This window comes from Pseudomonas sp. TUM22785, assembly GCF_028198105.1.
GTDB classification, from domain to species: domain Bacteria; phylum Pseudomonadota; class Gammaproteobacteria; order Pseudomonadales; family Pseudomonadaceae; genus Metapseudomonas; species Metapseudomonas solani.
On record NZ_CP116239.1, the window covers coordinates 2,809,602 to 3,032,632 of the forward strand.

General features: G+C 63.9%; 226 protein-coding genes, 5 tRNA genes and 1 pseudogene (2 of these 232 cut by a window edge). 118 read left to right on the forward strand and 114 right to left on the reverse strand.

Annotated features, from left to right (window positions below; all coding sequences use genetic code 11):
* From PI990_RS12975 to PI990_RS12995, 5 genes are all read left to right on the forward strand, one after another.
* Positions 1-696 carry the 3' portion of a phosphoglycerate dehydrogenase gene (locus PI990_RS12975; RefSeq protein WP_271660855.1) on the forward strand. 324 nt of this gene lie to the left of the window's left edge, so 696 of the gene's 1,020 nt are visible here — the last part of the coding sequence; the start codon falls outside the window, past its left edge; its stop codon occupies positions 694-696.
* A complete protein-coding gene (gene leuC / locus PI990_RS12980) occupies positions 693-2,114 on the forward strand; it encodes a 3-isopropylmalate dehydratase large subunit (RefSeq protein ID WP_271660856.1) in 1,422 nt (473 codons plus the stop codon). The genes PI990_RS12975 and leuC overlap by 4 nt, the downstream gene beginning before the upstream one ends.
* Positions 2,045-2,653 (forward strand): 3-isopropylmalate dehydratase small subunit, encoded by a 609-nt coding sequence (leuD, locus tag PI990_RS12985; RefSeq protein ID WP_271660857.1) that lies wholly within the window; start codon positions 2,045-2,047, stop codon positions 2,651-2,653. Before leuC ends, leuD begins: the two co-directional genes overlap by 70 nt.
* A 25-nt stretch (positions 2,654-2,678) precedes the next feature.
* Complete coding sequence (locus PI990_RS12990) at positions 2,679-4,079, forward strand: MmgE/PrpD family protein (protein ID WP_271660858.1); 1,401 nt, start codon at positions 2,679-2,681, stop codon at positions 4,077-4,079.
* A gap of 248 nt (positions 4,080-4,327) precedes the next feature.
* Positions 4,328-4,990 (forward strand): hypothetical protein, encoded by a 663-nt coding sequence (locus PI990_RS12995; protein WP_271660859.1) that lies wholly within the window; start codon positions 4,328-4,330, stop codon positions 4,988-4,990.
* A gap of 116 nt (positions 4,991-5,106) precedes the next feature.
* Here PI990_RS12995 and PI990_RS13000 read toward each other — a convergent pair whose 3' ends face one another.
* Positions 5,107-6,249, reverse strand: coding sequence for a hypothetical protein (locus PI990_RS13000; RefSeq protein WP_271660860.1), 1,143 nt, complete (start codon positions 6,247-6,249; stop codon positions 5,107-5,109).
* Positions 6,250-6,613: 364 nt separating this feature from the next.
* Here PI990_RS13000 and PI990_RS13005 point away from each other — a divergent pair, with 364 nt between their 5' ends.
* The gene (locus PI990_RS13005; RefSeq protein WP_271660861.1) at positions 6,614-7,063 is read left to right on the forward strand and encodes a hypothetical protein; all 450 of its coding nucleotides are present in this window, start codon (positions 6,614-6,616) and stop codon (positions 7,061-7,063) included.
* A gap of 1,013 nt (positions 7,064-8,076) precedes the next feature.
* Here the strand turns inward: PI990_RS13005 and PI990_RS13010 are convergent.
* The 6 genes from PI990_RS13010 to PI990_RS13035 form a co-directional block, all read right to left on the reverse strand.
* Positions 8,077-9,744, reverse strand: a complete 1,668-nt coding sequence (locus tag PI990_RS13010) for a GMC family oxidoreductase (RefSeq protein ID WP_271660862.1) — start codon at positions 9,742-9,744, stop codon at positions 8,077-8,079.
* 17 nt (positions 9,745-9,761) lie between these two features.
* Entirely contained in the window at positions 9,762-11,063 is a 1,302-nt protein-coding gene (locus PI990_RS13015) for a carbohydrate porin (RefSeq protein WP_271660863.1), read from the reverse strand.
* Between the two features lie 109 nt (positions 11,064-11,172).
* A complete protein-coding gene (locus tag PI990_RS13020; protein WP_263404414.1) occupies positions 11,173-11,907 on the reverse strand; it encodes an SDR family NAD(P)-dependent oxidoreductase in 735 nt (244 codons plus the stop codon).
* 2 nt (positions 11,908-11,909) lie between these two features.
* Positions 11,910-12,968: a 2,3-butanediol dehydrogenase gene (locus PI990_RS13025; RefSeq protein ID WP_271660864.1), complete on the reverse strand. Its 1,059-nt coding sequence runs from the start codon at positions 12,966-12,968 to the stop codon at positions 11,910-11,912.
* Complete coding sequence (locus PI990_RS13030; RefSeq protein ID WP_271660865.1) at positions 12,968-14,239, reverse strand: MFS transporter; 1,272 nt, start codon at positions 14,237-14,239, stop codon at positions 12,968-12,970. Before PI990_RS13030 ends, PI990_RS13025 begins: the two co-directional genes overlap by 1 nt.
* A 44-nt stretch (positions 14,240-14,283) precedes the next feature.
* Entirely contained in the window at positions 14,284-14,817 is a 534-nt protein-coding gene (locus tag PI990_RS13035) for a 2,4'-dihydroxyacetophenone dioxygenase family protein (RefSeq protein ID WP_021221744.1), read from the reverse strand.
* Between the two features lie 262 nt (positions 14,818-15,079).
* Between PI990_RS13035 and PI990_RS13040 the strand changes: the two genes are divergently transcribed.
* A complete protein-coding gene (locus tag PI990_RS13040; protein WP_271660866.1) occupies positions 15,080-16,051 on the forward strand; it encodes a helix-turn-helix domain-containing protein in 972 nt (323 codons plus the stop codon).
* A gap of 138 nt (positions 16,052-16,189) precedes the next feature.
* Here PI990_RS13040 and PI990_RS13045 read toward each other — a convergent pair whose 3' ends face one another.
* The 5 genes from PI990_RS13045 to PI990_RS13065 all read right to left on the reverse strand — a co-directional run bounded on the left by PI990_RS13045 (position 16,190) and on the right by PI990_RS13065 (position 21,042).
* On the reverse strand, positions 16,190-16,546 hold the full coding sequence (locus PI990_RS13045) for a hypothetical protein (protein WP_271660867.1): 357 nt from the start codon (positions 16,544-16,546) through the stop codon (positions 16,190-16,192).
* Between the two features lie 98 nt (positions 16,547-16,644).
* On the reverse strand, positions 16,645-17,580 hold the full coding sequence (locus PI990_RS13050) for a hypothetical protein (protein ID WP_271660868.1): 936 nt from the start codon (positions 17,578-17,580) through the stop codon (positions 16,645-16,647).
* Positions 17,581-17,622: 42 nt separating this feature from the next.
* Positions 17,623-19,410, reverse strand: coding sequence for an AAA family ATPase (locus PI990_RS13055; protein ID WP_271660869.1), 1,788 nt, complete (start codon positions 19,408-19,410; stop codon positions 17,623-17,625).
* Positions 19,400-19,885, reverse strand: a complete 486-nt coding sequence (locus PI990_RS13060) for a hypothetical protein (protein WP_271660870.1) — start codon at positions 19,883-19,885, stop codon at positions 19,400-19,402. Before PI990_RS13060 ends, PI990_RS13055 begins: the two co-directional genes overlap by 11 nt.
* Positions 19,882-21,042, reverse strand: coding sequence for a dsDNA nuclease domain-containing protein (locus tag PI990_RS13065; protein WP_271660871.1), 1,161 nt, complete (start codon positions 21,040-21,042; stop codon positions 19,882-19,884). Before PI990_RS13065 ends, PI990_RS13060 begins: the two co-directional genes overlap by 4 nt.
* Before the next feature lie 1,017 nt (positions 21,043-22,059).
* Between PI990_RS13065 and PI990_RS13070 the strand changes: the two genes are divergently transcribed.
* Positions 22,060-22,320: a hypothetical protein gene (locus tag PI990_RS13070; RefSeq protein ID WP_021221747.1), complete on the forward strand. Its 261-nt coding sequence runs from the start codon at positions 22,060-22,062 to the stop codon at positions 22,318-22,320.
* 171 nt (positions 22,321-22,491) lie between these two features.
* Complete coding sequence (locus PI990_RS13075) at positions 22,492-23,340, forward strand: CAP domain-containing protein (protein ID WP_271660872.1); 849 nt, start codon at positions 22,492-22,494, stop codon at positions 23,338-23,340.
* Positions 23,341-23,587: 247 nt separating this feature from the next.
* Here the strand turns inward: PI990_RS13075 and PI990_RS13080 are convergent, their stop codons facing one another.
* Positions 23,588-24,196, reverse strand: coding sequence for a TetR/AcrR family transcriptional regulator (locus tag PI990_RS13080; RefSeq protein ID WP_271660873.1), 609 nt, complete (start codon positions 24,194-24,196; stop codon positions 23,588-23,590).
* Between the two features lie 84 nt (positions 24,197-24,280).
* Between PI990_RS13080 and PI990_RS13085 the strand changes: the two genes are divergently transcribed.
* Positions 24,281-25,171, forward strand: coding sequence for an oxygenase MpaB family protein (locus PI990_RS13085; RefSeq protein WP_271660874.1), 891 nt, complete (start codon positions 24,281-24,283; stop codon positions 25,169-25,171).
* Between the two features lie 62 nt (positions 25,172-25,233).
* Here PI990_RS13085 and PI990_RS13090 read toward each other — a convergent pair whose 3' ends face one another.
* From PI990_RS13090 to PI990_RS13105, 4 genes are all read right to left on the reverse strand, one after another.
* Positions 25,234-27,237, reverse strand: coding sequence for a peptidase U32 family protein (locus tag PI990_RS13090; RefSeq protein WP_271660875.1), 2,004 nt, complete (start codon positions 27,235-27,237; stop codon positions 25,234-25,236).
* Positions 27,238-27,364: 127 nt separating this feature from the next.
* On the reverse strand, positions 27,365-27,841 hold the full coding sequence (locus tag PI990_RS13095; RefSeq protein WP_271660876.1) for a DUF488 domain-containing protein: 477 nt from the start codon (positions 27,839-27,841) through the stop codon (positions 27,365-27,367).
* Between the two features lie 146 nt (positions 27,842-27,987).
* Entirely contained in the window at positions 27,988-28,269 is a 282-nt protein-coding gene (locus PI990_RS13100; RefSeq protein ID WP_271660877.1) for a hypothetical protein, read from the reverse strand.
* 216 nt (positions 28,270-28,485) lie between these two features.
* Positions 28,486-29,442 carry a DMT family transporter gene (locus PI990_RS13105; protein ID WP_263404431.1) on the reverse strand — a complete coding sequence of 319 codons (957 nt, stop codon included), beginning with the start codon at positions 29,440-29,442 and terminating at the stop codon, positions 28,486-28,488.
* 133 nt (positions 29,443-29,575) lie between these two features.
* Between PI990_RS13105 and gcvA the strand changes: the two genes are divergently transcribed.
* From gcvA to PI990_RS13120, 3 genes are all read left to right on the forward strand, one after another.
* Positions 29,576-30,457 carry a transcriptional regulator GcvA gene (gene gcvA / locus PI990_RS13110; protein WP_271660878.1) on the forward strand — a complete coding sequence of 294 codons (882 nt, stop codon included), beginning with the start codon at positions 29,576-29,578 and terminating at the stop codon, positions 30,455-30,457.
* Between the two features lie 10 nt (positions 30,458-30,467).
* The gene (locus tag PI990_RS13115; RefSeq protein WP_271660879.1) at positions 30,468-30,935 is read left to right on the forward strand and encodes a GNAT family N-acetyltransferase; all 468 of its coding nucleotides are present in this window, start codon (positions 30,468-30,470) and stop codon (positions 30,933-30,935) included.
* 99 nt (positions 30,936-31,034) lie between these two features.
* Entirely contained in the window at positions 31,035-31,523 is a 489-nt protein-coding gene (locus tag PI990_RS13120) for a DUF7689 domain-containing protein (protein WP_271660880.1), read from the forward strand.
* Positions 31,524-31,563: 40 nt separating this feature from the next.
* Here PI990_RS13120 and PI990_RS13125 read toward each other — a convergent pair whose 3' ends face one another.
* From PI990_RS13125 to PI990_RS13160, 8 genes are all read right to left on the reverse strand, one after another.
* Positions 31,564-33,177, reverse strand: a complete 1,614-nt coding sequence (locus tag PI990_RS13125) for an FMN-binding glutamate synthase family protein (protein WP_236209165.1) — start codon at positions 33,175-33,177, stop codon at positions 31,564-31,566.
* 115 nt (positions 33,178-33,292) lie between these two features.
* Complete coding sequence (locus PI990_RS13130) at positions 33,293-34,060, reverse strand: substrate-binding periplasmic protein (protein ID WP_271660881.1); 768 nt, start codon at positions 34,058-34,060, stop codon at positions 33,293-33,295.
* A gap of 93 nt (positions 34,061-34,153) precedes the next feature.
* Positions 34,154-34,591, reverse strand: coding sequence for a periplasmic heavy metal sensor (locus PI990_RS13135; protein WP_021219166.1), 438 nt, complete (start codon positions 34,589-34,591; stop codon positions 34,154-34,156).
* Positions 34,588-34,890 carry a hypothetical protein gene (locus PI990_RS13140; RefSeq protein WP_021219165.1) on the reverse strand — a complete coding sequence of 101 codons (303 nt, stop codon included), beginning with the start codon at positions 34,888-34,890 and terminating at the stop codon, positions 34,588-34,590. Before PI990_RS13140 ends, PI990_RS13135 begins: the two co-directional genes overlap by 4 nt.
* A complete protein-coding gene (locus tag PI990_RS13145) occupies positions 34,880-35,452 on the reverse strand; it encodes a sigma-70 family RNA polymerase sigma factor (protein ID WP_184491160.1) in 573 nt (190 codons plus the stop codon). The genes PI990_RS13140 and PI990_RS13145 overlap by 11 nt, the downstream gene beginning before the upstream one ends.
* A 17-nt stretch (positions 35,453-35,469) precedes the next feature.
* Positions 35,470-35,757 carry a hypothetical protein gene (locus PI990_RS13150; RefSeq protein ID WP_271660882.1) on the reverse strand — a complete coding sequence of 96 codons (288 nt, stop codon included), beginning with the start codon at positions 35,755-35,757 and terminating at the stop codon, positions 35,470-35,472.
* A gap of 9 nt (positions 35,758-35,766) precedes the next feature.
* The gene (locus PI990_RS13155; RefSeq protein WP_271660883.1) at positions 35,767-36,321 is read right to left on the reverse strand and encodes a hypothetical protein; all 555 of its coding nucleotides are present in this window, start codon (positions 36,319-36,321) and stop codon (positions 35,767-35,769) included.
* Between the two features lie 743 nt (positions 36,322-37,064).
* A complete protein-coding gene (locus PI990_RS13160; protein ID WP_271660884.1) occupies positions 37,065-38,018 on the reverse strand; it encodes a LysR family transcriptional regulator in 954 nt (317 codons plus the stop codon).
* Between the two features lie 170 nt (positions 38,019-38,188).
* Here PI990_RS13160 and PI990_RS13165 point away from each other — a divergent pair, with 170 nt between their 5' ends.
* From PI990_RS13165 to PI990_RS13195, 7 genes are all read left to right on the forward strand, one after another.
* Positions 38,189-39,694, forward strand: coding sequence for an efflux transporter outer membrane subunit (locus tag PI990_RS13165; protein ID WP_271660885.1), 1,506 nt, complete (start codon positions 38,189-38,191; stop codon positions 39,692-39,694).
* Between the two features lie 9 nt (positions 39,695-39,703).
* Positions 39,704-41,875 carry an FUSC family protein gene (locus tag PI990_RS13170; RefSeq protein WP_271660886.1) on the forward strand — a complete coding sequence of 724 codons (2,172 nt, stop codon included), beginning with the start codon at positions 39,704-39,706 and terminating at the stop codon, positions 41,873-41,875.
* Positions 41,865-42,065 (forward strand): DUF1656 domain-containing protein, encoded by a 201-nt coding sequence (locus PI990_RS13175; protein WP_021219158.1) that lies wholly within the window; start codon positions 41,865-41,867, stop codon positions 42,063-42,065. Before PI990_RS13170 ends, PI990_RS13175 begins: the two co-directional genes overlap by 11 nt.
* 7 nt (positions 42,066-42,072) lie before the next feature.
* Entirely contained in the window at positions 42,073-42,957 is an 885-nt protein-coding gene (locus PI990_RS13180; protein ID WP_184491384.1) for an HlyD family secretion protein, read from the forward strand.
* A gap of 205 nt (positions 42,958-43,162) precedes the next feature.
* The gene (locus PI990_RS13185; RefSeq protein ID WP_236232614.1) at positions 43,163-43,417 is read left to right on the forward strand and encodes a DUF2790 domain-containing protein; all 255 of its coding nucleotides are present in this window, start codon (positions 43,163-43,165) and stop codon (positions 43,415-43,417) included.
* 180 nt (positions 43,418-43,597) lie between these two features.
* On the forward strand, positions 43,598-44,095 hold the full coding sequence (gene tpx, locus PI990_RS13190) for a thiol peroxidase (RefSeq protein ID WP_021219155.1): 498 nt from the start codon (positions 43,598-43,600) through the stop codon (positions 44,093-44,095).
* Between the two features lie 859 nt (positions 44,096-44,954).
* On the forward strand, positions 44,955-45,899 hold the full coding sequence (locus PI990_RS13195; RefSeq protein ID WP_271657778.1) for a transposase: 945 nt from the start codon (positions 44,955-44,957) through the stop codon (positions 45,897-45,899).
* 142 nt (positions 45,900-46,041) lie between these two features.
* On the opposite strand, the gene PI990_RS13200 is transcribed toward PI990_RS13195, so the two are convergent.
* Both PI990_RS13200 and PI990_RS13205 read right to left on the reverse strand, forming a co-directional pair.
* Positions 46,042-47,379 (reverse strand): TldD/PmbA family protein, encoded by a 1,338-nt coding sequence (locus PI990_RS13200; protein WP_271660888.1) that lies wholly within the window; start codon positions 47,377-47,379, stop codon positions 46,042-46,044.
* Positions 47,379-48,809 (reverse strand): TldD/PmbA family protein, encoded by a 1,431-nt coding sequence (locus PI990_RS13205; protein ID WP_271660889.1) that lies wholly within the window; start codon positions 48,807-48,809, stop codon positions 47,379-47,381. The genes PI990_RS13200 and PI990_RS13205 overlap by 1 nt, the downstream gene beginning before the upstream one ends.
* A gap of 233 nt (positions 48,810-49,042) precedes the next feature.
* On the opposite strand from PI990_RS13205, the gene PI990_RS13210 reads away from it, so the two are divergent.
* The 4 genes from PI990_RS13210 (at position 49,043) to PI990_RS13225 (ending at position 58,137) form a co-directional block, all read left to right on the forward strand.
* Positions 49,043-50,335 carry an MdtA/MuxA family multidrug efflux RND transporter periplasmic adaptor subunit gene (locus tag PI990_RS13210; RefSeq protein ID WP_373874017.1) on the forward strand — a complete coding sequence of 431 codons (1,293 nt, stop codon included), beginning with the start codon at positions 49,043-49,045 and terminating at the stop codon, positions 50,333-50,335.
* The gene (locus tag PI990_RS13215) at positions 50,332-53,424 is read left to right on the forward strand and encodes an MdtB/MuxB family multidrug efflux RND transporter permease subunit (protein WP_271660890.1); all 3,093 of its coding nucleotides are present in this window, start codon (positions 50,332-50,334) and stop codon (positions 53,422-53,424) included. The genes PI990_RS13210 and PI990_RS13215 overlap by 4 nt, the downstream gene beginning before the upstream one ends.
* Positions 53,425-53,545: 121 nt before the next feature.
* Positions 53,546-56,653 (forward strand): efflux RND transporter permease subunit, encoded by a 3,108-nt coding sequence (locus tag PI990_RS13220; protein ID WP_271660891.1) that lies wholly within the window; start codon positions 53,546-53,548, stop codon positions 56,651-56,653.
* Positions 56,650-58,137, forward strand: coding sequence for an efflux transporter outer membrane subunit (locus PI990_RS13225; protein ID WP_271660892.1), 1,488 nt, complete (start codon positions 56,650-56,652; stop codon positions 58,135-58,137). Before PI990_RS13220 ends, PI990_RS13225 begins: the two co-directional genes overlap by 4 nt.
* A gap of 176 nt (positions 58,138-58,313) precedes the next feature.
* On the opposite strand, the gene PI990_RS13230 is transcribed toward PI990_RS13225, so the two are convergent.
* The gene (locus PI990_RS13230; protein WP_271660893.1) at positions 58,314-59,171 is read right to left on the reverse strand and encodes a LysR family transcriptional regulator; all 858 of its coding nucleotides are present in this window, start codon (positions 59,169-59,171) and stop codon (positions 58,314-58,316) included.
* A 105-nt stretch (positions 59,172-59,276) separates the two neighbouring features.
* Between PI990_RS13230 and PI990_RS13235 the strand changes: the two genes are divergently transcribed.
* Positions 59,277-59,738: a nucleoside deaminase gene (locus PI990_RS13235; protein WP_271660894.1), complete on the forward strand. Its 462-nt coding sequence runs from the start codon at positions 59,277-59,279 to the stop codon at positions 59,736-59,738.
* Positions 59,725-60,924: a CynX/NimT family MFS transporter gene (locus PI990_RS13240; protein ID WP_271660895.1), complete on the forward strand. Its 1,200-nt coding sequence runs from the start codon at positions 59,725-59,727 to the stop codon at positions 60,922-60,924. The genes PI990_RS13235 and PI990_RS13240 overlap by 14 nt, the downstream gene beginning before the upstream one ends.
* A gap of 6 nt (positions 60,925-60,930) precedes the next feature.
* Here the strand turns inward: PI990_RS13240 and PI990_RS13245 are convergent, their stop codons facing one another.
* Complete coding sequence (locus tag PI990_RS13245) at positions 60,931-61,935, reverse strand: TRAP transporter substrate-binding protein (protein WP_271660896.1); 1,005 nt, start codon at positions 61,933-61,935, stop codon at positions 60,931-60,933.
* A gap of 392 nt (positions 61,936-62,327) precedes the next feature.
* Between PI990_RS13245 and PI990_RS13250 the strand changes: the two genes are divergently transcribed.
* Both PI990_RS13250 and PI990_RS13255 read left to right on the forward strand, forming a co-directional pair.
* Positions 62,328-63,071, forward strand: coding sequence for an SDR family oxidoreductase (locus PI990_RS13250; protein ID WP_271660897.1), 744 nt, complete (start codon positions 62,328-62,330; stop codon positions 63,069-63,071).
* A 137-nt stretch (positions 63,072-63,208) separates the two neighbouring features.
* Complete coding sequence (locus tag PI990_RS13255) at positions 63,209-65,254, forward strand: WG repeat-containing protein (protein ID WP_271660898.1); 2,046 nt, start codon at positions 63,209-63,211, stop codon at positions 65,252-65,254.
* Here PI990_RS13255 and PI990_RS13260 read toward each other — a convergent pair.
* Together PI990_RS13260 and PI990_RS13265 are read right to left on the reverse strand one after the other, a co-directional pair.
* Positions 65,243-66,580, reverse strand: a complete 1,338-nt coding sequence (locus tag PI990_RS13260) for a heavy metal sensor histidine kinase (protein ID WP_043241571.1) — start codon at positions 66,578-66,580, stop codon at positions 65,243-65,245. The genes PI990_RS13255 and PI990_RS13260 overlap by 12 nt on opposite strands.
* On the reverse strand, positions 66,580-67,260 hold the full coding sequence (locus PI990_RS13265) for a heavy metal response regulator transcription factor (RefSeq protein ID WP_271660899.1): 681 nt from the start codon (positions 67,258-67,260) through the stop codon (positions 66,580-66,582). Before PI990_RS13265 ends, PI990_RS13260 begins: the two co-directional genes overlap by 1 nt.
* A gap of 144 nt (positions 67,261-67,404) precedes the next feature.
* Here PI990_RS13265 and copI point away from each other — a divergent pair, with 144 nt between their 5' ends.
* The 4 genes from copI (at position 67,405) to queF (ending at position 71,229) form a co-directional block, all read left to right on the forward strand.
* Entirely contained in the window at positions 67,405-67,953 is a 549-nt protein-coding gene (copI, locus tag PI990_RS13270) for a copper-resistant cuproprotein CopI (protein WP_271660900.1), read from the forward strand.
* Positions 67,950-69,632 carry a copper resistance system multicopper oxidase gene (locus tag PI990_RS13275; RefSeq protein ID WP_271660901.1) on the forward strand — a complete coding sequence of 561 codons (1,683 nt, stop codon included), beginning with the start codon at positions 67,950-67,952 and terminating at the stop codon, positions 69,630-69,632. The genes copI and PI990_RS13275 overlap by 4 nt, the downstream gene beginning before the upstream one ends.
* A complete protein-coding gene (locus PI990_RS13280) occupies positions 69,619-70,320 on the forward strand; it encodes a copper resistance protein B (protein WP_271660902.1) in 702 nt (233 codons plus the stop codon). The genes PI990_RS13275 and PI990_RS13280 overlap by 14 nt, the downstream gene beginning before the upstream one ends.
* Positions 70,321-70,398: 78 nt before the next feature.
* Positions 70,399-71,229, forward strand: coding sequence for an NADPH-dependent 7-cyano-7-deazaguanine reductase QueF (gene queF, locus PI990_RS13285; RefSeq protein WP_021219137.1), 831 nt, complete (start codon positions 70,399-70,401; stop codon positions 71,227-71,229).
* An 88-nt stretch (positions 71,230-71,317) separates the two neighbouring features.
* On the opposite strand, the gene PI990_RS13290 is transcribed toward queF, so the two are convergent.
* From PI990_RS13290 to PI990_RS13300, 3 genes are all read right to left on the reverse strand, one after another.
* Positions 71,318-71,581: a DUF4404 family protein gene (locus tag PI990_RS13290; protein ID WP_271660903.1), complete on the reverse strand. Its 264-nt coding sequence runs from the start codon at positions 71,579-71,581 to the stop codon at positions 71,318-71,320.
* A 128-nt stretch (positions 71,582-71,709) separates the two neighbouring features.
* On the reverse strand, positions 71,710-72,450 hold the full coding sequence (locus PI990_RS13295; RefSeq protein ID WP_021219135.1) for a hypothetical protein: 741 nt from the start codon (positions 72,448-72,450) through the stop codon (positions 71,710-71,712).
* Between the two features lie 76 nt (positions 72,451-72,526).
* Complete coding sequence (locus PI990_RS13300) at positions 72,527-72,937, reverse strand: acyl-CoA thioesterase (RefSeq protein WP_271660904.1); 411 nt, start codon at positions 72,935-72,937, stop codon at positions 72,527-72,529.
* A 108-nt stretch (positions 72,938-73,045) separates the two neighbouring features.
* Between PI990_RS13300 and PI990_RS13305 the strand changes: the two genes are divergently transcribed.
* Positions 73,046-73,747: an MlaA family lipoprotein gene (locus PI990_RS13305; RefSeq protein ID WP_031287576.1), complete on the forward strand. Its 702-nt coding sequence runs from the start codon at positions 73,046-73,048 to the stop codon at positions 73,745-73,747.
* 59 nt (positions 73,748-73,806) lie between these two features.
* On the opposite strand, the gene PI990_RS13310 is transcribed toward PI990_RS13305, so the two are convergent.
* Entirely contained in the window at positions 73,807-74,106 is a 300-nt protein-coding gene (locus PI990_RS13310) for a PilZ domain-containing protein (protein WP_021219132.1), read from the reverse strand.
* A 219-nt stretch (positions 74,107-74,325) separates the two neighbouring features.
* Between PI990_RS13310 and rssB the strand changes: the two genes are divergently transcribed.
* Positions 74,326-75,510 carry a two-component system response regulator RssB gene (gene rssB / locus PI990_RS13315; RefSeq protein ID WP_271660905.1) on the forward strand — a complete coding sequence of 395 codons (1,185 nt, stop codon included), beginning with the start codon at positions 74,326-74,328 and terminating at the stop codon, positions 75,508-75,510.
* A complete protein-coding gene (gene rssC, locus PI990_RS13320) occupies positions 75,507-75,989 on the forward strand; it encodes an anti-sigma factor antagonist RssC (protein ID WP_021219130.1) in 483 nt (160 codons plus the stop codon). The genes rssB and rssC overlap by 4 nt, the downstream gene beginning before the upstream one ends.
* 59 nt (positions 75,990-76,048) lie before the next feature.
* Here the strand turns inward: rssC and tal are convergent, their stop codons facing one another.
* Positions 76,049-76,978 carry a transaldolase gene (tal, locus tag PI990_RS13325; protein WP_271660906.1) on the reverse strand — a complete coding sequence of 310 codons (930 nt, stop codon included), beginning with the start codon at positions 76,976-76,978 and terminating at the stop codon, positions 76,049-76,051.
* A gap of 300 nt (positions 76,979-77,278) precedes the next feature.
* On the opposite strand from tal, the gene PI990_RS13330 reads away from it, so the two are divergent.
* Positions 77,279-77,557, forward strand: a complete 279-nt coding sequence (locus PI990_RS13330) for a hypothetical protein (RefSeq protein ID WP_271660907.1) — start codon at positions 77,279-77,281, stop codon at positions 77,555-77,557.
* Here the strand turns inward: PI990_RS13330 and dusA are convergent.
* Positions 77,554-78,564, reverse strand: a complete 1,011-nt coding sequence (gene dusA / locus PI990_RS13335) for a tRNA dihydrouridine(20/20a) synthase DusA (RefSeq protein ID WP_271660908.1) — start codon at positions 78,562-78,564, stop codon at positions 77,554-77,556. The two genes, PI990_RS13330 and dusA, sit on opposite strands and share 4 nt — an antisense overlap.
* A 101-nt stretch (positions 78,565-78,665) precedes the next feature.
* On the opposite strand from dusA, the gene PI990_RS13340 reads away from it, so the two are divergent.
* Positions 78,666-79,808: a tyrosine-type recombinase/integrase gene (locus PI990_RS13340; protein ID WP_271660909.1), complete on the forward strand. Its 1,143-nt coding sequence runs from the start codon at positions 78,666-78,668 to the stop codon at positions 79,806-79,808.
* Here PI990_RS13340 and PI990_RS13345 read toward each other — a convergent pair.
* Both PI990_RS13345 and PI990_RS13350 read right to left on the reverse strand, forming a co-directional pair.
* Positions 79,805-80,083: a pyocin activator PrtN family protein gene (locus tag PI990_RS13345; protein WP_213629584.1), complete on the reverse strand. Its 279-nt coding sequence runs from the start codon at positions 80,081-80,083 to the stop codon at positions 79,805-79,807. The genes PI990_RS13340 and PI990_RS13345 overlap by 4 nt on opposite strands.
* A 28-nt stretch (positions 80,084-80,111) precedes the next feature.
* Positions 80,112-80,375 carry a hypothetical protein gene (locus PI990_RS13350; protein WP_271660910.1) on the reverse strand — a complete coding sequence of 88 codons (264 nt, stop codon included), beginning with the start codon at positions 80,373-80,375 and terminating at the stop codon, positions 80,112-80,114.
* Between the two features lie 230 nt (positions 80,376-80,605).
* Between PI990_RS13350 and PI990_RS13355 the strand changes: the two genes are divergently transcribed.
* Entirely contained in the window at positions 80,606-82,012 is a 1,407-nt protein-coding gene (locus tag PI990_RS13355; RefSeq protein ID WP_271660911.1) for an HNH endonuclease, read from the forward strand.
* A gap of 75 nt (positions 82,013-82,087) precedes the next feature.
* On the opposite strand, the gene PI990_RS13360 is transcribed toward PI990_RS13355, so the two are convergent.
* The 7 genes from PI990_RS13360 to PI990_RS13390 form a co-directional block, all read right to left on the reverse strand.
* Entirely contained in the window at positions 82,088-82,789 is a 702-nt protein-coding gene (locus PI990_RS13360) for a dual specificity protein phosphatase family protein (protein WP_271660912.1), read from the reverse strand.
* A 112-nt stretch (positions 82,790-82,901) separates the two neighbouring features.
* Positions 82,902-83,075 carry a carbon storage regulator CsrA gene (csrA, locus tag PI990_RS13365; protein ID WP_271660913.1) on the reverse strand — a complete coding sequence of 58 codons (174 nt, stop codon included), beginning with the start codon at positions 83,073-83,075 and terminating at the stop codon, positions 82,902-82,904.
* A 113-nt stretch (positions 83,076-83,188) separates the two neighbouring features.
* Positions 83,189-83,995 (reverse strand): ParB/RepB/Spo0J family partition protein, encoded by an 807-nt coding sequence (locus PI990_RS13370; RefSeq protein ID WP_271660914.1) that lies wholly within the window; start codon positions 83,993-83,995, stop codon positions 83,189-83,191.
* 79 nt (positions 83,996-84,074) lie between these two features.
* Positions 84,075-84,149 (reverse strand) — tRNA-Gly (locus tag PI990_RS13375).
* A gap of 314 nt (positions 84,150-84,463) precedes the next feature.
* Complete coding sequence (locus PI990_RS13380; RefSeq protein WP_271660915.1) at positions 84,464-84,712, reverse strand: DUF1654 domain-containing protein; 249 nt, start codon at positions 84,710-84,712, stop codon at positions 84,464-84,466.
* A 102-nt stretch (positions 84,713-84,814) separates the two neighbouring features.
* The gene (locus PI990_RS13385) at positions 84,815-85,450 is read right to left on the reverse strand and encodes a LexA family protein (RefSeq protein WP_271660916.1); all 636 of its coding nucleotides are present in this window, start codon (positions 85,448-85,450) and stop codon (positions 84,815-84,817) included.
* A 608-nt stretch (positions 85,451-86,058) separates the two neighbouring features.
* Entirely contained in the window at positions 86,059-86,553 is a 495-nt protein-coding gene (locus PI990_RS13390; protein ID WP_271660917.1) for a hypothetical protein, read from the reverse strand.
* Between the two features lie 152 nt (positions 86,554-86,705).
* Between PI990_RS13390 and PI990_RS13395 the strand changes: the two genes are divergently transcribed.
* From PI990_RS13395 to PI990_RS13420, 6 genes are all read left to right on the forward strand, one after another.
* Positions 86,706-87,128 (forward strand): phage regulatory CII family protein, encoded by a 423-nt coding sequence (locus PI990_RS13395; RefSeq protein ID WP_271660918.1) that lies wholly within the window; start codon positions 86,706-86,708, stop codon positions 87,126-87,128.
* A gap of 140 nt (positions 87,129-87,268) precedes the next feature.
* Positions 87,269-88,150, forward strand: a complete 882-nt coding sequence (locus PI990_RS13400; RefSeq protein WP_271660919.1) for a DnaT-like ssDNA-binding domain-containing protein — start codon at positions 87,269-87,271, stop codon at positions 88,148-88,150.
* Positions 88,143-88,718, forward strand: a complete 576-nt coding sequence (locus PI990_RS13405) for a hypothetical protein (protein WP_271660920.1) — start codon at positions 88,143-88,145, stop codon at positions 88,716-88,718. Before PI990_RS13400 ends, PI990_RS13405 begins: the two co-directional genes overlap by 8 nt.
* Positions 88,711-88,959 (forward strand): hypothetical protein, encoded by a 249-nt coding sequence (locus PI990_RS13410; RefSeq protein WP_271660921.1) that lies wholly within the window; start codon positions 88,711-88,713, stop codon positions 88,957-88,959. The genes PI990_RS13405 and PI990_RS13410 overlap by 8 nt, the downstream gene beginning before the upstream one ends.
* Before the next feature lie 11 nt (positions 88,960-88,970).
* Complete coding sequence (locus tag PI990_RS13415; protein ID WP_271660922.1) at positions 88,971-90,227, forward strand: tyrosine-type recombinase/integrase; 1,257 nt, start codon at positions 88,971-88,973, stop codon at positions 90,225-90,227.
* 105 nt (positions 90,228-90,332) lie between these two features.
* Positions 90,333-90,662, forward strand: coding sequence for an antiterminator Q family protein (locus PI990_RS13420; RefSeq protein WP_271660923.1), 330 nt, complete (start codon positions 90,333-90,335; stop codon positions 90,660-90,662).
* Positions 90,663-90,879: 217 nt separating this feature from the next.
* On the opposite strand, the gene PI990_RS13425 is transcribed toward PI990_RS13420, so the two are convergent.
* From PI990_RS13425 to PI990_RS13435, 3 genes are all read right to left on the reverse strand, one after another.
* Complete coding sequence (locus tag PI990_RS13425) at positions 90,880-92,109, reverse strand: hypothetical protein (RefSeq protein WP_271660924.1); 1,230 nt, start codon at positions 92,107-92,109, stop codon at positions 90,880-90,882.
* A gap of 183 nt (positions 92,110-92,292) precedes the next feature.
* Complete coding sequence (locus tag PI990_RS13430; protein WP_271660925.1) at positions 92,293-92,736, reverse strand: type II toxin-antitoxin system HicB family antitoxin; 444 nt, start codon at positions 92,734-92,736, stop codon at positions 92,293-92,295.
* 50 nt (positions 92,737-92,786) lie between these two features.
* On the reverse strand, positions 92,787-92,972 hold the full coding sequence (locus PI990_RS13435) for a type II toxin-antitoxin system HicA family toxin (protein WP_031286782.1): 186 nt from the start codon (positions 92,970-92,972) through the stop codon (positions 92,787-92,789).
* Between the two features lie 126 nt (positions 92,973-93,098).
* Between PI990_RS13435 and PI990_RS13440 the strand changes: the two genes are divergently transcribed.
* The 27 genes from PI990_RS13440 (at position 93,099) to PI990_RS13570 (ending at position 116,500) form a co-directional block, all read left to right on the forward strand.
* The gene (locus tag PI990_RS13440) at positions 93,099-93,419 is read left to right on the forward strand and encodes a phage holin, lambda family (RefSeq protein WP_184490333.1); all 321 of its coding nucleotides are present in this window, start codon (positions 93,099-93,101) and stop codon (positions 93,417-93,419) included.
* Between the two features lies 1 nt (position 93,420).
* Positions 93,421-93,756: an HNH endonuclease gene (locus PI990_RS13445; RefSeq protein WP_271660926.1), complete on the forward strand. Its 336-nt coding sequence runs from the start codon at positions 93,421-93,423 to the stop codon at positions 93,754-93,756.
* 86 nt (positions 93,757-93,842) lie between these two features.
* A complete protein-coding gene (locus tag PI990_RS13450) occupies positions 93,843-94,286 on the forward strand; it encodes a terminase small subunit (RefSeq protein ID WP_271660927.1) in 444 nt (147 codons plus the stop codon).
* A gap of 3 nt (positions 94,287-94,289) precedes the next feature.
* Positions 94,290-95,963, forward strand: a complete 1,674-nt coding sequence (locus PI990_RS13455; protein WP_271660928.1) for a terminase large subunit — start codon at positions 94,290-94,292, stop codon at positions 95,961-95,963.
* Positions 95,960-96,136: a hypothetical protein gene (locus PI990_RS13460; RefSeq protein WP_213629624.1), complete on the forward strand. Its 177-nt coding sequence runs from the start codon at positions 95,960-95,962 to the stop codon at positions 96,134-96,136. Before PI990_RS13455 ends, PI990_RS13460 begins: the two co-directional genes overlap by 4 nt.
* Positions 96,137-96,138: 2 nt before the next feature.
* Entirely contained in the window at positions 96,139-97,407 is a 1,269-nt protein-coding gene (locus PI990_RS13465; protein WP_271660929.1) for a phage portal protein, read from the forward strand.
* On the forward strand, positions 97,404-98,354 hold the full coding sequence (locus tag PI990_RS13470; protein ID WP_271660930.1) for a S49 family peptidase: 951 nt from the start codon (positions 97,404-97,406) through the stop codon (positions 98,352-98,354). The genes PI990_RS13465 and PI990_RS13470 overlap by 4 nt, the downstream gene beginning before the upstream one ends.
* 62 nt (positions 98,355-98,416) lie before the next feature.
* On the forward strand, positions 98,417-99,727 hold the full coding sequence (locus PI990_RS13475; protein WP_271660931.1) for a phage major capsid protein: 1,311 nt from the start codon (positions 98,417-98,419) through the stop codon (positions 99,725-99,727).
* A gap of 35 nt (positions 99,728-99,762) precedes the next feature.
* Positions 99,763-99,921, forward strand: a complete 159-nt coding sequence (locus tag PI990_RS13480; RefSeq protein ID WP_271660932.1) for a hypothetical protein — start codon at positions 99,763-99,765, stop codon at positions 99,919-99,921.
* Positions 99,921-100,472 (forward strand): hypothetical protein, encoded by a 552-nt coding sequence (locus tag PI990_RS13485; RefSeq protein ID WP_271660933.1) that lies wholly within the window; start codon positions 99,921-99,923, stop codon positions 100,470-100,472. The genes PI990_RS13480 and PI990_RS13485 overlap by 1 nt, the downstream gene beginning before the upstream one ends.
* A gap of 12 nt (positions 100,473-100,484) precedes the next feature.
* Positions 100,485-100,667: a hypothetical protein gene (locus PI990_RS13490; protein ID WP_271660934.1), complete on the forward strand. Its 183-nt coding sequence runs from the start codon at positions 100,485-100,487 to the stop codon at positions 100,665-100,667.
* The gene (locus PI990_RS13495; RefSeq protein WP_271660935.1) at positions 100,667-100,999 is read left to right on the forward strand and encodes a phage head closure protein; all 333 of its coding nucleotides are present in this window, start codon (positions 100,667-100,669) and stop codon (positions 100,997-100,999) included. Before PI990_RS13490 ends, PI990_RS13495 begins: the two co-directional genes overlap by 1 nt.
* A complete protein-coding gene (locus tag PI990_RS13500) occupies positions 100,992-101,525 on the forward strand; it encodes an HK97-gp10 family putative phage morphogenesis protein (RefSeq protein WP_271660936.1) in 534 nt (177 codons plus the stop codon). Before PI990_RS13495 ends, PI990_RS13500 begins: the two co-directional genes overlap by 8 nt.
* A complete protein-coding gene (gene gp17 / locus PI990_RS13505; protein ID WP_271660937.1) occupies positions 101,525-101,893 on the forward strand; it encodes a tail completion protein gp17 in 369 nt (122 codons plus the stop codon). The genes PI990_RS13500 and gp17 overlap by 1 nt, the downstream gene beginning before the upstream one ends.
* 24 nt (positions 101,894-101,917) lie before the next feature.
* A complete protein-coding gene (locus tag PI990_RS13510) occupies positions 101,918-102,412 on the forward strand; it encodes a phage tail tube protein (RefSeq protein WP_236207842.1) in 495 nt (164 codons plus the stop codon).
* A gap of 3 nt (positions 102,413-102,415) precedes the next feature.
* On the forward strand, positions 102,416-102,775 hold the full coding sequence (locus tag PI990_RS13515; RefSeq protein WP_308117448.1) for a phage tail assembly chaperone family protein, TAC: 360 nt from the start codon (positions 102,416-102,418) through the stop codon (positions 102,773-102,775).
* A gap of 20 nt (positions 102,776-102,795) precedes the next feature.
* A complete protein-coding gene (locus PI990_RS13520) occupies positions 102,796-103,053 on the forward strand; it encodes a phage tail assembly protein T (protein WP_271660938.1) in 258 nt (85 codons plus the stop codon).
* 22 nt (positions 103,054-103,075) lie between these two features.
* Positions 103,076-105,559: a phage tail length tape measure family protein gene (locus tag PI990_RS13525; RefSeq protein ID WP_271660939.1), complete on the forward strand. Its 2,484-nt coding sequence runs from the start codon at positions 103,076-103,078 to the stop codon at positions 105,557-105,559.
* On the forward strand, positions 105,559-105,900 hold the full coding sequence (locus PI990_RS13530; RefSeq protein ID WP_271660940.1) for a phage tail protein: 342 nt from the start codon (positions 105,559-105,561) through the stop codon (positions 105,898-105,900). The genes PI990_RS13525 and PI990_RS13530 overlap by 1 nt, the downstream gene beginning before the upstream one ends.
* 8 nt (positions 105,901-105,908) lie before the next feature.
* A complete protein-coding gene (locus tag PI990_RS13535; RefSeq protein ID WP_271660941.1) occupies positions 105,909-107,183 on the forward strand; it encodes a hypothetical protein in 1,275 nt (424 codons plus the stop codon).
* Between the two features lie 2 nt (positions 107,184-107,185).
* Entirely contained in the window at positions 107,186-108,010 is an 825-nt protein-coding gene (locus tag PI990_RS13540; RefSeq protein ID WP_271660942.1) for a phage minor tail protein L, read from the forward strand.
* Between the two features lie 2 nt (positions 108,011-108,012).
* The gene (locus PI990_RS13545; RefSeq protein WP_271660943.1) at positions 108,013-108,795 is read left to right on the forward strand and encodes a C40 family peptidase; all 783 of its coding nucleotides are present in this window, start codon (positions 108,013-108,015) and stop codon (positions 108,793-108,795) included.
* Positions 108,792-109,373: a tail assembly protein gene (locus PI990_RS13550; protein WP_271660944.1), complete on the forward strand. Its 582-nt coding sequence runs from the start codon at positions 108,792-108,794 to the stop codon at positions 109,371-109,373. Before PI990_RS13545 ends, PI990_RS13550 begins: the two co-directional genes overlap by 4 nt.
* A 141-nt stretch (positions 109,374-109,514) precedes the next feature.
* Positions 109,515-112,121: an AAA family ATPase gene (locus tag PI990_RS13555; RefSeq protein WP_271660945.1), complete on the forward strand. Its 2,607-nt coding sequence runs from the start codon at positions 109,515-109,517 to the stop codon at positions 112,119-112,121.
* A gap of 65 nt (positions 112,122-112,186) precedes the next feature.
* Complete coding sequence (locus PI990_RS13560; protein ID WP_271660946.1) at positions 112,187-115,540, forward strand: host specificity protein J; 3,354 nt, start codon at positions 112,187-112,189, stop codon at positions 115,538-115,540.
* A gap of 3 nt (positions 115,541-115,543) precedes the next feature.
* Positions 115,544-115,831, forward strand: a complete 288-nt coding sequence (locus PI990_RS13565; protein WP_271660947.1) for a hypothetical protein — start codon at positions 115,544-115,546, stop codon at positions 115,829-115,831.
* Positions 115,832-116,500 carry a hypothetical protein gene (locus tag PI990_RS13570; RefSeq protein WP_271660948.1) on the forward strand — a complete coding sequence of 223 codons (669 nt, stop codon included), beginning with the start codon at positions 115,832-115,834 and terminating at the stop codon, positions 116,498-116,500.
* A 338-nt stretch (positions 116,501-116,838) separates the two neighbouring features.
* Here the strand turns inward: PI990_RS13570 and PI990_RS13575 are convergent, their stop codons facing one another.
* The 3 genes from PI990_RS13575 to PI990_RS13585 form a co-directional block, all read right to left on the reverse strand.
* Positions 116,839-117,360 carry an RES family NAD+ phosphorylase gene (locus tag PI990_RS13575; protein WP_236232560.1) on the reverse strand — a complete coding sequence of 174 codons (522 nt, stop codon included), beginning with the start codon at positions 117,358-117,360 and terminating at the stop codon, positions 116,839-116,841.
* Positions 117,357-117,848, reverse strand: coding sequence for a type II RES/Xre toxin-antitoxin system antitoxin (gene parS, locus PI990_RS13580; protein WP_271660949.1), 492 nt, complete (start codon positions 117,846-117,848; stop codon positions 117,357-117,359). The genes PI990_RS13575 and parS overlap by 4 nt, the downstream gene beginning before the upstream one ends.
* Before the next feature lie 88 nt (positions 117,849-117,936).
* Positions 117,937-118,848 (reverse strand): BRO-N domain-containing protein, encoded by a 912-nt coding sequence (locus PI990_RS13585; protein ID WP_271660950.1) that lies wholly within the window; start codon positions 118,846-118,848, stop codon positions 117,937-117,939.
* A 408-nt stretch (positions 118,849-119,256) separates the two neighbouring features.
* On the opposite strand from PI990_RS13585, the gene PI990_RS13590 reads away from it, so the two are divergent.
* Genes PI990_RS13590 through PI990_RS13600 form a run of 3 tightly spaced genes read left to right on the forward strand, consistent with a single transcriptional unit; the run spans position 119,257 to position 121,110 of the window.
* A complete protein-coding gene (locus PI990_RS13590; protein WP_271660951.1) occupies positions 119,257-119,949 on the forward strand; it encodes an ImmA/IrrE family metallo-endopeptidase in 693 nt (230 codons plus the stop codon).
* Positions 119,950-120,007: 58 nt separating this feature from the next.
* Complete coding sequence (locus PI990_RS13595; protein WP_271660952.1) at positions 120,008-120,568, forward strand: glycoside hydrolase family 19 protein; 561 nt, start codon at positions 120,008-120,010, stop codon at positions 120,566-120,568.
* Positions 120,565-121,110 (forward strand): lysis system i-spanin subunit Rz, encoded by a 546-nt coding sequence (locus PI990_RS13600; RefSeq protein WP_271660953.1) that lies wholly within the window; start codon positions 120,565-120,567, stop codon positions 121,108-121,110. The genes PI990_RS13595 and PI990_RS13600 overlap by 4 nt, the downstream gene beginning before the upstream one ends.
* Here the strand turns inward: PI990_RS13600 and PI990_RS13605 are convergent.
* Positions 121,094-121,570 (reverse strand): hypothetical protein, encoded by a 477-nt coding sequence (locus tag PI990_RS13605; RefSeq protein WP_271660954.1) that lies wholly within the window; start codon positions 121,568-121,570, stop codon positions 121,094-121,096. The genes PI990_RS13600 and PI990_RS13605 overlap by 17 nt on opposite strands.
* A gap of 312 nt (positions 121,571-121,882) precedes the next feature.
* On the opposite strand from PI990_RS13605, the gene PI990_RS13610 reads away from it, so the two are divergent.
* The 4 genes from PI990_RS13610 to PI990_RS13625 all read left to right on the forward strand — a co-directional run bounded on the left by PI990_RS13610 (position 121,883) and on the right by PI990_RS13625 (position 125,306).
* Complete coding sequence (locus PI990_RS13610) at positions 121,883-122,242, forward strand: histone-like nucleoid-structuring protein, MvaT/MvaU family (protein ID WP_271660955.1); 360 nt, start codon at positions 121,883-121,885, stop codon at positions 122,240-122,242.
* A gap of 35 nt (positions 122,243-122,277) precedes the next feature.
* A complete protein-coding gene (locus PI990_RS13615) occupies positions 122,278-122,568 on the forward strand; it encodes a barstar family protein (protein ID WP_271660956.1) in 291 nt (96 codons plus the stop codon).
* Between the two features lie 801 nt (positions 122,569-123,369).
* A complete protein-coding gene (locus PI990_RS13620; protein WP_271660957.1) occupies positions 123,370-124,254 on the forward strand; it encodes a hypothetical protein in 885 nt (294 codons plus the stop codon).
* A gap of 197 nt (positions 124,255-124,451) precedes the next feature.
* Complete coding sequence (locus PI990_RS13625; RefSeq protein WP_271660958.1) at positions 124,452-125,306, forward strand: DUF5677 domain-containing protein; 855 nt, start codon at positions 124,452-124,454, stop codon at positions 125,304-125,306.
* 134 nt (positions 125,307-125,440) lie between these two features.
* Here PI990_RS13625 and PI990_RS13630 read toward each other — a convergent pair whose 3' ends face one another.
* A complete protein-coding gene (locus tag PI990_RS13630; protein WP_271660959.1) occupies positions 125,441-126,034 on the reverse strand; it encodes a hypothetical protein in 594 nt (197 codons plus the stop codon).
* 49 nt (positions 126,035-126,083) lie between these two features.
* Positions 126,084-126,479, reverse strand: coding sequence for a hypothetical protein (locus tag PI990_RS13635; protein ID WP_271660960.1), 396 nt, complete (start codon positions 126,477-126,479; stop codon positions 126,084-126,086).
* Between the two features lie 170 nt (positions 126,480-126,649).
* On the opposite strand from PI990_RS13635, the gene PI990_RS13640 reads away from it, so the two are divergent.
* Complete coding sequence (locus tag PI990_RS13640) at positions 126,650-127,087, forward strand: LexA family protein (RefSeq protein ID WP_271660961.1); 438 nt, start codon at positions 126,650-126,652, stop codon at positions 127,085-127,087.
* A complete protein-coding gene (umuC, locus tag PI990_RS13645) occupies positions 127,084-128,355 on the forward strand; it encodes a translesion error-prone DNA polymerase V subunit UmuC (RefSeq protein WP_271660962.1) in 1,272 nt (423 codons plus the stop codon). Before PI990_RS13640 ends, umuC begins: the two co-directional genes overlap by 4 nt.
* A 110-nt stretch (positions 128,356-128,465) precedes the next feature.
* Here umuC and PI990_RS13650 read toward each other — a convergent pair whose 3' ends face one another.
* Positions 128,466-129,650: an HNH endonuclease signature motif containing protein gene (locus tag PI990_RS13650; protein WP_271660963.1), complete on the reverse strand. Its 1,185-nt coding sequence runs from the start codon at positions 129,648-129,650 to the stop codon at positions 128,466-128,468.
* 110 nt (positions 129,651-129,760) lie between these two features.
* Complete coding sequence (locus tag PI990_RS13655) at positions 129,761-130,414, reverse strand: hypothetical protein (protein WP_271660964.1); 654 nt, start codon at positions 130,412-130,414, stop codon at positions 129,761-129,763.
* A gap of 488 nt (positions 130,415-130,902) precedes the next feature.
* On the opposite strand from PI990_RS13655, the gene PI990_RS13660 reads away from it, so the two are divergent.
* The 3 genes from PI990_RS13660 to PI990_RS13670 all read left to right on the forward strand — a co-directional run bounded on the left by PI990_RS13660 (position 130,903) and on the right by PI990_RS13670 (position 134,590).
* The gene (locus PI990_RS13660) at positions 130,903-131,031 is read left to right on the forward strand and encodes a hypothetical protein (RefSeq protein ID WP_271660965.1); all 129 of its coding nucleotides are present in this window, start codon (positions 130,903-130,905) and stop codon (positions 131,029-131,031) included.
* A 1,732-nt stretch (positions 131,032-132,763) separates the two neighbouring features.
* Entirely contained in the window at positions 132,764-133,510 is a 747-nt protein-coding gene (locus PI990_RS13665) for a hypothetical protein (protein ID WP_271660966.1), read from the forward strand.
* Positions 133,511-134,152: 642 nt separating this feature from the next.
* Positions 134,153-134,590, forward strand: a complete 438-nt coding sequence (locus PI990_RS13670; RefSeq protein WP_271660967.1) for a GNAT family N-acetyltransferase — start codon at positions 134,153-134,155, stop codon at positions 134,588-134,590.
* Positions 134,591-134,712: 122 nt separating this feature from the next.
* Here PI990_RS13670 and PI990_RS13675 read toward each other — a convergent pair whose 3' ends face one another.
* Positions 134,713-135,546: a hypothetical protein gene (locus PI990_RS13675; RefSeq protein WP_271660968.1), complete on the reverse strand. Its 834-nt coding sequence runs from the start codon at positions 135,544-135,546 to the stop codon at positions 134,713-134,715.
* A 608-nt stretch (positions 135,547-136,154) separates the two neighbouring features.
* On the opposite strand from PI990_RS13675, the gene PI990_RS13680 reads away from it, so the two are divergent.
* From PI990_RS13680 to PI990_RS13690, 3 genes are read left to right on the forward strand one after another with little or no spacing between them, the layout of a single operon-like run.
* On the forward strand, positions 136,155-136,838 hold the full coding sequence (locus PI990_RS13680; RefSeq protein WP_021219068.1) for a CsgG/HfaB family protein: 684 nt from the start codon (positions 136,155-136,157) through the stop codon (positions 136,836-136,838).
* A gap of 23 nt (positions 136,839-136,861) precedes the next feature.
* On the forward strand, positions 136,862-137,215 hold the full coding sequence (locus PI990_RS13685; protein WP_043241757.1) for a DUF4810 domain-containing protein: 354 nt from the start codon (positions 136,862-136,864) through the stop codon (positions 137,213-137,215).
* Entirely contained in the window at positions 137,212-137,874 is a 663-nt protein-coding gene (locus PI990_RS13690) for a DUF799 domain-containing protein (protein ID WP_021219066.1), read from the forward strand. Before PI990_RS13685 ends, PI990_RS13690 begins: the two co-directional genes overlap by 4 nt.
* A gap of 57 nt (positions 137,875-137,931) precedes the next feature.
* On the opposite strand, the gene PI990_RS13695 is transcribed toward PI990_RS13690, so the two are convergent.
* Complete coding sequence (locus PI990_RS13695; protein WP_271660969.1) at positions 137,932-139,548, reverse strand: sensor domain-containing diguanylate cyclase; 1,617 nt, start codon at positions 139,546-139,548, stop codon at positions 137,932-137,934.
* A gap of 357 nt (positions 139,549-139,905) precedes the next feature.
* On the opposite strand from PI990_RS13695, the gene PI990_RS13700 reads away from it, so the two are divergent.
* Entirely contained in the window at positions 139,906-140,424 is a 519-nt protein-coding gene (locus tag PI990_RS13700) for a DUF3592 domain-containing protein (RefSeq protein WP_021219064.1), read from the forward strand.
* Between the two features lie 47 nt (positions 140,425-140,471).
* On the opposite strand, the gene epsC is transcribed toward PI990_RS13700, so the two are convergent.
* Both epsC and rhtA read right to left on the reverse strand, forming a co-directional pair.
* Entirely contained in the window at positions 140,472-141,413 is a 942-nt protein-coding gene (gene epsC, locus PI990_RS13705; protein WP_271660970.1) for a serine O-acetyltransferase EpsC, read from the reverse strand.
* A gap of 79 nt (positions 141,414-141,492) precedes the next feature.
* On the reverse strand, positions 141,493-142,380 hold the full coding sequence (gene rhtA / locus PI990_RS13710) for a threonine/homoserine exporter RhtA (RefSeq protein WP_184490293.1): 888 nt from the start codon (positions 142,378-142,380) through the stop codon (positions 141,493-141,495).
* 65 nt (positions 142,381-142,445) lie between these two features.
* Between rhtA and PI990_RS13715 the strand changes: the two genes are divergently transcribed.
* Positions 142,446-143,048, forward strand: a complete 603-nt coding sequence (locus PI990_RS13715) for a helix-turn-helix domain-containing protein (RefSeq protein ID WP_271660971.1) — start codon at positions 142,446-142,448, stop codon at positions 143,046-143,048.
* A gap of 4 nt (positions 143,049-143,052) precedes the next feature.
* Here PI990_RS13715 and PI990_RS13720 read toward each other — a convergent pair whose 3' ends face one another.
* From PI990_RS13720 to PI990_RS13740, 5 genes are all read right to left on the reverse strand, one after another.
* Positions 143,053-143,382 (reverse strand): DUF5629 family protein, encoded by a 330-nt coding sequence (locus PI990_RS13720; RefSeq protein WP_271660972.1) that lies wholly within the window; start codon positions 143,380-143,382, stop codon positions 143,053-143,055.
* Positions 143,383-143,444: 62 nt separating this feature from the next.
* A complete protein-coding gene (locus tag PI990_RS13725; protein ID WP_271660973.1) occupies positions 143,445-144,440 on the reverse strand; it encodes an alpha/beta fold hydrolase in 996 nt (331 codons plus the stop codon).
* Positions 144,441-144,543: 103 nt separating this feature from the next.
* Positions 144,544-144,867 carry a hypothetical protein gene (locus PI990_RS13730; protein WP_271660974.1) on the reverse strand — a complete coding sequence of 108 codons (324 nt, stop codon included), beginning with the start codon at positions 144,865-144,867 and terminating at the stop codon, positions 144,544-144,546.
* Between the two features lie 85 nt (positions 144,868-144,952).
* A complete protein-coding gene (locus PI990_RS13735; RefSeq protein ID WP_271660975.1) occupies positions 144,953-145,498 on the reverse strand; it encodes a cytochrome b in 546 nt (181 codons plus the stop codon).
* Complete coding sequence (locus tag PI990_RS13740; protein WP_271660976.1) at positions 145,495-146,553, reverse strand: catalase family peroxidase; 1,059 nt, start codon at positions 146,551-146,553, stop codon at positions 145,495-145,497. Before PI990_RS13740 ends, PI990_RS13735 begins: the two co-directional genes overlap by 4 nt.
* A gap of 139 nt (positions 146,554-146,692) precedes the next feature.
* Between PI990_RS13740 and PI990_RS13745 the strand changes: the two genes are divergently transcribed.
* Positions 146,693-147,202, forward strand: coding sequence for a sigma-70 family RNA polymerase sigma factor (locus PI990_RS13745; RefSeq protein ID WP_021219055.1), 510 nt, complete (start codon positions 146,693-146,695; stop codon positions 147,200-147,202).
* Complete coding sequence (locus PI990_RS13750; RefSeq protein ID WP_271660977.1) at positions 147,199-147,951, forward strand: anti-sigma factor family protein; 753 nt, start codon at positions 147,199-147,201, stop codon at positions 147,949-147,951. Before PI990_RS13745 ends, PI990_RS13750 begins: the two co-directional genes overlap by 4 nt.
* Positions 147,952-148,245: 294 nt before the next feature.
* On the opposite strand, the gene PI990_RS13755 is transcribed toward PI990_RS13750, so the two are convergent.
* From PI990_RS13755 to PI990_RS31575, 3 genes and pseudogenes are all read right to left on the reverse strand, one after another.
* On the reverse strand, positions 148,246-148,842 hold the full coding sequence (locus PI990_RS13755; protein WP_263402957.1) for an NADPH-dependent FMN reductase: 597 nt from the start codon (positions 148,840-148,842) through the stop codon (positions 148,246-148,248).
* A 139-nt stretch (positions 148,843-148,981) separates the two neighbouring features.
* On the reverse strand, positions 148,982-149,737 hold the full coding sequence (locus PI990_RS31570) for a methyl-accepting chemotaxis protein (RefSeq protein WP_371877153.1): 756 nt from the start codon (positions 149,735-149,737) through the stop codon (positions 148,982-148,984).
* A 150-nt stretch (positions 149,738-149,887) separates the two neighbouring features.
* Positions 149,888-151,126 (reverse strand): annotated as a pseudogene (locus PI990_RS31575) (PDC sensor domain-containing protein); the annotation flags it as partial.
* A 240-nt stretch (positions 151,127-151,366) separates the two neighbouring features.
* Here PI990_RS31575 and PI990_RS13765 point away from each other — a divergent pair.
* The 3 genes from PI990_RS13765 (at position 151,367) to PI990_RS13775 (ending at position 155,720) form a co-directional block, all read left to right on the forward strand.
* On the forward strand, positions 151,367-152,686 hold the full coding sequence (locus PI990_RS13765) for a Na+/H+ antiporter family protein (protein ID WP_271660979.1): 1,320 nt from the start codon (positions 151,367-151,369) through the stop codon (positions 152,684-152,686).
* A gap of 124 nt (positions 152,687-152,810) precedes the next feature.
* Positions 152,811-154,493 (forward strand): methyl-accepting chemotaxis protein, encoded by a 1,683-nt coding sequence (locus tag PI990_RS13770; RefSeq protein ID WP_271660980.1) that lies wholly within the window; start codon positions 152,811-152,813, stop codon positions 154,491-154,493.
* Positions 154,494-154,652: 159 nt separating this feature from the next.
* On the forward strand, positions 154,653-155,720 hold the full coding sequence (locus PI990_RS13775; RefSeq protein ID WP_271660981.1) for an AI-2E family transporter: 1,068 nt from the start codon (positions 154,653-154,655) through the stop codon (positions 155,718-155,720).
* Positions 155,721-155,729: 9 nt separating this feature from the next.
* Here PI990_RS13775 and PI990_RS13780 read toward each other — a convergent pair whose 3' ends face one another.
* Positions 155,730-156,254 (reverse strand): alpha-ketoglutarate-dependent dioxygenase AlkB family protein, encoded by a 525-nt coding sequence (locus PI990_RS13780; RefSeq protein ID WP_271660982.1) that lies wholly within the window; start codon positions 156,252-156,254, stop codon positions 155,730-155,732.
* Positions 156,255-156,407: 153 nt separating this feature from the next.
* On the opposite strand from PI990_RS13780, the gene PI990_RS13785 reads away from it, so the two are divergent.
* Positions 156,408-157,610 carry an alpha/beta hydrolase family protein gene (locus tag PI990_RS13785; RefSeq protein WP_271660983.1) on the forward strand — a complete coding sequence of 401 codons (1,203 nt, stop codon included), beginning with the start codon at positions 156,408-156,410 and terminating at the stop codon, positions 157,608-157,610.
* Positions 157,611-157,705: 95 nt separating this feature from the next.
* Here the strand turns inward: PI990_RS13785 and nuoN are convergent, their stop codons facing one another.
* The 13 genes from nuoN to PI990_RS13850 all read right to left on the reverse strand — a co-directional run bounded on the left by nuoN (position 157,706) and on the right by PI990_RS13850 (position 172,582).
* Positions 157,706-159,181, reverse strand: coding sequence for an NADH-quinone oxidoreductase subunit NuoN (gene nuoN / locus PI990_RS13790; RefSeq protein WP_021219047.1), 1,476 nt, complete (start codon positions 159,179-159,181; stop codon positions 157,706-157,708).
* Between the two features lie 20 nt (positions 159,182-159,201).
* Positions 159,202-160,731 (reverse strand): NADH-quinone oxidoreductase subunit M, encoded by a 1,530-nt coding sequence (nuoM, locus tag PI990_RS13795; RefSeq protein WP_043241691.1) that lies wholly within the window; start codon positions 160,729-160,731, stop codon positions 159,202-159,204.
* 25 nt (positions 160,732-160,756) lie between these two features.
* Positions 160,757-162,604 (reverse strand): NADH-quinone oxidoreductase subunit L, encoded by a 1,848-nt coding sequence (gene nuoL, locus PI990_RS13800; RefSeq protein WP_271660984.1) that lies wholly within the window; start codon positions 162,602-162,604, stop codon positions 160,757-160,759.
* Positions 162,601-162,909, reverse strand: coding sequence for an NADH-quinone oxidoreductase subunit NuoK (nuoK, locus tag PI990_RS13805; protein WP_031287559.1), 309 nt, complete (start codon positions 162,907-162,909; stop codon positions 162,601-162,603). The genes nuoL and nuoK overlap by 4 nt, the downstream gene beginning before the upstream one ends.
* Before the next feature lie 7 nt (positions 162,910-162,916).
* On the reverse strand, positions 162,917-163,417 hold the full coding sequence (gene nuoJ / locus PI990_RS13810) for an NADH-quinone oxidoreductase subunit J (protein WP_021219043.1): 501 nt from the start codon (positions 163,415-163,417) through the stop codon (positions 162,917-162,919).
* Between the two features lie 10 nt (positions 163,418-163,427).
* The gene (gene nuoI / locus PI990_RS13815; RefSeq protein ID WP_021219042.1) at positions 163,428-163,976 is read right to left on the reverse strand and encodes an NADH-quinone oxidoreductase subunit NuoI; all 549 of its coding nucleotides are present in this window, start codon (positions 163,974-163,976) and stop codon (positions 163,428-163,430) included.
* 11 nt (positions 163,977-163,987) lie between these two features.
* Positions 163,988-164,980, reverse strand: coding sequence for an NADH-quinone oxidoreductase subunit NuoH (nuoH, locus tag PI990_RS13820; protein ID WP_184490278.1), 993 nt, complete (start codon positions 164,978-164,980; stop codon positions 163,988-163,990).
* Positions 164,977-167,700 (reverse strand): NADH-quinone oxidoreductase subunit NuoG, encoded by a 2,724-nt coding sequence (gene nuoG / locus PI990_RS13825; RefSeq protein ID WP_271660985.1) that lies wholly within the window; start codon positions 167,698-167,700, stop codon positions 164,977-164,979. Before nuoG ends, nuoH begins: the two co-directional genes overlap by 4 nt.
* A 98-nt stretch (positions 167,701-167,798) precedes the next feature.
* Positions 167,799-169,145: an NADH-quinone oxidoreductase subunit NuoF gene (gene nuoF, locus PI990_RS13830; RefSeq protein ID WP_184490276.1), complete on the reverse strand. Its 1,347-nt coding sequence runs from the start codon at positions 169,143-169,145 to the stop codon at positions 167,799-167,801.
* On the reverse strand, positions 169,142-169,633 hold the full coding sequence (nuoE, locus tag PI990_RS13835; protein WP_021219038.1) for an NADH-quinone oxidoreductase subunit NuoE: 492 nt from the start codon (positions 169,631-169,633) through the stop codon (positions 169,142-169,144). The genes nuoF and nuoE overlap by 4 nt, the downstream gene beginning before the upstream one ends.
* 1 nt (position 169,634) lies before the next feature.
* The gene (gene nuoC / locus PI990_RS13840; protein ID WP_021219037.1) at positions 169,635-171,416 is read right to left on the reverse strand and encodes an NADH-quinone oxidoreductase subunit C/D; all 1,782 of its coding nucleotides are present in this window, start codon (positions 171,414-171,416) and stop codon (positions 169,635-169,637) included.
* A 64-nt stretch (positions 171,417-171,480) separates the two neighbouring features.
* Positions 171,481-172,158, reverse strand: a complete 678-nt coding sequence (locus PI990_RS13845; protein ID WP_021219036.1) for a NuoB/complex I 20 kDa subunit family protein — start codon at positions 172,156-172,158, stop codon at positions 171,481-171,483.
* Between the two features lie 10 nt (positions 172,159-172,168).
* A complete protein-coding gene (locus PI990_RS13850) occupies positions 172,169-172,582 on the reverse strand; it encodes an NADH-quinone oxidoreductase subunit A (RefSeq protein ID WP_021219035.1) in 414 nt (137 codons plus the stop codon).
* A 562-nt stretch (positions 172,583-173,144) separates the two neighbouring features.
* Between PI990_RS13850 and PI990_RS13855 the strand changes: the two genes are divergently transcribed.
* Complete coding sequence (locus PI990_RS13855) at positions 173,145-174,539, forward strand: pectin acetylesterase-family hydrolase (RefSeq protein WP_021219034.1); 1,395 nt, start codon at positions 173,145-173,147, stop codon at positions 174,537-174,539.
* A gap of 35 nt (positions 174,540-174,574) precedes the next feature.
* On the opposite strand, the gene PI990_RS13860 is transcribed toward PI990_RS13855, so the two are convergent.
* The 13 genes from PI990_RS13860 to PI990_RS13920 all read right to left on the reverse strand — a co-directional run bounded on the left by PI990_RS13860 (position 174,575) and on the right by PI990_RS13920 (position 187,614).
* The gene (locus PI990_RS13860; RefSeq protein ID WP_271660986.1) at positions 174,575-175,204 is read right to left on the reverse strand and encodes a hypothetical protein; all 630 of its coding nucleotides are present in this window, start codon (positions 175,202-175,204) and stop codon (positions 174,575-174,577) included.
* Positions 175,205-175,246: 42 nt separating this feature from the next.
* The gene (locus tag PI990_RS13865; protein ID WP_271660987.1) at positions 175,247-175,741 is read right to left on the reverse strand and encodes a DUF4442 domain-containing protein; all 495 of its coding nucleotides are present in this window, start codon (positions 175,739-175,741) and stop codon (positions 175,247-175,249) included.
* Between the two features lie 104 nt (positions 175,742-175,845).
* A complete protein-coding gene (locus PI990_RS13870; protein WP_271660988.1) occupies positions 175,846-177,846 on the reverse strand; it encodes a PhoX family protein in 2,001 nt (666 codons plus the stop codon).
* A gap of 115 nt (positions 177,847-177,961) precedes the next feature.
* Positions 177,962-178,564, reverse strand: a complete 603-nt coding sequence (locus PI990_RS13875; RefSeq protein ID WP_271660989.1) for a murein L,D-transpeptidase catalytic domain family protein — start codon at positions 178,562-178,564, stop codon at positions 177,962-177,964.
* Between the two features lie 161 nt (positions 178,565-178,725).
* Positions 178,726-180,321 (reverse strand): isocitrate lyase, encoded by a 1,596-nt coding sequence (locus tag PI990_RS13880; RefSeq protein WP_271660990.1) that lies wholly within the window; start codon positions 180,319-180,321, stop codon positions 178,726-178,728.
* A 488-nt stretch (positions 180,322-180,809) separates the two neighbouring features.
* Positions 180,810-181,619: a secretin N-terminal domain-containing protein gene (locus PI990_RS13885; RefSeq protein ID WP_021219028.1), complete on the reverse strand. Its 810-nt coding sequence runs from the start codon at positions 181,617-181,619 to the stop codon at positions 180,810-180,812.
* A complete protein-coding gene (locus PI990_RS13890) occupies positions 181,616-182,245 on the reverse strand; it encodes a DUF7931 domain-containing protein (protein ID WP_184490269.1) in 630 nt (209 codons plus the stop codon). Before PI990_RS13890 ends, PI990_RS13885 begins: the two co-directional genes overlap by 4 nt.
* A gap of 8 nt (positions 182,246-182,253) precedes the next feature.
* On the reverse strand, positions 182,254-182,679 hold the full coding sequence (locus PI990_RS13895; RefSeq protein WP_021219026.1) for a GNAT family N-acetyltransferase: 426 nt from the start codon (positions 182,677-182,679) through the stop codon (positions 182,254-182,256).
* Positions 182,672-183,838, reverse strand: a complete 1,167-nt coding sequence (locus PI990_RS13900) for a ribosomal protein uL16 3-hydroxylase (protein ID WP_271660991.1) — start codon at positions 183,836-183,838, stop codon at positions 182,672-182,674. Before PI990_RS13900 ends, PI990_RS13895 begins: the two co-directional genes overlap by 8 nt.
* Positions 183,839-183,898: 60 nt before the next feature.
* Positions 183,899-185,269 (reverse strand): adenylosuccinate lyase, encoded by a 1,371-nt coding sequence (gene purB, locus PI990_RS13905; RefSeq protein ID WP_184490268.1) that lies wholly within the window; start codon positions 185,267-185,269, stop codon positions 183,899-183,901.
* A gap of 104 nt (positions 185,270-185,373) precedes the next feature.
* Positions 185,374-185,994 carry a high frequency lysogenization protein HflD gene (gene hflD, locus PI990_RS13910; protein WP_271660992.1) on the reverse strand — a complete coding sequence of 207 codons (621 nt, stop codon included), beginning with the start codon at positions 185,992-185,994 and terminating at the stop codon, positions 185,374-185,376.
* Positions 185,991-187,106, reverse strand: a complete 1,116-nt coding sequence (gene mnmA / locus PI990_RS13915) for a tRNA 2-thiouridine(34) synthase MnmA (RefSeq protein ID WP_263402991.1) — start codon at positions 187,104-187,106, stop codon at positions 185,991-185,993. The genes hflD and mnmA overlap by 4 nt, the downstream gene beginning before the upstream one ends.
* Positions 187,107-187,167: 61 nt before the next feature.
* Positions 187,168-187,614, reverse strand: a complete 447-nt coding sequence (locus PI990_RS13920; protein WP_271660993.1) for an NUDIX hydrolase — start codon at positions 187,612-187,614, stop codon at positions 187,168-187,170.
* A 321-nt stretch (positions 187,615-187,935) separates the two neighbouring features.
* Between PI990_RS13920 and icd the strand changes: the two genes are divergently transcribed.
* Positions 187,936-189,192, forward strand: coding sequence for an NADP-dependent isocitrate dehydrogenase (gene icd / locus PI990_RS13925; protein ID WP_021219020.1), 1,257 nt, complete (start codon positions 187,936-187,938; stop codon positions 189,190-189,192).
* Between the two features lie 66 nt (positions 189,193-189,258).
* On the opposite strand, the gene cspD is transcribed toward icd, so the two are convergent.
* Complete coding sequence (gene cspD, locus PI990_RS13930) at positions 189,259-189,525, reverse strand: cold shock domain-containing protein CspD (RefSeq protein ID WP_111262174.1); 267 nt, start codon at positions 189,523-189,525, stop codon at positions 189,259-189,261.
* A 228-nt stretch (positions 189,526-189,753) separates the two neighbouring features.
* On the opposite strand from cspD, the gene clpS reads away from it, so the two are divergent.
* Together clpS and clpA are read left to right on the forward strand one after the other, a co-directional pair.
* The gene (gene clpS / locus PI990_RS13935; protein ID WP_271660994.1) at positions 189,754-190,116 is read left to right on the forward strand and encodes an ATP-dependent Clp protease adapter ClpS; all 363 of its coding nucleotides are present in this window, start codon (positions 189,754-189,756) and stop codon (positions 190,114-190,116) included.
* Between the two features lie 29 nt (positions 190,117-190,145).
* Positions 190,146-192,416, forward strand: coding sequence for an ATP-dependent Clp protease ATP-binding subunit ClpA (gene clpA / locus PI990_RS13940; RefSeq protein ID WP_271660995.1), 2,271 nt, complete (start codon positions 190,146-190,148; stop codon positions 192,414-192,416).
* A gap of 54 nt (positions 192,417-192,470) precedes the next feature.
* Here the strand turns inward: clpA and infA are convergent, their stop codons facing one another.
* The 4 genes from infA to trxB all read right to left on the reverse strand — a co-directional run bounded on the left by infA (position 192,471) and on the right by trxB (position 195,226).
* Positions 192,471-192,689, reverse strand: coding sequence for a translation initiation factor IF-1 (gene infA, locus PI990_RS13945; RefSeq protein WP_016492441.1), 219 nt, complete (start codon positions 192,687-192,689; stop codon positions 192,471-192,473).
* A gap of 99 nt (positions 192,690-192,788) precedes the next feature.
* A complete protein-coding gene (locus PI990_RS13950) occupies positions 192,789-193,496 on the reverse strand; it encodes an arginyltransferase (protein WP_021219016.1) in 708 nt (235 codons plus the stop codon).
* A 53-nt stretch (positions 193,497-193,549) separates the two neighbouring features.
* A complete protein-coding gene (aat, locus tag PI990_RS13955; protein WP_271660996.1) occupies positions 193,550-194,233 on the reverse strand; it encodes a leucyl/phenylalanyl-tRNA--protein transferase in 684 nt (227 codons plus the stop codon).
* Between the two features lie 42 nt (positions 194,234-194,275).
* Positions 194,276-195,226, reverse strand: coding sequence for a thioredoxin-disulfide reductase (gene trxB, locus PI990_RS13960; RefSeq protein WP_021219014.1), 951 nt, complete (start codon positions 195,224-195,226; stop codon positions 194,276-194,278).
* Positions 195,227-195,448: 222 nt separating this feature from the next.
* On the opposite strand from trxB, the gene ftsK reads away from it, so the two are divergent.
* The 6 genes from ftsK (at position 195,449) to cysG (ending at position 203,028) form a co-directional block, all read left to right on the forward strand.
* Complete coding sequence (gene ftsK, locus PI990_RS13965) at positions 195,449-197,854, forward strand: DNA translocase FtsK (RefSeq protein WP_271660997.1); 2,406 nt, start codon at positions 195,449-195,451, stop codon at positions 197,852-197,854.
* Positions 197,855-197,882: 28 nt separating this feature from the next.
* A complete protein-coding gene (gene lolA / locus PI990_RS13970; RefSeq protein WP_021219012.1) occupies positions 197,883-198,509 on the forward strand; it encodes an outer membrane lipoprotein chaperone LolA in 627 nt (208 codons plus the stop codon).
* A 17-nt stretch (positions 198,510-198,526) separates the two neighbouring features.
* Complete coding sequence (locus PI990_RS13975; RefSeq protein WP_271660998.1) at positions 198,527-199,849, forward strand: replication-associated recombination protein A; 1,323 nt, start codon at positions 198,527-198,529, stop codon at positions 199,847-199,849.
* Positions 199,846-200,220: a fluoride efflux transporter CrcB gene (gene crcB / locus PI990_RS13980; protein ID WP_271660999.1), complete on the forward strand. Its 375-nt coding sequence runs from the start codon at positions 199,846-199,848 to the stop codon at positions 200,218-200,220. Before PI990_RS13975 ends, crcB begins: the two co-directional genes overlap by 4 nt.
* Positions 200,221-200,236: 16 nt before the next feature.
* Entirely contained in the window at positions 200,237-201,517 is a 1,281-nt protein-coding gene (serS, locus tag PI990_RS13985) for a serine--tRNA ligase (RefSeq protein ID WP_184490261.1), read from the forward strand.
* 116 nt (positions 201,518-201,633) lie between these two features.
* Positions 201,634-203,028: a siroheme synthase CysG gene (gene cysG / locus PI990_RS13990; protein ID WP_021219008.1), complete on the forward strand. Its 1,395-nt coding sequence runs from the start codon at positions 201,634-201,636 to the stop codon at positions 203,026-203,028.
* On the opposite strand, the gene PI990_RS13995 is transcribed toward cysG, so the two are convergent.
* The 7 genes from PI990_RS13995 to PI990_RS14025 all read right to left on the reverse strand — a co-directional run bounded on the left by PI990_RS13995 (position 203,016) and on the right by PI990_RS14025 (position 207,247).
* On the reverse strand, positions 203,016-204,017 hold the full coding sequence (locus PI990_RS13995) for a glutathione S-transferase family protein (protein WP_271661000.1): 1,002 nt from the start codon (positions 204,015-204,017) through the stop codon (positions 203,016-203,018). The genes cysG and PI990_RS13995 overlap by 13 nt on opposite strands.
* A gap of 88 nt (positions 204,018-204,105) precedes the next feature.
* On the reverse strand, positions 204,106-205,089 hold the full coding sequence (locus PI990_RS14000; protein ID WP_271661001.1) for a glycosyl transferase family protein: 984 nt from the start codon (positions 205,087-205,089) through the stop codon (positions 204,106-204,108).
* Positions 205,086-205,421 carry a TusE/DsrC/DsvC family sulfur relay protein gene (locus tag PI990_RS14005; protein ID WP_021219005.1) on the reverse strand — a complete coding sequence of 112 codons (336 nt, stop codon included), beginning with the start codon at positions 205,419-205,421 and terminating at the stop codon, positions 205,086-205,088. The genes PI990_RS14000 and PI990_RS14005 overlap by 4 nt, the downstream gene beginning before the upstream one ends.
* A complete protein-coding gene (gene tusB, locus PI990_RS14010; RefSeq protein WP_271661002.1) occupies positions 205,418-205,720 on the reverse strand; it encodes a sulfurtransferase complex subunit TusB in 303 nt (100 codons plus the stop codon). The genes PI990_RS14005 and tusB overlap by 4 nt, the downstream gene beginning before the upstream one ends.
* Positions 205,720-206,079 (reverse strand): sulfurtransferase complex subunit TusC, encoded by a 360-nt coding sequence (tusC, locus tag PI990_RS14015; protein ID WP_271661003.1) that lies wholly within the window; start codon positions 206,077-206,079, stop codon positions 205,720-205,722. Before tusC ends, tusB begins: the two co-directional genes overlap by 1 nt.
* 1 nt (position 206,080) lies before the next feature.
* On the reverse strand, positions 206,081-206,473 hold the full coding sequence (gene tusD, locus PI990_RS14020) for a sulfurtransferase complex subunit TusD (protein WP_184490254.1): 393 nt from the start codon (positions 206,471-206,473) through the stop codon (positions 206,081-206,083).
* A gap of 105 nt (positions 206,474-206,578) precedes the next feature.
* Positions 206,579-207,247: a Bax inhibitor-1/YccA family protein gene (locus PI990_RS14025; RefSeq protein WP_021219001.1), complete on the reverse strand. Its 669-nt coding sequence runs from the start codon at positions 207,245-207,247 to the stop codon at positions 206,579-206,581.
* Between the two features lie 130 nt (positions 207,248-207,377).
* On the opposite strand from PI990_RS14025, the gene PI990_RS14030 reads away from it, so the two are divergent.
* Positions 207,378-207,465, forward strand: a tRNA-Ser gene (locus PI990_RS14030).
* A 111-nt stretch (positions 207,466-207,576) separates the two neighbouring features.
* On the opposite strand, the gene PI990_RS14035 is transcribed toward PI990_RS14030, so the two are convergent.
* Together PI990_RS14035 and PI990_RS14040 are read right to left on the reverse strand one after the other, a co-directional pair.
* Positions 207,577-208,356, reverse strand: a complete 780-nt coding sequence (locus PI990_RS14035) for a hypothetical protein (RefSeq protein WP_271661004.1) — start codon at positions 208,354-208,356, stop codon at positions 207,577-207,579.
* Positions 208,357-208,465: 109 nt separating this feature from the next.
* Positions 208,466-209,494 carry an ABC transporter substrate-binding protein gene (locus tag PI990_RS14040; protein ID WP_442969325.1) on the reverse strand — a complete coding sequence of 343 codons (1,029 nt, stop codon included), beginning with the start codon at positions 209,492-209,494 and terminating at the stop codon, positions 208,466-208,468.
* Between the two features lie 203 nt (positions 209,495-209,697).
* On the opposite strand from PI990_RS14040, the gene PI990_RS14045 reads away from it, so the two are divergent.
* The 8 genes from PI990_RS14045 (at position 209,698) to PI990_RS14080 (ending at position 216,235) form a co-directional block, all read left to right on the forward strand.
* Positions 209,698-210,621: a LysR substrate-binding domain-containing protein gene (locus PI990_RS14045; protein ID WP_271661005.1), complete on the forward strand. Its 924-nt coding sequence runs from the start codon at positions 209,698-209,700 to the stop codon at positions 210,619-210,621.
* An 84-nt stretch (positions 210,622-210,705) separates the two neighbouring features.
* Positions 210,706-211,860 (forward strand): alpha-hydroxy acid oxidase, encoded by a 1,155-nt coding sequence (locus PI990_RS14050; protein WP_271661006.1) that lies wholly within the window; start codon positions 210,706-210,708, stop codon positions 211,858-211,860.
* 741 nt (positions 211,861-212,601) lie between these two features.
* Entirely contained in the window at positions 212,602-213,246 is a 645-nt protein-coding gene (gene gacA / locus PI990_RS14055) for a response regulator transcription factor GacA (RefSeq protein ID WP_031287554.1), read from the forward strand.
* Between the two features lies 1 nt (position 213,247).
* Positions 213,248-215,071, forward strand: coding sequence for an excinuclease ABC subunit UvrC (uvrC, locus tag PI990_RS14060; protein ID WP_031287553.1), 1,824 nt, complete (start codon positions 213,248-213,250; stop codon positions 215,069-215,071).
* A gap of 32 nt (positions 215,072-215,103) precedes the next feature.
* Complete coding sequence (gene pgsA, locus PI990_RS14065; RefSeq protein ID WP_021218990.1) at positions 215,104-215,664, forward strand: CDP-diacylglycerol--glycerol-3-phosphate 3-phosphatidyltransferase; 561 nt, start codon at positions 215,104-215,106, stop codon at positions 215,662-215,664.
* Between the two features lie 68 nt (positions 215,665-215,732).
* Positions 215,733-215,808 (forward strand) — tRNA-Gly (locus tag PI990_RS14070).
* 43 nt (positions 215,809-215,851) lie between these two features.
* Positions 215,852-215,925 (forward strand) — tRNA-Cys (locus tag PI990_RS14075).
* Between the two features lie 223 nt (positions 215,926-216,148).
* Positions 216,149-216,235 (forward strand) — tRNA-Leu (locus PI990_RS14080).
* A gap of 184 nt (positions 216,236-216,419) precedes the next feature.
* Here PI990_RS14080 and PI990_RS14085 read toward each other — a convergent pair.
* Both PI990_RS14085 and PI990_RS14090 read right to left on the reverse strand, forming a co-directional pair.
* Complete coding sequence (locus PI990_RS14085; protein WP_271661007.1) at positions 216,420-216,731, reverse strand: hypothetical protein; 312 nt, start codon at positions 216,729-216,731, stop codon at positions 216,420-216,422.
* A 180-nt stretch (positions 216,732-216,911) separates the two neighbouring features.
* A complete protein-coding gene (locus tag PI990_RS14090; RefSeq protein ID WP_021222489.1) occupies positions 216,912-217,100 on the reverse strand; it encodes a carbon storage regulator in 189 nt (62 codons plus the stop codon).
* 340 nt (positions 217,101-217,440) lie between these two features.
* Here PI990_RS14090 and PI990_RS14095 point away from each other — a divergent pair, with 340 nt between their 5' ends.
* The 3 genes from PI990_RS14095 (at position 217,441) to galU (ending at position 220,063) form a co-directional block, all read left to right on the forward strand.
* Positions 217,441-217,725, forward strand: a complete 285-nt coding sequence (locus PI990_RS14095; protein WP_021222490.1) for a hypothetical protein — start codon at positions 217,441-217,443, stop codon at positions 217,723-217,725.
* Between the two features lie 87 nt (positions 217,726-217,812).
* Positions 217,813-219,174: a UDP-glucose dehydrogenase family protein gene (locus PI990_RS14100; protein ID WP_271661008.1), complete on the forward strand. Its 1,362-nt coding sequence runs from the start codon at positions 217,813-217,815 to the stop codon at positions 219,172-219,174.
* A 49-nt stretch (positions 219,175-219,223) separates the two neighbouring features.
* A complete protein-coding gene (gene galU / locus PI990_RS14105; RefSeq protein WP_021222492.1) occupies positions 219,224-220,063 on the forward strand; it encodes a UTP--glucose-1-phosphate uridylyltransferase GalU in 840 nt (279 codons plus the stop codon).
* A gap of 95 nt (positions 220,064-220,158) precedes the next feature.
* Here the strand turns inward: galU and PI990_RS14110 are convergent, their stop codons facing one another.
* Complete coding sequence (locus PI990_RS14110) at positions 220,159-220,581, reverse strand: VOC family protein (RefSeq protein WP_271661009.1); 423 nt, start codon at positions 220,579-220,581, stop codon at positions 220,159-220,161.
* A 94-nt stretch (positions 220,582-220,675) separates the two neighbouring features.
* On the opposite strand from PI990_RS14110, the gene gorA reads away from it, so the two are divergent.
* Together gorA and PI990_RS14120 are read left to right on the forward strand one after the other, a co-directional pair.
* A complete protein-coding gene (gorA, locus tag PI990_RS14115) occupies positions 220,676-222,034 on the forward strand; it encodes a glutathione-disulfide reductase (protein WP_271661010.1) in 1,359 nt (452 codons plus the stop codon).
* Positions 222,035-222,041: 7 nt separating this feature from the next.
* Positions 222,042-222,665 (forward strand): trimeric intracellular cation channel family protein, encoded by a 624-nt coding sequence (locus PI990_RS14120; protein ID WP_271661011.1) that lies wholly within the window; start codon positions 222,042-222,044, stop codon positions 222,663-222,665.
* Positions 222,666-222,680: 15 nt separating this feature from the next.
* Here PI990_RS14120 and PI990_RS14125 read toward each other — a convergent pair whose 3' ends face one another.
* Positions 222,681-223,031, reverse strand: the 3' portion of a protein-coding gene (locus PI990_RS14125; protein ID WP_271661012.1) for a copper chaperone PCu(A)C. It continues 117 nt past the right edge of the window; only the last 351 of its 468 coding nucleotides appear in the window; its start codon lies off the right edge, out of view — the gene reads right to left on this strand; its stop codon occupies positions 222,681-222,683.

The following is a 223,031-nucleotide window of genomic DNA, read 5'->3' on the forward strand; positions in this document are numbered from 1 at the left end:
GGCAATGACGCCAGCGTCGCCGATCACGCCCTGGCGATGATGCTGGCCCTGGGGCGGCGCCTGGGTGATTCAAAGGCGCGCATGATCAACGGCGACTGGACCATCGCCCTGGGTGGAGACCTGTACGGCAAGACCGTGGGCGTCATCGGCCTGGGCCGTATCGGCCGGGGCGTGGTCAAGCGCCTGTCCGGCTTCGATGTACGCGTACTGGCCTGCTCGCGTACGCCGGACTGGGACTACGGGCGCGAGGCGGGCGTGCGCTTCGTCGAGCTCGATACCCTGCTGGCCGAGAGCGACTACGTGACCCTGCACATGCCGTTGAACGACGAGACGCGCCTGCTCATCGACGCTGCCGCGCTCAGCCGCATGAAGCCCGGCGCCATGTTGATCAATACTGCGCGTGGCGGTCTGGTCGATGACCGCGCATTGCTGGAGGCACTGCTGGATGGCGTCATTGCCGGTGCCGGCCTGGATGTCTTCCTCAGTGAAACCGACGGCAGCTACCGCACCACCACCGAAGCCCTGCTGGCCCTGCCCAATGTGGTGGCCACGCCCCACAGCGGCGCTTCGACCCATGAGGGCCTGCAACGCACCAACCTGATCGCTGCGCAGTGCGTCGTGGCGGTGCTCGATGGCGAGAACCCGCCCGCGCACTGCGTGATCGCGGATGGCCGGCGCGGCCAGGGTGGCCTATGAGCCAGGCCACGCGTGCACGCACGCTCTACGAGAAACTCATCGACTCCCACACCGTCTGCACCCTCGACGAGCAGGGCCACGTGCTGCTCTACGTCGACCGCCAGGTGGCCAACGAGTACACCAGCCCGCAGGCCTTCAGCGGCCTGCGCGAGGCTGGGCGCGCGGTGTGGCGCCCGTCGGCCACCCTGTGCGTGGTCGACCACGTGAACCCCACGGCACCCGAGCGCATCGCCGCCATGCCGGATGCCGGCGGTGCGCGGCAGGTGTCCTACTTCGAGCAGAACTGCCACGACTTCGGCCTGGAGCTGTTCGACGTGCTGGACAAGCGCCAGGGCATCGAGCACGTGGTGGCACCGGAGCAGGGGTTCATCCTGCCCGGCATGGTGGTCGCCGCCGGCGACAGCCATACCACCACCTACGGTGCGCTCGGCGCCTTCGGCTTCGGCATCGGCACCTCGGAGATCGAGCACCTGCTGGCCACCCAGACGCTGGTCTACAAGCGTTTGAAAACGATGCGCGTGACGGTGCGTGGCGAGCTGGCGCCGGGGGTGGTTTCCAAGGACATCATCATGGCGCTGATCCAGCGCATCGGCGCGGCCGGTGCCACCGGCTACGCCATCGAGTTCTGCGGCGATACCGTCGGGGCACTGAGCGTCGAGGCGCGCATGACAATCTGCAACATGGCCGTGGAGGCGGGGGCCCGTGGCGCCTTCATGGCGCCTGACGACAAGGTCTTCGCCTACCTGCGCGGCAAGCCGCGCGCACCGCAGGGCGAGCATTGGGAGCAGGCGGTGGCGAGCTGGCGCGAGCTCCATAGCGACCCCGGTGCCCAGTACGACCACGAGGTGGAACTGGACGTCACCGCACTGCAACCGATGGTGACCTGGGGCACCAGCCCCGACCAGGCAGCGACCATCGGCGAATGCGTGCCCGACCCTCTGCTGGAACGCGACCCGATTCGTCGCCAGGACCTGCAGCGTGCCCTGCGCTACATGGGCCTGACGGCCGGCGAACGGCTGGCGGGCATCCGCATCAGCCATGCCTTCATCGGTTCCTGCACCAACGCGCGGATCGAAGACCTGCGCGACGCCGCCCGGGTGGTGCGCGGGCGCCGCGTGGCCGGCCATGTGCGCGCGATGATCGTACCGGGCTCGACCCAGGTGCGTGAGCAGGCGGAGGCCGAAGGCCTGGCGCAGGTGTTCCGCGAGGCGGGCTTCGAGTGGCGGCAGTCCGGCTGCTCGATGTGCCTGGCGATGAACGACGATGTACTGGCCCCCGGCGATGGTTGCGGCGGCAGCTGTCGCGGGCTGCCTGACCGATGTCCGCAACCTGTCCCCGGAGCGCTGATATGCAACCCTTCACCCGTGTCAGCGGCATCGCCGCGCCCATGCTCGCGGCCAACGTCGATACCGACGTGATCATGCCCAAGCAGTTCCTCAAGGGCATTGATCGAAGCGGTCTGGACCGTGGCCTGTTCTTCGACCTGCGCTTGCGTGCCGACGGTTCGGCCAACCCCGATTTCGTGCTCAACCAGGAGCCCTGGAGCCGCGCCAGCTTTCTCGTGGTCGGTCCCAACTTCGGTTGCGGCTCCAGCCGCGAGCACGCGGTGTGGGGCCTGAAGCAGTCGGGTTTTCGCGCGCTGATCGGCACCCGCTTCGCCGGCATCTTCTTCGACAACTGCCTGCGCAACGGCGTCCTGCTGGTTCAACTGAAGGACGCTGAGCTGCAGCGTCTCGGGCGCAGGGTCAGTGACCCCGCCACGGCGCAGCTCAGCATCGACCTGCAGGCGCAGCAGGTGCTGCTCGGCGATGGCTCGTTCATCGCTTTCGACATCGACTCGTTGCGCAAGCAGGCGCTGCTGCAGGGGCTGGATGCCATCGGCAGCACCCTCATGCGTGCGGAGCAGATACGCACATTCGAGGCGGCGCACCTTCGCGCCAATCCCTGGCTGGTATAGACCCACAACACGGAGAATAAAAACCATGTCCGACCCGGTACTCGCGCGGCAGCTCGCCCGCTATGCCTGCAACCTCTCGTTCGAGGCGCTTCCCGAAAAAGTCATCGCATGCGTGCGCCAGCGCTTCGTCGACAGCCTGGCCTGCATCCTCGGTGCCTATGACGAGAAGCCCGTGAACGCGGCCATCGCGGTGGCGGCGAAGGTGCCGCAGCCTGCATCCAGCGTGTTCGGCACGGCCCTGCGCACCACGCCGGAGTTGGCCGCCTTCGCCAACGGCATCATGGTGCGCTTCCTCGATTACAACGATGGCTACATGGGGCTCGAGCCCGGCCACCCCAGCGATAGCATCCCCGGCTGCCTGGCCCTGGCTGAAGCCGAAGGTGCCACGGGCAGCGAGCTGATCGTGGCCATCGTGATCGCCTACGAGATCCAGATGCGCCTGCAGGACGCCGCCAGCCTCAACAAACGAGGTTGGGATCACGTCAATTACATCAACGTGGCCATGGCTGCCGCGGCCGCGCGGCTGATGAAGCTGGACGAAGGGCAGGCCGAACAGGCGATCAACATCGCCCTCAGTGCACACCTGGCCTTGCGCCAGGTACGCTCCGGCTCGCTGTCGGACTGGAAGGGTTGCTCGGCGGCGAACGCGGCGCGCAATGCTGTATTCGCCGCCAACCTGGCGCGCCACGGCATGACCGGGCCGGCTCCGGTATTCGAGGGGGACATGGGCTTCTTCCGCCAGGTGACGGGCGAGTTCACGCTCGATGTCGAGGGCTTCGGTCATCAGGGCAACGGCGACTTCGCCATCCTTCGCTCGCTGACCAAGACCTTCCCCACCAACGGTGAACTGCATACCGCCGTTTGGGCGGCACTGGAGCTGAGGGAGCAGATCGCCGACCTCGGCGCCGTCGAGTCCATCCATATCGAGACCTCGGAGTTCAATCGACGGGTGCTCGCCGACGCCGAGAAATGGCAACCGAAAACCCGGGAAACGGCGGACCACAGCCTGCCCTACAACGTTGCCCGGGCGCTGCTGGATGGCGACATCAGCCTCGACTCCTATTCACCGCAGCGGATAGCCGATCCCCGTGCGGGTGAGCTGATGAGCAGGACGACGGTCAGCGAAGATCCGGCGTTGACCCGTCTGTTCCCAAGGCACCTGGCCAATCGGGTGAGCGTGACCCTGAAAACGGGCGAGACACTCACCCGCGAGGTGATCAGCGGCCCGGGCTCATTGGAAACGCCGATGACCGATGCGGACTTCGAGCGCAAGTTCCGGCGCATGGCGGCTCTGCATATCGACCGCAGTGCGCAGGATCGCGTGTTGGCCTACGTCGCCCACCTGGAGCGGCAGGTCGATTACTCGGAGCTGTTCAAGGCGATGCGGGCCGGAGCCTCGCTGCCCGAAGAGGCCGTATCCCGATAGCTCCGGTCGGGTCCGGAGGCGAGTGAGCAGGGCGTTTCTGACTCGGTCTGCCGCTCGCCAAAGCCCGCCCTGCGTTTCCATCGTTATCACCTGCTCCTGGCGCTATTCAGGGCGCGCGCTCCATCGGGTCACGCTTAGTACAGATGTACGAGTTGACCCTCGCGGGCGCACGTCGCTAGATTCCCGCTCCCTCTTCGCCGCCGGGCCTGTCGCCCCGCAGCGGTCACAGTGGCAAGGACCGGCCCTTCATGCACAAGATCACTCCCTTTCTTCTCACCAGCGCCCTGGCGCTGATCTGCCTGCCCAGCCACGCAGAGGACATCGAGCCCTTCAGCTGCCGAAATGGCTATTTCCCCTCCGAGGGCAAGTTCAGTCAGCTGTACAAGGTCGTGAACAAGCACCAGACGCACTTCTTCAAGGACGACGAGCGCTGCCCCGAATCCGAGGGCTGCCAGCAGAAGGCCTACCTCATCGAGGGCGACGAGGTGCTGGTCAACAAGATCGAAGGCGGTTGGGCCTGTGCCTGGTACCAGGGCAAGAAGCGCGAAACCGTGGGCTGGATCGAGTTGGTGAGCCTCGCGCCAGCCGCTGACCCCTTGCCGGAAACCAGCGATTGGCTGGGCACCTGGAAGGCCTGGGCCAGCACCCTCACCATCGAGCAGCAAGAGCATGGGCCGGGCCTGCACGTGACCGGTGATTCGACCTGGGGCAGCGGCGCCAGTACCCACATCGGGCAGATCGACGGCACCTTCAAGCCCAAAGGCCGCTACGCCATGACGAAGGACGGCGACGGCAAGTACGACTGCGCTGTCGAGTACACCCGTATCGGCCGCTTCCTGATCGTCGATGACAACAACAATTGCGGCGGCATGAATGTGAGCTTCGACGGGGTTTACGTCCGGGAGCAGTGAACCCGGCGACAAGGCCCGCAGGATGAGCTCGGTGCCGTAGGGTGTGCCGTGCGCACCTCTGCAGGGTGCCGCCGGTAAAGCCGGTGCGCGCAGCACACCCTACGTCCGGAGTGATCTCAGGCCAATGACTGTGTGCAGTAGCGCTCGATCACTTCACACAGTTGATCGACCTCGCCCAACGGCACGAATCGGCTGATCGACCAGCCGTTTTCGCCGAGCTTCTGGCTGAAAGCGCGATAGCCGACCACGGCGCCGCCAAATCGATAGCGGGAGACGAGCAGCGTGTCTTCGCCATAGATGAAGTCGGGTCTGTGGGAGATGTGGAGGTATTGGAAGGGGTTGCTCGGGTCGAAGTGAATCGATTCGAACAGGCCCTTTGCATCCAGCCGTTCGAATGCTTCCTTGAGGTCATCCTCGAAGCAGGTGTGACCCTTGCCAGCCCGCTCGCGGATAGTCGTGACGGGTACGGTGTTCACGGGCCCGCCGCTGAGTTCCGGCACCAGGTGATCCCAGCCCGTGGCCAGTGCAATCTCGCGGGGCGTCTCGCCGTGGGCATTGGCCCGGAAGACATTCGCCATGCCCTGGAGCCCTTCGAGAATCTCGATGCGACGGGTCGCGCCCCAGCTGCCGGGCTTCTCGGCGAACGGTGCCTTGATCAAGGCGGTGATCAGGGTCTCTCCGTCCCGGGTGAACCCTTCCACCACGTCGTACGGAATGCTGTCCCAGTCGATGGAATAAACATTGCCGACCTGGATCAGCGTGGCCAGGGCATCGGTGCTTTGCGTGCTGAGCAGTTCGTTGTTCACCCGCTTGAATGCTTTCAAGGGTAAATACACCGCCTCGATGCTCTCCGCTTCCGAGGTGAAGAGAAAGGTGCCGGGAAGCTTTTTCTTGCAGTGCTTGTGCAGCGCATCGAGAAAGCTCTGATCGATGTAGGTGCCGCCCTCGTGGGTGAACGTCAGCGAGTGGGTTTCCTGCTGCTGGGTGAAGGTCAGGGTGAGCTTGCCGGTGCGGCCGGCTTTGATCTGCACGTCCTCCGGCGCCAGATCGCCATTGCTGATGGCTGCCAGGCGAGCGAGTAGCACTTCGTAGTCTTGCGGCTCATCGATCACGTCGGGGTCCAGCGAGGCAACGTTCGCCGGAATCAGCTCGCGGAATATCTCCACGATAGTGGCCTTGTCCTTTGCGCTGTTGGGCACCCGGCCGGAGAAGGCCTTGGTTTTTCGCAGGATGTCGGTAAGCAGAGCGAGGGTGTTCATGAGATGTCCTTATCTCGGCAACCGAGCGGGTCAGGTGAACGTGAGCGCGTGGGATATCGGGTAGAGCGCGTCGGCAGGCGAGCGCGCATGGCGACATCCATTTCCATGCAGCTGGCCGATAGTGCCACTGCGAATGCCGGTTGGAAATCGAGGCGGCACGGATCTGTGAAAGGGTGCTGGGATACGCCGAGGGTGACCCTAGGTGAGCCGTGCACTTCTCCTCTGCGAACCCTTCGACAGGAACTCATTCCGGGGATTGACCTGGCGCGCGCCCCGTCGATGATGGCGCCCTGGGTACGCCCATCCGCAGGCAGGGAGCCGCCTCGTCGGGCGTCGAGGATGATCCACACAAGGAGGTTGGCACATGCACGGCATGGCATTGATCGGGATGTTGCTGGTGGGCACGCTGCCCGCGCTGCTCCCTGGATGGCGAGCATTCCTGGCGGCCCTGGCCGGGGTGGCGGTGCTCTACTGGGCGCAGGTCGCCTGGTTCTTCTGGGCCGTGGAGCAGGAGGCTACCGAAGGGCCCGCCTTCATGACAGGCATCGCCATCCTGGGCGTCGAGCAGGTGCTCGTCGTTGCCTCGGTCATCGGGCGGTTCATCGTCCACGCCCTGGCCCGCAGCCTGGGCAGGCGCGTGCGTGCCGGCCTGCTCTGGGGGCTTGCCGTGTTGGCAGCCAGCATCTGCGCCTTCTCGCTCAGCGGTTACGCCTCGACCCTGCTCATGGGGGCGGCGGTGCCGTTCGCCTGGTTGTGGCTGGCCTTGCTGCTGGCGCCTCGTCCGGCCCAGCCCTTGTCATACACCTCGACATAACGGCCCTTGTCACCGCTCGCATCGAACGGGAGCAGATCGTCGAGAAGGGCTTCGAAGAGCTGGTGAACAACGAGGAGCACAACGTGAAATCATCGTCTCTCCACGTGCGGCATAAGCCCCCGACTGTGGTCGTGAACTGCGACCTGACCTCGGCGCCAGGCCAGGTTTTTCATGGGGGAGGGAAGGGGGCTCGTGATGTGTAGATATCGGCCAGGAGCTGTGATTCAGGGTCAATAACTATCAGCTCCAAGCTGCCTTTCAGGTTTAAAGCAAATAGTCAAAAAGACAATAATGAGCGTCTGAGTAGCTAACCCACGATAGGGCTTTTTCACTGGATGTCCGGAAGACATATGGCTGAACGGTTTCGCATACGTTTGATGTTCGAGTGGGGAGGCGGCGCATTGTGGTGCGGGAATGAGGCTGCGTTAGCAGAGTTTTCGGTGGGGTCAATCGAAGAAAGGCTTCCGTTAAGCACCGCTACCCTTGAGAGTCTGGGCGAGATGACACGCTGGCACGACACTGCTCTGAACTGGGGCTCTCCAACAGATCCAAGCCCTTGGGACGCGGTCGAGTCTAAGGAATTTGACGATGCCGCTGAGGCTCTGCTCGCGGTTATCCAAGAGGAGCTGGGGGCTGACTTTGAAGTGGTCTATGAAAGGCTCTAGTGTGAGTTGGTTATCGTCCACTTCTGGCCGATAGCGCCATTCCCATCAGTAACGCCGCCCCCCATGCGGCGTTTTTCATTTCTGCACCCTTAGAAAAACCGCTTCCAACTCGGCTCATCTCTCAGCAACGGATCATCGCGCGCGGCCATACAACGTGGCAGGTCATGCCGGGCGATCCAGGCTTAGCTTTGCCAGCGCGGCATAGGGGCTCGAAGGAAACCGGCTAAACGACGGAGCGGCGTAGGGGCGACTTCAGTCGCCAAGGGATGCGCAGCATCCCCCTGTGATACCGAGTGGCAGACCTGCGGTCTGCTTGGCGACTGAAGTCGCCCCTACATGCCGCGCACCCTAGGAGGTGAGCGTGGGCAGGGCGACGTCATTGGGTTGCGAATCAGGCGCCTTGCGTGCCGTACCCAGAATCATCTCCGCCGCCTTCTCCGCGATCATCATCGCCGGGGCGTTGGTGTTGCCGGTGATGAGGGTGGGCATGATCGAGGCGTCCACCACGCGTAGGCCGTCGAGGCCGTGCACGCGCAGCTGGTCGTCGACCACGGCGAGCGGGTCGTGGCCCATCTTGCAGGTGCCGACGGGGTGGAACACGGTGCCGAGGTTGTGGCGTATCCATTGTTCGATCTGCGCCTGGCTGTCGATGGCCTTGCCGGGTACCAGCTCGCCGCGCAGGTGCTGGCGGAAGGCGGTGGTGCCGGCCAGGCGGCGTACCAGGCGCACGCCTTCCACCAGTTTGCGCAGGTCTTCGGGGTGGCTGAGGAAGTTGGCGGCCAGGTGCGGTTTGTCGCGTGGGTCCGGTGAATTCAGGCGTACTTCACCGCGGCTTTGCGGGTGCATCACCGCCACGTGCAGGCTGATGCCGTGGCCGAAGGGCACCGGCCGTTGCGGCTGGTTCTTCAGTGCCGGGGCGACGATCAGGCCCAGCTCCGGTGTCGACGCGGCCGGGTCGAGCCGCAGGAAGCCGCCGGCTTCCACGGTGTTGGAGGTGAGCGGGCCGCGCCGGCCGGCCAGGTACTGCCAGGGCGAGCGCAGCAGCGGCCAGAGCCCGCGCGGGGAGAGGCCGTAGCCCAGGGCGGCGTCGCTGCGGTACATGAGCACCACGTCCTGGTGGTCCTGCAGGTTCTGGCCCACGCCGGGCAGCTCGTGGCGCAGGGCGATGCCGTGGCGCGCCAGCTCCACCGCCGAGCCGATGCCGGAGAGCATCAGCAGCTGCGGCGAGTTGATGCTGCCGGCGCTGAGAATCACCTCGCGCTCGGCGAACAGCTGCAGCAATTCCTCGCCCTGGCTCACTTCCACGCCCACCGCGCGGTCGCCCTGCAGCAGCACGCGGTGAGTGAGGGTGTCGCTGAGCACCTGCAGGTTGGGGCGCGTCAGCACCGGGTGGAGGAAGGCCCGCGCGGCGCTGCAGCGCTCGCCGTTGATCTGGGTGACGTGGAAGGGGCCGATGCCTTCCTGATCACTGCCGTTGAAGTCGGCGTTGTAGCGCCAGCCGAGTTCTTCGCCGGCCTGGTAGAACACCGCATTCACCGCACTGGGGCTGCGCAGCTCGGCGACGTTGAGTTCGCCGCCCTGGCCGTGCCAGGCCGAGGCGCCGGGCTCGAAGTGTTCCGAGCGGCGGAAGTAGGGCAGCACCTCGTCGTAGCTCCAGCCGCGGTTGCCCTGGGTGGCCCATTGGTCGTAGTCGTGGCGGTGGCCACGGATGTAGATCATCCCGTTGATGGCGCTGGAGCCGCCCCACACGCGGCCGCGCGGGCAGGGCACTTCCACCTCGCCGCTGCCGGTGGCGTGGCTGAAGCGGTGCATCCAGTTCCATTTCGGGTTGGCGATGAGGCGGATGATGCCCGCCGGCGTGCGGATGTAGCTGCCGGGGAACAGGCTGCGGTCGCTGGGGCCGGCCTCGATCAGGCAGACCGAGAGGCCCGGGTCGGCGGAGAGCCGGTTGGCCAGCACGCAGCCGGCCGAGCCGGCACCGACGATGATGTAGTCGAAGCGACGGGGTGAGGTCATGGCGGATTCCTTGCGGTTCACAGGCCCAGCAGCGAGCCGAGGTCCAGGGTCAGCTGCAGGGCGACGACGAAACCGTCGCCACTGATCTCGGTGGCGCCGGGGTTGTAGTAGTTGTCCGGGTTGAAGAGGTACTGGACGCTGGGTTCCAGGGCGAGGTGGCGGGTGAGGGCGAAGTGGCCGTTGCCTTCCAGTGCGTAGACATCCCGCGAGCCCTGGCTCGGGTCGCCACCGGCGGCGATGCGGCTCTGGCGCTGGAACTCCAGCTGGTGCGGGTTGAGGCGCAGGTAGCTGGCCTTGAGGTTGAGTGTGTCGCCGGGGCGCTCGAAGGGGGCCAGCCAGCTGATGCCGGCCTCGGCGAAGTGGCGGAAGGGCTGCTTGTCGTCGGCGGCGGCCGACAGCGAGCCGAACAGTTGCGCCGCCTGGGGTGCATCACCCTGGCCGCCGTCGGCGCGCCACACCGTTTGCTGGAACTTGAAGAAGGCGCCGCTGCTGCCGTGCTCGCTGGCACCGGTGAGCGAGTCGGTCTGTTTTGAGGTGTTGTGGTAGCCGTTGAGCTCGTAATGGGAGCTGTAGGGGTTGCGCTCGGCGCCTTCGCGGCGGCCGATGCCGTAGAGCAGGCTGGTGCCACTGGCGTCGGTGGTGCTGAAGTCCAGCCCGTGGCGCTTCTTCAGGTAGTCCACGGGGTTGGATTCGAAGGCCCCGGCGTGCAGGTACAGGTCCGGCGTCAGGCGGTACTTCAGGTAGCCGCCCCAGGCGCCATAGGGGGGCGGCAGCACGCCGGTGGAGGCGTCGATCACCGGGTCGTTGCAGGTGACCTGGCTCTCGCAGTTGTAGATGAAGAAGTAGCGGCGCGCGTTGGTGCGGCCCAGGTGGGTTTCCAGGTTGCCGTCGAGCCATTGCTGCTCCCAGGTCAGCAGGCTCAGCTGGCTGGCGCCGATGTCGTTGTGGATCGGTGCGCCGCCGAAGTAGCTGCCGACGGCGCCCTGCCAGGCGCCCGAGGTGGGCTGGCCGGTGTTGCGGTCGAGGATGAACTGGGTCTGCTCGATGTGCAGGGCGGCGCCGTCCAGGCCAGCCATTTTTCCCAGGTCCAGGTCGGCACCGAGGAACAGGTCGCCGCTGTTGCCGAAGCTGTGCGGGCGCGGGCCGGTGTCGAGGTTCTTCACGGCCAGGCTGAGGAATACCGCGTGGGTCTTGATGCCGTGTTCGGCGAGCTGGCTGCCCAGCTCCGCCAGCGGGCCGGGGGCGTCGTCGGCGAGGCCGGGCAGGGGCAGCAGGGGCAGGCTCAGGAGCAGGGCGTTGCGGGCCAGGGTGCGGTTCATGGTTGGGCGGTCCTTTCTTGTTGTTGTTAAGGCGCGGTTGTTTTGGGCAGCAGGGCCCCGCCCCGGGGCGCGGGCTCCGGGGTGGGCGTTTTCGGGTTGGATCAGGGCTTCAGGTGCAGAGGTAGCCACCATCCACGGCGAGCACGGCGCCGGTGATGAAGCTGGCCGCCGGGCTGCAGAGGAAGGCCACGGCGGCGGCCACCTCGGCGGGTTCGCCCCAGCGCTCCAGGGGCGTGCGCTGCATGATCCGCCGGGTGGCTTGCGCATCCGCCTTGAGGCCGGCGCCCAGGGGCGTGTCGATCCAGCCGGGGGCGATGGCGTTGACGCGGATGCCCAGGGCCGCGTACTCGATGGCCAGCGACTTGCTCAACTGCACGATGGCGCCCTTGCTGGCGCTGTAGGCCGGGCGGTCGGCCGAGCCGAAGGTGCTGAACATCGAGGCGATGTTGACGATGCTGCCGCCCTGGCGGGCCAGCAGCTCGCGGGCGCACTGGCTGGCGCGCATCGCGGCGACGAGGTTGATCTGCAGCACGCGCTCGAAGCTCGCCGGCTGGTATTCCTCGCGGTCGCGGCTGATGCCGGCGCAGTTGACCAGCACATCCAGCCGGGGCAGGGCCTGGATGGCCGCTTCCAGCGCGGCGGCATCGCTTACGTCCAGCTCCTGCGGGCGCACCAGCGGGTGGCGCGGGGTAAGCGCGCCATCGGCGTTAAGCCCGAGGGCCAGCACCGAGGCGCCCAGTTCGGCGAACTGCAGGGCGATGGCGGCGCCGATGCCGGAGGTGCCGCCGGTGACCAGCACCTGGCGATCCCGGAACAGCCCGGGGTTGAAGGTCGATGCGTGCATGTTCAGGCCTCCGCCAGTTCGGGGTTGGGATTGACCAGCACCTTGATCTGCGCCTTGTCAGCCAGCAGGGCTTCGAAGCCATCGCTGACGGCGCGCTCCAGCGGCACGCAGCGGGTCACCGCGCGGCCCAGGTCGAGGTGGCCGCTGTCGAGCAGGGCGATCAGCTCCGGGTAGACGTCGCAGTAGCCGACGCTGCTGGTGATGCGCAGCTCGTTATTGACCAGGTGGAAGGCGTCGAAGCGCGCCTCGCCCATCAGGCCCACCAGCACCGCTTCGCCACCCTTGCGCAGGCCGTGCAGGGCCGCATCCAGGGTCGCCTGGCTGCCGGCGGCCTCGAAGGCACAATCCACGCCACCGCTGGCTTGCAGCTGCTGCACCACGTCCACCTGGCGGGCGTCGAGCACGCGCTCGGCGCCGAACTCCAGGGCCCGCGCCAGGCGCTCGGGGGCCACGTCCACCGCGACTATGTGCTCGACGCCGCGCAGCCGGGCGAGGGCGATCAGCAGCAGGCCGATGGGCCCGAGGCCGAACACCGCGCAGCGGTCGCCGGGCTGCAGGCTGCTCTGGCGCAGGGCGTGCAGAGCCACGGCGGCCGGCTCCAGCACGGCGGCCTGGCGCAGGCTCACGCCGGCCGGCAGGCGGTGCAGCATGTAGGTCGGCACCCGGGCGCGCTCGGCGAAACCGCCATCGCCCATCAGGCCGATGAAGCCCATGGAGCTGCACAGGTTGTACTGGCCCACGCGGCAGTAGCGGCAATCACCGCAGCGGTAGATGGGCTCCACCGCCACCCGGTCGCCCACCGTGAAGCCCTGCACCCCGGTGCCCAGCGCGGTGATCACGCCGCTGAACTCGTGGCCCAGGGTCAGCGGCGCGCGGCAGCCGGACAGCGGGTGCGGCTGCTGCTGGGGGATGGAGTGCGGGCCGTCCTGGTACTCGTGCAGGTCGCTGCCGCAGATGCCGCAGTAGGCCACCTTGAGTTCCACCTCGCCGGGGCCGGGCGGGGGGATGTCGAGGGCGTCCAGGCGCAGGTCCCGGGCGCCGTGCCAGCGCAATGCGTTCATCAGGGTTGTCCTTGCAGGTTGGCGGTGTCGGCGAGGGGGCGGCCGGCTTTGCGGGCCAGCACCGTGGGCGCGGTTTCCTTGAGGAACAGCGAGAGCAGGGCGGCCAGCAGGGCACCGCCGCAGCTCATCCACATGACGATGGAGAGGCCGTAGCGGTCGGCCGCGAAGCCGGCGATGGTCGGGGCGATGAAGCCGCCCACCAGCTCGCCGATGCCCATGATCAGCCCCAGGGCGGTGGCGATGACGCCGCGCGGCACCGTCTCCGCCGGGATGGTGGCCATGAACAGGGTGAAGCAGCCCAGGCCGGTGTAGGTCAGCAGCATCAGCGCGCCGAGGCTGAAGGGCGTGGGCGCATAGAGCAGGGCCAGCGGGCAGCAGGCGGCCACCAGGGAGAACAGCACCAGGGTCGGGCGCCGGCCGATGCGGTCGGAGATCGCCGCCACGGCGAAGCCCCAGAACACCCAGGCCACGCCCAGGCAGCTCATGATCCCGCCCATGCTCGCCGGGCTGTAGCCGCGCTGGCTGACCAGGAAGGTGGGGGTGAAGGAGATCAGCACGATGAACCAGGTGAGGAACACGCAGCTGATCAGCGTGCACAGCAGGATGTTGCGGCTCTTCAGCAGGGCCAGGCGGCCGCCGAGCCCGACGCCGTTGCCGGCCGCGCTGGCGTCGGGTTTACGTGCCCTGTCGTCGGGGCGCACGTAGCGCCAGATCAGCCAGGCGATCAGCAGCCCCGGCACCAGGGAGATGACGAAGGCATGCCGCCAGCCGAAGGCCTCGGCCAGGCCGATCAGCACCGGCGGGCCGATCACCGCACCCAGCAGGCCGGCGGCCGAGCCCTGCAGCAGGCCCATGTTGAGGCCGCGCCGGTGGGGCGACGAGGCCTCCACCATCAGCGATTGCGACAGCGGCAGGATCGGCCCCTCGGCCAGCCCCATCACGCCTCGGAACAGCAGCAGGCTGAGGAAGCCGCCCACCAGCCCGGACAGCGCCGAGCACAGCGAGAAGAGGATCACCGCCGCGATCAGCAGCGGCTTGCGCACGCCGTTGCGGTCGGACCAGAGGCCCACCAGGGCCCCGGATACCGCCCAGGCCAGGGCCAGCACCGACGACAGCATGCCCAGGTGGCGGTTGCCGAGCTGCAGCTCCTCGGCCATGAAGGGAAACAGGAAGGACAGTGCCAGGCGGTCGAAGAATACGAAGCCGAAGGTGAGGAAGAGCACGCCGAGCAGTACGTTTTCATACCGGGCGTTGGAGGTGGTGGGCGCCATGTCGTTCTCCTCCGGGGCGCCGCGCGGGCGCCCCGGGCAAGGGGTCAGCGGAACAGGGAGTCGATGTAGGCGGCGCCGAGGCCGATCTTCTCGTAGTGCTCGCGGCACATGGCGATGTAGGAGTGCACGTCGAAGTAGCCCTCCGGCTCGCCGCGCTCGTCGAGCCAGATCAGCGGGCCCTTGACGATGAAGAAGGCGCGCATGGGCTCCTCGTGCTCATAGGCCACCAGGGTGTGGCCCTCGCCGGGCGTCTCGTAGACGAAGTCGCCGGCGGTGGCGGTCCAGTCGTGCTCCAGGTAGCCCCACTTGCCGGAGAGGGTGTAGGCGAACACTTCGTGGGGGTGGTAGTGGCGGTTCACCAGGCCGGCGCTACGGGCCATGAGGATGTCGCACCAGCGGTTCTCGCTCGGCGAGATCCACAGCGGGCGCGAGGACACCGTCTCGGTGAAGGGCACGTAAAGGCTCAGGTCGTCGCTCGCCGCGTTGGGCAGATAAACCTCGGGCTTGGCATCGGGCTTGAAGCAGTTGGGGATGGCTTGCAGGTCTTTCCAGAATTCGTTGCGGGCAGGCTCGGCCATGTTCCAGTCTCGTTGTTGTTATGGACTGGAGCCGACTCTAGAGGGCGCGGCGGCAGCGGGTTTGATCGTCTCGGCCCTGTTGTTTGCGCTTTTCGGACAGGGCCCGGGCAGCGGGCGGGGGGCGATTGACGGCGGGCAGCGTTCAGATGTTAATGATCGGGCGTCGCCCACACCCACAGAGGATGCGCGACGCCCGGTCCCCGGGAGCTGCCGATGTTTGGCCCGGGGGTTCGATCCGCGGCGACCCACGAGAACAATAAGAATGACCACACCCGCCTTGCTCGAGACCCGGCGAGCCAGTACCTGCGACATCCCGGTCGAACAGCGCCTGAGGTTCTGGGAGCAGTACAACGCCTCCATCCTCGTCGGCCTCAAATGCTCCTCCTACGCCGACGGTGGCCTGGCCGCCTCGCAGTCCAACCTCGAACTGGGCGCCATGAGCCTGGCCCTGGTGCGCGGCAACCAGCACGTGGTGGAGCGGGACTGCTCGATGATCCGCTCGGTGCCCAAGGAATCGGTGTTCGTCTCCCTGGTGCAGGAAAGCCGCTCGTTCTTCTACCAGGGCGAAGGCTGCACCCTGCTGGAGCCGGGGGAGATGATCATCTACCGCACCGACAAGCCCTACCTGTTCGGCTTCTCCGGCGCCATGCGCCAGTTCATCTTCGACATCCCCCAGGACCTGTTCGGCGAACGCTGCCTCGGCCGCCTCGACGGCCCGCTCAAGGTGGGCGCGGAAACCCGCCTGCAACGCCTGCTCACCCGCACCCTCTGCGAGCGCACCCAGGGCTTCTTCCAGCGCCCCGCCAACCGCGAGGCCGAGCACTTCGAGGACGACGCCCTGGAGCTGCTCTCCAGCATCATCGCCGGCAGCACCGGCGAACACCGCGTCAGCGCCCAGGGCGCCTCCTATCTACTGGCCGCCAAACGCCTAATCGCCGAACAGCTGGGCGACCCGGGCCTCAGCTGCGAGCGCGTCGCCCAGGGCATCGGCATCTCCGTGCGCCACCTCACCCGCCTGTTCGCCCAGGAAGGCGGCTCACCCAGCCGCTACATCGCCGAACGCCGCCTCGAACTCGCCCACCGTCTGCTCAGCAGCCCGCAAGCCAATGGCCTGGATATCAGCGAAGTGGCGTACCGGCACGGCTATTCGAGCCAGGCGCATTTCGCGCGGAGCTTCAAGGCGAGGTATGGGAGGACGCCGAGTGAGGTGAGGGGGGAGGTGGGGGAGAGGTAGGGACTGGGCACTGCTGAAAGCGGCGCAAAATAGGAGTTACAAGTTTCCTAGACTGTACTCGGCATTGACCCCGGGCTTTAGTCATGGCAGCTAGCGCTGTGCATGGTATGAACCATATAGCTGAGTAAGTGGTGAGTTTTATTCGCTAGGCTGCGTATCGATAACTATGACATTTGTAGAGTTTTTCAGGAGCTTTTGGACTTCAGATGCCGAGTAGCCCTTTGCGTGTATTCTCTCGCCAGACTCTGTATGGATTATTACTTCCCTACTCTTTCTCGCCTCTATCCAAGCAACTATGATTTTCGCGATTGCATTCCATGGCATAGCATCGGAAAGCGCGGTGATAGCTTCAACCATGCCCGAGGCTTGAGGCGTGTTTGAGAAGTTACGAATAGGGCTGTGGCGGATTTGAGCTTCATCCAATGCGGCTAAAAATGAGGCTGATCCATGTTTGAAGAGTGTCAGGCGTATTAAGCTATATGCTTCACTGCTCACTTAGTAATCCTTGGTTGGCCTAGAGTTCGATAGAGGTAGCTGGCTGATAAATTCGGGATTTTGCTACCTAGTTTACTGTTGCTAAGGAACGTATCGCACTAATCGTATTTCTCTGCCTGATACTGGCCAGAGCAGAAGCAACATCTGAGCTCTATCGTTTCGTCATCCATATGCCATGTGTCCATTTCATTTCTGGGTAAAAATGCACCGCAACTATCACACTGAACCTCAATTTCATCGCTATCTTCATTTTTACAATAAGTGCATCTGTATCCGGTACTGGAGTCTTGATTGGGTGTCATTGTATGGTTGCTGCAGTCCGGGCACGTGTATACATTCCATTCAATAAATGCATAGTGTTTGGGCCTGACGCCCCGAAAAGTATCTGTTTTTTGCTCTACGACCTCTCTTTTTGCTTCTCTCAAAAGCTGAGTGTATTCATCAGCAAGCACTTTAAAAATATGTAGCCTATCTTTTCCGATTTCACTTTCAAGATCCATTATGTCGAATATTTCAAGAAACTCGATTGCTCCTCGCACTAGACGCCCGATACATAGTCTGACCTCTTTGGGCTCAAGTTTGAATTGGAAGTGCTCGATATTGTTTCTTAGTCCTTTTATCCACTCAATGTCAATGCAGAAATCAGTATCAATAAAGCTAATTTCTGTGGTTTTACATTTTTCACATTTTGCAAATTCCAGTGCTTGGTCAAGGGTGATTGTGTGAGGGCTATTGTCATTGTTTATTAGAGTTCTAAGATCAAAGCTTTCTTGCTTCAGCTTCTCAAAAGACTCGAGGATGCTTATGTTTTTATCTTTCGATATTTTTGTAATGTGTCGGTAGCATTTTGAAAATACGAGGTTTTCGTCCACGGATATAATATAGATTTTTAGTATTAGTTCTAGGAAGTGTGATGTGTGCAGGATTGCAAATTTATAGGCTTTGTTGTCACCCTTCTCACCTTGCTCGAATTTTTCTAGAGCTTCATTAAAGCTGTCTAAGGCATTTGCCTTTATATCTAGCTCGTAGTTCATTTCTTTGCCTGGGAATTGGTTGGTACGTGCTCTGGTGAATAGTTATGTCGCGTCAATTGGTGGTTGTCCGATTTTTCCGAGATACATAGGTTGCTCCACACCAGCAAACTGAGGCAGCCATTCTTTGTCGGTTTCGGCATTGATTTCGTATTGATAGCTAGTAGTTGAGAAAATTACTTGTGCATTGTTGCGCAGTGCAACAGATTTCAACGCTTGAATATATGCATCTAGATCCTCCCAGTGAATCTCCTGCTGACGCGGTGTGTCGAAAACAAGAACTCTGAAAGGGGAGTTGGGGTTGTTAGTGCAAAGCTCGAATAGCGCTGCGTGAAACGCCAATACCGTCCTTGCCTTTGAACTACCTTTAATTATTCCCAGCTTTTCTGTTCCTAGTATCGGCTTCAGGTCGGAATCAATGCGTATATCTCTGGATATATTTTTTGAGTTTAGAATATCAAGCCACTCGGCCATTTTTTGGCCTAGGTCGATTCTAAATTTCAAAATATCTGGAGACTGTTCGCGTGAGGTTTGTAAGGAGTCCTCAAGAGTTAATGTGTTTTCTCTTTTTTCCATTAGTTCAAAGTGAGATGTTTTTTGTTGCTCATATTTTTCCAGTTTGCTTTTTTCTAGCCCAAGCTCAAAGACTTCTGAAGCAATCTTACTAATGGCTTCGATGAATATTTCAATTCCGGCTTCTCTCTCGGCTAGGCCCCTTTGTTGAGCTAGGTCAGCTATTTGCCTTTCAATGAACTGTTTCTCTGTGACGATTGATTCTGCTTTTTGTATATTAGAAGAGGTGGCTATTTCTAGATCTTTTATCTGGTCTTTTAGGTAAAGTAAGCTCTTTCCGTAGGAGTCTGCGCTAGCCATAAACATGCCGCACGACGGTGAGGAACATATGTCGGAGAAGGAGGTGAAGGCTCTTCTTGCTTCTTCGTTTAAGTTCAGTGTTTCAATTTCGCTAAATATCTCATCGCGTATTTGTGTTGAGCTGGAGATTTTGGATTCAAGTGAGGCTTCTTCTGAGCTTAATTCATGATGCCTTCTTCTTAAATTCCCCATGAGATGGTCGAGGCTAGAGATGGATTCACTCTTGATGTCTTTGGTTTTTTTAAGGTCGTCAAGGCGTGATTTTGACTCGGCTATTAATCTGTCGACATCTTCAATTTTTCGAACCGGCGATGGCAATTCTTGGCTGAGTCTCTCCATTAGTTTCCGACTATCGACGATTGTTGCGTCTAAATACTCCAGCTCTTTTTTTACGTCGATTGCTTTTTTCTTCTTGTCATAAGAGTGCTGAGGAGGAAAGCCTGCCGCTAGCCTAGTCATCTCTGAGAATTGATCTTTTATAAAACCAGGGCGAGGTGGAGAATAATACTCTGAGTAACCTTGGTCCTGGTCCAAGTAGAAAAGAGGAAGCAAAGCGGAGAAATATGGAATCGTCGGGGTGTTGCCGTTGGTTACAAGCCTATCGCTTCTCAAGTTAAGCGACTTCAGCATGAATTTTGAGAAGTCTTCTTCGTTATAAAATCGACTCTCTGTCGGATCTTCAGTTTTGACCGTCAGGTCAAAAGTGTCGCCTATCATTCGTTCTAAAGTGAAACGCTTTTTATTGATCAAGACTTTAAGTCTAGCCATTTTACAGTTTCTTACTATATCGTCTCTGAACTGAACGTGGAGCCCTAGGCAGAACATCATTGCTTGGATTAAAGGGGTTTTCCCGCTTCCGTTCTTGGCATAAAGCTGAGTTATTGCGCTGCCAAACTCGAGCTCACCTGACCGCCAGCCGCTCTGGTTGCTTTGAATAATTTCTAAGGATTCAAATTTCATCTAGTTTGGCCTCAATAGCTCTTTCTTTACAGATATTTCTATATTCGCGCTTGAGCATAAGTAGCGCGACGCAGAGTCTGCTCTCTTCTTTCAGTATGGAGTCTATAAGCTTCTTGCCTGAGTTTGTTGCCTCTATTCGAGAGGTGCTTTTTTCAATGATAATCAGGCCTGTGTTCTCTAGGAATGTTAGTGCTTTGACTGTACGTATTCTTAAGTTTGCAGACCATCCAAGCTCTTGGCTTGATCCTTTGAAGCCTGCAAGGCTTTTCTCAAAACAAACTCCGACAAGCATTCCGATCTCATCTCGCTTTGGCTTGGATCGAGAGCGCGCTAGAAGAACAATAGTCAATGCAATGAGGGGAGTGTGAAATAGGCTTTCATTCCCAAGGGTGTCGTGGCGTGTTTTAGGGTTGCTTTCCGTTAACAGAGTTGAAGACTCAGATATAGCGCTTGCTACGGCGTCGCGGAAATTCACAGAGCCTCTCCCTTAACAAGTTCTGAGAGGACAGCACCGAAAGCTAGTTCTTCGCTGATGTCTTGTCGGGATAAGTCTGTTCTTATTTCTGATGTTAAATGTGATATCTCGCCGACGATGGAATTCATGTCTACATGGCCGGTGGAGATTTTCTTTGCTACTTGAACTATTTTTTCCTTTGCAATAGCTAGGCGAAATTCGAGAAGGGTATGCCTATTTGTTCTATACCAAGCTTCCCAGTTGCACTTAAAGCCAGCGAATGTATCTACTGTGTTGTCTGAGTAGCCTGAGCGCTTTAGTATTCGCTGGAGAATAGAAACTGACTTTATGGCTTTGTCATCGCCGCTGGCTTTTAGAGCGTAATAAGCGGGTCTAGATATGCACAAGATATCCAGTATGTCATCTAGGTCGACACTTGCTTTGGCGTCTAGGTCGCGTTCAGTAATTGAGCTAGAAAGGGGGGTGGAAGATCTTTCTTCTATCAGGGAAAGTAGTTGAATGATTATTTTTCTAACCTCAATGGGGCTGAGGTTGATCTCACTGTATTTGTATATTTGATTTGATGCTTGAGAGACAAACACATCTTCTTCTTCATTGAGTATTTGCTTTCTTGGGGCTAGCAATAAGTGAGACAGAAAACTTACTGCTTCTGCGTCGCTTTTTGTTGCTAGTGAAGGGATTAGTTTTTTGGTTTCTGATATTAGAGTAATTGTGTGCTTGGATGGTGACAGCTTACTATGGATTTCGTCGATTATTTGCTCTACTTCATCATCGAAATTGACGTTCGTGCAGATTTCGATTGACTTGCAAGATCCTCCAAATTCTTCGACATGGAGCAAGAGTTTTCCCGCAAAGCTTCCAGCTAAGTCGTGAATGGGGCTTCTTTTGGGCTTTTTCTTCAGTCCAAATATTTCAAGAATAGAATACTGATGGTTAAGCTTGCTTTTGGTTTTTACTTGGACGAAACGATATTTGGGGGCTGAATTTATTAAGTGCTTTACTACATAGTCTTCATGAAAGTCGCAGTAGATTCTTTCTATTTCCCCGTTTTCCAAGAGTGCTAAGCTCTCGAGGCTTGCTGCTTTAAATTGTGCCCGAAACCGATCAATTGTATCCCGCCCTTTTTGTTCTCTTGGGTCTATTTCATGAAGTTTCATATCAGGCCATCTTAAATTTGATGAAATATGAAAACCCTATAGCGCGATCAGTTATAGATGCGAAAAGGGTAAGTTTTTATTTGGGGCTGAATGCGTAGTCGCCACTTCGCAGGGTTACTGTCGTTATGGCTGTTAGTTTTGGTTTGAAGTGTGAGTAGAGCCGCCGTGCGCCATCATGGCTATGGCTTTTATGTCGCCGGAGCAAGAATGCTGCATGCGCTCCGTATTGAACCGCAAGGTAGGATGGTTCTCGATCATTGCGCGTAGTGCAGTCCATAGAGCTTCCTTTGCACACTCTCGTTTGAGAGTTAAGTCCTTTTGAGTGCCTCGAATGGTGGCTTGTGGCCATCGGCAATGCAAGCATCATTTATAGGGACCTCTACCTAAGTTGTAGAGGTCCCTAGGAGGCAAGTGAGCATGCTCTGCTGAGGTGCTTTCTTAGGAGGAGAATCCAGTCTGCCTCGGTCTAAATACGGGCTCCTAGCACCAAGTCAATGATCACTGGCCGTCTTTTATGTTTGCTCACCTCTTCTGCTACTCCTGCCGTGTTTCGCCTGTTCAATCAGCTACAGCTATTAACGACGGGTCCAGCTAGCTGAGGGCGACATGGGCCTAAGCCTCTCGCGCGATCCCTTGCCCTCCCGCCCCCCCGTCCCTATCCTGCACCCGCCACGGTAAGTCCCGTGGCCGGGTTTGACAGCCCGCAGCAAAGGCGCGATTGCGCCACCAAGGTGCATGCGAAAAACGGCGGACGTTTTTTGCAGGCCTTTGTACGCATGCAGTTTTCATAACTGCTCTGCTCTATGGCAGATCGCGTGGGGAGACCCTTGCGGTCTGCCGGCTCCTTTGCCCGGTCTGTCAACCCTGCGCGATCTGCCGCCCTTTGAATGACAGCGGATGGCGGCAGCTGATGAACCTCAGCAAAGGACTATTCGCTATGCACGACGCATTCACTCCTCTCGTTCTCTACCGCTCAGCCCCGCAGCCCATCCTTCCCACCCTCGGGGAGGTTTCGGCATGAGCGATATCACTCACGAACAACGCCGCCTCCAGCAACTGGTCCAGGGCCTGGACGCACGCCTGCACACCACCCTGGTGATCGCCGAGGTGATTCTGGAAAACGTGTCCCTGCATGATGGCGTGCCGGGGCCGTTTCTCGATGGTTACCGGGAGGGTGCATTGATGGATGCGGTGATCCACTTGTCGCGCAGTAACTATGAGGATTACCTGCGGCTGGTGGAGATGGTCGGGTTGCCCTTGGGGCGCCAGGTGCCCTGATAGACAGTGGGGCAGGGTGGTGGCGGGCGAAGGCTGCGCCACCCCCTTCGGGCGCCGCTGAACTCGGCGGCGCCGTTGCGGTTCCAACCTTCACGGGCTTGCGAACCCCGGTGCCGTGGCACTCGGGCTGGCGCCGTGGTTGCCCGACTTCCTTTATATGAGGTTCGAACCATGCGCCCACTTGCTGCCTTGCCCATCCGCCCCTTCGCTTTATTGCTTGGCCTGTTGCTCGCCACCGGTGCTTCCGATGCCGAGGAGGCGGTGCTGGTCGATGCCATCAATACCTACCGCGCCCAGCCGCAGAACTGTGGCAACCAGCCCACCGTTGCGCTTACGCCCCTGGCCAGCGACCCGCGCCTGGCGCTGCCCACCGGCAATGGCGAAACCTGGCGCGCGGCGCTGGAGCAGTCCGGCTACCGACCGGGGGATGTGCGCACCATCCGCCTCACCGGCCCGGCCGATGCCCAGGCGGCGTTCAAGGCGCTGCTGGGGTATTGCGATGTGTTGCTGAACCCGCAGTTCGTCGATGTGGGCGTGAGCCAGGCGGTGCCGGTGTGGCGGGTGACCTTCGCGCGGCCGCTGCGCAGTGCGGCCCTGGCTGCCGGGCCTTTGCAGGGGCCGATGCTGCTGGAGCAGGTGAATGCGGCGCGGGCGCAACCACGCCTGTGCGGTAACGAGCCCTTCGCGTCGGCGCCGCCGCTGCGTTGGAGCGAGGCCCTGGGAGTGGCGGCGACCAACCACAGCCAGTCGATGGCGCTCAACGGCTTCTTCGCCCACCAGGGCACCGACGGCAGCGCACCGGCGGACCGGGCGCGCAGTGCCGGCTATGGGGGCACACGGGTGGCGGAGAGCATTGCCGCCGGCATGGGCTCGGCGGCCAGCGCGGTGCAGGGCTGGCTGGCCAGCCCGGAGGAATGCTCGCGGCTGATGAGCCCGCTGTTCACCGACCTGGGCGGTGCCCAGTCGCCGGCGGCGAAGGCGGGTGGGGAGTATTGGACGCTGCTGCTGGGCGCTCCGTAAAACCTGCCTGCGTTGCCATCGCGGCGTTGAAAGCAGGGAGTCCGCCGGAAGCACCGTGCGGAGGTGCGCACGGCACACCCTACGGCTCGTGTTCGTCCTGCTCTTGATTCGCATCGTCACAGGGGCGTAGCCCGGGCTTCAGCCCGGGAGTTTTGTGCGCATCGATTCCTGGGCTGAAGCCCAGGCTACAAGAGCTTTCGACCTTGTTAGCGCTGATGCTTTTTAGTGGCTTGTCGGGGCGTAGCCCTTACTTTGCCTTGGCCAGGCTGGCCATATAGGCCGCGAACATGTCGCTCAAGGCGCCGATCAGTTCGCTGCGCGTGAGCGGCGGCTGGGGGTGGCTCATGAAGCGGATGATGGTCATCAGCGCGCTGTTGATGACCACGTAGAGCGTGGGCAGCGGGTTGTCGATGGGGATTTCCCGCAGGTGGCGCAGCAGGTAGAGGCGGCAGAAGTCGAACAGGTGCCGCTCCATCTCGTCGACCACCTTCAGCGTGCGCAGGTCCTGCCAGTGGCGCGCCAGTTCGAGGTGCAGGCTGGCGTTGCGGTCGATGAATGCGAATACCGCCTGCAGCAGGCGCTCCACGGCGGCGTGCACGTCGTCCGCCAGCAAGGCCGTGGCGTTGTCGCGGACCACGCCGGCCAGCGCCTGGCTCATGCGGTCGAGCAGGGCCTCGACCAGGGCTTCCTTGCTGGCGAAGTATTGATAGAGCGAACCGACACTGACCCCGGCCTCGGCGGCGATGAGGTTGGTGCTCAGGCGTGCCAGGCCGTCGCGGGCGATGACCCGGGCGCAGGCTTCCACCAGGTCGGCGACCATCTGTTGCGAGCGTTGCTGGCGGGGCTGCTTGCGCATGACAGGCTCCGGACGCGAATTGAATGCGAGCGGATAGTCGCATTAGCGTGAGGGCGTTTCCAAGCCCTTGCCGGAGCCGCTCCCATGCACGCACCAGACCTCGCTCAGTCCGCCCATCCACCCGCCCCGCCGAGCCCGTTGGGGCCGGACTCACTGACCTGGCGCTACTTCGGCGACCTGCGCGGCCTGCTGCTGATCGGGCGCACCGGCATCCTGCAGAACATGCACCCGGGCCTGGCCGCCGGTGTGCTGCAGCACTCCGACCTGTTCGCCAACCCCTGGAACCGCCTGCTGCGCTCCATCCCGCCCATCCTCGGTGTGGTCTACGACGGCGGCCAGGCTGCCGGCACCGCTTTGCAGGTGCGCTCCTTCCATCGCGATATCAAGGGCCAGGACGGGCAGGGACGGCCCTACCACGCCCTCAGCCCCGAGCTGTTCTATTGGGCCCACGCGACCTTCTTCGAGGCGCAGATCGCCCTGCAGCAGTGGCTCGGCATGCCCCTGGACGAAGGGCAATGCGAGCGCCTCTACCAGGAGTCCGTCCACTGGTATGCCCTCTATGGATTGCCGATGGGGCAGGTGCCGGAAAGCTACGTCGCCTTTCAGGAGTATTGGCAGCGGATGCTGGAGCAGCGCCTCCAGGCGACGGAGATCACCGCCTGGTACTTCGGCCCGACCGCACGCCTGCCGGCGCCCTATCCCTGGATGCGCGGCCCGCTGTGGTGGTGCCTGCAGCCCCTGCTGGTGGGCGGCGTGCGCTGGGTGGCACGGGGCACCTTGCCGCCGGTATTGCGGGAGCGGCTGGGGCTGCGCTGGACGGCGTCGGACCAGCGCCGGTTGCGCCTGCTCGGCGGGTTCCTGCGGCTGGCCTGGCGTGTGCTGCCCGGGGAGTGGGGCTATTTCCCCAGGGCGCGGCGGGCGATACGGCGTGCGCGCCTGGCTACCCCTGCAGAGCAGCGGAGTCCCGGGGCTTGATGGGCTTCACCGTTCCCGGGCTGAAGCCCGGGCTACAGGGGGGGGCGTGGTTGGGCGGGGCCTTAGTGCGGGGCGCGGTTGCGGATGGTTTTCATCAGGTCGTCGGGGCTGATGTGACCGACCACCTGGGTCGCGGCGCTGCCGGGTTGCGGCAGGTCGAGGATGTGGCCCTTCATCTTGCCCACCACGTGCATTTCGCAGGGTTTGCAGTCGAACTTCAGGGTCAGCACTTCGTCGCCGTGCACCAGTTGCATCGGTGCGACCTTGGTGCGCACGCCGGTCACGCCCTTGGCCTGTTTGGGGCAGAGGTTGAAGGAGAAGCGCAGGCAGTGCTTGGTGATCATCACCGGCACTTCACCGGCTTCCTCGTGGGCCTCGTAGGCGGCGTCGATCAGCTGCACACCGTAGCGGTGGTAGAAGTCGCGGGCCTTCTGGTTGTAGACGTTGTAGAGGAACGACAGGTGCGCCTCCGGGTACACCGGCGGCGGCACGGCGACGGGCTTGCGGCCGCCGCGCGGGTGGGCGGCGACGCGGGCGGCGGTCAGCGCCTCGATGGCTTCGCGGCGCAGGGCCTTGAGCTGGGAGTTGGGGATGAAGAAGGCCTGGGGCGCGTCCAGCTCCACGGCGTCGGCGTGGTACTGGGTGGTGCCCAGTTGGCCGAGCAGGTCGTGCAACTGTTCGAGGGCCTGCTCGGGCTTGTTGGCGGCGCCGAAGGGGCCTTCCAGGGCGACGCTGGCGGTGATGCCTTCCTCGCTGGTGGCGCTCAGTTCCAGGCGCTCTTCACGCAGCTTGGCGACCCAGGAGAGGCCGATGCGGCGCTCGGACGAGGTCTTCTGCAGGGCCTGCTGCCAGTTATGGTCGAGGTTGCGCGAGAGCGGGTGGTTGGGGCGCAGGCGGAACAGGCCCTCGGGCATTTCGTTGGGCTCGACGCGGTAGCGGTAGCGCTTCTGGCCGTCTTCTTCGAACTCGCCCTTGGGCTCGGCGATGTTGGCGCGGAAGCCCACGACCTCGCGCTTGACCAGCACGTTGAGGCCGTCGCCGTTGGACAGGGGCTCCTGGGTCACCACCAGCAGGTCGCGCTTGTTGACCTTCTCCACGTTGCCCACCAGCAGGCCGGTGAAGGTGGGAGAGTCGAAGGCGCCGATGTCGATCTTGCGGTCGGTGACGAAGTAGTCGGTGCTGCCACGGTGGAAGGTCTTGTCCGGGTCGGGCACGAAGAAGTGGTCGGTGCGGCCGCTGGAGGCACGGGCCAGGTCCGGGCGGTTTTCCAGGATGCCGTCCAGGCGCTGGCGGTAGTAGGCGGTGATGTTCTTCACGTAGCCCATGTCCTTGTAGCGCCCTTCGATCTTGAAGGAGCGCACGCCAGCGTCCACCAGGGCGCTGAGGTTGGCGCTCTGGTTGTTGTCCTTCATGGACAGCAGGTGTTTTTCGAAGGCGACGACGCGGCCCTGGTCATCCTTCAGGGTGTAGGGCAGGCGGCAGGCCTGGGAGCAGTCGCCGCGGTTGGCGCTGCGGCCGGTCTGGGCGTGGGAGATGTTGCACTGGCCGGAGAAGGCCACGCAAAGGGCGCCGTGGATGAAGAACTCGATGGCGGCGTCGGTGTGGTCGGCGATGGTGCGGATCTGCTTGAGGTCCAGTTCGCGGGCCAGCACCAGTTGGGAGAAGCCGGCTTGGTCGAGGAACTTGGCCCGCTCCAGGGTGCGGATGTCGGTCTGGGTGCTGGCGTGCAGCTCGATCGGCGGGATGTCCAGTTCCATCACGCCCATGTCCTGGACGATCAGCGCGTCGACGCCGGCGTCGTACAGCTGGTGGATCAGCGCGCGCGCCGGCTCCAGCTCGTCATCGTGGAGGATGGTGTTGATGGTGACGAACACGCGGGCGTGGAAGCGCCGGGCGAACTCCACCAGCTGGGCGATATCGGCCACCTCGTTGCAGGCGTTGTGCCGCGCGCCGAAGCTCGGCCCGCCGATATAGACGGCGTCGGCCCCATGCAGGATGGCCTCGCGGGCGATGTGCACATCGCGGGCAGGACTGAGCAGTTCGAGGTGGTGTTTGGGTAGGGACATGGCAAAAAGGCTTCCGGCACGGTGCAGGGCGCGAATTGTACCGGTCCGGTGCCCGCTCGGCACCCGGTCCGGCGACGAATAGCGGATTGGCTGCAAACACTTGTGTGCTTGGGCTGATCGTCCCGTACTAGGTTAGAACTGGGAACAGCTCCGCAGTTGCTGATGCTCTAACGGGGAGATGAACGGCCTGCAAGGCGCCATCAAGGCTGCGGGCTCGCTGGGCGATCAGGTTGCGATGGCAGAACCGGGCGTCCGCTTCGTAGCAGACCATGCAGATCCGTTGGCTGGGCACTTTGGCGAGCAGGTCATGGAGCCGCTCGTCCTGGGTGTCGATATAGGCATTGAAGCCACGCTCATAGGCGGCCCAGTCACCATCTTCCTTGTAGCGCTTGCGTACGGGCTTGGGGCAACCGAGGGCGGGCTCGTGCTCGTAGGCGATGCCCGCTTTTGCCAGGCAGTCGGCAAAGGCTTTCTTGGAGAAGCCCGGCTTGCGCGAGAGGGGGTATTCACGAACGTCGAGGACCTTGTCGATCCCGGCTTCTTGCAGGCGCGCGATGAAGGCATCGATGGAGAGGCCTTCATAACCCGCTGTGTAGATATTCATGATGTCCTCCGCCTCCGCCTCCGCCTCCGCCTCCGCCTCCGTGCCGGCCAGGCGGCAAAGTCGCGGCGGACCTTATCACCGCAACCTGGAAGCAGGGCTCGCCGACGATGGGCGGCTCTTCAGACGCGTCAATTTCCTACAGCCTCTCAGCAACTGGATATATCGCGAATCCAGTCGTGGATCAGCGGGCGCGGTTGCAGCAGGTCGGCGTCGGCGGCGTCCAGCAGCGGCAGGCCCTGGTGGCCGGCGCGGCGGAAGTGCAGGCGCGTGCGGGCCTGCTGTTCATCGAGGATTTCGCCGCTCAGGCGCAGGCGCGCCAGCAGGCGTTCGTCCACCTGGTAGCTGCCACATTCCCGGCAGCGCAGGGCGAGGCCTGGGCCGCGCGATTCCAGGGGCTTGGCTTCGTGTTCGCAGATCAAGCACTTCACGGGGCAACTCCTTTGTCCGGCAGACGACAGGCTTGAGTGGGGTTGCGATCCTGCCGACCGCTGCGCGACGCGGCTCTGGGGCCGCTGTGCAACGGGCGTGGCGATCGCTGATAACCATAGACCGGGTGCCGGAGGGTGAGTTGCAGAATTATTCGAGCCTTGTGTCGGCTGGGTTGCCAGGCCCCGCGCGCCGGGGCCTGGGGAGTGGCGGGAGGGCTAGATGTCCTTGCCGAGGAAGCTGTCGCGGTCGGGGTGGCGCGGTTTCGGGCGCAGGGCGGTGACCAGGCGGCCGTCGAGGGCGGCCAGGCCGGCGGCGATCAGGGCCATGCCGATGAAGTGCTTGGCTTCCAGCTGTTCGCCCAGCACCAGGGCGCCGAGGAGGATGGCGCTGACCGGGATGAGGAAGGTCACCAGCATCAGGTTGGTGGCGCCGGCGCTGGCGAGGATGCGGAAGTACAGCACGTAGGCCAGGGCAGTGGAGAGCAGGGCGATGCCGGCCAGCGCGGCCCAGGTGGCGGGGCCGGGCAGGGGCAGGGTCCAGGGGTGGTCCACCAGCAGGGCGACGGGGATCAGCAGCAGGGTCGAGGCGCTGATCTGCCCGGTGGCGGTGATCATCGGCGGCACTCCCATGGCCTTGAAGCGGCGGCCGAAGATACCGGCGAAGGCATAGGACAGCGCGGCGCCGAGCACCGCCAGCTGCGCCCAGATATGGCTGCCGAGCCCCGACAGCGCGGCGGGGCCGATGAGGGTGGCGACGCCGGCCAGGCCGATGAGCACGCCGGCGAGCTTGCGGCCGGTCATTTTCTCGTCCTGGGTCAGCAGGTGCGCCACCAGCACCGAGAACAGCGGCGTGCTGGCGTTGAGGATGGAGGCCAGGCCGCTGGCGATGTGGGTCTGGCCCCAGACGATGAGGCAGAAGGGAATCAGGTTGTTGAGCAGCCCCATGCCGAAGAACGCCAGCCACACGCGGGGATCGCGCGGCATCCGCAGGCCCATGAGGTGCACCAGGGCCAGGAGGGCGAGGGCGGCCAGGCCGATGCGGGCCATGACGATGGTGAAAGGCGGCAATTCCTTCACGGCGATGCCGACGAAGAAGAACGAACCGCCCCAGAGGATGGAAAGGGCCACCAGCATGCCCCATTCGCGTGTGCCCATGACGTTCTGCGTGTTCATCGCCTGTCTCCTTGCTTGAGTTCCATTCGTTGCAGGCGGTCGCTTGAATCCCGTCTGTGGCTCCCTATTATTCGGACGGGGCTCGGCGTGACAAACGAGCTTTTCTCCACGGACGATCGAGTTTTTCTAAAGCATGAGCACCTTGCCTTCCCTCAGCGCGCTGCGCGCCTTCGAAGCGGCGGCGCGCCACCTCAGCGTGACCCTGGCCGCCCGTGAACTCTGTGTGACGCCGGGGGCGGTGAGCCTGCAGGTGAAGGAGCTGGAGGCGGCCCTTGGCGTGCAGCTGTTCCTGCGCCGGCCGCGCAGCCTGGCCCTGACCGCCGAGGGCGCGGACTACTTCGCCACCCTGCGCACGGCCTTCCGCCTGATGCGGGAGGCCACCGCCGAGATCACCGCCCGCGCGCGGCCGGCGGTGCTGACCCTGACCTGCACGCCGGGCTTCGCCTTGCAGTGGCTGGTGCCCCGGCTGGGGAGCTTCGAGGCGCGGATGCCGGGGATCGACGTGCGCATCAGCCCGTCAAACCGGCGCATGGATTTCGCCCTCGACGGCATCGACCTGGCGGTGCGCCACGGCTTCGGCCGCTACGAGGGGCTGGTGGCCGAGCGGCTGGTGGACGACGAGCTGGTGCCGGTGTGCAGCCCTGCGCTGGCCGCCGGTACAAGCCTGTCGACGCCCGCGCGACTGGCGGGCTTCACGCTGTTGCACGACGAGCACCGCCACGACTGGCCGCTGTGGCTGGAGGCGGCCGGCGTTGCGGAGGTGGACGCCACGCGCGGGCCGCTGTTCGTCGACAGCAACGGCGCCATCGAGGCGGCCCGAGCCGGGCTCGGGGTGGCGCTGGTGCGGCGCTCCCTTGTGCATCGCGAGCTCGCGGCCGGTACCCTGGCGGTGCTTTTCGACCAGGGCGTTGCCAGCGCCCTGGCCTATTTTCTTGTCTACCCGGCCGGCGTTCTGGAGCGTCCCGCAGTGGCGGCGTTCCGCGAATGGCTGCTGGCCGAGGCAGGCAGGGCTTGAGGAATCGAACATGGAATACCTGATCAGAACCGCCACCCCTGACGACGCTGCGGCCATCAGCCAGGTGGTGCTCCTGGCGCTGGCCGAGAGCAACGCCCGTGACTACCCGCCCAAGGTGATCGCCTCGGTGCAGGCGAACTTCGGCCCCGAGCAGGTGCGGGGGCTGCTGGCGGCGCGCGAGGTGCTGGTGGCGGAGGAGGCGGGCTGCGTGATCGGCACCGCCAGCCTGGATGGCGATGTGGTGCGCACCGTCTTCGTCGCGCCGGGTGCCCAGGGGCTGGGCGTCGGCCGGCGGCTGATGGAACAGGTGGAGGCGCTGGCGCGGGAGCGCGGCGTCGCGCTGTTGAAGGTGCCTTCGTCGATCACCGCCGAAGGCTTCTATGCGGGGCTGGGCTTCCAGGCCGTGCAGCAGATCATCCGGGGCGAGGAGCGCACCATCGTGATGGAGCGCTCGTTGGAGCCTGCTCACCCCGGGTGAGTGATGGGCGGTGGTCTATAAGAAGTCCTTGGCAGCGATCCTCTTGCAGATGGGCCGGGAGGCTGCCATCGACGACCCGGCCCAGCGATGGAGTGCCCTATGCCGCCCAAGAAGAAACCCGTGAATACCGCCGCCGTTGGCACCGTGCAACATGATTCGCTACCCAGGCCGGTCACCGATGAGGAATGGGCGGATTACAGCGCGGCCTTCCCCGGCCTGACCCGCGCCAACGTCTACGTGACCTCCCCTGGCTGCTACGACGGCTACAACTGCATCGGCTGGACCGTGGGCGACACCACGCTCGAGTTCGATGTGGAGGCGGTCACCGGCATGGTGAGGTTCTACCTGGACATGGGGTTCGTCGAGGTGCCAGTGGGGCACGATGCCGCTGATGTGGACCTCATGGCCATTTCCAACGGCCATTTCGCCAGCCATGCCACCAAGAAGTACACCGGCCCCAAGATCGATGGCATGCCTGACGACTTGTGGGAATCGAAGCTCTACCCCGGCGCACGGGTCACCCACGGGCGCCTGGAGCTTGCGGGGGACACTTACGGTGTGCGCGTGAAGTCGTTCAGGAAAGCGTGAAGGGGACGTCCTTGTCCCCAAGGCGCAGCCAACAAGCGCGTCACCAGCCGCAGGCGGCCTCGAAGCTGTCGGCGCGGGCCATTTCCCACATGCGGCCGTAGAAGTCGGCTTCGATGGTGTCCTTGAGCAGGTCGCCCGGCTTGAGGAACACGTGGAGCTGGGAGAACAGGCGGATCTCGCTGTCGGAGACGCGGCGCACCAGGTGGCGCGGCTCCAGCTGCGCTGGGTGGTCGAGGCCGGCGGCGGCGAGCATCTCGGCAAGGGCCTTGAGGGTGTTGCGGTGGAAGCTGTGCACGCGCTGGGCCTTGTCGGGCACCACCAGGGCGCGCTGGCGCAGGGCGTCCTGGGTGGCAACGCCGGTGGGACATTTGTTGGTGTGGCAGCTCTGCGACTGGATGCAGCCGATGGCGAACATGAAGCCCCGCGCGGAGTTGGCCCAGTCGGCGCCGATGGAGAGCACGCTGGCGATGTCGAAGGCGCTGACGATCTTGCCGCTGGCGCCGAGCTTGATCTTGTCGCGAAGGTTCAGCCCCACCAGCACGTTGTGCACGAACAGCAGGCCCTCGCGCAGCGGCACGCCGATGTGGTCGGTGAATTCCAGGGGCGCGGCGCCGGTGCCGCCTTCCTTGCCGTCGACGACGATGAAGTCGGGGTAGATGCCGGTGGCCAGCATGGCCTTGGCGATGCCCATGAATTCCCAGGGGTGGCCCAGGCAGAACTTGAAGCCCACCGGCTTGCCGCCGGACAGCTCACGCAGCTGGGCGATGAACTGCATCATCTCCACCGGGGTGGAGAAGGCGCTGTGGCGCGAGGGGGAAATGCAGTCCTCGCCCATCATCACGCCACGGGTTTCGGAGATTTCCTGGGTCACCTTGTGCTTGGGCAGGATGCCGCCGTGGCCGGGCTTGGCGCCCTGGCTGAGCTTGATTTCGATCATCCGCACCTGCGGGTCCTGCGCCTGGGCGGCGAAGCGCTCCGGGTCGAACAGGCCGGCGGCGGTGCGGCAGCCGAAGTAGCCGCTGCCCAGTTCCCACACCAGGTCGCCGCCGTGCTCGCGGTGGTAGGGGCTGATGCTGCCTTCGCCGGTGTCGTGGTAGAAGCCGCCGAGCTTGGCGCCCTGGTTGAGGGCGCGGATGGCGTTGGCGCTGAGGGAGCCGAAGCTCATGGCCGAGATATTGAAGATCGATGCCGAGTAGGGCTGCTTGCACTGTGGCCCGCCGATCTCGATGCGGAAGGCCGACGGGTCACTCAGCGGTGCCGGGCGCATGGAGTGGCCGATGAATTCGAAGCCCGCCTGGTAGACGTCCATCAGCGTGCCGAAGGGCTTGTCGGCGCCTTCGTTCTTGGCCCGCGCGTACACCAGCGAGCGCTGGGCGCGGGAGAAGGGCAGCTTGTCGCCGTCGGCCTCCAGCAGGTACTGGCGGATTTCCGGGCGGATGCCTTCCACCAGGTAGCGGATGTTGCCCAGGATCGGGTAGTTGCGGCGCACCGCGTGGGGTTTCTGCAGCAGGTCGAGGATGCCGACCAGCGACAGCACGCCGGTGAGCAGGGTGAAGGGCCAGACCCATTCATGTTCGATGAAGGGCAGGGTGGCGAGGGTGAAGAGCACGCAGAAGGCGAAGAACGCGTAGCGGCTGAGAAGCGACAGGCTCATGCGGTTTCCTTGTGAGAGGGCACGGGTTCAGCGTAGCGGAGCGTCAAGGTTACGCCTTGTGGCGCGGCGAGGGGCACCCTGAAGCTCGTCGGGTGAGCCCGCCAGGCGCCGTAGGCTAGCGCGGCGCGGCGAAGAAACGCCGCCACAACTCGGCCTCGCGGCCGCTGGCGCGCAGGGTGGCCAGGCCCTTGTTGAAGGCCTCCAGATAATCGCGGTTGCCGGCGGGTTGCCCGGCGAACAGCACGAAGTACTCCCAGCTTTGCAGCGGTGCGGTGGTGGTCAGCTGCGCGGCTTCGTCCGCGTCCAGCTTCTGGTTCACCAGCCACTGCCCGGTGCCCTTGACCATGTCCACGGCGTCGATGCGCCCGGCGGCGAGCTTGCGCAGGTTGCTGGTTTCATCACCGCCCACTTCGTATTTCAGCAGGCCGCGTTGTTCGGCTTCCTCCAGCAGCGGGGTCTTCGCCGAGCCCAGGGGCAGGCCGATGGTCAGGCCACGTAAGTGCTCGATGCCGGCCGGCGTGCCGTCCCATTGCACCGGGCGGGCGCGGTTGTAGAAGAGCACCACCTCGTCGCTGTAGACCCGCTCGGAGAACAGGCAGCAGGCCTCGCGCTCGGGGTTGCGGCCCCATACGGCCGAGGCCTGCCAGCGGCCCTGGCGCACTTCCTCGAAGGCGCGCTTCCAGGGGAAGAAACCGTATTCCACGGTGATGCCCTGGGTGGCGAAGGCTTCGCTGACCAGGGTGGGGATCACGCCGTTGCCGGGCTGCGCGGCGCTGATAAGGGGCGGCCACTCGCCGATGGCGATGCGGATATGGCCCTCGGCGAAGAGCGGGCGGGCGCAGGCGAACAGGCAGATGAACAACAGGACCCGGAATCGGTACATCGAATTCTCCCGGCGATGCACGCCGGGCGGCGTGGCACCCGTTCAGCCAAGCACAGGGCGTGCCGGCCTGCCAGCCGGCATGCCCTGTGCCCGTCACGGTGCGCCGAAGGCCTGTGGGCGGTCGAAGAAGCGGCGGCGCTGCTCCACGGGCAGTTTGCCGGCGATCTCCAGCAGCATCGCCTGGGCCGCGCTCTGCAGCGCTGCCGTGGCTTCGCGCTGCTGGGCTAAGCGTCGTTCGACGGCGGCGGCGTCGAGGGGCTCGCGGGCCAATTCATCGAGCAGTTGCTGGCGGTTGTCGCGGTTGGTGCGGGCCAGGTCGCGCAACTGCGGGGCGTGCTGGCGGATCACCGCGCGCACCTCGCCGCGTTGCTCGGCGGGCAGCTCCCGGACCCGTGCAATGAGTTGGCGCATGGGCTGGCCCTGGAAGCCGGAGTCGCCCGGTGCCGGGCGGGCGATCAGCCAGCCGCCGAGAAAGGCATTGCCGGCCAGGGAGAGCAGCAGGGCGCCGCCGAGCAGCCAGGTCCTGTTCATGGTTCTTCCGTCCACAGCAGTTGGTCCAGGGCCTGGGCGGCCACTTCCAGGTCGGCGTCGCCGGCCGGTGCGCCGGCATGGCCGGCGAGCAGCCCGAGCACGCCGCACAGAGCGAGGCTGGCGAGCTTCACCTGCCAGCCGTAGCGCCATTGTTCCAGGGCCCGTTGCAGGCGTCGGCGCCAGCCCGGGCGCTGCGGTTGCGCAGTGGCGCGGGCGACGATGCGCGCGGCGAGGTCGGCCGGGGGCGTCGGTCTTGGCTGTGCGGCAAGGCGCCGGCGCAGGTCCTGTTCATCGTTCATCGGTGTTCTCCTCGTTCGGGCGGCCGGGCAGCCAGCGGCGCAGTTGCGCGCGGGCGCGGCCCAGCAGCCCCTCCAGGGCCTTGATATGCACGCCCATCAGCTCCGCCGCCTGGGGGTTGCTGTGCTCCTCGAAGTAGCAGAGCACCACGGCCATGCGCTGTTTGTCCGGCAGGCGCTGCACCACCCGTTGCACCTCGGCGGCCTCGCGGGCGCGCTGCACTTCGGCGGCGGTGTCGGCGTCGGGGTCGAGCAGCTCGTCCAGCAGGGCGTCGATGTCCTGCTCGGGGCGGCGTTTGCGGCGGCGCAGCTGGTCCAGGCACTGGTTGACCAGGATGCGCTGCAGCCAGGTGGTGAAGCGCGCCCGGCCCGGTTGCCAGTCGGCGGCATGGGTCCAGATGCGGGTGAAGGCTTCCTGGGCGGCGTCCTCGGCATCGGCCTGCTCGGGCAGCACGCGCCGGGCGATGGCGTAGGCGCGGGGCAGGTGGCGCTGCACCAGGGTGGCGAAGGCGCGTTGGTCGCCTTCGGCCACGGCGGCCATCAACTGCTCGTCATCGAGTTCCATCCGTCAGTGGGCCGGCTTCAGGGGAGCTGGCCGCCCTGGCGCTGCTGCGCCTGCTGCCGCAGCTTGCCGATCTCGTCCTGGGTGATGCGGCCGTCGTGGTTGGCGTCCAGGCGCTGGAACTGCTGTTCGGCGTGGGCCATGTACTCCTCGCGGGAGATGGCGCCGTCGCCGTTGCCGTCCATGGCCTTGATGCGTTCCTGCATGCGCTCCTGGAGCATCTCGCGGCGGCTGCCGTCGCCGGCGGCCTGGGCGCTGAGGCTGGCGCCGAGGAGCAGGGCCAGGCACAGGCTGGGGATGGGGTTCATGGAATCACCTCAGGGGTTCGGGGTCAGGGTGAGGCTGCCGGTGCGGGTCTCGCCCTGGTTGCCGGTCACGCTGCGGGAAAGGGTGTGGCTATCGCGATCCAAACTGTAGCTGGCCGAGCGTTGTGCCGTCTCGCCCGCTGCGTTGGTGACCTGGGTCTGGCGGGTGAGGCCGTCGTCGCCACGCTGGCTCTGTTGGCTGAAGCTGCCGCTGCGGCCGTCGCTGGTGGTCCAGGTGCCGTTGCTCTGGCCGTCGGTGCGGGTGCCTTCGAGGGTGACGCCACGGCCATCGGCACCGCTGCTGCTGCGGCTGAACTGGCCGCTGTCGCGGTCGTAGCGGGTGGTGCTGTTGGTGCTGGCACTGCGGCCGTCGGCGCCGGTGACGCTACGCTGGCGGGTCAGCCCGTCGGCCAGGTTGCCGCTGCGCTGGGTTTGCCAGCTGCCGGCCTGGCCACGGCCGGTGACGAAGCCGCCCGCGTGTTGGCGTTCCCTGGCCTCGGCCAGGCCGGCGCATAGCAAGAGCAGGCAGAGCAGGTGGGGCAGGGCGTTGCGCAGGGGGGCGTTCATGGGAGCCTCGTTGCCGGGGAAAGGACGGGTTCGAGGGTTGTACGCCGGCGATGGCGGGGTACCTGCGATTATTTTTCGCAGGCACCAGGATGGGCCGGCTGTCGGGTACCGCTCCGTGCGATCGGGTGCTCCGCTTGGTGGATGGGTGAAGCGTCATCCACCCTGCGCGGCTTCGACCGTGGCGTTGGCGGTAAGAGCTTGGTGATCAGTTGGCGGAGCCGGCACCGAGATGGGCCGGATGTAGGGTGGATGGCGCTCTTTTCATCCACCAGGCGATCGTGCAGCACGCGCGCATGCCCGCCTCGTGGGCGCGAATTCCTTCGCGATGGAACCTCCGGCCACCCCTCAGCCGGCTGCCAGCGGGTGGTCTTTCGCGGCTGAAGCCGCTCCCACAGGAGGGGCCCGCCGTTGTAGGTCGGGCGCAACCCGACGGGGCCGTGCGCAAGGTCACGCGGGTTTCACCCGCCCTACAGACTGAAAATCAAGGCTGCCTTCCCCGGAAAGACGCGATGAACCTTATTTTTCGAAGGCACCAGGATGGGCCGGCTGTCGGGTACCGCTCCGTGCGATCGGGTGCTCCGCTTGGTGGATGGGTGAAGCGTCATCCACCCGCAGCGGCGACCGTGGTGCTGGAGTGGGGGCACAGAGGTGGGCCGATTTAGGGTGGATGACGCTCTTTTCATCCACCGGCGGAGCCCGGCGTGACCACGGATGCTGGGCTGGCTGGTGATGCGGTGTTCACCCTACGGCTGCGGCGCCAGGGCATTGCTGCAGGCGGTGATCACGGCGTCGTCGGCCTTGAGGCGGTCGGGGAGGAAGTCGCGGAGGAATTCCACCCAGGTGCGGATCTTCGCGTCGAGGAACTGCCGCGACGGATAGAGGGCGTAGATGCCCAGGGGGAACAGGCTGTGACGCGGCAGCACGCGCACCAGGCTGCCGTCGGCCAGGCCCTTCACGGCGGAGTACACCGGCAGCACGCCGATGCCCATGCCGGCGATCAGCGCCTCGGTCATGGCGTCGGCGGTGTTGGCCTGGAAGGGGGTGTGGTTGATGGAGATCATCTGCTGCCCGTCCGGGCCCTCGAATAGCCATTTGTCCAGGGCCATCACCGAGTTCACCAGGCGCAGGCAGCGGTGCTGGGTGAGGTCCGACGGCTGGCGCGGGGCGCCGTGTTTCGCGATGTAGGCGGGGGAGGCGCAGAGCACGCTGTAGGTGGTGCCGAGCTGCTTGGAGATGAAGCCCGAGTCGGGCAGCTCCTGGGCGATCACCACCGAGATGTCGTAGCCCTCGTCGAGGATATCGGTGGTGCGGTTGGCCAGCGTCAGGTCGAAGCTGACGTCGGGGTAGGTCTCGCTGTACTGGGCGATGGCCTTGATCAGGTAGTGCTGGCCGATGCCGGTCATGGCGTGGACCTTGAGGTTGCCGGCGGGGCGGGCGTGGGCTTCGCTGGCTTCGGCTTCGGCTTCCTCTATGTAGCCGAGGATCTGCTCGCAGCGCAGCAGGTAGCGCTGGCCGGCTTCGGTGAGGGCGATGCGACGGGTGGTGCGGTGCAGCAGGCGGGTACGCAGGTGGGTTTCCAGGGTGGCCACGGCGCGCGATACGTAGGAGGTGGTCAGGTCGAGACGGGCCGCCGCTGCGGTGAAGCTGCCGGTTTCGGCCACGCAGACGAAGGCGCGCATGTTGAAGAGGATGTCCATTGAGGGCTCCGACCTGGAAGGGATGCGAATTCTGGCATGAAGTGCCGAGGGGATTATGGCCGATCAGTACACAATGAATCGCCTATCCGAGCGCTTATCCTGGCCCCGGGCCACACATAGAATCGCCGCCGTTTCGGGCCTCTCGGCCCTTGCCTCAGGATGTGCCGCACGTGCCCCGCAATCGTCGGCCCGGGTTGACCCGAGCCAGTCTGTTCGCCGTCTTCCCGCTTCTGTGTTCCTGCATCGATTCCTCCGGCCTCGCGCCATCCTCCCGGCCCCTGAACGCCCATGAACTGGCGCCGGGCGCGGCCATCAGCACCGCCCAGGCCGAGGCCGGCTGGCCCGCCGGGCAGTGGTGGCGCGCCTATGGCGACCCGCAGCTGGACCGCTGGATGGACCGCGCCTTGGCCGGCAGCCCGAGCCTGGCCATGGCTGCTGCGCGGGTGCGCCAGGCACAGGCACGGGCCGGGGTGGTGGAAGCCGACGAGGCGCCGCAACTGGGCCTGGACGCCAGCCTGCAACGCAAGCGCTGGCCCGACGATGCCTTCTATGGCCCCGGCGACCTGGCCCGCAGCAGCAGCTGGAACAACTCCAGCCAGCTGGGCTTCAGCTACCCGCTGGATCTCTGGGGGCGCGAGCGCAGCCGCGGCGAGTCGGCTCTCGACCAGGCCCGGGCGACGGCGAGCGATGCGCGCCTGGCGGCCCTGGAGCTGCAGGGCAACCTGGTGCGCAGCTACATAGGCCTGGCCCTGCACCACGCCGAGCTGGATATCGCCGAAGCCGAGCTGGCCCGCCAGGAACAGTTGCTGGCGCTGACCCGCCAGCGCCGCCACGACGGCATCGGCACCGGCCTGGAGGAGACCCGCGCCGGGATGGGCCTGCCCGAGGCCCACCGGCAGATCGACCTGCTGCACGAGGCCATCGAACTGGACCGCAACCAGCTCGCCGCCCTGGCCGGTGCGGGCCCGGGGGAGGGCGAGGCCCTGCAACGCCCGGCGCTGTCGCCACTGCTGGACCTGGGTCTGCCGCCGCGCCTGCCCCTGGAGCTGCTCGGCCACCGGCCGGACCTGGTGGCCGCGCGCTGGCGGGTGGCGGCCGAGGCGCGGGGCATCGAGGCGGCGAAGGCGGACTTCTACCCCAACGTGGACCTGCTCGGCGGCCTCGGCACCTCGGCGGTGCAGGGCGGGGTGCTGGACTTCCTGCGCTACGACAAGCTGACCTGGGGCCTGGGCCCGGCGCTGTCCCTGCCCGTCTATGACGGTGGCTTGCGCCGTGGCCGCCTGGCCGAGGCGGGGGCCGGCTACGACCTGGCGGTGGAGGGCTACAACCAGGCGCTGGTGCTGGCGATCAAGGGCGTGGCCGATGCCCTGGTGCGGCTGAAGTCCCTGCGCGAGCAGCAGCACCTGGCCGCCGAGTCGGTGGCCCAGGCGCAACACGCCTTCGACCTGGCCCAGCTGGCCCGCCAGCGCGGCCTCACCGACCAGCGCGCGGTGCTGGAGGCGCAACCGGCGCTGCTCCAGGCCCAGCGCCTGCAGCAGCAGGTGCGCGCCGCGCGCCTGGTGGCCCAGGCCGACCTGTTGCTGCAACTGGGCGGCGGCGTGCTGCCGGTGGCCGCCGGCCCTCAGCCGGCGCGACTGACGCCCAGCGAACCCACGCTGCACATCCCCCATCCCTGAGAAACGACCATGACCACAACCTTGCGCCGCGACCTGGCCAGCTGGGCGCGCACCGAGGGCCTGACCTGGGTGTTCATCCTCAAGGCCCTGCTCACCGCCTTCATCGCCCTGTGGCTGGCCTACCGCCTGGAGCTGCCGCAGCCCGGCACCGTGCTGGTGACGGTGTTCATCGTCATGCAGCCGCAGAGCGGCCAGGTCTTGGCCAAGAGCTTCTACCGCATCATCGGCACCCTGCTGGGGCTGACGGTGATGGTGGCGCTGATCGCCCTGTTCAACCAGGAGCGGGTGCTGTTCATGCTCAGCGTGGCCATCTGGATCGGCCTGTGCACCGCCGGTGCCGCGCGCTACCGGGACTTTCGCGGCTACGCCTGCGTGCTGGCCGGCTACACGGCGGTGATCATCGGCCTGCCGGCGACCCTGCACCCGGAAGGCGCCTTCATGCAGGCGCTGTGGCGGGTGCTGGAGATCACCCTGGGCATCCTCTGCACCGGGCTGGTGAACGCCCTGGTGCTGCCGCAGACCAGCAGCGCCGATCTGCGCGCCACCTTGCAGGCGCGCTTCCGCGACTTCGCCGCCTTCGCCTGCGAGGGGCTGGCCGGGCGCCTGGACAGCGAGCGCTTCGAGGCCCTCAACGCGCGCTTCGCCGCCGCTGCCGTGGGCCTGGAGAACCTGCGCAACGCCACCGCCTTCGAAGACCCGCACATGCGCCTGCGTGCCGGGCGCCTGGGGCGGCTGAACAACGAGTTCATGGTGCTTTCCACGCGCTTCCATGCCCTGCACCAGTTGCTCAACCGCCTGGCCGCGACCGTGGAACCGACCGGCCAACTGGTGCGCGAGGCCCTGGCGCCCTGCCTGGCGGAAGTGGCCGCGCTGCTGGCCGCCCAGCGCGAAAGCCTGGGCAGCGACGCCGAGGCGGCGGAGTTCGCCGGGCGCCTGGCGGCCTGCCGGCAGGAACTGATGCAGCTGATCCGCGCCGGGCGCGGACGCCTGGCCATGCAGCAGGTGGACGAGGCCGGCGCGCTGGATTTCGATACCGCCGCCGAGCTGCTGTTCCGCTTCGTCGACGACCTCCACAGCTACGCCCTGACCCTGGCCTCGCTGCTGGACCACCGCCACGCCCGCGAGGACTGGCGGGAGAGCTTCCGCCCCCGCGCCAACTCCCTGGCCGCCGCCGTGGCCGGCATGCGCAGCAGCCTGCTGATCCTCGCCCTGGGCACCTTCTGGATGGCCACCGCCTGGCCGGCCGGGGAGACCTTCACCATGACCGTGGGGATGATCTCGGCACTGGCGTCGTCATCCTCCAACCCCAAGCGCCTGGCCCTGCAGCTGACCATCGGCGCCACCGGCGGCGCCCTCGCCGGTATCGCGACCACCTTCTGGGTGCTGCCCTGGCTGGACGGCTTCGCCATGCTCTGCTGCGCCCTGGCGCCCACCTTCGCCCTGGGCGCGCTGCTGCTGTCGCGCAGCCAGTGGTCGGGCTACGGCGTCGGTCTGCTGGTGTGGTTCTGCCTGCTGTCGCTGCCGGCCAACCTCACCCACTACGACCCCTACCGGCTGTTCAACGAGTACCTGGCGGTGCTGCTGTCCATGACCCTGGCCACCCTGGCGGCGGCGCTGATCCTGCCGCCCAACCGGCCCTGGTTGTGGCGGCGCCTGGAGCACGACCTGCGCCTGTGCGCGGTGCACACCGTGAGCGGGCGCATCCGTGGGCTGGTGAGCGGCTTCGAGAGCGGCACCCGGGACCTGCTGGCCCAGGCCTATGCCTTCTCCGCCGGGCGCCCGGACGTGCAGCGCCGCCTGCTGCGCTGGATGTATGCGGTGCAGGAGGTGGGCCACGCGGTGATCGAGCTGCGCCTGGAGCAGGCACGGCTGCCGGCGCTGTCCTGCTATGCCGAGTCGATGCCCTGGCGGCAATCGGTGCGGGTGATGGGGCGGGCGCTGATCCGCCTGCTGATCCAGCCCGGCGAGGGCAACCGCCTGCGCGCGCTGCAGGCGGTTGAGCAGGCCATCGAGGCGGTGCGCACCACCCCTGAGCCCTGTGCGCCGCAGTTCGAGACCTCGCCCTTGCGCCGCCTGCAGAGCTACCTGCACTTCATCCGCACCTCCTTGCTCGACCCGCTGGCGCCCTGGGCTGATGCCCTCGAGCCGGCACCTGCCCCGGTACTCGCCCATGCCACGTGAGATCGCCCTGCACGGCGTCTACCTGCCCAGCCTGACGCTGCTGTTCCTCCTGGCCCTGGCCGGTGGCTGGGTGCTCGACCGCCTGGCCGCGCGCCTGGGGCTGTACCAGCACGCCTGGCACCCGGTGCTGCTGCGGGTCAGCCTGTTCACCTGCCTGTACGGCGCCCTGGCGCTGGCCACCTACCGTTGAGAGACCCCTGTCCGTGAAACGAATCATCAGTGTCGTCGCGACCCTGCTCATCCTCGCCCTGGCGGTGACCTTGGTGCACCAGCTGTGGCAGCACTACATGGAGTCGGCCTGGACCCGCGACGGCCGGGTGCGCGCCGATGTGATCAACATCGCCCCCGATGTTGCCGGGCTGGTGGTGGAGGTGCCGGTGCGCGACAACCAGGCGGTGAAGGCCGGCGATGTGCTGCTGCGCATCGACTCGTCGCACTACGCGCTGGCGGTGAGCGAGGCCGAGGCGGAGGTGGACGCCGCCCGCGCCGAGCTGGACATGCGCCGCCTCAATGCCCGTCGCCGCGCCGACATGGACGACCTGGTGGTGTCGCGGGAGAGCCGCGAGGACGCCAGCCATATCGCCAACGGCGCCGAGGCCCGTTACCGCCGCGCCCTGGCCCAGCGCGATGCGGCGCGGCTGGACCTGGAACGCACCGAGGTGCGCGCGCCAGTGGACGGCTACGTCACCAACCTCAACATCTACCGGGGCGACTACGCGCGCACCGGCCAGGCCAGCATGGCGCTGGTGGACGGGCGCTCGTTCTACGTCAACGGCTACTTCGAGGAGACCCGCCTGCCGCGCATCCACGTGGGCGCGAAAGTGGAGATGCGCCTGATGAGCGGCGAGCGCCTGCTGGGCCATGTCGACAGCATCGCCCGGGGCATCTACGACCGTGACAACCCCGAGAGCCGCGAGCTGGTGGCGGACGTGAACCCGACCTTCAACTGGGTGCGCCTGGCCCAGCGCGTGCCGGTGCGCATCCACCTGGACGAGGTGCCCGAGGGGTTGGCGCTGTCGGCGGGAATGACCTGCACCGTGGTGGTGGACGAGGGGCAGGGCGCGGACGCTCCGCAGGGCTGAGGGATTGTTGAGCCAGCGGCCACAGTCCTTGTGCTGGATCGGTCTGTAAGCGCCGGGTGGCGCTCCTTAAAATTGTCCTGCCTCCCACGACGAGGCGCACATGCTGATCTACCTCACCGTCCTGCGGTGTTGCGCAGTACCTTCGGCCCGTTCGTGGAGAGCGGGCCGAAGCCCCTCCCTCCAAGGCAATTCGGATAACAGATCAATGAAAGCGTTCATGTTGCTGGCCCTGGCCGGCCTGTCTCCTCTCGTCTTCGCTGCCGCCCCCGAACAACCCGCCCCCGCCGAAACCGAGCCCTACCACTACGGCATGGAGCTGGACATCGCCCGGGTCATCTCCCGCAGCGAAGTCCCTGATGTCTGCGGCGTGGTGCCGGCCTACCTGACCTATGAAGACCACCAGGGCAAGGTTCACCGCCTCGAGTACATGGTGTTCGGCAATGGGTGCTCCAACGGTTGAGCCCAGTTGCTCGACGTGACAGATGCCCGGCCCGATAAGCCGGGCATTGTCGTTTCTGGGGGCCATGGGGCGGCCTGTGTGACGTTTGGATTAAATATCTGACTTGCCGGTCGGAATTCATTATCCTGCGGCACTCTTGCTTGCAGTACAGAACAACCCATCAATAAAAGGATCAATTCCATGGCTCAAGTAACCCTCAAGGGCAACCCCGTCAGCGTCGATGGCCAACTGCCGGCCAAAGGCGCCCAGGCACCGGCTTTCAGCCTGGTCGGCGGCAACCTGGCGGACGTGACCCTGGCCAGCCTGAGCGGCAAGCGCAAGGTGCTGAACATCTTCCCGAGCGTCGACACCCCCACCTGCGCCACCTCCGTGCGCAAGTTCAACACCGAAGCCAGCAAGCTGGCCAACACCGTGGTGCTGTGCATCTCCGCCGACCTGCCGTTCGCCCAGGCGCGCTTCTGCGGCGCTGAAGGCCTGGAAAACGTGATCAACCTGTCCACCATGCGTGGCGCGCAGTTCCTCAAGGACTACGGCGTCGCCATCGCCAACGGCCCCCTGGCCGGCATCGCCGCCCGCGCCGTGGTCGTGCTGGACGAGAATGACAAGGTGCTGCACAGCGAGCTGGTAGGCGAAATCGCCGACGAGCCGAACTACGCAGCCGCCATCGCCGCGCTCTGATCGGGCGAAGGTGACGAAAAAGGGAGGCCATTGGCCTCCCTTTTTCTTTGGGCGCTAATCCGTGGCCAGGCACGGCGTTGAGCCGTGTGTAGGGTGGAGGTCGATTTTACCTCCACCGGCGGTGTTCGGTGGGGCACCGATGGTGGATGGGTGAAGCGTCATCCACCCTACGCACCGGTCGAATTCGTAGGTTGGCGCCGAGCGTAGCGAGGCCCAACGCAGCAGTGTGCAGCCTCGCTGCGGGCATTCTCTGTGGAAGCGGCTTCAGCCGCGAAGGACCCACCGCCAGCACCGGGCTCTGCGAGTGGCTGGATATTTCATCGCGAATGAATTCGCTCCCACCAGGCGGGGCAGCGGAGCGGGGTTCGATATCGCCTGGTGGATGAAAAGAGCGTCATCCACCCTACACAGCGGTTGGCGCCGTAGGGCGGGTGAAACCCGCGTGGTGGTCGGCCGGAGTGTCGGGTTTCACCCGACCTACGAGGGGCTCGGTGTCGTAGGTTGGCGCCGAGCGTAGCGAGGCCCAACGCAGCGATGTCGGGCCTCGCTGCGGGCATTCCCTGTGGGAGCGGCTTCAGCCGCGAAGGGTTCACCGCCGGCACCGGGCTGCGAGTGGGCGGATGTTTCATCGCGAATGAATTCGCTTGTATGTCCTAGGGTGGAACCTGTCGGGGGGCGGAGGGAGCGAAATCGCTTCTGCAAGCCAGACCGTGGGAGATTTCTCCCGCTCCTCACCTCACTGCAAGCGCCGATAAGGAATCCATCGGCTCAGGTCCGCCCCCGAGACCGACCATATCTGCAAGCCTGCGCCATCGTGAGCCCCCGACAGGTCATTCCATCTTGGCCCTGGGAGTTCGTCATGACAATGCAGAGCACCGTAATCGGTATCGATGTCGCCAAAGACAGTCTGAGTCTGTATCGAGCAGATCTGGAGCAAGCCAGAGAGCTCATCAATGAACCGCACGCTATCGCCACCTGGCTCAAGAGCCTGCCTGCAGGTTGCAGCCTGGCCATCGAAGCCACCAACACCTACCACGTTGCCGTCGCCACGCTGGCGCACAAACGTGGCCACAGGGTCTACGTGATCGATGGTTACCGCCTGAGCAACTACCGCAAAGGCATCGGTGGCCGGGTCAAGAACGACCTGAGCGATGCCCGTCTGCTGGCCCGCTACCTGGCTCATGAACAGAAGCAGTTGCACCCCTGGGCGCCGCCGAGCCGCCTGTACCGCAAGCTGCAGGCCCTGTTGCACCGTCGCGCCACCCTGGTGCGAGTAACGACGGCTCTGCGCCTGAGCTTCGCCCAGGATCGCCAATTGGCGGAGGCATTGAAGCCCGTCCTGCAGCAGATGAAAGACCTGGAGCGGACGCTTAACGCAGCGCTGCAATCCACGCTGAAAGAGGCCGGTTTGAGCGCGCAGGCACAACGTTGCCAGGAGATCGAAGGGGTTGGCCCGATCACCGCTGCCGCGCTGAACCTGGCCTTCCTACGGGGCACCTTCCGCAGTAGCGATGCGTTCATCGCCTTTCTCGGGCTGGATGTCCGGGTCAGGGAATCGGGGCGCTACATCGGCCGGCGCAAGCTGACCAAGCAGGGGGATCCGGAGATACGACGGCTACTGCATAACGCCGCCATGGCCGCCAGTCGCACAGCCGCCTGGAAGGAACGCTATCAAGCTTATTTGCAGCGGGGTTTGAAGAAGACCGAGGCCCTAACGATCCTCGCCCGGAAACTGGCCAGAATCGCTTTTGCCCTGATGACCAGCCAACAGCCGTACCGACACCGGGACGCTACGGCTGGTTGACATAGAATCTCCCACGGGTTCCGGCAACAGCTTCGCGAGCAGAGCTCGCTCCTACGGGGCGTGCCAGGGCCGACCGGTCGGCTCCGTAGGGCGGGTGAAGCCCGCTCCCGGGCTGAAGCCCGGGCTACGGGGGAGTGTGGCGCTATAGCGTGAGCTGCAGGCGCTTGACCAGGGCGCCAGGGAGCAGGGAGGAGAGGGTCTGGCGTTCGTCGTAGGTGCTGGCGGAGAGGCGCAGCTGGCGTTCGGCGGTGAGGGCTTCGAGCTGGTCGCCGAGGAGGTCGAAGAGGCTGTCGTCGAAACGCATGGTGCTGACCGGCGCCTGGATGCGGCCGTCCTCCACCCAGAAGGTGGCGAAGCGGGTCATGCCGGTGATGCGGGCGGCGGGCAGGTCGGACCAGTTGAGGTACCAGAGGTTGCCGATGTAGAGCCCGGTGCCGAGGGCGGCGAGGGCGTCGGCTTCGGGCAGGGTGCCGGCGTCCATCACCAGGGCCAGGGGATTTTCGTCGCCGCTGGCGCCGTTGCCGGGCAGGCCGTATTCGCGGGCGCTGCGCGAGCCCACCAGGCGGTCGGTGAGGCGACCCTCCTGGATGAGCGCGACATCGCTGCGCGGCGAGCCTTCGGCGGTGAAGGGCGGCGAGAGGGCGCCGGCCACCTGCTCGTGCAGGCCCAGCAACGGGCTGAAGCGGGCGCCGTCGTCCAGGCGTTGCAGCGGGCTTTCCTTGCTGGCCAGGGCGCGGGCCGAGAAGCCGCCCCAGCAGAGCATGCCGGTGATCTCCTCCAGCGCCGCCGGGGCGATGTAGGCGCGGTAGCCGCCCGGGGCGAGGATGCGCAGGGGCTTGCCCAGGTGCTCCAGCTGGGCGCGGGCGGCGGCGAAGCGGCGGAGGAATTCCTCATCGTTCCAGCCCTGGCCGGCGTAGTCGGCCTTCACCGCCTGGCCGTTGGCGTGGAACAGGCTGAAGTCGAAGTTGAAACAGTGGGCGCTGTGCCAGCCGAAGGCACCCCAGCTGTTGGCGAAGCCCCGGTAGAGCGGGCCGGCGGCGTAGATGCCGACCATGTCCAGGCCTTCGGCGGCGGCGCTGATGCAGGGCAGCACGGCGGCCGGGTCGGGCAGCGGCTGGCTGTCGACATGGCGGCGCTGCCAGGGCGTGCGGTCGGGCATCAGGTAGGGGTCGGGCGGCAGCTGGCCGATCACCGCGCGCAGGCGTTCGAGGCCGTCGGCCAGGCGCTGGCGGTCTTCGTCCGGCTGGCCGGAGAGGGTGACGGCCATCTGCGCCTGGCGCTCGGCGGCGATCAGCTGCAGGGTGGCGCCGGCCTGGGACACATGGCCGGCCTGGCGCACGCGGGCGTGGTTGAAGCGGATGAAGTCGGATTCCTCGGCGCTGTACCAGAGGGTGAAGTCCTCGCCGGGGCGCATGGCCTGGCGCAGGGAGTCGGCGAGGGCGGCGAAGCCGGCTTCGCGGGAGTCGATATGGACGCTCATCAGGCGGCACCTCCGAATACGTCGACCTGGCTGAACACGCAGGCGGGTGAGGCATGGCCCACCCGCACCACCTGGTTGGGCTCGCCCTTGCCGCAGAAGGGCGTGCCGAGCACCTCGAAGGTGCTGGCGTCGCCCACCGCAGCGAGGCTGCGCCAGAAGCTGGCGGAGATGCCCCGGTAGTTGGGGTTCTTCACCACGCCCTTGAGCTCGCCGTTTTCGATGAGCTGGCCCCATTCGCAGCCGAACTGGAACTTGTTGCGCGCGTCGTCGATGGACCAGGAACGGTTGGTGGTCATCAGGATGCCGCGCTCGATGCCGCCGACCAGTTGCTCCAGGCGCTGGTCGCCGGGCTCGATGTTGAGGTTGGCCATGCGGTCGATGGGCGCGCGGTTCCAGTTGCAGGCGCGGCTGTTGGCCACGCCCGGCAAGCCGCTGCGTTGCTGCGAGAGGGCGCCGCCGAGGGGGCGCAGGAGCAGGCCCTTCTCGATCAGGAGGGTCTTCTGCGCGGCGCTGCCGTCGTCGTCGTGGCCGTAGCTGGCCAGCTCCTCGGGGATGCCCGGGTCGAAGCTGACGTTGAGCAGCGCCGAGCCGTACTGGTAGTGGCCGAAGTCTTCCTGGCGGATGAAGCTGGTGCCGGCGTAGTTGCGCTCGTCGCCAAGGATGCGGTCCAGCTCCAGCGGGTGGCCGATGGATTCGTGGATCTGCAGCATCATCTGCTCGGGCATCAGCAGCAGGTCACGGGGGCCTTCCGGGGTGTTGGGCGCCAGCAGCAGCTGCAGCGCCTCGTCGGCCACGCGGGGCGCCGAGCCGCGCAGGCCCAGGCGCCGGATGACCTCGGCGCCGCCCTGCTGGCCGCCGTGGTAGCCACCGAAGCTGCGGGTCTGGCTGTCGTGGCCGTCGAAGGCGGTGACGCTGGCGCCGGGGTAGACGAACTGCAGTTCCTGCCAGTGTTCGGCGCCGGCGCTGTTGAGGTAGAGCTGCTCGTGGCGGTTGACGCTGAGCAGCAGCGTCCAGTTGACCAGACGCGGGTCGGCGGGCACCGCGGCGGACTCCTCGCGCAGCAGCTCGATGCGCTCGGCGATGCCGGGCAGCGGGGTGTCGAGGCCCGGGGAGCGGTACTCGGCGCGGCCCTGGGGCGGGGCGACGCGGGCGTCCACCAGGTTGTGCGGGGCGATCAGCCGGGCGCGGGCCTCGGCCAGGTCGAGGGCGCGCTGCAGGCCTTCGGTGCTGAGGTCGCTGGTGGCGGCATAGGCTTCGACGCCATCGATGCGCACGCTGAGCATGGCGCCCAGGTCGCTGGAGAAGAACGGCGGCTCGGCGACATTGCGCCGTACCCGGCAGTGCTCGCCGCTCTGGCGGACGATGCGCAGGGCGTGGAAGTCGGCGCGGCTGCGCAGGGTGGAGAACTGCTGCTTGAGTCGTTCGAACACGGGGCGCTCCCAATCATCGGCAAGGCAAGCGCGCATGGTCGCGCGGGGCGGCTTCATGGACAAGAGCGGGCGCGGAAAGGAGATGTGACATTTGCGCAGGGAGCCGCCAAGGGCCGCCACCGCTCAAGGGCGCGCCATCGCTGCGGTAAGGAATGGGTAAATAGGCGGTAAAGAGACTTTGCCTATGGGCGCCGAGTGCTTATCGTGCACGCTCTCGCACAGACCGACCCTGAATCATGTCCTCGATACAAGACTCGCGCCCCCGTCCTTCCCGCAACTGGCTGATCATCACCCTCTGCCTGGCCGCCCTGGTGGCGCTGGTGTGGTGGTTCTGGCCGGCCTCGTCCAAGCACCCGGAAGGGGAGGCGACCCGCACCCGACCCGGCCCCGCCGGCATGGCGCGCCCGGGCTTCGGCGCGTTCGGTGGGCCGGTGCCGGTGCGCGTGGCGGCCGCCAGCGAAGGTGACTTCCCGGTGTTCTACAAGGCACTGGGCACGGTGACCTCGCTGAACACGGTGAACGTGCGCAGCCGGGTCAACGGCGAGGTGATGAAGCTGGCCTTCGAGGAAGGCCAGCAGGTGAAGGCCGGCGACCTGCTGGCGGTGATCGACCCGCGCCCCTATGAGGTGGCGCTGCAGCAGGCCGAGGGCACGCTGCTGCAGAACCAGGCGCAGCTGAAGAACGCCGAGATCGACCTGGCGCGCTACCGCGGCCTGTACGCCGAGGACAGCATCGCCAAGCAGACCCTGGACACCCAGGAAGCCCTGGTGGGCCAGTACAAGGGCACGGTGAAGGCCAACCAGGCCGCGGTGGCCGATGCCAAGCTCAACCTCAGCTTCACCCAGGTGCGCGCCCCGGTGTCCGGCCGCGTGGGCCTGCGCCAGGTGGACCTGGGCAACCAGGTGAGCTCCGGCGACACCACGCCGCTGGTGGTGATCACCCAGACCAAGCCCATCAGCGTCACCTTCACCCTGCCGGAGAACCAGCTGCCGGCGGTGGTCACGCGCTTCCGCGCGGGCAATGCCCTGGCGGTGGAAGCCTGGGACCGTGGCGACACCCTGAAGCAGGCCGAGGGTGTGCTGCAGAGCCTGGACAACCAGATCGACACCGCCACCGGCACCCTGAAGTTCAAGGCGCGCTTCGCCAACGAGGACGAGACGCTGTTCCCCAACCAGTTCGTCAACGTGCGCCTGCTGGCCGACACCCTGAAGCAGTCGGTGCTGATCCCGTCCGCCGCCGTACAGTTCGGCAGCCAGGGCACCTTCGCCTACGTGATGGACGGCGACAAGAAGGTGCGCGTGCAGGCCCTGGAAACCGGCCCGAGCGATGGCGAGCGCACCGTGATCAAGGCCGGGCTCAAGGTCGGCGAGCGCGTGGTGCTGGAAGGCACCGACCGCCTGCGCGACGGCAGCGAGGTGGAAGTGGTGCACGACAGCGACCAGGTGCCGACCCAGCCCAGCGAGCAGTTGCAAGGCGCGGACAAGGGCGCCGAGAAGGGCGGCAAGGCTGAAAAAGGCGGCGTATGAACATCTCCCGCCTGTTCATCCTGCGGCCGGTCGCCACCACGCTGAGCATGCTGGCGATCCTCCTCGCCGGCCTGATCGCCTACCGCCTGCTGCCGGTTTCGGCGCTGCCGGAAGTGGACTACCCGACCATCCGCGTCATGACCCTGTACCCGGGCGCCAGCCCGGATGTGATGACCAGCGCCGTGACCGCGCCGCTGGAGCGCCAGTTCGGGCAGATGCCGGGGCTGACGCAGATGTCGTCCACCAGCTCCGGCGGCGCCTCGGTGATCACCCTGCGCTTCAGCCTGGAGGTGCAGCTGGACGTGGCCGAGCAGGAGGTGCAGGCGGCCATCAACGCGGCCAACAACCTGCTGCCCAACGACCTGCCGGCGCCCCCCGTCTATAACAAGGTCAACCCGGCCGACACCCCGGTGCTGACCCTGGCGGTGAGCTCCAAGACCCTGCCATTGCCGCAGCTGCACACCCTGGTCGACACGCGCATGGCGCAGAAGCTGTCGCAGATCAGTGGCGTCGGCATGGTCAGCATCGCCGGCGGCCAGCGCCAGGCGGTGCGGATCAAGGTCAACCCGGAGGCGCTCGCCGCCAACGGCCTGAACCTGTCCGACGTGCGCTCGCTGGTGAGCGCCTCCAACGTCAACCAGCCCAAGGGCAACTTCGACGGCCCGACGCGCACCTCGATGCTGGACGCCAATGACCAGCTGAAGTCGCCGGAGGAATACGCCAACCTCATCCTCGCCTACCAGAACGGCGCGGCGCTGCGCCTGAAGGACGTCGCCGAGATCGCCGAAGGTGCGGAGAACGAGCGCCTGGCCGCCTGGGCCAACCAGAACGAGGCGGTGCTGCTGAACATCCAGCGCCAGCCCGGCGCCAACGTCATCGAAGTGGTGGACCGCATCCAGGAGCTGCTGCCGAAGATGACCGCCAACCTGCCGGCGGGCCTGGACGTGGTGGTGCTCACCGACCGCACCCAGACCATCCGCGCTTCGGTCACCGACGTGCAGCACGAGCTGCTGATCGCCATCGCCCTGGTGGTGATGGTGACCTTCCTGTTCCTGCGCCGGGTCAGCGCCACGCTGATCCCGTCCATCGCCGTGCCGCTGTCCCTGGTGGGCACCTTCGGGGTGATGTACCTGGCCGGCTTCTCGGTGAACAACCTGACGCTGATGGCCCTGACCATCGCCACTGGCTTCGTGGTGGACGACGCCATCGTCATGCTGGAGAACATCGCCCGCCACCTGGAGGAGGGCGCCACGCCGCTGGAGGCCGCGCTCAAGGGCGCCCGGCAGATCGGCTTCACCCTGATCTCCCTGACCTTCTCGCTGATCGCCGTGCTGATCCCGCTGCTGTTCATGGCCGATGTGGTGGGGCGGCTGTTCCGCGAGTTCGCCATCACCCTGGCGGTGGCCATCCTGATTTCCCTGGTGGTGTCGCTGACCCTGACGCCGATGATGTGCGCGCGGCTGCTCAAGCCCGAGCCGGAAGAGAAGGAGCAGGGCCGCTTCTACCGCGTCAGCGGCGCCTTCATCGACGGCATGATCGAACGCTATTCCCATGGCCTGCGCTGGGTGCTGCGCCACCAGGCGCTGACCCTGCTGGTGGCGGTCGCCACCCTGGGCCTGACCGTGGTGCTCTACCTGGCGGTGCCCAAGGGCTTCTTCCCGGTGCAGGACACGGGCGTGATCCAGGGCATCACCGAGGCGCCGCAATCGGTGTCGTTCCGCGCCATGAGCGAGCGCCAGCAGCGCCTCGCCGAGCTGGTGCTGAAGGACCCGGCGGTGGCCAGCCTGACGTCCTATATCGGCGTCGACGGCGACAACGTCACCCTCAACAGCGGGCGCATGCTGATCAACCTCAAGCCCCATGGCGAGCGCGACCTCACCGCCAGCGAGGTGATCCAGCGCCTGCAGCCGCAACTGGACAAGCTCAGCGACATCCGCCTGTACCTGCAGCCGGTGCAGGACCTGACCATCGAGGACCGGGTCAGCCGCACCCAGTTCCAGTTCAGCATGGAGTCCCCCGACGCCGACCTGCTGCGCGAGTGGACCGGCAAGCTGGTGGACGCGCTGAGCCAGCAGCCGGAACTCTCGGACGTGGCCAGCGACCTGCAGGACAAGGGCCTGCAGGTGTACCTGGACATCGACCGCGACATGGCCGGGCGCCTGGGGGTGGAGATTTCCGCCATCACCGACGCGCTCTACGACGCCTTCGGCCAGCGGCAGATCTCCACCATCTTCACCCAGGCCAGCCAGTACCGCGTGGTGCTGGAGTCCGCCACTGGCGACCGCATCGGCCCGCAGGCGCTGCAGCAGCTGCGCGTCGCCGGCACCGACGGCGTGCAGGTGCCGCTGGCCACCCTGGCGCGCATCGAGGAGCGGCAGACGGAGCTGGCGATCAACCACATCGGCCAGTTCCCGGCGGTGAACCTGTCGTTCAACCTGGCCCCCGGCGTCGCCTTGGGCGAGGCGGTGGCGGCGATCGAGCGGGTGCAGCAGGAAATCGGCATGCCGGAAGGCATCCAGACCCGCTTCCAGGGTGCGGCGGCGGCCTTCGAGGCCTCGCTGTCGAGCACGCTGCTGCTGATCCTGGCGGCGGTGGTGACCATGTACATCGTCCTGGGCGTGCTCTACGAGAGCTACATCCACCCGGTGACCATCCTCTCCACGCTGCCCTCGGCGGGCGTCGGCGCCTTGCTGGCGCTGCTGCTCTCGGGCAACGACCTGGGCCTGATCGCCATCATCGGCATCATCCTGCTGATCGGTATCGTCAAGAAGAACGCGATCATGATGATCGACTTCGCCCTGGAGGCCGAACGCCACCAGGGCATGAGCCCCGAGGACGCCATCTACCAGGCCGCGCTGCTGCGCTTCCGGCCGATCCTGATGACCACCCTGGCCGCGCTCTTCGGCGCCGTGCCACTGATGCTCGCCACCGGCTCCGGCGCCGAACTGCGCCAGCCCCTGGGCCTGGTGATGGTCGGTGGTTTGCTGGTCAGCCAGGTGCTGACGTTGTTCACGACGCCCGTGATCTATCTCGCCTTCGATCGGTTGTCGCGGCGCTGGAACCGCCAGGCCACCGGGGAGGTGGTGTGATGGGCGTCAGCGGCAAGCCGCAAGCCACAAGCTGCAAGTGGTCGTGTGCGGCTGATGAGGCCGGTGTTGGCCTGCTCTTTTCTTGCGGCTTGAAGCTTGCCGCTTGGAGCTGCGTTCAGCCATGAACCTCTCTGCCCCGTTCATCCACCGCCCCGTCGCCACCATGCTTCTGAGCCTGGCCATCATGCTGCTGGGCGGCATGAGTTTCGGGCTGTTGCCGGTGTCGCCGCTGCCGCAGATGGATTTTCCGGTGATCACGGTGCAGGCGAGCCTGCCCGGGGCGAGCCCGGAGATCATGGCGTCCAGCGTGACCACGCCGCTGGAGCGTTCGCTGGGGACCATGTCCGGCGTCACCCAGATGACCAGCCGCACCAGCCAGGGCTCGACGCGGATCATCATCCAGTTCGACCTGGACCGTGACATCAACGGCGCCGCCCGCGATGTGCAGGCGGCGATCAACGCTTCGCGCAACCTGCTGCCCAGCGGCATGCGCAGCTTGCCCACCTACAAGAAGGTCAACCCGTCCCAGGCGCCGATCATGGTGCTGTCGCTGACCTCCGATGTGCTGGAGAAGGGCCAGCTGTACGACCTGGCCTCGACCATCCTGGCCCAGAGCCTGTCCCAGGTTAAGGGCGTGGGTGAGGTGCAGATCGGTGGCAGTTCGCTGCCGGCGGTGCGGGTCGAGCTGGAGCCGCAGTTGCTCAACCAGTACGGCCTGTCCCTGGACGACGTGCGCAGCCGCATCGCCGCCGCCAACCAGCGCCGCCCCAAGGGCGCGGTGGAGGATGACGCGCGGCATTGGCAGGTGGGCGCCAACGACCAATTGGAGAAGGCCGCCGACTACGCGCCGCTGATCCTCCGCTACCAGGAGGGCTCGGCCCTGCGCCTGGGCGATGTGGCACGGGTCCGCGATGCGGTGGAAGACCGCTACAACAGCGGCTTCTTCAACGACGAGAACGCGGTGCTGCTGGTGATCAACCGCCAGGCCGGCGCCAACATCATCGAGACCATCGAAAGCATCAAGGCGCAGCTGCCGACCCTGCAGGCGGTGCTGCCGGCCAGCGTCAAGCTGAACCAGGCGATGGACCGCTCGCCGGTGATCCGCGCCACCCTGCACGAGGCCGAGCGCACCCTGCTGATCGCCGTGGTGCTGGTGATACTGGTGGTCTACCTGTTCCTCGGCAGCCTGCGCGCCTCGCTGATCCCGGCGCTGGCGGTGCCGGTGTCGCTGGTGGGCACCTTCGCGGTGATGTACCTGTTCGGTTTCTCCCTCAACGTGCTGTCGCTGATGGCGCTGATCCTCGCCGCCGGACTGGTGGTGGACGACGCCATCGTGGTGCTGGAGAACATCTCGCGGCACATCAACGACGGCATGCCGCCGTTCAAGGCGGCGCTGCAGGGCACCCGCGAGGTGGGCTTCACCCTGCTGTCGATGAACCTGTCGCTGGTGGTGGTGTTCGTTTCCATCCTGTTCATGGGCGGCATCATCGACCGCATGTTCCGCGAGTTCTCCCTGACCCTGGCGGCGGCCATCCTGGTGTCGCTGCTGGTGTCGCTGACGCTGACCCCGATGCTCTGCGCGCGCTGGCTCAAGCCCCACGTGCCGGACAAGGACAGCCGCATGCAGCGCTGGAGCGAGGCCATCCACGAGCGCATGACCCGGCTCTACGACGTGACCCTCGGCTGGGCCCTGCGCCACCCGCGCCTGACCCTGCTCAGCCTGTTCATCACCATTGGCCTCAACGTCGCGCTCTACGTGATCGTGCCCAAGACCTTCCTGCCGCAGCAGGACACGGGGCAGCTGATCGGCTTCATCCGTGGCGACGACGGCCTGTCGTTCAGCGTGATGCAGCCGAAGATGGAGATCTTCCGCCGCGCCGTGCTCAAGGATCCGGCGGTGGAGAGCGTCGCCGGCTTCATCGGTGGCAGCGGTGGCATCAACAACGCCTTCATGATCGTGCGCCTGAAGCCGATCAAGGAGCGCAAGCTGTCGGCGCAGAAGGTCATCGAGCGCCTGCGCAAAGAGATGCCCCTGGTGCCCGGCGGCCGGCTGATGCTGATGGCCGACCAGGACATCATGACCGGCGGCTCCCGCGAGCAGCGCAGCTCCCAGTACGAGTACGTGCTGCAGGCCGAGGACCTGGGCGACCTGCGCACCTGGCTGCCCCAGGTGACTGCGGCGCTGAAGTCGCTGCCGGAGCTCACCGCCATCGACGCGAAGGAAGGCGAGGGCGCCCAGCAGGTGACCCTGAAGGTGGATCGCGAGACGGCCAAGCGCCTGGGCATCGACATGAACATGGTCACGGCGGTGCTCAATAACGCCTACAGCCAGCGGCAGATCTCCACCATCTACGACAGCCTCAACCAGTACCAGGTGGTGATGGAGGTCAACCCGAAATACGCCCAGGACCCGGCCACCCTCGAACAGGTGCAGGTGATCACCGCCGACGGCCAGCGCGTGCCGCTGTCGAGCTTCGCCAGCTACGAGCGCAGCCTGGAGGAGGACCGGGTCAACCACGAGGGCCAGTTCGCCTCGGAGAGCATCTCCTTCGACCTGGCGCCGGGCGTGAGCCTGGACCAGGCCACCGTGGCCATCGAGAAGGCGGTGGCGGCCATCGGCATGCCCAGCGCCGTGGTCGCGCGCCTGGGCGGCACCGCCGACGCCTTCGCCGACACCCAGCAGAACCAGCCGTGGATGATCCTCGCCGCGCTGGTGCTGGTGTACCTGGTGCTGGGCATTCTCTATGAGAGCTACATCCACCCGCTGACCATCCTTTCGACGCTGCCGTCAGCGGGGGTGGGCGCGCTGCTGACCATCCAGCTGCTGGGCGGCGAGTTCAGCCTGATCTCGCTGCTGGGGCTGTTCCTGCTCATCGGCATCGTCAAGAAGAACGCCATCCTGATGATCGACCTGGCCCTGCAGCTGGAGCGCAACGAGGGCCTGTCGCCGGCGGAGTCGATCCACCGCGCCTGCCTGCTGCGCCTGCGGCCGATCCTGATGACCACCCTGGCCGCCATCCTCGGTGCGGTGCCGCTGCTGATCGGCGGCGCCGAGGGCGCGGAGATGCGCCAGCCGCTGGGCGTGACCATCATCGGCGGCCTGGTGCTGAGCCAGATCCTCACCCTTTACACCACCCCCGTGGTCTACCTGTACCTCGACCGCCTGCGCCATCGCTTCAACCGCTGGCGCGGCGTGCGTACCGACGCTTCGCTGGAGACACCGCTATGAGTCCGCAAACCCGCCGTCTTTTCCCGGTGCTGGCCCTGGCCATCGCCCTGGCCGGTTGTGCCATCGGGCCGGATTACCAGCAGCCCGACCATGCCGTGCCCGCCCGCTTCAAGCACGCCGAAGGCTGGAAGGCCGCCGCGCCCGCCGATGCCCTGGCCCGTGGCGCCTGGTGGGAGCTGTACGGCGACGCCACCCTCAACGACCTGCAAAAGCGCCTGGAAACCTCCAACCAGACCCTGGCGCAGTCCGTCGCCCAGTTCCGCCAGGCCCAGGCGCTGGCCCGTGGCGCGCGTGCCTCGTTCTTCCCTTCGGTGAGCGCCAACGCCAGCAAGACCCGCTCCGGCCAGGGCGGGAGCAGCAGCACCGTGCGCCTGTCCGATGGCTCCACGGTCACCAGTGGCGGCAGCGGCGGCATCTCCAACAGCTACAGCGCCACCCTCGGCGTGAGCTGGGAGCTGGACCTCTGGGGCAAGCTGCGCCGCCAGCTGGAAGCCGACAGCGCGAGCATGCAGGCCAGCGCCGCCGACCTCGCCGCCGTGCGTCTGAGCCAGCAGTCCGAGCTGGCGCAGAACTACCTGCAACTGCGGGTGATGGACGCGCAGAAGCGCCTGCTGGATGCCACGGTGCAGGCCTACGAGCGCTCGCTGAAACTCACCGAGAACCAGTTCCGCGCCGGCATCGTCACCCGCGCCGACGTGGCCCAGGCGCGCACCCAGCTGAAGAGCACCCAGGCCCAGGCCATCGACCTCAAGTACCAGCGCGCGCAGCTGGAGAACGCCATCGCCGTGCTGATCGGCGTGCCGCCGGCCGAGTTCGACCTGGCCGAGGTGGACAGCGTCCCAAGCCTGCCCCAGGTGCCGGCGCTGGTGCCTTCGCAGCTGCTGGAGCGCCGCCCGGACGTGGCCTCGGCCGAGCGCAAGGTGATCGCCGCCAACGCGCAGATCGGCGTTTCCAAGGCCGCCTACTACCCGAGCCTCAACCTCAGTGCCACCGGCGGCTACCGCAGCGGCGGCCTGAGCGACTGGATCAGCACGCCGAACCGCTTCTGGTCCATCGGCCCCGAGTTCGCCCTCAACCTGTTCGACGGCGGCCTGATCCGCTCCCAGGTCGACCAGGCCGAAGCCAGCTACGACCAGACCGTGGCCAGCTACCGGCAGACCGTGCTCGACAGCTTCCGCGAGGTGGAGGATTACCTGGTCCAGCTCAGCGTGCTGGAAGAGGAGAGCGGCGTGCAGCAGGAGGCCCTGGAGTCCGCCCGCGAGGCCCTGCGCCTGGTCACCAACCAGTACAAGGCCGGCCTGCAGGACTACAGCAGCGTGGTCTCCAGCCAGGCCACCGCCCTGTCCAACGAACGCACCGTGCTCAGCCTCACCGGCACTCGCCTCACCGCCAGCGTCCAGCTCATCGCCGCCATGGGTGGCGGCTGGGAACAGGCCCGGCTGGAGCAGGTGGATTCCGACGACGAAGGGCAGCCGGCGCCCTGAGCGGGGCGGCTGGCGCGTTGCCCTGCATCCTGCCCGTAGGATGGGTAGAGCGAAGCGAAACCCATGCTGTTGTGCGGTGACCCAATGCCTCTGTGCATGGGATCGGCTTCGCTCGGTGGATGAAAAGAGCGCCATCCACCCTACGCCACGGGAAGGTGGGTTTGTCGCGGATGCCCCTACAGGTCTGCGCCATCCGGGCTGAGAAGCCTGACCAGGCGCTCTTCCAGCTCGCGGCCGGCGCTGCCTTGGCCGGGGCGGCTGTAGAGGGCGAGGCGTACGCCCTGGATGTCGGGCAGGCCGCTGCTGGCGTCGAGCACGCGGTGCTGGGTGGTGGCGATGCGCAGGGGCAGCAGGCTGATGCCGAGGCCGGCGGCGACGGCGGAGCAGACGCTGGCGAGGCTGGCGCTGGAATAGGCGATGCGCCAGCGGCGGCCCTGCACGTCGAGGCCGTGGAGCATCTCGTTGCGGTACAGGCCGCCGGCGGGGAAGGCCACCAGGGGCAGGGGCTCGCGGCCCAGCACCGGGTTGTCGCGGCTGTCGAACCAGCCCATGGGCTCCGGCCAGGAGGCGAGGCAGTCGTCGCTGTCGCCCATCTGCTTGACCAGCAGCAGGTCGAACTCACCCCCCTGCCAGGCACGGCGCAGGTCCGGGCCGAGGCCGCTGGTGACCTCCAGGCGCGTGCCGGGGTGGTTGGCGGCGAAGGCGGCCAGCAGCGGCATCAGGCGTTCGGCGGCGAAGTCCTCGGGCACCCCCAGGCGCAGCACACCGGCGCTTTCCAGGTCGCCCATGGCGTCGCGCGCCTCTTCCTGCAGGGCGAGCAGGCGCCGCGCATAGCCCAGCAGGCGCTCGCCTTCGACCGTGGCCACCACGCGGCGCTGGCTGCGGTCGAGCAGGCGGCAGCCGGCGTCGTCTTCCAGGCGGCGCAATTGCTGGCTGACGGTGGATTGGGTGAGGTGCAGGCGCTCGGCGGCGCGGGTGAAGTTGCCGCAGTCGGCCACTGCCACGAAGCTGCGCAGGAGTTGCGGGTCGAACATGGAGTCATGCCCTCTGCCACTGGTTTGCATGGTCATATTTAATTTCAGAATACCTGGCCGGCTGGACATAATCCGCAGGTTTTCCTCACCTTCGGAGCGATTTCCATGACGGATGACCAGGCATTCCTGCAGCGGGCGGTGGAGCTGGCCCGCGCCAACGTCGAACGCGGCGGCCGGCCTTTCGGCGCGCTGCTGGTGAAGGACGGTGACGTACTGGCCGAGGCGGTGAACGAGATCCACCTCAGCGGCGACCCCACCGCCCACGCCGAGTTGCTGGCCATGCGTGCCGCCAGCCAGAGCCTGGGCCCGCGCCTGGAGGGCTGCGTGATCTACGCCAGCGGCCAGCCGTGCCCGATGTGCCTGGCCGCCATGCACCTGAGCGGGGTGAGCCGCGCGGTGTTCGCCATCGCCAACGAAGAGGGCGAGCCCTTCGGCCTCTCCACCGCCGCCATCTACCAACAGCTGGCGCTGCCCCTGGCGCAGCAGCGCCTGCCGGTGCGGCACCTGCCCCAGGCGGGCGCCACCACGCTCTACCAGCGCTGGAAGGACCTGCATGCGCAAGGCTGAAACCCGCACCCCGCTGGTCGCCTGGCTGCTGCTGGTGGCCCTGGGCCTGAACCTGCGGCCGATTCTTGGCTCGGTGAGCCCGCTGCTGGGCGAGATCCGCGCGGCCACCGGCTTGAGCTTCCAGGGCACGGCGCTGCTGACCACGCTGCCGGTGATCTGCATGGGCCTGGTGGCCCTGGCGGCGGTGCGCCTGGAAGCGCGCCTGGGTGAGCGACGTGGCGTGGCCATCGGGCTGGCGTTGATCTTCGGTGCCTGCCTGGCCCGCTGGCTGTGCGACCAGGGCGGCGCGCTGCTGGGTACGGCGTTGCTGGGTGGCATCGGCGTGGCGCTGATCCAGGCACTGGTGCCGGCGGTGATCAAGCGCCAGTTCGCCGGTCGCGTGGCCTTGGCCATGGGGCTGTATTCGGCGTCGCTGATGAGCGGTGGCGGGCTGTCGGCCTTGCTCAGCCCGGTACTGGCCGGGCATTTCGGCCACTGGCAGGCGGGGCTGGGCTTCTGGCTGGTGCCGGCGGCCCTGGCCTGGGCGTTGTGGCTGTGGCTGCCCATGGCGGGCAGCGCGGCACCGCGCGTGGCGGGCGGCGGGCCGAGGTTGCTGGGAGACCGCCGCGCCTGGACGCTGGCGCTGTACTTCGGGCTGATCAACTGCGGCTACATGAGCATGGTGGCCTGGCTGCCGGCCTTCTATCAGCAACTGGGCTGGAGCCCGACCCGCAGCGGCTCCCTGCTGGCCTTCATGACGGTGTTCCAGGTGCTGGCCGCGTTGGTGATGCCGGCCCTGGCCCAACGCAGCGTGGACCGCCGCCCGCTGCTGACGCTGTGCCTGGTGGCCCAGGCGGTGGGCTTCGCCGGGTTGGTGTGGATGCCGCAGCAGCTGACCCTGCTGTGGGTGGCGCTGATCGGCTTCGGCCTGGGCGCGTGCTTTGCGCTGAGCCTGATCCTCACCCTCGACCATCGCCGTGACCCGCGCGAAGCGGGGCAACTGGCAGCCTTCGTGCAGGGCATCGGCTTCCTGATCAATGCGGTGTCGCCCTGGCTGACGGGCTGGCTGCGGGAAGTGACGGGCAGCTTCACCAGCGCCTGGGTGGTGCTGGTGGTGATGGTGCTGGCGATGCTGGCGCTGACCCGGGTGTTCAGCCCGGCCAGCTATGGGATGGCGCCGGGCGGCGAAGTGCCGGCCCGGGCCTGAGGCGGGTTACTGCGACTGCTTGCGGTTGACGACCTGCGCGGCCTTGACGATGTCGGCGCCGATCTCGGGGGTGAACTGCTCCCACACCGGCTGCATGGCGGTGCGCCAGGCTTGGCGTTCCTCGGGGCTGAGGGAGACCAGCTGGGTCTTGCCGCTACTCTGGATGCGCTGGCGGTCGGCCTGGTTCTGCTGCTCGGCGGCGTGGTTCACCGCAAAGGTGACCTCATCGATGATGGCTTCCAGCTCGGTGCGGGTCTTGTGCGGGATGGCGTACCAGGTGCGCGCGTTGCTCACCAGCATGTAGTCCAGCACACCGTGGTTGGTTTCCATGATGAAGGGCTGAACGGTGTTGATCTTCTGGCTGTAGAGGTTGGACCAGGTGTTCTCGGTGCCCTGCACCTTGCCGCTTTGCAGCGCCGCGAAGGCTTCGGCAAAGGGCATCGGCACGGCCTTGGCGCCGAGCTGGGCGAACTGCGCCTCGAGTACGCCGGAGGCCTGGATACGGAATGCCAGGCCGCGGGCGTCGGCCGGTGTGTGCAGGGCGCGGTTGGCCGACATCTGTTTCATGCCGTTGTGCCAGTAGGCGAGGCCGATGATGCCCTTGTCTTCCATGGAGCGCAGCAGTTGGCGGCCCTTGGCGCGCTTCTGGAAGCGGTTGACGGCTTCGAGGTCGTCGAACAGGAAGGGCAGGTCGAAGATCTGCAGCTGCTTGGTGTACTGGTCGAACTTGGCCAGCGATGGGGCCAGCAGGTCCACCTTGCCGTCCGCCAGGGCTTGCAGCTCGTCGGCGTCGCCGAACAGCGTGGAGTTGGGGTAGACCTCCACCTTCACCTGGTTGCCGAGGCGCTCTTCCACCAGCTTCTTGAACAGGAGCGCGCCCTGGCCCTTGGGCGTGTCGTCGGCCACCACGTGGGAGAAGCGCAGGGTAATGGGGGCTTCCTCCGCAGCGGCGGCGAAACCGGTGGGCAGAGTCAGTGCGCAGGCCAGGACGGCGATGTACTTCTTGATCATTGATGTCCCTTTCTTGTTATCGGGCAGATAAGTGCACCTTCGCGGGTTAGCGAGGGCGGCAGGCGCAGTGGCGCCCATCGGGGGCGTCCGGCTACGGCCTTGTCGTTATGGTAGTTCCCGCTTCGGCAGTTTGCCGGGGCGGTTTCGGGCAGGGGGCTGGCGGGTGGCCATCGACTGCGACGGACCGCCGATTATCTCCCAGAGCGGCCGCTCCAATGAGCGGAGCACTGCTCAGTTCTGGCAAATAGCCGGTGGCGCGGGTGACGTGTCGTCGGCTGGCTGCGTCGACGGCGCCCCTGGCGGATGACCGGCATCACGGCCGCGACCCCGCCAGCTATACCCAGTGGAGGCCCGGCCTGCCTGAAGTCGCCGTGGCCTCCCGGAGGGAATCCATGCCGCACCCTGCCAGAACCGCAATCGTCACGGGCGCCTCCCGAGGGATAGGGGCCGCCATCGCCCGACGCCTCGCCGCCGACGGCTTCCAGATCGTCGTCAACTATGCCGCCCGTCCCGAGGCCGCCGAACAGGTGGTGCGCTCGATCATCCAGGCCGGAGGCCGGGCGTACGCCATCCTCGCGGACGTCAGCGACCCGGCGGCGGTGGCCGTGCTCTTCGACCAGACCGAGCTGGAGTACGGCGGGGTCGATGTGCTGGTGAACAACGCCGGGATCATCCAGCCCGGCCTGGTGGACCTGGCCGATACCAGCGAGGCGCTGTACGACCGGATCTTCGCGGTCAACACCCGCGGCGCCTTCAACACCATGAAGCTGGCCGCGCAGCGCCTGCGCGACGGCGGGCGGATCGTCAACTTCTCCACCAGCGTGGTGGGCCTGGCGCTGCCGGGCTACGCCGCCTATGCCGGCTCCAAGGCGGCGGTGGAGGCCATGGGCCGGGTGTTCGCCAAGGAGCTGCGCGGCCGCGGCATCACCGTCAACTGCGTAGCGCCGGGGCCGACCGCCACCGAGCTGTTCCTCGACGGCAAGGATGCGGAAACCGTGGCGCGCCTGGCCAACCTGGCGCCCTTGCAGCGCCTCGGCCAGCCGGAAGACATCGCCGGGGTGGTGGCCTTCCTCGCCAGCGAGGAGGGCGGCTGGATCAACGGCCAGACGCTGCGGGTCAACGGCGGCATCGTCTGAGCTGACCTGCCTGCCCTTTCAGCAAAGCGAGGAAAAACCCCGGCAAGCCCTGTACAGTCGCGCCGCAATATTCGCTGCCGCTCGTCATTGAGCGCGCGGCGGGTGGTCGATCGATACGGGGTGCAGGGAGTGGTTGCATGGTGAAGGGAAGCAAGGCGCTGCTGTGGGGCCTGGCGCTGATGATGGGCGGCACGGGCGCTGCCGAGGCGGCGTCGCAGCTGCTCTGCGGCATGCGTTGGTCGAGCGCCAACGAGGCGGTCGACCAGCGTCTGGGTGGCGATTGCATGCTGGTGACGGCGAAGGGGGCGCTGCAGGTGCCGCAGCTGTTCCAGCAGGTGGGCGGCGGGTTGCAGGCCGGGCGCTTCGCCTTCAAGCGCGACGAGCTCTGGGGCTATGCCGATGACGCGGGGCGGGTGCTGGTGGCGCCCGGCCTGAGCATTGCACGGCCCTTTGTCGAAGGTCGGGCGATGGTTTGCCGCGAGGAGGCCGAGCGGCGCTTCTGTGGCTACCTGGGCCTGGATGGCAAGCCGGCGTTCCCCTTGGTCGAGGGGCTGTATTTCCTCCGTGACTACCGTGGCGGCCAGACCCTGGCGGCGCCCGATGGCGGCCGGGGCAATTTCATGATGGACAGCGCCGGGGTGCGCCAGGAACTGGGGGCCAGCGCGGCCGGCCGTTGCAATACCTGGGTGCTGGAGACCCGTTCCGCCCGCGCCCTCGGGCGCCTGCCGGCGGATGGGCGGCTGCCGGTGCCGGGGGCCGATGCACAGCACCCGCTGGGCGATTGCGCCCAGGCGCTGGAGGCGGTGCCGCCCCTGGAACTGGACCTGCCGGCGCTGTTCAGCGAGTGGCTGCACCTGCAGATCACCCGTGTGCACCCCTTGAACGAAGGCGTGCGGGTGATGGCGACGGACGGGCCCTGGGGCTGGGGCCTGCTGGATGAGCAGGCGAAGCTGCTGTTCGGCCCGGCGCCTAGGTTGTACAGCGAGCCGCTCGACCTGAGCCTGCGCGAGGGCCTGCTGCCGGTGCGGCTGCCCACCGGGGAGAACCTGGGGCAGGTGCAGTCGCCGAGCACGGTGCGTTTCATGGCGGTGGACGGCAGCTACCCGCTGCCGGGGGATTTCGAGGATGCCCACGGCTTCCACGAGGGCCTGGCGGCGGCGCGTTCGTCGCAGAATCACCTGTGGGGCTTTATCGATCACCAGGGAGCCTGGGTGATCGCCCCGAGCTACCCGGCAGTGATCGACGATTTCGATGAGGGGCGGGCGGTGGTGACCCTGCCGCTGCCCTACGAGCGCAGCGTCGAGGCGCTGATCGACCGCAGCGGGCAGGTGCTGGCCCGTTACGACGAGCTGCTGGCGCGCCATTTCCCCGACCCGCAGCTGGAGCAGTTGCCGGGGCCGCTGCCTTTCCTGCCCTGCATGCTGAACGGTGCGAACTACCTGTCGCCAGAAGAACGGCGGGTGGCGCTGGAGGGGCAGGGCGGTGACTGGGCGGGCCTGTGTGTGGACGATCAGTTGCGGGCGAAGGCGCAGCAGATGGCGGTGCGCTTGCACGGCAGCCTGGCGCCGGAGCGCTCGATCCTGCAGTGGTCCGCTGCCCTCGATGCCTGGCTGGCGCGCTTGCGGGCCTGCAAGGCCGACACCGGCTGCCAGCGGGCGCTGCTGGACGAGGGACTGAGCGACCCGCGCTGGGCGCAGCCGGTGGCTTCGGAAGGCGGCATGGCCTTGCCGGAACTCCCGGGCGAGGTGCCGGAGGCGCTGCAGCAGCGCCTGCGTCAACAGGTGGCGCAGTCGGGCAACTACTCGCCCGAAGACGAGGACATGGGCGATGGCTGGGGCAAGGCGAGCCTGGGGTTCGGCCGGGTCGACCTGGGCGAAGGCCGGCCGGGCGTGCTGGTGTCGCAGAACGTGCAGCGCAGCAACGCCCTTTGGCTGTTCGCGGTGAATGACCCAGGCGAGCCGCAGCTGCTGCTGGAAGGGCAGGGCATGCTCGGCGCGGTGAGCGGGCCGCTGAGCCAGGGCCATGTGCCGGTGCGCCTGTATGCGGACCAGGGGCAGGGGGTCTCCGACTGGCGCTTCAACGGCTCGACCTATGTGCTGGAGGCGTCCTGCTGGCAGGCCTGGGGCGTGGATGTGCTGCTGAGCTACGACTGCCAGCCCGCCGGCCTTGACTCAGGGCGCTAGCGGGAACTCCAGCACGAAGCGCGTCCAGCCACCGGCTGATTCGCAGCGGATGGCGCCGCCGTGGGCGTGGACGATGGAGCGGGTGATGGCCAGGCCGAGGCCGGCGTGCTCCGCCTGGCCTTCACGGCGCGCCGGGTCGCCCCGGAAGAAGCGGTCGAACAGCCGCGGCAGCAGTTCGGCGGGGATCGGGGTGCCGTCGTTGGCCACTTCCAGGCGCACCTGGCCGGCGTCCTGCTGCACCAGGAGCTGGATGCGTCCGCCCGCCGGGGTGAAGCGCAGGGCGTTGTCGATCAGGTTGGACAGGGCACGGCGCAGCAGGGCGCGGTCGGCCGGCAGGCGGGCGTCGCCCTGGCGGCTGAGGGTGACCTGGCCATCCTCGGCCAGGGGCGCGAAGAATTCCGCCATCGCGTCCAGCTCGGCCCCCAGCTGCAGGGGCTCCAGGCGGGTGGCGAGCAGGCCGTGCTCGGCCTTGGCCAGGAACAGCATGTCGTTGACCATCTGCGCCAGGTGCTGCAGCTCTTCGAGGTTGGAGTGCAGCGCTTCGCGGTAGGCGTCGCCGTCACGGGGCTGGGCGAGGGTGACCTGGGTCTGGGTGAGCAGGTTGGACAGCGGCGTGCGCAGCTCGTGGGCGATGTCGCTGGAGAAGGCCGAGAGGCGCTGGAAGGCGTCGTCGAGGCGGCCGAGCATGGCGTTGAAGGCCTGGGTGAGGCCGGCCAGCTCGGCGGGCAGCCGGTCGTCGGCCAGGCGCGTGGTGAGCGAGCTGGCGGAGACGCCGGCGGCGACTTCGGTCATCCGCCGCAGGGGGCGCAAACCGCTGCGCACGGCCCAGGCGCCGAGCAGGGCGGTGGCCAGGGCGCTGAGGCCGACGGTGAGCCAGATCAGCCGCTGCATGCGTTCGAGGAAGTGCTGGTGGTGGGTGATGTCCAGGCGCAGTTCCAGCCGGGGCGATTGCGCGCGCTGCGGTTCCAGGGGCGCGTCGAAGCGGCGCCAGGCGGTGTCGCCGTGGCGGTCATGGCCGGCGCCGGAGACGGCCTGGCTGTCGAACCAGGGTTCGCCGTCGGCGCCGAGGATGCGCAGGGCCAGGTCGGGGTGGCGTTCCAGCTCGGTGCGCAGCTCGTCTGCATGGCGGCCGATGGCTTCGGCGTTGCGCGCCGGGCCGAGGATGCTGCGGAACACCTCGACCTTGCCGGCCAGCAGTTGCTGGTCGAGTTCGACGAAGTGCGCGGCGCTGGCGCGGTCGAAGAGCAGGCCGGCGATCAGCGAGACGGCGGCGGTGCAGGCGGCGAACAGCAGGCTGAGGCGGGCGCCGAGGGACAGGCGGCGCATCAGGCGTCCCGCGCCTCGAGCACGTAGCCCATGCCGCGCACGGTGTGGATGAGCTTGGTCGGCCAGGCGTCGTCGACCTTGGCGCGCAGGCGGCGGATGGCGACCTCGATGACGTTGGTGTCGCTGTCGAAGTTCATGTCCCAGACCTGCGAGGCGATCAGCGACTTGGGCAGCACCTCGCCGTGGCGGCGCAGCAGCAGTTCCAGCAGGGCGAATTCCTTGGCGGTGAGGTCGATGCGCTGGCCGTCGCGTTCCACCCGGCGGCGCAGCAGGTCGAGGCGCAGGTCGGCCAGTTGCAGGCTGGTGTCCTGCTGGCCGGTGGCGCCCCGACGCAGCAGGGTGCGCACCCGGGCCAGCAGTTCGGCGAAGGCGAAGGGCTTGACCAGGTAGTCGTCGGCGCCCTGTTCCAGACCGCGCACGCGGTCTTCCACGGCGTCGCGGGCGGTGAGGAACAGCACGGGTATCTCCAGGCCGGCCTCGCGCAGGGCGCGCAGCACCTGCCAGCCGTCGCGGCCGGGGAGCATGACGTCGAGGATCACCAGGTTGTAGTCACCGGTGAGGGCCAGGTGCTGGCCGGCGATGCCGTCGCTGGCGAGGTCGGCGAGGAAGCCGGCTTCGCCCAGGCCCTGGCGCAGGTAGTGGCCGGTCTTGGGTTCGTCTTCGACGATCAGGAGTTTCATGGAGTACTCGTAGCGGGGAACGCTTGCTTTATACCGCGCCGGCGGCTGTCGGTGGCGCAAGCTGACAAAGTTGTAATGTCGCGGTCAGCCAGGCGCCAGCCTGGGGTGCTTAAGGTGGCGTCATCGTCACTCAAGGAGCGCCTTATGAAATCCTCTCTCATCGCCCTGGCCCTGGGCCTGTCCTTCAGCCTGCCGGTACTGGCCGGCACCCCAGCCGGCGGCTACGCCTTCGGTCACCCGGGCAAGGCCGCCGAGGCCGATCGCACCGTGGAGATCACCCTCGGCGACATGTATTACGAGCCGGCCAGCCTGGAGGTGAAGGCGGGCGAGACGGTGCGCTTCGTGCTGAAGAACACGGGCGGCCTGCTGCATGAGTTCAACCTGGGCGACGCCGCCATGCATGCGGCGCACCAGAAGGAAATGCTGCAGATGCAGCAGATGGGCATGCTCACCCCCACCGGCATGAACCACGACATGGGCCAGATGGACCACAGCAAGATGGGCCACGACATGGCCAGCATGGACCATGGCGCGATGATGAAGCACGACGACCCCAACAGCGTGCTGGTGGAGCCGGGCAAGACCGCCGAGCTGACCTGGACCTTCAGCGCCACCACCGGGCTGGAGTTCGCCTGCAACATCCCCGGCCATTACCAGGCGGGGATGGTGGGCAGCCTCAAGGTCACGCCATGAAGCGGGTGCTGATCGGCGCGGGGCTGCTGGCCCTGGCCGCCAACGCCCTAGGTGGCAGCTATGACCTGGTGATCGATGAGGGGCAGGTCGAGCTGAGCGATGGCCGCCGGCCGGCGCTGACCATCAACGGCCAGTCCCCCGCCCCGGAGTTGCGCTTCAAGGAGGGCGAGGAGGTGGAGATCCGCGTCACCAACCGCCTGGACCGCGACACCTCGCTGCACTGGCACGGGATCATCCTGCCCTACGACCAGGACGGCGTGCCGGGCATCAGCTTCCCCGGCATCAAGCCCGGGCAGACCTTCACCTACCGCTTCCGCCTGCAGCAGTCGGGCACCTACTGGTACCACGCCCACAGCGACTTCCAGGAACAGGAGGGGTTGTACGGGCCACTGGTCATCGAGCCCCGGGCCCGCGAGCCGTACCGCTACGACCGCGAATACACGGTGATGCTGTTCGACTGGCAGGACGAGAAGCCCGAACGCACCCTGGCCAACCTGAAGAAGGACGCCGAGTACTACAACGACCAGAAGCTGACCATCGGGGATTTCTTCCGCGATGCCGCTCGCGATGGCGTCTGGGCGACGCTGAAGGACCGCTGGGCCTGGGGCGACATGCGCATGTCGACGACCGATATCGCCGATGTCAGCGGCTTCCGCTTCCAGGTCAACGGCCGCGACACCGAACAGAACTGGACGGCGCTGTTCAAGCCCGGCGAGCGGGTGCGCCTGCGCCTGATCAACGCCTCGGGCATGAGCTACTTCGACCTGCGCATTCCCGGCCTGCCGATGACCGTGGTGCAGGCTGACGGCAACGACGTGTTGCCGGTGACGGTGGACCGCCTGCGCATGGCGGTGGCGGAAACCTATGACGTGATCGTGCAGCCGACCGAGGACCGCGCCTATTCGCTGCTGGCCGAATCCATGGACCGGCGCGGCCTGGTGCGCGCCACCCTGGCGCCGCGCGAGGGGATGGCCGGCGAGGTGCCGCCCCTGGGCGCGCCGCGCCGCCTGACCATGGCCGACATGGGCATGGCCCACGACATGGGGGATATGGGTGACATGGCAGGCATGGACCACAGCACCATGGCCGGGATGGACCACGCCGCAATGGGCCACGGGATGCCATCGGCGCCGGCGGGCAACCCCGACTACGCGCCGGGCAGCGGCGTGGCGCCGGAGGCCGAGGGCGGGCGGGTGCTGGTCTACGGTGACCTCAAGGCGATGCGCCCGGACGCCCGCTACCGCGCGCCGGACCGCACCATCGAGCTCAAGCTGACCGGCAACATGGAGCGCTACTTCTGGTCCTTCGACGGGGTGAAGTATTCGGAGGCCGAGCCGATCCGCCTGCGCTACGGCGAGCGGGTGCGCTTCCGCTTCGTCAACCAGACGATGATGAACCACCCCATGCACCTGCATGGCATGTGGATGCAGCTGGACAAGGGCAACGGGCGGCTCAACCCGCTCAAGCATGTGGTGAACGTGGCGCCCGGCAGCACCTTGGAAGTGGATGTGCCGGCCGACGCCATCGGTGAGTGGGCCTTCCACTGCCACCTGATCTACCACATGGCCAGCGGCATGTTCCGCAAGGTGATTGTCGAGGCGCCCGACGGCAGCAGCCGTTCCCTGGGCGACGCGATGGAGATGGACAGCAAGGGGGAGGCCGCTCATGCGCAGCATTAAGTGGGGATTGCTGGCGGCATTGGCCAGCCCGGCGGCGCTGGCGATGGACATGGACGCCATGCCCGTCGGCTACTTCGGCTTCGATCGCCTGGAGAGCCGTTTCCACGGCGACGACGCCCAGCTGGCCTGGGAGGCGGAGGGCTGGTACGGCACCGACTTGCACAAGCTGGTGCTGAAGAACGAAGGCGTGCGCGATGCCGGCGGGCCGACCGTGGACAGCGAGACGCAGCTGCTCTATCGGCGCATGGTCAGCGACTTCTTCGACTGGCAGGCGGGGCTGCGTTACGACGACCAGCCGGGGCCTTCGCGCAGTTACGGGGTGCTTGGCATCAAGGGCCTGGCGCCGCAGTGGTTCGAGGTGGAGGCGAACCTGTTCCTCAGCGAGCGGGGCGACCCCTCCCTGCGCCTGGAGGCGGAGTACGAGCTGCTGCTGACCCGCAGCCTGGTGCTGGAGCCGCGCCTGGAATACGACCTGGCCCTGGCCGACGACCACGACCTGGGGCGCGGCGCTGGTGGCAGTACGCTGGAGACCGGGCTGCGCCTGCATTGGCGGCTGGCGCCGGACTTCTCGCCCTACGTCGGCTACGAGTGGGAGCGCACCTATGGGCGCAGCGGCGATTGGCTGCGACAGGAGGGCGAGGCGGACGAGGAGGGGGCCTGGGTGGTGGGGCTGCGCGCCTGGTTCTGAGCGGGCGCCGCGCGGGTTTCGCGGCGGGTGGCGGCCTGTATACAATTGCCGGGTTTTCCCGCTCAGGTCGCCTTCCTCATGCAGCATCCCGCCGAACACTCGCCGCTGGGCAAATCCAGCGAGTACATCAGCACCTACAGCCCGCAACTGCTGTTCCCCATCTCCCGCGTGGCGAAGTGGAACGAGCTGGGGCTGACGGCGGAGACCCTGCCTTATAAAGGCGTGGATTTCTGGAACTGCTATGAGCTGTCCTGGCTGACCCCGTCCGGCAAGCCGGTGGTGGCCATCGGCGAGTTCGCCATCCCGGCGGCCTCGCCGAACATCATCGAGTCGAAGTCGTTCAAGCTTTACCTCAACTCGCTGAACCAGAGCGCCTTCGCCAATGCCGCCGAGCTGGTGGCGGTGCTGGAGAAGGACCTGTCGGCCGCCGCTGGCGCGCCGGTGCAGGTGCGCGTGCGCAGCCTGGCCGAGGTGGAAGCCGAAGGCGTGGCCCGCGCCGCCGGGACCTGCATCGACGACCTGGACGTGGCCATCGCCAACTACGAGCACCCGCAGCCGGAGCTGCTGCGTGCCGATGCCGGCGAGGTGGTGGAAGAGGCGCTGCACAGCCACCTGTTGAAGTCCAATTGCCCGGTCACCAGCCAGCCGGACTGGGGCACCCTGGTGGTGGAGTACAAGGGCGCGCGCCTGGATCACGCCAGCTTCCTGGCCTATATCGTCAGCTTCCGCCAGCACTGCGACTTCCACGAGCAGTGCGTGGAGCGCGTCTTCCTCGACCTGCAGCGCCTGCTCAAGCCGGAGTACCTGACGGTGCATGCCCGCTACGTGCGCCGGGGCGGGCTGGACATCAACCCCTACCGCAGCACCCACGAGCTGGCACCGGACAACGGGCGGTTGGCGCGGCAGTAGGCGGTCCATTTTCCCGGGCTGAAACCCGGGCTACCCACCAGAACGCAAAACCCCGGCACAAGGCCGGGGTTTTTCGTTTGCGGGTGCTTCAGATGCCCATGTTCGCCAGGCTCTGGACGATGTTGCGCAGGGTGCCGGCCAGGGTCGGGTGCTTGATCTCGAAGCGCTCGACCGCGAGGTTGACGCCATCCGCCAGGCTGTCGTCGGGCGGGGTGGCCGGTTCGGTGGCCAGTTGCAGTTCTATGTCCTGGATCAGCGTGTTCAGCTCGGCGCGCTCGTGCTCATCCATCGGGGCGTCGCTGGCCAACTGCTCGCGCAGTTCTTGCAGTTGCTGCTGCAGACGTTCAGACATGGCGTTCTCCTTTCATAAGACTTTGGAGTGGACCTCCGGCGGCTGCCAAAAGGTCCCTCGTGTTGTTGAGATTAATCCAGGAGTGCCGCGCGCGCCTGATCCCGATCAAGGCTGTAACAATTGTGCGGTCAGGGCTTTTCGCCTTTCTGTCGGCGCGCCGCGAGGTCGTCCAGGCAGGCGGGCAGCTCGCCCAGGTGGTCGATCACCGAGTGCGCGCCCAGGCGGTAGAGCTCCAGGGTGGCGCGGGCACGCAGGGGGTCGCGCTCGTTGGCGGCCAGGGCCTGCCAGTCGCCCAGGGCCTGGCCACAGAGGCGGCCGCTGGCGGCGAGGCCGACGGTCCAGAGTCCGGCATTGAGGCCGGCCTGGAGCAGGCGCGGTTCGCTGCTGACCAGCACGCAGCCCTCCAGGCGCTCCACGCCCAGGGCGGCGAGGGCCCGCCAGCAGGCGTCGGGGGCTGGCCAGGGTCGGCTTTCGGGGTCGTTGCCGGCGGCCAGGGTGCTGGCCAGGGGGCCGGCGAGGGCGTGGGTGGTGCCTTCGGGCAGCTCGTCCAGCCAGGCGCCGGGGATCTGCCGGGCGGCGAGCAGGTCGAGGAGCTGGTCCAGCCCGGGTGCGGCTTCGGCGTGTTCATCGGCGGCGCTGGCCAGGGCTTCGTTGAAGCGCGCCAGTTCGGCGGCCTTGGCCGGGCGTTGCAGGGCGTGGCCGAGGGCCTGGGTCGGCGGCAGGGTGGCAGCTTCCTGCAGGCGCTCCGCGGTGCAGCGGGGCAGGGTGCGGGTCAGGGCCACGGGGAGCGTCCTGGCGCCGAAATCCACGAGGCAGCCGGAGAGGCCGAAGAGCAGGGCATTGAATGCGGGCGGTGTGCTGGTGGGCATGGCAAGGTCATCCTGACGGGGTCAGGCCCCAGCCTAGCCCTGCCGCATGACGGCTGGATTAAGGAAAGATGACGGCTCAGCTGCCGTTCATCAGCTCACGCAGGCTGGCTGGCACGGGGACCGGGCGGTTGCCGGCGTGATCGACCCAGACCAGCTTGCAGTAGCCCTCGCCGTAGAGGGTGTGCGGATCTTCCTCGGTGCTGAGGCGGTGCTCGACCACCAGGCTGGAGGTACAGACCTTGCCGGCGAACAGCTGGATGACCACGGTGGCGGGGTGCACCACGGGCTTTAGGTAGGTGTGCAGGGTCTGCAGGACCACCGGGCCCTGTTCGACGTTGGTCATGGGGATGCCGTGCTGCTCGAACCAGGCGACGCGGGCTTCTTCCAGGTATTGGATATAGAGGGTGTTGTTGACGTGGCCGTAGCTGTCCATGTCGCCCCAGCGCACCGGGATGCGGGCAATATGAAGCAATCGTTTTTCCTGCATCGGGCGCCTTCGCTATGCTGCCTATTGAGTTCCCGATGGCCGTATAATGCGCGCCTCACCGGGCGGCCCACGGGTTCGCCACACTACTTTTCTCTAGGAGAGTCTGCAATGCGAATGATCGCCACCGGGTGGCTCGATCGTCTGGGTCGTGTGTGCTGCGTAGCGGGGCTGGCACTGCTGCCGCTGGCGGCGAATGCGGCGGAAAGCGATCCGTGGGAAGGCGTCAACCGGGTGATCTTCCGCTTCAACGACACCCTGGATACCTATGCGCTGAAACCTGTCGCCCAGGGCTACCAGGCGGTGACCCCGGATATCGTCGAGAGCGGCGTGCACAACGTCTTCAACAACGTCGGCGATGTCGGCAACCTGGCCAACGACCTGCTGCAGGCGAAGTTCCATGACGCCGGCGTCGACACCGGTCGCCTGATCTTCAACACCACCTTCGGCCTGCTGGGCGTGTTCGACGTGGCCACCCGCATGGGGCTGCAGCGCAACGACGAGGACTTCGGCCAGACCCTGGGCGCCTGGGGCGTGGGCAGCGGCCCGTACGTGGTGCTGCCGCTGCTGGGCTCGAGCACCCTGCGTGATGCGCCGGCGAAGATCCCGGACAGCTACCTGGGCCCGTACCCGTACATCGACCACGTGCCGACGCGCAACGTGATCCGTGGCGTGAACGTCATCGACGCCCGCGCCAACCTGCTGTCGGCGGAGAAGTTCATCCAGGGCGACAAGTACAACTTCATCCGCAACGCCTACCTGCAGAACCGTGAGTTCAAGGTGCGCGACGGCGAGGTCGAGGACGACTTCTAAGCGTTCGCGGGTATGAAAAAGGCGGCCATCGGGCCGCCTTTTTCGTTTCCGCGCGTTGCTCAGCGCATCGAGATGATGGCGAGCCCGATGGACTTGCCACCGTTCTCGCTATCACTCAGGCGCACCACCTCGGCTTCAGCCAGGAGGCCCTGCAGTTCGGCGTGGTCGGATGGGATGTGGACCTTGACCTTGTCGCCGATCGCCAGCTCCACGTCCGCTTCCAGCTGCATGCCGGTACTGGAGAGGTCGCGGCAAAGGGCGGGAATCTCGCGTCCGGCATGATGCAGGACGACATGGGCTTCGACTTGCATCCGGATGAAATCGCGTTTCTCGCTATAGGCTCGATCGCTTTGGCTCATTGCCACTGTCCTCTTGTATTTGATGGACTCTCCCCGAGCTTCTTATAACTCCCGTCGATTTCTTGTGTAAAGGCGGGTTTCGACAATCGGTGCACGCTTGAATCGCCCCGCGGATGGGAGTACCGTCTGCGCCTTGAAGCGAACCCCCATACGCGCACCAGGGCCTTGGGCCGGGTGTTCAACCAGCCCGTCCCCTGGCGCCGTTTGCCTGGATACTCCATGCACAATACCAGTGCCAAGCTGCTGATCATCGATGACGACGAGGTAGTGCGCGCAAGCCTTGCGGCCTATCTGGAAGACAGTGGTTTCAGCGTCCTGCAGGCTGCCAATGGCTTGCAGGGGCTGCAGGTTTTCGAGCAGGAACATCCTGACCTGGTGATCTGCGACCTGCGCATGCCACAGGTCGATGGCCTCGAACTCATCCGCCGCGTCAATCAACTCCAGTCCGATATCCCGGTCATTGTCGTGTCCGGCGCTGGCGTCATGAGCGATGCCGTGGAAGCGCTGCGCCTGGGCGCGGCCGACTACCTGATCAAACCCCTGGAAGACCTGGCGGTACTGGAGCACTCGGTGCACCGGGCGCTGGACCGCCACGCCCTGCGCGTCGAGAACCAGCGCTACCGCGAGGAGCTGGAAGCGGCCAACCGCGAGCTCCAGGCCAGCCTGCACCTGCTGCAGGAAGACCAGAACGCCGGGCGCCAGGTGCAGATGAACATGCTGCCGGTGACGCCCTGGACGGTGGATGGGCTGAAGTTCGCCCACCAGATCATCCCGTCGCTGTACCTGTCGGGGGATTTCGTCGACTACTTCCGCGTGGACGATCACCGCGTCGCCTTCTACCTGGCCGATGTTTCCGGCCATGGCGCGTCGTCGGCCTTCGTCACCGTACTGCTGAAATTCATGACCACCCGGCTGCTGTACGAATCCCGCCGGGGTGGGTTGCTTCCCGAGTTCAAGCCTTCCGATGTGCTCGGCCATATCAACCGTGGGTTGATCAACTGCAAGCTGGGCAAGCACGTGACCATGCTCGGCGGGGTGATAGACGAAGAAAGCGGTCTTCTGACCTACAGCATCGGCGGGCACCTGCCGCTGCCGGTGCTGTTCAGCGAAGGCAAGGCGCGTTACCTGAGCGGGCGCGGCCTTCCGGTTGGGCTGTTCGATGAGGCGACCTACGAGGACCAGGTCCTCGAGCTGCCGGAGTCCTTCAGCCTGACGCTTTTATCCGACGGCATTCTGGACCTTTTGCCGGGAGATACGCTCAAAGAAAAAGAGGCTGTGCTACCGGAATTGGTGTGCACGGCAGGTGGCAGTCTGGATGGCTTGCGACAGGTGTTTGGACTGGCCAATCTGGGCGAGATGCCGGATGATATCGCCTTGCTGGTGTTGAGCAGGAACCTTGCATGAGTACCGGTAAAATCCAGTTTGCCGAGCAGGACGGAACCTTCGTCCTGAAGTTCGTCGGTGAAATTCGCCTTACCTTGTGTTCGGCTCTGGATGCGACCATTGAGAAGATCTTCTCCGCGCTGAATTTCTCTGCGATCGTCATCGATCTCACGGAAACTCGCAGTATCGACAGCACTACATTGGGCCTGCTGGCCAAGCTGTCGATCCTCTCGCGGCAGAAGGTAGGACTGTTGCCGACCGTGGTGACCACCCACCCGGACATCACTCGACTGTTGCAGTCGATGGGGTTCGACCAGGTGTTCAACATCGTCGGCAAGCCGCTGCCATGCCCGGAATGCCTGGAAGACCTGCCTCCGCAGGACCAGACCGAGGACGTGGTACGCACCAAGGTGCTGGAAGCACACCGCATCCTGATGGGGCTCAACGAGTCCAATCGAGAAGCCTTCCACGATCTGGTGAGCGCCCTCGAGCGCAGCTGATCGTCTTTCCCCCTGATTGGTGAACCCGCGCGCGCAGCCTTGTGGCTGCGCGCGCGTTTTTATTTCTGGCGGGCGTTGAGCAGGGCTTCGAGCTTTTCCTGGTCGCGGGCGAACAGGCGGATGCCTTCGGCGAGTTTCTCGGTGGCCATGGCGTCTTCGTTGAACTGCCAGCGGAACTGGGCCTGGTCCAGGGCGACGCGCGGCTCGTTGTCATTGCCCGCCCTGAGCGTGCGCTCCAGGGTGCCGGTGTCGTCTGCCAGCTGTTGCAGCAGGTCGGGACTGATGGTCAGGCGGTCGCAGCCGGCCAGCTGCTCGATCTGGCCGAGGTTGCGGAAGCTCGCCCCCATGACCACTGTGTCGTAGCCGTGGGCCTTGTAGTAGCGATAGATGCGCGAGACCGACTGCACGCCCGGGTCTTCGGCGCCTGCGAAGTCGCGGCCCTCGGCCTTCTTGTACCAGTCGTAGATGCGCCCGACGAAGGGCGAGATGAGGAAGACCCCGGCATCGGCGCAGGCGACCGCCTGGGCGAAGTTGAACAGCAGGGTGAGGTTGGTCTGGATGCCGTCGCGCTCCAGCTGCTCGGCGGCGCGGATGCCTTCCCAGGTGGAGGCGATCTTGATCAGCACGCGATCACGGCCGATGCCGGCCTTGTCGTAGAGGCCGATCAGGCGTTCGGCGCGACGCAGCGTGGCCTGGGTGTCGAAGGACAGGCGGGCGTCCACTTCCGTGGAGATGCGGCCCGGGATCACCTTGAGGATCTCCTGGCCGACGGCGACGCCGAAGCGGTCACAGGCCAGGCCCAGGTCGCCTGCGCTACCAGCGACCGCCGCGTCGAGCAATTCGGCGTAGCGGGGCAGGGCGGCGGCCTTGAGCAGCAGCGAGGGGTTGGTGGTGGCATCGACCGGCTTGAGGCGGGCGATGGCGTCGAGGTCGCCGGTGTCGGCGACCACGGTGGTGAACTGCTTGAGTTGATCCAGCTTGGATGTCATGGACGAAGCCTTGTCGTTGCAGATTGCATGACCTTACCCGAGCCGCCTGGCCCGCTCAACGGGGCGGTGCGGGTAAATTCGTGGCCTTGTCCCGCGTCATTCTTCCCTGAGGGATCGAGCGGAACCGCCGCAGCAGTCTGACCGCCGGATTTGGATTTTTTTCCTTTTTTCTTGCGGGTTTTTCGTTCTCGTTCGTCTTTATTAGTAGAACCCCTGAAATTGCAGGGGGAAAAGAGGCCAGCAGGACAGCCAGCCTCGATGCGAGCCGAACAGGCAACAGATACAACAAGGAGTCATGCCATGCCGATGAGCGACCACCAGCACCTGCGCCACATGCTCCAGGAGGCCGGCCTGAAGGCCAGCCTGCCCCGCCTGAAGGTGCTGGAAGTACTCTGCGATGCCAGCCAGGAAACCGGCGGCATCTCCACCCGCCTGCTGCACGAGCGCCTCAACGCCGCCGGCGACCCCCTGTCACTGATCAGCGTGCGCCAGGTGCTTGGCCGCATGCTGGAAAGCGGCCTGGTGGTGCCCGAAGGGCAGAAGGGTTACTGCCTGGCGCGGAGCCAGAGCGCGGCTTAGTGGCCGCGTAGCAGCTCGGTGGCCTGATCCAGCAGGCCCAACGGGTCCTGGGTCTTGTGCACGTCCACCGAGAGCAGCTGGCGGAAGCGCCGCGCCCCGGGGAAGCCCTGGCCCAGGCCCAGCACATGGCGGGTGATGTGATGCATCTGCCCGCCTTCCGCGATGTGCCGTTCTATATAGGGGCGCAGCGCTGTCAGGGCCTCGGCCCGGGTCGGTTGCGGCGCCTGGTCACCGAATAGCCGCGCATCCACGCCTGCCAGCAGGTAGGGGTTGTGATAGGCCTCGCGGCCGAGCATCACGCCGTCGAATACCTCGAGGTGGGCCGCGCACTCATCCAGCGTCTTGATGCCGCCGTTGAGGATCAGCTCCAGGTCCGGGAAATCCTGCTTCAGTTGCGCAGCGATGTCGTAGCGCAGCGGCGGGATTTCACGGTTCTCCTTCGGCGACAGCCCTTCGAGGATCGCGATGCGCGCGTGCACGGTGAAGCTGCGGCAGCCGGCGTCGCGGACCTGGCCAACGAAATCACAGAGCCCGGCATAGCTGTCGCGGCCGTTGATGCCGATGCGGTGCTTGACCGTCACGGGGATCGCCACCGCGTCCAGCATCGCCTTCACGCAATTGGCCACCAGCGCTGGATGCCCCATCAGGCAGGCGCCGATCATGTTGTTCTGCACCCGGTCACTGGGGCAGCCGACGTTGAGGTTCACCTCGTCGTAACCCGCTTCCTCCGCAAAGCGCGCGCAGGCCGCCAGATCGGCCGGCACGCTGCCGCCCAGCTGCAGCGCCAGAGGGTGCTCGGCCTCGTCATGACGCAGGAAGCGCGCGCGATCGCCCTGGAGCAGCGCCCCGGTGGTCACCATCTCCGTGTACAGCAGCGCATGGCGCGAAAGCAGGCGCAGGAAGAACCGACAATTTCTATCAGTCCAGTCCATCATCGGCGCAACGGAGAAGCGGCGGGACAGCGCAGGGCGCGTGGTTGCTGGGCTTGAGGCTATTTCTTTAAGCATTTTCGTACAGCTGATAGAGGGCGGTTTGGGGCCGTTTCCGATTGTTTTGAGAGGGTCGTTGCCACAATGTGACAAGTCGATTCATTGATGTGACAAACGGCATGGCAACAATCATCAAGCGAAAGCGGAAGGACGGATCTGTGGCCTATCTGGCACGTATCCGCATCATGAATGACGGGGTGCGAGTCTATCAGGAAAGCCTCACCTTCGACCGGCTGCAGAGCGCCAAAGCGTGGGCGGGACGACGTGAGGCGGAGCTGTCGGAGCCAGGTGCTATCGAGAGGGCCAACCGGAAAGGGGTCCTGCTCAAAGACATCATCAGCCAGTACCTGGAGGAGTATGAGCGCATCCGACCCCTGGGCAAGACGAAGAGGGCGACGCTCGAAGCGATTGGCAAAACCTGGTTGGGCGAGCTGACCGACCGCGAGCTCGATAGCAAACGCTTGGTCGAGTACGCGCAATGGAGGTTGAGCCCCGAAGGCGGGGGGGTTAAGCCGCAGACCACTGGTAACGACCTGTCGCACTTGGGCGCTGTGATGGCAGTGGCCAGGCCGGCATGGGGCTATGAAATTGACCACCACGCCATGAGTGACGCTCGCCGGGTCCTGCGCAAGCTGGGAATGGTTGCCAAAAGCCGCGAGCGATCTGTGCGGCCAACCAGGGAGCAGCTGGATAGGCTTCTCCACCACTTCGGCGAGATCCTGAAGCGCCGGCCGAGCTCCATCAACATGCTCAAGGTGGTGGGCTTTGCGATCTTCAGCACTCGGCGGCAGGAAGAGATCTGCCGCATTCGCTGGGACGACCTCGATGAGCATCAGCAGGCGGTGCTGGTGCGGGACATGAAGAACCCCGGGCAGAAGATCGGCAACGACATTTGGTGTCATCTACCGGACGAGGCGTGGCAGATCGTGCAATCGATGCCGAGGGTGTGCGCGGAGATCTTCCCCTACAACGGCGAATCAATTTCCGCCTCTTGGGCGCGCGCGTGCAAGTTTCTGGAGATCGGGGGTCTGACCTTCCACGACTTGCGCCATGACGGCGTTAGCCGTTTGTTCGAAATGGGTTGGGATATTCCGCGAGTGGCCAGTGTGTCTGGGCACCGGGATTGGAACTCGATGCGGCGCTACACGCACTTGAGAGGGAGAGGGGACCCCTACGCGGGGTGGGAGTGGCTGGAGCGAATCCTGGCGGCGCCCGTGGACCTGGGCGCGCGGAGAGAGATGAAGAAGCGCCGGGCTCGTTAGGCTCGGCGCTGGTAGCGTCCCATCAGCTTGTCGTGCTCGATGGTTGCCTTCTCATGTTGGGCGTCGAGGTAGGCAGCAAGATCCCTCACATGCACGCCTCGTGCGGTCTTCTGGCTTCTCTCCAGCCTCACCAGCGGCAAGTCGATTTCGCCGGCCAGAACCTTGCGCTGAAACTTTTCCGGGGTGAGGTGGCTGAAGTAGTCCGTGCAGACTCTGTCGACCGGGATGATGGCTTGGCCTTTGTACTGGGCCATCAGTAGAAACATCGTATTCAAATCTCTGCTCTCCTTTTGCCTGAATTTCTCAGTTGTGGCGTTTGAGTTCGCTGGAGATCGCCGCGGCGATTCTAATCATCGGTTCGGCATGGCCGGCTAAGCCTTCTTCGTCAGCATCGAGCACTGCGTTGTAGACCGCGCGCAGGTCGTCGATACGCACGTGAACGATGCGGTTCTCTTTGTCTGCCTGCCAACTGGCGATCAACTCACATGCTTCGTTCCATTCCTCGCCTTCCAGGTTCTCCAGCCAGTCGCAGACCGGGCAATGCGGATCAACGGGGCTTCTATTCATGGCTAGTGCTTCCTGCGCATTTGGCGCTGATTCGATTGATGGGGAAGGGCTTGTATTGAGCTGGCAGCCATCAGCGGTTGCAGAGTTCAGTCTTGCTCGGGACGGCGCTGCGGGGAGGCGATTGGTGTGGGGCATAAAATGTGAATCTGAAGAATCGGCTGCACTCGCCAAGTAGATAAAACGCATTCGCTGGTGTAGCTTCTGCAAGCATTTAGTGTCAGGAAGCCACCATGCTAGAGCTGTTCAAGGATAGGGAAGCCGAGTACCTAGAGTGGATCGAGTCGAACCCCGTTTCGTACGTTGCAGAAATAGATCAGGCCCACTCTTCCCCGCACTACCCATTGGTTCACCATGCATCTTGCGAATCGATTGTTGGGGAAAAAATCGCCACAACCGGAGATAACTACAAGGTTTGTGCTGCAAGGCTAGAAGATCTGGAGCAGTGGTCGCTGCAAAAATTGGGGAGGCCAGTCCGTTTCTGTGTCCTTTGTAGCCCCATTCGCTGGACGGGGTTTTGGTGGGTCAACCACAAGCAAACTGCCAAGGTTGAGCTGAAGGAGGGTTACATCTGGTCGCCCGAAACGAAGAAGGGCGGGGTGCGCAATCAGGCATATACCAACCTTAAGCTGGTTAGGCCTGGCGACATAATTGTTTCCTATGCAGGTGGAATCAAGGCTATCGGAGTTGCGACTGCTCACTATTCCAATGCCAAGAAGCCCGAGGGTTATGGTCCGGCAGGCGAGAGTTGGAACGATTTCGGATTGCGGGTACCAGTTGAATGGACCTTCCTTGATGCCCCTATCAAGCCTAAAGATCACATTGCTGAGATAGCGCCGCTTCTTCCTGACCGATACTCACCGCTCCAGCTGAGCGGTGATGGTAATCAGGGCTTCTATTTGTCCTGTATTTCGAGTGAGCTTGGTTCGTTAATTCTGCGCTTAGCCGGCGCTCAAGAGTCGGTCGTCCGCAGCATTGCCGAACGTGCCTCCTCCAAAGCTCCAAGTCGGTTACCTATTGCTGTGCTGCGTAGGGTTACTGCGCTGCACGTCTGGGAGGCGGTGCGTGACCTGCTTGCTGGTACAGTGGCCATTGAGGATTTCGGTCCTCCGATTAAATACGAGCTTGTGACTGAAGACGGGCAAAGGCTGCCACCGAAAGCGGTCTTCGGTCTTGCCGCTACTCGGGCTTTGGGCTTTCCAATCAAACCTAAGCACTTTACTGCAGGTATCGGAAGTCCTTGCTTCCAGATTCTTATCGAGGCTGGATTTCCGATTGTTTCCCTTGGAGAGAGCACAAGTCCTGAGCCGTATCTTCTTCCTGAAGAGCAACTCTGGGCGGAAGGTAATAAGAAGCTGGTGGCCCACCTCCGCGGCGAGCGTGCACCTGGTTTGTCTAAGGCTAAGAAGGCCAAATTTCGTGAAGTCCACGGTGAGTTGTTCTGCGAGCGCTGCAAAATGAAGCCTGTCGACGTATACGGAGACGAGGGAGATGCTTGCATTGAGGTCCACCACCATACAACTCAAGTCGCAGATATGGCTCCGGGACATAAAACAAGTCTCGAGGACTTGCAGTGCTTGTGTGCCAACTGCCATCGAGTTGTGCATCGATTACTGAAGCGATCTCTGCTGTCGGCTTAGTAGTTTCATTTGATCTGAAATGGCCATGTCCAGGGCATGGCCAGAACTCAGTCGTAGTAACGGACTTAGCCTGATCTAATATTTGTATTTTTTATAAACGGCCGCATTTTCTAATAATATACGGACTTCAGATTCTCGGATGCGTTTTCCATGTGAGAAAATATCTGAGTTGGTTTTGCTGGAGCTTCCGCTATCCGCCGCAGTAGGAGCGCTGGGTAGCTCGCGTGAGATGTTTGTCATTACCGCGTGAAATATTTTATGCTTTGTTCTTTCTGGTCCGGAGATACTGTGCGCGGCCCTGTATTCTTTCCCTTTTGTAGGGTCAGTCAATATAGGTGACCATTTAGGATTATTAATCCACCTCCAATAGCTGTTGTTATTGGCTTGCTTCTCTAGTGAGAAAACTAACCCGTCAGTACGCTCTTTTTGGCCTTCTGTTATGAAGGCTCCGGCATCCTTGATGGTAAAGCCTTGATGGCGGGCAAAGTATGCTATTAACGCAAACGCAGTTCTACTGTTGCCATTTCTGCAGTGAACAGTTGCTGCGTTTCCGGATTGAAGCTCTGAATGCATGATGTCTGCGGCTGCAATGAAGCACGGAATGCACTTGTCTTCAGTGTCATCACTTCCATGGCTCATGTCGCGTAGATCAACTCTGTTTGCTGTTTTTGCAAGGTGGTGATAGCTGCCGAAGTATATGGTTTCCCCTCTTGGTCCTTTGATTTCTCCTGTTCTGTAGCCTGCAGAGATTGTCCAGCCATTTTTCTCATATGGCATTGCTTGCCTCCATTCTCAAAATTGCTCCATATGTGTAAGTGCTGTTTGCGGTTATTAACGCGGTCAACGTGCTTATTAAATCTAGTAGTCAGGATTGCAATTCGCTAGCAATTTACTGTTGATTTTGGCGCCGTATGCGCTCGGCCACTTCTTCACGGTTCACCACAATATCCCTCGGCGCATCGATTGCCAGCTTCACCTGATTTCCTTTGGTGCTCACCACAGTGACCGTGATGTTGTCGCCGATGAGTATGGATTCGCCGAGGCGGCGGGTAAGAATCAGCATGTCGATTTCCTTTTCGTTGGGGTGAGGTGGGAGGGCTCGTATTCAAGTCACCAACTCGAGCCCTCCCAAGGGCCTAGGCCCTTTTCGGACGCCGCCGTTTGCACGGTGGCGGTTTATTGCAGGGCTTCGTCCGTCTGGCGTACCAGTTCGGTGAAGCGGTCTACCTGTTTGGCCTGGAGCGTGACGGTGATGTACTCGGCGCCGTTGGCGATGTCGGCCTGCACTTGCTCGGGGAAGCTGTCTGCAATCGATTTGCAAACTGCGTAGAGGTCGCCGCGCAATGCCCGCGGTACATCGGGCTTGGCAATGGCCTTGGGGGTTACCTTGCTGCCGCCGGCGGCCTTGATCTGATCCAGCTTCGCCTTCAGCACCTTACCGGCTGCTTCACCGTGCCTACGCACGAGCGTGGTGGCGGTGCTGGCGGCGACTTCGCCTGAGGCGACCATCTGCTGCACATCCGTATTGGCATTGCCGAGGACGAGTACCTGGTCGACGTGCTGCCGCGTTCTGCCCATCTTCTGGGCGATCTGCTCCGGGCTCCAGCCGAAGGCTGCAAGACGTTTGTAGCCTTCAGCCAGCTCCAATGGGGTGAGCTTGCGACCTTCCTGGCTGGTGATGACGCGCAGTACCCGCTCGGCATCGTTGCCGGTGAAGGCCGTGATGGCGATCCAGGCTTCGTTGTCCTTCGGGTCGCGGGGGAGGCGGCCTTCGGCGTCGAGTTTCAGGTAGGCGCGACGACGACGGTGGCCATCGACCACCCATAAGCCGCCTTCGGCGCGCGGCCGGACTTCGAGCGGTGGGAGCTGGCCGCCCTGGTAGATGTACTCGGCCAGCTCGGCAATGCTCTGTTCAAGGTCTTCACCCTCGCTGCGGAGGTTGAAGCCGGGTTCTTCGTGGAGGTCTTCCAGGCGGGCCTTCATGGCGTCTGCGCGCCTCAGGTCACCGTCCTTGATCATCTGTTTGAAGGATTTCGCAGACATGCGCCATTCCTCATGAATGTGGAGCGGGCGGCGGGAGTTGAACCCGCGTCCTTCTGCTTGGAAGGCAGAAGCTCTACCGCTGAGCTACGCCCGCAAAAAGCCCCGGTGTGAACGGGGAAGGGGAAGGCTCGGAAGCCTGAAGTCGATCCGCTGTTATTGGCGCCACCGGCGGTTGGGCGCTTTGCTCCTGTCGGTCCCGCTGGACACACCATTGCGGGGCAGGGGGAACGGCTCGATCTACTAAGCCAACTCACTTCGCTGAGTCCCGAGCTAGCCGGCGAGTCTCCGGCTTATATCTGCGTATGACGCAGAATTTAATTTGCATTATGAGCAGATTTAAATCTGCGTCAAGCGCAGTAATGTGTAAGGAAAAGCCCACTCACGGCAGAGTTAGGAAGAAAGCTGGTATCAGGATCGCGTGATGAACCAGCCGACATGCATGCTCCCGTCGGGACGGAGAGTTAGGCGAACGCCGGGTGCTTCGCGGATTTCGTCCATCAGTTGCTCCCATGCGGCATGGGTGTCCTGGGGCTCGCGGGCTATCACTATCTGGTGCTCTATCCGGGCCCGATAGGAACCGAGCAGGGCTTGCATGCGTTGGACGAGGTCGAGGTAGCTCTGGTAGTCGGGATCATGCTGATACTCCACGTGAAACATGAGGAACTCCGTGTACTCCGGAGCAGGCAGTATTTCCCTTCGACCAGGATCAGGACATACGAGAAAGCCCCGCAGGTGCGGGGCTTTCGTTGTCAGGCGGGGTCAGATGAGCTTGCGTCTTGTCTCGACGACGACGCCGATGAGCCGGCAGTGCTCATCGATTTCGATGAGTGGGTAGGCGGGGTTGAGTGGCTTCAAATAGGATCGGCCGCCATCGCGAACCAGCTGTTTGAAGTTTGCCTTGTCGTCGGCCAGCAGCTTGGCGATCACGAGCAGGCCAGGGCGGGGTTCTATGCCGGTGTCGACCAGGATCAGGCTGCCTTCGGGAAAGCTCTCCCCGTAAGGCGCGGTCATGGAGTCGCCGTTGACCCGAAGCCAGAAGCACGGGCCTTTGCCCATGTAGTCACTGATGACGTGTTCGTCTTCAGCGCCAGGTTCGTAGGCTTGAAGAGCATCTCCCCACAGCCCTGCGGAGACGAGGCTTAGCACTGGATAGCGATAGGAGCGGTCGGGTGGGGCAACTGGTCGAACATTTCCATTTTCAGGCTGCGAAATTTCGCTGCCGATGGATATGCCCAGCTCGCGAATGATCTTAGCCAGAAGCTCTTGGCGTGCTCCCTGCTGACCACGCTCCAGGCGTGAAAGATTGCCGGTGTCGGTTCCGACCCGATGTGCAAGCTCTTCAAGCGTCCAGCTTTTAGCTTTTCGCGCTTTTCTAATCAGAGATCCTATATCCATCCCGGAATTTTCCTTGCGATCTGCGTGGCACGCAAAGCGCGCAGCGCAGAATGCCTTGCAATTAAATCTGCGCTATGCGCAGAATAATTCCTGGCATCACAGAGGGTTTCGCCTTGCAGCAGATCAACACACCGCTTAAGCGAGCACGAACTGGCCGGAAATGGAGGCTCGCCGATGTCTGCGAGCGCCTGCGTGTGCTTGGGGAAAACATCGATACAGGCAACCTGTCCCGTATAGAGCGTTGCGAGCAACGAGCTTCGCCCACTACTGCAGAGAAACTAGTGCGCGTATTCGATGGGGAAATCACTGAAATCCACATCCTGTATCCAGAGCGCTTTACGGATACAGGACTGGCTACTGGAGCAATATCGGAGAACTAATAATGCCGACCCAACTGATTAAGGGCCGTATAGAAGACCTCAACCCGATGATCTACACCCAGTCCCGGCTCACCGCGATCTTCCATAACAGCCGAAGATCCAAAGTGTCCAACGAGCTGTACATACAGATTGTGGAATGCCGGGAGCCGGTCCTCTATCTGGAGCTTTGGTTCGAAACGAACTTCCTGGGTTACGCCCGTCTGGAGCGCTGCAGGACATCGCCAGAAATCAGGCAGGGGTATCGCGTATACATGTTTGCACTAGCTGAATTGCTCTCGGCAGATTCTCCAACCCCGCATCCAGTAGTCGCGTTGTCAGGTGTTTTATGGAATCGCCAGGAGCTCTTTTCAGAGCTTCAAGGACCCCGTGCTTCTCTATTTCTGGAAGGTCTGCCTGACGTATTCGATCCTCTACCAGGTGACGGATCACCTCCTCGTGAAAGTTGATCGTGACGACGCCCAGGATTGCGGAGAGGCCGCCATCCTTTCTAATGAAGTCAGTTCCTCTTGCGGTGATTTTGACTGAGGCCAGCTCGCTCCCTCCGCTCAGGTAGTCGGTGATCGTGGCCCGCACAAGGCCGTGCTCATGCAGGTAAAGGCAACAGGCGGTGAGCTGCTTCATGTCGTCAATCAGATCCATCAGCTCGCTGGAGCCGACGGCGTTTGGATTCGCATCGTTAAGCCGCTCGAGAAGCGCCTTCTGAACTGACCTTTCAACTTTCATTGCTGGGCCTCTTGGTATCCGTTGCGTGTGGAAACAAAACGCTATCACGCAAGGCTAGGCACCTTTTTCGCCAGGGCTCTGTCCTGACTCCGTGCTAACAGGGTGGCGAGCCCGGCTGCACGTCGCCACTGAAAGATCAGCGAGGTTTTACGGTGGAACACTTCCTTCGGGCCATACACGACACGGTTCTGGATAACGAGCCGAAGAGGCTGGCGGCGGCTATGGCGATGCCCCATGTCAGCCTGCTGCAACGCGCCAACCCCGATAACGATGGGCACTGGCCGAACGTGAAACACCTGTTTGCGCTGCTGCTCCACTCTGGCGACCTACGCCCTCTGGCTGCACTGGCGGAGGCGTTCGGCCACCGAATCGTCCCGAAAGACGGGGTCGAGACGAAGGCGGTGCCGGCTGCCGTGCTGGGCATGCACACCAATATCGCGGATGTCACGCGGTCGGTCGCTGACGCCCTGGAGGACAACGTACTGACCGAGTCGGAAAAGAAGACGGTGCGGCGAGCAATCGTTGATGCTCGTTTGGCTCTGGATGTTCTGGAAGCGTCGGTGAGGGCAGCGTGAGGTGATCGAGCAAAGCCTGTGCACGAGGCATGACCTGCCCGTTGCCCTGAAGTGGCGAACGATGGTCCGGCGCCCCCTCCAACTGGAGTTCGGCTGACGTGGCTGCTGTGCTGATATCGGACTCGGAGTGGAGCTTGCTGATGGGCGAGCCTGCCGAGCTGCTCAAGCTCTACATAGCGCTGAAGCGCCGAATGGACTTCGCCACCGGCATTGCCGGACGCAAGACAAAGCTCCACGAGATCGTGCTGCGAGAGGGGTTCAACGTCGATCCCATACCGGGCCGGGCGAAGCCACGGCCGATCACCCGCGAGGTGTACCGGTCGGCCGTCCGCCGGCTGGAGAAGGTGGGGTTGCTGGTGACCCTGGGGCCCCTGGTTTTCGAGTTTCCGCATGCCCGTAGGGATAGTCCGCCCAGAACAGCTACAACCGAGCTACAACCAGAGCTGCAACCGCAGCAACAACCCGCCTGCAACCCTTCCGGGCCCACTGAATACGGGGCTTTGGCGCTGGAGCCGATAGCGCTGCAACCCGAGCAGGAACCGACACCTCCGACGAGCTGCAACCTACTTCCGGAGTCCGGTATTCCTCCTACTGCTCTCTGCGCGCGCGAAGAGCCCGGTGCATGCAATTCGCGCCAGCGCTTCGCCATGCATGACGAGTGGCAACCGTCCTCCGCTGGCTGGAAGGCCACCACATTGCGCAACGGCCTGGGCGCCACACCGCTCGACCCGGACGTGCTGCGTGAATTCCGTTCGTACTGGTTCAACCGACCCGACAAGCATCAGTCCCAAGGGCAGTGGGAGCACGACCTTGCCCAGGCTCACCTCAGGAGCATCCGCCATGGCCAATCCGCAGCGACAGGTACCGGACCACTTCAAGCAAAAGGCAATCCGCAACTCCCCCCGCGCAGCCGCGCTGGTGGGCAGGGCTTTGTCTCAGCCATCGACCGAGTCTTCGAGGGCATCGCAGAACGAGACGCTTGCGACGCGGTTGCTGGATCAATTCTGGATACGGATGACTGAGATGTACGGGCACCGGTGGATCTCCAACTACGGCGCCACTCCGAAGCCGGACAGCGTCTGGGGCAAGGTGCTGGGTGGCCTTACGGGCGAGCAGCTGGCCGTCGGCCTCGGTGCCCTGATCGACCGCGGTGAGGAGTTCGATTGGCCGCCGCCGGCCAACACCTTCCGAGCGCTGTGTCTGCAGGTTCCCGGTTTGCCCACGGAGGAGGAGGCCTGGGAGCAGGCGCTGCGGGGTGTCTATGCGCACGAGGCGGTCAGGATCGCTGCGAACGCTACCGGCACTTACGACCTGAAGCGCGCGGAGCTCAACGATCAAGGCTTGCGTGCTCGGTTCAGCCGTAACTACGCCATCGTCCGCGCCAGGGCGGTGATGGGAAAGCCACTGGACGATCACATCCCCGAGGCGATTGGCCACGAGGTGAAGTCACCCATGCAGGTGCAGTTCGCACATTCCCGCAAACAGGCCCGCGAGCTGATCAATGCCCAAGGTATTCCCACTGATGCTGAGAAGGCGCGGGAGCTGTTGCTGGGGCGGATGGGGATTTGTCGGGAGGTACGTGATGAGTGAGACACAGGCCGTCTTGGCCGAAGTGCTGAAATGGCGCACGAAGCGCGACCAACACCGCAACCCGATACCGGGCTGCTGGGAGACCCGTTGCGGTTACACGGTGGCGCTGTGCCGGTTGCCGGAGAAACGCTATACGGTGACGGCGCCAGATGGGCGATTGCCGTTCGCCTACACCGGGCAGGCCGATGATGTGCCGCGCCTGATCGAGGCGCACAAGGCTTCGCTGGAGGTAGAGCCATGAGGACGCAGGTGGTGACCTTCAGCGACGCGGAGCTGCGCCGTCAGGGCGAGGGGCGGGCGGTGGAGCTGCGTGACCCTCGCTACCCCGGGGTGCGCTTTCGCTTCACGGGCAACCGCGAGGCCGGAAGCTGGTTTCTGATCCACCGCCGGCAGTGGCGTCGGGTGGGTGGCTATCCGGAGCTGGGTATCCGTGCGGCGCTGGAGGCGATCCGCGCCACACGTGCCCGCCTGGCCGTCGACCCGGATGCGGTGATCGGCAAGGGGCACTGGCACACGCTGGGTGAGCTGCTGACCTGGTACCACGACCGCATCAAGACGAATCGGAACATCTCGGCCAGGCGACGGGATTCGGTGTTGTCGATCCTGACGTTGCACTTGATCCCCAGGTTGGGCGACCTGTTGCTGGCTGAGGTCGATGTGGAGCAGGTGGATGCATTGCTCATGTGGCCGCTGCAGCAGCGCTACTCGGTGGGGCACCTGCGGCATATCTTCCGGGTGTTGGTAATGGCGCTGGAGCAGGCTCTGGAGCTGGAGATGATCGAGGCGAACCCGTTGGCGGGCATGCGTTTCCGCCGATTCGTGAAGGCCCGCAGCAAGCCCCGGCCGGCGCGGCTGCACAGCATGGGTGTTGAGTCACTGCTCAAGCTGCTGGGGCAACACTTCGAGCGTGCCCCGGGTGAGGCGATGCTGGCGCTGATGATGCTTGCGCATGGCAGCCGCATCGGCGAGACGCGCTTGGCGCGCAAGCGCCATGTCAGCCTGCGGGAGCGGCTCTGGTTGCTGCCGGCGGAGAACACGAAGACCGGTACCGAGCATGTGCTGCCACTGACGGACCAGGTGGTGGCTTTGCTGGAGCGCTACTTCGAACGCACAGGGGGGCAGGGCGATGGCTTTCTGGTGGTGGACCACGACGGCTTGCCCTTCAGTGCCCGGCAGGCGAGTGAGGTGTTCTCCACCCTGGGCGGCGGGGAGTGGACCAGCCACGACCTGCGCAAGCTCGCGCGCACCGGCTGGGCCGACCTGGGCGTGGACTACCTGATCGGCGAAATGCTGCTGAACCACGCGATGGGCTTCTCGGCGGAAACCTACATCAACACCTCGGCGGACGACCTGAAGCTGGCCGCGCTGCAGCGTTGGCATGCCTGGCTAGATGAACGTGGCTTCGACGCCATCCACGGTGCGACAGATGCAAGACGCGCCGTTTCGACAGGGCCGCAAAAGCCCAGCAATCACGCGCCTTACAGCGCCAATCCGGATTCTTCACGGTAGAGGAGGCGAATCAGGTGCCGCAGGCCGCTGCGGCACCGCATCAGTGACGAACAGGAGCCTCAACGGCCGCATGGAAGGGCATCAGGAATCAACTGGAGACCGACCATGGCAACAACGAAAGACACCGAGCGCCTGCTGGAGCAATGGGGCATCTGGGCGAGGCAGGGCGCCAGCGTGCGTGGGCTGAACGTCCGTGGCTACCAGGCTGCGGCGATGATCACGGACGACGATGCACTGCTGATCGACCGCTTGGTGGCCCGCCTGGGGCAGCGCTACGAGGAGTGCGCGGAGGTGATCGTTCGGTATTACACGAGCGGCGCGACCTTCAGGATCGTAGGCAAGCGGATGGGGTTCGGGGAGGAGAAGACGCGGCAGCTCTGGAAGGCTGGCGTGGCATGGGTGGATGGGGCACTGGAGGCGAGGCGGGTGGCCTGAGGGCCGTCCTAGGAGCTGGACGCGGGGTGCTTAGAGTGGAGCTTTGAATCACGGAGGAGTGGGCATGGCTTCACGGGCGCGGAATAGACGGAGGGCGGAGGCGCGGGCGGTTAGGAGGGGGGAGAAGCAAAGCACAAACGATCTCCTGTTAAGTTTATCTATCGCAGTGCTTCTTCTCATTTTTTGCTTTGTAATGGCTTTGCTTGTTACATCCGTATCATTTATCAGGGGCTGAACGAGTCTGTGAGGCGGCTTGTTTGAGGGCATCGAACAGAATTGATGAAGGAGGATTTCCAAACATCAAACGCTTGGCGGCTCCATGCTCCAGTTTCTGTATGTTCATGAAGCAAGCACAGACGCTGGATAAAAAACGTTCGACATCAACCCCGCCCTCGCTGTAGTGCTCTTCGTCTAGATTTTCGTACTCATCTTTATCCCAAACGAATGAGCCGTCTGCCAGCTTGTGCCCACGTTGGGTTTTGGTTGATTTGTATTCTGTAATTATGGGGGCGTGGCCGAGTGTGGGGAGTTTTTTAGAGTATATGAATATTAGCGGGGATAGCTTGGCTCCAATGTGGGGGATGAAAATGATCATTTCTTTTAAGTTGATATGGTACTCACATTTAGTGTCTTCGCTAAATATTACTATTGCGCCCTCAGAAGTGACGGTGGTAAGTGATGACTTGCCAGAGCAATGCAGGTTAGACATGTCAAAGCCATATGAGATTTCATCGCCCTGCATAGACCTCAGAATGCTCACAGCGGTCATGGTGTCGGTAACCCTTAAGACGCCGGGGGTAGTGACCTCCGTGATCTTGTTAATTTTGAGGGCATGTATCAGTCTTTCAATAGCTTTGTGCTCGACTTCGTTTTCATTCGGTGATTGTTGTGAGCGGAGCCTTCTGAAGGCTCTGTCTAAGTTTGCTTTTCCTGGGCTGTCAACATAGGCGTCGCCAATTGTCTTGCTGAAGAAAATATCTAGTTGGTCGAAGAATTTCGTTAAAACCGAAGAGACTTCGAACTCATTAAGTATAACTGCGCTATGAGTGATCCCATTTCGCCATTTCTCAACCTTAATGCAGTTGTCTTTTAGTTTTTTGTCAATGGGGATGTTGCACATGTCAATGATTCTATCAATGCATTCACGATAGGAAATCGTGTGCACGCCATCTGCCTCAAATAACTCGTCAATCTCTCCAGCATGTTTTTGGCGATAGGCCTCTTTAAGTCTGCTTAGGTCAGAGTAGAGTAGGGTTTCATTGTGGGTCTTTAAGAGATATTTGAAAAGTATTTCTGCGCCATGTTGAATTGCAAGAGTGGCGTCTTTTAGGATGTAAAATCGTGCACTGTCTGACTGCGCAGATTCTTTCGCTTCTTCATATTTTTTAAGATGGATGTAACCTTTTTCCAAAGAATCGAGGCCATTCTCTATCAATGATATTTTCATTATGAGTCCATTCTTTGTGTCGAACTGTATGGCTAGATTTAGCGAGAGCTATGTCGATTATGCTTCAAGTCCTGGTTATGTTGACAAGCCCGGGGATAAACCTTAGATTCCAGGCATCTTGCGGTTAACCCCGCACAAGAAAGCCCCAGCCAATGCGCCGGGGCTTTTTCGTTTCTGGCCTGGTCATGCGCTTTGCGGCCACTCTCCAGCTTCAACACTTACCGCTAGCCGCTTACCAAGCTTCGCCAATGCCGCTTCGACTGCCTCCATCTTCGAGGTGTGGAGGAAGTCCACCAAGCGGTCGACCTGCATGGGCGCGACGCCTAGCAGGCGGCATAGGTCTGCCTTGCGCAGACCCTGCTCCATCATGGCGTTCCAGAGGTAGATCTTGGCGACGGTGACGGCGGGTAGCCGCACCGCATGCTCGCCAGCCTGAGCAGGGCTCGCAGCAGGAATAGCGCGGCGCTGGTCCACGTAGAGGGAGAGGGTGGACTCGATGGCGTCCACGGCTTCGGCCAGCGCATGCGCAACGTCATCGCCGTAGCTGTTCAGCTCTGGAAGATCGCGGCAGAAGACTGCCAGCCCTGGAGTGTCATCGGCTTCAAGCCGGATTGGATAGTCGAACATGGGCGCTCCTTTGAGGTGAATCACTCAGCCTTCAGTGTCGGTGGTGGGGCTCACTCGGTGAGCCCCAGTTGCTTGATGATTGCCTTGCGGGTCGGCTCTTTCATTTCCTTGGAGCCGTGATCCGCGAAGATCGTCGTCTTGCCGTTGGGGGCTGTGATCTTGAAGTGGCTTCCTTTTGCCGCTTCGAAGGTGACCCCCTGGGCCCGTAACCATCGCCTGAATTCGCTGTGTTTCATCACCTCGTCTCTGTCATTCGGATGGCTCAACGATACAACAAATATGTTGCAATGCAACATTAATGTTGTGTAGGCCGTTTCCCCTCATACGCCTGTTGAAGCCTCCGTTCCGGGAGGTTCTGAGACATGAAGATGCCTGATAGACCTGATACCTGGGGCGCGCTGCTCGACTGGCTGCGCGAGCAATCGCTGCCGCTCTATGCGGCGGCACTGGCCTTTGCGATGGCGGTACTGCGCATCCTGTACGGAGGCGGCACCCGCCAGCAGATGCTGGTGGAGGGCGCGCTCTGCGGTGGCCTGACGCTGACGCTGTGCAGCGCGCTGGAGTGGCTGAACATACCCATCTCCATGTCCACCTTCGTGGGTGGTTGGGTGGGGTTCCTGGGCGTGGAGAAGATCCGCGAGATCGCGGGCCGCTTCTTCGATATCAAGCTGCCGAGGAAGTGACGTGGCGAGAATCAGGACGCTACGCCCACGGGTCTCCATGCAGCGAGGCGGGCGCGTGCCCACCGTGCAGCCAGGCTCATGGCGCCAGGGCAAGACGTCTTCACAGCGCGGCTACAACTACGCCTGGCAGCAGGCACGCGAGCAGTACCTGCGGGCCAACCCGCTGTGCGTGTACTGCAAGCGCAAGGGGCTGCTGACTGCGGCCACGCTGGTTGACCACATCGTGGCGCATCGCGGGGATCAGGAGCTGTTCTGGGATCGCGAGAACTGGCAGTCGCTCTGCACGCCATGCCACTCGGGTGACAAGCAGCGCGAGGAGGCGAACCGCGAGGGGTAGGGGGGTGAAAAATTTCCAGACCTTTCGCCTTGCTAGACCGCCCCCTGACTCACGCACAGATTTTATCGGCCGTGGAGGAAATGTTAATGGCATTAACACCCAGGAAGCGGCGCTTCGTCGACGCTCTTGGGCACGGCGCGAGCAACAAGGAGGCGGCCATCGAAGCGGGCTACAGCCCAGCAACTGCGGGGCCTGCGGGCTCCCGGCTGGCGAAGGACGCGGACGTGCTCGCCGAGCTCGCCCGCCGTGCAAAACCCAAGGACGCTGGTGTTAACACCGAGGCGCCAGATGTTAAACCCCCTGCGGCTCCGGTTGAGGACGATCCCCAGGCCTATCTGCTCGACGTGATGAACGACGGCGAGGTCGATACCAAGTTGCGCCTCGATGCGGCCAAGGCGCTGATGCCGTACATGCATGTCCGCAAGGGGGAGGCCGGCAAGAAGGCAGGCCGAGCCGATGCCGCGAAGAGTGCCGCCACCGGCCGATTCGGTCAGGGCGCCGCACCCAAGGTGGTGCCGATCAAGAGGTGATGAATGCAGTGGACGACGGCTTGCCCGGACTGGGAAGCGCGGATCGTCAACCGTCAGAGCCTTGTCCCGATCCCGCCGCTGTTCCCGCAGGTCGCCGAACAGGCGCTCGATGTGTTCCGCGAGCTGCGCATCGTCGACATGGCCGGCAGCCCGACCATGGGCGAGGTCAGCCTAGCTTGGGTGATGGACTTCGTCGGCGCCGTATTCGGTGCCTACGACGAGGAAACCGGCCGGCGGCTGATCAACGAGTTCTTCCTGCTCATCAGCAAGAAGAACTCCAAATCGACCACCGCAGCCGGGATCATGCTCACCGCGTTGATCGTCAACTGGCGGCACTCGGCAGAGTTCCTGATTCTCGCCCCGACCATTGAGGTGGCGAACAACAGCTTTCACCCCGCCAGGGACATGATCAAGGCCGACGACGAGCTGGCCGACCTGCTCCACGTGCAGGAGCACATTCGCACCATCACCCACCGCGTCACCGGTGCGACGCTCAAGGTCATCGCCGCCGACAGCGAGACAGTGGGCGGCAAGAAGGCAACGGGGGTGCTGATCGACGAGCTCTGGCTCTTCGGCAAGCAGGCCAACGCCGAGAACATGCTGCGCGAAGCCTGCGGTGGTTTGGCGTCGCGCCCGGAAGGGTTCGTCATTTTCCTCTCCACCCAATCGGACGAGCCGCCCGCCGGCGTCTTCCGGCAGAAGCTGCAATACGCGCGTGGCGTGCGGGACGGTCGCATCGACGACCCCAACCTGTTGCCGGTGATCTACGAATTCCCCGAGCGCATGCTCAAGGCCAACGAGCACCGCAACCCGGCGAGCTTCCACATCACCAACCCCAACCTCGGCGCATCGGTGGATGAAGCCTTCCTCCAGCGCGAATTCCGCAAAGCCGAGGAGGGCGGTGAAGAGTCACTGCGTGGTTTCTTCGCCAAGCACCTCAACGTCGAGATCGGCCTCGCGCTGCGCTCCGACCGCTGGGCCGGCGCCGAGTACTGGGAAGAGCAGGGCGTCGAAACCGGCCTGACCCTGGAAGACCTGATAGCGCGCTGCGAGGTCATCGACTTCGGCATCGATGGCGGCGGCCTGGATGACCTGCTCGGCCTCGCCGCCCTGGGCCGCGAACTGCACACCCGCAAATGGCTGCTCTGGACCCACGCCTGGGCGCACCCCTCGGTGCTGGAGCGGCGCAAGAGCGAGGCGCCGCGTTTCCGCGACTTCGAGCGCGACGGCCACCTCACCATCGTCGAGCACATTGGCGAGGACGTCAGTCAGGTCGCCGGGCTGGTCGCACAGGTCTACCACGCCGGTCTCCTCGACCAGGTGGGCGTCGACCCCGCCGGCATCGGCGCCGTGCTCGACGCCCTGGTCGAAGCCGAGGTGCCCGAGGAACAGGTCATCGGCATCTCCCAGGGCTGGCGGCTGGGCGGTGCCATCAAGACCACCGAGCGCAAGCTCGCGGAAGGAACGCTGATCCACGGCGGCCAACCGCTGATGGCCTGGTGCTGCGGCAACGCGCGGGTCGAGCCGCGCGGCAACGCCATCCTCATCACCAAGCAGGCCAGCGGCACCGGCAAGATCGACCCGCTGATGGCCACCTTCAACGCCGTCACGCTCATGTCGCTGAACCCGGAGGCACGCCACGGCACCTCCATCTACGACCAAGGGGTCGGAATATGAAATTGCAGATCCTCTCCTGGCTCACCGGGCTGGCCGGCTTCGGCCTGCTGGTGGCCGGCGTCGAACAGGTGCACAGGCCCAGCGCCCTGATCGTCGCCGGGCTCGGCCTGCTCGCCTGGGCCTGGCTGGCCGACCGCGCCGGCGCCATCCAACAGTTCCGCAAGCGAGGCTGAGCATGTTCTTCGCCAACCTGCTCGGCAGTGGCAACCTAACCGACAGCGGCAGCGACTTCTGGCGCAGGTTCCTCGGCAGCTCGCGCAACAGCACCGGCATCACCGTCACGCCAGACAGCGCGCTCGCACTGCCCGTGCTGCAGAACTGCGTCAGCCTGCTGGCCGAGAGCATCGGCCAGCTTCCCCTGGAGGTCTTCCAGCGCTACGGCGAGGGCCAGCGCAAGCCGGCCATCAACCACCCGCTGTACGACGTGCTGCGCTACCAGCCCAACGGCTTCCAGACCCCCTACGAACTGCGCGAGGCCGAGCAGCTCGCCCTGGGCATGCACGGCAACAGCTTCGGGCTGGTGGAGCGGCGCGACGACGGCAACGTCACCGCCATCTGGCCGCTGGACCCGGAGCGGGTCGGCGTATTCAAGGGCAGTGACCTGCTGCCGTATTACCAGGTCGGCGCCCACCCCGAGCGCCTGCCCATGCGCCAGATCCACCACGTGCGCTGGCACAGCCGCAACTACTATCGCGGCCTCTCGCCCATCGAGCTGCATGCCGACGCCATCGGCCTCGCCCAGGCCGTGCGCCAGTACACCGGCAAGAGCTTCGCCAACGGCGTCGCCATCTCCGGCGTCATCGAGCGCCCGCGTGAAGCGCCGCCGATCAAGGACCAGGACAGCATCAACAACATCACGGACCAGTGGGCGCAGAAGTACGGCGGCATGGACAACGTCAAGAAGGTCGCCCTGCTGCAAGAGGGCATGACCTTCAAGCCCATGTCCATGAGCAACGTCGATGCCGAAGTCCTGGGCATCCTCAAGGTCAGCGGAACCGACGTCGCGCGGATCTACAAGATCCCGCTGCCCATGGTGAACGACCTCGAAAAATCCAACTACAACACCCTGGAGCAGCTGCTCATCCACTACGTGGTCTTCGCCCTGCTGCCCTGGGTGAAGCGCCACGAGCAGGCCAAGATGCGCGACCTGCTGCTGCCCCAGGACAGGCGCGACCACTTCATCGAATTCAACATTTCCGGCCTGCTGCGGGGCGACCAGAAGAGCCGCTACGAGGCCTACGCCATCGGCCGCCAATGGGGGTGGCTATCGGTGAACGACATCCGCCGCCTGGAGAACCTCCCGCCCATCCAGGCCGGCGACATCTACCTGCAACCGCTGAACATGATCGACTCCACCAAGGGCATGCCCGACCTCAACAACCCCGGCGTGCGCGCGCAGCTGGAAATGCAGCAACGCCAGATCGAAAGGATGCTTGCACAGTGAAACGCTACCTGCGGGCCTCCAGCCTGCTGTTCAACCAGCCGCTGCTGGTCACCCCCGACGTGCTCGACCTGGGCGTGCGCTGGGCCAACCAGACCATGAACCTCAACATCGTCAACGTCGTCCCACCCGGCGCGCTCGGCCTCTGGAAGGATGACGACGACCCCGGCGCCCAGCTCGAACGCATCGAAGAGCGCCGCCGCGCCCGCGTCGCCCAGACCGGCATCGAGGTCATCCCCGTGCACGGCATCCTCGTCAGCCGGGGCGGGCACATGAACCCCTGCGAGACCATGACCAGCTACGAAGGCCTGCGCACGTCCATCCAGCAGGCCGTGGCCGACCCGATGGTCGAGCGCATCGTGCTGGATATCGACACCCCGGGCGGTTCTGCGACGGGGGCCTTCGAGCTGGCCGCCAGCATCCGCGCCATGGCCCAGCAGAAGCCCATTACCGGCATCGTCAACTTCATGGCCTTCAGCGGCGGCTACCTCATCGGCAGTGCCTGCAGCGAGCTAGTGGTTAGCCAGACCTCCGGCGTTGGCTCCATCGGCGTCATCGCCAGCCACCTCGACAGGTCGCGGCTGGAGGAGCGCATCGGCGTCACCGTCACCACCGTCTATGCCGGCGCCCACAAGAACGACCTCACTCCTCACGAACCCATCAGCGAGCAGTCCCTGCAACTGCTCAATGAGCTGGTGCAGGAGAGCTACGGGCACTTTGTCGACGCGGTGGCCGACTACCGCGGCCTCACCACCACCCAGGTACGGGCAACCGAAGCACGCACCTACAGCGGCCAGGCCGGTATCGATGCCGGGCTCGCCGACCGCCTGCAGGCCCCGCAGGACGCGCTCGACGGCATCGCACGTTCCGTTGCCAGCAGCCGTGCCGAGCGGCAGGGCCGCAAGCTCGCCGTGCGCGCCGCTGCCCTCAACATCCAGACGTTGATCTGACCGCGTTCGCGGCAGTCACCCAAGCCCGCCCAGTGCGGGCTTTTTCATGCCCAGGAGGCACCATGTCCCAAGTACTCAAACTGCGCAGCGAACGCGCCCAGCTCAATGACGAGCTGCAGGCACTGGCCAAGCTGGATACGACCGAGACGCTGAATGAGGAGCAGCTCACCCGCTTCACCGAACTGGAGGGCCAGATCACCGCACTCACCGACCGCATCGCCCGCGCCGAAGTGGCCGAGCGCGCCGCCGCTGCTTCCGCCGTACCGGTGCAAGAAGGCGCCCAGGGCATCCAGAGCCCGCCCGGCACCATCGAGGGGCCGCACTCGCCCAAGCCGGTCGCAGGTGCCAAGGTCGCGCAGATGGTGCGCCTGCTCGCAGCCACCCAAGGCAACCAGCAGATGGCTGCGCAAATGGCCAAGGAGGGGGGCTTTGGCGCTGACGTCGCCATGGCCCTCAACACCGTCACCCCAGGGGCCGGTGGCGTACTGGTGCCGGAGAACTTCAGCACCGAGCTGATCGAGCTGCTCAGGCCCAAGTCCGTCGTTCGCGCCATGGGTTGCCGCACGCTGCCGCTGAACAACGGCAACCTCACGCTGCCGCGCATCCGCAAGGGCACCACCGTGCAATACATCGGTGCCGACACCGACATCCCCGTGACCGGTATGGAGTTCGCGGACCTCAAGCTGTCCGCAAAGACGCTGGCAGCCATCGTCCCCATCGCCAACGACCTGATTGCCTATGCCGGTGTCAGCCCGCGAGTGGACGAACATGTGGTGCTCGACTTGACCGAGAGCACCAGCCTGGCTGAAGACCTTCACTTCCTTCGCAGCCCAGGTAGTGATGTTCTTCCCAAGGGCACCCGGTTCTGGGCGCATCCCGGCAACCTGGTCCCCGCCCCGTTGAAAGACGACCTGCAGAGCGTCGAATTCTTCCTCTCCGCCATCCTGTTGCGCCTGGAGGGCGCCAACGCCCATATGGCCAGCCCCGGGTGGGTCATGGCACCGCGCACCCGCCGGTGGCTAGCCTCCCTGCGCGACGGCAACGGCAACAAGGTCTACCCGGAGCTGGACCAGAAGATGCTCAAGGGCTACCCGGTGGGCATCACCACCCAGATCCCCATCAACCTCGGCGACAAGGGCGAAGAGTCGGAAATCCACTTCGTGGACTTCGGCGACTGCTACATCGGCGAAGGCGACGGCCTGGTCATCAACTTCTCCAGCGAAGCGACCTACAAGAACGCCGACGGTGAAGTCGTCAGCGCCTTCCAGCGCAACCAGACCCTCATCCGCGTCATCGCCAAGCATGACTTCGGCCCGCGTCACATCGAATCCGTCGCCATCGGCACCGGCGTGCGCTGGGGCGTTGAGCTCTGACGTAGCGCCCCGAACTCTCACCCCGAGGAAGCACCATGGAAAAGAAAGAGATCGTCCAATTCGTAAAGCCCTGGCGTGGCTACGCGCCGAAAGAGAAGGCCGGCTTCGACGCTGAAACCGCCAAGGCCTTGGAGAAGGCCGGCATCGCCTTCCCGCCGGGCAAGGCGCCCAAGGCCAGCGCCGAGCAAAGCTGATGGCGCGCCGCATCGCCTACCTCGGCGAGCCGGTGCTCACCCTGGCCCAGGTGGCGCAGCAGTGCCGCCTGGAGCCCAGTGACCTGCAAACCGAGCTGATCGAGCAGGTCATCATCCCCGGCGTCACCGCTCAGTGCGAAGCCCTCACCGGCGCAGCCATCCGGGAAGCCCGCTATGAGGAGGACTGGCCTGTGCACTACCACGCGGGTCGCTCGCTCGACATAGGCCAAGCCCACACCATCGAGCGCATCGAACGTGTTCATGCAGACGGCCAGCTGCAGGCCCTGGATGACTCGCACCTGCTCTACCAGGGCATGCGCGAAAGCCAACTGGAGTTCCCCGGTGGGCGCCCGCCAGGCCGATTGCGCATCCGCTATCGCGCCGGGGTGGATCTGGATGTCCACCCCGGCGTGCGCAACTGGCTGCTGATGAACGCCGCCACCGCCTTCGAATATCGCGAAACCCTGGTCACCGGCGCTCAGCTGCAACCGTTGCCCAGTTCCTTCCTCGACAGCCTGCTGGCCGACATCACCCTGCCGCCCAGGTTCTGATCCGGAGACCGCATGAACAGCTACCTGTACGAACTGATGCAGAACCTCACCGAAACCCTGCAGGCCCAGGCAGACGCCATCGACCGGCTGGTAACCAGCAACAACCAACTGCTGGAAGTCCTGCTGGAGGAGGAGGGCAGCGAAGCACCATCTCGCACCTACATGGACGGCTCGCCCATCCGCGAAGCCTCCTGATGCGCGCCGGCACCCTTCGCCACCAGGTGGTGATCGAGGCGCCGCAGCACGAGCAGGACCCGGAAACCGGCGCCATGCGCACCACCTGGGTGGAATGGGCGCGGGTCTGGGCCCGCATCGAACCGCTCTCCGCCCGCGACTTCATCGCCGCCCAGGCGGTGCAGAGCGAAGTTACCGCGCGCATCACCATCCGTTACCGCGAAGGCGTCACCGCCGCCATGCGCATCAACCATGGCGGCCGCCTCTACAACATCCACGGCGTGCTGCCTGATGCCAGGAGCGGTCGTGAGTACCTGACCCTGCCCGCATCCGAGGGAGTGAACCATGGCTGATATCGAATTCGCCCTGGGAGGCATCGACAGCCTGCTCGGCAAGCTGGACGCCGTCAGCGACGACCTCAAGCGGCGCAGCGGGCGCTCTGCACTGCGCCGTGCCGCGCGGCTGGTTGCCGAAGCCGCGCGTAACAACGCCCGCAAGCTGGACGACCCCGAAACCCGGCAGAGCATCGCCGCCAACATCGTGGTGCGCTGGGACAGGCGCCGCCATCGCCGCACCGGTGACCTGGCCTTCCGGGTCGGCGTACTGGGTGGCGCCAAGCAGACCAACAACTACCACACCCGGCGCGGGCGCCCGTCGCGGGAGTACCAGGTGGACGGCGACAGCGGCAACCCGGGTGGCAACACCTTCTACTGGCGCTTCCTTGAGTTCGGGACCCGGCATATCCGTGCCGAGGGCTTCATGCGCCGTTCGCTCGCCGAGAACATCCAGGCCGCCACCGGCACCTTCCTCAGCGAGTACGAGAAATCCATTGACCGTGCCATCAAGCGCGCTGCCAAACGTACCGCAAGGAGCAACTGATGCCACCCATCTTCCGTACCTGCGCGCGCAGCGTAGAGGTGGTCGCGCTGCTGGGCAGCAAGCCCACACGGCTCTACCCATTCGGTGAGGCACCGGAAAGCGTGCAGCTCCCCTACGCCGTGTGGCAACTCATCGGGGGCGCACCCGAGCAGTTCCTGGCCGGCTCGCCGGATATCGACAGCTTCGCCCTGCAGGTGGACGTCTACGCCACCAGCGCAGCCAGCGCCCGCGCCGTAGGCCGAGCACTGCGCGATGCCATCGAAACCGAAGCCTGCATAACCCGCTGGGGCGGGGAAATGCGCGAGCCGAACACCCGTGACTACCGCCTGAGCTTCGATCTCGACTGGTGGACACCCCGCAAGCCCTGACACCCGCAACAACGAGGAAGACCCATGTCCGTATTGTCCCAGGGCACCCAGCTTTACGTGCTGGTGCCCAGCCCAGCCGCGCCCGACAAACTCGAAGTGATGGAGGTGAAAGGTGTCACCGCCTTCAGCCCCGGCGGCAACCCGGCCGACCAGATTGAAACCACCACCCTGGATGAGAGCGTGCGCAGCTACATGCGCGGGTTGCGTACGCCTGGGCAGGCCTCGCTGACAATCAACGCCGACCCGCGCATCGCCTCCCACGTGCGCCTGCATGAGTTGTCCGAGGACGACAGCATCGAGAGCCTCGCCTGGGCGGTGGGCTGGTCCGATGGCAAGGACGTCGCGCCCAAGCTCAACGCCAAGGGCGACGACTTCGAGCTGCCCGATACCCGCACCTGGTTCGTGTTCGACGGGTACGTGAGCGACTTCCCGTTTGACTTCGCGGCTAACGCCGTTGTGACCACCGCCGCCACCATCCAGCGCAGTGGCGGCTCCGCCTGGATCAGAAAGAAGGCCTAAGCCATGCCCTTGTCCCTCGATAACCTCGCAAGCATGGGCGCCTTCACCGGCGCCCTGGTGGAGCGCGAAATCACCTGGCGGCAGGGCGCGGCCGAGCACCGCGTCACCGTCTTCGTGAGGCCGCTGTCCTACCTCACCACCGTCACCGACCTGCGCGCCAGCCGCGACGACAGCGACCCGGTGGCCGCGCGCATCGCCGCCAGCATCTGCAACGCCGAAGGCAAGCCGGTGTTCACCGTGGGCGACATCACCGGGGACGCGAACCCCGAGCGCGGCCCGCTCAACGACCAGCTGGCGCTGGCCCTGCTGGTGGCCATCGGCGAAGTGAATCAGCTGGGAAAGACCAAACGCTCAGCGAGCTAGACGAGCTCTGGCACGAGCTGGTGCTCAACGGCATCGGTGGGCGAACCATAGTCGAGGCCCAGCAGCGGCTCAGCTACCGCGAGTTCCTCAGCTGGGCGCGCTTTCGCAACAAGCGCGGTTCCCTGCACCCCGGCATGCGCATCGAGCGCGGCACCGCGCTGCTGGCCTCCCTGCACGCCAACACCCATGGCAAGGGCGGCTACAGCCTCTACGACTTCATGCCTCACGAAGAGGCACCCGCGCTGACCCTGGAGCAGGCCATGGCCACCTGGGCCTGACCGCCCATAACCGGAGTGATTCATGGCGACCCGATCCCTCGGCCAACTGACCCTGGACCTGATCGCCCGCATCGGAGGCTTCACCGGGCCCATGGACCAGGCCGCGCGCAACGCCGAGAAAAACGCCAGGCGCATGCGCCAGTCGGCCAAGGGTGCGGCGGTGGCCTGGGGCGAACTCACCAAGGTCGCCGCCGGCGTGGCGGCCGGCTTCTCGGCGCTGTCGGTCATCCGCAGCGTGATCGACAACACCCGCGCCCTGGAGCAGGAGCAGGCCCAGCTCGCCGCCGTGCTGCGCTCCACGGGTGAGGCGGCCGGCTTCAACCGCGCCCAGCTCAACGCCATGGCCGAGTCCCTGGCGGGTGTGAGCATCTACAGCACCAACGAGATCAACCAGGCGCAAACCACCTTGCTCGCCTTCAGCGGCGTGGTGGGCAACGAGTTCACCCGCGCCATGCAGGCCAGCATGGACATGGCCACGCGCACCGGCATGTCCGTCAGCGCCGCTGCAGAAATGGTCGGGCGTGCGCTGGATGTGCCGTCCCAGGGCCTCACCTCGCTGAGCCGCCAGGGCTTCCGCTTCAGTGCCGAGCAGAAGCGCCTCGCCGAGCACCTGGAAGCCACCGGCCGCACCGCCGAGGCCCAGGCCATCGTGCTGGAAGCGCTGGAAGAGTCCTACGCCGATTCTGCGCGTGCCGCCCGTGACACCTACGGTGGCGCCCTCAGCGCACTGCGCAACACCCTCGACGGCCTGCTCACGGGTGATGAAGCCAGCATGGAGGCGGCGCGAGAGGCGGTGGAGCGCCTCAACGACGTGCTCTCCTCGGAGGACACCCAGGTCGCCTTCGCCGACTTCATCGCTGGCGTGGCGGATGTCGCCACCGAGGTGGCCACGGCGACCGCACAGCTCGCCGAGTTCGTGCACTGGGTGCATGCCGCAGGTGTGGGCGCCAAGGCCGCGTTCGAGCTGGCCGGCAAATCCGCAGGTGCCGTGGCGGCCATCACCGAGACGGCCACCCAGGGCACTCACTGGTGGGAGTACCTCAGCCTGCAGACCGCCCCGGCCGCCATCAGCCGGGGGCTGATCAACAACTGGAAGCAGACCCGCGAAGTCATAGACGCAGCCGGCGAAGACCTTGCCGCCACCACCGAGCACTACGCCGCGCGGATCGACGAGATCCTCGAACGGCCCGTGGAAGGCTCGGCGATCGAGCAGCACACCAGGGTCATCGACGGGCTGCTGGGTGATGTCGCCAGCAGCGCGGGTGATGCCGCCGATGCCTTTGCGGCCATGGACGAGCAGGCTCTGCGCGCCGCACAGCGGGCCTTCGAGGCCCTGCAGAAGCAGGTCGACGCCCTCAGCCTGCAGGCCCGCACCCTCGGCATGGCGGCGGATGAGGAGAAGCTCTACCGCCTCGCCGTCGAAGGCGCCACCGAAGCCCAGCTCGCCCAGGCCAAGGCGGCCCTGGACCAGATCAGCGTCTTCGAGCAGCAGAAGCGGATTCAGGAGGATTACCGCCGCCTGGTGGGCGAACTGCTCACCGATGAGGAGAAGCTCACCGAGCAGGCCCGCGCGCGCCTGGCCGTGCTCGATGCCATGCGCGACATCAGCACGGATGAGCGCGAGCAGCAGGCCGGCCGCATTGCCGCCGCCGTGGTCACCGATGCCTCCAGCTTCGGCGGTCTGGCCCCGGAGGTGGGCGGCCCCATGGGCGAACTGGACAAGCTCGACCAGGCCGAGCAGGAGCTGGAGCGCTGGTACGCCACCCAGCTCGACATGCTGGAGCAGTTCCGCGCCGAGCGTGCCGACATGACCGAGCAGTGGGATGCCCAGGAGCAGGCTGTGAAAGCTCAGCACGAGGCACGGCTGGACGAGATCGAGCAGGCCCGCCAGCGGGCGCGCATGGCATCGGGGGAAGCCTTCTTCGGCGGCATGGCCGGCCTGGCCAAGGCCTTCTTCGGCGAGCAGTCCTCGCTGTACAAGGCCATGTTCGCCGTCGAGAAGGGCTACGCCATGGCCAAGGCCATGATCAACGTGCCCAAGGCCTACTCCGAGGCCTATGCCGCCGTGGTCGGCATACCCGTCGTCGGGCCGGTGATGGCGCCGGTGGCGGGTGCGGCCGCAGCCGTCGCGCAGATGGCCCAGGCCTCCAGCATCGGCTCCATCAACCTCGCCGGCATGGCCCACTCAGGCCTCGACGAGATCCCGCGCGAGGGCACCTGGCTGCTGGACCGTGGCGAGCGGGTGGTGGACGCCCGCACCAACGCCGACCTCAAGGACTTCCTCGCCAGCCGCCAGGCCATCGACAGGCCCGCCAGTGCCCCAGTCGTGCAGGTGACCGTGAACGTGGACGGCGACGGGAACTCCACCACTGACACTACCGCACCGCAGGAGTACGAACGCATGGGCCAGCAACTGGGCCAACTGGTGGACGAGGCCGTGCGCCGCGCCATCCAGCAGGAGCAACGCCAGGGCGGGCTGCTCGACCCGACACGGGAGCGACGCTGATGGAAACCTTCGACTTTCCCGTTCTGGTCGGTGCCAGCGGCGAAGTGCGCCAGGCGGTGCTGGAGAACCGCTTCGGCGACGGCTACGTGCAACGCATCGGCGTCGGCCTCAACAACCAGTCGCAGCAGTGGTCGGTCTCCGTCACCGGCACCTTCGGGCGGCGCAATGACATCGCCCCGGTACGGGCCTTCCTCGACCGCCACCAGGGCTGGCGCAGCTTCCTCTGGACGCCCCCCGGCGGCGAACAGGGGCTGTACATCGCCAACGGCTACCGCACCCGCGCGCAAGGCAATGGCGTGTTCACCCTGAGCTGGACCTTCGAGCAATCCTTTCATCCCTGAGGCAGAGCATGAGCATCGAACCCATCGACCTGGGCCTGGCCCCGGACGGTGAACAAGGCGACAACGCCCGCGAAGCATTCGACAAGGTCAACCGCAACCTCCAGGCGCTGGAGGACGGCAAGCAGGACAAGGCCCAGAACCTCACCGCCCTGGCGGAGCTGCAGGGCGCGGTGGACCGCCTTCCGTACTTCACGGGTGCCGGCGCACTCAGCCTGGCCGTGTTGACCCAGGCCGCCCGGGACTTTCTCGCCGCCCCCAGTGCTGCGCAGCGGCAGCAGGCGCTCGGGCTGGGCAGTGCGTCCCTCCACGCGATACTCGATGGCAGCGAGGATCGTACGCGTGGGCGGGTCATACGGTCCGGCGATGCGGGCATCGCCGGCTACTTCGACATGCGCGGGACGGTCTATGAAACCGGCACGCCGGCCGATGTTGCCGGCCATGGCTTTCAGGTCGGCTTCTCCCAGGGCAGCAATATCGGCGTCCCCTATTCCTACTGGCAGGTGAGCCCCTACGGGGCGCTGACGGTGGTGGCCCCGCTGCCGGGGATCACAGCCAACCCTGCCATCGGCGCCACGCATCAACGCATCTACAGCTCCTATGACCGGACCTTCCTACAGTACGCCGTCAGCCCCAAGGCCTGGTCTGGCTGGCTGGAGAAGATGCACACGGGCAACTATTCGCGTATCGCCAGCGAAACCGCCGTTACTTTCAAGGCGCGGCAGACCTTCGACGCCAGCAGCGCCGGCAGGCTCGATTATTTCTGCGCGGAGTTCATGACCTCTGCCAGCACCCCCAATGCCGGTAGGGTGCTGTTCAGCCAGAGATCCACCTATGGGCTGGCTCTGGCCATGAACGGCTCGGGTAGTGAGTCGGCATCTGCCACTTTCCAGTGGGTTCGTTGCAGAGACGGGGTGCTGCAATCCACTCCGCTTACCTTTACCTACAGTGGCAACGTCCTGGCCCAGGGCTACGTGCGCCTGGGGGCGGATGCGCCGGCCATCAAGCAACGCAAGCTGATCGGTACCACACCCGCCAAGGCCGGCACGGCTGTGGTCATCGCCCATGGGCTACCCGTCGCGAAGATCCTGGCCGTGGAGGTGCTCATCGAATACCTCCCCAACCAGCTCATCCCCGCCCTGACCGCAGGCGCGGCGCCCGGCATGGCCGGCTTCCAGATCGAGTGGTACGTGCTGTCGAGCGGTATCCATCTGGTGGCCACCGCTGGCGGTTCGGATGAGGTGCTCGCCAAGCCCGTCCGCATCCTGATCACCTACGAGGAATAGCCATGTTCAGCGCCGATATCCAGCGCCTGCAACCGGGCAGCCAGGTGCGCCTGTTTGAAGTGGATTGCACACCCATGGGAGGCGATGTGCTGCGCTTCCATGGCCATGCGATCGCCTCGCGGCCAGAGCAACTGGAAACCGACGAGAGCGCTCTTTATGCCGGCTCGCTGCACTGGAAGGCCGGGGACTCATCCAAGCAAGCTGGGCGGGGGCGCTCCACGACGTACCGGGTGAGCGGTGCCGTACCCATCATCTGGCAAGGCGAGACCTACAAGGCCATCAGCATCGACGCCCAGGGCTTCGACCTGCGCGGGGAAGGGCGACAGGCTGCGCCCACGCTCAGCATCGGCAACCTCATCGACGGCGTGCAGGGCGCGGTATCGGCCCTGTGCCAAGCGCTGCGGGATCTTGCCGGCGCCAAGGTCACCTACCGTGAAACCTTCGTTCACTACCTCGACGCTGCAAACTTCAAAGGCGGCAACCCCGAGGCTGCCCACCAGGAGCGCATCAGCATCTGGTACATCGAGCAGAAGGTGGACGAAGACGAGCAGCGCGTGCAGTTCGAACTCTCCGCCCCGACGGATCTGCAGGGCATCCGCCTGCCGCTTCAGCAGATCACCAGCCGCTGCCGCTGGGCGCACATGGGGCAGTACCGCGGCGAAGCTTGCAACTACCTGGGCACGGCCTATTTCACCAAGCTCAACGAGCCCACTGACAACCCAGCCCTGGACCGCTGCCGGGGCGATTGGCGCGCCTGCAAGCTGCGCCGCAACACCGCCCGCTTCGGCGGCGCCCTGGCCTCCAGCCTGCTGCACAGTTCGAGGTAGCCATGATCATCAACAAGCACCTGCGTGCCGCCATCCGCGAGCATGCCGAACGCGAGCACCCGCGCGAAGCCTGCGGGCTGCTCATCCGCAACGCCGAGCGGCGCGAATACGTGCCTTGCGGCAATATCGCCCGTACCCCCAGCGAGCACTTCATCATCGACCCGGCCGACTGGGCCCAGGCCGAAGACCGGGGCAGGGTGCTCGCCATCATCCACAGCCACCCCGACGCAACCGCCACCGCCAGCATGGTCGACCGCGTGGCCTGCGAGCTTCATGGCCTGCCTTGGGGCTTAGTCAGTTGGCCGGGTGGGGACATGGAGTGGATTCAGCCCAGCGGCTACACCGCGCCGCTGCTCGGCCGCGACTTCGGCCACGGCATGCTCGACTGCTGGGCCGCCTGCCGCGACTGGTACGCCCGTGAGGCCGGCATCCAGCTTCCCGACTTCCAGCGCCCCGACCTCTGGTGGGAAGACCCGCACAGCCCCAGCTTTTACGAAGACAACTACGCCGCCTGCGGCTTCGAGTGGGTCGAACAACCCCGGCGCGGCGACCTGCTGGTGCTGCAGATCCCCAGCCCGGGACGCCCCTGCCATCACCCCAACCACGGCGCCATCTACCTCGGCGACGACCCCAGCTTCAGCAGCGAGCCGGCCCCGCCGCTGGGCGGCTCCGGCCCCTTCATCTTCCACCACCTGTACGGCAGCGCCTCGCGCCGCGACGTTTTCGGCCACTCCATGGGCCAGCGCGTGCGGCTCATCCTGCGGCACAGGGAGTACCCGGCATGATGCGCACCATCCGGCTCTACGGCGTGCTGCGCCAACGCTTCGGCCGCGAGTACCGTCTCGATGTCATCAGCCCCGCAGACGCCATCCAGGCGCTGTGCCAGATGCTCCCCGGCTTCGAACGCTTCCTCGCCACCGCCGAAGAGCGCGGCCTGGTGTTCGCCGTCTTCGCCGGCAAACGCAACCTGGGCGAGCACGACCTCAGCCTGCAGGGCGCAGACGAAACCGACATCCGCATCGCGCCCATAGTCGCCGGCAGCAAACGCGGCGGGCTGTTTCAGGTGATCGTCGGTGTGGTGCTGATCGTGGCCGGAGTCGTCACTGGCGGTACCAGCACCGCCGCCGGTATGGCGCTGCTGGGCGCAGGCGCTGGGCTCGCCATTGGTGGCGTTATGCAAATGCTTTCACCCACCCAGGGGCAGGTGCGGGGGCGGGAGGAGGAGGGCAACGCCGCCAGTTACGGCTTCGGCGGCGCGGTCACCACCATCGCCCAAGGCAACCCATGGCCCCGGCTCTATGGCGAGCGCGAGATTGGTGGGGCCGTGGGGAGTGCGGGGATTTATGCTCAGGATCAGGTGTGAATGTTGCTCTTAAGTCGCAGTGCAGAGCTGGCAGTTTTGTACTTTGATATCAATGCGCCGGTATGCATGCCGGTGCTTTGACGAATCGGAGTCGATTTCAAGAATTCTGCGTGAGATCCAGCCAGGGACAAGGAGGTGCATGTGGCAATTATCCAAGAGATTCTCAAATGGTCTAAAGATCTGTCGGCATGGCAGCAAGATGCAATCGCTCGGTTGTACAGCGACCGAACCCTCTCACCTGATGATTTGGACGATCTCCTTGCTCTTGCTAAGGCTGAGGTTGGGATTCCTGACCCTAAAGGACGAGTTCCTAAGAAGCTAAACGATGCAGAAATAGCTCCTAAGGCGGCGTTGAATCACCAAGTGAAGTTGGTGGCAGTAAAAAATCTTGTGAACGTAAACGCAATAGCACCTGATGTTCGGCTGCCAATTGCCGTTGATGGTGTAACGGTTATCTATGGTGAGAATGGCGCGGGCAAGTCGGGATACTCGCGCGTGTTCAAACATGCTTGCAGAGCTCGAGATCGGCGTGAACAGATTCTTCCTGATGCCAAGCTTGATAAAAAAGCTGTCGGAAAGGCTGAGGCGCTGTTTGAGGTCCAGGTCGAGAATGTAGTGCACGATCTGGCATGGCGCTTCGGAGAAGAAGCTTCAGAACTGTTGGCCAGTATTTCAATATTTGATGCGCACTGTGCTCGAGCATACATTGATAATCATGGCGATTTCGCTTTTGTCCCATACGGACTAGATATATTGGAGAGCCTTGCTGGAGCTTGCAAGAAACTGAAGGAATCGGTCAATCAGGAAATGGCTGCGCGTGCGCCTAGTGATGCTGCGTATTCTGTGCTGGCACAAGAGCCAACAGCCGTGGGCATCGCGCTGAGGGGGATTCCAGGCAAAACTACAGCTAGAGATATAGATGTATTGGCAGTCCTGACTCAGCAAGATGCTGATCGACTTATATTTCTGAAAAAGACACTTGCTGAAGTTGACCCCAAGCAAAAAGCCCAAGCTCTCCGTCAAAAGGCTGCTCGCTTTGAAGGGCTAAATAGTCGCTTGCAATTGTCGCTTGCCATAATAAGTGCCGATAAGGTTCTAGAGCTGCAGGCGTTGATTGATCGCTCTAATGCAGCGAAGAAAGCGATGGAACTGGCGGCGGCGGAGTTCCAGGGTACTGCCTTGGAAGGTACAGGGGGTGAGGCTTGGAAGGACCTTTTTAAGTATGCTCGCGAATTTGCGAAAATTTCCCATGCTGATCATGAGTTTCCAAAACTGTCATCGAGCTCTTTGTGCCCGCTTTGTCAGAACCCCCTTGGCGATGAAGGTGTCCAAAGATTAGTTAGATTCGATGAATTTGTGGAGCGCTCGGTGGAAAAAGCCGCTAAAGAGGCACGAGATACTGCGGCTGTGGCATTCAAGACGATTAGGGATGCCACACTTGATATCTTGCTTGATGATGCGTTGAAGGAAGAGTTGGCGGAGGTTAATCAGCAACTTCTGGAATATTATGTAGAGATTCAGCATGGTCTGAAGACTCGTCAAGAAAGCATTATTCGAGCTGCCGGAGGGGGTATTCCTTGGGATGGGGTCTTCGCTCTCCAGAAAGAAACCGATGCTTCTGTTGCTTCAGTTGCTAAAGATCTAATAGCCCAAGCGGTCGCTCTAGAGGCTGCTGCTGATGAGAAAGCGAAGCTACAGATGGTAAAAGAGTGCGCTGAGCTTGAGTCTAAGAAGAAGTTGATCGATGTGAAGGAGGCTGTGCTAGAGAATATTGGAAAGCATTCGTACCGCGATAAGCTTCAGGCTTGCTTAGGTACTATGGACACGGGAGGGATTTCCAGGAAGTCGACTGATTTGTCGAGAGATATTGCTAGTCAAGAGCTTGCAGACGCTTTGAATGATGAGCTTAAGCGATTAAAAGTTAATCAATTGAAAGTTGCTATGAGGCCGGTTACATCAGCCGGGCGTGTGTCTTATAAACTTACGCTGGAATTACCGGGTGGGGGGAATCCGGCTGCGATATTAAGTGAAGGAGAGCAAAAAGCAATCTCTCTCGCCTCTTTTCTCGCTGAGATAAAGCTATCTGGCGGGGGCGGAGGTGTTGTTTTCGATGACCCAGTTTCCTCGCTTGATCATCGCCGTCGCTGGGAAGTCGCTGAGCGTCTTGCCGCTGAAGCCAAAGAGCGTCAGGTTATTGTTTTTACCCACGATATATATTTTCTTTGCATATTGGAGCAGCATGCCAAAGAGCTTGGTGTGCCTTTTACTTCCAATTATATTAGAAGAACGAGTGCTGGTTTTGGCGTTCACTCGGACAGAATGCCGTTCGACTTGCTGGGCACAAAGGGGCGAATCGGTATGCTCAGGGAGATGATGAACGATGTCAGGCAGGCGGCGAAGGTTGGGGATGAAGACCTGCAGCGCAGTTTGACAGCCGCTGTCTATGGAAAACTCCGTCACGCTTGGGAGCGATGCGTTGAAGAGGTTTTGCTGAACTCTGCAGTTCAGCGTTTCAACGAGGGCGTATCAACAAAAAACTTAAGAAGTGTCACGGTAACGAATGAGGACTATAAGTCCATCAATGAAGGCATGACTAAGTGTTCCAAGTTTGAACATGACTCTGCTATGCGAATTGAGCGCTTACCTATTCCTCACCCAGACGAGGTCAGAGAGGATATTGAGAAACTCGATACATGGAGAAACGCTGTTCTAGCACGGCAAAAAACTCTCCAAGCCGAAAGGCCGTAACCTCTTCGGCTGTATCAATTTAGAAGCCCGCCCCGCGCGGGCTTTTTCATGCCTACAGGAAACCCATGACCGCACTCCCAGCACCCGCCACCGGCGCCAAGGGCGGTAAGCCAAAGCAGCGCCAACCTTCCATCGCCCGCGACAGCACGCCTTCGACGGCGGTCGCCAAGCTGCTCTACATCTACAGCTGGGGCGAGATCGTCGGGCCGGTGCATGGCCTGCGCTCGGTGATGATCGACGGCACGCCCGTGATGGCCGAGGACGGCAGCCTCAACTATCCGGATGTGAAGTGGCAGTTCCGCCCCGGTGCCCTGCATCAGGAGCCGCTGGAGGGCTTCCCCGAGGTCAACAACGAGCTGAGTGTGGGTGTCGAGCTGCGCTCCGGCACCCCATGGGTGCGTGCGATCACCACGCCTGAACTGAGTGCAATTCGTTTGCGCCTTTCCTGGCCGCACCTGCAGAGCCAGGACAGCGCCGGCAACATCAACGGCTGGCGCATCGCCTATGCCGTGGACGTGGCCACCGATGGCGGCCCCTTCATCACGGCGCTGGAGAGCGAGGTCAGCCGCAAGAACACCACAAAATACGAGCGCAGCCACCGCATCGACCTCCCTACAGGCAGCCGCTGGACGGTGCGCGTGCGGCGCCTCACCGACAACCAGTTCAGCTCGCTGATTTCCGACTCCATGTACGTCGAGTCCATCACCGAGGTGATCGACGCGGACATGACCTATCCGCTCACCGCCGTCGGCGCCATCGAGTTCGACGCCGTGCAGTTCGGCGGGCGTACGCCCAAGGTTTCCGTCCTCATGCGCGGTGCGATGATCCAGGTGCCCGCCAACTACGATCCCGAGCTGCGTCTGTATTCCACCAGCGGCCCAGGCACCTCCGGTGGGGTGTGGGACGGCACCTTCAAAGTCGCCTACACCAACAACCCGGCATGGATCTGGTACGACCTGGTCACCAACCCCTACCTCGGCCTCGGCCAGCGCATCACGGCGGACATGGTTAACCGCTGGGCGCTATACCGCATCGCCCAGTACTGCGACCAGCTGGTGCCCGACGGGCAGGGCGGCATGGAGCCGCGTTTCACCTGCAACCTCTACCTGCAGCAACAGGCCGAGGCGCATGTGGTGCTGCAGGACATCGCCGCCATCTTCCGGGGCATGTGCTACTGGGACGGCCAGCAGATGGTGGCCACTGCCGATATGCCGCAAGACCCGGTCTACAGCTACAGCCGCGCGAGCATCAAGGGGCCGATCAAGTACACCGGCACCCGCTGGCGCGACCGCCGCTCCCTCGCCCTGGTCAGCTGGGACAACCCCGCCAACGGCTTCGAAACCGAGCAGGAACCGGTGTGGGACGAGGAGGCCATGGCCGACTATGGCCTGCGTGAGCTGCGCATGGGCGTGGTGGGGTGCACCAGCCTCGGCCAGGCCCAGCGTGCCGGTGACTGGGCGCTGAAGACCGAGAAGCTGCAGACGCGCCCGGTAACCTTCAGCGTCGGCCTGGACGGCCATATCCCGCGCCCCGGGCAGGTCATCACCCTCAGTGACGAACTGCTCGCCGGCCGCGCCAACGGCGGGCGCATCCGGGCCGCCTCCGGCCGCATCATCACCCTCGATCGCGAGGTGGAAGTACCGGCCGGCTCGCGCCTGCTGTGCAACCTGCCCAGCGGCCGCAGCGAGGCGCGTGAGGTGCGCTTCGCCAATGGCAACCAGCTCACGCTGGTAGCGCCCTACAGCGAACGGCCGCAACCCGAAGCCGTGTGGGTGCTGGATGCAGGCGACCTTGCCGCCATGCAGTTCTACATCTACAACGTCACCCGCCCCGACTGGGGCAGCTTCAAGATCGAGGGCATCCAGTACGAGCCCGGCAAGTTCGAGCTGATCGACCACGGCGCGGTGATCGAAGAGCGCCCCATCAGCATCATTCCGCCCAGCGTGCAGGCGCCGCCCGGCGAGGTGGAAATCAGCCAGCATCTGGCGGTGGACCAGGGCCTGTCCATCACCACCATGACCATCGCCTGGAGTGCCGCGCCCAACGCCGTGGCCTACCAGGTGGAGTGGAAGTGGAACGATCGCGACTGGGTGCGCGTGCCGGATACCGGCGAGCTGTTCATCGACGTGCCCGGCATCTACGCCGGGCAGTACCTGGCGCGGGTCAGGGCGGTCAACGCCCTGGGCGCTGCGTCCCTGCCGGCCAGCAGCATGCTCACCCACCTCGAAGGCAAGAAGGGCGCACCGCCGGTACCGAGCTTTCTCGCCACCGACAGCCTGCTGTTCGGCATCGGCCTGCGCTGGGGCTTCCCCGAGGGCACCTCCGATACCCAGTACACCGAACTGCAGCAGAACACCTCGCCCACCGAAGAGCGCGCCCGGCACCTGGGCAACTTCGCCTACCCGCAGCGTGCCCACTCGCTCAGCAGCCTGGCCGCTGGCGCCGAGCTCTGGTTTCGCGCACGGTTGGTGGACCGTGCCGGCAACATCGGTGCCTGGACAGAGTGGGCGAGGGGCCAGGCCAGCAGCGACGCCGGCCCCATCCTCGACTACCTGGGCGAGCAGATCACCGAGACCCAGCTCGCCAAAGGACTGCTGGAGCGCATCGAGCTGGTGGATGGCCCCGCCAGCAAGCCCGGCAGCGTCGCAGCACGGGTAAAGTCCGAGAGTGAGGCGCGTATCAGTGCCGACAGCGCCCTGGGCAAGCGTATCGACTCGGTTGCCGCCACCTCCCAGCAAGCGGCTGCCCTGGTTCAGGGTGAAGCGACTGCACGCGCGGACGCGGATGCCGCCCTTGGGCGCCGGGTGGACTCGGTGAGCGCGACGGCCCAACAGGCGTCAGCCGCGGTGCAGGCCGAAGCCAAGGCCCGTGCCGATGCCGATGGCGCCCTGGGGCGCCGCGTCGACAACATCCAGGCGGTGGCCAACAACGCCTCGGCCAGCGTGCAGCAAGTCAGCCAGGCGCAGGTGCGCACGGATGGCCGGCTCTCGGCGATGCACACCATCAAGACCGAAGTCGCCCGCAACGGTCAGACCTACATGGCAGGCATCGGCGTTGGGGTGGAGAACACCCCGGGCGGCATGATCAGCCAGGTGCTCATCTCCGCCAGCCGCTTCGCCATCATCGATCCCAACTCCGGCACCACCGTGTATCCCTTCGTGGTGGAGAACGGCCAGATCTTCATCAACGAAGCCTTCATCGGGAAGCTGGATGTGCGCGAGGCGCTGCTGGAGGCAACGCTGGAATCCAAGGCTCGGTTGCCGGACGGGTCACCGATACTGAGCCTCAACTTCAAAACGGGGGAGGTGCGCTTCGGCAGCGCCATCCCAGGGGGAGGGCGTATGACGCTCAACAACCGATTGCTGGAGATCTTCGACGCGGCCGGTACACGTCGCATCCGGCTTGGACTGTGGGGGTAAGGCATGCGCGCAGGGTTGCAGATCTGGGACGCCTCGGGCCGCCAACTGCTGGATACGGACGACCGCACCGGACTTGTGCTGGGCTTCGTGGATACGGGCGGTGTGAACGGGAGCAGGACGGTCCAAGCCCCACCGGGCCAGGTGTTCTTCTTCAGCCTGCCCCGTGGCTCCATCCAGCGCGGCGGCAAGACGGCGCGCGTGGTGGTCGAGAACCGGACAATCTCCTGGTCCTACATAGTCGGCAGGGGCGAGTACGCCGTGCCCGTACGCATCATCTACGGGGTGCGCTGAGTGCTTGCCGGTATCGAGATCGTCAACGATTGGGGCACGACTCAGATCACCGAGGCGTATGCCAATTTCGTGCTCACGGGTAAGTACGAGGTGGCCATCAGCACCTATGTTGGCTACCTCAGTGTGCGTGGTACCAATCCAATCCTGGCTTTCCGGGGTGGAGGGCGTTGCTGCGTGACTGCGTTCACCCTCGACGGGGACACGCACCACTTCACTTTCCGATGCAATGTCTCTGGTACCGTCACGGTCTACGTGTTCGACAGCCCCTCTCCCTACCAGCCTACGGGCCGTGAGGGCTTACAGGTATTCAAGGCTGATGGCAGCTTGGGATATGACTCCAGCTTCCCCTACATGAAGATCCTGCAGATTTCGCCAGTGCCCGCGCCGCTGCCGATAGACCGCTACAAGCCTTACGACCATCGCGAGATTCACGCCCCAGCAGGGCGCACCTGTGCGGTCTTCATCGGCTACCACCGCATGGGCGAGTATCACGTTCCCTTCACCGAGGTGGTTTACCTGAAGGATGCGGTCGGCATCATCGGGCAGACGGCAAGCATCGGCGCACTGCCATGGGGTAACCAGGGCGGGAACAACACGGGGAGCAGCGGGGTGCGCTACGACATCAACCCGCCACCGGCGATTGTGTTTGTGGACGTAGAAGGGCTTTAGAACCGAGGCTGGGATGAAACATGAAACCCGACGAACGGTAGCTTTTAAGCCACTTGCATGTTCGAGAGAGTGACATAGCGTGGGTATCGCAATTCAATTACGAGTGAGCGATACCTAATGAAACTACGTGTTAACCCCACCCTTGGCGCAGTCGTCCTCTACCTTCTGGTCAATGGCTTCGACATTCATATCTCGTTTCGACCAACCCAGGGCGCAGTCGCTCTGCTTGCGCACACGACGGAGCTCTAGCTCGTGCAGTGGAGGGTGATAGAAGGCGGCATGCAACGAATGCCGCTGCGGCTCCGGTGGAAGGCAGGCCAGTGGCCTGCCGATATGATTCAGCCTTGCGTCGTATCGTGAGGTCGCATCATCGGCGGGTTAAGTCGCGTATCCAGCCCGAATCGTTCCTGGCACACGACCTCATACAGCCCTTTCGCCAGCAGCGGATTGATCAACAGGTTCCAGCTGTGACGCGAAACGGAGGAGGGGATCAGCACAAAAGGGTGCTTCGCCAGAAGCTCATCACCAAAGCGTTGCTGGCCGCCGCCTGGGATGCCGGGTACCAGCCAGTTCGGATTCGGAACGCTGTTCCCATCCACCTGATGGATTGCAGAGGGCTCTGTGATCCGAGCACCGGTCAGGATGTGTGGCACTGTATCCAGCGCCTTGAAGCCTTTGTGCACGGCGACCTCCAGAATCGCCGTTGCCGGGTCCAGGCTGCTGTAAACCGCTTTCACTCCTTTAGAGTTCCAGCGGCCGCCGACCAGCTCGGCCCCAATCCCGCTGTCCCAGGTACCTGCGTGCTGTGCAGCGTCCAATCGCCAGAAGTGAATCTCACCGCTCCCTGGTGTCGTGATCACTGATAGACCCCGTGTTCCAGGCGAGTGAGGAACTCATCCACCAGCTCGAACCCGATCGGGTTGGTAAGCAGGTCCACCGGCTTGTGGCCGTCCAACCCCATCACCGGCTGCGACATCCAGCGTTCGGCCTCGTCGCTGCTACCGAATACCAGCGTCGCTTTCTCCAACACTTGGGCGAAGCGCACAGCTCGGGCGCTTTGGTCAGGGTTCAGGGGCTCGTCCGGATTCTTCAGCCGGCGGTGCAAGGTTCGTTCAGAGAGGCCGAAGATCTTGATGAGTATCTGCTCGTCCTTCAGAAGCGAGACCGAAGACACGAAGGTGATCACGTCCGAAAGCGGGATGCCTTTCTCGGTCAGCTTGTAGATGGAAACGCGGTCATCGAAGCGAGCACGGCCTCGTAGCAGGATTTCCGAAGTGCTGTCCTTGCCCTGCTTCAGCGACTTGGGGGCACGCTTGCCCTGCGGCTCGGCGGATGCGGTAGTGCTCATATTGCAAGCTCCTGTTGTGACACTTGGCTATCAGTGTACTGCCAAATGGCGAGGGGTGGGGCGAAATGGTTCGCCCCACCCCTACGGGCTACCGACGTGGGTTGCGATCCAGCCTCGGTTTGCATGCGGTCCGCACTACTCGGTTGCGCAAGTCTCTGGCACTGCGAGCCGTGCGCTCGATCCATGTATCCAGGGCCTCCATATGAGCCTTCATCGCATGCAGCTCCAACTCGCAGGCTTCCACCTCATAGCCCTCTTGTGATAGCCGATACAGCAACTGCCCTATGGGCGATTTGCTGTCCATGCCGTAGAGGCCGGTAATGGGAATCTGGATCTCGGTCACCGGGTAATGTCGCACGCTCTCAAAGCCCCTCGTGCTCTCGTCGATCCACTTGTCGAGGCTATAGTTGATCTCCAGCCGGCCCACCACCTTCTCGGGCTCCGCAATCAGCAGCTCGCCCTCCAGAGGCAGCCGCGCAATCAGGCTGATCGCCTCGGTGAACTGCGTCGGTTCGATCTCCTTGTAGGTGCAACCGAATTTGGTCTTGAGAGCGGACCAGCACTTGATCGTCGCCTTGGCTCGAAATTCCTCCGGCAATGATTCGGCGCGGGCCTTCACCAGCGCCTTCACCGCATCCTGCTGGTCTTGGGTCAGGATCTGCTTGGGCCTTGAGGAGTGAGGCGCCTCAGCCACTCCCTCCAGCACATCGAGCACCCAGTGGCGAAACTCCTTGGCGACCTTGGTGCGGGCGAACATAGCGAGGAGGTGGGCGCCGCGGAGGGAGAAGATGCGCACTTCTCGCTGCTGACCCTTCAACGTCAGCTTGACGTTGGAGGTCATCTCGGTCGTGAACTCATCAGCGTTCCGCTCATAGATCTTGTTGATTGCGTCTTCCCGGGCATAGCCGAGCGCTGCGCCTATTTGGCGGGCTTGAAGCCAGGGGGCGCCGTTGCGATCAACGACCTCAAACTGGGTGTTGTGGAAAGAAAGAGATGTCATTGCCTGGTCCTCGTAAAGCTTCCTTGCCGCCTCCCAAACGCCAAATGGGGTGGGCGGGGCCGTGAGGGTTGGCGTGCCGGTACGAGGGCCGGTGGGTCTCGGGACCCCCACACACGGCCCGCCCGCATGACGAGACATGCTGCAGACACAAAAGAACCGCTCAAACGGCGGTGTGTCCGCCTCGCAAACCAGGACGCCAATCCTGCATCGCTGAATGCTCAGCGACAGCCGCACCGTACTCTGAGGGGCGGGACGAAACTATCGGACTTGGCTTTCCAGGTTGTCAGGGCCGTCCCTTTTCGCCCGCTCGACGTAGGGAACGGCAGACGAAAGGCATTTGCTCGTGCCTTGACATCACATTATGTGGGGTATATTTATTTGTAAGACACAATATATTGTGGTGGCGATATGAGGCTAGACTACATACAAGATGCCGCAGGGTGGCTGCACAGGGAGATCTGGACCAACAAGGAACTGCTCTGGCCTGATCGTCATCCCACGGCTATTGAAATGCTCCAGCCTGAAACTGCTGCGTATATTCTGGATCTTGAGTACATGGAGCTTCCCAACTTGGGTAGTCCTGCATTTGGATTGAATGGCCAGCGGTTTAGGCCTGCAGGCCTCTTGGATCGGCAGGCCAGCCGAGTCGCGATTTCGACGGAGTTTCCTGTCGCAGTGCAACGTTTTACTGGGGCACACGAGATTGGCCACTGGATGCTTCATGACGGGATGGTGATGCATCGTGATAAACCGCTGGATGGCTCGCAGTCGCGTGAGTCGCGTGCTCCGGTGGAGTGCGAAGCTGATCAGTTCGCTGCCACATTTCTGATGCCGCCGAACCTCCTCACTGATCTCTTTCGGGCGCAGTTCAAGGTACGTGATCAGTTCATCTTCAATGACCAAACCAGTTTCCATTTGAATCCCCTTGACCCTCATGCGCTTCTCTTGGCGGAAGAGGGTTCTTTGGACCGGGAGATTGCATTGGCGCGCTGCAGAAGTTTTGGAGGGCGGCGACTTGTGCCGCTAGCACAACAGTTCAACGTTTCAGATAGCGCCATGGCCATTCGAATCAAGGAGCTTGGCCTCGTTCGGTGGCCGTGATGTTGATACATGTTTATGAACCCGCCTCGGCGGGTTTTTTCTTGCCTGGAGAAAATTCATGTTTCTAACTGAGCAGCGCCTGCTGCAGATCCTCCCCAACGCTCGCCATGCTGCGGGCGTTTTTGTTTCTCACCTCAATACGGCCACCGAGCGTTGGCATATCAACACGCCCCAGCGCTTGGCGGCCTTCCTCGCCCAGGTCGGCCACGAGTCCGGCCATCTGCGTTTCACCCGCGAGATCTGGGGGCCGACGCCGGCCCAGGAGCGCTATGACGTGCGGGTGGATCTGGGCAATACGCCGGAGCGCGATGGCGACGGCAAGAAGTACCGGGGCAGAGGTCTGATACAGATAACCGGGGCTGCCAACTACCTGCGCTGCAGCCAGGCATTGTTCGGTGACGAGCGCTTGCTGGCCGAGCCCGAGCTACTGGAGCAACCCGAACACGCGGCGCAATCGGCAGGTTGGTTCTGGTGGGATGCCGGGCTCAACGAGCTGGCGGATCGGGACGAGTTCACCCGCATCACCCGCCGCATCAACGGTGGCCTCAATGGCCTGGAGGAGCGCAAGCGAATCTGGCGCCGCGCCCGTGAGGTGCTGTTGGTGAAGGAGGGCACATGAGGCTGTTCAGCCCGAGCGTAGTCGTCGCCCTTTTGCTGGTGCTGCTCTCCGGCTGGGCGGGTTGGCAGGCCCAGGGCTACCGACTCGGTGAGCGACATGCACTCGACCTCGCCGGCCGGGACAAGCTGCACGCCAACGCCCTTGACGAAATCGCTCGCGCGGCTGAAGCCAGCAAAAGGGCAGAGCAGGGTAAGCGTCTTGCCTTGGAGCAGCAGCTGCAAAGCCAAGATACCCTTCATCACGGGAGACTCATCCATGCCCAGCAAGAAGCTGCTCGCCTGCGTGACCGCATCGCTACTGCTGACTTGCGGCTGTCAGTCCTACTCGACGCAAGCTCTGCCGGCGGCACCGGTGGAGTGCCTGCCCCCACCACTGCCGGCAGCCTGGTTCATGCAGCCCCGCGAGCCGAACTTGACCCAGCGTATGCTCAACGAATTGTCGCCATCACCAGCGACGGCGACCAGGGATTGATAGCCCTTCGAGCATGTCAGGACCATATAAGGGCACTTGCTGGCTCATCCCCTTTCAGGGAAGGACGGTGAAGGCGGGGGTCGGGAAGATAACTAAATTCCTCAAGATGCAGCTGCCCACTACCTGACTTGCCGCAGTAAAAGTGTTTGAGCTGTTAGACCAGGCGCCGTTGATCGTCACAGGTGCGCTGTTGCAGTTAACCCCTCCAACGGTGATTTTGATGCCCGATAGGGTTGCTGTGGTTGTGCTTGTTGCTTGCAATTGCCATGGCAGCCCCGAGGACGAAATCGTTCCACAGAGAGGGGAAGCAAACGAAGTGAAGTTGGCGACCTGAATGGAAACGGTGTTACTGAATTGAGTAACGCCGCTAAGCTGAGCGCTACAGGTCATTGCCGGAACCGTCGGGGCGCTTATCGTAATAGATCCCGAGGTGGAGAATGCCGTAGCTATGGGGATTATTGTCACAGCCATGGCGCTGAGGGAAAGAGTCGCTGCTATCAGAAGAAGGATGATTCTGAACATGTTTTTCATGGGATGGTCCTTGCTTTCGCATGTCTGGGTGCGTTGCTCCTTTTGCCGGTAAGGCTCGGCATTTGAACGCTAGAACACGCTCATCAAGGGGAGGCCAAGCTAAAGGCTGGCATCTACGAAACTGGAGCAAGTACCTGTGTTTCCAGGTAACACAAGATCAAACAAGGCAGGTTTGACTCTCGCCTTGCCTGAGAGAATGTGCTTAGTAGTTGATTTCTTATAGGCGAAGGCGATAAAAATCATTGCTTCGAGTAAACTCAGAACGCCCTTGCTTGTCAGTAAGTAATGACACAATCCACTAAAAGGTTCCCCATGTCCAAACTCGCAGAATTCAAAGCCCTCGAAGCCAAGCTGGCCGAACAACTCGCTCAACTCGATGCCCTGAAAAACGACAAAGAACTCAAGCGTGAGATCGAGTTCGAGCAGAAGCTGCGTGCACTGCTGGGTGAATACGATTTCTCCCTCCGCAACGTGATTGCAATTCTCGACCCGGAGGTTTCGCGTAACGCAACCCCGAAGAAGGCCGCCGGCCAGCGCCGTGCGCGTGCTGTGAAGGTCTACATCAATCCGAAGACCAATGAGCGCGTAGAGACCAAGGGCGGTAACCACGCTGTTCTCAAAGCGTGGAAGGCTGAGCATGGTGCTGAGGCTGTAGAAGCCTGGTTGCAATAATCCCAGCCCCACGCCTTAATTTCGGAGTCCCAAGGATGTCTCGTCCACGTTTCATCAGGATCGACTTGAGTAACGTCACGAGCGCCTTGGATCTCCACAGCACCCTAAGAGATTCGCTTGGGTTCCCGGTGTGGTATGGGTGTAATTGGGATGCTTTTTGGGATGCAATTACTGGACTTGTTCAGCTACCCGAGAAGCTGCAGATTGTCGGCTGGGACAGCCTGTCTTTGCGCCTCCCCCAAGATGCTGAGCTTATGCAGTCATGTTTACTAGATTTGGTTTCTGAGCATCCTGAGTTAGTTACAAGCCTCGAGTTCTGTCGATGAAAGGGCTGCTTTCGGCCAATAGCAGCCTGTCGAAGCCGGTTGATACTGCTTACTAAGCGGTCATCGCATACCAACGATAGCTGTGCAGATTGACTTCTACGTAGGGCACCACTGACCAGCTTTACGAGCTGCTCTCAGTTTCGAAGATCAATTATCCAAGCAGTGCCTCGAACTCCATTTACACAGACTGCTGCATACCCTCGCCGGAGGGATGGAGTCCCAGGAACTCACGCTCGGTTGGTTAGATCGCTTGAAGGGGCTTTCCTCAGGCTCAACTGATCGCTGTCCAGATGATGTGCGCGAGTACATGTACCCGTCCGTGGGGCTGTTACTCGGTGGGACCACCGAATGGTAGCTCTCGACGATGGCGGTATGGGGCTCGATGGCCCGGCGCCGCAACTGCTACTTCCACGTTGGCCGGTTCAATAGCGGCAAGCGCATTGCGATGTGCACTGCGTCCGGCGTCAATAGTTTCGACGGTACCAGCGTCACTCGCCTGCCCAGGCTCGACGCGGCGTTGGCCAATACCGAGAACCAGGGGGGTCTTTTTTCTTTCGGGTCGCAGCACATAGCACCATGAACTTAGTTTGCGGCTGGCATTGCATCTAATCCGAATAGGCCATAACCTGACGGTGGTTTTGGAAGCCCCAGCCTCCCCCATCGCACGCAAGTGCAAGGTAAATGCCTTCCCAACCTCCGCTGCTGCGGGGGACGCCGTCTTCATACAAGGCCTAATCGAGCTGATCTAGTGTCTGTAACCGGGGAGCCAGATGCACACGGATTGATCGTCTGGAGCCATGTATGTCTTCTCTCTCACGCCCCCAAGTAAAACTGCTTTCGCAGATACTCCATTCCACTTCCCTTTCTCTTGGTCGTGACAGCCAACTAGCTGCACAGCGCGAAAAACTCAGCCGTCTGCTGGGATTTAACGATTGGAATGGGGCGAGCGCTTTGTTGCCCGACCAGAGTGCCGGCGATACCGATGTTGCTATTGCCTTGCTTGAGGTGCCGCAGCATGACGCCAAGGCAATCATGTGCGTTGGCCGTGATGCGCCGTGGCGATTGCCGGAAAAGGTTCGTGATTATCTGATCGATAGATCCCTTGATCCATCGGGGTTTGTGGTGGCCAGCTACACAAGGCCTGATTCAGTGCTGCCACCGAAACCAAAGTACTACGAAACCGTTTGCTCCTCTTCAGTTGGGGAGTGCACAGCGTACAGAGAGCAACTGGCCCCGGCCGAGGTTGATTACAGGCCTTTTTACCTTACGCCTATTGTCATGACCTTCGCCAAACCGCAAGGCCAATTCGCATTCAAGCTCACTGTCTGGCTGGTCAGTCTGCGTTCGAAGACTGGTGCTGCATGGTATTTCACCGGTGCCGCGTCCAAACCTCTGTACAACTCAATCATTCAGACCATCACCGGGATTGAGCCAAGGTTACGCGAGGCTTACTGCCTGGTCAGCAATGTCGATGCAAACTTTCCATGTGCGATCGTCAGGTGTGATGAGAGAGGTACAGAGCTCGAATTCGTTAAAGCTCTCCGATACTCACCCGATGGGGAAATATGGGAGCAGTTGAAAGGCTACAACGACCAGCTAGGCCTATCCCTCTTAGACGTTGCCGAAATCACCAATAGCCGGTCGATCACGGACAGCGAGAATGATGAAGGGGAAACCTACGATTAGGCATTGTCGAGATGAATAAACCGCCTCAAGGGGCAGTTTTTATGCCCGCACGAAAAGAAATACTTCTACCCAGCTCACTTGCAAGATTGATTCAGAAGCTAAAAAGGCGCTATTAGGAATAAGGATCTCTTGACTGCTAGTACTGCACAAGCAAAGCCAGTTTCACAGATAAGTAAGGTATCAACGAAGGTAAGTCGATGAGCGAAAGAAGCGGAACCCTGAAAGAGTTGCGCGCAGTAATTCAAGGGCAGTTGAAACTCTTGAACCTGACGCTCTTCGTAATGTCGGAGGGTCCAGTTCTCCGCCAGGGACAATGGCTGGCTTGCAGCCTGGAGCCAGACCAAGCGCGCGCGACGGCAGCAATTGCCATGGGCGCTGGCCAATCCCTCAATACCATCCTGAAGAATTCGACTGAGCGCGGCCTTGCAGTCCGCGATCTCTATCCGATTGCTCGGTCTGTCGTTGAGGGATTCATCAACGCGGCATTTTTCACCACGCAGCCAGTTGACGTCTCACAACGCGCTTTAAATCATCGACATTACGCCGCCTGGAAGCATGACAATCGAGTCATTGGATCCGGGGAATTCATGATGACTTTGGGTAATGATCCAGATCCTAAAGCGACGGCAGCGAGGCTCTTCCCGGAGTTCGCCGGCCCTGGTAAGGACTCGTGGTGCTCCCTCGACACGCCATCCAAGATTAACCGTATAGGCAAAGTCGTGCGGGCGTCCGGGGGCGCCCTTTTGGGGGCGTATGCAGGCATCTACGCCGTCTCCTCGGAAATCATTCATGGCTCCGTGTATGGCATGAGTTACTTCATGAGCGCATACAGAGGCCGGGAGCAGACCGCCGAGGCGTTCCAGTCAGGGACCGAGGGACAAATGGTCGATATCTTGTCAGCAGTTGGGCATGCCGCTAGCGGCTTTATTGCCGCCTTTGCAAATGTCCACCAGTTCGGCCCCTTGGTTCTGGCGGAGCATGAGCTATTCAAGCGGTTGTTCAAGGCTGCAACTGGGGACGAATGGGTTGGTGGGGATCCACCAGACGCGTAGTTTTACAACCCATCTTATCGTCCCTGATTTAGCAGACACTCGTTGACCGCTTTTGGCCGAAAGCGGCCATAGCTATTGACGTGCCAGCACTCCGCGAGTGCTGGCCACCGATCCGAGCCCACGAATTCTTGGGCTTAGAAAATCTTGTCGCGCCAGACCTCGCTCCATGTAGTGATCGACCTGCTCCTGTTCAGCCCTTGTATGAAGGCGACGCGTGGGCTGGTGCTGCTCATCACCGCCTCGGCGGTGGAGATGTTCTTGGTGGCGAATTTTCCGTACGGAGCTGCCAGCTGCAGATACGCGTTGTCTGCTTCCTCTGCGTTCGCCCAGAAGAAACGCCCACCGCCTTCCTGTCTAATCTGCTTGCCGGCCCGCTCCCAGTTTGCCTGGGTGTAGTAGTGGTTGAATCTGAAGCGCAGTCTGAGGTTCTTTTCCTCGATCCTCATCTTTGCAAACGCGCGCGGAATGGTGTCGCTGATGCAATGCTTGCAGGGGCTCCAGTTGCCGTAGAGCACGATCTTTGCGTTCGCCGGTATCTCCGCATATCCCCACCACACATCCAGCTGGTGAAGCAGCATGTCTTCCACGTGCACAAGTGTGCCGCTCCCATAGGTGTACTCAGAAGAGTGAATCTTGCCCTCCACCTCAACCATGAGCTTGGAGCTCATGTTGTTGTCGAAGGCGTACATGCTGTGAAAGTGCTGAGCCCGCGCTGATAAGTCGCCCATGTGAATCTCCCTCTCTAACTGTTCATCCCAGACTTCTTGCTTCGCACCGCTATCGTTCCGTCAGCACCGGCCACCGATCATGTATCCAGGCAAACTCCTCGGGCGGATCGGTGGTCACCACATACACCCGCCGATCCTCTCCCTCGCCAATCACCACGCACTCCAGGGCCTGGCCCTCAGGCACATCGAACCAGTGTGACGGCCGGTTCTTCTCGCCCTTGTGGCCTTCCTTCTCCATGAATCGCTGCACCAGGCCAAAGGCGCGGCGGGGCTGGTACTTCGCCCAGCCACCGGTCTGTACGGTGCTGAGCCGGGCCCAGCCGCCCTGGGGGCCGATGCCGGGTTGGCCTTCGCGACGGCCCCAGCCGATCCAGTCGATCTGACTGCCGCCATCGAGCTGCACCGGGATCGCCGCTTTGGGGTTGGGGAAGTAGATCTTCCACACCTTGTCCGCCTCTCTGGCTTCAACACCGCCGCACATACGCGCCTCCGGTTTTGGGTGTCAGGTTTCAGCGTAGGACAGGCTGACGGCCTTCCTCCCGTCGGCTGACGGATTGACCGATAAGGCATCCTGAAAAATACTGTATCTATATCCAGTATTCGCGAGTGTATGAGATGTCGCTTTCGATCCTTGCCCGGGGCCAGCGCCTGCGGGAACGCCTGCTAGCCGAGGCCGCTGATCTACGGATCACCGGCTTTCAATCGCCCGCCGAAGACGAGAAGGAGGAGGGGCTCTCCCTCGACCGTCTCACTGGCCTGGGCGCGCCGCACATCTGGGGCGTGCGGGTACTGGATGGCACGCTGGAGGGCTTCGGTGTGTTCCAGGGCGACCGCCTCATCGTCAACCGCGCGGCCAGCCATGTGGATGACCGGCTCGTGGTGGTGGACCTGGGCGGGGAGGGCTACCGGGTGCGCCTGATGGTGAAGGACATGTTCGGCGGCCGCTGGCTGCGCGCCGCCGAGACGCACGTCCATGACATCCAGCTCGACGGTGACGAGCCCATCGAGATCTGGGGCGTGGTGACCTGGGTGGTCAGCCACGTCGCGCCATGAGCGGCCAGCGGATCTTCGCCCTCATCGACTGCAACTCCTTCTACTGCAGCTGCGAGCGTATCGGCCAGCCGGAGCTCAAGCGCCGGCCGGTGGTGGTGCTCTCCAACAACGACGGCTGCGTCATCGCCCGTTCCGCCGAGGCCAAGGAGCTGGGCATCGCCATGGGCGCACCGTTCTACCAGGTGCGCGAGCAGATGCGTCGCAGCGGCGTGGTGGCGCGCTCGAGCAACTACACGCTGTACGCCGACATCAGCAACCGAGTGATGCGGGTAATGGCCGAGATGCTGCCCGGCATCGAGGTCTATTCCATAGACGAAGCCTGGGGCGACATGACCGGCATCACCGACCTTGAGGCGCACGGCCGCGCCATCCGCCAACGCCTGGCGCGCGAGATCGGCATGCCCGTGGGCATCGGCATCAGCACCACCAAGACCCTGGCCAAGCTCGCCAACTGGGCGGCGAAGAAGTGGAAAGCCACCGGCGGTGTGCTCGACCTCACCGACCCGGCCCGCCAGGAGCGGCTGCTGCGCCTGGCCCCGATCAGCGAAGTGTGGGGCATCGGCCACCGCTCGGCGGCGAAGCTGGCCGCGCTGCGCATCAACAGCGCCTGGGAGCTGGCGAACTTCGACATCGGCACCCTGCGCAAGACCTTCGGCGTCACCATGGAGCGCACGGCTCGCGAACTGCTCGGCGTGAGCTGCATCGGTTTCAACCAGGGCCCGCCGCCGAAGGAGGCCATCTGCAGCAGCAAGATGTTCGGCGTGCGGCAGACCGAACTGGCACCGATCCGCGAAGCCCTGGCCGCCTACGTGAGCCGCGCCGCCGAGAAGCTGCGCGCCCAGGGCTCGCTATGCCAGACGATTCAGGTAGGCCTGCAGACGCAACTCGCTGAAAGGGTAGGGCCGCGCTTCTGCGAAACCATCACCCTGGCATTGCCCGCGCCAACCAACGACACCCGCGAGATCCTCGCTCTGGCGCAGCGCGGGCTCGGTGAGATCTATAGGCCCGGCTACCGCTTCTCGAAGTGTTCCATCCTGCTGATGGATCTGTGCCAGCCCGGCGAGGTGACACCGGACCTGTTCGCCCCAACGAAACGCCGAGGCGCTGAACGCCTTATGCAGGTGGTGGACCAGATCAACCAGCGTGAGGGGCGCGGCACGGTACATATTGGGCGGGTGCCGGTTGCACCGGCCTGGGCCATGCGGCGTGACATGTTGAGTCCGCGTTACACGACTCGCTGGGATGAAGTAATCGGGGTACGTGGTTGAGTGGGGAGGCTTCATGGCCGGTTCTGGCAGGACTTGCAGCTACTGATTATGAAGGGCTTCTTTCGGCCATAAGCGGTCACTGACGTTCAGGTCAGGGGCGCTGTGCGGCTTCACTGCACAGCGTCCCCCGCACCGTCGGGTTGTGCATCATCTGCACCATCGTCCGAGGAATCGTCATCAATGTATTCGGCGTACTGCCGTTCGTAAGCAATTGCTGGCGTCTTATTCACCCATTTGTTTGGTTGAGCAATTAGTAGGGGGCTTGCCCGAACTAAGTTAGTCTTATCAGCTTGCAGATCAACAGTGCGTACAAGACAATAAATGATGTAGCGATTCTTGCCACCAATTCGGGTGATAGCCGACATGGACATCATGAAGATTGGATCTAGTATCCACTCAATTCGAAGATGCCTTCTTGAATAGTGAAGCAGGATGGTTGGTGTGCTCGCAGTTATAGGTAGATCCGGCCCTTTAGCACAAACACCACCAATAAAAAAAGCGTAACATCCTTCGCTCGCCTTCAGTTCAGCGTACCCTGCATTAGCAGTTTCATCTAGATCGATAAATGTAGTCACAGTTGCAATCTCTTGCATCAACTGCTTGTAGTGCTCTGCCTCTTGGTGCGTGATGTAGTCAAATAAATAGCGCCCTCCAGACAGGTTTGTCTGAACATATTTCTGATCAAATGAGCCATCAGCGCCCAATGTACCTGTCCTGCGAAGATTGGCTGTAAGCGTTGTTTGAGGTATTTCCTTGAAGAGCCGAACGCACAACTCTTCTATGCGCTTCACATTGATATAGTCAATAGCGTCGTCATTTACTTGAATCAGTCGCGCTGCTTTTTGCGCATTCTCCACCTCGACTTGCTGTTCCCACTTCTCTTTTGTTGTGCGCAACTGAGACTCGGTAAGACTCAGAGTGAGTCCACCTCGGTGCGCGAGATCGTGATCGACAGGGCAAAGCACGATGAGATTGTTGTAGGTGTTGTCCTGAGTTTTCTCGTGTTCGATTATGTGATGAATGATGTACGAGGGCCCTTTTTGACCTTTGCACATGCTGCATACGAAGTTACTGCGCTCCAACAGTAGTTGAACAATCTGCTCATCGATTGGCTCCCGCCGTACGCAATGGCTCAAGATCTTTGCTTCAGCAGCGGAAAGACCGAACTTTGAAACCATGTCCTTCTGGCTTAAGGATCTAGCCTTAGTTACGGTGAGCCCAGCTGAGTTGGCCTTTGTGGCCAGATCGCTAGTAACGCCATATTGAAGCAGAGTATTTAGGGTTCGTGCATTCATGGGGTCAGTCGTCGCAAGCTATGAAATGATTCCCAATAATTAAGCTAAGGCGCCAGTTCGCCGATCCCAGCGAACGAACTGAGCGCTTTGAGCGAATTGTTGGCTGGCATTCACTCCGCATCTGAATAAATAATTTTCTTAAACCATTCTAATGGCTTATCTGTTTCTTCGTAGAGCCTATGGATTTTGTACGATAAGCCATCATCTCGCAGAGCGTCTTTATTGCGCCGATTCTGATGCACTCCGTAGCCATCGACCTCTACAACGTGCTTTAGTTTCCATGTCGGGCTGCCGTTGTCGTCGCCATAGAAAATTGCCAAATCATGAGTTATTTCTTTTTCTGGAGACTTAAATTGCGGCACAAACATTATTGCCGAAGGCCCAGTTTGTTTTTCAGGTGGAAGATCATCAAGGCGCCAGCCAAGCCAAGGCTCCCAGAACCAAATGCCAGAGTATTTATGACCATTTAATCTGACGACTGAAGCGGATAAGGTTGGGGTTGTTTCGCAGCGAGCCCTAATAAGGTCGCAGGCTCCAAGTATAAACATTTTCTCAAGCATGGAGTCGCAGCGAGAAATAACTTCCAAGCACTCAGGCGAGAGTTTTGGCGCCCATTCAATATTTAGCATTTGCTTGCAGATATATTCGACATCTCGATTATTCAACACACTCACCAATATCGACCGATTATAAATAGATACCAATTTACGGATAAAACGCGCAATTAGTGAATGAAAATCTCTTGCTGGAAGCTGGAGCGACACTGGGTTGAGCCATCTGCACTAACGGTGAAGCTATGCACCAACCCTACAAGTCCTTTTGCCAGCATGCTGGCTGGACTGCACACTAGCCTTAAGCCTGGGGACTAAACAAGTGGGCACGCGTCCGAGTCGGTATCACTGGGACGGATTGCGGCGCAATGGGTGGCTGGGAACTATTCCTGCTTTCTTAAATTCCCTGATCGGCTGTTTTGGCCGTTTTCTGCCAATCGCGCGATGCAGCCTTCAGGTTGACGAGGTCATCGACAGCTCGTTTGCCAATGCCAAGGACGTCAACGGCAATCCGCTGAACACCGCCTGCTCGGGTGACTCCAAGCTGGCCAGCGGCCTCAAGACGTCCACCTTAGGCAACCCGGACACCTACTGCCTGCTCGCCCAGATCGTCTACAACAAGACTGGCACCAGGGCGACAATAAGCTGCGGCGTGGCGTACACCGGGGCATCAACAGCATCGTCAAAGCGGTGCGCTGACCATGCTCCGCTTCGCCATTGTCGCTATGCTGGCGGGCTTCCTGCTCGCCAGCTTCACCCTGCTGCACATCCTCCCCACCACCTACATCTTCGGCGTGCTCTCGGGCCTGCTGCTGGGTGCTGCGCTGTGAATGAAGTGGCGGCGAAAGCCGACAGGCTGAACACGGACAGCATCACTGAGCAGCCTTGGCGACAGGGCTGCTTGGGATGACAACCGAACAAGGCCCACAGAGGCAGAACCGAGGGATAACAAATGTCCAATGAACATACGCTGCAACAACTCCTGGTCGAGCGCGTAAGGCCATGAAGTAAGCCAACGCTTCACCCGAGCGTCGCAGTAAGCCTGAAGGCTGCGCCCGTATCCAAAGTGCTTCGGGATTTTGCGTCTGAGATCAGGTAACCATTGTTCAGCTCTAGGCTAGGCTTTGCTGATCTCCTCCCGTACCAAGGAGATTTGTTCTGGATATCGTTTCGCCGAGCTATAGCTATAGCTATAAAGGCTTACCTTCATGGGACATCAAGAAAATGAGCAAAAAGAATTTGATGCTTTTTTCAATCGTGCTCCTCACTTTAGCTTGGGAGAAATGCAGCGGAGATACGACAGTCGAGGATGACAGACTATGCTCTGATGCGGGAACCAGAATATTCGATACTTGCAAACTAAACGGAAACACCGACTCCGCTTGCTTTCGCGCATCAGGTATCGAAATAAATAATTGCCTGGAAAATAGAAGCATACGCAACGCTGCAAGGCTACCGCCGCCCTCACCATCCACCGAACTAAAAAACTACGGATTGCCTTCCAGCAATAGTGGGAGAGTAAATAAATGTGGAATCTGGAACTGTGTACCAAAGTGACCGCTAGTGCTTTGACATTATTTTTTTGTGGTACATCGCTCGCTAAAGAACCCACCGAAGAGGAAACCTATCAATATATTGAAGACCACCTCTCAGAGTGCTCTTACGTATCCAAAGTAGAGCATGCTGATAGCAATTTTCGGGTTTATAGAGCACATGGCTCATTACGAACCTACTACGAATTTAATATTCTAGATTTTGAAATTCCGGGAGAGTTTCACCCTGGCTCGGTTTATCAATGCGCCAACGGAGCATGCATTAATGTTTATGCCTCAACCCCGCCAAGTGAGTGGCAACAGCAACCAAGTGAAACCTTGTTCGGCTTGTTTTGCAGTCGAAGCTCTGAGGAACGGATAGTTAAGGCAGTTCGGTACATAATCAAACTCAAAAATCCAGACCAGCTACAATTCCCGGACTAAGTTATAGTCATCTAAATCTATGCGGCAGCCGCTCTTCAAGGCTAGTTAATTAGCCTCGATTAGAGGCCAGATGAGTAGCCCCTAGTTTTGTAGGCACTTTTGATGGGCTGCTTTTGGCCGGGAGTCGCGGGTTGTAACGGACTGGTGTCGGCCGATTCTTTTGAAAAAGGCCCGTCGCGATTTTTACTCATGAAAGAGCGTGAGCAACGTTGAAATCTGGTGCGCTCAGAAGACAGAGCTGCCTTGGTTTTTACGAAGCAGCGCCGAAATCGAGCGTTTTTTGAGCTGCCGATAAGCAGCTCTCTCATAAGCCGCCTTTTTCAACAGAATCGGCCAGAAGCTGCCGGTCTAGTCCGGGGCCTTACGGGTCAGAAGTAGACACTCAAGAACTATTCAGGTTGGTATCTCCGCTGTCAGCTTGACCTTCTTCAGTTTTCAGATGTACATGCCCTTGATACAAGCTAGGAGCTTCGTCTGCAACTGCCGGTATACGGAGGATCCTTTCCTGCGGTTCAACTGGACAGCTCAGTCGGCAATCTGCTATATAAACCAGAATCCCATGAATGTATGAACAAGGAAGAACAATATGAACCAGGAACAGTTGGCGTCAGTAAACCTAAAGATAGGTAACTGTGAATTTAAGGGCGCAGCCGATGAAATGTTAGCGATTGCTAAATCTTTGTCCGAGTCTGGAAGTGAGTCGTTATCTGATTTTTTGGCCAGCTATGCGCACGGTTTATCGCGGAGGAAATCTGATATCAGCAAGCCTTCACAGAGCCTCAAGGATGAAATTGAGAGAGGTGAAAAAGATCTGGCGGGTATGAGTGATCAGATAAATACTCTCATGTGCGAGGTTTATGACTACTTTTTGGAGTTTGAAGAGATATCCATCCTCCAGAATCCATTGCTAATACGCTCTATGTTTTTCAGGCCTGAGAATCGGGAGAGTTTCCCGTTCATTAAAAAATTTATTGATGGAAGTGATATTCATATAACGTGTGAAAATTTTCACGAAGTATTTAAAAAGCAAATTATCTTCTACCTAAGCCTGAGTATGTATGGCGAGAAGTCAGTCCTACACATAGGGCAAAGGAAAACAAATATTGCTAAAGGAAAATACTGGAAATTCGTCGAGCTTAGTAGGCAGTATAAACAGAAAATATCCTGCCTAGATCAGGTTCAGGAGTTACTGGATAAGAAAATGGCCTTGAACACGAAGCTGGCAGGCCTTAGTAGCAAGCTCATGAGAAATGATGAGGCTGCTCATTTTTCTCAATCAGAATTCAATAGGGATTTAGAGTCATTCATGGCTGGTTTGGCCGCTGAAGAGTGAATCGCCCCTGATTTCGTAGACACCCCATGCATTTGCTCGACAGGCTGTTAAAGCTGACGCAGGCGACAGGCCGCTTCTGGCCGAAAGCTGACTGCCAGTCCGTCGATCAACTCAAGACCATTGCCACAAATTTGCTACAAGCGTGAAGGTGTTGGAGCTAGAACGTTCGATTCTATTGGGCTTTCATCGGCAATCTGTCCAATCCATCATCGGCGCAACGGAGAAACGGCGGGACAGCGCAGGGCGCGTAGTTGCTGGGGTTGCGGTGGATTCGTTGAGCATTTTTCGTACAGCTGATAGGGGGCGGTTTGGGGCCGGCAGCAAGTGGCGATTCGACTCACTGGCACGGCGATGCAGGGAAACGGAAGCGCTCAGACGAGGCAGTGTCTGTCTGGCCCAGTTTGAGGCCCTGCGAGACAGGCGCGGGAGTTTATCAGGAAAGACGGTTATCCGGCCGGAAGAGACGACCTGTGCGCTCTGCGCTGCGCTCGATGTACCGGCTAGCTCAGCAGCGTTGCCAACCCCGTCACGAACACGAATGGCAGGGGGATGAAGAGTGCGGCGATCCATGCGCCGGATCAATTGCGGCGGGTTTCCAGTCGCTAGGATGCGCCCGAAATCAACCACGGAAAGGAGTTTTTCATGTCGGATCGGGTTTCCATTCACCTGGCGGGCGCTCCGGGTATCCAGGCTGCGGAGAAGCTGCTCGAGCTGGATGGTTACAGCAGTTTCAGGCAGGTGATGAGCGGGGAGTTGTCCGCGGCGCTGGACGAGGAGTGCTACCTGGTGGCGCTTGGGGGCGACTACGTCGGCTTTGCGGTGATCCGAGGCGCTTCTGCCGGCAACTCGGGCTTTTTCGAGATATTCCGGCTGTTCGTTGCAGCGTCCGCTCGCGGCAAGGGGGTGGGCAGGCGCGCGGTGGCCCAGATCATCGACCTGCTGAAGAAGCGGGGCAAGGATGAGCTGGTTCTGGAGATCGAGAGCGATATCGCGGCTTCGTTCTGGGAGAGCGTGCTGCAGGGCTACAAGATCCATGACCTGCACAACGGCAAGCGCATCGTCCACCTCTATCCCGCCTGAACCATGGGCTGGCGTTACACCCGCAGCCCCGGCCCGTGCCGGGGCTTTTCATGGCCAGGCATTTTTCCTTCACACCCTCTGACGGCCCCGCGCCAGGCGCCTGCGCGGATGCACCTGGCGGCTCAACCGGCCGCGGGCAGTGCCTCGGGCAGGTTCAGGCGCTGGCGCAGGGCGCGGAAATGGGCGAGCGAGTCATGGAAGAAGGCCTGTGGCAGTACGCCGTAGCGGCCCAGGGCATCTTCCACCCGATCCAGCCCGGCCTGCTCGGCCAGCTCGTAGGCACGCATACCTTTTTCGATGCGCTCTCGGGTATTGGCGAAGTCGCTGAATTTCATATCGCGGCTGCTGGCGAAGTAGGCGAACTCGATGCGGGGGCGCAGCGCCACCTGGCGGATCAGCGACCAGTCCAGTGCCGCCAGCGCCTGCTCGACGGCGGGCCCGACTATGACGGCCTGTTCCCAGAGGAAGAACGCTTCGAACAGCTCGCGCCGCACCGGTTGCGGCAGTGGCTCGCCCAGCGCCTGGGCCTGGTGGCAGCGGTTGAGCGCGGCCAGCAGGCGTGGCTGCAGGTAGTGCTCGATGCCGGCAGCCTGACCATGCAGCCGGCTGAGGTGATAGGCCGTATAGGCCTCGACGCAGACCCGCCGGTTGATCTCGCGGAAGGCGTCGGCGAAGGCGTGTAGCTGGCGCAGCTTGTGGTGACGGAGTGCGGGAGTGAAGAGGAATTGCGCCGAGAGCAGGGTGCCCACGCGCATGCCCAGGGCGAAGTAGCCGGCGCCCCAGAGCGCGCCGTGGGCGGCGATCAGCGGGAACACATTGCGCCCGCCGGAATCTTCGTAGAGGTGGTGGTAGACCGAGGCGCGCTGGCCGAGGTCGGTAAGGGTGCCGGCCAGTGCCGTTGCCTCCCGGTGAATCCGCTGGTAGTCACGGTCGAGTGTGCCGCTTTCGCTATCCATATGCAGGGCTCCAAGGCTAATCATCTGGATTGAATCTATGCAGGCTTGGGCCTGCCAGCCTCGCGGCAAATTGCCTCAGGTCGCGTCGCGCGCGGCTTCCGCCCTGGTTGCAGTGGGGGCGCCAGCCGCGCTGGCGTGGGTGTGTGACGGGGGTATCAGCAGGTCCAGCCGATACGTCCGCTGGTCGGCCGATCGTCGGATTTACGGCGAAAGGCCAGTATCCTCCGCGCCAGTCTGTTCCCCAGGCCCGGACGGCCGCCCGCGTGCGGCGTCGGCGCGCTGCTGGGGAGCAAGATCCATGGAGCCGTAGTCGCAGGACATTGGATGTTGTCTTCACCCCTCAGCCCGGCCGGGTTTCCTCTGGCCCGCTCGTTCCGCCCCCTTGCCGATCACGCATTGCATAGGGCCTGCCATCAGGTGCGCTGCCGTGCGCTGCATGGTATTTCGCCGACGCAATCACATTCGGCAGATTTTCCGGGGGATGCATGTGGGGAATCGTCCCCGCAGGGCGTCTCCAGTCTTATCGCTTCGCCCATCACCTCCGCCGATGCACCGCTGCCCACCGGGCGGCCGTCGCCGGCACCTTCCGCTCGTTCAAGGAGAACCCCATGAGCATCGTTTCGAGAACCGCTTTGCTGCCGATCCTGGCTACGGTGGCGTTGGCCGGCCTGTCGGGCTGCGCCACCGAAACCTCCACCGCCGTCGCCGTGCAGCAGGTCGAAAGCGTCAACCGTCCCTACAGTGGCGTGCGCGCGCCGATCGCGGTCGGCAAGTTCGATAACCGCTCCAGCTACATGCGCGGCATCTTCTCCGACGGCGTCGACCGTCTCGGCGGCCAGGCCAAGACCATCCTCATCACCCACCTGCAGCAGACCAACCGCTTCAACGTGCTGGACCGCGACAACATGAGCGAGATCCAGCAGGAAGCCGCGATCAAGGGCCAGGCCCAGCGCCTCAAGGGTGCCGATTTCGTGGTCACAGGCGACGTCACCGAGTTCGGCCGCAAGGAAGTGGGCGACCACCAGCTGTTCGGCATCCTCGGTCGCGGCAAGACCCAGATCGCCTACGCCAAGGTGGCCCTGAACATCGTCAACATCTCCACCTCCGAGGTCGTCTATTCGACCCAGGGCGCCGGCGAGTACGCGCTGTCCAACCGCGAAGTCATCGGCTTCGGCGGCACCGCCAGCTACGACTCCACCCTCAACGGCAAGGTGCTCGACCTGGCCATGCGCGAGGCGGTGAACAAGCTGGTGAATGCGGTGGAGAGCGGCGCCTGGAAGCCGCAGAACTGAAACAGGGACGTCAGGACATGAACATGAGCAGGACAATCGCATGCGCGGCCGCGCTGTTGGGCAGCCTGGCGCTGGCCGGTTGCAGCGGCCCCAAGACGCTGTACCAGTGGGAGGGTTACCAGACCCAGGTCAACCAGTACTTCAAGGGCGAATCCAAGGAGGCGCAGGTGGAGGCGCTGGAAGCCGACCTGCAGAAGATCCGGGCCAAGAACGGCGCGGTGCCGCCGGGCTATCACGCCCAGCTCGGCCTGCTGTACTCCAGCCTGGGCAAGGATGACGAGATGATGCGTTCCTTCGAGACCGAGAAGGCGCTGTTCCCCGAATCCGCTTCGTACATGGACTTCCTCATGAAGAACGCCAAGGGAGGCGCCCAATGACCCGTCTACTCTCCCGCCTGCTGGCCTGCGCCGCGCTGGCGGCCCTGGTCAGCGGCTGCGCGCCGACCCGCAGCGTCGATTACTCGGCCTACAAGGAAGCGCGCCCGCGCTCGATCCTGGTGCTGCCGCCGCTGAACGAGTCGCCCGACGTGAAGGCCACCTACAGCATGCTGTCCCAGGTGACCTACCCGCTCGCCGAAGCCGGTTACTACGTGGTGCCGGTGGCGCTGGTGGACGAAACCTTCCGCCAGAACGGCCTGACCAGCCCCGGTGACATCCACCAGCTGCCGACGGCCAAGCTGCGCGAGGTCTACGGCGCCGATGCTGCGCTCTATGTCACGGTGAGCGAGTACGGCACCCAGTACATGCTGATCAGCAGTGCATCCATCGTTACCGCCAGCGCCAAGCTGGTCGACCTGAAAAGCGGCACCACCCTGTGGACCGGCTCGGCGAGCGCCTCCAGCGAGGAAGGCAACAACAATAACGGTGGCGGCCTGGTGGGCATGCTGGTGACGGCTGCGGTGAAGCAGATCATCAACAGCTCCATGGAGGATGCGTCCTATCCCATCGCCGGGATCACCAGCGCGCGCCTGCTCTCCACCGGCTACAACGGTGGCCTGCTCTACGGTCCGCGTTCGCCGAAGTACGGCACCGACTGACCGGTAGCCGGCGCATCGCAAGGGTGCGCCGGCCCGCTTGGCTGCCGGGTGGCAGCGTCAGTGCATCTCGATCCTGTTGCGTCCTTCCGCCTTGGCCCGATAGAGCGCCAGGTCGCTGCGTGAAAGTGCAGCTTCGGCGTTGGCGTCGCCGGCATCGAGGGTGGTGATGCCGATGCTGACCGTCAGGGGGATGACTTCGCCCTGATGCCGCAGCGGGGTTTCCAGCATCTGCTGCTGCAGGCGCTGGGCGAAGACCAGGGCGCTGGCGTGGTCCGCCTCATTGAGCAGCACGGCGAACTCTTCCCCGCCCATGCGGCCGGCCAGGTCGACACGGCGCATCTGCCCGGCGAGGAGGGCGGCGAAGTGGCGCAGGGCGTCATCGCCGACGCCGTGGCCCCAACGGTCGTTGATCACCTTGAAGTGGTCCAGGTCGCACATCAGCAGCACCGCGCCACGCCCCGGCGCGCGTTGCAGCCGGGCCAGCTCCTCTTCGAGGCGCGCCATGAAATGGCGGCGGTTGGGCAACTGGGTGAGAAAGTCGGTGGTGGCCAGGGCCTGCAGTTCGACCTCGATGCGCTTCTGTTCGGTGATGTCGGTGATGAAGCCGTGCCAGAGCACGCTGCCGTCAGCCAGGCGCTTGGGGTGGGCATTGCCCTGGCGCCAGCCGGTGGGGCGGCCGGGGATCTGTACGCGGTATTCCATCTGCCAGGGGGTGAGGGCCAGGGCGGAGGTTTCCAGTGAGTTCTGGTAGGCGGGCAGGTCGTCCGGGTGGACCAGCGCCAGGATGCGTTCGCGCCCGTTGGGCAGCTTCAGCTGTTCGGGGGACAGCCCGTAGACGTCCAGGCTGCCGGCGCTGATGTAGCGGTAGCTGCCGCTGCCGTCAGGGCGCCCCATGTACTGGAAGACCATGCCGGGGATCTCGTTGGTCAGTTCCGTCAGCAGTTCGAGGTTCTGCTCCAGGCGCTCGCCCATGCGCTTCATTTCGGTGATGTCGGTGGTGGTGCCGATCATCCGCAGCGGGCGGCCCTGGTCATCGCGCTCGACCACACGGCCGCGGCTGCTTACCCAGATGAAGTGGCCGTCCTTGTGGCGCAGGCGATGCTCCACCTTGTACTGATCGCTGCGCGATTCGAAGTGGTCGAGCATGGTACGCCGGACGTATTCGAGGTCGTCGGCGTGTACGCGGACGTAGGCGTCCTCGATGCGGGTGCCGATTTCATCGTCGGCATAGCCCAGCAGCGATTTCCAGCCGGGCGAGTAGTGGATCAGCCCGTTGACCACGTCGCGGTCCCAGATGCCGGTGCCGCTGCCGGCCACGGCCAGGGCCAGGCGCTGTTCCTTTTCCCGCAGCACCCGCAGCCACTCCCGCATGCCCAGCACTTCGCGGCGGCGGGTGAACAATTCGCTCGCCAGGCTGGCGAATTCGGCCAGCGCCTGCTGGTCCACCTCGCGGGGCTGGTCATCGAACAGCAGCAGCTCGCCGCCGCCATCGGCGATGGGGCAGCGGGCGATCGGTTGGGGAGTGCCGGAAACCAGCGTGCGAGCGGCTCGCTGCTGGTCGATGCCATCGCAGGCGAGCGGGCCGTCGGGCTCGATCAGCACGGCAGCGCTGACGCCGAAGTGCAGGCGCACGAGGTGCAGCAGGGAAGAGAATCGGTTGGCCGTGGTGCTCACATCAATACCTCGAGAAACGGCTGGCTACGCTGGACGACGTGGAGGCTCATGGTCCCGTCCCTGGTCCGTTGGAGGCAGTCTCGTCTCTGCCGCACGACAACCTGTCATCGGCTTTGCAATGAATGTAACAGGATGTGACGCCAATCAAGTGGTTCCCTCGCCTCTGGATGCTAGCTTAGTGCTATTAACTTGCCATGGAAGGGTTGGCCCGTGCACCGGGCGGCGTGCGTTTTTCACGCCTTTTCGGTGCCGTGCTGGGTTTTCCATGGTGACCCCGGGTGGGCCCGCAGGTGTTCGTGGAGCTGCCTGCCGCCGCCCGGGGGCGACAGGGCACTGCAACCAACCGGAAGGGACACCATGATCAGCTTCAAGACCTCGCCTGAAACCCATCGCACCCTGAGCAAGGTGTCGATGATCCTGCTCAGCCTCGCCGCCGTGATCGGCGCCGGCTTTCTCATCGTCACTGCGATCCTCAACTACTTCAATGCCAACGCCATCCTCAAGGACCACTCCGAGGTGCTGGCGCCGGTGAGCCTGGACAGTGTGACCGAAGAACACCATCGCCGCGGCCGTACCAGCGAGACCTACCACTTCCATTACAGCTTCGAGGTGGCCGGCAAACCCTACGACGGCACCTTCGAGACCTCTGCGTCCAATGCCGAGCCCTACTTGCATGAGGGCGCCTCGGTGAAGGTGGGCTACGCCAATGCCGAGCCGTCGCACTTCGGCCGCCTCGACGTGCTGCAGAGCCAGGCCGATTTCGGCTCCAGCATCACCCGCGCGCTGACCGCCGTCCCCCTGGCCGCGCTGCTGGCCTTCATCCTCCACCTGATGCTGACGCGCCGGCTGTTCGTCCCCAGGGAAACATCGGCCTGATACGAAGAACCCCGCAAGCGCGGGGTTCTTTTTTGTGCGTGCGGGGCTCAGGCGCCGCAGTCGTTCTGCAGGGTGGCCTGGGTGATGTTGCTGTCCGCCGGCACGCTGCGGGTCAGCCAGACGTTGCCGCCGATGACCGAGCCCTTGCCGATGGTGATGCGGCCGAGGATGGTGGCACCGGCGTAGATCACCACGTCGTCTTCGACGATGGGGTGGCGCGGCTGGCCCTTCTGCAGGTTGCCCGAGTCGTCCGAGGGGAAGCGCTTGGCGCCCAGGGTCACTGCCTGGTAGATGCGCACGCGCTCGCCGATGATCGCCGTCTCGCCGATCACCACGCCCGTGCCGTGGTCGATGAAGAAGCTTCGGCCGATGGTGGCGCCGGGGTGGATGTCGATGCCGGTGGCCGAGTGGGCGATCTCGGCGATGATGCGCGCCAGCAGCGGCAGGCCGTTGCGGTAGAAGTAATGGGCCAGGCGGTGGTGGATCACCGCATGCACGCCCGGGTAGCAGAGCAGCACTTCGTCGACGCTGCGCGCCGCCGGGTCGCCCTGGTAGGCGGCCAGCACGTCGGTATCCAGCAGCACGCGCAGCTCCGGCAGGGCGGCGGCGAAGCCTTTCACCACGCGGATCGCCTGGCATTCGCTGTCGCCGTCTTCGGCGCTGCCGTTGCGGGCGGCGTAGCCGAGTTCGCGGCGCACTTCGATGACCAGGGCATTGAGCGCCGTGTCCAGGGTGTGGCCGACGTAGAAGTCTTCGCTCTCTTCGCGCAGGTCGGTGGGGCCGAGGCGCATGGGGAAGAGCGCGCCGCTGATGGCTTCGATGATCTGGCCGACTGCAGTACGTGAGGGCAGCTCACGGCCGCCGCGATCCTGGGTGCGGCCATTGCGGCTGCGCCATTCGGCGCGGGCGGCGCGCAGTTCGGTGACGATCTGCTCCAGCTGCCAGTTGACCGGGGGGCAGCCGCTGGGGCCGGAAGTGAACTTGTTCATGGAGGGTCCTGTTGATGCGCAAGGCTGGCGATAGCCTTGCGCAGGAGTGCGCTTCTCGGCAAGCAGATTCGCAGCGCGATCAATCGGCGGGGATCAGCCCTTCGGCTTCCTTGCGGCTCTTCATGCTGGCGGTGGTGCCCACCGAGGCGAGGATGATCGCGCCGATGGCCAGCCATTGCAGCAGCGACAGGCGCTCGCCGAGGAACAGCAGCCCGGAAAGCGCGCCCAGGGCCGGCTCGATGCTCATCAGGGTGCCGAAGGTGCGCGCGGGCATGCGCGTCAGGGCGTACATCTCCAGGGTGTAGGGGATGGCGGTGGAGAGCAGCGCCACGCCCAGGGCGACGGGCAGCAGGCTGAGGTTGAGCAGGTCGGTGCCGGCATGGGCGATGCCGAAGGGCGAGATGACCAGCGCCGCGACCAGGACGCCGAGGCTGGCACTCTGCATGCCGTGATCGGCACCGGCGCGCTGGCCGAAGATGATGTACAGCGCCCAGCAGACCCCGGCACCCAGGGCGTAGGCGGCGCCCACCAGGTCGAGATGGGCGGCGCTTTCGCCGATGGGCAGGAGCAGCAGCAGGCCGACCACCGCGAGGGCGATCCAGAGAAAGTCCAGCGCCCGGCGCGAGGAGAACACCGCCACCGCCAGCGGGCCGGTGAATTCCAGGGCCACGGCGATGCCCAGGGGCACGGTGCGCAGGGACATGTAGAACAGCAGGTTCATGAAGCCCAGGGCGAGGCCGTAGAGCAGCACGGTGCCCAGGGCGCCGGTGTTGATGCGGGTGCGCCAGGGCCGCAGCACCAGCAACAGGAAGATGGCGGCGAGGATCAGGCGCAGGGTGGTGGTGCCCTGGGCGCCTATGACCGGGAACAGGCTCTTGGCCAGGGAGGCGCCGCTCTGCACCGAGATCATGGCGACTATCAGGATGCCGACGGGCAGCAGCGTCGAAGCGAGGTTGCGGGCGTTCATGGAGGGTCCGGATCAGGCAGTTACGGGGGGGGCGAAGCTTGTTCTGGTTCGTTGTGTGCAACATAATGCGCAAAAAACAGCGTGTGAGCAATATATTGCCCAACTCTATGATTCCCTCCATGGACAGACCCAACGTACTCGAACACGTCTCCGACAACGTGCGGCGGCTGCGCAAGGCGCTTGGCCTGAGCCAGGACGCCCTGGCCACGGCTTCAGGTGTGAGCCGGCGGATGATCGTCGGCATCGAGGGGGGCGATGTGAACGTCAGCCTGGCCACTCTGGATCGCATCGCCGAGGCGTTGGGCGTGCTGTTTCCCGACCTGGTGCAGACGCCGAGCCGACCCGACCGTTCGCGCATCGAGGCGGTGGCCTGGGTCGGCAAAGACCCGCGCAGCCGCGCCACCCTGCTGGCCAGTGCGCCGGCGCGGCGCGAAGTCGAACTCTGGGCCTGGTCGCTGGAACCGGGTGAACGCTATGTGTCGGAGGCCGATGCCGAAGGCTGGCGGGAGATGGTCTACGTCACCGAAGGCGAGCTGACCCTGGAGCTGCCGGAAGGCGAGGTGCGCATTGGCGCGGGGGACTTCCACGTCTTCGCCAGCAGCCAGCCCTATGGCTACGCCAACCGTGGCGAAGTCGCGGTGCGCTATATCCGCAACGTGGTGAGCTGAGGCTTCAGGCGCGGTCGATGCCGTCGTCGTTGGCGGCGTCGCCCGCTTCTTCTTCGCCCTCGTCTTCGTCGTCGTTGCTGCCGCTGAAGGCTTCCATGCACACCAGGCTGTGAACGCCCTGGTCGTCATGGAGGATCCAGGTGCCCTGGGCTGCGTCGAACTGAGCTGCCTGCACCTGCTCGGCGCTGAAGTTCCAGCGGCGCTGGGTGCGGCCGTCGACGCATTCGATCAGCAGGGCGCCGGCGTCGAGCTCGAACTGCCAGGCGTGCAGGCCGTCGATTTCCAGCATGTCGCTGTTGGCCAGGCGGTCGAGAAGGGTGGTTTCGTTGCTCATGGGCTGGGGCTCCCGGGGTGAATGGCCGGCGATGATAGTGCAGCGCCGGCCCGGGTGCGAACTCAGCGGGCCTTCAGGCCTTCCAGCAGCGCCTTGTGGAACACCTCCGGCGCCTGGATCTGCGGCGAGTGGCCGAGGTCGGCGAAGGCCACCAGGCGGGCGTCGGGGATGCGTTCGGCGGCCTGCTGGCCGAGCACCTTGTAGTTGCCCAACTGGCCGCGCAACGCTTCGGGCGCGGCGTCCTTGCCCGGTGCGGTGTTGTCGGTCTGGCCGATGAGCAGCAGCACCGGCATCTGCAGTTTGTCGAACTCGTGCACCACCGGCTGGGTGTAGATCATGTCGTAGGTCAGCGCCGAGTCCCAGGCCACCGCCTCGCGCCCCTTGCCGCGGTACATGCCGGCCTGCATTTCCACCCACTTGTCGAACTCCGGCCGCCATTGGCCCGCGTAGTAGGTGCTCTTCTGGTAATTGCGGATGGCCTCGCTGCTGGTCTTCAGCTCGCGCTGGTACCACGCGTCGATGCTGCGCCAGGGCACGCCCTTGGCCTTCCAGTCCTCCAGGCCGATGGGATTCACCAGCACCAGCTGCTCCACCTGCTGCGGGTACTGCAGCGCGTAGCGGCTGGCGAGCATGCCGCCCATGGAATGGCCCATCAGCGTGACCTTCTCCAGCTTCAGGCTCGCCAGCAGGGCGTGGGTGTTGGCCGCCAACTGCTGGAAGCTGAACTGGTAGCGCTGTGGCTTGCTGGATTTGCAGAAGCCCACCTGGTCCGGCACCACCACGCGGTAGCCGGCCTGAGTCAGCGCCTGGATGCTGCCCTCCCAGGTGGCGCCGCAGAAGTTCTTGCCGTGCAGCAGCACCAGGGTGTGGCCGTTGGGCGTGCTCGGCTGGACGTCCATGTAGGCCATCTGCAGTTTCTCGCCCTGGGAGTCGAAGGCGAAGCGCTTGACCGGGTGCGGGTAGTCGAAGCCTTCCAGCTCGGGGCCGTAGGCGGGCGGCTCGGCGGCCAGGGCGGGGAGGGCGAGGCTCAGCAAGAGTGCGGCGCAGGCGGTGCGCATGGTCGGGCTCCTTGGTTCCGGGTGGGGATGGGCAAGGGTTTTGCCAGACAACGGCGCGCGGCGACAGGAAAAACCGGCGCCGCGCTGTAACCGTTCTTTTCGGTCAGAGCTTGCGGGCTTCGATCAGGTTGTCGGCCTCGCTGATGAAGGCCTTGCCGCTCTTGCGCTGGTACAGGCACAGCTCGCGGCCGGCGCGGTTTTTCATGTGCGCCTGGGGGTAGCGGCCGCTGAGGGCCAGGGCGGTGATGCCTAGACGGTCGTCGAAGAGCACCGCCTGGCCGGCGGCCTTCACTTCTTTCAGCCCGCTGAGTTTGGTGCAGGCGGCGAGCATGCGTTTGTCCTGCTCCTGCCAGGCTTCGGGCGTCGAGGCCTGGGCGCTGGCGGCGCAGAACAGCAGGGTGGCGAGCAGGCAATGGCGAGTCTTCAAGGGGCTTCTCCGCAGTGGGTGTCAGCAGCGTAGACCGCGCGCCTGGCCGTTTGTTGTGGTGACTGGCCCTGCGCGCGGGCTTCCGTCAGCGTTCGCTGTTGCCGGTGACCATGCTGGCGAGCACGCCGTCGCGGCGGATCAGCCCGTGGAACAGCGCCGCGCCCAGGTGCAGCAGCACGGTGGCGAACAGCAGGTAGCCCAGCCAGTGGTGGGCCTGGCGCAGCACGGCATAAAGCGCGGCGTCATGGGGGGCGATCGCCGGCAGTTGCAGCCAGCCCAGCAGCACCACCGGGTAGCCGCCGGCCGCGAGCATCGCCCAGCCCACCATCGGCATCGCCAGCATCAGTGCATAGAGCAGCAGGTGCGAGAGGTGGGCGAGCCTGTGCTGCCAGCCTGGCAGGTCAGCGGGCAGCGCGGGTGGCGGGCGACGCAGGCGCACGGCGATGCGCAGCAGCACCAGGGCCAGCAGGACGATGCCCAGCGGCTTGTGCAATTCCACCAGCCAGGTGTGGCGGGTGGACAGGGTGACCACCATGCCGACGCCTATGAACAGCATGGCGAGGATGAGCAGCGCCATGGACCAGTGCAGCAGGCGGGCGAGGGGGCTGAACCCTTGGATGTGGCGGCTCATGGGTGGGCTCCTATGGGGGCGCTGGGAGCACCTTCGCGGGTGCGGCGGTTGAAGGACACGGCGTAGGCCGCCGAGCGCGCGGCGAGGATTGGGTCGGCAGAGGGCTCGATGCCGTCGGGGAGGATCAGCGGGTCGAAGTTGAGGTCGCGGCAGGCGCCCTGGTCCTCGGGCTGGGCCTGGTCGAGTACCAGGGTGCCGGCGTCGATGCGCTGGCGCGTGGCGGGCCAGGGGCTGGATGGGTCGTCGCTGGGGTCGCCGGCTTCGGCCAGGGTCAGCACCAGGTGCCAGCGCAACGGGCCCTGCTGCAGGCGCTGGAGCAGGTCGTGGGCGAGGAAGTCCTTGTCGTCCGCCTCGCTGCCCAGCGGCTGGTAGGGCGTCTCCGGCTCCATGGCCCAGCGCACGTAGCGGCCCTTGCCATCGCCATCCACCAGGCGGAAGGCGTTGATGCTGTTGTAGGTGGCGTTGGCGAAGCTGTTGGAGGCCTTGTTGTCCTTGGCCCATTGGCGGAAGGCGGCGCTTTCCGGGTGGGCGGCGAAGAAGGCCTGCAGGCGCGCCGGGTCCGGCTTGCCGGTGGCCGGGTCGGGCTTGGAGGCCAGCACCTGCTCGAAGAAGCCTTCGATGGTGGACACCGGCAGCACCGGCGGCGTGTTCATGCCGGTGCGCCATTCCTGGCCGCTGGCGCTGCGCAGCTGCAGTGCCAGGCTGCGCACCGGCACGCTGGCGTCGGGCGCATAGGGGTTGCTGCCGCCGATGGCCAGGCGGCCGATCACCGGCACCTCGCCGGTGGCGAACACCTCGGCCCGGGACAGCCCGGCGGCGGCGCCGTTGCTGAGGAACTGGCCGCTGACGCAGAGGCCCTTCGCGTGGTTCTTGCGGTAACCGGGGTAGCTGCCGGCGTTGGCCTCGAAGGTGTCGATGATGCGTTGCGGCGTCAGCCGGTCGGGCCCTATCCAGCCGCCGGCATAGGCGAAGGTGCCGGCCAGCACGGCCAGGCCGAGGCCTATCAGCGCCAGGCGGCCCAGGGTCTGGGAAGGGGAAAGCGGGGGTCGGCTCATTGGCAGCTCCATGGGCTTGCGATCATGTCGTCGAGCCCGTGGGACGAACCAGTTGCAGATTTATTCCCGGCCCCTGGAATAAAGTTGCTGCCTGAGCGTCTTCCTTGCACTGGAACCACGACGAGCACCGCACGACCCCATGCACGACATCGATGACGACGAACTTCGCGAGCTGCTGCAGCGCCTGCGCCGCTTCGCCCTGTGGCTGACGCGCAACCCCGCCAGTGCTGACGACCTGGTGCAGGCGACCCTGGAGCGCGCCCTGGATGGTCGCGCCGGGCCGCGCACCGATGGCAGCCTGCGTGCCTGGCTGTTCGCGATCCTCTACCGCAAGTTTCTCGATGGGCAGCGGCGTGCCCGGCGTTATGCACGCATCCTCGAGTTCTTCGGTGCGGCACCGGCCGAGACGGCCTCCACCGAGGAGCTGGTAATGGCGCAATCCACGCTGGAGGCCTTCGCCCGGCTGCCCGCCGAGCAGCGCGCGCTGCTGGTGCTGGTGAGCGTCGAGGGCCTGAGCTACAAGGAGGCCGCCGTGGCCCTGGACGTGCCCATCGGCACCGTGATGTCCCGCCTGTCCCGGGCGCGCAAGGCGCTGCGCGAGCTGGCCGAGGGCGAAATCGCAAATCCCCCGTTACGGATACTCAAATGAACCGCTTCGAACCCAGCGAGAACGATCTGCACGCCTACCTCGATGGCCAACTGGATGCCGCGCAGCGGGCCCAGGTGGAGGCCTGGCTGGCGGCCAACCCCGACCAGGCGGCGCGGGTCGACGCCTGGCGCCGCGACATGCAGCAGTTGCGCGCGGGCCTGGCCAACCTGGAGCTGCGCACCACCAACCCGCAGCTGGACCCGCTGGCGATCCGCCGCTCCCTGCGTGCGCGTCGCCGCCAGCGCCTGGCCACGGCCGCGGCGCTGGTGCTGGCCCTGGGCTTCGGCGGCCTGGGCGGCTGGCAGGCCCGCGACCGTTCGTTGCTGGCGGAGAACCCACCGATGCAGGACGCCCTGGAAGCCCACCGCCTGTTCGCCACCGGCCACGCCGGGGTGGTCGACATCGCCGCTCGCGAACCGGGGCAACTGCAGGCCTGGCTGGACCAGCGCTTCAACCACGCCTCGCGCATTCCCGATCTCGCCCCCTATGGCTTCCACCCGGTGGGCGCGCGCCTACTGACCAACGAGCAGGGCGCTGCGGCGCTTCTGTTGTTCGAGGATGTGGGCGGGCAGCGCATCAGCGTGTACCTGCGCTCGCCGGGTTCGCTCTATGCCGAGATGCCCGCCGGCAACCGCCGTGATGGCGAGCTGGAAGCGCGCTACTGGTCACGCGGTGGCTACAACTACGCCCTCGTCGCGCCCAGCGACGACCCTCGCGGCGAAGTGGTGCAGCGGGCGTTCTCGTTGTAAGCCGGACACCGTAGGTTGGCGCCGAGCGCAGCGAGGCCCAACACAGCCATGTCCGGTCTCGCGGCGGGCTCTCCCCGTGGGAGTGGCTTCAGCCGCGAAAGACTTTCCGCAGGCACAGGGTTGCGCGTGGCCGGGTATTCCATCGCGAATGAATTCGCTCCCACGAGGTGGGTTGCGGTGCTGGCTGCAAGATCGCCTGGTGGATGAAAAGAGCGTCATCCACCCTACAGGTGTGCGGATGTGCGGGGGACGCGGGTATGGGGACCCCCGCGCCAGGCGGCGCGGGGCGGGGCATTACATGCCGTTGGCGAAGGCCGGGATGCTCATGTCGATGGTTTCGCGAACGGGCTTCAGCGCGGTGGCGTACTTGGCCAGGATGTCCAGGTCGTAGTCCATGCGCGCGCGGATGCGCTGGTCGTCTTCGCCGACCACTTCGGCGCCGTTGAGCACCTTCTCCACGCCGCGCACGATCAGGTGCTCGGGCAGGTAGCAAAGGCGGCAGTTCTTGTAGCTGGAGGCGCGCAGCTCGCTGATCGGGTAGCCGCCGCCGATGCCGGAGGAGATGCCCACCAGCAGGCCCGGCTTGTGGGCCAGTTCGGCCTTGCTGGCGTAGATGAAGAAGTTCTTGATCGCCGGGCAGGCCATGCCGTTCCACTCGGGGGCGATGACGATCACCGCGTCGGCGGCCTTCAGTTGCTGCTGGAAGTCGGCCCAGGGGCCGGTGTCTTCGGCCGGCCACAGGGGCAGCGGCTGGGCGCCCAGGTCGATGACGCTGGTGTGGGCTTCGTTGGCCAGTTGCAGCTCCACCAGGCGTTGGCGGATGAAGCGGGCGACCTTGCCGGACTGGCTGTTGGCACGGCTGGAGCCGGCGACGATGGCGTAGTTGAGCATCTCGGGTTTCCTTTCTGAGGGATGGCGCAGGCTAGCTGGCAGCGCAGCGGCGGACAAGCACCGGCGCGTCAGCGCGGCGGGCAAATGGTGACAGGGGCGGTGCGTGCCAGGCGCCGCGAACGCGGCCCCTGGCAGGGCGTCAGACGCGGAACTGGTCCATCAACCCTTGCTGGTGGTTGGCCAGCCTGTTCAGCGCCTGGCTGACCTGGGCGGATTCCTGGGCCTGGCCGGAGAGGGACTCGGTGACGTCGCGGATGGCGGCGACGTTGCGGTTGATCTCCTCGGCCACTGCGCTCTGTTCCTCGGCGGCGCTGGCGATCTGCAGGTTCATGTCGGTGATCACCGCCACGGCATCGCCGATGCGTTGCAGGGCGGCGACCGCGTGTTCCACCTGCTCGACGCTGCCCTGGGCCTGGCGATGGCTGCTGTGCATGGAGCCGACCACCTCGCGGGTGCCGTGCTGCAGGCCTTCGATCACCTGGCGGATTTCCTCCACCGAATCCTGGGTGCGCTTGGCGAGGTTGCGCACCTCGTCGGCGACCACGGCGAAGCCACGCCCGGCCTCACCGGCACGGGCCGCTTCGATGGCGGCGTTGAGGGCCAGCAGATTGGTCTGCTCGGCGATGGCGCGAATCACCTCCAGCACCGAACCGATCTGCTCGCTGCTGCTGGCCAGGCCCTGGACTTCTTCCATGGCGGCGCTCATTTCGCTGGCCAACTGCTCGATGGCGCTGGTGGTCTTGCCGATCACGCCCAGGCCCTCGCGGGTGGCGTGGTCGGCACCGCGCGCGGCTTCGGCGGCCTGGGCGGCGCTGCGGGCGACGTCCTGGGCGGTGGCGCTCATCTCGTGGGAGGCGGTGGCGACCTGGTCCACTTCGCGGTACTGCTGCTGCATGCCGGCGCTGGTCTGGCTGGCGATGGCGGCGGATTGGTCGGCGGTGCTGCGGGCGTCCTGTACCGAGCGCTTCACGTCGGCGATGACCGGTTGCAGCTTGTCGAGGAAGCGGTTGAACCAGCCGGCCAGCTCGCCCAGTTCGTCCTGGCGGGCGTACTCCAGGCGACGGGTGAGGTCGCCTTCGCCACTGGCGATGTTCTTCAGCATGGCGGCGACCCCGAGGATCGGCCGGGTCACGCCCAGGGCGGTGAGCCACATCAGCAGCAGGCCGACCACGGCGGCGGCGAGGCCGATCAGGGTGGCGGTCAGGCTGCTGGCGGCGCTTTGCTCATCGAGCTGCGCTTCGAGCTTCAGCGCCGGGCCCAGCAGGACCTTGTCCGGCACTTCCAGGAGCACACTCCAGGCGGCGCTGGTGGGGATCGGCTTGAACGGCTGCATGACGCGGAGAATGCCTTCGCGGTCGATCTCGGCGGGCTTGCCGGCGCTGACCACCGAGGCGATCTCGCCGGCGTCGGCGCCGAAGGCCTTGTCCAGCTTGAGGCTGAGCTGCGAGGCGTCGCGACTGTGGCCGGCGAGCAGGCCGATGGGGCTGATGATGCTGACCTGGCCCTGGCCGTCGTAGAGGTCCTTGCTGCCGTCGACGCTGAGCTGCTGGAGGTTGTCCAGGCTGATGTCCAGGCCCATGACGCCGACCACCTTGCCGTTCAGTTCCAGGGGGAAGGCGATGCTGGTCATCAGCACCTTCTTGCCACCGACGTCGTCGTAGTAGGGCTCCAGCACGCAGGAGTCACGGGTCTTCAGCGGGCAGGTGTACCAGGTGTTGTAGGGCATGCCGTTGGCCATGGGGCTGCTGTCGCCGAGCAGCTCCTCGGTCATGGATTCCGACTCCAGCTTGCCGGGGGTGGATTGCGACCAGTAGAGGGAGAAGCGGCCCTTGTCGTTGCTGCCCAGCTCGGCCTGGTCGATGAACAACTCGTCCTTGCCGTCCAGGGCGTTAGGCTCGAACACCAGGTAGAGGCCGAGCAGATTGGGGTTGGCCTCGAGGCTGGTCTTCACCTGGCGGGTCATGTCCTCGCGCAGGTCGAAGGCGTCGAGGAAGCGTTTCTCGGCCTGGTCCTTGAGGAACAGCACCTGGCGCGAGAAGCCCTTGCCGTACTGGTAGGTGTCCATGAAGTAGCGCTGGATGCGCAGCGCCTGCAACTCGCCGCGGGCCTGCATGCGCTGGCGCGCACTGTAGTCGAGCATCTGCGAACTGGCGGACTTCACCAGCTCGGCACTGCGTTTGGACTGGTAGAGCGAGGCACCGACCAGGAGGGTCACGATGGCCAGCAGGCAGAGGCCGGCGAGCAGGGTGATTTTCCACTGAATGGACAGGCGACTGAACGGCATGGGTCTTTCCTTCTATCTCGTCGGACTGCAAGCCGCTATCGGCTCGGCAGGGGAAAACTTGATTCACCTGCCATGGCGATGCGGCTTCCACACGGAATGCATGGGAGCGGCGAATTTGGATGCAAATATTATGCACAGGGCGTCCAGTATTTCGCACGGCGTTTCTTTTGACACCCGCCCGCTCATTCGGCAGAGTACGCGGCTTTTTTTGCGGGACACCGCAAGGCGGGAGAGAAGCGGATGAATGCAGTGATTGTAGCTGTCGCCATCATGCTGGTGCTGAGCCTGTGCCGGGTGCACGTGGTGATGGCCCTGGTGATCGGCGCCCTGGCGGGCGGCCTGCTCGGCGGCCTGGGTGTGCAGGGCACGCTGGATGCCTTCAACAAAGGCCTCGGTGGTGGCGCGACCGTCGCCCTGTCCTATGCGCTGCTGGGGGCTTTTGCCGTGGCCATCGCGCGTTCCGGGCTGGCCCATGCACTGGCGGACGGCATCATCGGCCGTGTCGGCCGGGGTGGTGCACAGGAAGGCGCTGCGCTGAAATGGGTCCTCATCGCCCTGTTGCTGTGCGTGGCCATCTCCTCGCAGAACATCCTGCCCATCCACATCGCCTTCATCCCGCTGCTGGTGCCGCCGCTCTTGTACGTGCTGACGCGCCTGCAGATCGACCGCCGCCTGGTGGCCTGCGTGATCACCTTTGGCCTGATCACCCCCTACATGTTCCTGCCGGTGGGGTTCGGCAACATCTTCCTCAACGAGATCCTGCTGGCGAATGTGGTGAAAAGTGGCGTCGACGTTACCGGTGTGAACGTCACCGAGGCGATGCTGATACCGGCGCTGGGCATGGTTTCCGGCCTGCTCATCGCGGTGCTGTTCAGTTATCGCCGCAAGCGCGTCTATGGCCTGACGCTGATCGCCCAGGCCGAGCAGGTGGAGGCGAAGTACGATCCGCGCAGCCTGGCGGTGGCCGGCGTGGCCATCCTGGTCGCCTTCGTGGTGCAGCTGTGGCTGGACTCGATGATCGTCGGCGCCCTGGTGGGCTTCCTGGTATTTTCGCTGTCGGGCGTGGTGCGCTGGAAAGAGGTCGACGACCTGTTCACCCAGGGCATGAAGATGATGGCCATGATCGGCTTCATCATGATCGCCGCCGCCGGCTTCGCCGAGGTAATGCGCGCCACCGGCCAGGTTTCCAGCCTGGTGGAGGCCTCCGCTGCGCTGATCGGCAACAGCAAGGCCATGGGCGCGCTGCTGATGCTGCTGGTGGGCTTGCTGGTGACCATGGGCATCGGTTCGTCCTTCTCCACGGTGCCGATCATCGCGGCGATCTTCGTGCCGCTGGGCGTGCAGCTTGGCTTCAGCCCGCTGGCCATCGTGTCCATCGTTGGCACCGCCGGGGCGCTGGGCGATGCCGGCTCGCCCGCCTCGGACTCGACCCTGGGGCCGACCTCTGGGCTCAACGTCGATGGCCAACACGATCACATCTGGGACACGGTGGTGCCCACCTTCCTGCATTACAACCTGCCGCTACTGGCATTCGGCTGGGCGGCAGCCATGCTTCTCTGACAGCCCCCGTGCCATCCGGCCGAACGTCGGTGTCGGCCGGGTGCTACAGCTATTCACGGGGCTGCCGATAAGCGGTCGATCCCGTTTCGTTTTCCCGGCCTGCCTCCCTTCAAGGAATGGAAATATGCGCCTGACACTCAAAACCAAGGTCTTGCTGCTGGCGCTCGCGCCGGTGATCCTCTTCGCCCTCGTACTCAGCGGAGCCGCCGCCAAGGTGCTGCTTGACCTGGCCGAAGGCGAGGTCAAGGAAACCCGCGAACGGCTGATCCAGGAGAGCCGCCAGGAGCTGCAGCACTACATGCAGATCGCCCTGGGCTCGGTCCAGACCCTCTATGACGGGTCCCCGGCCAACGACATGGCCACCCGCGACAAGGCCATCGAGATTCTCAAGAAGATCAAGTACGGCAAGGACAGCTACTTCTTCGCCTACGATTCGCAGGTGATCCGCCTGTTCCGCGGCGACAGCCCGGTTGACGTGGGCAAGAGCTTCTCGGGCCGCAAGGACGTCAACGGCGTGCCTGTCAACGACGAGCTGGTCCGGGTCGCCAAGGACGACAGCCACTACGTGTTCTACAGCTCGCCCCTACCGGGCAACGAGAGCGTGCAGGTGCCCAAGCTCGGCTACACCTACTACCTGCCCAAGTGGGACATGGCGCTCGGCACTGCGGTGAACCTCGATGGCGTGGAGGCCCAGGTGGCGGTGGTGCAGGAGGCGATCGATGCACGCATCAGCACCATCCTCACCAGCATCGCGGTGATCGCCGCGATCCTGCTGGTGGTGTTCGGCATCATTGGCACCGCGCTGAGCAACGCCTTCCTGCGTCCCCTGCAGCAGATCAAGGCCAACCTGGACGACATCGCCGCCGGTGAAGGCGACCTGACGCGCCGTTTGCCGGCCGACAGCCATGACGAACTGGGCGAACTGGCCGGCTCCTTCAACCGTTTCGTCGAGAAGATCCACGGCCTGGTGCGCCAGATCGTCGACATGACCGGGCAGCTCACCCGCCTGGTGGGCGAGGTATCCGCCCAGGCCCATCGCTCCGAGCAGGCCATGGAGCGTCAGCGCCACGAGACCGACCAGGTGGCCACCGCGATCAACGAGATGTCCGCCGCCGCCCATGAAGTGGCGAAGAGCGCCCAGGGCGCCGCCGAAGCCGCCCAGCAGACCGACCAGGAAGGCCAGGCGGCGAAGAAGGTGGTGGACGGCAGCATCATCCGCATCCACGCGCTGGTGGGTGATATCCGCGAGAGCGGCGTGTCCCTCGACAGCCTGCAGCAGGACGTGCAATCCATCGTCAGCGTACTGGGGGTGATCCGCTCCATCGCCGAGCAGACCAACCTGCTGGCGCTCAACGCCGCCATCGAGGCTGCCCGTGCCGGTGAGGCGGGCCGGGGTTTCGCCGTGGTCGCCGACGAGGTGCGCGCGCTGGCCAGCCGTACCCAGCAGAGCACCCAGGAAATCCAGGGCATGATCGATCGCCTGCAGCAGGGCACCCAGGAGGCGGTGACCTCCATGCGCCGCTCCAGCGACGCCGGCGAGATCACCAGCGAGCAGGCCAACCAGGCCGGCTCCTCGCTGGATGCTATCGCCCAGCTGATCGGCACCATCAATGCCATGAACGCGCAGATCGCCAGCGCCGCCGAGGAGCAGACCGCCGTGGCCGAGGAGATCAACCGCAGCGTGCACCAGATCGCCGTCGCCGTTGACAGCGTCGCCGACGAAACCCAGCAGGGCGCGCAGACCGCCCGCAGCCTGGCCGCTCTCGGTGAGCGCCTGGGGGCGCTGGTGCGTCAGTTCCGCATCTGATCCGGTAGTGATTCACGGGGGCGAATCCAGTGGAGATTCGCTCCTCGTGCTCCGTTTCCCCGGGCTGAAGCCCGGGCTACGCGCCACCCCGCAAAGTCTTCGCACTTTCCCCGCCTCGCTGCGGACTAATCAGGAACCCTCCCTGATGGTGTCCGGTCCATGTCCGAATCCCGCTACCCCCTGGAAGTCCGCACGCTGATCCTGTTGCTGGTGCTGGTGACCCTGGCCTTCGGCTGGATACTGCTGCCGTTCTATGGGGCGGTGTTCTGGGCGGTGGTGCTGGCGGTGGTGTTCAGCCCGCTGCAACGGCGGCTGGCGCTGCGGATCGGCGGGCGCGGCAACCTGTCGGCGCTGATCACCTTGAGCGTCTGCCTGCTGGTGGCGATCCTGCCGGTGTTCTGCATTGCTGCGCTGCTGGTGCAGCAGGGCGCCGATATCTACCAGCGACTGGATTCGGGCGAGCTGGATGTCGGTGTCTACGTGGCGCGGGTGCGCGAGGTGCTGCCGGCGGTTCTCCAACATCAGCTCGACCGTTTCGGTCTCAATGATTTCGATGGCCTGCGTGACCGCATCGTCAGCGGTGCCATGCAGGGCAGCCAGTTCATCGCCACCCAGGCCTTCTCCATCGGCCAGGACACCTTCCAGGTGGTGATCGGTTTCTTCCTCATGCTCTACCTGCTGTTCTTCTTCCTGCGGGACGGCCTGGACATCGTCCGTGGCATCCGCATGGCGGTGCCCCTGGCCGACCACCACAAGCGCCGCCTGCAGATCAAGTTCACCCGGGTGGTGCGGGCCACGGTGAAGGGCAACGTGGTGGTGGCGGCCATCCAGGGCACCCTGGGCGGGCTGATCTTCTGGGTGCTGGACATCCCCAGCGCGTTGCTCTGGGGCGTGCTGATGGCGTTTCTCTCGCTGCTGCCGGCGGTGGGCTCGGGGATCATCTGGGCACCGGTGGCCGCCTACCTGCTGCTGTCCGGCAACACCTGGCAGGGCGTGGTGCTGGCGGTATTCGGCGTGCTGGTGATCGGCATGGTGGACAACGTGCTGCGCCCGATCCTGGTGGGCAAGGACACGCGCATGCCGGACTACCTGGTGCTGCTCTCCACCCTGGGCGGGCTCTCGCTGTTCGGCCTGAATGGCTTCGTCATCGGCCCGCTGATCGCGGCGCTGTTCATGGCCAGCTGGGACCTGTTCACCAGCACCCGCAAGCAGGTCAGGCTGCCTTGAGGGCGGCCCTCAGCTGAGGATCTGGCGAAAGGTCAGGCTGATGCGCGGGCCGGCCGCTTCCACCCGGGGAATGGCGTGCAGCCAGTGGGCCTGGACGGCCTGGTCCATGTACAGCAGCGAACCCGGTACCAGCTCCCAGGTGACTTCATGGCGCCTGTCGGCCTTGTTGCGGAAATGGATGGGGCGGGTGCTGCCCAGGGAGAGGATGGCGACGCCGGTGTCCGCTGCCAGCCCGGTGCAGTCGTCGGAATGGAAGCCCATGGAGGACTGACCGTCGCCATAGAGGTTGAGCAGGCAGTTGTTGGGCCGGAAACCCAGGCGCTGGTGCAGCCGCTCGCACAGGGGTTGGAGGACGTCCGGCAGCGGGGTGGCGGGGTAGTCGATCTGCGAGTAGTTGTAGGCCACGCCGTAGCTGGCGGTGCGCCGGGCGCGCATCCGTGTATCCCACTCGACGCTGGCCATCAGTTGCTGGAAGAGCGCGTCCGGGGCATCGAGGAAGTGCGGGTCGAACAACAGGTCGGGTGTGTCGTGCATGGGCGGCATCCTTGCTGGAGGGAGGATTCTATGCCGAGGACGGGCGTCATGTATCGGCGGGTTTACCCAGTCTTTACCGAGCGCTGACCGACGCCGCCGGCCCCGCTGCCGATAATGCCGGCTCCCTTCCCTGGTCTTCTCTCGGCTATCGCCATGCCCAATCCCCGTTCCCGTCGTTCGCGTTTTTCCTTACTGCCGTTGCCCCTGGCCATCGCCCTTGCGCTGGGCGCCTGTTCCAGCCCGCCGGAAAAGCCCCAGGACCAGGTGGCCGCCATCCAGGCGGCGCGCCAGGGCGGCTATGTGCCGATAGCCGGGCCGGTGCAGGGCTGGGATGCCACCTGGACGCTGGGCCAACAGCCACTTGAGGTGAGCTGGCTGGCGCCGGCCGGTGAACATGGCGCGGCACCGCTGATCCTCTACCTGCCGGGGCTGGGAGAGTCGGCCCGTTCCGGCGAGCTCTGGCGTCGCGCCTGGGCCGAGGCGGGTTACGCGGTGCTGTCGATCCAGATGCCGCAGCAGGGGCGCGCGCTGTATTCCAGTGGCGACGCCCAGGCCGGGGCCTTCCGCAAGCTGGCCCAGGATAATTACTCCCAGGCGTCCCTCAGGCAGCGCATCACCCTGGCCCAGGCGGCACTGGCCGAGGCGGCGAAACGCGGCCGGGCGGGCGACCCCGCGCTGGCGGGGGTGGACTGGGACAACTGGATGGTGGCCGGCTTCGATCTGGGGGCGCAGACCGCCGCCGCGCTGGTCGGTGAGCACGGCAACGGCGAAGCGCGGCTTTCCGCCCTCAGGCCCAAGGCGGCGATCCTGCTCAGCCCCTATGTGGAAAGCAGCTACGACACCGATCGCTTCACCCATATCGATGTGCCGGTGCTGAGCATCAGCGGGCCGCGCGACGAAGACCCCTTCAGCTGGATTCCCTCGCCCCAGCAGCGCCAGGTGCTCTGGCGTGGGCTGCAGGTGAACGACAGCTACCTGCTGACCCTGATCGAGGCCGATCACGCGTTGCTGGGGGGCGAACTGCCACGCCCGATGGGCGGGCCGGGGCACGGTGGCGAGCGTGGCGGGCCGGGTGGCGGCATGGCGCGGCCACTGGCTTTCAATGAGGGCGGTGGTGAGGGACGCCGAGGTGGCCCCGGTGAAGGCCCGGGCGGTCGCCATGACGGCCGCAAGCCTGGCACCGGCGGTGGCATACGCGAGCACTTCGACCCTCGGCAAGCCGCTTATGTGCAGGCAGTGACCTTGGCATTTCTCGATTCGCGCCTGCGCCGTGCGGCGGCTGCAAGCCAGTGGCTGGACCAGAACGCGGCGACCTGGCTGGGCCACGGCGCCTGGCTGGAGAAGAAGAACCCCTGACCGCTGCGGCGGGGGAGGGGAGCACTCGCGCACTTCCTGCTCCCGGAAAAGAAAAAACCCGGCCTAGGCCGGGTTTTTCAGTGCAGCGGCTGGCTTCAGTGAGCCAGGGCCACCAGGCCGGAGTGCTGCACCAGGTCCAGCAGCGGCTGAGGGTAGACGCCGAGGAAGAACGCCAGCAGGGCGACGAACAGCAGCATGATGCCGCCGGCGCGTTGCGCCCAGTGCAGGTCGGCGTCATGGCGGCGCAGGTTGGGCTCCACCAGGAACAGGGTGACCATCACTCGCAGGTAGTAGAAGACGCCGATGGCGCTGCCCAGGACCATCACGCCCAGCAGCAGCCACAGGCCCGACTCGACGCCGGCGGCGATGACGAAGAACTTGCCGATGAAGCCTGCGGTGAGCGGGATACCGGCGAGCGACAGCATCATCACGGTGAGCACCGCGGTCAGGTACGGGCGGCGCCAGAACAGGCCGCGGTATTCGTACAGGGCGTCGCAGTCACGGCCGTTGTACGGGGTGGACATCAGGGTCACCACGCCAAAGGCGCCGAGGCTGGTCAGCACGTAGGTGGCCAGGTAGACGCCGATGGCTTCCACGGCCATGCCCTTGCTGGCGATCAGTGCGATCAGCAGGTAGCCGAAGTGGGCGATGGAGGAGTAGCCCAGCAGGCGCTTGATGTTGTTCTGCACCAGCGCGAGCAGGTTGCCGAAGAGGATCGAAGCGATGGCGATAGCGCCCAGCAGGTCGTTCAACCAGCCGCCGGCGGTGGCCGGGGAGATCTGGTACAGGCGCAGCAGCACGGCGAACACGGCGACCTTGCTGGCGGTGGCCAGGAAGGCCGAGACCGGTGCCGGAGCACCTTCGTACACGTCCGGGGTCCAGAGGTGGAAGGGCACCAGGGACAGCTTGAACGCCAGGCCGATCAGCATCATGCCGATGCCGAGGTGGACCAGCATGTTCTGCGCGCCTTCGGCGGAGAACTTCGCGCCGATGCCGGTGAAGCTCAGGGTGCCGGCGTCGGCGTAGAGCAGCGCCATGCCGAACAGCAGGAACGCGGAGCCGGCGGCCGAGAGCACCATGTACTTGATGCCGGCTTCCAGCGAACGCTTGTTGAAGAAGGCGTAGGCGACCATGCCGTAGACCGGCACCGAGAGCAGCTCCAGGCCGATGAACAGGCCGGCCATGTGCTGCGCGGTGACCAGCACCAGGCCGCCGCAGGCCGACAGCAGGATCAGCAGGTACATCTCCTCGCGGTTGCCCGGGTAGCCCTGGCCGGTGTTGCCGCCCAGGTAGGCGTGGATCAGGGTGACGCAGGCGAGGGTCGAAGCCAGCACCAGGCCCATGTAGTAGCAGCCGAAGGTGTCGATCTTCAGGAGCGGGGTGACCTCGATGGGCGTGACGCCCAGGGCCGGGATGATCGCCAGCAGTGCCAGGTTGAGGCCGACCACCGAGAGCCCGAAGGTCAGGGTGTGGTTGCGCTTCCAGGCGATGGCCAGCATCACTACGACGACGGTGGCGCAGGCCACCAGCAGCGGTAGCAGGGCGATCAGGTGTTGAGTCGTGAATTCCACAGCGTGATGTTCCATAACAGCTACCGGGCCGAGGCGAGTTGGGTGAAGGCTGCATCCAGCCACTGATGCACGCCGTGCATGCTAGCGGCGGAGGTGTCCAGCACCGGTTGCGGGTAGACGCCCAGGAGGATCAGCAGGACGGCGAGGCCGAGCACCATGATCAGCTCGCGGGGCTTGAGGGCCTGCAGCGGGGTGTCGGACTTGGCCGGGCCGAAGTAGGCGCGGTGAATCATGATCAGCGAGTAGACCGAGCCGAACACCAGGCCGGTGGCGGCGATCACGGTGACCCAGGTTGCCTTCTGGAACGAGCCGACCAGGATCAGGAACTCGCCGACGAAGTTGCCGGTGCCGGGCAGGCCGAGGGCCGCTGCGGCGAAGAACAGGCTGATGGCCGGCAGGTAGGGCATGCGGCTCCAGATGCCACCCATCTCGCGCATGTCACGGGTGTGCAGGCGCTCGTAGAGCTGGCCGCAGAGGATGAACAGCGCCGCGGCGGAAAGGCCGTGGGCCATCATCTGCACCACCGCGCCCTGCAGGGCGATCTGGCTGCCGGAGTAGATGGCGATGAGCACGAAGCCCATGTGCGACACACTGGAGAAGGCCACCAGGCGCTTGATGTCGGTCTGGGCGAAGGACAGCAGGGCACCGTAGATGATGGCGAACACGCCGAGCCAGTGGGCGATGGGCGCGAACTCGGCCGATGCATGGGGGAACAGCGGCAGGGCGAAGCGCATCAGGCCATAGGCGGCGGTCTTCAGCAGGATGCCGGCGAGGTCCACGGAGCCCGCGGTCGGGGCCTGGGCGTGGGCGTCGGGCAGCCAGGAGTGGAACGGCACCACCGGGAACTTCACCGCGAAGGCGATGAAGAAGCCGAGCATCAGCAGGTATTCGGCGGTCGGGGTGAGCTGGACCTTGAGCAGGTCGGCGTAGTTGAAGGTCATCACGCCGGTGTTGTTGTAGTTGATCAACACCAGGCTGAGGATGGCCACCAGCATCACCAGGCCGCTGGCCTGGGTGAAGATGAAGAACTTGGTGGCGGCAGTGATGCGGGTCTTGCCCTTGCTGCCGCTGTGACCCCAGAGCGCGATGAGGAAGTACATCGGCACCAGCATCATTTCCCAGAAGAAGAAGAACAGGAACAGGTCGACGGCGAGGAACACACCGACGACGCCGCCCAGGATCCACATCAGGTTCAGGTGGAAGAAGCCGACGCGGTTCTGGATCTCGTTCCAGGAGCAGAGCACGGACAGCACACCGAGCAGACCGGTGAGGGTGACCATCAGCACCGACAGGCCATCCATCGCGAGGTGGATGGTGATGCCGAAACGCTCGATCCACTGCACCTTGAACTCGTGCGCCCATACGGGGCCGGCTTCAGGGGAGGGGGCCAGGGTGAAGTCACCGGTTGCCCACAGCCAGAGGCCGAGGCCGAACAGCAGGGACATGGTCAGCAGCGCGATCCAGCGCGGCAAGGTGTTGCCGAAGCGCTCACCTTGCCAGCACAGCAGGCCGCCGATGAAGGGGATCAGGATTAGCCAGGGCAGAATCATGACGGGCTGGTTTCCTTAAGAAGATTCAAGTCAGCAACACGGCGCCGAGCACGAGCACGGCTCCGCCGACCAGGGATACTGCGTACCAGCGCAATTGGCCGGTCTGGCTGCTGCTCAGCAGGCCGTTGCCGCCCCGCACGATGCGCGGGATCAGGCCGATGCCGGAGTCGATCGGGTCATGGCCGAGCAGGCGGGTGATGAGCAGGTAAGGCTTGACGAAGAGCTTGTCGTAGATCCAGTCGAAGCCCCAGGCGGCGAACCACCAGGCACCGAGGAAGCGGCCCGGCGCGCTCTGGGCGACGGCGCTGACGAAGCGGCGCTTGCCGAGGAAGAGCAGGGCGGCCAGGAGGATACCCGCCAGTGCGATGGCACCCGAGGCGATCTCCAGGCTGTGCTGGGCTTCGCCACCGGCATGGCCGACGCTTTCCGGCAGGACGCCAGCCAGCGGCGGGGTGATCAGCGCGCCGATGAAGGTGGACAGCACGATCAGCACCGACAGCGGCAGCCAATGGGCTACGCCGTGGCCCGCATGGGCTTCGGTCTTGGCCTCGCCATGGAAGGCGATGAAGATCAGGCGGAAGGTGTAGATCGAGGTCAGGAAGGCACCGGCCAGGCCCGCGTAGAGCAGCCACTGGTGACCACTGGCGAAGGCTTCCCAGAGGATCTCGTCCTTGGAGTAGAAACCGGCGGTGACCAGGGGCAGTGCAGCCAGGGCCGCGCCGCCGACCAGGAAGCTGGCATAGGCCAGCGGCAGCTTCTTCCACAGGCCGCCCATCTTGAAGATGTTCTGCTCGTGGTGGCAGGCGTTGATCACCGCACCGGAGGCGAGGAACAGCAGGGCCTTGAAGAAGGCGTGGGTCATCAGGTGGAAGATCGCCGCGTCCCATGCGCCAACGCCCAGGGCGAGGAACATGTAGCCGATCTGGCTCATGGTGGAGTAGGCGAGGATGCGCTTGATGTCGGTCTGCACCAGCGCGGCGAAGCCGGCCAGTACCAGGGTGACGCCACCGACGATGCCGACCAGCTCGAGGATCTCGGGGGTCAGTAGGAACAGGCCGTGGGTACGGGCGATCAGGTAGACGCCCGCGGTCACCATGGTGGCCGCGTGGATCAGTGCGGAAACCGGGGTCGGGCCCGCCATAGCGTCGGCCAGCCAGGTCTGCAGCGGCAGTTGGGCGGACTTGCCCACGGCGCCGCCGAGCAGCATCAGGGTGGCGATCCACAGCCAGGCGTCGCCGGCGACGTATTTCTGCGGGGCCAGCACCATCAGCTCCTGGATGTTCAGGGTGCCCAGGTGCATGAACAGCAGGAACAGGCCGATGGCCATGAACACGTCGCCAATGCGGGTGACGATGAAGGCCTTGAGCGCGGCGTTGCCGTTGTTCGGGTTGCTGTAATAGAAGCCGATCAGCAGGTAGGAGCAGAGGCCCACGCCTTCCCAGCCGAAGTACAGGAACAGCAGGTTATCGCCGAGCACCAGGAACAGCATGCTGGTGATGAACAGGTTGGTGTAGGAGAAGAAGCGCGAATAGCCCTCCTCACCACGCATGTACCAGGAGGCGAACAGGTGGATCAGGAAGCCGACGCCGGTGACCACACCCAGCATGGTCAGCGAGAGGCCGTCCAGGTACAGGGTGAAGCTGGGTGCGAAGCCGTCGACGTTCATCCACTGCCAGAGCACCTGGGTGTAGACGCCACCTTCCGGCGGGGCGACGTTGAACTGGAAGATGATCCAGGCCGTGGTCAGTGCCGAGAGGCCAACGGAGCCCACGCCGATGACGGCGGAGGTGTTTTCGGAGAAGCGCCCGCGGGAGAACGACAGGATCAGCCAGCCGAGCAACGGGAAGAGGAAAGTCAGGAATAGAAGGTTCATCCGCGCATCTCGCTGGCAGCGTCGATATCGAGGGTGTGGAAGCGGCGATACAGCTGCAGCAGGATGGCCAGGCCAATGCTGGCCTCGGCGGCTGCGAGGGTGATCACCAGAATGAACATGATCTGGCCGTCGGCCTGGGCCCAGCGGGCACCGGCGACGACGAAGGCCAGGGCGGCGGCGTTCATCATCACTTCAAGGCTCATCAGCACGAAGAGGATGTTGCGGCGCACCATCAGGCCGACCAGCCCGAGGCCGAACAGCATGCCGGCGACGGCGAGGCCATGTTCCAGGGGGATTGCTTGCAGCATGGCGTTACTCCTTCGCTTCGTGGCGGCCGAGGTGGTAGGCCGCGACCAGGGCTGCCAAAAGCAGCATGGAGGCGAGTTCGACGGCCAGCAGGTAAGGGCCGAACAGGCTGATACCTACTGCCTTGGCGTCTACCGTGGTCTGGCCGATGGTGGCGCCGCTGCTCTGGCTGAACAGCACATAGAGCAGTTCGGCCAGCAGGGCCAGGGACAGCGCCGAAGGGCCGACCCAGATGCCGGGCTTGAGCCACTTGCGCTCCTGCTCGACGATGGCTGGGCCAAGGTTGAGCATCATCACCACGAAGACGAACAGCACCATGATGGCGCCGGCGTAGACGATGATTTCCAGGGCGCCGGCGAAGGGCGCCCCGAGTGCGAAGAAGCACATCGAGACGGCCAGCAGGGAAATGATGAGGTAGAGCAGCGCATGCACCGGGTTGGTGTTGGTGACCACCCGCAGGGTGGAAACAACAGCGACGCCTGCGGCGAAATAGAAAGCGAATTCCACGCACGTCTCCTTAGGGCAGCAGGCTCTTCACGTTGATCGGCTCGGCTTCGTTCTGCGCGGCGCCTTTCGGCTTGCCGGCAATGGCCATGCCGGCCACGCGATAGAAGTTGTAGTCGGGGTTCTTGCCGGGGCCGGAAATCAGCAGGTCTTCCTTCTCGTAGACCAGGTCCTGGCGCTTGTACTCGCCCATCTCGAAATCCGGGGTCAGCTGGATCGCGGTGGTGGGGCAGGCTTCTTCGCACAGGCCGCAGAAGATGCAGCGGGAGAAGTTGATACGGAAGAACTCGGGGTACCAGCGGCCGTCTTCGGTCTCGGCCTTCTGCAGCGAGATGCAGCCGACCGGGCAGGCCACGGCGCACAGGTTGCAGGCTACGCAACGCTCTTCGCCGTCGGGATCACGGGTCAGCACGATGCGGCCACGGTAGCGCGGCGGCAGGTACACGGGCTCTTCGGGGTATTGCAGGGTGTCACGCTTGCGGAAGCCGTGGGAGAACACCATCACCAGGCTGCGCAGCTGGGTGAAGGTGCCGACCACCACGTCGTAGATGTACTTGATCATGGTCTTTCTCCTTACTGGGCCGTGGCCAGCACGACGGCGCCGGTCACCAGCAGGTTGATCAGGGTCAGCGGGAGGCAGAACTTCCAGCTGAAGGCCATCACCTGGTCATAGCGCGGACGCGGGATCGACGCGCGGAGCAGGATGAACAGCATGATGAAGAAGGCAGTCTTCAGGGCGAACCAGATGAACGGGATTTGCGGCAGGATGCCGAAGGGGCCGTGCCAGCCGCCGAAGAACAGGGTCACCAGCAGCGCGGACACCAGCACGATGCCGATGTACTCGCCGACGAAGAACATGCCCCATTTCATGCCGGCGTATTCGATGTGGTAGCCGTCGGCCAGTTCCTGTTCCGCTTCCGGCTGGTCGAACGGGTGACGGTGGGTCACGGCGACGCCGGCGATGAAGAAGGTACAGAAGCCGAAGAACTGCGGAATGATGAACCACAGGTGCTGAGCCTGGTATTCGACGATGTCGCGCATGTTGAACGAGCCGACCTGGGCGACGATGCCCATCAGCGACAGGGCCAGGAACACCTCGTAGGAGACGGTCTGGGCCGAGGCGCGCAGGCTGCCGAGCAGGGCGAACTTGTTGTTGCTCGACCAGCCGGCGAAAAGCACCGCGTACACGGTGATACCGGCCATGGCGAAGAAGAACAGGATGCCGATGTTCAGGTCTGCCACACCCCAGGTGGGGGTGATCGGGACCACGGCGAAGGCGATGAGCAGGGCGCTCATGGCGATCACCGGCGCCAGGGTGAAGATCACCTTGTCGGCGAAGGGCGGGGTCCAGTCTTCCTTGAAGAACATCTTCAGCATGTCGGCGGCGATCTGGAACATGCCGAACGGGCCGACGCGGTTGGGACCGTAGCGGTCCTGCCACCAGCCCAGCAGGCGTCGTTCGACGAAGCTGAGCAGGGCGCCGCAGACGACCACGGCGAGCAGGATGACGATGGCCTTGACCACCGCGATGATGACGTCGATCACCTCGGGAGTGAGCCAGCTCATTGCGCGGCCTCCTGCAGCAGGGTCACGGTGGCGCCAGCGATGGCACCCGGGATACCCGGCAGGCCGGCGGGCAGGCCCACCAGGCCGGCGGCCAGTTCTTCACGGATCTGAAGCGGCAGGCGCAGGGCCTGGCCCTTGACTCGCAGGGCCAGCATGGCGCCGTCGTTCACGCCCAGGCGATCCGCCTCGGACTTGGCCAGGGCCACGTAGGGCTCGGGCATGCGCTCCTGGATCGGTGCGGCACGGGAGGAGTTTTCCTCGCTGCCGAACAGGTGGTGGAAGGGAACCACCTGCCAGGTGCCCTGGGCCGGGTTGAACGGAGCGGCGACGGCGAACCAGGGTAGGGTGGCGCCCTTGGCTTCGATCAGGCGCACGCCCGGATCGCCGGCACGCAGGTGACCGCCGACTTCGTCCTGGAACTTGTTCCAGGCCTGGGGCGAGTTCCAGCCCGGGGACCAGGCGAACGGAATCTGCTGACGGGGTTCGGCGCTGCCGGCATAGCCTTCCATGGAGAAGGCGAAGGGCGAGTCCTTGTCCTGCGGCTGACGTGGCTCGTGCACGCTGATGTTGGCGCGCATGGCGGTACGGCCGCTGTAGCGGTGCGGTTCGCGGGCCAGCTTCAGGCCCTTGATGCGGAACGAGGCGCTGGGCGCGGCGTCACGGATCGAAGCCAGCAGGCTGCTGCTGTCGGCGACGGCGGCAGTGACCTGGTCGAGCTGGGTCCAGTCGACGGACTTGCCTTCCAGGGTGCTGTGCAGGGCGTGCAGCCAGCGCCAGCCCTCGCGCACCAGGATGTTGGCGTCGTAATAGGTCGGGTCGTAGACCTGGAAGAAGCGCTGGGCGCGGCCTTCCTGGCTGACCAGGGTGCCGTCGCCTTCGGCGAAGCTGGCGGCCGGCAGCACCAGGTGGGCGCGCTCGACGGTGGCGGTCTGCTGGTGGTCGGCGACGATCACCACCTGGGCGGCGGCGAGGGCGGCGTCGACCTTGGCGGCGTCGGCACGGCGGTAGAGGTCGTTCTCCAGTACCACTACTGCGTCGGCCTGGCCGGCCGTCAGGGCTTCCAGGGCGGCGTCCACGGATTTCCCACCGAGCTCTTCACCCAGGAGCAGGGCGAGGCCCATGCTGTTGGCTTCCGGCACCACCAGGCTGATGGAGCCGTTCTTCTCACGGTTCTTCAGCGCGCTGGCGATGTTGGCGGCTGCTTCGATCAGGGCCTTTTCGCCCAGGGACGCGCCGGAGACGATCAGCGGGCGCTTGGCGGCGAGGAGGGCGTCGGCGATGGCCTTGACCAGTTCGGCGGCTTCGCTGTCCAGGCCTTCAACGGCCGGTGCACTCGGGTCGATGGCGTGGGCCACGGCGAAGCCGATGCGGGCGAGGTCAGCCGGGGCGGCGTGCACGCACTGGGTGGCGACGTCGTCGAGGCGGGTCTCGGTGGTGCTGGCGATGAACAGCGGGTTGAGCGCGTCCTGGGCGACGTTCTGTACGGCCGCCATGTGCCAGTCCTGGATCTTCATCGAGGCGGCGATGTCGGTGGCCTTGCCCTTGACCGACTGGCGCAGGGCCAGGGCGACGCGCGCGGCGGTCTGGGTCAGGTCTTCGCCGAGGACGAACACGGCATCGTGGCTTTCGATGTCGCGCAGGGTCGGTACCGGCAGCGGGCCGTTCTGCAGGATGTCGCGGATCAGGCGGATGTTTTCCAGCTCACCCGCGGCGATGCCGGAGTAGTAGTTGGCTTCGCCTACCAGTTCACGCAGGGCGAAGTTGGATTCCAGGCTGGCGCGGGGCGAGCCGATGCCGATCACGCGCTTGCCCTTGAGCAGTTCGGCGGCCTTGTCCAGGGCGGCGTCGAGGCCGAGCTTCTGGCTGCCGAACAGCGGTTGGCGCGGGCGGTCTTCACGGTTGACGTAGCCGTAGCCGAAACGGCCGCGGTCGCAAAGGAAGTACTGGTTCACCGAGCCGTTGAAGCGGTTCTCGATACGGCGGATTTCGCCATAGCGCTCACCGGGGCTGATGTTGCAGCCGCTGGAGCAGCCGTGGCAGATGCTCGGGGCGAACTGCATGTCCCACTTGCGGTTGTAGCGCTCGGAGTGGGTCTTGTCGGTGAATACGCCGGTCGGGCAGACCTCGACCAGGTTGCCGGAGAATTCGCTCTCGAGGGTGCCGTCCTCGACACGTCCGAAGTAGACGTTGTCGTGGGCGCCGTAGACGCCGAGGTCGGTGCCGCCGGCGTAGTCCTTGTAGTAGCGCACGCAACGGTAGCAGGCGATGCAGCGGTTCATTTCATGGGAAATGAACGGGCCGAGCTGCTGGTTCTGGTGGGTGCGCTTGGTGAAGCGGTACCGGCGCTCGTTGTGGCCGGTCATCACCGTCATGTCCTGCAGGTGGCAGTGGCCGCCTTCCTCGCACACGGGGCAGTCGTGCGGGTGGTTGGTCATCAGCCATTCGACGACGCTGGCGCGGAATTGCTTGGCCTCTTCGTCGTCGATGGAAATCCAGGAGTTGTCGGTGGCGGGGGTCATGCAGGACATGACCAGGCGGCCGCGCTTGTCGTTTTCGTCGGTGTACTGCTTGACCGCACACTGGCGGCAGGCGCCGACGCTACCGAGCGCCGGGTGCCAGCAGAAGTAGGGGATGTCGAGTCCGAGGGACAGACAGGCCTGCAGGAGGTTGTCTGCACCATCGACTTCGAGCGTCTTGCCGTCTACGTGGATAGTGGCCATGGTTCAGTCTTCATCTGCCCGTTTGACCGGGCGTGGCTAATGGAATCAGGTTGCGATCGGGGCCGCTTGTGGCGGCCGCCAACCGGCGGAACTGGCTCTTATGCGCCGACCGGTTCGGGTCGGATCGCCGGTGTGTTCTCGGCGATGCCTGCCTCGAACTCCGGACGGAAATACTTCATCGCGCTACCCAGCGGCTCGACGGCGCCCGGTGCGTGGGCGCAGAAGGTTTTGCCTGGACCGAGGAAGTTGACCAGCCCTTCGAGGGTTTCCAGGTCACCGCGTTGGCCTTCACCGCGCTCGAGGGAGCGCAGGACCTTGACGCTCCAGGGCAGGCCGTCGCGGCAGGGGGTGCACCAGCCGCAGGACTCGCGGGCGAAGAACTCTTCCATGTTGCGCAGCAGCGAGACCATATTGATGCTGTCGTCCACGGCGAGCGCGAGACCGGTGCCCATACGGGTGCCGACCTTGGCGATGCCGGCGGCGTACATGGGCGCATCCAGGTGTTCGGGGAGCAGGAAGCCGGTACCGGCGCCGCCGGGCTGCCAGGCTTTCAGCTTGAAGCCGTCACGCATGCCGCCGGCATAGTCTTCGAAGAGTTCACGGGCGGGGACGCCGAAGGGCAGCTCCCACAGGCCGGGGTTCTTCACCTTGCCGGAGAAGCCCATGAGCTTGGTGCCCATGTCTTCGCTGCCGGGGCGGGCGAGGCCCTTGTACCAGTCCACGCCGTTGGCGACGATCGCCGGCACGTTGCACAGGGTCTCGACGTTGTTGACGCAGGTGGGCTTGCCCCAGACGCCGACAGCGGCGGGGAAGGGCGGCTTGGAGCGCGGGTTGGCGCGGCGGCCTTCCAGCGAGTTGATCAGGGCGGTTTCTTCACCGCAGATGTAGCGGCCGGCACCGGTGTGGACGAACAGCTCGAAGTCGAAGCCGCTGCCGAGGATGTTCTTGCCCAGCAGGCCGGCGGCCTTGGCCTCGTCGATGGCGCGGTTGAGGTTGCGCGCCGCGTCGACGTATTCGCCACGCAGGAAGATGTAGCCGCGATAGGCCTTGAGCGCGCGGGCGCTGATCAGCATGCCTTCCACCAGCAGGTGGGGCAGCTGTTCCATCAGCATGCGGTCCTTCCAGGTGTTGGGCTCCATTTCGTCCGCGTTGCACAGCAGGTAGCGGATGTTCATGGATTCGTCGGCGGGCATCAGGCCCCATTTCACGCCGGTGGGGAAGCCCGCACCGCCGCGGCCCTTGAGGCCGGAGTCCTTGACGGTCTGCACGATGTCGGCCTGGGCCATTTCGCCCAGGGCCTTGCGTGCGGCCGCGTAGCCGTTCTTCTGCTGGTATTCCTCCAGCCAGATGGGCTGCGCGTCGTCACGCAGGCGCCAGGTCAGCGGGTGCGTCTCGGCGCTGCGCTGAATGCGGTTGGCCGGGCCGACGGAGGTGAGGGTCTTCATTGATAGGCCTCCAGCAGTTGCGCGACGCCATCGGCGCTGACATTGCCGAAGGTATCGTCGTCGATCATCAGGGCCGGGGCCTTGTCGCAGTTGCCCAGGCAGCACACCGGCAGCAGCGTGAAGCGGTTGTCGGCGGTGGTCTGGCCGAGGCCGATGCCGAGATTCTGCTGGATGCTACCGAGCACGGACTCATGGCCGCCGACATAGCAGGTCATGCTGTCGCATACACGGATGATGTGGCGGCCCACCGGCTGGCGGAAAATCTGACTATAGAAGGTGGCTACACCTTCGACGTCGCTGGCGGGGATGCCGAGGATTTCGCCAATGGCATCGGCGGCGCCGTCAGGCACCCAGCCGCGCTCCTTCTGGACGATCTTCAGGGCTTCGATGGACGCCGCGCGCGGGTCCTCGTAGTGGTGCATCTCGTGCTCGATGGCCGAGCGCTCGGTTTCGCTGAGGGCGAAACGGTCGGTCTGGATAATGCTCATGTCAGCGGTCCACGTCAGCCATAACGAAGTCGATACTGCCCAGGTAGGCGATCAGGTCGGCCACCATGCTGCCGCGGATAACCGAGGGGATCTGCTGCAGGTGGGCGAAGCTGGGCGTCCGGATCCGGGTGCGGTAGCTCATGGTGCTGCCATCGCTCGTCAGGTAGTAGCTGTTGATGCCCTTGGTCGCCTCGATCATCTGGAAGGCTTCGTTGGCCGGCATGACCGGGCCCCAGGAAACCTGCAGGAAGTGGGTGATCAGGGTTTCGATGTGCTGCAGCGTGCGTTCTTTCGGCGGCGGCGTGGTCAGCGGGTGGTCGGCCTTGTACGGGCCTTCCGGCATGTTCTTCAGGCACTGGTCGATGATGCGGATGCTCTGGCGCATCTCTTCGACGCGGACCATGCAGCGGTCATAGGCGTCGCCGTTGTGGGCCAGCGGCACTTCGAACTCGAAGTTCTCGTAGCCCGAGTAGGGGCGTGCCTTGCGCAGGTCGAAGTCCAGGCCGGTGGAGCGCAGGCCGGCGCCGGTGACGCCCCATTCCAGCGCTTCCTTGGTGTTGTACTGGGCGACGCCGATGGTACGGCCCTTGAGGATGCTGTTCTTCAGGGCAGCCTTGGTGTACTCGTCGAGGCGCTTGGGCAGCCATTCGACGAATTCCTTGACCAGCCCGTCCCAGCCGCGCGGCAGGTCGTGGGCGACGCCACCGATGCGGTACCAGGCCGGGTGCAGGCGGAAACCGGTGATGGCTTCGATCACCTTGTAGGCGCGCTGGCGGTCGGTGAAGGTGAAGAACACCGGGGTCATGGCGCCGACGTCCTGGATGTAGGTACCCAGGAACAGCAGGTGGCTGGTGATGCGGAAGAACTCGGCCAGCATCACGCGGATGGTGTCGACCTTCTGCGGCACCTTGATGCCGGCGAGTTTCTCGACCGCGAGCACGTAGGGCAGGTTGTTCATCACCCCGCCAAGGTAGTCGATGCGGTCGGTGTAGGGGATGAAGCTGTGCCAGGACTGGCGCTCGGCCATCTTCTCGGCTCCGCGGTGGTGGTAGCCCACCTCCGGTACGCAGTCGAGGATTTCTTCACCGTCCAGCTGCAGGATGATGCGGAAGGCACCGTGGGCAGAGGGGTGGTTGGGGCCGAGGTTGAGGAACATGTAGTCCTCGTTTTCGCCCTGGCGCTTCATGCCCCAGTCTTCGGGGTTGAAGCGCGCGGCTTCTTCTTCCAGCTGCAGCTTGGCGAGGCTCAGGCTGTAGGGATCGAATTCGGTGGCGCGCGCCGGGTAGTCCTTGCGCAGCGGGTGACCTTCCCAGGTGTTCGGCATCATGATCCGCGACAGGTGCGGGTGGCCGGAGAAGTGCACGCCGTACATGTCCCAGACTTCACGCTCGTACCAGTTGGCGTTCGGCCAGATGCCGGTGACGCTGGGCAGGTTGAGGTCGCCTTCGGACAGGGACACCTTGATCATCACGTCGCTGTTTCGCTCGATGGAGATCAGGTGGTAGAAAACGGTGAAGTCGGCGCCCGGCAGGCCACGGCGCTGGGTGCGCAGACGCTCGTCGACGCCATGCAGGTCGTACAGCATGACGAAGGGGCGCGGCGAATTGCGCAGGAAGGTGAGGACTTCGACGAGCTTCTCGCGAGCGACCCAGATCACCGGCATGCCGGTGCGGGTGGCCTGGAGGGTGAAGCTCTCGGCGCCAAAGCGGGAATTCAGTTCAACGACGACGTCTTGGTCGTCAGCCTTGTAAGGCGGGATAGACAGAACGGTGTCTGCAGTCATGGTCTCGGTCGCTTTCGGTCAACGTACAGAGTGAGCCGGGTCTCTTCTCGTGGAAGAGACCGGATCAGACTTCGTCGGGGCTGCGCAGGTTGGTGACCTGAATACGCTGTTCGCGGCGCTGTTCCTTCTGCGACGGCATTTCGGCACGGTAGATGCCTTGGTCGCCGACGACCCAGGAAAGCGGGCGGCGCTCCTTGCCGATGGATTCCTGCAGCAGCATCAGGCCTTGCAGGAATGCCTCCGGGCGGGGAGGGCAGCCAGGGATGTACACGTCCACGGGGAGGAACTTGTCCACGCCCTGAACCACCGAATAGATGTCGTACATACCGCCGGAGTTGGCGCACGAACCCATCGAGATCACCCACTTGGGCTCCAGCATCTGCTCGTAGAGGCGCTGGATGATGGGCGCCATCTTGATGAAGCAGGTGCCGGCGATGACCATGAAGTCAGCCTGGCGGGGTGATGCACGAATGACTTCCGCACCGAAGCGGGCGATGTCGTGCGGCGCGGTGAAGGCGGTAGTCATCTCCACGTAGCAGCAGGACAAACCGAAGTTGTACGGCCACAGGGAGTTCTTGCGACCCCAGTTGACTGCACCGTTGAGAACATCTTCGAGCTTGCCCATGAAGATGTTCTTGTGGACCTGATCTTCTAGCAGGGGGTCGGAAACGATCTCCCGCTCGCCGATCGGGTACTGCTCGTTGGGAGCAGTCGGATCGATCCGAGTAAGTTTGTATTGCATCGCCAAAGCCTCATTGTTTTAGCTTCGCCTGCCGATTGCGACGACCTTCGGGAGCCCAATCAAGAGCACCGATGCGCCAGAGATAGACAAGACCTGCCAACAGAATTGCTATGAAAATGGTAGCTTCGATGAGGCCCGCCCACCCGCTTTCGCGAACGGATACGGCCCAGGCGAAGAGAAAGAGGGCTTCGACGTCGAAGATCACGAAGAGCATCGCGACCAGATAGAATTTTGCGGAGAGGCGCAGGCGCGCACTACCGGTGGGGAGCATCCCCGATTCGAACGGCTCGTTCTTGGCGCGGCCATGGGCACGGCTGCCGAGAAGGCTCGAGACACCGAGCATGAAGGCACAGAGGCCGATCACGCCCAGCAGGAAAATAGCGAAACCCCAGTTATGGGAAAGAATGGCAGTGGCGTCCGACATGCCGGAACTCCTTCAACAAGGAACGGCGTTCACTCGTAATTAAATGGGGTCTTGCCCGCACTAGAGTGCCCGGCAATCTATTCGGACAATTTTATGCCCGTATGGGTCTACAAGTAAATTTTTCAGACTAAAAAATTAACTCGAAAGGCAGTTTAAAGAGCTTGTACTGCTCTGAAAGCCTAGAGCGGTGTGGGTTCCAGTTTTTTGTCAGGCTTTGGTCGGATTGCGTCGCTATGCCGCAGGGCGCAAATATAGGTAAGTTAATGATAGTCATTATCATTTGACTGGGGAATATATAACCACTACATGGTGAGTCCTACGGAAGTGGTTAAAACATGCGCACTTAATAGCCGCTGTTACTCACAACTTCTTTCCTCTATGCCTAATTCATATGTGGCGGCCGTTGTCGCTCTGACAACCTTGTACTAGCGTGCTAGAAGCGCCGTGGATGCGGTGCGTTCCCCCCTGTTTCCCTGCCGTACTCAGTGGGTCGGCTGGACCACGGATTCGTCTGCCTGGGCGTGGTGGTCCACTCAGAAAACAAGAAAAAGAGGGAATCGCCATGGGCGTTGCCAAGTTGCTGCGTCACTGCTTCGTGCTTCTGCTGTTCTTCCTGCCTTCACTGCCTGCCCACGCCGAGCTCGGCGACTACGGGTTCTGGCAGACGCTGGGCAATCTCACCTCCCCACCCAAGGCCGACAACAAGGTCCTGCCCGAGCAGCGGGTCGGGCCCTATCCGTTGCTGGCCAACCCGGCGGGGTTCAACTCCGGCTTCAAGGCGGCCAACTACTACGCCTGGCAGACGGTGCAGCTCGCACCCGAGACCGGTGCCGTGTGTGGTGATGGTTCGCCCTACAAGTTCTTCGTCAACCGGGTACCGAACACCAGCAACACCATCATCTATATGGAGGGCGGTGGCGCCTGCTGGGATTACGCCAGCTGCACCGGCCAGACCGGCATCCGGGGTGCGCGGAACCCGAATGGCATTCCCGACGATTACATGAAGCTGCTCAACCCCAGCGCCAGCCTGGTGAGCCCCTTCGTGGTGCGGTTGCATCCCTGGACACGGGTGAAGACGCAGAACTGGAACATGGTGTACGTGCCGTACTGCACCGGTGACATCTATTCCGGTGACAAGGTGGCGGTCTACCAGGATCCGACCGGGCAGAAGCCGCAGCTGGTGTGGCACCACAACGGGCTGCGCAACACCCGCGCGGTGACCGCCTGGCTCAAGGACAACCTCGAGCGCCCCGGACAGATGCTCTCCACCGGCTGCAGCGCCGGCGGGGCGGGCAGCCTGATCAGCCATGCGGTGACGCGCCAGGACATCGCGCCTAACCGTGGCTTCCTGATCGACGACTCGGGGCCGGTGTTCAGTGCGGTGACCGGGGGCAGCAACCAGGCCTATCCGTCGCTGCCGTTGCAGACTTTCATCCGCCAGGCCTGGGGCCTCGACAATGGACCGCTGCAATTGCTGCAGAGCCGTCTGCCGGGCGTCACCCTGAATGACCTGGGCAGCATCTATCCGGCGCTTTCCGCCAACCTGCCGGGTGATCGTCTCGGGCATACGCACTTCTGGAAGGACCTGAACTACTCGTCCTACTCCTATGAGCGCTTCTACCCGGAGATCGCCAACGCGCCGGACCAGGCCACCAAGGAGGCGCTGATCCACGCCAAGTGGGATGTGGACACCGGCCGCCTGCGCAACACCCTGGCCAACCTGCATAACTTCGGCGGCTACTTCCCGCAGTACCGGGCGGTGAACGAGAGCCATTGCACCAGCATCATCGAGTTCGCCAACGCCGACATCCAGGAGCAGAACCTGCAGCTGGATGACTTCGTCACCAATGTGCTGGATGGCACCGGGCCGGTGATGGATGCATCCGAGTCGAGCGATGCGGCCGATCGGGCCAAGCCGTTCAACCTGCTCTACTACGTGCTCAACCAGTTGCTCTGAGAAGCGGCTGCGGGGCGGGCAATCCGCCCCGCAGCTCAGTGGTAGGCCTGCTCGCGGGCCTGTTGCAGGCGCTGCCTCAGGTACTCGTCACGGCTGAGGCCGTCGGGGATGGACTGCATCGCCAGCACCTCGGCAACGATGCGTTTCTCTTCCTGCTTGTAGTGATCGAACTGGGGGGAAGGCTGTGCCGCGAGCTTCTTCTCCAGGGCATCGCTGCGCGCCTTGTACCGCTGCAGCAGGGCGTTGGCGCGTGCCTTCTGTTCCTCGACGTCACCGCCGCTGGCCTGGATCAGGGCGATCTGCAGCACCAGGGATTCGCTGGCCGCCAACTCGCCGCTCTGCTCATGGGATTGCACTTCCTCCGCCAAGCGCTCGGCCTGTTTCTCCCGTTCTTCGCTGGGCAGGTCCGGTGCGGCCTTGAAGAAGGCTCGGTAGGCGGAGTGGAAGGCCAGGCGCTTCTCGTACTCCGCCGTCAGGGCGGGGTCGATGTGCTGGGCGCTCGCCGCTGCCGTCGCGTCGCTGGCCGGGGTGGCCAGGGGTTGGCTGGCTTGCGAGCGGGGCTGGGCGACAGCCTGGGATTCTGGGCCCAGGCGCCAGTAGAGGGTGGCGGCGGCTGTCGTCGCGGCGATCGCGGTGCCGGCCAGGATGAGCGTGGTTCGGGCCATTGCGGTTCTCGGCCTCTCAGTTGGGACATTCGTACAGCTTAGTCAATGCTCGCGCTTGCGGCTGACCCAGGCCCAGATCATCTCGCAGCGGATGGGTTCGATGCCGGTTTCGTCGGTGATGGATACCGCGACCCGCACCTCGCCCCGGTCTTCTTCATGGATGCGACGGACCTGTTCGGCATCCAGTTGCGCCACTGCCTTCAGGCCGCCCGTGGCGCGCTTGAGGTAGTCCACGTGCAGGCTTTTGATCAGGGGCAGCTTGTCGTCCGGCACGTTCATGCCCACCAGCAGGCCGGTGGCGGATTCGGCCAGCAAGGCCATGGCGGCGGCATGCACGCCCTTGATGTGATTACGCACCCGGGGGCGGTTGGCGAGGCTCATCACCGCCCGTTGCTGGCTGAGGTGATGGACGCGCACGCGGGCGGTGCCGGCGAAGCGCACCTGGCTGCCGATCAGCAGGCTGAGCAGGGGTGTGTGCAGGGCGGTAGGCAGTTTGCTCACCAGGGAGGTGGCGCGACTCAGGCGGTTGGCAGGCATGGGCAGGCCCTTGGTGTGTGGCTGGCCAGTCTGTCAGTGGAAAAAGGGACCGGCCATTGCTGGCCGGTCGCAAATGCCTGGCACTTCGGCCAGTGGCTGGGGGATCAGAGGATGCGGCGACGGTCTTCGCGGGTGATCACCACCGTGGACGAGCGCGGGCGCTTGCCCGGGCCGTCGGGCCAGGCGCTGGTGAGGTTGGTGGGCGTCGAGCCCTCACCCGGGTGCTGGATGTTGACGAACAGGGTGCGGAAATCCGGCGTGGCGGCGATGCCGGTGACCTCGGCGCCCAGCGGGCCAACCAGGAAGCGCTTGAGCTCGCCGGTGCGGGGGTCCGCCACCAGCATCTGATTGTTGCCGAAGGGGCCGGCGGACAGCTGGCTGCCGCTCATGTCGGTCTGGATCCACAGGCGGCCGTCGTCGTCGAACCACAGGCCGTCGGGGCTGGCGAGGATGTTGCTGGCATCCAGCGGCTTGCCGTTCGGGCCGCGGCTGTCGGTTTCCGGGCCGGCGAGCATGAACAGGTTCCAGTTGAAGGCCTTGCCGGCGTAGTCGCGGCTCTGCTCGCGCCAGCGGATGATGTGGCCGTAGGCGTTGGCCGGGCGCGGGTTGGGGGCGTCCGGGACCGTGCGCGCGGTGTTGTTGGTGAGGGTGAAGTACACCTCGCCGTTGTCCGGGTTCACCGCGCCCCATTCGGGGCGGTCCATCTTGGTGGCGCCGACCACGTCCGCCGCGAGGCGGGTGTTGATCAGCACGTCGCCCTGGTCGGCGAAGGTCACGCCAGCGGCGAGGCAGGCCTTGAGGAAGGACTTGTCGTTGATGTCCAGCGGCAGCCACTGACCGCTGCCGTCGGCATTGAAGCGCGCGACGTACAGGGTGCCTTCGTCCAGCAGGCGGCCGTTGCTGCGGCCGGGGCGATAGGTGTCGCGGCTGACGTATTTGTAGATGTACTCGTTCTGCGAGTCGTCGCCGGAGTAGCAGACCACCGGGCGGCCGGGTTTCACCGGGGCGAAGATCAGGCCTTCATGGGCGAAGCGGCCGAGGGCGGTGCGCTTCACCGGCACGGAGTCGGGCTCGAAGGGGTCGATCTCGACGATCCAGCCGAACTGGTTCGGTTCGTTGCGGTAGTCGCCCTTGGCGTCGGCGGCCTTGCGGGTGGCGTCGAAGCGCTCGAACTCGTCGCCGGGCAGGGTTTCCCAGCCGAAGCGGCTAACGTTGCGCAGGCCGTAGCGCTTCAGTTCACGGGGCAGGTCGGTGTCGCGGGTGGAGAAGTAGCCGGCCCAGTTTTCCTCGCAGGTGAGGTAGGTGCCCCAGGGGGTGAAGCCGTTGGAGCAGTTGTTCTGGGTGCCGCGGGCCGCAGTGCCGTTGGGACTGTGGCGCGTTTGCAGGAGCTTGTTGCCGCGGGCCGGGCCGCTGATCTGCATGGGCGTTGCGACGGTGATGCGGCGGTTGCGGCGGCTGGGCACCACGGTCCACTCGCCGCGCACGTCACGGCGGATTTCGACCACCGAAACGCCGTGGGCGTTGATCTCCTTGCGGACTTCTTCGGCGCTCGTGCGCTTGCCGTTTACCACGGTCGGGCCGTTGGGGTGCAGCAGCGGCGCGTCGATGTATTCGTGGTTGAGCACCAGCAGGCCGTGGTCGGAGCGCAGGCCCAGGCCGAGGCGGGTGTCGATGGGGAAGAAGTGCATGCCGTCATGGTGCATGCCGGTTTGCTCGGCCTGGTCGCGGGCGCTGTTGCTGGCGTCGTCGGCAAAGGCGGGGTAGCGGCCGGTGATGGGGGTGCCCCAGGGGATGAAGGGCGTGGCCTTGTAGCCGGGCGGCACGGTGATGGTGTCGGCACGACCAGCCGGGATGCCTTCGAAGCCGAGGCGACGGCGTGGCTTGAAGGGGAAGCCCAGCCCACGGGCTTCGCTCTGCCCGGCTTCGGCCTGGCCGGGCAGGGATACGCCGAGGAAGGCGAGGGCGCCCAGTGCGGCGCCACCGGCCAGAACGTTGCGGCGTTTAACCCCCTCAATCAGCTCGCTAATGTGAGGGTTGCTGGAAAGGTTGCTAGGCACTTCGTCGCCATTTCCAAAGAGGACGGCGTTCTCTTTTTCGTTATTCAAGGCTTTGTCTCCATACAGGCGAATCGACGGAGACTCGACGCTACGGCCTCAAGGCGACGGAACTGTGACAGTGCGGCGGGTGTAATGCCTTATGTGCTGCAGTGCACAAAACACTTCAAAGGGTGCCCGACGGTGCGGGGGGTGGCTTGATGGCGAAGATCAGTGCGCCGCCCTGGAGTGCCTCGATCGCCTGGTCGCGATCAGCGGCGGCCAGCACCAGGCAGCCGAAACTGCGCCCGGCCACGCCGTGCTGGCGGATGAAGCGATCCTCCATGTAGTCCATGGCGTGGATGACGATGGCGCGCTCCATGGCCTTGTCGTTGCTCGGGTCCAGCCCCGTCAGTCGCATCGACAGGCCGTGCCCGGGTTGCCTGCTCTGATAGACCTCGCCCGTGCGGTAGGTGCCCAGCGAGGAGGCACGGCTTTCGGGCTCGTTAGAGAAGCGCTCGGCGTAGCCGTCATGGTCGGCATCCGAGCCTTTGCCATGGGCGACGCGGTAGCTGGCCAGCAGGGCGTGGTTGCGGCTGTCGTACAGCAGGAAGCGCTTCTGGTCCGAGCGCAGGGAGTAGTCGACCACGGCGAAGCGCGGGTGCTCGTTCTGTTGCAGGCGCTGGAGAATCGGCTGGAGGGCGTCCGCCGGGAAGCGTTGCTCCAGGTCGCCGGCATAGGCGAGGAGGGGAAGCAGGGCCAGCAGGCTGGTGGCGAGCGTTCGGAGCATGGGCTGGAGACCTTGGGCTGTTGGCCAGAGGTAAGTTCAGACGTGGCGCGAACGCAAGATGTTCCCGGGTGGCGGGCGGGGCATAAAAAAAGCCCTGGCATCGCTGCCAGGGCCTTGAGGCATCCAGCCGGCCCGAAGGCCGTGCTGGTGAACAGTTCCTATTAGTGGAACTGGTTCATGGTGTTGTCTTTACCGCTTGCTTTCAGAGCCGCTTCGCCAGCGAAGTACTCTTTGTGGTTGTCGCCGATGTCGGAGCCAGCCATGTTCTGGTGCTTGACGCAGGCGATGCCCTGACGCAGTTCCTGACGCTGTACGCCTTTGACGTAGGCCAGCATGCCCTGGTCGGCGAAGTACCCTTTGGCCAGGTTGTCGGTGGACAGCGCGGCGGTGTGGTAGGTCGGCAGAGTGATCAGGTGGTGGAAGATGCCGGCGTGAGCCGAACCGTCGCGCTGGAAGGTACGGATCTTCTCGTCTGCAACCTGGGCCAGTTCGGTTTCGTCGTACTCGACGGCCATCAGCTTGGCGCGGTCGTAGGCGGAAACGTCTTTGCCTTCGGCAACGAACGCATCGAACACTTGCTGACGGAAGTTCAGGGTCCAGTTGAAGGACGGGCTGTTGTTGTAAACCAGCTTGGCGTTCGGGATCACCTGACGGATGCGGTCAACCATGGCCTTGATCTGGCCAACGTGCGGCTTCTCGGTTTCGATCCACAGCAGGTCGGCGCCGTTCTGCAGGCTGGTGATGCAGTCCAGTACGCAGCGGTCTTCGCCGGTGCCAGCGCGGAACTGGAACAGGTTGGACGGCAGGCGCTTGGGACGCAGCAGCTTGCCTTCGCGGTTGATCACCACGTCGCCGTTCTGCAGGTCGGAAGCGGAGATTTCTTCGCAATCCAGGAAGGAGTTGTACTGGTCGCCCAGGTCGCCGGCTTGCTTGGTAACGGCGATCTGCTTGGTCAGGCCGGCACCCAGGGAGTCGGTACGGGCAACGATCACGCCGTCGTCAACGCCCAGTTCGAGGAAGGCGTAGCGAACTGCGTTGATCTTGGCGAGGAAGTCTTCGTGCGGAACGGTCACTTTGCCGTCCTGGTGGCCGCACTGCTTCTCGTCGGAAACCTGGTTCTCGATCTGGATGCAGCAGGCACCGGCTTCGATCATTTTCTTGGCCAGCAGGTAGGTGGCTTCCGGGTTACCGAAGCCAGCGTCGATGTCGGCGATGATCGGAACGACGTGGGTTTCGTAACCGTCGATCTGAGCCTGGATCTCGTCGGCCTTGACCTTGTCGCCAGCGGTGCGGGCAGCGTCCAGGGCGGTGAAGAGCAGGTCCAGCTCGCGGGCATCAGCCTGGCGCAGGAAGGTGTAGAGCTCTTCGATCAGGCCGGAAACGGCGGTTTTCTCGTGCATCGACTGGTCCGGCAGCGGGCCGAAGTCGGAACGCAGGGCAGCGACCATCCAGCCGGACAGGTAGAGGTAGCGCTTGTTGGTGGTCTTCAGGTGCTTCTTGATGGAGATCAGCTTCTGCTGACCGATGAAGCCGTGCCAGCAGCCCAGGGACTGGGTGTAGACGGAGGCGTCGGCGTCGTACTCGGCCATGTCCTTGCGCATGATGGCCGCGGTGTATTTGGCGATGTCCAGACCGGTCTTGAAGCGGTTCTGGGCGCGCATACGGGCGACGGATTCCGGGTTGATAGCGCTCCAGCTGTTGCCTGCGGCTTCTTTCAGAGCGGCAACTGCCTTGATGTCGTTTTGATATGCGGACATGGTCAATCCTTCAAATGTGTTTGGTTGAGCACCGACTTCCCCCTGTGAGCCTTGGAAGGCAACACGGGTAGCTCACAACAGAACGCCGAGAATGTGACCGGGGCGAGTAGGACACTCGAGAGGAGGGGTGACGATACGAGCGGCACGGATGACTTCGCTGCCCATTCCGGATGCGCTTTCGGCTCGTGGATGCCTCGGGCGTATCAGGTTCGGTTGGATCGTCGATCTGGCTGCTGCGCTAAACGCTTCCCCGTCCCTCAGGACAACTTCGTTCCAGTCGCAACCTCGTCGAACGGCCTTGTGGGCTGTAACAACACGGGACGGCTCGAAGGTATTGAGCGCGGCCCGGGAGCCCGTTTCAGGGCCCCTGGTTAGCGGGAGCGGGGCCATGATGCGCTTCAAACAAGTGTTCGTCAAACGTTTTGTAGTGATTTTTTGGCACTACTACATAAGTCTTAAGAGCGACCGATTGGTCAGGGAAAGGTGGCTCAGTCGAGGCTCTCGACCTTCAGGCGCATGGTCATGTTTTCGCTGCCCTGGGTGCTGCGTTGGCGGAGGAAACCGCTGTCGTCGGACTGGCTGGATTCGTTGACGCCGCCCACTGTGATCCATTCGCCGAGGCGGCCGCTGACGCGGGTGTCGGTGCTCTGTACGTCGATCACGCCGGGTTGGGATTGGCTCAGGCGATCGCGGTTGCTGCTGATGGCGACGTGGACGATGTCGCCGGTGATGCTGGCGGTGACATAGAAGCCCCGGGTCACGTTGCGGTACTCGGTGTTGCTGTAGACCTGGCCGTAAGGGCCGGTGCTGGCGGTGGTGATGGGGACGCTCTGGCCGACCTGGATCAGTGCCGGGTAGCCCTCGCTGGCCTGCACCTGCTGCACGCCGCCACCACGGGTGTCGGTGCTCCGGCGGATGATGCGCACCTGGTCGCGCCCGCGCACTTCGCCGCGCCCGGCTTCGATGTCGACGCCGCCGACGCTGGCCGAGCCGTTGACCGCGTAGCCGCGATCGTCCTGGTAGTTGCTGTCGCTGGTGTCCACGGAAATCAGCAGGCGCTTGGGTGCAGTGTCGAGCTGGCCCAGCACCGTGCGCAGTTCCTGGATCTTCGCCGGCTCGGCGTTGACGATCAGCTGGTTGCCGTAGGCGCTGACGCGGCCTTCGTTGCCGAGTACCGACTGCACCACGGGCATCACGTCTTCGGCGGTGCGGTAGTTGAGCGGGATGACCTCGGTGGCTGCCTGGAGCGGCAGGCTCAGGGCAAGGAGCAGGGCGGCGAGGAGCGCGCGTGGGGTCATAGCAGGAAACTCCGCAGGTCGGGGTCACTGACGCTCTGTTCCCAGGCCTGGTCGAACTGGGCCTGGCGCAGGCGGCAGCGCCCGGGGTCGTTGTACAGAGCGTAGCCGGAGAAGCTGTCCGGTTCAGGGCGCAGCAGCAGGCCGCGGTCGTCCGTCAGCAGGTAGGCGCATTCTTCGTTGGGATGGTCGGGGTTGAGCTTGCGGATCTGGCTGTTGCTGGAGAGGCGGCGCACCAGGTTGAGCAGGCGATGGCCTTCCTTCACCGGGCGGGTCACGTCGCGCACCAGGATGCGCAGGCGGTTGCGCGGGTTGGCCAGGAGGAAGCGGGTGCAGGCGTCCTGGATGCTGCTGTGGTGGTAGAGCCAGGCTTCGAGGTCCGGCGTGTAGAGGCACAGGCTGCGCTGCGCCTGTTGCAGCAGGGCGAGGGCGTGGGGGCGGGCGTCTTCGGGCTTGGCGAAGCGCTGCAGGTCGCCGTGCTCGCCAAGGGTGAAGGGCGCGGGCTCCCAGGGGGCGGGCTCGCGCAGGTCCGGCACGGGGTTATGGACTTCGAAACGCCCCGGTGACTGGAATTCGATGGCCGGCAATTCGGTCTCGGGTTCTTGGTTTTCCGGGGCGTTGGGTTCCATGTCGACCTCTACTGGCTGTCGCGCACCATGTCCACGTGGGGGATGCCGGCTTCGAGGAACTCGCCGCTGACGACGCGGAAGCCGTGGCGTTCATAGAAGGGGGTGGCGTGTACCTGGGCGGAGAGCATCTGCTGCTTGAGGCCGCGACGTTCCGCTTCGGCGATCACCGCTTCCAGCAGGCGATCGCCGACCCGCAGGCCACGCCAGTCCTTGAGCACCGAGACGCGGCCGATATGGCCGTCGGGCAGCAGGCGTGCGGTGCCGATGGCGTAGTCATGCTCGAGGGCGAGGAAATGGACCGCGTCGACGTCTTCCGCGTCCCATTCCTGCTCCGGTGCCACCGCCTGCTCGGCGATGAACACGGCTTCACGGATGCGGCGCAGGTCGGCATTGTCCTTCTGCCAATCGGCGATGCGGACGTGTATCTCACTCATCGGCAAACTCCAGACTTCCTTGCTTGATCAGTTCCCACAGAAGCTTACGCCCGTCCTCGTCCGCCAGCCATTGGCCGAGGTTGTCGATGTGCAGCGCGTCGCTGGCGCAGACCAGTTTCAGCAGCTCGCGCAGGCTGCTGGGCAGCAGGCGGCTCTGGCCGCTGGCGAACAGCATCAGGCCGATATCCATTTCGGACCAGGCCATGCGGGCGCTGGGGTTGCGGATCAGTACCGCGCCGTCTTCCAGGGCACCGACGAATTCGTCTTCGTCCACTTCGGTGCCGGCGACCAGTTCGGGGTAGCGCGGCTCGGTCATGAACTGGCCGAACCAGGTCAGCAGCAGGCGTTCATCGCTCATGTGCTCGGCCAGCAGCGCCTTGAGGCGGTCGAGGGCGTCCTGCTGGATCTGGTGCGGGTCGCTGACCGGGGTGATGTCGGCGTCGTTGTAGCGCTCTTCGTCCGGAATGAACTGGGCGAGGAAGTCGGTGAAATGGGTCAGTACCTCGGCGGCGCTGGGGGCGCGGAAGCCGACCGAGTAGGTCATGCAGTCATCTTCGGCGATGCCGAAGTGGGCCAGGCGCGGCGGCAGGTAGAGCATGTCGCCCGGTTCCAGTACCCACTCATCGGTGCCGTGGAATTCGGCGAGGATGCGCAGATCGGCGTGGGGCAGCAGCGGGCTGTCGGTGTCGCACATCTGGCCGATCTTCCAGCGGCGCTGGCCGTGGGCCTGGAGCAGGAAGACGTCGTAGTTGTCGTAGTGCGGGCCGACGCCGCCACCGGGCGCGGCGAAGCTGACCATGATGTCGTCGATGCGCCAGCTCGGCAGGAAGCGGAAGTGCTCCAGCAGCTCGGCGACCTCCGGGACGAACTGGTCGACGGACTGGACGAGGAGGGTCCATTCCTTTTCCGGCAGGTCCTGGTAGGTGTCTTCGGCGAAGGGGCCGCGACGCAGCTCCCAAGGGCGCTCGCCATGTTCGATCACCAGGCGCGATTCGACCTCCTCTTCCAGGGAGAGGCCGGCCAGCTCGTCGGGCGAGATGGGGCTTTCATAGCCCGGGATGGCCTGGCGGATCAGCAGCGGCTTCTTCTGCCAGTAGTCGCGGAGGAATTCACGGGCGGAGATGCCGCCGAGGATTTGCAGGGGGAGATCGGAAGTCATGGCGGAACCTTTGAAATAAAAACGCCCGGCACAGCCGGGCGTGCAAGGGGGCGATAGCCGTTAGATGCGCTTGGCCTGGGCCACCGCGTTGCCGATGTAGGCGGCGGGGGTCAGCTTGCGCAGCTCGGCCTTGGCTTCGGCCGGCATGTCGAGGCCGTCGATGAAAGTCTGCAGCGCTTCGGGGCTGATGCCCTTGCCGCGGGTCAGTTCCTTCAGCTTCTCGTAGGGGTTCTCGATGGCGTAGCGGCGCATCACGGTCTGGATCGGCTCGGCGAGGACTTCCCAGCAGGCGTCCAGGTCGGCGGCGATGCGGGCTTCGTTCAGCTCCAGCTTGCCGATGCCCTTGAGGCTGGCTTCGTAGGCGATGACGCTGTGGGCGAAGCCGACGCCGAGGTTGCGCAGCACGGTGGAGTCGGTCAGGTCGCGCTGCCAGCGGGAGATTGGCAGCTTGCTGGCCAGGTGCTGGAACAGGGCGTTGGCGATGCCGAGGTTGCCTTCGGAGTTTTCGAAGTCGATCGGGTTGACCTTGTGCGGCATGGTCGAGGAGCCGATCTCGCCGGCAACGGTCTTCTGCTTGAAGTAGCCGAGGGAGATGTAGCCCCAGACGTCGCGATCGAAGTCGATGAGGATGGTGTTGAAGCGGGCGATGGCGTCGAACAGCTCGGCAATGTAGTCGTGCGGCTCGATCTGGGTGGTGTAGGGATTGAAGCCCAGGCCCAGGTCGCCTTCGATGAATTCGCGGGCGTTGGCTTCCCAATCGACTTCCGGGTAGGCGGAAAGGTGGGCGTTGTAGTTGCCCACGGCGCCGTTGATCTTGCCCAGCAGCGGGACGGCGGCTACCTGGGCGATCTGGCGCTCCAGGCGGTAGACGACGTTGGCCAGTTCCTTGCCCAGGGTGGTGGGGGAGGCGGGCTGGCCGTGTGTGCGGGAAAGCATCGGCACGTCGGCGAAGCGGATCGCCAGCTCACGGATGGCGTTGGCCACCTGGCGCATCAGCGGCAGCAGGACGTCATCACGGCCTTCACGCAGCATCAGGGCGTGGGACAGGTTGTTGATGTCCTCGCTGGTGCAGGCGAAGTGGATGAATTCGCTGACCTTGGCCAGCTCCGGCAGCTTGGCGGCCTGCTCCTTGAGCAGGTACTCCACGGCTTTCACGTCGTGGTTGGTGGTGCGCTCGATTTCCTTGATGCGCTCGGCATGCTCCAGCTGGAAGTTTTCGGCCAGCTCGTTGAGCAGGGCGTTGGCTTCGGCGGAGAAGGGCGCGACTTCCGGAACGCCAGCGTGGGCGGCAAGGCGCTGCAGCCAGCGGACTTCGACCTGTACGCGGAAGCGGATCAGGCCATATTCACTGAAGATCGGGCGCAGTGCGCTGGTTTTGCCGGCGTAGCGGCCATCGACGGGGGAAACCGCGGTGAGCGAGGAGAGCTGCATGGGGCGTTCTCGGACAATCGGTCAACGAAAAGGGCGCACATCATACATGAAAACCGGCCCCGAAACCGCGTCCGGGCATGCGCCGTTCGGCGCCTGCCCGTGGCTCAGCCGCGCAGCATGGGGTAGAGCTCGCCGAGCAGCTTGCGGCGGCTGAACAGCAGCTGCCAGCGGTGGCCGCCGAGCTGGCGCCAGAGGCGTGCGGAGCGGATGCCGGTGAGCAGCAGGGCGCGGATCTTGGCGGCGTTGCTCGGTTGCTGCAGGTTGCGCATGTCGCCATGGACCTGGATGCGCTGGCGGAAGGTGCTGAGGGTGTCCTGGTAGAGGCTGCCGCAGGAGGCGATGACGTTGTCGTGGACGAGGCCGAAGTGCTGGGTCTGCTGCTGGATCTGGTCCAGGCGGCTGCCGATCAGCTGCAGCATGTCTTCGCGCTTGTTCAGCTGGCGCTCCAGGGTCAGCAGCGACAGGGCGTAGCGCAGGGGCTCGCGCTGCAGGCTGCTGGGTTCGCGTTCCAGTGCGCTGATCAAGGCCTTGTAGCCGTCGCGCAGGTTGATGTCGTCACCGCCGTACACGTCGAGGGTGCTCTTCGGGTTGCGAACCAGCAGGCTGCCGAGCATGCAGCCCAGCGGCGCTTCGCTGATCTGGCCGGTCTTGGCGATCTTGTCCACCAGTACGGCGGCTTCGAATACGGCGCCCAGCGCGATCAGTTGTTCCTGCAATGGGGTCATGGGCGCACCTCGGCGTCCCAGGCGTCATAGCTTTCGATGACGCCGCCGCCGAGGCAGATTTCGCCGTCGTAGAAGACCACGGACTGGCCGGGGGTGACGGCGCGCTGAGGCTCGTCGAACACGGCGCGATAGCCGGTGGCGGTTTTTTCCAGGGTGCAGGCCTGATCAGCCTGGCGATAGCGGACCTTGGCGGTCAGTGCGCGGGGCTGCTCGAGATCGATGGGGTTGACCCAGAAGATCTCGGAGGCGAGCAGGGCACGGGAGAACAGCCAGGGGTGTTCGTTACCCTGGCCGACCACCAGGACGTTGCGCTCCAGGTCCTTGGCCAGTACGTACCAGGGCTCGTCGCTGGCGTCCTTCATGCCGCCGATGCCCAGGCCCTGGCGCTGACCGATGGTGTGGTACATCAGGCCGTGGTGGCGGCCGATGACGTCGCCATCGGTGGTCTCGATGTTGCCGGGCTGGGCGGGCAGGTATTGCTTGAGGAAGTCGCTGAAGCGGCGCTCGCCGATGAAGCAGATGCCGGTGGAGTCCTTTTTCTTGGCAGTGGCCAGGCCGTGTTTCTCGGCGATGGCGCGGACTTCCGGCTTCTCCAGTTCTCCAACGGGGAACAGGGTGCGGGCGATTTCCTTGCCGCCGACGGCGTGGAGGAAGTAGCTCTGGTCCTTGTTCGGGTCCAGGCCCTTGAGCAGTTCGGTGCGGCCGTCGATGTCGCGGCGGCGCACATAGTGGCCGGTGGCGATCAGGTCGGCGCCGAGCATCAGGGCGTAGTCGAGGAAGGCTTTGAACTTTATCTCGCGGTTGCAGAGGATGTCCGGGTTCGGCGTGCGGCCGGCCTTGTATTCGGCAAGGAAGTGCTCGAAGACGTTGTCCCAGTACTCGGCGGCGAAGTTGGCGGTGTGCAGCTTGATGCCGATGCGGTCGCACACGGCCTGGGCGTCCGCCAGGTCTTCCTTGGCGGTGCAGTATTCGGTGCCGTCGTCCTCGTCCCAGTTCTTCATGAACAGGCCTTCCACCTGGTAACCCTGTTCCATCAGCAGGAGGGCGGAAACGGAAGAGTCCACGCCGCCGGACATGCCGACGATCACGCGGGTTTTGGCTGTATCGGACATAAGACTCTGGGGCTGCTGCAAAAAAGAACGGGATTCTATCAGGTGCGCTTGCCTCGGGCGATCACGCCGGGTCGCGGATCAGGCTGAGGGGGAAGCGCTCGCCGGCCAGGTAGTCATCGACACAACGCAGGATCAGTGGGCTGCGCCATTGCTCGCGGTGGGCCAGGAGCTCGTCGCGGGTCAGCCAGCGCGGGCCGATGATGCCATCGTCCAGCTCGCGTTCGGGTAGGTGGCGCAAGGGGCGGGCGGCGAAGCACACGCGCTGGTAAGTGACGCCATTGCTCGGCGCTGTATAGAGGTAGATGCCGGTGACGGCGGTCAGCTCGACTTCCCAGCCGGTTTCCTCGAGGGTTTCGCGCAGGGCGGCCTGGATGAGACTTTCGTCGGCTTCCAAGTGGCCGGCAGGCTGGTTTAATACCGCCCGGCCATCCGACATCTCCTCGACCATCAGGAAACGGCCCTGGTCTTCGATCAGGGTGGCGACTGTGACATGGGGGGTGAAACGCATGGAGTCCTCCTTGGGTGGGTGGCTGATAGTAGCCATCGGTTGATGACCCGGCGAGAGAGGAGCAATCCGGAAGCAAGCTGCTAGGATGAATAGCGCTTGCTCGGATGGCTACGTGTAGCGAAGTTGTAGTTTGACTACATGTAGGGCTAAAGCACAGGTTTCATGCGGGTTTAACTGCCAGCCCGATCTGTCGAAACATGGAAAAGTGCGTGACTTTCTGTAGAAAAACTACAAGAATGTGCCGCCTTTCCGAGACCCAAGATCCATCCGTCGCGCCGACCGCGTGATGGTTGTCAGACCACGAGAACTACGGAGTCCAGCATGGGATACCAAAAGATCCAGGTGCCTGCTACCGGTGACAAAATCACCGTCAATGCCGATATGTCCCTGAACGTCCCGAACAACCCGATCATCCCCTTCATCGAAGGTGATGGCATCGGCGTCGACATCAGCCCAGTCATGATCAAGGTGGTTGATGCCGCCGTTGCCAAGGCCTACAACGGCACTCGCAAGATCTCCTGGATGGAAGTCTACGCTGGCGAGAAGGCCACCCAGGTCTATGACCAGGACACCTGGCTGCCGAAAGAAACCCTGGAAGCGGTACGTGACTACGTCGTTTCCATCAAAGGCCCGCTGACCACTCCGGTCGGTGGTGGCATCCGCTCCCTGAACGTGGCCCTGCGCCAGGAGCTGGACCTGTATGTCTGCCAGCGTCCCGTTCGCTGGTTCGAAGGCGTGCCCAGCCCGGTCAAGAAGCCGGGTGACGTGGACATGATCATCTTCCGTGAGAACTCGGAAGACATCTACGCCGGCGTCGAGTGGAAAGCTGGCTCCCCCGAGGCCGAGAAGGTCATCAAGTTCCTCACCGAGGAAATGGGCGTCAAGAAAATCCGCTTCACCGAAAACTGCGGTATCGGCATCAAGCCGGTTTCCCTGGAAGGCACCAAGCGCCTCGTGCGCAAGGCCCTGCAGTACGCCGTGGACAACGATCGCAGCTCCGTGACCATCGTCCACAAAGGCAACATCATGAAGTTCACCGAAGGTGCCTTCAAAGAGTGGGGCTACGAAGTCGCACGTGATGAGTTCGGTGCCGAGCTGCTGGACGGCGGCCCGTGGATGCAGTTCAAGAACCCGAACACCGGCAAGAACATCGTGGTGAAAGACGCCATCGCCGACGCCATGCTGCAGCAGATTCTGCTGCGCCCGGCCGAGTACGACGTCATCGCCACCCTGAACCTGAACGGTGACTACCTGTCCGACGCCCTGGCGGCCGAAGTGGGTGGTATCGGTATCGCTCCGGGTGCCAACCTGTCCGACACCATCGCCATGTTCGAAGCGACTCACGGCACCGCGCCGAAGTACGCTGGCCAGGACAAGGTCAACCCGGGTTCGGTCATCCTCTCTGCCGAGATGATGCTGCGCCACATGGGTTGGGTCGAAGCTGCTGACCTGATCATCAAGGGCACCAACGGTGCCATCGCTGCGAAGACCGTTACTTACGACTTCGAGCGTCTGATGGACGGTGCCACGCTGCTTTCCTGCTCTGGCTTCGGCGACGCCACCATCGCTCACATGTGAGATTGATGGCGTGACAAAAAGGCCGGTCATCATGACCGGCCTTTTTTATGCCCTAAGGAATTGGGCTCAAGCCTCGACCGTGCTGCCCTGGGGGAGGCTGGCAGTGGCGGCAGGTGCTTCGGAATTCGCCGTGACCGTACTGATGTTCACGGCGTGCAGGCCTTTGGGGCCCTGGATGATATCGAAGCTTACCGGTTGGCCAGCTTTCAAGGTTTTATAGCCATCCATCTGAATGGCCGAATAATGGGCGAACAGGTCCTCATCTCGGCCGTCAGCGAGGATAAATCCATAGCCCTTGGCGTTGTTGAACCACTTGACCTTACCGCTAACCATGCTGATATCCCTCTGCAAAGGACTCCATCACTGGAGTATCATCCACTTCGACCCCGCGCCCGCTTCGGCCATATGGACGAGGGTGCGGAACCCCTGATACCCGTAGGTGGGTATCCATTGTTTGTAACACCGTTTTGCCTTTAGTCAAGGCAATGCAGCGGCCAGCTGAGAAGCGGGTCAAAGTCCATGGGGCGTCCCATTTCGTCTACCAAGAAGCTTTATTCCAGCATGCATGCAAGCAGCCAGATTCGACTAACATTCAATCAGGATCGCCCTGAGCATCATGGGGACGACGACTCCGGTCTGTTGGTCCAGGAAGCCAAGCCGATCTTGCAGGCGCCACCCATGTATAAGGTGGTCATGTTTAACGATGACTACACACCGATGGATTTCGTGGTGGAAGTTCTAGAGGTGTTCTTCAGCCACAACCGTGAGTCAGCGACCAAGGTCATGCTGACCGTTCACACCGAAGGGCGAGCGGTCTGTGGAGTGTTTACACGCGATATTGCTGAAACCAAGGCGATGCAGGTGAATCAATACGCGAGAGAGAGTCAGCATCCGCTACTCTGTGAGATCGAGAAGGACGGTTAACGCCGACCGCTTGGGTATGAGGTGAAGCTATGTTGAACCGTGAGCTCGAAGTCACCCTCAATCTTGCCTTCAAGGAGGCCCGTGCCAAGCGTCATGAATTCATGACGGTCGAGCATTTGTTGCTGGCCCTTCTGGACAATGAGGCAGCCTCCGCAGTGCTGAAGGCCTGCGGGGCGAACCTGGACAAGCTGCGGCATGATCTACAGGAATTCATCGACTCCACCACGCCGCTGATCCCTCAGCATGACGAGGACCGCGAAACCCAGCCTACGCTCGGGTTCCAGCGCGTATTGCAGCGCGCCGTGTTCCACGTGCAGAGCTCCGGCAAGCGTGAAGTCACAGGCGCCAACGTGTTGGTGGCCATCTTCAGCGAGCAGGAAAGCCAGGCGGTGTTCCTGCTCAAGCAGCAGAGCGTCGCCCGTATCGATGTCGTCAACTACATCGCCCACGGCATCTCCAAGGTGCCTGGCCATGGCGAGCAGCATGATAGCGAGCAGGAAATGCAGGATGACGAAGGTGGGGAGTCTTCTTCCGCTGGGCATCCGCTGGATGCCTATGCAAGCAATCTGAATGAACTGGCGCGCCAGGGGCGGATCGATCCGCTGGTCGGTCGCGAGACCGAGGTGGAGCGTGTTGCGCAGATTTTGGCGCGCCGCCGCAAGAACAACCCGCTGCTGGTGGGTGAGGCGGGCGTCGGCAAGACGGCGATCGCCGAAGGCCTGGCCAAACGCATCGTCGACAACCAGGTTCCCGAGTTGTTGGCTGATAGTGTCGTCTACTCCCTCGACCTGGGAGCCCTGCTGGCGGGCACCAAGTACCGCGGTGACTTCGAGAAGCGCTTCAAGGCGCTGCTCAACGAGCTGCGCAAGCGCCCCCATGCGATCCTCTTCATCGACGAGATCCACACCATCATTGGTGCGGGTGCGGCATCGGGCGGGGTAATGGATGCGTCCAATCTGCTCAAGCCGCTGCTGTCCTCCGGGGAGATCCGTTGCATCGGCTCGACCACCTTCCAGGAGTTCCGCGGCATCTTCGAGAAGGATCGCGCCCTGGCTCGTCGCTTCCAGAAGGTCGATGTAAGCGAGCCGTCGGTCGAGGACACCGTGGGCATCCTCAGGGGGCTCAAGGGCCGCTTCGAGCAGCACCACCATATCGAGTACAGCGACGAGGCTCTGCGGGCTGCTGCTGAGCTCGCTGCGCGCTATATCAACGATCGGCACATGCCGGACAAGGCCATCGACGTGATCGACGAGGCGGGGGCTTATCAGCGCCTGCAGCCGGAAGACAAGCGTGCTCCTCGTATCGATGTCGCGCAGGTCGAGGATATCGTCGCGAAAATCGCGCGGATTCCTCCAAAGCACGTCAACAGTTCCGACAAGGAGTTGCTGCGTAACCTAGAGCGTGACCTGAAGCTGACTGTATTTGGACAGGATGCCGCCATCGACTCGCTGTCGACGGCCATCAAGCTGTCCCGGGCGGGCCTCAAGTCGCCGGACAAGCCGGTGGGCTCCTTCCTCTTCGCGGGCCCCACGGGTGTCGGCAAGACCGAAGTCGCTCGCCAGCTGGCGAAGGCGATGGGTATCGAGCTGGTGCGCTTCGACATGTCCGAGTATATGGAGCGGCACACCGTGTCACGCTTGATCGGTGCGCCTCCCGGGTACGTAGGTTTCGACCAGGGTGGCTTGCTTACCGAAGCCATCACCAAGATGCCGCATTGCGTGTTGCTGCTCGACGAGATCGAAAAGGCGCACCCCGAGGTCTTCAACCTGCTGCTGCAGGTGATGGACCACGGCACGCTGACCGACAACAACGGGCGCAAGGCGGACTTCCGCAACGTCATCGTGATCATGACCACCAACGCCGGTGCCGAGACTACTGCGCGTGCCTCCATCGGCTTTACGCATCAGGACCATTCGTCCGATGCGATGGAGGTCATCCGCAAGAGCTTTACGCCGGAGTTCCGCAACCGCCTGGATACCATCATCCAGTTCGGTCGCCTCAGTCACGAAACCATCAAGAACGTGGTCGACAAGTTCCTCACCGAGTTGCAGGCGCAGCTTGAGGACAAGCGCGTTCAACTGGTGGTCAGCGACGAGGCGCGCGGCTGGCTTGGCGAGCGGGGTTATGACGTGCAGATGGGGGCTCGCCCGATGGCGCGCTTGATTCAGGATAAGATCAAGCGTCCGCTGGCGGAGGAGATCCTCTTTGGCGAGCTGGCTGAGCACGGCGGTGTCGTGCACATCGACGTCAAGGATGGTGAGCTCGAGTTCGATTTCGAGACCACTGCCGAAATGGCCTGACGATGGAGCAACGCAAAAAGCCCGGCGAGTGCCGGGCTTTTTGTTGTGGATCTGTCAGCGGGCGCGGTAGGTGATGCGGCCTTTGCTCAGATCGTAGGGAGTCAGTTCAACGCGAACCTTGTCACCGGTGAGGATGCGGATGTAGTTCTTGCGCATTTTCCCAGAAATATGCGCGGTGACGACGTGCCCGTTTTCCAACTCCACGCGGAACATGGTGTTAGGCAGGGTATCGATGACAGTGCCTTCCATTTCGAAGCTGTCTTCTTTCGACATGCAGTAAAGCCCTCGGTATCAATGATTGGCCGGGTGCAAACGGCGCCTGGCAAAAACGGCGTGCATTGTGCCCGAAAATTGCACCGTAAGCCAAGGGTTTCAGGTGAGGGTGACCCAGCGCTGATTGACGAAGAGCTCGATGGGGCGGTACTGGGTCTTGTAGTTCATCTTCCGGCAGTTCTTGATCCAGTAGCCCAGATAGACCGCCTGGAGGCCCAGGCGCAGTGTTTCGCCGATCTGCCAGAGAATGGCGAAGCGGCCGAGGCTGCGGCGCTCCTCCGACGGGTCGTAGAAGGTGTAAACGGCAGAGAGGCCGTTAGGCAGGACATCGGTGACCGCTATGGCGACCAGGCGGCCGTCCAGGCGGAACTCGTAAAAACGCGAGAAGGGCAGGTCGCGAACCAGGAAGGTGGAGAACTGGTCGCGGCTCGGTGGGTACATGTCGCCATCTGCGTGGCGCTCTTCGATGTAGCGGACGTAGAGGGCGTAGTACTCCTCGTTGAAGGTCGGGCGTACTGCGCGGACTTCGATATCGGTGTTGCGCTTGAGGATGCGCCGCTGCTGGCGGCTGGGGGCGAAGGCTTCTGCGGGGATGCGTGCGGGGACGCAGGCGGTGCAGCGTTGGCAGTGGGGGCGGTAGAGGTGGTCGCCGCTGCGACGAAAACCCATTTCCGAGAGCTCGGCGTAAACCTCCACGTCCATTGGCTGACTGGGGTCGAGGAACAGCGTCGTGGCCTGTTCCTCGGGCAGGTAGCTGCAAGGATGCGGTTGAGTGGCATAGAACTTCAGGCGAGCCAGCTCGGTCATGGTCGAATCTCGAAAAAGCCTTCCGCAAGTGTAAGCCAGGCTTGGCGACTCGCCTAGGCAACGACCCAGTCAGCGCTGTTGGGTTGGTCGAGGTAGAGTTGCAGGTAGCGCGAGAACTTCTCGCGGCTGATGGAGCGGGCGCCGAAGCTGTGCAGGTGCTGGGTCGGCATCTGGCAGTCGATGAGCACGAAGCCCCAGCGGGACAGGTGCTGGGTCAGGGTGACGAAGCCGACCTTGGAGGCGTTGTCGGTGCGGCTGAACATCGATTCGCCGAAGAACAGCTTGCCCATGGCGAGCCCGTACAGGCCGCCTACCAGCTCGTCTTCCAGCCAGACCTCGACCGAATGTGCGACGCCGCGGCGGTGCAGTTCCAGATAGGCGGCCTGCATCGGCGTGGTAATCCAGGTGCCGTCCGCGTAGCTGCGTGGCCCGGCGCAGGCCTGGATGACGGCGGCGAAGTCCTGGTCGAAGGTGATGCGGAAGCGCTGCTGGCGCATCAGCTTGGCCAGGCTGCGGGAGGTATGGATTTCCTGGGGTGGCAGGACGGTGCGTGGGTCTGGTGACCACCAGAGTATCGGCTGGCCATCCTGGAACCAGGGGAAGCAGCCGTGGCGGTATGCCTGGACCAGGCGCTCCGGGGAGAGGTCGCCACCCGCGGCCAGCAGGCCGTTCGGCTCGCGAAGGGCGCGCTCCAGGGGTGGGAAGATGAGGTTGTCGCGGCTCAGCCAGGTCAGCATGGAGGAGGGGAGGGCGGCGCGGATAGGCGCCGCCTCAGGGCCTTAGTTGTCGTCGAGGAATTTTTCGGCGTCCAGCGCGGCCATGCAGCCGGCGCCAGCGGAGGTGATGGCCTGGCGGTAGACGTGGTCGGCTACGTCGCCGGCGGCAAACACCCCTTCGATGCTGCTAGCGGTGGCGTTGCCTTCGGAGCCGCCGCGTACCACCAGGTAGCCGTCGCGCATTTCCAGTTGGCCCTGGAAGAGCTCGGTGTTGGGCTTGTGGCCGATGGCGATGAATACGCCAGCCAGGGGCATTTCACGGGTTTCGCCGCTGGTGGTGTCCTTCAGGCGCACACCGGTGACGCCGGTGGCATCACCCAGTACTTCTTCCAGGGTGTGGTTCCAGTGCAGGCGAACGTTGCCGTTCTTGGCTTTCTCGAACAGCTTGTCCTGAAGGATCTTCTCCGAGCGCAGCTTGTCGCGGCGGTGGATCAGGTGGACTTCCTTGGCGATGTTGGAGAGGTACAGCGCTTCTTCGACTGCGGTGTTGCCACCGCCGATCACGCAGACCACCTGGTTGCGGTAGAAGAAGCCGTCGCAGGTGGCGCAGGCCGAAACGCCCTTGCCGGCAAAGGCTTCTTCGGACGGCAGGCCCAGGTACTGGGCGGAGGCGCCGGTGGCGATGATCAGGGCGTCGCAGCTATAGGTGCCGCTGTCGCCCTTGAGGATGAACGGGCGTTGCTGCAACTCGGCGGTGTGGATGTGGTCGTAGACGATCTCGGTGTCGAAACGCTCGGCGTGCTTCTGCATGCGCTCCATCAGGGCCGGGCCGGTAAGGCCTTCGACGTCACCGGGCCAGTTGTCGACTTCGGTGGTGATGGTCAGCTGGCCGCCGGGCTGGATGCCAGTGATGACGACGGGCTTGAGGTTGGCGCGGGCGGCATACACGGCAGCGGTGTAACCGGCTGGGCCGGAGCCCAGGATGATCAGGCGTGAATGCTTGACGTCGCTCATAAAAAGGCCTCATAAGTCTTTGTCACAAAAGAGAATGCATGCTCAAATTGAGCGCTGCGCAAGATGTTGGCGGCTATGCTACACCGAAGCACGAATCAGCGGCAAAACGCTCCAGGCTCAATGGGCGCGCTGTCGCGCCGGGTGGTTAAGCCCGTACAATAGGCGGCATTTCCGCCAGTAACCGATTCTTGAGCGCGCCTCGGGGCGCAGGAAAAAAGGCGTTTGAAGAATTCCACGAGTACCGCCCAGACGCCCGTCTGGCGCCAGCAATTGCATTACCGCCTCAAGGAAGGTGCGCTGATCGCGCTGGGCGCGTTGTGCCTTTACCTGTGGATGGCGCTGCTCACCTACGACTCCTCCGATCCGGGCTGGACCCACACCAGCAACGTCGAGCAGGTGCAGAACGCGGCGGGCCGCCTCGGCGCCTGGTTCGCCGACATCCTGTTCATGGCCCTGGGCTACTTCGCCTATATCTTCCCGTTGCTGCTGGCGATCAAGACGCTGCAGGTGTTCCGTCATCGCCACCAGGCTATCGACTGGAGTGGCTGGCTGTTCTCCTGGCGCCTGATCGGCCTGGTGTTCCTGGTGCTTTCCGGCGCTGCGCTGGCCGATATCCATTTCCAGGACAGCGTCGGCATGCCTGCTTCCGCTGGTGGTGCGCTGGGCGAGAGCCTCAGCCACTTGGCGGTCAACGCCCTGAACGTCCAGGGCAGCACGTTGATGTTCTTCGCGCTGTTCCTCTTCGGCCTGACGGTGTTCACCGACCTGTCCTGGTTCAAGGTGATGGACCTGACCGGCAAGATCACCCTTGATCTCATCGAGCTGATCCAGAGCCTGATCAACCGCTGGTGGAGCGCGCGCTCCGAGCGCAAGCTGCTGGTTGCCAAGCTGCGCGAGGTCGATGACCGCGTCAGCGAAGTCGCCGCCCCTGTGGTCCGTGACAGTCGTGAGCAAGCCAGGGTCAAGGAGCGCCTGATAGAGCGCGAAGAGGCCCTGGCCAAGCACATGACCGAGCGCGACAAGCGCCCAGCCCCCGTCATCACTCCGCCTGCGCCGGCCAAGGCGGCCGAGCCGAGCAAACGGGTGCAGAAGGAGAAACAGGCCCCGCTGTTCGTCGACAGCGCTGTGGAAGGCACCCTGCCGCCCATCTCCATCCTCGATGCGGCGGAGAAGAAGCAGAAGAGCTACTCCCCGGAATCCCTGGAGGCCATGTCGCGCCTGCTGGAAATCAAGCTCAAGGAGTTCGGTGTCGAGGTGCTCGTCGAGTCCGTGCATCCGGGTCCGGTGATCACCCGTTTCGAGATCCAGCCCGCCGCCGGAGTGAAGGTCAGCCGCATTTCCAACCTGGCCAAGGACCTTGCGCGCTCCCTCGCGGTGATCAGCGTGCGCGTCGTGGAAGTGATTCCCGGCAAGACCACCGTGGGTATTGAAATCCCCAACGAGGATCGACAGATCGTGCGCTTCTCCGAAGTGCTGTCCTCGACCGAATACGACGATGCCAAGTCCCCCGTGACCATGGCGCTGGGCCATGACATCGGCGGCCGCCCGGTGATCACCGACCTGGCCAGGATGCCTCACCTGCTGGTTGCCGGTACCACCGGTTCCGGTAAGTCCGTGGGTGTGAACGCCATGATCCTGTCGATCCTGTTCAAGTCCACGCCCGAGCAGGCGCGGCTGATCATGATCGACCCGAAGATGCTCGAACTGTCGATCTACGAAGGCATTCCGCACCTGCTGTGCCCGGTCGTGACCGACATGAAGGAAGCCGCCAACGCGCTGCGCTGGAGCGTGGCCGAGATGGAGCGGCGCTACAAACTGATGGCCGCCATGGGCGTGCGCAACCTGGCTGGCTTCAACCGCAAGGTCAAGGATGCGGAAGAGGCGGGCACCCCGCTCACCGATCCGCTCTACCGTCGCGAGAGCATGGAGGACGAGGCGCCTCTGCTGAAGACACTGCCCACCATCGTGGTCATCGTCGACGAATTCGCCGACATGATGATGATCGTCGGCAAGAAGGTGGAAGAACTCATCGCCCGTATCGCGCAGAAGGCGCGTGCGGCAGGCATCCACCTGATCCTCGCCACCCAGCGCCCCTCGGTGGACGTGATCACAGGCCTGATCAAGGCCAACATCCCGACCCGCATGGCGTTCCAGGTCTCCAGCAAGATCGACTCGCGCACCATTCTCGACCAGGGCGGTGCCGAACAGCTGCTCGGCCACGGTGACATGCTCTACCTGCCGCCGGGTACCGGCCTGCCCATCCGCGTCCATGGCGCCTTCGTTTCCGACGATGAAGTGCACCGCGTCGTGGAAGCCTGGAAGCTGCGTGGCGCCCCCGACTACATCGAAGACATCCTGGCCGGCGCCGAAGAAGGCGGTGGCTCCAGCGGTGGTTTCGATGGTGGCGAAGGCGGCGAGGGCAGCGAGGAAGACCCGCTTTACGACGAAGCCGTGCGCTTTGTCACCGAGAGCCGCAGGGCCTCGATTTCCGCCGTGCAGCGCAAGCTCAAGATCGGCTACAACCGTGCTGCACGGATGATCGAAGCGATGGAAATGGCTGGCGTCGTCACGCCCATGAACACCAACGGCTCGCGTGACGTAATCGCGCCGGGCCCGATTCGCGACTAACCCCGAACGAATTCTGATGAGGACCCCCATGCGACTGATCCGCATGCTGCTCGTTGCCGCGCTGAGTCTTGGCGCCCTGCAGGCCCAGGCCGATGACCAGGTAGCCATCGCCCGCCTGACTGAAATGCTCAACAAGGCACAGACCATTACCGGCCGCTTCTCCCAGCTGACCCTGGACGGCTCCGGCACCCAACTGCAGGAAACCTCCGGTGAGCTGGTGCTCAAGCGCCCCGGGCTGTTCCGCTGGCACACCGACGAGCCGATGGAGCAGCTGCTGGTATCCAACGGCCAGAAGGTCTGGCTGTATGACCCGGACCTGCAGCAGGTCACCATCCAGACCCTCGATCAGCGCCTGACCCATACACCTGCGCTGCTGTTGTCGGGCGACGTGTCGAAGATCAGCGAGAACTTCGAGATCACCCACAAGGAAGGTGGCGATGTGGTCGACTTCATCCTCACGCCCAAGGCCAAGGACACCCTGTTCGACACCCTGCGCCTGTCCTTCCGCAACGGTGTGATCAACGACATGCAGCTGATCGACAGCGTCGGCCAGCGCACCAACATCCTCTTCCTCGGCGTGAAGATGAACCAGGCGATCGATGCCGCCCAGTTCGACTTCAAGGTTCCGGAAGGCGCCGACGTCATTCAGGAATAAGAGGTTTCCGCGCAGCCATGGACCTGTTCCGTTCCGAGCCCATCGCCCAGCCCCTGGCCGCACGCCTGCGCGCCAGCAGTCTGGACGAGTACGTTGGCCAGGAGCACCTGTTGGCGCCGGGCAAGCCCCTGCGTGAAGCACTGGAACAGGGTGCGCTGCACTCGATGATCTTCTGGGGGCCGCCGGGCGTGGGCAAGACCACCCTGGCCAAGCTTCTGGCTCAGGTCAGTGATGCCCATTTCGAGACGATTTCGGCGGTGCTGTCCGGCGTCAAGGAAATCCGCCAGTCGGTGGAGATGGCCAAGCAGCAGGCGGCCCAGTACGGTCGTCGCACCATCCTCTTCGTCGACGAAGTGCACCGTTTCAACAAGTCCCAGCAGGACGCCTTCCTCCCCTATGTCGAGGACGGCACGCTGATCTTCATCGGCGCGACCACCGAAAACCCCTCGTTCGAACTGAACAATGCGCTGCTGTCCCGGGCCCGTGTCTATGTGCTCAAGAGCCTGGACGAGGCCGCGTTGCGACGGCTTGTCGACCGTGCGTTGAACGAGGAGAAGGGGCTCGGCAAGCGCAAGCTGCGCCTGCCGGACGAGAGCTTCGCCATTCTGCTCGCCGCTGCCGATGGTGATGGCCGACGTCTGCTCAACTTGCTGGAGAATGCGGCCGACCTCGCCGAGGACGACAGCGATATCGAGTCCGAGCTGCTACAGAACCTCCTGGGGGACAGCCGCCGTCGTTTCGACAAGGGTGGCGAGGCTTTCTACGACCAGATTTCCGCCTTGCACAAGTCCGTGCGCGGCTCCAGTCCCGATGGCGCGCTTTATTGGTATGCGCGGATGATCGACGGCGGCTGTGATCCGCTCTACATCGCCCGGCGCGTGGTGCGCATGGCCAGCGAGGACATCGGCAACGCCGATCCGCGCGCTCTGAGCCTGTGCCTGGCTGCCTGGGATGTGCAGGAGCGCCTCGGCAGCCCGGAGGGCGAGCTGGCGGTGGCCCAGGCCATCGTCTACCTGGCCTGCGCACCGAAGAGCAATGCCGTCTATACCGCCTTCAAGACCGCCATGCGCGATGTCGCCGAAAACGGTTCCCATGAGGTTCCGCTGCACCTGCGCAACGCCCCGACCAAGCTGATGAAGCAGCTCGGCTACGGCGATGAGTACCGCTACGCCCATGACGAGCCGGATGCCTATGCGGCGGGTGAAGACTACTTCCCTGAAAACATCGAGCCGCGCCAGTACTACCAGCCCGTGCCGCGTGGCCTGGAGCTGAAGATCCGCGACAAGCTGGAGCACCTGGCCGGGCTCGACGCCCGCAGCCCGAGGAAGAGGCGCCCATGATCCCCCTGGTCCTTTCCGTGGCGGTGGGGGGCATCGCCGGCACCCTGCTGCGCTTCGCCGCTGGTAATTGGGTGAGCGCCCACTGGCCTCGCCACTTCTACCTCGGTACTCTTGCCGTCAATATCGTCGGTTGCCTGCTCATCGGTTTTCTCTACGGCCTGTTCCTGCAACGGCCCGAAGTGCCCGTCGAGATCCGCGCCGGACTGATGGTCGGCTTCCTCGGCGGCCTGACGACGTTTTCTTCGTTTTCCCTCGACACGCTGCGCCTGCTGGAAAGCGGCCAACTGCCCCTGGCCCTTGGCTATGCGGCGGTAAGCGTGCTGGGAGGCCTGCTCGCCACCTGGGCAGGCCTGACTCTGACCAAATTCTGATAGACGGGAACCTCACATGCTCGACTCCAAACTGGTACGTACCCAGACCCAGGAAGTGGCTGACCGCCTCGCCAGCCGCGGCTTCCAACTGGACGTGGCGCGCCTCGAATCCCTGGAAAACCAGCGCAAGTCCGTGCAGACCCGCACCGAGCAGCTGCAAGCCGAGCGTAATAGCCGCTCCAAGGCCATCGGCCAGGCCAAGCAGCGTGGCGAAGACATTGCACCGCTGCTGGCGGATGTCGACCGCATGGGTAATGAGCTGGAAGAGGGCAAGCGCGAGTTGGAGAGCATCCAGGTCGAGCTGGACAACCTGCTGCTGAACATCCCCAACCTGCCTCACGAATCCGTGCCGGTGGGCGAGGACGAGGAGGGCAACGTCGAAGTTCGCCGTTGGGGCACTCCGCGCAGCTTCGATTTCGAGGTCAAGGACCACGTCAGCCTGGGCGAAACCCATGGCTGGCTGGACTTCGAGACCGCCGCCAAGCTCTCCGGTGCACGCTTCGCTTTGCTGCGTGGCCCCATCGCCCGTCTGCATCGCGCCCTGGCGCAATTCATGATCAACCTGCACACCGCCGAGCACGGTTACGAAGAGGCCTACACGCCCTACCTGGTCCAGGCTCCCGCACTGCAGGGCACCGGCCAACTGCCGAAGTTCGAGGAAGACCTGTTCAAGATCGGTCGCGAAGATGAGGCCGATCTGTACCTGATCCCCACCGCTGAAGTGTCCCTGACCAACATCGTGGCTGGCGCGATCCTCGACGCCAAGCAGCTGCCGCTGAAGTTCGTCGCCCACACGCCTTGCTTCCGCAGCGAAGCCGGCGCCTCCGGTCGTGATACCCGCGGGATGATCCGCCAGCACCAGTTCGACAAGGTCGAGATGGTGCAGATCGTCGAGCCGTCCAAATCCTTCGAGGCGCTGGAGAGCCTGACCGGCAACGCCGAGAAGGTCCTGCAGCTGCTCGAGCTGCCGTACCGCGTCCTGGCCCTGTGCACCGGTGACATGGGCTTTGGCGCCACCAAGACCTATGACCTGGAAGTCTGGGTGCCGAGCCAGGACAAGTACCGCGAGATTTCCTCCTGCTCCAACTGTGGTGATTTCCAGGCTCGCCGCATGCAGGCCCGTTACCGCAACCCGGAAACCGGCAAGCCCGAACTGGTGCACACCCTCAATGGTTCCGGCCTGGCAGTCGGTCGTACCCTGGTGGCCGTGCTGGAGAACTACCAGCAGGCGGATGGCACCATCCGCGTGCCGGATGTACTCAAGCCCTACATGGGCGGTATCGAAATCATCGGTTGATCCTCATCGCTCCCGCTTCGGTGGGAGTGGCTTGAGTGCTCCCAGGCGCCCGCGTTCCGGTTCTCCCCGGATGCGGGCGTCGTTTTCCACGGCAACCACTGCAGCAAGGCTTCCCCATGGATTTCCTCCCGCTCTTCCATAACCTCCAGGGCCGCCAGGTGCTCGTCGTCGGCGGAGGCGAAGTCGCCCTGCGCAAGGCTCGCCTGCTGGCGGATGCCGGTGCGGTACTGCGTGTGGTGGCGCCGGAGATCGACGGCCAGCTGAGTGAACTGGTGCAGGCGTCGCAGGGGCAGGCCCATCTTCGTGGTTACGAAGAGTCGGATCTCGATCAGTGCGTGCTGGCCATTGCCGCCACGGATGACGAACCGCTCAATGCACTGATTTCACAGCATGCGCAGGCACGCGGCGTGCCGGTGAACGTGGTGGATGCGCCGGCCCTGTGCAGCGTGATCTTCCCCGCCATTGTCGATCGCTCGCCGCTGATCGTTGCCGTCTCCAGCGCGGGGGATGCACCGGTTCTGGCACGCCTGATCCGCGCCAAGATCGAAACCTGGATCCCTTCCGCCTATGGCCAGCTAGCCGGGCTCGCCAGCCGCTTTCGCAGCCGGGTCAAGGCGCTCTTCCCTGATGTGCAGCAGCGTCGGGTGTTCTGGGAGGACGTTTTCCAGGGGGCGATCGCTGAGCGCATGCTCGCCGGCCAACCGGCCGAAGCCGAGCGCATGCTCGAGGAGCGCGTGGCTGGTGGTGGAGCCAAGCAGGCATTGGGTGAGGTTTACCTGGTGGGTGCGGGCCCGGGTGATCCCGATCTGCTGACCTTCCGCGCCTTGCGTCTGATGCAGCAAGCCGATGTTGTGCTCTACGACCGCCTAGTGGCGGGTCCCATCGTCGAGATGTGCCGTCGTGATGCCGAGCGCATCTACGTTGGCAAGCGCCGCTCGGAGCACGCCGTGCCCCAGGACGAAATCAATCGCCAACTGATCGACCTGGCGCGCCAAGGCAAGCGCGTGCTGCGCCTGAAGGGCGGTGATCCGTTCATCTTCGGTCGGGGCGGCGAGGAAATCGGTGAGCTGGCCGCCAATGGCATCCCCTTCCAGGTGGTGCCAGGCATCACCGCGGCGTCGGGCTGCGCTGCCTATGCCGGCATACCGCTGACCCATCGCGACTATGCGCAGTCGGTTCGCTTCGTTACCGGCCACCTCAAGGACGGCAGCAGCGACCTACCCTGGTCGGACCTGGTCGCACCTGGCCAGACCCTGGTGTTCTACATGGGGCTGGTCGGCTTGCCGAGCATCTGCAGCGAGCTGATCCGCCACGGTCGTTCGGCGGATACGCCAGCCGCTCTGGTGCAGCAGGGCACCACCAGCAACCAGCGAGTCTTTACCGGCACCCTCGGCGACCTGCCGCAACTGGTCGCCGAGCACGAGGTTCACGCCCCCACGCTGGTTATCGTGGGTGAGGTGGTGCAGCTGCGTGACAAGCTCGCCTGGTTCGAAGGGGCTCAGGCCGACTGAGCCACGCCCTTGCCTGGTAGGCGGTCGCGCCCATGGGGTTGGCTGAAGTCCTGCAGCGGGCCGACGGGAATGATCCCGGTCGGGTTGATGGTGCGGTGGCTGCCGTAGTAGTGGCTCTTGATGTGCTGGAAGTTCACCGTCTCGGCCACTCCGGGCCATTGGTACAGCTCGCGCAGCCAGCCGGAGAGGTTGGGGTAGTCGGCGAGGCGACGCAGGTTGCACTTGAAGTGCCCGTTGTAGACGGCATCGAATCGTATCAGCGTGGTGAACAGGCGCCAGTCGGCTTCGGTCAGGTGGCTTCCGGCCAGGTAGCGGCGCTCGCCCAGTAGCGCTTCCAGGGCATCCAATTCATTGAACAGCTCGCCGAAGGCTTCCTCATAGGCGTCCTGGGTGGTGGCGAAGCCTGCCCGATAGACGCCATTGTTGATCGCCGGGTAGATGCGTTCGTTCAGCGCGTCGATTTCGCTGCGCAGGTGTTCAGGGTAGAAGTCCTGGCGATCATTGGTCAGGCCATCGAAGGCCGAGTTGAACATGCGGATGATCTCGGAGGACTCGTTGCTGACGATGCGCCCTTCGAACTTGTCCCACAGCAGCGGCACGGTCACGCGGCCGGTGTAGCCGGCGTCATCGCGGGTATAGCGCTGATGGAGGTAATCCAGGCCGTCGAGGGTATCGCCGCTCGATCCGTGGCTGCGATCGAAGGTCCAGCCGTTCTCCAGCATCAGCCAGCTGACCACGGAAACATCGATCAGGCTTTCGAGGCCTTTCAGCTTGCGGAAGATCAGCGTGCGGTGGGCCCAGGGGCAGGCCAGCGACACGTAGAGGTGGTAGCGGCCGGGCTCGGCGGTGAAGCCACCCTTGCCGCTCGGGCCGGGCGACCCGTCAGCGGTGATCCAGTTGCGCCGGCGCGCGCTTTCACGTTGAAAGCGACCGTCTTTGGCGGTGTCGTACCACTTGTCCTGCCATTTGCCTTCGACCAGCAATCCCATGGCTCTGACCCTCTGAAGTTGGAAATTGGGCTGAGTCTAATGGTGTTGAGTCGATTGAATGGCGCAAATTCAAAGTGTCTTTGATCGATTAAATCGAACGATTCCGGTTGGCCCACAGCGTTTCCGCTTCGCTGAAGGCTTTATCCCGGGGTTTGCCCAGGCCACGAAGGGCCAGGGCCATGGTGCTGAGAATGGCCAGGCGGGCGTAGCTGTCTTCGATGCTGCCGTCCCACACGCCCAGCAGCTGTGCCGCCTCGATGCGCTCGGGTTTGACATGGCGCAGGGGCGAGAGGGCCGGCCATTCCTCGTCCCAGTCGCTGCCGCCCTGGGTGCCGTATAGGTGGGAGGTGGCATCCGGGTTGACCTCGATCTCTCCGCCTTCACCCTTGATCACGATTGCCGTATCGCCGAGCAACCGGCTGGCTTCACGGTGCACTGCCTGATAGCCCGGATGGAAGATGCTCTGCAGCCCGCAGCGTGCGCCCAGCGGGTTGAGGATGCGTGCCAGCGAGTGGATCGGCGAACGCAGGCCGAGGATGTTGCGCAGGTCGATCATCCGCTGCAGCGGTGCCGACCAGGCGCCCAGCGGGATGAACGCGAGGTTCTGCTGGTCCAGTGCCAGGGCGACGTCCTGCCAGTTCGTGCAGTCGGGTATGCCGAGCAGCTCCAGGCATTGCTCGGTGTAGATGCGGCCCGCCGTGTGCAGGCCGCCGCCGTGCAGGAGGATGCGCACGCCGCCATGGGCCAGTGCCTTGGCGGCCAGCAGGAACCAGGGGTGGTGGCGCTTCTTGCCCGCGTAGCTGGGCCAGTCGATGTCCACGGGAATGGCCGGAGCGTCGTTGCGTTCACGAAAGGCTTCAGTGAAGCCGGCCAGCTCTTCGGCACTTTCTTCCTTGTGCCGCAGCAGCATGAGGAAGGCGCCCAGTTGGCTGTCTTCTGTCTTGCCGTCCAGTAGCATGCCCATGGCTTCGCGAGCTTCTTCGCGGGTCATGGGGCGGGCGCCACGCTTGCCCTTGCCGAGGATGCGCACGAACTGGGCGAAGGGGTGTTCAACGGGGGCGGCGGGAGTCATAGGCAATTGGTCGGCTTGGGCAGGCCGGCGAGCTTGGCGGCAAGCTTGGCCGGGGCGCCCTTGAATAGGTGGTTGAGATGCAGGCTGTTGCCCTTGTCCGGGCCGAGCTGCTGGGCGACGTACTTGATCAGCGGGCGATTGGCTGGCGACAGCTGGAATTCAGCGTAGAAACGTCTCAGCAAATCGAGGATTTCCCAATGCTCGGCCCGTAGCGTGATTTCTTCGCGGAGGGCCAGGGCTTCTGCGACCGCTGGGGACCAGTCCGCCAACTCTTGCAGGTAGCCGTCCTTGTCCAGCGGGATGCACTGTCCGTTGAGGTCGAGGCTGCTCATAGCCAGCTGTTCACCTTGTCGTGCTGGATGCAAAGCGCCACGAACCCCGGGTAGTCGAGCGGCGTGATGCGCGAGGGCAGGGCGCCGAGCGCACGCGCGGCCACATCTTCTTCCAGGGCAAAAAGAGCGATGCCGGCCGGGAGGGCCTCCAGCTGCTCAAGCGGAGCGGTCGACTGGCGCAGGGCCTGGACGGCTTCACCGCTGAGCAGCAGCGCATCCTGTTCGCCCAGCAGGCGCAGGCAGCTGGTGAAGCGGTCGTCACCGAATGGCGAATGGGAAAGAACGTGCAATGTGCTCATCAGAGGGTGATTACCTGATCATGGCGCCCGATGAGGGAGCGCAGGGCTGCATCATCCAGGACCTCGACGGGAAGGTTCAGTCCGTCGGCGGTCAGGCCACGTTTGTCCAGGCTGTAGGCGCAGGCGTAGAGGGCTTCCACGCCGAACAGCGGCAGGGCCTGCAGGTTGGCGGTCAGGTCTTTCTGCTGCAGTTTTGCAGGCGCCTGGTTGCTGGTGAGCTGGAAGACGCCATCGTCCAGAAACAGCATTGCCAGCGGCAGGTCGAAGGCGCCGCCCGCCAGGGCGATATCCAGCGCCTCACGGGCACCGGGGCCGGCCCAGGGCGCACTGCGACTGATGATCAGCATGGACTTGGCCATATCAATTCCCTCCGAAGCAGATCAGGCGATCGGCCATCTGCGCAGCCTCATGCAGTTGGCCCAGGCCGGAGAGTTCCCAGCCCGGCGCCAGGTTGGCGGCTGCGCGGCCATAGCGTTCGGCCTCTTCCTGGTTGATCACGCCGCGGCGCAGGGCGGCAGCGATGCAAACCACACCGTCCAGTTGGTGGTTGGCCAGAAGATTGGCCCAGTCGCGGGCAATGTCTGGTTCGTCCTGTGGGGTCACCACATTGGCGGAGGCGCTGTGGACGCCATCTTGATAGAAGAACAGCCGGGTAATTTCATGGCCACCGTCCAGTACGGCCTCGGCGAAGCGCAGGGCGCGGCGGGAGGAGGGCGCATGGGCAGGGGCGAAGAGGGCGATGGCGAATTTCATGAGGGTGCTTCGACACAGGATTGCTGGGCGCAATGATACGGCTTGCGTCCAGGTTTTGCAGGCAAGAAAAAGCCCGCCGAAGCGGGCTCTTGCAAGGTGTTGCTATCAGTCGTCGCCGCTCATCACGCCGAAAATCTGCAGCAGGCTGACGAACAGGTTGTAGATCGATACATACAGGCTGATGGTCGCCATGATGTAGTTGCGCTCGCCGCCATGGATGATCGCACTGGTCTGGTACAGGATGCAGACCGAGGCGAAGACCACGAAGCCGGCGCTGATCGCCAGTTGCAGGCCGCTGATCTCGAAGAAGAAGCTCGCCAGCATGGCGCCGATCAGGACGAAGAAGCCCGCGGTGATGAAGCCGCCGAGGAAGCTCATGTCCTTGCGGGTGGTCAGCACGTAGGCGGACAGGCCGAAGAACACCAGAGCCGTCATGGCGAATGCCGAGCTGATCACCTCGCCGCCGTTGGGCATACCCAGGTAGCGGTTGAGGATCGGGCCCAGGGTGTAACCCATGAAACCGGTCAGGGCGAAGGTGGAAAGCAGGCCCCAGGACGAGTTACGCAGTTTTACGGTGAGGAAGAACAGGCCGTAGAAACCGATCAGCACCACGAAGATGCTCGGGTAGGCGACGCGCATCTGCTGCGCGACATAGGCGACCAGGCCACTGAAAGCTAGGGTCAGCGCCAGCAGCCCGTAGGTATTGCGCAGCACACGGCTGACTTCGAGCCCGCCGGCCTGCGCCTGGTTCAGTACGTAATCTTGATCGCTCATCTGCAAAACTCCTGCAAGAAATTGGGTCCGTGACCGCAGTCGAGCGAAATGATAACAGAGGTCGACACCGGCTCTGTTGCGAGAGTTTGACAGCGTGTTGCGTTCGGGTAGTATGGCGGCCCGCAAATGCGGAAGTGTGGCCGAGTGGTTGAAGGCAGCGGTCTTGAAAACCGCCGACGGGAAACTGTCCGTGAGTTCGAATCTCACCGCTTCCGCCATATAGTTACACCGCAAAGCCCCGTTCTTCGGGGCTTTGTCGTTTCTGGGGCCTTGGCTACCTGGACCGTCTTGCGTTTAACGGTCTTGCATCTTCAAGCGTTGCCAGGCGCTCAGGTCGTGGTCGACAGGGTCGATGTCGCGCCACTGCCAGTCTTGATGTCGGGATCCTGGATCCTTCTGATGAACCATCTGCCCAGGTCGGAGAGTGAGTAGACCAGCTCTGCTGCTTGGCGGCCGCCGTTATTGCTGAAGCTGGTTCTCTGGGTGAACGAGTCGTTGAGCAGGCCCTTGGCAATGAGCTCGGAGATGCACAGTGCGATCAGGTTCGGGTCGAAGGCTGTGAGCTTGGGGTCCAGCGGTATTGCATTCGGGGTGCTCTGACCCACGCTGAAGATGGTGGCCTTGCCGCGTGCGTCCTGCCCCAATGCCGCGGCTTCGCGAAGGATGATGATGTGGACGTCCTCCAGCTCCCTGATGAGTTTCAGCACCTGTGAAAGCTCGTTCCAGTCAGTTGAGCTGTTCATCCATGCATGCGCGAGGATGGCGGCGAAGTAGTTGGCCTTCCTTTGGCTCGTGCTGCCCATGAGCGCGGTGATGCATACATGCAGCGCCGCCATGAATTCTTCTGATTCAGGGTCCGGGGCGTTGCGATCCACTCTTCTTGCCAGGTGCTCGAAGAGGCTGTCCAGCCGCTTGATGTTGTAGCTGGCCACATGATTGGAGGCGATCCGGTCGATCGTCCCGCCTCCCAGTAGATTCACCGCCCAGACGAAATAGGGAAACAGGACGCTGCCTTCGTACTTCTTGAAGGCTTCGACGAGAACGCTGGGCTTGTTCGCGTAGGCCATTGCGGAGCTTGAGCGTTGCTGGATCAGTTCGTTGTCACTCATGGGTTTTCCTCGTTGCAAGTACGGCGATGGTAGGGATCCGGTTGCTCCTCCTGCAACGCAACACGCCGTACTTGCTCGTGGATGACGTTCTCCGTGGCCTTGGCAGGTGCTACTTAGCCGACCAAGCAATAAAGCGCTGCTCCAGCTCCTCGCCGTGGTCCAGCCAGAACTGCGCATCGACCTTCAGCGCCGGTGCGATGTTCTCTGGTGCGGTGGGGAAGTCCGCCCGCGTAGCGGGGCTCACCATGTCGAGGGCGCGAAGGTTCACTGGCCCGTTGTGCATGATCTCGGCAAAGCGTGCCTGTTGATCGGGCTGGCCGGTGAACTGCATGAATTGCAGGGCGGCGGTTTGATTGCGGCTGCCTTTGACGATGGCCCAGTTGTCCATGTCATAGAGGCTGCCGGCCCAGATCACCGGGAAGTCGTAGCCATCCTTGCGCGCACCTATCGCCCTGGCGGTGTAGCCGGAGGTCATGACGACATCGCGCGAGGCCAGCCACTGTAAGGGTTGAGCTCCTGTTTCCCACCACTGGATATGGGGCTTGATCTGGTCCAGCTTGCGGAATGCGCGCTCGACGCCCTGGGGGTTCGACAGCACCTCGTAAACCTGCTCGGAGGGCACGCCGTCGGCCATCAGGGCGATTTCCAAGGTCAGCTTGGCGCCCTTGCGCAGGGCGCGTTTGCCGGGGAACGCGTCCAGGTCCCAGAAGTCCGCCCAGCCTTTGGGTGCGGTTGCCAGCGCCTTGGCGTCGTAGGTCAAGGCGGTCGACCAGATGAATATGCCCACGCCGCACTCGCTGATCGCATCGTCGATCAGGTCTTCGGTGTTCAATTGCTGCAGTGGTGGCAGGGGCTCGAAAAGGCCCTCTTCGCAGCCTCGCTGCAGGTCGGCGTGGTCCACCTCGACCAGGTCCCAGCTGATGGAGCCGGTCGCGACCATGGCCTTGATCCTGCCCAGCTCGCCGTTGTAGTCGTCCGAGCGCACCGAGGTGCCATGGGCTTGCTCAAAGGGCGTGTAGAACGCTGCTTGCTGGGCTTGCTTGTTCAGGCCGCCCAGGGATACGACGGTCAAAGTGGAGGCGTGGGCTTCGAGCGCCGAGATGGCAATGAAGAAAGCGACTGCTGAGGGTTTGAGCATGATCGAGATCCCTTGTTCTTGTTGTCATTTCAAGGTGGCGATCAGGGCTTCTCGTCCACCGTCCGGCATGCAGGGCCATCCTAGGGGTGAGCTGTTGGCGGTGCGTGGAAATAGCCTCCCGCAGGCAGGGAGGTTTTTTCCGATACATTCGCGCTCGTGAGTTCCACTGTGTTTGACGAGGATGAGCGGGGTAGGGGGCAAACATGAGTGACTATGGCAACTATCGACTGCCGTCCCTGGATGCCATGCAGGCATTCGTGGCCGCTGTCCGCCTTGGCTCGTTCGAGCGCGCCGCCGAGGAGTTGTCGCTGACGGGCAGTGCGCTGAGAAAGCGGGTCTCCGGGCTCGAGCAGTTGCTGGGTGTGCAGTTGCTCAATCGCCGTGACGGCGCCTTGTCATTGACGGCACAGGGGCAGGTCTACCTGGAGCAGATCAGGCCGGTGATGACGCAGCTTGTGGCGATTCCCATGCACAGTCGTCTGGTGCAGCGTCGGCAGCGCCTGGCCATTTCCTGTCCGCCGACCTTCGCGCGGCAAATCCTTATTCCCCGCCTGGCGGAGCATTGCCTGGCCCATCCTGGTGTCGATCTGGAAATCCAGGTGACGGCGCCGCTGAATGGCGCCGGGAATGGCACGAGTGATGTCGATATCTTCGGCGGGAGCCCCGAGGGCTCATGTGCTCTACCGCTTCTCGATGAGTGGCTGCAGCCCCTGGCTGCTCCGCAGTTGCTGGCCCGGCTCTCGGTGCCCGGTAGCGCGCCGGACTTCAGTCGCCTGCCACTTCTTCGTTCTCCCCTTGAGCCCTGGCGGCCCTGGTTGGCGGCTGCCGGGCTGTCCCTGCCAGAGCCTGACCAGGGGCCTGCGCTGCTCGACCTGGGCATGATGCTGGAGGCTGCGGCCAATGGTCAGGGTGTGGTCCTCGCCCGGCCTTCGCTGGCTCGCCCGTGGTTGGCGGACGGGCAACTGGTACCCCTTGGGCGTGTGCGCAGTCGGCCTTCCTATCACTACGAAGCGGTGCTGCTGAAGGCCTCGCCGGCTGCCGATGCATTCATGGCGTGGTTGAGGTCGATTTGCAGTGACGCGGTGACTCAGTCGCAGGCGCAGATGGATGAACTGCTCGCGGAATAATCCGCCTGGGTAGCGGGAATTCTTTTCCTAATCCGCCACAGGCTGGCTCGCTAGCATCCTCCCCGATCGCCTGAGGAGGACTGCATGCCCACCATCACCTGTGTCGAAGACCTTCGTGCGCTGGCCCGTCGACGCGTTCCGAGAATGTTCTACGACTATGTCGATGCCGGCTCCTGGACCGAGACCACCTACCGGGAGAACCAGGCTGATTTCGCCCGGATCAAGTTACGCCAGCGTGTCGGCCGCGATATCGAGCATCGCTCGTTGGCGACCCGGATGCTTGGCATCGACATGGCCATGCCGCTGGCCATCGCACCCACCGGCCTGGCCGGCATGCTGCACGCCGACGGCGAGATACTGGCGGCACGAGCAGCAGCGCGTGCGGGTATCCGCTACACCTTGTCGACGGTCAGCATCTGCTCCCTGGAGGACATTGCCGACGCGGTCGGTGCGCCGTTCTGGTTCCAGCTCTATGTCATGCGCGACCGTGGGTTCGTCGGTAGCCTGATCGACAGGGCCAAGGCCGCTGGCTGCGACGCGCTGGTGCTGACCCTCGACCTGCCGCTGAGCGGTCAGCGCCACAAGGATCTGAAAAACGGCTTGAGCACGCCGCCCCGGCTAACTGCCGCCAATCTGCTGGATATCCTCTGCAAGCCCCGCTGGGCTGCGGGTATGTTGCGTACCCGGCGTCATCACTTTGGCAATGTCATGGGGCATGTGAAAGGGGTGGATGATCTGCATCGGCTGGCCGCCTGGACCCTGGAGCAGTTCGACCCGAGCTTCAGCTGGAGCGATATCGCCTGGATCAAGCAGCGTTGGGGCGGCAAGTTGGTGCTCAAGGGCATTCTCGACGCGGAGGACGCACTTATCGCCGCCAGCCTCGGCGCCGACGCCTTGGTCGTCAGCAACCACGGTGGCCGTCAGTTGGATGGAGCACCTTCGAGCATCAGTGCGCTGCCCGCCATAGCCGAGGCGGTGGGTGAGCAGGCGGAGGTCTGGCTGGATGGCGGCATTCGCAGCGGGCAGGACGTGATCAAGTCCCTGGCCCTCGGCGCTCGCGCCGCACTGATCGGTAGGGCGCATCTCTATGGCCTTGGCGCCTTGGGGGAGGAGGGGGTCGACAAGGTGCTGGAAATCATCGGCCGAGAAATGGACCTAACGCTGGCGCTATGTGGCTACCAGGATGTCCGTGAACTCGATCATCGCATCCTGGTTCCGGGAAGCTTCCCATTGCCGTAGATGAAATGCCCGGCAAGGAACAGCTTCCTGCCATGACTGGCTTCCGGGTCGAGCCGGCGTGGAGAATCCTTGCCACGGATCGTCGCATCGGAGCGCGATATCGCATGCAGGGATGGCCATGAAACACATGCCGGAAAAGCGTGAAGCAACGCTGGGTGGGCAGCGCCAGGCTGGCTGACACGGCGCACTCCATAAGACGAAGTAAGCAACGAGCGCGAGACACTGGCGCAGATGGCGGCAGCGCCTGGCTTTCCGCCGATCCCGCTGCGGGTGCTATCGGGGGCGCGGCGGTCTCCCGCCTGGCTGATGTCCGCCGAAGCCGTCGCCTTGTGGACATGCAACCAGCTTGGGTTGTCCGCGCTTTCTCCTTGTGGTCAGCGGTTGCTGGCAGCCCGCAGTGGGCATTTCCCGCAGATGTCCGAGCCTGGGGGGCGTATTGCAGGTTTTGCAGCAACGCATCGAGGCCGCAGATTCTCGCTAAGGCGAGGCCGGCCGCGCGCTTTCGGTTCGCTGGTCGCCCGATTGCAGCCATAACTTTCAGGCGGTGCTGTGATGTGCCACCTTGAGAGTGCGTCTCCCTGCCTGGTGCTCGATTGTCAGCCCCTATGGACTGTGTTTTCCTGGCGCTTGCTATTTGACGGCGATGAATCAAGCTAGGTCTTGTGAGGCTGTCTTGATAATGTATCTGCCTTTCTACAATCCAGCCGCCCAGGCGGTCTGCGATGCACTGCGAGGTGTCGCTTGATTAGGGTACTGGTGGTCGATGACCACGATCTGGTTCGTACAGGTATAACGCGCATGCTGGCCGATATAGACGGCCTGCAGGTGATTGGGCAGGCCGACAGCGGCGAAGAGGCGCTCAAGAAGGCGCGTGAGCTCAAGCCGGATGTCGTGCTCATGGACGTGAAGATGCCGGGCATCGGCGGCTTGGAGGCGACCCGCAAGCTGTTGCGCAGCCATCCGGACGTCAAGGTGGTGGCCGTTACCGTCTGCGAGGAAGACCCGTTCCCCACGCGTTTGCTGCAGGCTGGTGCTGCCGGTTACCTCACCAAGGGCGCGGCATTGGAAGAGATGGTCCAGGCCATTCGCCAGGTGTTCGGTGGGCAGCGTTATATCAGCCCGCAGATCGCTCAGCAGTTGGCGCTGAAATCCTTCCAGCCGCAAACCAGTGGCTCGCCCTTCGACCTGCTTTCCGAGCGCGAGATCCAGATCGCCCTGATGATCGCCAACTGCCAGAAGGTGCAGACCATCTCCGACAAGCTGTGCCTGTCGCCCAAGACCGTGAACACCTACCGGTACCGGATCTTCGACAAGCTATCCATTTCCAGTGACGTCGAGCTTGCCCTCCTGGCCGTGCGCCACGGCATGGTGGACGCCGTCAGCTAAGATGCCCGACATTTTCGACGCAACTGATTTCCTTGCCGCCTGCAGCGGGCGCCCGGGTGTTTACCGGATGTTCGAAGAGGGCGGCAAGCTCCTCTATGTGGGCAAGGCCAAGAACCTCAAGAAGCGCCTCGCCAGCTACTTCCGCAAGACCGGGCTGGCACCCAAGACCGCCGCCCTGGTGGCGAAGATCGCGCAGATTGAAACCACCATCACCGCCAACGAGACCGAGGCGCTGCTGCTCGAGCAGACCCTGATCAAGGAGTGGCGCCCGCCGTACAACATCCTGTTGCGCGACGACAAATCCTATCCCTATGTGCACCTGTCCGATGGACCGTATCCGCGCCTGAGCATCCACCGCGGTGCGAAGAAGCGGAAGGGGCGTTATTTCGGGCCCTATCCAAGCGCCGGGGCCATTCGCGAGAGTCTCGCCTTGCTGCAGAAGGCCTTTCTCGTGCGCCAGTGTGAGGACAGCTACTTCCGCAATCGCACCAGACCCTGCCTGCAATACCAGATCAAGCGTTGCAAGGGGCCGTGCGTGGATTTGGTCGAGCCGGCCGAGTACGCCGAGGACGTGCGGCATTCGGTGATGTTCCTCGAGGGGCGTAGCAATGCGCTGGCCGAGGAGCTGTCCAGCAGCATGGAGCAGGCCTCGATGCGGCTGGAGTTCGAGCGAGCCGCCGAGCTGCGCGATCAGGTCGCCATCCTGCGCCGCGTCCAGGATCAGCAGAGCATCGAAGGCGGTACCGGGGATGTGGATGTGGTCGCTGCCATCGTCAACCCGGGCGGTGCCTGTGTGCACATGATCAGCGTGCGTGGCGGGCGAGTGCTTGGCAGCAAGAACTTCTTCCCGCAGGTCGCTATCGAGGAAGAGGTGGGTGATGTACTGGTGGCCTTCATCGCCCAGTACTACCTGAGCAACATGGAGCGCGACCTGCCCCAGGAGCTCATCGTCAATACCGTGCATGAGGACTTCCCCACGCTGATCCAGGCCATCGCCGAACTGCGTGGGCGGGAGCTGAGCATCAGTCATCGGGTGCGGACCAACCGCGCCCGCTGGCAGCAACTGGCCGTCACCAACGCCGAGCAGGCCCTGGCTGCGCGCCTCGCCAATCGTCAGCACATGGCTGACAAGTTCGAAGCACTGGCCGAGGTGCTGGACCTGGACGAACCGCCGCAACGGCTGGAGTGCTATGACATCAGCCACTCCAGTGGTGAGGCGACCGTTGCCTCTTGCGTGGTCTTTGGGCCGGAAGGCGCGCTGAAGTCGGACTACCGCCGTTACAACATCGAAGGCGTCACCGCTGGCGACGACTACGCCGCCATGCACCAGGCGCTGACCCGCCGCTTCAGCAAGCTCAAGGAAGGTGAGGGCAAGCTCCCCGACATCCTGCTGGTCGACGGCGGCAAGGGCCAGATGGCGATGGCGCAGGAAGTGCTCCAGGAGCTGGCTGTGCCCGAGCTCATCCTTTTGGGTGTCGCCAAGGGTGTGACCCGCAAGCCCGGCTTCGAGACCCTTTACCTGAACGATGCGGCCCATGAGTTCACCTTGCCGGCGGACTCGCCCGCGCTGCACCTGATCCAGCAGATCCGCGACGAAGCCCACCGTTTTGCTATCACGGGCCATCGCGCGCGTCGTGGCAAGGCTCGGCGGACTTCCAGCCTGGAAGAGGTGGCGGGCGTGGGGCCAAAGCGTCGGCGCGAGCTGCTAAAGCACTTCGGTGGGCTGCAGGAACTGTCCCGCGCCAGCATCGAGGAAATCGCCAAGGCGCCTGGTATCAGCAAAAAGCTCGCAGAGTCGATTTATGCAGCCCTGCACAGCGAGTAGAATGCCCGCTCATTTCCGGTTCAGCTGTCACGATGAATATTCCTAATCTCCTCACCGTTCTGCGCGTTCTGCTGATTCCCGTCTTCATCCTGCTGTTCTATATGCCGTTTTCCTGGAGCTACCTGGCAGCCAGTGCGGTGTTCGCTGTTGCAGCGGTGACCGACTGGTTCGATGGCTACCTGGCCCGGCGCTGGGAGCAGAGCACCCCCTTCGGCGCCTTCCTCGACCCCGTAGCCGACAAGCTGATGGTCGCCGTGGCGCTGGTGCTGCTGGTGGAGGAGCATCACAACCTGTGGCTGAGCCTGCCGGCCGCCATCATCATCGGCCGCGAGATCGTCGTCTCCGCGCTGCGCGAATGGATGGCCGAGATCGGCGCCCGCGCCCATGTGGCGGTATCCAATCTCGGTAAATGGAAGACTGCCGCGCAGATGCTGGCACTGGTGATCCTGCTGGCCAACCCGCCGCATTTCACCTTCTGGGTGCTGGTGGGCTATGTGCTGCTGATCATCGCTGCCGGCCTGACCTTGTGGTCGATGCTGCACTACCTGCTGGCCGCCTGGCCGCATCTCAGCACCGAGCCGAAAAAGAAATAAACTTTTTTGAATCAAGGGGTTGACGGGCGCTTATGAATCTATAGAATGGCGCCCGTCACCAAGACAAAGCGGGAATAGCTCAGTTGGTAGAGCACGACCTTGCCAAGGTCGGGGTCGCGAGTTCGAGTCTCGTTTCCCGCTCCAGATTGTCACGATAGACGCCGCCCCAAGCGGCGTCTTCGTTTGAGGCCGGATGGCAGAGTGGTCATGCAGCGGATTGCAAATCCGTGTACGCCGGTTCGATTCCGACTCTGGCCTCCAATACAAAGCCCCGCAGGCTCACGCCTGTGGGGCTTTTTCTTTTATGCGTTGTTCTTTGTTTGAGCGCGCAGGGTGGGGGATTTCGGGTGAGCCCGAGATTGCCGATCTGCATGCTTTAGGGTTTCCGGCGGGGTATTTTCGTCGGCTTGCGTGGGGAGGAGTGGCTGTATATAGTCCTGCCCTCGCGAAAGGGAGGGCACTCTTCCCATCGCTCAGCGCTACCGCCCGAATGGCGAAATCGGTAGACGCAAGGGACTTAAAATCCCTCGCTGGTAACAGCGTGCCGGTTCGACCCCGGCTTCGGGCACCATACGAATCAAGGGCTTGCGTGCATCATGTGCGCAGGCCCTTGTTGTTTTTATTGCCGCAATTCCCACAAATTGCCGCAATTCAGCGCGTTGGGGTGACGACGCGGTAGCCGAGCGCTCAGCCCTATCTGGGTATTCCGCAAGTGAAAGGCCCTGCGCCTGGATGAGGCAGCAGGGCATTCAATGCTAAGCGGCGCCGCGTGCTGCCTTGGCCGGCCTGTAGAGGTCTTCGAAGACGTGGCCGGGCATCCAGGTTTCGTATTGTGCGGGGGTGTCGATGTTCCGCACCACGAGGTAGCCGGCGAAGATGCGGTCAGCGCTGGGCGGATGCTTCATGTTGTAGGATTTTGCGAGTTTCTGGTGACGGTGGCCGTATTCGCGATTCGACAGCTCGCAGGCCCGGACTATCAAGTGGCCAGCCACTGGTGCGCCCTTGAACGCTTCGAAAATCGGCATATCACTAACCTGGATGTACGCCCGATTGAGGTCGTATGACATGGCGATGCCCTCCATGGAGTAAATGTTCAGGGAGCGTAGAAGTGACCTGGCCTCAACGCAAAGAACCTTCGATCGGTGCGACGAGATGCCCCTTGGCTGCGTGCAGGGGCTGGCTTGGCCGAATTACTGCAGCCGGAAAAGGGCGCACGCGCCCCTCGTTCTACGGGTAAAAGGACCGGTTCAAGCCGTCAGCTTGGGGTGCGGTACGCCAGCCTGGATGCGTTCGTAGACTTCCTTGCGATGCACGGCAACGTTCTTCGGCGCGACGATGCCGAACTTCACCTGATGCCCGTGGATGCTGATCACTTCCACCGTGATGCCGCCTTCTATGACGAAGCGTTCGCCGACCGAATTGATGAACAGCTGCATGACGGATCTCCCATAGGGTTGTCGTGGGGCACTCCGGCAGCGCTTCCGGAAATCGGCATGACGTCCCGACTGACATGGATTGCAGCTACCTGATCTCCTGACCTATCGCCATGTTTCGAAGTTCCATCCTTCTGGATGCGTGGTTGTGCGCTTGCCTTTTCCGTACGAAGGATAGGGGCGGCTCCGCTTGTCCGATTTCCCCGCCGGGTTTGAACCCCTGCGCGGGCGGGCTGCTCAAATTTGAAATTTTTCTTGCAGTACTGGGCTCCGCGCATGTGTTGCCATGCTTTTCAGCTAGCCTGAGTGCTGCCTGAAGGAGTCAGGTTCAAGAGGTGCATGAATGGAATCCAAGGAACAGCAGTTGGTTCGCCTGCTCAGTCTCACAACCCGCAGTCTCACCCACCTCACCGCCGCGATGACCGAAATGTCGTTCGAGATGATGCGCAGCGACGACCAGGCCATCAAACAGGCCGGGCAGCGCATGATCGATCACCTCGCGGCCATCGGCGCCGGCCTCGATCAGCACTGGGAAACCCTCGGCACCTACGCCGGCGAGCCCGTGGTCCATGAGTCCACCGAAACCCTGGTCGAGGTCGAGCTCAACCTTCCCGCCGACGGGCGCTGAGCGCCATCACGGCGCGGTCATCCCGCTGTCACCGTTCTGCCACCGGAGTCCGCTGCAATCCCTGTATTCATACAGGGAGGATGAGCCATGCAGCTTTGCGTCGTCGGTGCGGGTTACGTGGGGCTGGTGGCGGCGGCCTGTTTCGCCGAGATGGGCAATCGGGTCGTATGTGTCGAGCGCGATCCTTGGCGTCTCGCACGCCTGCAGCGCGGCGAGCCGACGATCTACGAGCCCGGCCTGGAAGCCATGTTGAAGATGCACCTCGCCAGTGGCCAGCTGAGCTTCAGTGCGCAGCTGGAGGAGGGCATCGACCGGGCGGAGATCATCTTCATCGCCGTCGGCACCCCCAGCGGCGAGGACGGCTCTGCCGACCTTTCCCACGTGCTGGCGGTGGCCGATCAGCTGGGCGCCAGGCTGCGGCGGCCCTGCCTGGTGGTGAACAAGTCCACGGTGCCGGTGGGCACGGCGGAGCGGGTGGCCGATCGCATCCACATGGCGCTCGCCAGGCGTGACCTGGCATTCACCGTGCCGGTGGCGAGCAACCCCGAATTCCTCAAGGAGGGTTCGGCGATCGACGATTTCATGCGGCCGGACCGCATCATCATCGGCTGTGACGACCCGGCCTCCGGCGAGTTGCTGCGCCGCCTCTACGCGCCGTTCTCGCGCAACCACGACCGGGTGCTGCTGATGGCCACCCGTGCCGCCGAATTCAGCAAGTACGCCGCCAACGCCTTCCTCGCCACACGCATCTCATTCATGAACGAAATGGCCGGCCTCTGTGCGCGCCTGGGTGTCGATGTGGAGGAGGTGCGCCGCGGCATCGGCAGCGACCGGCGCATCGGCACCCACTTCATCTATGCCGGCTGCGGCTACGGCGGCTCGTGCTTCCCCAAGGATGTGCGCGCGCTGATCCGCTGCGCCGAGCAGGAAGGCATCGAGCCCGGCATCCTGCGGGCGGTCGAGGCGCGTAACGCGCTGCAGAAGACCCTGCTGTTCCAGTCCGTGCGCGAGCACTTCAATGGTTTCGTGCGGGGGCGCACCGTTGCGGTATGGGGCCTTGCCTTCAAACCCGGTACCGATGACCTGCGCGAGGCGCCGAGCCTGGTGCTGCTGGATGCGCTGCTCGCCGCAGGCGCGCGCGTTCGCGCCTGTGACCCCGTGGCGGTATCGGCGGTGGCGGCGCGCTACCCGGAGCAGCTCGCCAGCGGGCAGCTACACTTGGGCGACTCGCCGTACCAGGCGGTGGAAAATGCCGACGCCCTGGTGCTGGTGACCGAATGGAAGCAGTTCCGCCAGCCGAACTTCGAGCGGATTCGCGGTCTGATGAAAATGCCGGTCATCTTCGATGGCAGGAATCTCTATGACCCGGCGCAGCTGGCTGGAATGGGGTTTCTATATCGCGGCATCGGACGCCCAGCAGCTGGGCATTGTAAGGCGACTGCGGCCTGATTAGACTGCGCGGCAGTTTGCCCAACACCCCACCTTTTCAAGGTTAAACATGATCAAGAAATGCCTGTTCCCGGCCGCTGGTTACGGTACCCGTTTTCTGCCAGCCACCAAGGCCATGCCCAAGGAAATGCTGCCGGTGGTGAACAAGCCACTGATCCAGTACGGCGTTGAAGAGGCCCTCGACGCGGGCCTCAGCGAGATCTCCATCGTCACCGGCCGCGGCAAGCGCGCCCTGGAAGACCACTTCGACATCAGCTATGAGCTGGAGCACCAGATCAAGGGCACCGACAAGGAGAAATACCTGGTCGGCATCCGCCGCCTGATCGACCAGTGCAGCTTCTCCTACACCCGCCAGGTGGAAATGAAAGGCCTCGGCCACGCCATCCTCAGCGGCCGCCCGCTGATCGGCGACGAGCCCTTCGCCGTGGTCCTGGCGGACGACCTCTGCCTGAACCTCGAAGGCGACGGCGTGCTGACCCAGATGGTCAAGCTGTACAACCAGTTCCGCTGCTCCATCGTCGCCATCCAGGAAGTACCGCCGGAAGAGACCTCCAAGTACGGCGTGATCGCGGGCGAGATGATCCGTGATGACATCTACCGCGTGAACAGCATGGTCGAGAAGCCCAAGCCGGAAGACGCCCCGTCCAACCTGGCGATCATCGGCCGCTACATCCTCACCCCGGACATCTTCAAGCTGATCGAAGAAACCGAGCCGGGCAAGGGTGGCGAGATCCAGATCACCGACGCCCTGATGAAGCAGGCCCAGGACGGTTGCGTGCTGGCGTACAAGTTCAAGGGCAAGCGTTTCGACTGCGGTGGCGCCGAAGGCTACATCGACGCGACCAACTACTGCTTCGAAAACCTCTACAAGACCGGCAAGGCCTACTGATCAGGCCCTGCCAGTCGCATCCACAAGGCCGCCTCTGGGCGGCCTTGTCGTTTCCGGCATTCACGCAGCCCGGGCTTCAGCCCGGGAGGTCGTGCTCAGGGAATCACCATCCCCTCCGAGCCCGGCCCCAATGGCTGCCCGTAGCTGAACTCCACGTAGTTTCCCGCCGGGTCCCGCAGCCCGCAGTAGTAGCCCACCGGGTAGGGCTCGTCCCGTGGCGCCCACACCAGGCAGCCCTCGGCCCGGGCGCGGGCGGCTATCGTGTCCACCGCCTCGCGGCTTTCCAGGGCGAAGCCGAAGTGGCTGTAGTCGTCCGGCGCCAGGTCGCGCGGGCGGCCGCCGGGCATGATGACGAAGATGAAGCGGTGCTCCTGCCCCGGCTCGGCCATCCAGACGATCTTCGAGCCCTTGCCGGCGCGCTCGTGAATCACACGCATGCCGCAGAACGCTTCGTAGAAGCGGATGCAGGGTTCGAGGTCCGGCACGTGCAGGGCGAGGTGGGTGAGGGTAGGGCGCATGGGGTTCCTCCTTCGCTGGCTCAAGCATAGGCCCGGCAACTGGTCAGCGGCGCCCGTTCAGGTATGCTGGCCGCCTGTTTCTGGAGACCCTGCCATGGCCTACGATTTCGACCTCTTCGTCATAGGAGCCGGTTCCGCCGGTGTACGTGCCTCGCGCTTCGCCGCCGGTTTCGGTGCCCGCGTCGCGGTAGCGGAAAGCCGCTATCTGGGCGGCACCTGCGTCAACGTCGGTTGCGTGCCGAAAAAGATGCTGGTGTACGGCGCCCACTTCTCCGAAGACTTCGAGCAGGCCCAGGGTTACGGCTGGAACCTGGGCGAGGCGGGCTTCGACTGGCCCACCCTGATCGCCAACAAGAACCGCGAAATCCAGCGCCTCAACGGCATCTACCGCAACCTGCTGGTCAACAGTGGCGTCACCCTGCTGGAGGGCCATGCGCGCCTGGTGGATGCCCACACCGTGCAGGTCGGCGAGCAGCGCTTCAGCGCCGAGCACATCCTCGTCGCCACCGGTGGCTGGCCGCAGATTCCTGATCTGCCGGGCCGCGAGCACGCCATCAGCTCCAACGAAGCCTTCTTCCTCGAAAAACTGCCCCAGCGCGTGCTGGTGGTGGGCGGCGGCTACATCGCCGTCGAGTTCGCCTCGATCTTCCACGGCCTGGGCGCCAAGACCACGCTGCTATACCGCAAGGACCTGTTCCTGCGCGGTTTCGACGGCGCCGTGCGCACCCACCTGCGTGACGAGCTGAGCCGCAAGGGGCTCGACCTGCAGTTCAATGCCGACATCGCCCGCATCGACAAGCAAGCCGACGGCAGTCTGCTCGCCACCCTCAAGGATGGCCGCACCCTCGAGGCCGATTGCGTGTTCTACGCCACCGGCCGCCGCCCGATGCTGGACGACCTGGGCCTGGAGAACACCGGCGTCGAGCTGGACGACCGCGGCTTCATCAAGGTGGACGACGAATACCGCACCACCGAACCCTCCATCCTCGCCCTGGGCGATGTCATCGGTCGCGTGCAACTGACCCCGGTCGCACTCGCCGAAGGCATGGCCGTCGCCCGCCGCCTGTTCAAGCCCGCTGAATACCGCCCGGTGGATTACGACCACATCCCCACCGCCGTCTTCAGCCTGCCCAATATCGGCACCGTCGGCCTCAGTGAGGAAGACGCCCGCGCGCGCGGCCACAAGGTCAAGGTCTTCGAGAGCCGCTTCCGCCCCATGAAGCTGACCCTCACCGAGAGCCAGGAACGCACCCTGATGAAGCTGGTGGTCGACGCCGAAAGCGACCGCGTGCTCGGCTGCCACATGGTCGGCCCGGAGGCGGGCGAGATCGTCCAGGGCCTGGCCGTGGCGCTCAAGGCCGGCGCTACCAAGCGCATCTTCGACGAGACCATCGGCGTGCACCCCACCGCCGCCGAGGAGTTCGTCACCATGCGTACCCCCGTGGGGAACTGACGCGGAAATGGCCCAGCTCTTCTACCTGGCAGACCTGTTCGGCGTCGCTGTCTTCGCCATCACCGGCGCGCTGATGGCCGGGCGCAAGTCCATGGACCTGTTCGGCGTGCTGGTGATCGCCATCATCACCGCGCTGGGCGGCGGCACCTTGCGGGACGTCATCCTCGGCAACCACCCGGTGAGCTGGATACGCGACGACACCTACATCCTCGTCGCCTCCCTGGCCGCCGTGGGCACCGTGCTCTGGGTGCGGCTGACCCGGCCGATCAACGAAACCGGCCTGCTGGTGGCGGACGCCTTCGGCCTGGCGGTGTTCACCGTCTACGGCACCGAGGTGGCCCTGCAGCACCAGGTGCCGTTCAGCACCGCCATCATCATGGGGGTGATCACCGGCGTTGCCGGCGGCGTGATGCGTGATGTCATCTGCAACGAGATCCCGCTGATCTTCCAGAAGGAGATCTACGCCATCGCCTGTGTCGCCGGCTCCCTGGTGTTCATCGCCATGCTCCATCTAGGGCTGCCGCGCTGGCTGGACACCGGTGTCGCCATGCTGGTGGTACTCGGTACGCGCCTGGCGGCGATCCGTTGGGGGCTCTCGCTGCCACGCTTCCACCTGCTGGACCGCGACTGACCTCGCGCCCGGCCGCTACCTGGATTGAGTCGTCGCGGGCTGTTCGGCCCGCACTTCGATCGTCATCTCGCCACCCCGGGCGAAGCGCAGCGTCAGCGGAAAACGCTCGCCATTCTTCAATGCGCCCTTGAGGCCTACCAGGGTCAGGTGGCTGCCCGTCGGCGCCAGCTTCAGTACGCCACCGGGCGGCACGCCGAAGGACACCAGGGTCATCACCCGTCGCGCCTCGCCGATGCGCACCGTCGTCTGCAAATCCACCCGCCAGGCGCGGGGCGTGCTGGCGCCCACCAGCCGATCGCCCTGGGCGCCCGTATCGGTGATAGCCAGGGAAACCACGGCAGCGGTGGCATCCCAGTCGGACGGCTG

Coding starts and splice junctions, on each gene's coding strand:
- leuC (WP_271660856.1), top strand. CDS start 693: ATGAGCCAGGCCACGCGTGCACGCACGCTCTACGAGAAACTCATCGAC.
- leuD (WP_271660857.1), top strand. CDS start 2,045: ATGCAACCCTTCACCCGTGTCAGCGGCATCGCCGCGCCCATGCTCGCG.
- PI990_RS12990 (WP_271660858.1), top strand. CDS start 2,679: ATGTCCGACCCGGTACTCGCGCGGCAGCTCGCCCGCTATGCCTGCAAC.
- PI990_RS12995 (WP_271660859.1), top strand. CDS start 4,328: ATGCACAAGATCACTCCCTTTCTTCTCACCAGCGCCCTGGCGCTGATC.
- PI990_RS13000 (WP_271660860.1), bottom strand. CDS start 6,249: ATGAACACCCTCGCTCTGCTTACCGACATCCTGCGAAAAACCAAGGCC.
- PI990_RS13005 (WP_271660861.1), top strand. CDS start 6,614: ATGCACGGCATGGCATTGATCGGGATGTTGCTGGTGGGCACGCTGCCC.
- PI990_RS13010 (WP_271660862.1), bottom strand. CDS start 9,744: ATGACCTCACCCCGTCGCTTCGACTACATCATCGTCGGTGCCGGCTCG.
- PI990_RS13015 (WP_271660863.1), bottom strand. CDS start 11,063: ATGAACCGCACCCTGGCCCGCAACGCCCTGCTCCTGAGCCTGCCCCTG.
- PI990_RS13020 (WP_263404414.1), bottom strand. CDS start 11,907: ATGCACGCATCGACCTTCAACCCCGGGCTGTTCCGGGATCGCCAGGTG.
- PI990_RS13025 (WP_271660864.1), bottom strand. CDS start 12,968: ATGAACGCATTGCGCTGGCACGGCGCCCGGGACCTGCGCCTGGACGCC.
- PI990_RS13030 (WP_271660865.1), bottom strand. CDS start 14,239: ATGGCGCCCACCACCTCCAACGCCCGGTATGAAAACGTACTGCTCGGC.
- PI990_RS13035 (WP_021221744.1), bottom strand. CDS start 14,817: ATGGCCGAGCCTGCCCGCAACGAATTCTGGAAAGACCTGCAAGCCATC.
- PI990_RS13040 (WP_271660866.1), top strand. CDS start 15,080: ATGACCACACCCGCCTTGCTCGAGACCCGGCGAGCCAGTACCTGCGAC.
- PI990_RS13050 (WP_271660868.1), bottom strand. CDS start 17,580: ATGAACTACGAGCTAGATATAAAGGCAAATGCCTTAGACAGCTTTAAT.
- PI990_RS13055 (WP_271660869.1), bottom strand. CDS start 19,410: ATGAAATTTGAATCCTTAGAAATTATTCAAAGCAACCAGAGCGGCTGG.
- PI990_RS13065 (WP_271660871.1), bottom strand. CDS start 21,042: ATGAAACTTCATGAAATAGACCCAAGAGAACAAAAAGGGCGGGATACA.
- PI990_RS13070 (WP_021221747.1), top strand. CDS start 22,060: ATGAGCGATATCACTCACGAACAACGCCGCCTCCAGCAACTGGTCCAG.
- PI990_RS13075 (WP_271660872.1), top strand. CDS start 22,492: ATGCGCCCACTTGCTGCCTTGCCCATCCGCCCCTTCGCTTTATTGCTT.
- PI990_RS13080 (WP_271660873.1), bottom strand. CDS start 24,196: ATGCGCAAGCAGCCCCGCCAGCAACGCTCGCAACAGATGGTCGCCGAC.
- PI990_RS13085 (WP_271660874.1), top strand. CDS start 24,281: ATGCACGCACCAGACCTCGCTCAGTCCGCCCATCCACCCGCCCCGCCG.
- PI990_RS13090 (WP_271660875.1), bottom strand. CDS start 27,237: ATGTCCCTACCCAAACACCACCTCGAACTGCTCAGTCCTGCCCGCGAT.
- PI990_RS13095 (WP_271660876.1), bottom strand. CDS start 27,841: ATGAATATCTACACAGCGGGTTATGAAGGCCTCTCCATCGATGCCTTC.
- PI990_RS13105 (WP_263404431.1), bottom strand. CDS start 29,442: ATGAACACGCAGAACGTCATGGGCACACGCGAATGGGGCATGCTGGTG.
- gcvA (WP_271660878.1), top strand. CDS start 29,576: ATGAGCACCTTGCCTTCCCTCAGCGCGCTGCGCGCCTTCGAAGCGGCG.
- PI990_RS13115 (WP_271660879.1), top strand. CDS start 30,468: ATGGAATACCTGATCAGAACCGCCACCCCTGACGACGCTGCGGCCATC.
- PI990_RS13120 (WP_271660880.1), top strand. CDS start 31,035: ATGCCGCCCAAGAAGAAACCCGTGAATACCGCCGCCGTTGGCACCGTG.
- PI990_RS13125 (WP_236209165.1), bottom strand. CDS start 33,177: ATGAGCCTGTCGCTTCTCAGCCGCTACGCGTTCTTCGCCTTCTGCGTG.
- PI990_RS13130 (WP_271660881.1), bottom strand. CDS start 34,060: ATGTACCGATTCCGGGTCCTGTTGTTCATCTGCCTGTTCGCCTGCGCC.
- PI990_RS13135 (WP_021219166.1), bottom strand. CDS start 34,591: ATGAACAGGACCTGGCTGCTCGGCGGCGCCCTGCTGCTCTCCCTGGCC.
- PI990_RS13140 (WP_021219165.1), bottom strand. CDS start 34,890: ATGAACGATGAACAGGACCTGCGCCGGCGCCTTGCCGCACAGCCAAGA.
- PI990_RS13145 (WP_184491160.1), bottom strand. CDS start 35,452: ATGGAACTCGATGACGAGCAGTTGATGGCCGCCGTGGCCGAAGGCGAC.
- PI990_RS13150 (WP_271660882.1), bottom strand. CDS start 35,757: ATGAACCCCATCCCCAGCCTGTGCCTGGCCCTGCTCCTCGGCGCCAGC.
- PI990_RS13155 (WP_271660883.1), bottom strand. CDS start 36,321: ATGAACGCCCCCCTGCGCAACGCCCTGCCCCACCTGCTCTGCCTGCTC.
- PI990_RS13160 (WP_271660884.1), bottom strand. CDS start 38,018: ATGGACATCCTCTTCAACATGCGCGCCTTCGTCTGCGTGGCCGAAACC.
- PI990_RS13170 (WP_271660886.1), top strand. CDS start 39,704: ATGACCACAACCTTGCGCCGCGACCTGGCCAGCTGGGCGCGCACCGAG.
- PI990_RS13175 (WP_021219158.1), top strand. CDS start 41,865: ATGCCACGTGAGATCGCCCTGCACGGCGTCTACCTGCCCAGCCTGACG.
- PI990_RS13185 (WP_236232614.1), top strand. CDS start 43,163: ATGAAAGCGTTCATGTTGCTGGCCCTGGCCGGCCTGTCTCCTCTCGTC.
- tpx (WP_021219155.1), top strand. CDS start 43,598: ATGGCTCAAGTAACCCTCAAGGGCAACCCCGTCAGCGTCGATGGCCAA.
- PI990_RS13195 (WP_271657778.1), top strand. CDS start 44,955: ATGACAATGCAGAGCACCGTAATCGGTATCGATGTCGCCAAAGACAGT.
- PI990_RS13200 (WP_271660888.1), bottom strand. CDS start 47,379: ATGAGCGTCCATATCGACTCCCGCGAAGCCGGCTTCGCCGCCCTCGCC.
- PI990_RS13215 (WP_271660890.1), top strand. CDS start 50,332: ATGAACATCTCCCGCCTGTTCATCCTGCGGCCGGTCGCCACCACGCTG.
- PI990_RS13220 (WP_271660891.1), top strand. CDS start 53,546: ATGAACCTCTCTGCCCCGTTCATCCACCGCCCCGTCGCCACCATGCTT.
- PI990_RS13225 (WP_271660892.1), top strand. CDS start 56,650: ATGAGTCCGCAAACCCGCCGTCTTTTCCCGGTGCTGGCCCTGGCCATC.
- PI990_RS13230 (WP_271660893.1), bottom strand. CDS start 59,171: ATGTTCGACCCGCAACTCCTGCGCAGCTTCGTGGCAGTGGCCGACTGC.
- PI990_RS13235 (WP_271660894.1), top strand. CDS start 59,277: ATGACGGATGACCAGGCATTCCTGCAGCGGGCGGTGGAGCTGGCCCGC.
- PI990_RS13240 (WP_271660895.1), top strand. CDS start 59,725: ATGCGCAAGGCTGAAACCCGCACCCCGCTGGTCGCCTGGCTGCTGCTG.
- PI990_RS13245 (WP_271660896.1), bottom strand. CDS start 61,935: ATGATCAAGAAGTACATCGCCGTCCTGGCCTGCGCACTGACTCTGCCC.
- PI990_RS13250 (WP_271660897.1), top strand. CDS start 62,328: ATGCCGCACCCTGCCAGAACCGCAATCGTCACGGGCGCCTCCCGAGGG.
- PI990_RS13255 (WP_271660898.1), top strand. CDS start 63,209: ATGGTGAAGGGAAGCAAGGCGCTGCTGTGGGGCCTGGCGCTGATGATG.
- PI990_RS13260 (WP_043241571.1), bottom strand. CDS start 66,580: ATGCGCCGCCTGTCCCTCGGCGCCCGCCTCAGCCTGCTGTTCGCCGCC.
- PI990_RS13265 (WP_271660899.1), bottom strand. CDS start 67,260: ATGAAACTCCTGATCGTCGAAGACGAACCCAAGACCGGCCACTACCTG.
- copI (WP_271660900.1), top strand. CDS start 67,405: ATGAAATCCTCTCTCATCGCCCTGGCCCTGGGCCTGTCCTTCAGCCTG.
- PI990_RS13275 (WP_271660901.1), top strand. CDS start 67,950: ATGAAGCGGGTGCTGATCGGCGCGGGGCTGCTGGCCCTGGCCGCCAAC.
- PI990_RS13280 (WP_271660902.1), top strand. CDS start 69,619: ATGCGCAGCATTAAGTGGGGATTGCTGGCGGCATTGGCCAGCCCGGCG.
- queF (WP_021219137.1), top strand. CDS start 70,399: ATGCAGCATCCCGCCGAACACTCGCCGCTGGGCAAATCCAGCGAGTAC.
- PI990_RS13290 (WP_271660903.1), bottom strand. CDS start 71,581: ATGTCTGAACGTCTGCAGCAGCAACTGCAAGAACTGCGCGAGCAGTTG.
- PI990_RS13295 (WP_021219135.1), bottom strand. CDS start 72,450: ATGCCCACCAGCACACCGCCCGCATTCAATGCCCTGCTCTTCGGCCTC.
- PI990_RS13300 (WP_271660904.1), bottom strand. CDS start 72,937: ATGCAGGAAAAACGATTGCTTCATATTGCCCGCATCCCGGTGCGCTGG.
- PI990_RS13305 (WP_031287576.1), top strand. CDS start 73,046: ATGCGAATGATCGCCACCGGGTGGCTCGATCGTCTGGGTCGTGTGTGC.
- PI990_RS13310 (WP_021219132.1), bottom strand. CDS start 74,106: ATGAGCCAAAGCGATCGAGCCTATAGCGAGAAACGCGATTTCATCCGG.
- rssB (WP_271660905.1), top strand. CDS start 74,326: ATGCACAATACCAGTGCCAAGCTGCTGATCATCGATGACGACGAGGTA.
- rssC (WP_021219130.1), top strand. CDS start 75,507: ATGAGTACCGGTAAAATCCAGTTTGCCGAGCAGGACGGAACCTTCGTC.
- tal (WP_271660906.1), bottom strand. CDS start 76,978: ATGACATCCAAGCTGGATCAACTCAAGCAGTTCACCACCGTGGTCGCC.
- PI990_RS13330 (WP_271660907.1), top strand. CDS start 77,279: ATGCCGATGAGCGACCACCAGCACCTGCGCCACATGCTCCAGGAGGCC.
- dusA (WP_271660908.1), bottom strand. CDS start 78,564: ATGCTTAAAGAAATAGCCTCAAGCCCAGCAACCACGCGCCCTGCGCTG.
- PI990_RS13340 (WP_271660909.1), top strand. CDS start 78,666: ATGGCAACAATCATCAAGCGAAAGCGGAAGGACGGATCTGTGGCCTAT.
- PI990_RS13350 (WP_271660910.1), bottom strand. CDS start 80,375: ATGAATAGAAGCCCCGTTGATCCGCATTGCCCGGTCTGCGACTGGCTG.
- PI990_RS13355 (WP_271660911.1), top strand. CDS start 80,606: ATGCTAGAGCTGTTCAAGGATAGGGAAGCCGAGTACCTAGAGTGGATC.
- PI990_RS13360 (WP_271660912.1), bottom strand. CDS start 82,789: ATGCCATATGAGAAAAATGGCTGGACAATCTCTGCAGGCTACAGAACA.
- csrA (WP_271660913.1), bottom strand. CDS start 83,075: ATGCTGATTCTTACCCGCCGCCTCGGCGAATCCATACTCATCGGCGAC.
- PI990_RS13370 (WP_271660914.1), bottom strand. CDS start 83,995: ATGAAGGCCCGCCTGGAAGACCTCCACGAAGAACCCGGCTTCAACCTC.
- PI990_RS13380 (WP_271660915.1), bottom strand. CDS start 84,712: ATGTTTCACGTGGAGTATCAGCATGATCCCGACTACCAGAGCTACCTC.
- PI990_RS13385 (WP_271660916.1), bottom strand. CDS start 85,450: ATGGATATAGGATCTCTGATTAGAAAAGCGCGAAAAGCTAAAAGCTGG.
- PI990_RS13390 (WP_271660917.1), bottom strand. CDS start 86,553: ATGAAAGTTGAAAGGTCAGTTCAGAAGGCGCTTCTCGAGCGGCTTAAC.
- PI990_RS13400 (WP_271660919.1), top strand. CDS start 87,269: ATGGGCGAGCCTGCCGAGCTGCTCAAGCTCTACATAGCGCTGAAGCGC.
- PI990_RS13405 (WP_271660920.1), top strand. CDS start 88,143: ATGACTGAGATGTACGGGCACCGGTGGATCTCCAACTACGGCGCCACT.
- PI990_RS13410 (WP_271660921.1), top strand. CDS start 88,711: ATGAGTGAGACACAGGCCGTCTTGGCCGAAGTGCTGAAATGGCGCACG.
- PI990_RS13420 (WP_271660923.1), top strand. CDS start 90,333: ATGGCAACAACGAAAGACACCGAGCGCCTGCTGGAGCAATGGGGCATC.
- PI990_RS13425 (WP_271660924.1), bottom strand. CDS start 92,109: ATGAAAATATCATTGATAGAGAATGGCCTCGATTCTTTGGAAAAAGGT.
- PI990_RS13430 (WP_271660925.1), bottom strand. CDS start 92,736: ATGTTCGACTATCCAATCCGGCTTGAAGCCGATGACACTCCAGGGCTG.
- PI990_RS13435 (WP_031286782.1), bottom strand. CDS start 92,972: ATGAAACACAGCGAATTCAGGCGATGGTTACGGGCCCAGGGGGTCACC.
- PI990_RS13440 (WP_184490333.1), top strand. CDS start 93,099: ATGAAGATGCCTGATAGACCTGATACCTGGGGCGCGCTGCTCGACTGG.
- PI990_RS13450 (WP_271660927.1), top strand. CDS start 93,843: ATGGCATTAACACCCAGGAAGCGGCGCTTCGTCGACGCTCTTGGGCAC.
- PI990_RS13455 (WP_271660928.1), top strand. CDS start 94,290: ATGCAGTGGACGACGGCTTGCCCGGACTGGGAAGCGCGGATCGTCAAC.
- PI990_RS13460 (WP_213629624.1), top strand. CDS start 95,960: ATGAAATTGCAGATCCTCTCCTGGCTCACCGGGCTGGCCGGCTTCGGC.
- PI990_RS13465 (WP_271660929.1), top strand. CDS start 96,139: ATGTTCTTCGCCAACCTGCTCGGCAGTGGCAACCTAACCGACAGCGGC.
- PI990_RS13475 (WP_271660931.1), top strand. CDS start 98,417: ATGTCCCAAGTACTCAAACTGCGCAGCGAACGCGCCCAGCTCAATGAC.
- PI990_RS13480 (WP_271660932.1), top strand. CDS start 99,763: ATGGAAAAGAAAGAGATCGTCCAATTCGTAAAGCCCTGGCGTGGCTAC.
- PI990_RS13485 (WP_271660933.1), top strand. CDS start 99,921: ATGGCGCGCCGCATCGCCTACCTCGGCGAGCCGGTGCTCACCCTGGCC.
- PI990_RS13490 (WP_271660934.1), top strand. CDS start 100,485: ATGAACAGCTACCTGTACGAACTGATGCAGAACCTCACCGAAACCCTG.
- PI990_RS13495 (WP_271660935.1), top strand. CDS start 100,667: ATGCGCGCCGGCACCCTTCGCCACCAGGTGGTGATCGAGGCGCCGCAG.
- PI990_RS13500 (WP_271660936.1), top strand. CDS start 100,992: ATGGCTGATATCGAATTCGCCCTGGGAGGCATCGACAGCCTGCTCGGC.
- gp17 (WP_271660937.1), top strand. CDS start 101,525: ATGCCACCCATCTTCCGTACCTGCGCGCGCAGCGTAGAGGTGGTCGCG.
- PI990_RS13510 (WP_236207842.1), top strand. CDS start 101,918: ATGTCCGTATTGTCCCAGGGCACCCAGCTTTACGTGCTGGTGCCCAGC.
- PI990_RS13515 (WP_308117448.1), top strand. CDS start 102,416: ATGCCCTTGTCCCTCGATAACCTCGCAAGCATGGGCGCCTTCACCGGC.
- PI990_RS13525 (WP_271660939.1), top strand. CDS start 103,076: ATGGCGACCCGATCCCTCGGCCAACTGACCCTGGACCTGATCGCCCGC.
- PI990_RS13530 (WP_271660940.1), top strand. CDS start 105,559: ATGGAAACCTTCGACTTTCCCGTTCTGGTCGGTGCCAGCGGCGAAGTG.
- PI990_RS13535 (WP_271660941.1), top strand. CDS start 105,909: ATGAGCATCGAACCCATCGACCTGGGCCTGGCCCCGGACGGTGAACAA.
- PI990_RS13540 (WP_271660942.1), top strand. CDS start 107,186: ATGTTCAGCGCCGATATCCAGCGCCTGCAACCGGGCAGCCAGGTGCGC.
- PI990_RS13545 (WP_271660943.1), top strand. CDS start 108,013: ATGATCATCAACAAGCACCTGCGTGCCGCCATCCGCGAGCATGCCGAA.
- PI990_RS13550 (WP_271660944.1), top strand. CDS start 108,792: ATGATGCGCACCATCCGGCTCTACGGCGTGCTGCGCCAACGCTTCGGC.
- PI990_RS13560 (WP_271660946.1), top strand. CDS start 112,187: ATGACCGCACTCCCAGCACCCGCCACCGGCGCCAAGGGCGGTAAGCCA.
- PI990_RS13565 (WP_271660947.1), top strand. CDS start 115,544: ATGCGCGCAGGGTTGCAGATCTGGGACGCCTCGGGCCGCCAACTGCTG.
- parS (WP_271660949.1), bottom strand. CDS start 117,848: ATGAGCACTACCGCATCCGCCGAGCCGCAGGGCAAGCGTGCCCCCAAG.
- PI990_RS13585 (WP_271660950.1), bottom strand. CDS start 118,848: ATGACATCTCTTTCTTTCCACAACACCCAGTTTGAGGTCGTTGATCGC.
- PI990_RS13590 (WP_271660951.1), top strand. CDS start 119,257: ATGAGGCTAGACTACATACAAGATGCCGCAGGGTGGCTGCACAGGGAG.
- PI990_RS13595 (WP_271660952.1), top strand. CDS start 120,008: ATGTTTCTAACTGAGCAGCGCCTGCTGCAGATCCTCCCCAACGCTCGC.
- PI990_RS13600 (WP_271660953.1), top strand. CDS start 120,565: ATGAGGCTGTTCAGCCCGAGCGTAGTCGTCGCCCTTTTGCTGGTGCTG.
- PI990_RS13605 (WP_271660954.1), bottom strand. CDS start 121,570: ATGAAAAACATGTTCAGAATCATCCTTCTTCTGATAGCAGCGACTCTT.
- PI990_RS13610 (WP_271660955.1), top strand. CDS start 121,883: ATGTCCAAACTCGCAGAATTCAAAGCCCTCGAAGCCAAGCTGGCCGAA.
- PI990_RS13615 (WP_271660956.1), top strand. CDS start 122,278: ATGTCTCGTCCACGTTTCATCAGGATCGACTTGAGTAACGTCACGAGC.
- PI990_RS13620 (WP_271660957.1), top strand. CDS start 123,370: ATGTCTTCTCTCTCACGCCCCCAAGTAAAACTGCTTTCGCAGATACTC.
- PI990_RS13625 (WP_271660958.1), top strand. CDS start 124,452: ATGAGCGAAAGAAGCGGAACCCTGAAAGAGTTGCGCGCAGTAATTCAA.
- PI990_RS13630 (WP_271660959.1), bottom strand. CDS start 126,034: ATGGGCGACTTATCAGCGCGGGCTCAGCACTTTCACAGCATGTACGCC.
- PI990_RS13640 (WP_271660961.1), top strand. CDS start 126,650: ATGTCGCTTTCGATCCTTGCCCGGGGCCAGCGCCTGCGGGAACGCCTG.
- umuC (WP_271660962.1), top strand. CDS start 127,084: ATGAGCGGCCAGCGGATCTTCGCCCTCATCGACTGCAACTCCTTCTAC.
- PI990_RS13650 (WP_271660963.1), bottom strand. CDS start 129,650: ATGAATGCACGAACCCTAAATACTCTGCTTCAATATGGCGTTACTAGC.
- PI990_RS13660 (WP_271660965.1), top strand. CDS start 130,903: ATGCTCCGCTTCGCCATTGTCGCTATGCTGGCGGGCTTCCTGCTCGCC.
- PI990_RS13665 (WP_271660966.1), top strand. CDS start 132,764: ATGAACCAGGAACAGTTGGCGTCAGTAAACCTAAAGATAGGTAACTGT.
- PI990_RS13670 (WP_271660967.1), top strand. CDS start 134,153: ATGTCGGATCGGGTTTCCATTCACCTGGCGGGCGCTCCGGGTATCCAG.
- PI990_RS13675 (WP_271660968.1), bottom strand. CDS start 135,546: ATGGATAGCGAAAGCGGCACACTCGACCGTGACTACCAGCGGATTCAC.
- PI990_RS13680 (WP_021219068.1), top strand. CDS start 136,155: ATGAGCATCGTTTCGAGAACCGCTTTGCTGCCGATCCTGGCTACGGTG.
- PI990_RS13685 (WP_043241757.1), top strand. CDS start 136,862: ATGAGCAGGACAATCGCATGCGCGGCCGCGCTGTTGGGCAGCCTGGCG.
- PI990_RS13690 (WP_021219066.1), top strand. CDS start 137,212: ATGACCCGTCTACTCTCCCGCCTGCTGGCCTGCGCCGCGCTGGCGGCC.
- PI990_RS13700 (WP_021219064.1), top strand. CDS start 139,906: ATGATCAGCTTCAAGACCTCGCCTGAAACCCATCGCACCCTGAGCAAG.
- epsC (WP_271660970.1), bottom strand. CDS start 141,413: ATGAACAAGTTCACTTCCGGCCCCAGCGGCTGCCCCCCGGTCAACTGG.
- rhtA (WP_184490293.1), bottom strand. CDS start 142,380: ATGAACGCCCGCAACCTCGCTTCGACGCTGCTGCCCGTCGGCATCCTG.
- PI990_RS13715 (WP_271660971.1), top strand. CDS start 142,446: ATGCGCAAAAAACAGCGTGTGAGCAATATATTGCCCAACTCTATGATT.
- PI990_RS13720 (WP_271660972.1), bottom strand. CDS start 143,382: ATGAGCAACGAAACCACCCTTCTCGACCGCCTGGCCAACAGCGACATG.
- PI990_RS13725 (WP_271660973.1), bottom strand. CDS start 144,440: ATGCGCACCGCCTGCGCCGCACTCTTGCTGAGCCTCGCCCTCCCCGCC.
- PI990_RS13735 (WP_271660975.1), bottom strand. CDS start 145,498: ATGAGCCGCCACATCCAAGGGTTCAGCCCCCTCGCCCGCCTGCTGCAC.
- PI990_RS13740 (WP_271660976.1), bottom strand. CDS start 146,553: ATGAGCCGACCCCCGCTTTCCCCTTCCCAGACCCTGGGCCGCCTGGCG.
- PI990_RS13745 (WP_021219055.1), top strand. CDS start 146,693: ATGCACGACATCGATGACGACGAACTTCGCGAGCTGCTGCAGCGCCTG.
- PI990_RS13750 (WP_271660977.1), top strand. CDS start 147,199: ATGAACCGCTTCGAACCCAGCGAGAACGATCTGCACGCCTACCTCGAT.
- PI990_RS13755 (WP_263402957.1), bottom strand. CDS start 148,842: ATGCTCAACTACGCCATCGTCGCCGGCTCCAGCCGTGCCAACAGCCAG.
- PI990_RS31570 (WP_371877153.1), bottom strand. CDS start 149,737: ATGCAGCAGCAGTACCGCGAAGTGGACCAGGTCGCCACCGCCTCCCAC.
- PI990_RS13765 (WP_271660979.1), top strand. CDS start 151,367: ATGAATGCAGTGATTGTAGCTGTCGCCATCATGCTGGTGCTGAGCCTG.
- PI990_RS13770 (WP_271660980.1), top strand. CDS start 152,811: ATGCGCCTGACACTCAAAACCAAGGTCTTGCTGCTGGCGCTCGCGCCG.
- PI990_RS13775 (WP_271660981.1), top strand. CDS start 154,653: ATGTCCGAATCCCGCTACCCCCTGGAAGTCCGCACGCTGATCCTGTTG.
- PI990_RS13780 (WP_271660982.1), bottom strand. CDS start 156,254: ATGCACGACACACCCGACCTGTTGTTCGACCCGCACTTCCTCGATGCC.
- PI990_RS13785 (WP_271660983.1), top strand. CDS start 156,408: ATGCCCAATCCCCGTTCCCGTCGTTCGCGTTTTTCCTTACTGCCGTTG.
- nuoM (WP_043241691.1), bottom strand. CDS start 160,731: ATGATTCTGCCCTGGCTAATCCTGATCCCCTTCATCGGCGGCCTGCTG.
- nuoL (WP_271660984.1), bottom strand. CDS start 162,604: ATGAACCTTCTATTCCTGACTTTCCTCTTCCCGTTGCTCGGCTGGCTG.
- nuoI (WP_021219042.1), bottom strand. CDS start 163,976: ATGATCAAGTACATCTACGACGTGGTGGTCGGCACCTTCACCCAGCTG.
- nuoH (WP_184490278.1), bottom strand. CDS start 164,980: ATGAGCTGGCTCACTCCCGAGGTGATCGACGTCATCATCGCGGTGGTC.
- nuoG (WP_271660985.1), bottom strand. CDS start 167,700: ATGGCCACTATCCACGTAGACGGCAAGACGCTCGAAGTCGATGGTGCA.
- nuoF (WP_184490276.1), bottom strand. CDS start 169,145: ATGAAGACCCTCACCTCCGTCGGCCCGGCCAACCGCATTCAGCGCAGC.
- nuoE (WP_021219038.1), bottom strand. CDS start 169,633: ATGAGCATTATCCAGACCGACCGTTTCGCCCTCAGCGAAACCGAGCGC.
- nuoC (WP_021219037.1), bottom strand. CDS start 171,416: ATGACTGCAGACACCGTTCTGTCTATCCCGCCTTACAAGGCTGACGAC.
- PI990_RS13845 (WP_021219036.1), bottom strand. CDS start 172,158: ATGCAATACAAACTTACTCGGATCGATCCGACTGCTCCCAACGAGCAG.
- PI990_RS13850 (WP_021219035.1), bottom strand. CDS start 172,582: ATGTCGGACGCCACTGCCATTCTTTCCCATAACTGGGGTTTCGCTATT.
- PI990_RS13855 (WP_021219034.1), top strand. CDS start 173,145: ATGGGCGTTGCCAAGTTGCTGCGTCACTGCTTCGTGCTTCTGCTGTTC.
- PI990_RS13860 (WP_271660986.1), bottom strand. CDS start 175,204: ATGGCCCGAACCACGCTCATCCTGGCCGGCACCGCGATCGCCGCGACG.
- PI990_RS13865 (WP_271660987.1), bottom strand. CDS start 175,741: ATGCCTGCCAACCGCCTGAGTCGCGCCACCTCCCTGGTGAGCAAACTG.
- PI990_RS13875 (WP_271660989.1), bottom strand. CDS start 178,564: ATGCTCCGAACGCTCGCCACCAGCCTGCTGGCCCTGCTTCCCCTCCTC.
- PI990_RS13880 (WP_271660990.1), bottom strand. CDS start 180,321: ATGTCCGCATATCAAAACGACATCAAGGCAGTTGCCGCTCTGAAAGAA.
- PI990_RS13885 (WP_021219028.1), bottom strand. CDS start 181,619: ATGACCCCACGCGCGCTCCTCGCCGCCCTGCTCCTTGCCCTGAGCCTG.
- PI990_RS13890 (WP_184490269.1), bottom strand. CDS start 182,245: ATGGAACCCAACGCCCCGGAAAACCAAGAACCCGAGACCGAATTGCCG.
- PI990_RS13895 (WP_021219026.1), bottom strand. CDS start 182,679: ATGAGTGAGATACACGTCCGCATCGCCGATTGGCAGAAGGACAATGCC.
- PI990_RS13900 (WP_271660991.1), bottom strand. CDS start 183,838: ATGACTTCCGATCTCCCCCTGCAAATCCTCGGCGGCATCTCCGCCCGT.
- purB (WP_184490268.1), bottom strand. CDS start 185,269: ATGCAGCTCTCCTCGCTCACCGCGGTTTCCCCCGTCGATGGCCGCTAC.
- hflD (WP_271660992.1), bottom strand. CDS start 185,994: ATGACCCCATTGCAGGAACAACTGATCGCGCTGGGCGCCGTATTCGAA.
- mnmA (WP_263402991.1), bottom strand. CDS start 187,106: ATGTCCGATACAGCCAAAACCCGCGTGATCGTCGGCATGTCCGGCGGC.
- PI990_RS13920 (WP_271660993.1), bottom strand. CDS start 187,614: ATGCGTTTCACCCCCCATGTCACAGTCGCCACCCTGATCGAAGACCAG.
- icd (WP_021219020.1), top strand. CDS start 187,936: ATGGGATACCAAAAGATCCAGGTGCCTGCTACCGGTGACAAAATCACC.
- cspD (WP_111262174.1), bottom strand. CDS start 189,525: ATGGTTAGCGGTAAGGTCAAGTGGTTCAACAACGCCAAGGGCTATGGA.
- clpS (WP_271660994.1), top strand. CDS start 189,754: ATGCATGCAAGCAGCCAGATTCGACTAACATTCAATCAGGATCGCCCT.
- clpA (WP_271660995.1), top strand. CDS start 190,146: ATGTTGAACCGTGAGCTCGAAGTCACCCTCAATCTTGCCTTCAAGGAG.
- infA (WP_016492441.1), bottom strand. CDS start 192,689: ATGTCGAAAGAAGACAGCTTCGAAATGGAAGGCACTGTCATCGATACC.
- PI990_RS13950 (WP_021219016.1), bottom strand. CDS start 193,496: ATGACCGAGCTGGCTCGCCTGAAGTTCTATGCCACTCAACCGCATCCT.
- aat (WP_271660996.1), bottom strand. CDS start 194,233: ATGCTGACCTGGCTGAGCCGCGACAACCTCATCTTCCCACCCCTGGAG.
- trxB (WP_021219014.1), bottom strand. CDS start 195,226: ATGAGCGACGTCAAGCATTCACGCCTGATCATCCTGGGCTCCGGCCCA.
- lolA (WP_021219012.1), top strand. CDS start 197,883: ATGCGACTGATCCGCATGCTGCTCGTTGCCGCGCTGAGTCTTGGCGCC.
- PI990_RS13975 (WP_271660998.1), top strand. CDS start 198,527: ATGGACCTGTTCCGTTCCGAGCCCATCGCCCAGCCCCTGGCCGCACGC.
- crcB (WP_271660999.1), top strand. CDS start 199,846: ATGATCCCCCTGGTCCTTTCCGTGGCGGTGGGGGGCATCGCCGGCACC.
- serS (WP_184490261.1), top strand. CDS start 200,237: ATGCTCGACTCCAAACTGGTACGTACCCAGACCCAGGAAGTGGCTGAC.
- cysG (WP_021219008.1), top strand. CDS start 201,634: ATGGATTTCCTCCCGCTCTTCCATAACCTCCAGGGCCGCCAGGTGCTC.
- PI990_RS13995 (WP_271661000.1), bottom strand. CDS start 204,017: ATGGGATTGCTGGTCGAAGGCAAATGGCAGGACAAGTGGTACGACACC.
- PI990_RS14000 (WP_271661001.1), bottom strand. CDS start 205,089: ATGACTCCCGCCGCCCCCGTTGAACACCCCTTCGCCCAGTTCGTGCGC.
- PI990_RS14005 (WP_021219005.1), bottom strand. CDS start 205,421: ATGAGCAGCCTCGACCTCAACGGACAGTGCATCCCGCTGGACAAGGAC.
- tusB (WP_271661002.1), bottom strand. CDS start 205,720: ATGAGCACATTGCACGTTCTTTCCCATTCGCCATTCGGTGACGACCGC.
- tusC (WP_271661003.1), bottom strand. CDS start 206,079: ATGGCCAAGTCCATGCTGATCATCAGTCGCAGTGCGCCCTGGGCCGGC.
- tusD (WP_184490254.1), bottom strand. CDS start 206,473: ATGAAATTCGCCATCGCCCTCTTCGCCCCTGCCCATGCGCCCTCCTCC.
- PI990_RS14025 (WP_021219001.1), bottom strand. CDS start 207,247: ATGAGCGATCAAGATTACGTACTGAACCAGGCGCAGGCCGGCGGGCTC.
- PI990_RS14035 (WP_271661004.1), bottom strand. CDS start 208,356: ATGAGTGACAACGAACTGATCCAGCAACGCTCAAGCTCCGCAATGGCC.
- PI990_RS14040 (WP_442969325.1), bottom strand. CDS start 209,494: ATGCTCAAACCCTCAGCAGTCGCTTTCTTCATTGCCATCTCGGCGCTC.
- PI990_RS14045 (WP_271661005.1), top strand. CDS start 209,698: ATGAGTGACTATGGCAACTATCGACTGCCGTCCCTGGATGCCATGCAG.
- PI990_RS14050 (WP_271661006.1), top strand. CDS start 210,706: ATGCCCACCATCACCTGTGTCGAAGACCTTCGTGCGCTGGCCCGTCGA.
- uvrC (WP_031287553.1), top strand. CDS start 213,248: ATGCCCGACATTTTCGACGCAACTGATTTCCTTGCCGCCTGCAGCGGG.
- pgsA (WP_021218990.1), top strand. CDS start 215,104: ATGAATATTCCTAATCTCCTCACCGTTCTGCGCGTTCTGCTGATTCCC.
- PI990_RS14085 (WP_271661007.1), bottom strand. CDS start 216,731: ATGTCATACGACCTCAATCGGGCGTACATCCAGGTTAGTGATATGCCG.
- PI990_RS14090 (WP_021222489.1), bottom strand. CDS start 217,100: ATGCAGCTGTTCATCAATTCGGTCGGCGAACGCTTCGTCATAGAAGGC.
- PI990_RS14095 (WP_021222490.1), top strand. CDS start 217,441: ATGGAATCCAAGGAACAGCAGTTGGTTCGCCTGCTCAGTCTCACAACC.
- PI990_RS14100 (WP_271661008.1), top strand. CDS start 217,813: ATGCAGCTTTGCGTCGTCGGTGCGGGTTACGTGGGGCTGGTGGCGGCG.
- galU (WP_021222492.1), top strand. CDS start 219,224: ATGATCAAGAAATGCCTGTTCCCGGCCGCTGGTTACGGTACCCGTTTT.
- PI990_RS14110 (WP_271661009.1), bottom strand. CDS start 220,581: ATGCGCCCTACCCTCACCCACCTCGCCCTGCACGTGCCGGACCTCGAA.
- gorA (WP_271661010.1), top strand. CDS start 220,676: ATGGCCTACGATTTCGACCTCTTCGTCATAGGAGCCGGTTCCGCCGGT.
- PI990_RS14120 (WP_271661011.1), top strand. CDS start 222,042: ATGGCCCAGCTCTTCTACCTGGCAGACCTGTTCGGCGTCGCTGTCTTC.